At 55.9% G+C, this 229,542-nt stretch carries 231 protein-coding genes, 2 tRNA genes and 3 pseudogenes (2 of these 236 cut by a window edge); 114 read left to right on the top strand and 122 right to left on the bottom strand.

What is annotated here, in order from left to right; translation table 11 throughout:
- A protein-coding gene (uvrA, locus tag BLM14_RS09475) for an excinuclease ABC subunit UvrA (protein WP_099999135.1) crosses the window boundary here: on the bottom strand, positions 1-1,274 show its 5' portion. Its footprint begins 1,648 nt before the window's first position; 1,274 of the gene's 2,922 nt are visible here — the first part of the coding sequence; the start codon lies at positions 1,272-1,274; the stop codon falls past the left edge of the window.
- Between the two features lie 445 nt (positions 1,275-1,719).
- Between uvrA and BLM14_RS09470 the strand changes: the two genes are divergently transcribed.
- Positions 1,720-2,250 carry a single-stranded DNA-binding protein gene (locus BLM14_RS09470; protein WP_099999134.1) on the top strand — a complete coding sequence of 177 codons (531 nt, stop codon included), beginning with the start codon at positions 1,720-1,722 and terminating at the stop codon, positions 2,248-2,250.
- 50 nt (positions 2,251-2,300) lie between these two features.
- The gene (locus tag BLM14_RS09465; protein ID WP_100001173.1) at positions 2,301-2,735 is read left to right on the top strand and encodes a YqaA family protein; all 435 of its coding nucleotides are present in this window, start codon (positions 2,301-2,303) and stop codon (positions 2,733-2,735) included.
- A 5-nt stretch (positions 2,736-2,740) separates the two neighbouring features.
- Here the strand turns inward: BLM14_RS09465 and BLM14_RS09460 are convergent, their stop codons facing one another.
- Entirely contained in the window at positions 2,741-3,148 is a 408-nt protein-coding gene (locus BLM14_RS09460) for a DUF2000 family protein (protein ID WP_099999133.1), read from the bottom strand.
- Between the two features lie 36 nt (positions 3,149-3,184).
- On the opposite strand from BLM14_RS09460, the gene BLM14_RS09455 reads away from it, so the two are divergent.
- From BLM14_RS09455 to BLM14_RS09445, 3 genes are all read left to right on the top strand, one after another.
- Positions 3,185-4,054 (top strand): AraC family transcriptional regulator, encoded by an 870-nt coding sequence (locus BLM14_RS09455; RefSeq protein WP_099999132.1) that lies wholly within the window; start codon positions 3,185-3,187, stop codon positions 4,052-4,054.
- A 67-nt stretch (positions 4,055-4,121) separates the two neighbouring features.
- Positions 4,122-5,417 carry an NAD(P)/FAD-dependent oxidoreductase gene (locus BLM14_RS09450; protein ID WP_099999131.1) on the top strand — a complete coding sequence of 432 codons (1,296 nt, stop codon included), beginning with the start codon at positions 4,122-4,124 and terminating at the stop codon, positions 5,415-5,417.
- Between the two features lie 93 nt (positions 5,418-5,510).
- A complete protein-coding gene (locus BLM14_RS09445; protein ID WP_099999130.1) occupies positions 5,511-5,900 on the top strand; it encodes an energy transducer TonB in 390 nt (129 codons plus the stop codon).
- A 7-nt stretch (positions 5,901-5,907) separates the two neighbouring features.
- Here BLM14_RS09445 and BLM14_RS09440 read toward each other — a convergent pair whose 3' ends face one another.
- Positions 5,908-6,495, bottom strand: coding sequence for a MarC family protein (locus BLM14_RS09440; protein WP_418314228.1), 588 nt, complete (start codon positions 6,493-6,495; stop codon positions 5,908-5,910).
- 382 nt (positions 6,496-6,877) lie between these two features.
- Between BLM14_RS09440 and gyrA the strand changes: the two genes are divergently transcribed.
- A complete protein-coding gene (gyrA, locus tag BLM14_RS09435) occupies positions 6,878-9,595 on the top strand; it encodes a DNA gyrase subunit A (protein ID WP_100001171.1) in 2,718 nt (905 codons plus the stop codon).
- 19 nt (positions 9,596-9,614) lie between these two features.
- Here gyrA and BLM14_RS09430 read toward each other — a convergent pair whose 3' ends face one another.
- Entirely contained in the window at positions 9,615-9,755 is a 141-nt protein-coding gene (locus BLM14_RS09430) for a hypothetical protein (protein WP_157929510.1), read from the bottom strand.
- Between the two features lie 187 nt (positions 9,756-9,942).
- Between BLM14_RS09430 and coaD the strand changes: the two genes are divergently transcribed.
- The 5 genes from coaD to tgt are packed head-to-tail and all read left to right on the top strand — an operon-like array spanning position 9,943 to position 13,800.
- A complete protein-coding gene (gene coaD / locus BLM14_RS09425; RefSeq protein ID WP_099999127.1) occupies positions 9,943-10,437 on the top strand; it encodes a pantetheine-phosphate adenylyltransferase in 495 nt (164 codons plus the stop codon).
- 14 nt (positions 10,438-10,451) lie between these two features.
- A complete protein-coding gene (locus tag BLM14_RS09420) occupies positions 10,452-11,036 on the top strand; it encodes a peptidylprolyl isomerase (RefSeq protein ID WP_099999126.1) in 585 nt (194 codons plus the stop codon).
- Positions 11,037-11,060: 24 nt separating this feature from the next.
- Entirely contained in the window at positions 11,061-11,570 is a 510-nt protein-coding gene (locus tag BLM14_RS09415) for a peptidylprolyl isomerase (RefSeq protein WP_099999125.1), read from the top strand.
- A gap of 17 nt (positions 11,571-11,587) precedes the next feature.
- Positions 11,588-12,667, top strand: a complete 1,080-nt coding sequence (queA, locus tag BLM14_RS09410) for a tRNA preQ1(34) S-adenosylmethionine ribosyltransferase-isomerase QueA (protein WP_099999124.1) — start codon at positions 11,588-11,590, stop codon at positions 12,665-12,667.
- Positions 12,664-13,800 carry a tRNA guanosine(34) transglycosylase Tgt gene (gene tgt, locus BLM14_RS09405; RefSeq protein WP_100001169.1) on the top strand — a complete coding sequence of 379 codons (1,137 nt, stop codon included), beginning with the start codon at positions 12,664-12,666 and terminating at the stop codon, positions 13,798-13,800. Before queA ends, tgt begins: the two co-directional genes overlap by 4 nt.
- A 30-nt stretch (positions 13,801-13,830) precedes the next feature.
- Here tgt and BLM14_RS09400 read toward each other — a convergent pair whose 3' ends face one another.
- Positions 13,831-14,409, bottom strand: coding sequence for a TetR/AcrR family transcriptional regulator (locus tag BLM14_RS09400; RefSeq protein WP_099999123.1), 579 nt, complete (start codon positions 14,407-14,409; stop codon positions 13,831-13,833).
- A gap of 163 nt (positions 14,410-14,572) precedes the next feature.
- Between BLM14_RS09400 and BLM14_RS09395 the strand changes: the two genes are divergently transcribed.
- Together BLM14_RS09395 and BLM14_RS09390 are read left to right on the top strand one after the other, a co-directional pair.
- Complete coding sequence (locus tag BLM14_RS09395) at positions 14,573-15,784, top strand: efflux RND transporter periplasmic adaptor subunit (protein ID WP_099999122.1); 1,212 nt, start codon at positions 14,573-14,575, stop codon at positions 15,782-15,784.
- Positions 15,781-18,870, top strand: a complete 3,090-nt coding sequence (locus BLM14_RS09390) for an efflux RND transporter permease subunit (RefSeq protein WP_099999121.1) — start codon at positions 15,781-15,783, stop codon at positions 18,868-18,870. The genes BLM14_RS09395 and BLM14_RS09390 overlap by 4 nt, the downstream gene beginning before the upstream one ends.
- An 84-nt stretch (positions 18,871-18,954) precedes the next feature.
- Here the strand turns inward: BLM14_RS09390 and BLM14_RS09385 are convergent, their stop codons facing one another.
- The 3 genes from BLM14_RS09385 to BLM14_RS09375 all read right to left on the bottom strand — a co-directional run bounded on the left by BLM14_RS09385 (position 18,955) and on the right by BLM14_RS09375 (position 19,999).
- The gene (locus BLM14_RS09385) at positions 18,955-19,209 is read right to left on the bottom strand and encodes a GlsB/YeaQ/YmgE family stress response membrane protein (RefSeq protein ID WP_099999120.1); all 255 of its coding nucleotides are present in this window, start codon (positions 19,207-19,209) and stop codon (positions 18,955-18,957) included.
- A 236-nt stretch (positions 19,210-19,445) separates the two neighbouring features.
- Positions 19,446-19,655 carry a hypothetical protein gene (locus BLM14_RS09380; RefSeq protein ID WP_099999119.1) on the bottom strand — a complete coding sequence of 70 codons (210 nt, stop codon included), beginning with the start codon at positions 19,653-19,655 and terminating at the stop codon, positions 19,446-19,448.
- 41 nt (positions 19,656-19,696) lie between these two features.
- Complete coding sequence (locus BLM14_RS09375) at positions 19,697-19,999, bottom strand: hypothetical protein (protein WP_099999118.1); 303 nt, start codon at positions 19,997-19,999, stop codon at positions 19,697-19,699.
- A 230-nt stretch (positions 20,000-20,229) separates the two neighbouring features.
- Between BLM14_RS09375 and BLM14_RS09370 the strand changes: the two genes are divergently transcribed.
- The 8 genes and pseudogenes from BLM14_RS09370 to BLM14_RS09335 all read left to right on the top strand — a co-directional run bounded on the left by BLM14_RS09370 (position 20,230) and on the right by BLM14_RS09335 (position 29,115).
- Positions 20,230-20,976, top strand: coding sequence for a response regulator (locus tag BLM14_RS09370; protein ID WP_100001168.1), 747 nt, complete (start codon positions 20,230-20,232; stop codon positions 20,974-20,976).
- Positions 20,909-21,565, top strand: a pseudogene (locus tag BLM14_RS09365) (sensor histidine kinase); the annotation flags it as partial. The gene BLM14_RS09370 and the pseudogene BLM14_RS09365, both read left to right, overlap by 68 nt.
- 227 nt (positions 21,566-21,792) lie before the next feature.
- Entirely contained in the window at positions 21,793-22,431 is a 639-nt protein-coding gene (locus tag BLM14_RS09360; protein WP_099999116.1) for a hypothetical protein, read from the top strand.
- A 245-nt stretch (positions 22,432-22,676) separates the two neighbouring features.
- Positions 22,677-23,180, top strand: a complete 504-nt coding sequence (locus BLM14_RS31000) for a hypothetical protein (protein WP_133123855.1) — start codon at positions 22,677-22,679, stop codon at positions 23,178-23,180.
- A 133-nt stretch (positions 23,181-23,313) separates the two neighbouring features.
- Entirely contained in the window at positions 23,314-25,149 is a 1,836-nt protein-coding gene (locus tag BLM14_RS09350; RefSeq protein ID WP_099999114.1) for a type I secretion system permease/ATPase, read from the top strand.
- Entirely contained in the window at positions 25,146-26,894 is a 1,749-nt protein-coding gene (locus BLM14_RS09345) for an HlyD family type I secretion periplasmic adaptor subunit (protein WP_237143501.1), read from the top strand. Before BLM14_RS09350 ends, BLM14_RS09345 begins: the two co-directional genes overlap by 4 nt.
- Before the next feature lie 115 nt (positions 26,895-27,009).
- The gene (locus tag BLM14_RS09340; RefSeq protein WP_099999113.1) at positions 27,010-28,041 is read left to right on the top strand and encodes a hypothetical protein; all 1,032 of its coding nucleotides are present in this window, start codon (positions 27,010-27,012) and stop codon (positions 28,039-28,041) included.
- Positions 28,042-28,191: 150 nt separating this feature from the next.
- The gene (locus BLM14_RS09335) at positions 28,192-29,115 is read left to right on the top strand and encodes a helix-turn-helix transcriptional regulator (protein WP_099999112.1); all 924 of its coding nucleotides are present in this window, start codon (positions 28,192-28,194) and stop codon (positions 29,113-29,115) included.
- 24 nt (positions 29,116-29,139) lie between these two features.
- Here BLM14_RS09335 and BLM14_RS09330 read toward each other — a convergent pair whose 3' ends face one another.
- Positions 29,140-29,868, bottom strand: a complete 729-nt coding sequence (locus BLM14_RS09330; RefSeq protein ID WP_099999111.1) for a DUF2270 domain-containing protein — start codon at positions 29,866-29,868, stop codon at positions 29,140-29,142.
- Between the two features lie 216 nt (positions 29,869-30,084).
- Between BLM14_RS09330 and BLM14_RS09325 the strand changes: the two genes are divergently transcribed.
- The 9 genes from BLM14_RS09325 (at position 30,085) to BLM14_RS09275 (ending at position 37,437) form a co-directional block, all read left to right on the top strand.
- Entirely contained in the window at positions 30,085-31,023 is a 939-nt protein-coding gene (locus BLM14_RS09325) for a lipid kinase (RefSeq protein WP_100001164.1), read from the top strand.
- A 251-nt stretch (positions 31,024-31,274) separates the two neighbouring features.
- Positions 31,275-31,484, top strand: a complete 210-nt coding sequence (locus tag BLM14_RS09320) for a hypothetical protein (protein WP_133123856.1) — start codon at positions 31,275-31,277, stop codon at positions 31,482-31,484.
- Positions 31,485-31,851: 367 nt separating this feature from the next.
- Positions 31,852-33,072, top strand: coding sequence for a tyrosine-type recombinase/integrase (locus tag BLM14_RS09315; protein ID WP_099999109.1), 1,221 nt, complete (start codon positions 31,852-31,854; stop codon positions 33,070-33,072).
- Positions 33,069-33,728, top strand: coding sequence for a hypothetical protein (locus BLM14_RS09310; protein ID WP_099999108.1), 660 nt, complete (start codon positions 33,069-33,071; stop codon positions 33,726-33,728). The genes BLM14_RS09315 and BLM14_RS09310 overlap by 4 nt, the downstream gene beginning before the upstream one ends.
- 80 nt (positions 33,729-33,808) lie before the next feature.
- Positions 33,809-34,000: a helix-turn-helix transcriptional regulator gene (locus BLM14_RS09305; RefSeq protein ID WP_099999107.1), complete on the top strand. Its 192-nt coding sequence runs from the start codon at positions 33,809-33,811 to the stop codon at positions 33,998-34,000.
- Positions 34,001-35,060: 1,060 nt separating this feature from the next.
- Complete coding sequence (locus BLM14_RS09290) at positions 35,061-35,345, top strand: DUF6074 family protein (protein ID WP_133123857.1); 285 nt, start codon at positions 35,061-35,063, stop codon at positions 35,343-35,345.
- A 240-nt stretch (positions 35,346-35,585) separates the two neighbouring features.
- Positions 35,586-35,903, top strand: a complete 318-nt coding sequence (locus BLM14_RS09285) for a hypothetical protein (protein WP_099999103.1) — start codon at positions 35,586-35,588, stop codon at positions 35,901-35,903.
- A 112-nt stretch (positions 35,904-36,015) separates the two neighbouring features.
- Positions 36,016-36,198 carry a hypothetical protein gene (locus BLM14_RS09280; protein WP_099999102.1) on the top strand — a complete coding sequence of 61 codons (183 nt, stop codon included), beginning with the start codon at positions 36,016-36,018 and terminating at the stop codon, positions 36,196-36,198.
- A gap of 42 nt (positions 36,199-36,240) precedes the next feature.
- Positions 36,241-37,437: a hypothetical protein gene (locus tag BLM14_RS09275; RefSeq protein ID WP_099999101.1), complete on the top strand. Its 1,197-nt coding sequence runs from the start codon at positions 36,241-36,243 to the stop codon at positions 37,435-37,437.
- Between the two features lie 50 nt (positions 37,438-37,487).
- Here the strand turns inward: BLM14_RS09275 and BLM14_RS09270 are convergent, their stop codons facing one another.
- Positions 37,488-37,772, bottom strand: a complete 285-nt coding sequence (locus BLM14_RS09270) for a helix-turn-helix transcriptional regulator (RefSeq protein ID WP_237143500.1) — start codon at positions 37,770-37,772, stop codon at positions 37,488-37,490.
- A gap of 45 nt (positions 37,773-37,817) precedes the next feature.
- On the opposite strand from BLM14_RS09270, the gene BLM14_RS09265 reads away from it, so the two are divergent.
- On the top strand, positions 37,818-38,111 hold the full coding sequence (locus BLM14_RS09265) for a hypothetical protein (protein WP_099999099.1): 294 nt from the start codon (positions 37,818-37,820) through the stop codon (positions 38,109-38,111).
- 22 nt (positions 38,112-38,133) lie between these two features.
- Positions 38,134-39,600: a helicase HerA-like domain-containing protein gene (locus BLM14_RS09260; RefSeq protein WP_099999098.1), complete on the top strand. Its 1,467-nt coding sequence runs from the start codon at positions 38,134-38,136 to the stop codon at positions 39,598-39,600.
- Here the strand turns inward: BLM14_RS09260 and BLM14_RS09255 are convergent.
- On the bottom strand, positions 39,597-40,439 hold the full coding sequence (locus BLM14_RS09255; RefSeq protein ID WP_099999097.1) for a DUF7947 five-stranded beta-barrel domain-containing protein: 843 nt from the start codon (positions 40,437-40,439) through the stop codon (positions 39,597-39,599). The genes BLM14_RS09260 and BLM14_RS09255 overlap by 4 nt on opposite strands.
- A gap of 300 nt (positions 40,440-40,739) precedes the next feature.
- Between BLM14_RS09255 and BLM14_RS09250 the strand changes: the two genes are divergently transcribed.
- Positions 40,740-41,747 carry a hypothetical protein gene (locus tag BLM14_RS09250; protein WP_100022262.1) on the top strand — a complete coding sequence of 336 codons (1,008 nt, stop codon included), beginning with the start codon at positions 40,740-40,742 and terminating at the stop codon, positions 41,745-41,747.
- A gap of 121 nt (positions 41,748-41,868) precedes the next feature.
- Here the strand turns inward: BLM14_RS09250 and BLM14_RS09245 are convergent, their stop codons facing one another.
- Positions 41,869-42,285, bottom strand: coding sequence for a hypothetical protein (locus BLM14_RS09245; RefSeq protein ID WP_099999095.1), 417 nt, complete (start codon positions 42,283-42,285; stop codon positions 41,869-41,871).
- A gap of 102 nt (positions 42,286-42,387) precedes the next feature.
- On the opposite strand from BLM14_RS09245, the gene BLM14_RS09240 reads away from it, so the two are divergent.
- The 3 genes from BLM14_RS09240 (at position 42,388) to BLM14_RS09225 (ending at position 46,269) form a co-directional block, all read left to right on the top strand.
- Entirely contained in the window at positions 42,388-44,592 is a 2,205-nt protein-coding gene (locus BLM14_RS09240; RefSeq protein WP_099999094.1) for a hypothetical protein, read from the top strand.
- Positions 44,593-44,653: 61 nt separating this feature from the next.
- A complete protein-coding gene (locus BLM14_RS09235; RefSeq protein ID WP_099999093.1) occupies positions 44,654-45,250 on the top strand; it encodes a hypothetical protein in 597 nt (198 codons plus the stop codon).
- Between the two features lie 692 nt (positions 45,251-45,942).
- Positions 45,943-46,269 (top strand): hypothetical protein, encoded by a 327-nt coding sequence (locus BLM14_RS09225; protein WP_099999091.1) that lies wholly within the window; start codon positions 45,943-45,945, stop codon positions 46,267-46,269.
- A 1,906-nt stretch (positions 46,270-48,175) separates the two neighbouring features.
- Here BLM14_RS09225 and BLM14_RS09210 read toward each other — a convergent pair.
- The gene (locus BLM14_RS09210) at positions 48,176-48,823 is read right to left on the bottom strand and encodes a VOC family protein (protein ID WP_099999088.1); all 648 of its coding nucleotides are present in this window, start codon (positions 48,821-48,823) and stop codon (positions 48,176-48,178) included.
- 1,096 nt (positions 48,824-49,919) lie between these two features.
- On the opposite strand from BLM14_RS09210, the gene BLM14_RS09200 reads away from it, so the two are divergent.
- Positions 49,920-50,957 carry a hypothetical protein gene (locus tag BLM14_RS09200; protein ID WP_099999086.1) on the top strand — a complete coding sequence of 346 codons (1,038 nt, stop codon included), beginning with the start codon at positions 49,920-49,922 and terminating at the stop codon, positions 50,955-50,957.
- Between the two features lie 35 nt (positions 50,958-50,992).
- Here BLM14_RS09200 and BLM14_RS09195 read toward each other — a convergent pair whose 3' ends face one another.
- On the bottom strand, positions 50,993-51,307 hold the full coding sequence (locus BLM14_RS09195) for a DUF982 domain-containing protein (protein ID WP_099999085.1): 315 nt from the start codon (positions 51,305-51,307) through the stop codon (positions 50,993-50,995).
- Here BLM14_RS09195 and BLM14_RS31760 point away from each other — a divergent pair.
- A complete protein-coding gene (locus BLM14_RS31760; RefSeq protein ID WP_237143499.1) occupies positions 51,289-51,681 on the top strand; it encodes a DUF982 domain-containing protein in 393 nt (130 codons plus the stop codon). The two genes, BLM14_RS09195 and BLM14_RS31760, sit on opposite strands and share 19 nt — an antisense overlap.
- Before the next feature lie 188 nt (positions 51,682-51,869).
- Here the strand turns inward: BLM14_RS31760 and BLM14_RS09185 are convergent, their stop codons facing one another.
- The 3 genes from BLM14_RS09185 to BLM14_RS09170 all read right to left on the bottom strand — a co-directional run bounded on the left by BLM14_RS09185 (position 51,870) and on the right by BLM14_RS09170 (position 54,995).
- The gene (locus BLM14_RS09185; protein WP_133123858.1) at positions 51,870-52,877 is read right to left on the bottom strand and encodes an AlbA family DNA-binding domain-containing protein; all 1,008 of its coding nucleotides are present in this window, start codon (positions 52,875-52,877) and stop codon (positions 51,870-51,872) included.
- Positions 52,861-53,727, bottom strand: a complete 867-nt coding sequence (locus BLM14_RS09180) for an HIRAN domain-containing protein (protein WP_099999083.1) — start codon at positions 53,725-53,727, stop codon at positions 52,861-52,863. Before BLM14_RS09180 ends, BLM14_RS09185 begins: the two co-directional genes overlap by 17 nt.
- A gap of 428 nt (positions 53,728-54,155) precedes the next feature.
- Positions 54,156-54,995 carry a hypothetical protein gene (locus tag BLM14_RS09170; RefSeq protein ID WP_099999081.1) on the bottom strand — a complete coding sequence of 280 codons (840 nt, stop codon included), beginning with the start codon at positions 54,993-54,995 and terminating at the stop codon, positions 54,156-54,158.
- 402 nt (positions 54,996-55,397) lie between these two features.
- On the opposite strand from BLM14_RS09170, the gene BLM14_RS32650 reads away from it, so the two are divergent.
- A complete protein-coding gene (locus tag BLM14_RS32650; protein ID WP_099999080.1) occupies positions 55,398-55,766 on the top strand; it encodes an excalibur calcium-binding domain-containing protein in 369 nt (122 codons plus the stop codon).
- Positions 55,767-56,032: 266 nt separating this feature from the next.
- On the opposite strand, the gene BLM14_RS09150 is transcribed toward BLM14_RS32650, so the two are convergent.
- Together BLM14_RS09150 and BLM14_RS09145 are read right to left on the bottom strand one after the other, a co-directional pair.
- Positions 56,033-56,266: a hypothetical protein gene (locus tag BLM14_RS09150; RefSeq protein ID WP_099999078.1), complete on the bottom strand. Its 234-nt coding sequence runs from the start codon at positions 56,264-56,266 to the stop codon at positions 56,033-56,035.
- A 115-nt stretch (positions 56,267-56,381) separates the two neighbouring features.
- Positions 56,382-56,457, bottom strand: a tRNA-Lys gene (locus tag BLM14_RS09145).
- 283 nt (positions 56,458-56,740) lie between these two features.
- On the opposite strand from BLM14_RS09145, the gene BLM14_RS09140 reads away from it, so the two are divergent.
- The 5 genes from BLM14_RS09140 (at position 56,741) to BLM14_RS09120 (ending at position 61,654) form a co-directional block, all read left to right on the top strand.
- A complete protein-coding gene (locus BLM14_RS09140; protein WP_099999077.1) occupies positions 56,741-57,487 on the top strand; it encodes a cytochrome c biogenesis CcdA family protein in 747 nt (248 codons plus the stop codon).
- A 91-nt stretch (positions 57,488-57,578) separates the two neighbouring features.
- Positions 57,579-58,940: a bifunctional UDP-N-acetylglucosamine diphosphorylase/glucosamine-1-phosphate N-acetyltransferase GlmU gene (gene glmU / locus BLM14_RS09135; protein WP_099999076.1), complete on the top strand. Its 1,362-nt coding sequence runs from the start codon at positions 57,579-57,581 to the stop codon at positions 58,938-58,940.
- 109 nt (positions 58,941-59,049) lie between these two features.
- Positions 59,050-60,873 (top strand): glutamine--fructose-6-phosphate transaminase (isomerizing), encoded by a 1,824-nt coding sequence (gene glmS / locus BLM14_RS09130; protein WP_099999075.1) that lies wholly within the window; start codon positions 59,050-59,052, stop codon positions 60,871-60,873.
- Between the two features lie 54 nt (positions 60,874-60,927).
- Complete coding sequence (locus BLM14_RS09125) at positions 60,928-61,383, top strand: cupin domain-containing protein (RefSeq protein ID WP_099999074.1); 456 nt, start codon at positions 60,928-60,930, stop codon at positions 61,381-61,383.
- A 43-nt stretch (positions 61,384-61,426) separates the two neighbouring features.
- Positions 61,427-61,654: a hypothetical protein gene (locus BLM14_RS09120; protein ID WP_099999073.1), complete on the top strand. Its 228-nt coding sequence runs from the start codon at positions 61,427-61,429 to the stop codon at positions 61,652-61,654.
- Here the strand turns inward: BLM14_RS09120 and recG are convergent.
- Positions 61,651-63,759 carry an ATP-dependent DNA helicase RecG gene (gene recG, locus BLM14_RS09115; protein WP_099999072.1) on the bottom strand — a complete coding sequence of 703 codons (2,109 nt, stop codon included), beginning with the start codon at positions 63,757-63,759 and terminating at the stop codon, positions 61,651-61,653. The two genes, BLM14_RS09120 and recG, sit on opposite strands and share 4 nt — an antisense overlap.
- Before the next feature lie 117 nt (positions 63,760-63,876).
- Between recG and BLM14_RS09110 the strand changes: the two genes are divergently transcribed.
- Complete coding sequence (locus tag BLM14_RS09110; RefSeq protein ID WP_099999071.1) at positions 63,877-64,164, top strand: FAD assembly factor SdhE; 288 nt, start codon at positions 63,877-63,879, stop codon at positions 64,162-64,164.
- A 7-nt stretch (positions 64,165-64,171) separates the two neighbouring features.
- Entirely contained in the window at positions 64,172-67,672 is a 3,501-nt protein-coding gene (mfd, locus tag BLM14_RS09105; RefSeq protein WP_099999070.1) for a transcription-repair coupling factor, read from the top strand.
- Between the two features lie 24 nt (positions 67,673-67,696).
- Here mfd and BLM14_RS09100 read toward each other — a convergent pair whose 3' ends face one another.
- On the bottom strand, positions 67,697-68,362 hold the full coding sequence (locus BLM14_RS09100; RefSeq protein ID WP_099999069.1) for a DsbA family oxidoreductase: 666 nt from the start codon (positions 68,360-68,362) through the stop codon (positions 67,697-67,699).
- A gap of 9 nt (positions 68,363-68,371) precedes the next feature.
- On the bottom strand, positions 68,372-70,189 hold the full coding sequence (locus tag BLM14_RS09095; RefSeq protein ID WP_099999068.1) for an extracellular solute-binding protein: 1,818 nt from the start codon (positions 70,187-70,189) through the stop codon (positions 68,372-68,374).
- A 272-nt stretch (positions 70,190-70,461) separates the two neighbouring features.
- Here BLM14_RS09095 and BLM14_RS09090 point away from each other — a divergent pair, with 272 nt between their 5' ends.
- On the top strand, positions 70,462-71,082 hold the full coding sequence (locus BLM14_RS09090; protein ID WP_099999067.1) for an invasion associated locus B family protein: 621 nt from the start codon (positions 70,462-70,464) through the stop codon (positions 71,080-71,082).
- A gap of 48 nt (positions 71,083-71,130) precedes the next feature.
- On the opposite strand, the gene hspQ is transcribed toward BLM14_RS09090, so the two are convergent.
- Complete coding sequence (gene hspQ / locus BLM14_RS09085; protein WP_100001160.1) at positions 71,131-71,463, bottom strand: heat shock protein HspQ; 333 nt, start codon at positions 71,461-71,463, stop codon at positions 71,131-71,133.
- A gap of 100 nt (positions 71,464-71,563) precedes the next feature.
- On the opposite strand from hspQ, the gene BLM14_RS09080 reads away from it, so the two are divergent.
- Together BLM14_RS09080 and BLM14_RS09075 are read left to right on the top strand one after the other, a co-directional pair.
- Positions 71,564-72,508: an AEC family transporter gene (locus tag BLM14_RS09080; protein ID WP_099999066.1), complete on the top strand. Its 945-nt coding sequence runs from the start codon at positions 71,564-71,566 to the stop codon at positions 72,506-72,508.
- A gap of 153 nt (positions 72,509-72,661) precedes the next feature.
- On the top strand, positions 72,662-74,008 hold the full coding sequence (locus tag BLM14_RS09075) for an Nramp family divalent metal transporter (RefSeq protein ID WP_099999065.1): 1,347 nt from the start codon (positions 72,662-72,664) through the stop codon (positions 74,006-74,008).
- A 1-nt stretch (position 74,009) separates the two neighbouring features.
- On the opposite strand, the gene BLM14_RS09070 is transcribed toward BLM14_RS09075, so the two are convergent.
- Positions 74,010-75,212 (bottom strand): UbiH/UbiF family hydroxylase, encoded by a 1,203-nt coding sequence (locus tag BLM14_RS09070; RefSeq protein WP_099999064.1) that lies wholly within the window; start codon positions 75,210-75,212, stop codon positions 74,010-74,012.
- A gap of 192 nt (positions 75,213-75,404) precedes the next feature.
- On the opposite strand from BLM14_RS09070, the gene pcsA reads away from it, so the two are divergent.
- The 6 genes and pseudogenes from pcsA to BLM14_RS09040 all read left to right on the top strand — a co-directional run bounded on the left by pcsA (position 75,405) and on the right by BLM14_RS09040 (position 81,941).
- Entirely contained in the window at positions 75,405-76,127 is a 723-nt protein-coding gene (gene pcsA / locus BLM14_RS09065; protein WP_099999063.1) for a phosphatidylcholine synthase, read from the top strand.
- A pseudogene (locus BLM14_RS09060) lies at positions 76,127-77,104 on the top strand (quinone oxidoreductase family protein). The gene pcsA and the pseudogene BLM14_RS09060 overlap by 1 nt, the downstream one beginning before the upstream one ends.
- Before the next feature lie 117 nt (positions 77,105-77,221).
- Positions 77,222-78,805 carry an ABC transporter ATP-binding protein gene (locus BLM14_RS09055; protein ID WP_099999062.1) on the top strand — a complete coding sequence of 528 codons (1,584 nt, stop codon included), beginning with the start codon at positions 77,222-77,224 and terminating at the stop codon, positions 78,803-78,805.
- Positions 78,805-79,896, top strand: a complete 1,092-nt coding sequence (locus tag BLM14_RS09050) for an ABC transporter permease (RefSeq protein WP_099999061.1) — start codon at positions 78,805-78,807, stop codon at positions 79,894-79,896. Before BLM14_RS09055 ends, BLM14_RS09050 begins: the two co-directional genes overlap by 1 nt.
- Before the next feature lies 1 nt (position 79,897).
- Positions 79,898-80,818: an ABC transporter permease gene (locus tag BLM14_RS09045; protein ID WP_204252001.1), complete on the top strand. Its 921-nt coding sequence runs from the start codon at positions 79,898-79,900 to the stop codon at positions 80,816-80,818.
- Between the two features lie 55 nt (positions 80,819-80,873).
- Complete coding sequence (locus BLM14_RS09040) at positions 80,874-81,941, top strand: BMP family ABC transporter substrate-binding protein (RefSeq protein WP_099999060.1); 1,068 nt, start codon at positions 80,874-80,876, stop codon at positions 81,939-81,941.
- 62 nt (positions 81,942-82,003) lie between these two features.
- Here the strand turns inward: BLM14_RS09040 and bfr are convergent, their stop codons facing one another.
- From bfr to BLM14_RS31750, 8 genes are all read right to left on the bottom strand, one after another.
- Positions 82,004-82,489 (bottom strand): bacterioferritin, encoded by a 486-nt coding sequence (gene bfr / locus BLM14_RS09035; RefSeq protein WP_099999059.1) that lies wholly within the window; start codon positions 82,487-82,489, stop codon positions 82,004-82,006.
- Positions 82,455-82,766 carry a (2Fe-2S)-binding protein gene (locus BLM14_RS31410; protein ID WP_099999058.1) on the bottom strand — a complete coding sequence of 104 codons (312 nt, stop codon included), beginning with the start codon at positions 82,764-82,766 and terminating at the stop codon, positions 82,455-82,457. Before BLM14_RS31410 ends, bfr begins: the two co-directional genes overlap by 35 nt.
- Positions 82,767-83,475: 709 nt before the next feature.
- Positions 83,476-83,937 carry an iron-responsive transcriptional regulator RirA gene (gene rirA, locus BLM14_RS09025; RefSeq protein WP_099999057.1) on the bottom strand — a complete coding sequence of 154 codons (462 nt, stop codon included), beginning with the start codon at positions 83,935-83,937 and terminating at the stop codon, positions 83,476-83,478.
- 142 nt (positions 83,938-84,079) lie between these two features.
- Positions 84,080-84,325 carry a hypothetical protein gene (locus BLM14_RS09020; RefSeq protein ID WP_099999056.1) on the bottom strand — a complete coding sequence of 82 codons (246 nt, stop codon included), beginning with the start codon at positions 84,323-84,325 and terminating at the stop codon, positions 84,080-84,082.
- 308 nt (positions 84,326-84,633) lie between these two features.
- Positions 84,634-84,942, bottom strand: coding sequence for a hypothetical protein (locus tag BLM14_RS09015; protein WP_099999055.1), 309 nt, complete (start codon positions 84,940-84,942; stop codon positions 84,634-84,636).
- Positions 84,943-85,046: 104 nt separating this feature from the next.
- Positions 85,047-85,280 carry a hypothetical protein gene (locus BLM14_RS30990; protein ID WP_133123859.1) on the bottom strand — a complete coding sequence of 78 codons (234 nt, stop codon included), beginning with the start codon at positions 85,278-85,280 and terminating at the stop codon, positions 85,047-85,049.
- A gap of 118 nt (positions 85,281-85,398) precedes the next feature.
- Positions 85,399-85,761: a putative quinol monooxygenase gene (locus BLM14_RS09005; RefSeq protein ID WP_099999053.1), complete on the bottom strand. Its 363-nt coding sequence runs from the start codon at positions 85,759-85,761 to the stop codon at positions 85,399-85,401.
- A 103-nt stretch (positions 85,762-85,864) separates the two neighbouring features.
- The gene (locus BLM14_RS31750; protein WP_237143579.1) at positions 85,865-86,401 is read right to left on the bottom strand and encodes a hypothetical protein; all 537 of its coding nucleotides are present in this window, start codon (positions 86,399-86,401) and stop codon (positions 85,865-85,867) included.
- Between BLM14_RS31750 and BLM14_RS08995 the strand changes: the two genes are divergently transcribed.
- A complete protein-coding gene (locus BLM14_RS08995; protein ID WP_335672075.1) occupies positions 86,372-86,737 on the top strand; it encodes a host attachment family protein in 366 nt (121 codons plus the stop codon). The genes BLM14_RS31750 and BLM14_RS08995 overlap by 30 nt on opposite strands.
- Before the next feature lie 226 nt (positions 86,738-86,963).
- On the opposite strand, the gene BLM14_RS30985 is transcribed toward BLM14_RS08995, so the two are convergent.
- The 3 genes from BLM14_RS30985 to BLM14_RS30980 all read right to left on the bottom strand — a co-directional run bounded on the left by BLM14_RS30985 (position 86,964) and on the right by BLM14_RS30980 (position 88,642).
- Entirely contained in the window at positions 86,964-87,116 is a 153-nt protein-coding gene (locus BLM14_RS30985; protein WP_157929508.1) for a hypothetical protein, read from the bottom strand.
- A gap of 214 nt (positions 87,117-87,330) precedes the next feature.
- Positions 87,331-88,260 (bottom strand): oxidoreductase, encoded by a 930-nt coding sequence (locus BLM14_RS08990; RefSeq protein WP_250645693.1) that lies wholly within the window; start codon positions 88,258-88,260, stop codon positions 87,331-87,333.
- A 229-nt stretch (positions 88,261-88,489) separates the two neighbouring features.
- A complete protein-coding gene (locus tag BLM14_RS30980; RefSeq protein WP_157929507.1) occupies positions 88,490-88,642 on the bottom strand; it encodes a hypothetical protein in 153 nt (50 codons plus the stop codon).
- A 384-nt stretch (positions 88,643-89,026) separates the two neighbouring features.
- Here BLM14_RS30980 and BLM14_RS08985 point away from each other — a divergent pair, with 384 nt between their 5' ends.
- Positions 89,027-89,569: a flavin reductase family protein gene (locus BLM14_RS08985; protein ID WP_099999052.1), complete on the top strand. Its 543-nt coding sequence runs from the start codon at positions 89,027-89,029 to the stop codon at positions 89,567-89,569.
- A gap of 15 nt (positions 89,570-89,584) precedes the next feature.
- Here BLM14_RS08985 and BLM14_RS08980 read toward each other — a convergent pair whose 3' ends face one another.
- Positions 89,585-89,830 (bottom strand): hypothetical protein, encoded by a 246-nt coding sequence (locus tag BLM14_RS08980; RefSeq protein WP_099999051.1) that lies wholly within the window; start codon positions 89,828-89,830, stop codon positions 89,585-89,587.
- Between the two features lie 81 nt (positions 89,831-89,911).
- Complete coding sequence (locus tag BLM14_RS08975; protein WP_099999050.1) at positions 89,912-90,709, bottom strand: hypothetical protein; 798 nt, start codon at positions 90,707-90,709, stop codon at positions 89,912-89,914.
- A 224-nt stretch (positions 90,710-90,933) separates the two neighbouring features.
- On the opposite strand from BLM14_RS08975, the gene BLM14_RS08970 reads away from it, so the two are divergent.
- The 3 genes and pseudogenes from BLM14_RS08970 to BLM14_RS31745 all read left to right on the top strand — a co-directional run.
- Positions 90,934-93,474 (top strand): autotransporter family protein, encoded by a 2,541-nt coding sequence (locus tag BLM14_RS08970; protein ID WP_099999049.1) that lies wholly within the window; start codon positions 90,934-90,936, stop codon positions 93,472-93,474.
- A 144-nt stretch (positions 93,475-93,618) separates the two neighbouring features.
- Complete coding sequence (locus tag BLM14_RS08965; RefSeq protein ID WP_099999048.1) at positions 93,619-93,990, top strand: COG4315 family predicted lipoprotein; 372 nt, start codon at positions 93,619-93,621, stop codon at positions 93,988-93,990.
- A gap of 81 nt (positions 93,991-94,071) precedes the next feature.
- Positions 94,072-94,421 (top strand): annotated as a pseudogene (locus BLM14_RS31745) (alpha/beta fold hydrolase); the annotation flags it as partial.
- Positions 94,422-94,455: 34 nt separating this feature from the next.
- Here BLM14_RS31745 and BLM14_RS08955 read toward each other — a convergent pair.
- From BLM14_RS08955 to BLM14_RS08945, 3 genes are read right to left on the bottom strand one after another with little or no spacing between them, the layout of a single operon-like run.
- Positions 94,456-95,256, bottom strand: a complete 801-nt coding sequence (locus tag BLM14_RS08955; protein WP_204251999.1) for an anti-sigma factor family protein — start codon at positions 95,254-95,256, stop codon at positions 94,456-94,458.
- Positions 95,256-95,894 carry an RNA polymerase sigma factor gene (locus tag BLM14_RS08950; protein ID WP_099999047.1) on the bottom strand — a complete coding sequence of 213 codons (639 nt, stop codon included), beginning with the start codon at positions 95,892-95,894 and terminating at the stop codon, positions 95,256-95,258. Before BLM14_RS08950 ends, BLM14_RS08955 begins: the two co-directional genes overlap by 1 nt.
- 32 nt (positions 95,895-95,926) lie before the next feature.
- Positions 95,927-96,478 (bottom strand): tetratricopeptide repeat protein, encoded by a 552-nt coding sequence (locus BLM14_RS08945; RefSeq protein ID WP_099999046.1) that lies wholly within the window; start codon positions 96,476-96,478, stop codon positions 95,927-95,929.
- Between the two features lie 267 nt (positions 96,479-96,745).
- Here BLM14_RS08945 and BLM14_RS08940 point away from each other — a divergent pair, with 267 nt between their 5' ends.
- Complete coding sequence (locus BLM14_RS08940) at positions 96,746-97,066, top strand: hypothetical protein (protein ID WP_099999045.1); 321 nt, start codon at positions 96,746-96,748, stop codon at positions 97,064-97,066.
- Positions 97,067-97,163: 97 nt separating this feature from the next.
- Entirely contained in the window at positions 97,164-97,589 is a 426-nt protein-coding gene (locus BLM14_RS08935) for an OsmC family protein (protein WP_099999044.1), read from the top strand.
- Between the two features lie 24 nt (positions 97,590-97,613).
- Here BLM14_RS08935 and BLM14_RS08930 read toward each other — a convergent pair whose 3' ends face one another.
- The 6 genes from BLM14_RS08930 to BLM14_RS31520 all read right to left on the bottom strand — a co-directional run bounded on the left by BLM14_RS08930 (position 97,614) and on the right by BLM14_RS31520 (position 100,817).
- On the bottom strand, positions 97,614-98,138 hold the full coding sequence (locus BLM14_RS08930) for a carboxymuconolactone decarboxylase family protein (protein WP_099999043.1): 525 nt from the start codon (positions 98,136-98,138) through the stop codon (positions 97,614-97,616).
- 94 nt (positions 98,139-98,232) lie between these two features.
- Positions 98,233-98,481 carry a DUF6894 family protein gene (locus BLM14_RS08925; protein WP_133123860.1) on the bottom strand — a complete coding sequence of 83 codons (249 nt, stop codon included), beginning with the start codon at positions 98,479-98,481 and terminating at the stop codon, positions 98,233-98,235.
- Positions 98,482-98,505: 24 nt separating this feature from the next.
- Positions 98,506-99,570, bottom strand: a complete 1,065-nt coding sequence (locus BLM14_RS08920) for an acyltransferase family protein (protein ID WP_157929506.1) — start codon at positions 99,568-99,570, stop codon at positions 98,506-98,508.
- A gap of 236 nt (positions 99,571-99,806) precedes the next feature.
- A complete protein-coding gene (locus tag BLM14_RS08915; protein WP_099999040.1) occupies positions 99,807-100,382 on the bottom strand; it encodes a transglycosylase SLT domain-containing protein in 576 nt (191 codons plus the stop codon).
- 77 nt (positions 100,383-100,459) lie between these two features.
- Positions 100,460-100,618 (bottom strand): hypothetical protein, encoded by a 159-nt coding sequence (locus BLM14_RS30975; RefSeq protein WP_157929505.1) that lies wholly within the window; start codon positions 100,616-100,618, stop codon positions 100,460-100,462.
- A 52-nt stretch (positions 100,619-100,670) separates the two neighbouring features.
- Positions 100,671-100,817 carry a hypothetical protein gene (locus tag BLM14_RS31520; RefSeq protein WP_099999039.1) on the bottom strand — a complete coding sequence of 49 codons (147 nt, stop codon included), beginning with the start codon at positions 100,815-100,817 and terminating at the stop codon, positions 100,671-100,673.
- A 160-nt stretch (positions 100,818-100,977) separates the two neighbouring features.
- Here BLM14_RS31520 and BLM14_RS08905 point away from each other — a divergent pair, with 160 nt between their 5' ends.
- Positions 100,978-101,448, top strand: coding sequence for a YciE/YciF ferroxidase family protein (locus BLM14_RS08905; RefSeq protein WP_099999038.1), 471 nt, complete (start codon positions 100,978-100,980; stop codon positions 101,446-101,448).
- A gap of 25 nt (positions 101,449-101,473) precedes the next feature.
- On the opposite strand, the gene BLM14_RS32645 is transcribed toward BLM14_RS08905, so the two are convergent.
- The gene (locus BLM14_RS32645) at positions 101,474-101,695 is read right to left on the bottom strand and encodes a DUF5808 domain-containing protein (RefSeq protein WP_418314213.1); all 222 of its coding nucleotides are present in this window, start codon (positions 101,693-101,695) and stop codon (positions 101,474-101,476) included.
- A 573-nt stretch (positions 101,696-102,268) separates the two neighbouring features.
- On the opposite strand from BLM14_RS32645, the gene BLM14_RS08900 reads away from it, so the two are divergent.
- Complete coding sequence (locus BLM14_RS08900; protein ID WP_099999037.1) at positions 102,269-102,520, top strand: hypothetical protein; 252 nt, start codon at positions 102,269-102,271, stop codon at positions 102,518-102,520.
- Between the two features lie 328 nt (positions 102,521-102,848).
- Here the strand turns inward: BLM14_RS08900 and BLM14_RS08895 are convergent, their stop codons facing one another.
- Positions 102,849-103,871, bottom strand: a complete 1,023-nt coding sequence (locus BLM14_RS08895; RefSeq protein WP_099999036.1) for an NAD(P)H-dependent flavin oxidoreductase — start codon at positions 103,869-103,871, stop codon at positions 102,849-102,851.
- Between the two features lie 446 nt (positions 103,872-104,317).
- On the opposite strand from BLM14_RS08895, the gene BLM14_RS08890 reads away from it, so the two are divergent.
- The gene (locus BLM14_RS08890) at positions 104,318-105,673 is read left to right on the top strand and encodes an IS110 family RNA-guided transposase (RefSeq protein WP_099998800.1); all 1,356 of its coding nucleotides are present in this window, start codon (positions 104,318-104,320) and stop codon (positions 105,671-105,673) included.
- A gap of 204 nt (positions 105,674-105,877) precedes the next feature.
- Here the strand turns inward: BLM14_RS08890 and BLM14_RS08885 are convergent, their stop codons facing one another.
- Complete coding sequence (locus BLM14_RS08885) at positions 105,878-106,132, bottom strand: hypothetical protein (protein WP_099999035.1); 255 nt, start codon at positions 106,130-106,132, stop codon at positions 105,878-105,880.
- Between the two features lie 995 nt (positions 106,133-107,127).
- Between BLM14_RS08885 and BLM14_RS08875 the strand changes: the two genes are divergently transcribed.
- Positions 107,128-107,298, top strand: coding sequence for a hypothetical protein (locus tag BLM14_RS08875; protein WP_157929504.1), 171 nt, complete (start codon positions 107,128-107,130; stop codon positions 107,296-107,298).
- 40 nt (positions 107,299-107,338) lie between these two features.
- Positions 107,339-107,599: a DUF982 domain-containing protein gene (locus BLM14_RS08870; protein ID WP_099999032.1), complete on the top strand. Its 261-nt coding sequence runs from the start codon at positions 107,339-107,341 to the stop codon at positions 107,597-107,599.
- An 827-nt stretch (positions 107,600-108,426) separates the two neighbouring features.
- Here BLM14_RS08870 and BLM14_RS08860 read toward each other — a convergent pair.
- On the bottom strand, positions 108,427-108,723 hold the full coding sequence (locus BLM14_RS08860; RefSeq protein ID WP_099999030.1) for a hypothetical protein: 297 nt from the start codon (positions 108,721-108,723) through the stop codon (positions 108,427-108,429).
- A gap of 409 nt (positions 108,724-109,132) precedes the next feature.
- A tRNA-Ser gene (locus BLM14_RS08855) sits at positions 109,133-109,222 on the bottom strand.
- Between the two features lie 381 nt (positions 109,223-109,603).
- Here BLM14_RS08855 and BLM14_RS32480 point away from each other — a divergent pair.
- The 13 genes from BLM14_RS32480 (at position 109,604) to BLM14_RS08790 (ending at position 120,018) form a co-directional block, all read left to right on the top strand.
- Entirely contained in the window at positions 109,604-110,872 is a 1,269-nt protein-coding gene (locus tag BLM14_RS32480) for a septal ring lytic transglycosylase RlpA family protein (RefSeq protein WP_100001150.1), read from the top strand.
- Entirely contained in the window at positions 110,841-112,070 is a 1,230-nt protein-coding gene (locus BLM14_RS08845; RefSeq protein WP_418314212.1) for a D-alanyl-D-alanine carboxypeptidase family protein, read from the top strand. The genes BLM14_RS32480 and BLM14_RS08845 overlap by 32 nt, the downstream gene beginning before the upstream one ends.
- Before the next feature lie 57 nt (positions 112,071-112,127).
- Positions 112,128-112,418 (top strand): type II toxin-antitoxin system RelE/ParE family toxin, encoded by a 291-nt coding sequence (locus tag BLM14_RS08840; RefSeq protein ID WP_100001147.1) that lies wholly within the window; start codon positions 112,128-112,130, stop codon positions 112,416-112,418.
- A 2-nt stretch (positions 112,419-112,420) separates the two neighbouring features.
- Positions 112,421-112,705, top strand: a complete 285-nt coding sequence (locus BLM14_RS08835) for an addiction module antidote protein (protein ID WP_099999029.1) — start codon at positions 112,421-112,423, stop codon at positions 112,703-112,705.
- Between the two features lie 41 nt (positions 112,706-112,746).
- Positions 112,747-113,418, top strand: a complete 672-nt coding sequence (gene tmk / locus BLM14_RS08830) for a dTMP kinase (RefSeq protein ID WP_099999028.1) — start codon at positions 112,747-112,749, stop codon at positions 113,416-113,418.
- A complete protein-coding gene (locus BLM14_RS08825) occupies positions 113,415-114,467 on the top strand; it encodes a DNA polymerase III subunit delta' (protein WP_099999027.1) in 1,053 nt (350 codons plus the stop codon). The genes tmk and BLM14_RS08825 overlap by 4 nt, the downstream gene beginning before the upstream one ends.
- A 40-nt stretch (positions 114,468-114,507) precedes the next feature.
- Positions 114,508-114,765, top strand: a complete 258-nt coding sequence (locus BLM14_RS08820) for a type II toxin-antitoxin system Phd/YefM family antitoxin (protein WP_204251998.1) — start codon at positions 114,508-114,510, stop codon at positions 114,763-114,765.
- Entirely contained in the window at positions 114,765-115,148 is a 384-nt protein-coding gene (locus BLM14_RS08815; RefSeq protein WP_099999025.1) for a type II toxin-antitoxin system VapC family toxin, read from the top strand. The genes BLM14_RS08820 and BLM14_RS08815 overlap by 1 nt, the downstream gene beginning before the upstream one ends.
- A 98-nt stretch (positions 115,149-115,246) precedes the next feature.
- Positions 115,247-116,794 (top strand): methionine--tRNA ligase, encoded by a 1,548-nt coding sequence (gene metG / locus BLM14_RS08810; RefSeq protein ID WP_099999024.1) that lies wholly within the window; start codon positions 115,247-115,249, stop codon positions 116,792-116,794.
- Between the two features lie 6 nt (positions 116,795-116,800).
- Positions 116,801-117,598, top strand: coding sequence for a TatD family hydrolase (locus tag BLM14_RS08805; protein WP_099999023.1), 798 nt, complete (start codon positions 116,801-116,803; stop codon positions 117,596-117,598).
- Positions 117,591-118,400 carry an MBL fold metallo-hydrolase gene (locus BLM14_RS08800; protein ID WP_099999022.1) on the top strand — a complete coding sequence of 270 codons (810 nt, stop codon included), beginning with the start codon at positions 117,591-117,593 and terminating at the stop codon, positions 118,398-118,400. The genes BLM14_RS08805 and BLM14_RS08800 overlap by 8 nt, the downstream gene beginning before the upstream one ends.
- On the top strand, positions 118,397-118,867 hold the full coding sequence (locus BLM14_RS08795) for a YbaK/EbsC family protein (RefSeq protein WP_099999021.1): 471 nt from the start codon (positions 118,397-118,399) through the stop codon (positions 118,865-118,867). Before BLM14_RS08800 ends, BLM14_RS08795 begins: the two co-directional genes overlap by 4 nt.
- Before the next feature lie 131 nt (positions 118,868-118,998).
- On the top strand, positions 118,999-120,018 hold the full coding sequence (locus BLM14_RS08790) for an IS30 family transposase (RefSeq protein WP_100001145.1): 1,020 nt from the start codon (positions 118,999-119,001) through the stop codon (positions 120,016-120,018).
- A 156-nt stretch (positions 120,019-120,174) separates the two neighbouring features.
- On the opposite strand, the gene BLM14_RS08785 is transcribed toward BLM14_RS08790, so the two are convergent.
- The 4 genes from BLM14_RS08785 to BLM14_RS08770 form a co-directional block, all read right to left on the bottom strand.
- Positions 120,175-120,972 carry an inositol monophosphatase family protein gene (locus BLM14_RS08785; protein WP_099999020.1) on the bottom strand — a complete coding sequence of 266 codons (798 nt, stop codon included), beginning with the start codon at positions 120,970-120,972 and terminating at the stop codon, positions 120,175-120,177.
- A gap of 28 nt (positions 120,973-121,000) precedes the next feature.
- Complete coding sequence (locus BLM14_RS08780) at positions 121,001-122,062, bottom strand: ABC transporter ATP-binding protein (protein ID WP_099999019.1); 1,062 nt, start codon at positions 122,060-122,062, stop codon at positions 121,001-121,003.
- A complete protein-coding gene (locus BLM14_RS08775) occupies positions 122,059-124,287 on the bottom strand; it encodes an ABC transporter permease (protein WP_099999018.1) in 2,229 nt (742 codons plus the stop codon). The genes BLM14_RS08780 and BLM14_RS08775 overlap by 4 nt, the downstream gene beginning before the upstream one ends.
- A gap of 99 nt (positions 124,288-124,386) precedes the next feature.
- On the bottom strand, positions 124,387-125,415 hold the full coding sequence (locus BLM14_RS08770; protein ID WP_099999017.1) for an ABC transporter substrate-binding protein: 1,029 nt from the start codon (positions 125,413-125,415) through the stop codon (positions 124,387-124,389).
- Between the two features lie 200 nt (positions 125,416-125,615).
- Here BLM14_RS08770 and BLM14_RS08765 point away from each other — a divergent pair, with 200 nt between their 5' ends.
- Positions 125,616-126,623, top strand: coding sequence for a LacI family DNA-binding transcriptional regulator (locus BLM14_RS08765; protein WP_099999016.1), 1,008 nt, complete (start codon positions 125,616-125,618; stop codon positions 126,621-126,623).
- A gap of 188 nt (positions 126,624-126,811) precedes the next feature.
- On the opposite strand, the gene BLM14_RS08760 is transcribed toward BLM14_RS08765, so the two are convergent.
- Complete coding sequence (locus BLM14_RS08760; RefSeq protein ID WP_099999015.1) at positions 126,812-127,852, bottom strand: glutamine synthetase beta-grasp domain-containing protein; 1,041 nt, start codon at positions 127,850-127,852, stop codon at positions 126,812-126,814.
- Between the two features lie 334 nt (positions 127,853-128,186).
- On the bottom strand, positions 128,187-129,104 hold the full coding sequence (locus tag BLM14_RS08755) for a LysR substrate-binding domain-containing protein (RefSeq protein WP_099999014.1): 918 nt from the start codon (positions 129,102-129,104) through the stop codon (positions 128,187-128,189).
- 175 nt (positions 129,105-129,279) lie between these two features.
- Here BLM14_RS08755 and argH point away from each other — a divergent pair, with 175 nt between their 5' ends.
- The 10 genes from argH to mazG all read left to right on the top strand — a co-directional run bounded on the left by argH (position 129,280) and on the right by mazG (position 140,196).
- On the top strand, positions 129,280-130,740 hold the full coding sequence (gene argH, locus BLM14_RS08750) for an argininosuccinate lyase (protein WP_099999013.1): 1,461 nt from the start codon (positions 129,280-129,282) through the stop codon (positions 130,738-130,740).
- On the top strand, positions 130,740-131,615 hold the full coding sequence (locus BLM14_RS08745; RefSeq protein WP_100001143.1) for an amino acid ABC transporter permease: 876 nt from the start codon (positions 130,740-130,742) through the stop codon (positions 131,613-131,615). Before argH ends, BLM14_RS08745 begins: the two co-directional genes overlap by 1 nt.
- A 10-nt stretch (positions 131,616-131,625) precedes the next feature.
- Complete coding sequence (locus tag BLM14_RS08740) at positions 131,626-132,396, top strand: amino acid ABC transporter ATP-binding protein (protein ID WP_099999012.1); 771 nt, start codon at positions 131,626-131,628, stop codon at positions 132,394-132,396.
- A gap of 69 nt (positions 132,397-132,465) precedes the next feature.
- Positions 132,466-133,296 carry an ABC transporter substrate-binding protein gene (locus BLM14_RS08735; RefSeq protein ID WP_099999011.1) on the top strand — a complete coding sequence of 277 codons (831 nt, stop codon included), beginning with the start codon at positions 132,466-132,468 and terminating at the stop codon, positions 133,294-133,296.
- Between the two features lie 104 nt (positions 133,297-133,400).
- Entirely contained in the window at positions 133,401-134,795 is a 1,395-nt protein-coding gene (locus tag BLM14_RS08730) for an MmgE/PrpD family protein (protein WP_100001141.1), read from the top strand.
- A gap of 12 nt (positions 134,796-134,807) precedes the next feature.
- Positions 134,808-135,683, top strand: a complete 876-nt coding sequence (locus BLM14_RS08725) for a polysaccharide deacetylase family protein (RefSeq protein WP_099999010.1) — start codon at positions 134,808-134,810, stop codon at positions 135,681-135,683.
- 153 nt (positions 135,684-135,836) lie between these two features.
- Positions 135,837-137,321, top strand: a complete 1,485-nt coding sequence (locus BLM14_RS08720) for a carboxypeptidase M32 (protein ID WP_099999009.1) — start codon at positions 135,837-135,839, stop codon at positions 137,319-137,321.
- Between the two features lie 40 nt (positions 137,322-137,361).
- Positions 137,362-137,871, top strand: a complete 510-nt coding sequence (locus tag BLM14_RS08715; protein ID WP_237143498.1) for a hypothetical protein — start codon at positions 137,362-137,364, stop codon at positions 137,869-137,871.
- Between the two features lie 143 nt (positions 137,872-138,014).
- On the top strand, positions 138,015-139,265 hold the full coding sequence (locus BLM14_RS08710; protein WP_099999008.1) for an adenylate/guanylate cyclase domain-containing protein: 1,251 nt from the start codon (positions 138,015-138,017) through the stop codon (positions 139,263-139,265).
- 109 nt (positions 139,266-139,374) lie between these two features.
- Entirely contained in the window at positions 139,375-140,196 is an 822-nt protein-coding gene (gene mazG, locus BLM14_RS08705) for a nucleoside triphosphate pyrophosphohydrolase (RefSeq protein ID WP_100001138.1), read from the top strand.
- Positions 140,197-140,202: 6 nt separating this feature from the next.
- Here mazG and hflX read toward each other — a convergent pair whose 3' ends face one another.
- From hflX to BLM14_RS08615, 18 genes are all read right to left on the bottom strand, one after another.
- Positions 140,203-141,615, bottom strand: a complete 1,413-nt coding sequence (gene hflX / locus BLM14_RS08700; RefSeq protein ID WP_099999007.1) for a GTPase HflX — start codon at positions 141,613-141,615, stop codon at positions 140,203-140,205.
- An 8-nt stretch (positions 141,616-141,623) separates the two neighbouring features.
- Entirely contained in the window at positions 141,624-141,863 is a 240-nt protein-coding gene (gene hfq, locus BLM14_RS08695) for an RNA chaperone Hfq (protein ID WP_008129219.1), read from the bottom strand.
- Positions 141,864-141,984: 121 nt separating this feature from the next.
- Entirely contained in the window at positions 141,985-142,851 is an 867-nt protein-coding gene (locus tag BLM14_RS08690) for a D-amino-acid transaminase (RefSeq protein WP_099999006.1), read from the bottom strand.
- Between the two features lie 12 nt (positions 142,852-142,863).
- Positions 142,864-143,967, bottom strand: a complete 1,104-nt coding sequence (locus tag BLM14_RS08685; protein ID WP_157929503.1) for a lactonase family protein — start codon at positions 143,965-143,967, stop codon at positions 142,864-142,866.
- An 8-nt stretch (positions 143,968-143,975) separates the two neighbouring features.
- The gene (locus tag BLM14_RS08680) at positions 143,976-144,740 is read right to left on the bottom strand and encodes an MBL fold metallo-hydrolase (protein WP_099999004.1); all 765 of its coding nucleotides are present in this window, start codon (positions 144,738-144,740) and stop codon (positions 143,976-143,978) included.
- Positions 144,741-144,850: 110 nt separating this feature from the next.
- A complete protein-coding gene (gene ntrX, locus BLM14_RS08675; protein ID WP_099999003.1) occupies positions 144,851-146,212 on the bottom strand; it encodes a nitrogen assimilation response regulator NtrX in 1,362 nt (453 codons plus the stop codon).
- A gap of 1 nt (position 146,213) precedes the next feature.
- Positions 146,214-148,469, bottom strand: a complete 2,256-nt coding sequence (locus BLM14_RS08670; protein WP_099999002.1) for a sensor histidine kinase NtrY-like — start codon at positions 148,467-148,469, stop codon at positions 146,214-146,216.
- Positions 148,470-148,830: 361 nt separating this feature from the next.
- The gene (locus BLM14_RS08665; RefSeq protein WP_099999001.1) at positions 148,831-150,120 is read right to left on the bottom strand and encodes an amidohydrolase family protein; all 1,290 of its coding nucleotides are present in this window, start codon (positions 150,118-150,120) and stop codon (positions 148,831-148,833) included.
- A gap of 65 nt (positions 150,121-150,185) precedes the next feature.
- A complete protein-coding gene (locus BLM14_RS08660; RefSeq protein WP_100001136.1) occupies positions 150,186-150,917 on the bottom strand; it encodes an ABC transporter permease in 732 nt (243 codons plus the stop codon).
- 26 nt (positions 150,918-150,943) lie between these two features.
- A complete protein-coding gene (locus BLM14_RS08655) occupies positions 150,944-151,717 on the bottom strand; it encodes an ABC transporter ATP-binding protein (RefSeq protein ID WP_100001134.1) in 774 nt (257 codons plus the stop codon).
- 14 nt (positions 151,718-151,731) lie between these two features.
- Positions 151,732-152,781, bottom strand: coding sequence for an ABC transporter substrate-binding protein (locus BLM14_RS08650; protein WP_099999000.1), 1,050 nt, complete (start codon positions 152,779-152,781; stop codon positions 151,732-151,734).
- A 65-nt stretch (positions 152,782-152,846) separates the two neighbouring features.
- A complete protein-coding gene (locus BLM14_RS08645) occupies positions 152,847-153,287 on the bottom strand; it encodes a VOC family protein (RefSeq protein ID WP_099998999.1) in 441 nt (146 codons plus the stop codon).
- Between the two features lie 4 nt (positions 153,288-153,291).
- Positions 153,292-154,044: a FadR/GntR family transcriptional regulator gene (locus BLM14_RS08640; protein ID WP_099998998.1), complete on the bottom strand. Its 753-nt coding sequence runs from the start codon at positions 154,042-154,044 to the stop codon at positions 153,292-153,294.
- Positions 154,045-154,312: 268 nt separating this feature from the next.
- Complete coding sequence (locus tag BLM14_RS08635; protein WP_099998997.1) at positions 154,313-154,654, bottom strand: DUF779 domain-containing protein; 342 nt, start codon at positions 154,652-154,654, stop codon at positions 154,313-154,315.
- Positions 154,655-154,725: 71 nt separating this feature from the next.
- On the bottom strand, positions 154,726-156,243 hold the full coding sequence (gene adh, locus BLM14_RS08630) for an aldehyde dehydrogenase (RefSeq protein WP_099998996.1): 1,518 nt from the start codon (positions 156,241-156,243) through the stop codon (positions 154,726-154,728).
- Positions 156,244-156,442: 199 nt separating this feature from the next.
- On the bottom strand, positions 156,443-157,417 hold the full coding sequence (locus tag BLM14_RS08625) for a GAF domain-containing protein (protein WP_099998995.1): 975 nt from the start codon (positions 157,415-157,417) through the stop codon (positions 156,443-156,445).
- A gap of 463 nt (positions 157,418-157,880) precedes the next feature.
- A complete protein-coding gene (locus tag BLM14_RS08620) occupies positions 157,881-158,267 on the bottom strand; it encodes a RidA family protein (protein ID WP_099998994.1) in 387 nt (128 codons plus the stop codon).
- 52 nt (positions 158,268-158,319) lie between these two features.
- On the bottom strand, positions 158,320-159,225 hold the full coding sequence (locus BLM14_RS08615; protein WP_237143497.1) for a PhzF family phenazine biosynthesis protein: 906 nt from the start codon (positions 159,223-159,225) through the stop codon (positions 158,320-158,322).
- Between the two features lie 83 nt (positions 159,226-159,308).
- Here BLM14_RS08615 and BLM14_RS08610 point away from each other — a divergent pair, with 83 nt between their 5' ends.
- The 5 genes from BLM14_RS08610 (at position 159,309) to BLM14_RS08590 (ending at position 163,125) form a co-directional block, all read left to right on the top strand.
- On the top strand, positions 159,309-160,214 hold the full coding sequence (locus tag BLM14_RS08610) for a LysR substrate-binding domain-containing protein (RefSeq protein ID WP_099998993.1): 906 nt from the start codon (positions 159,309-159,311) through the stop codon (positions 160,212-160,214).
- Between the two features lie 207 nt (positions 160,215-160,421).
- On the top strand, positions 160,422-160,631 hold the full coding sequence (locus BLM14_RS08605) for a hypothetical protein (RefSeq protein WP_133123878.1): 210 nt from the start codon (positions 160,422-160,424) through the stop codon (positions 160,629-160,631).
- A gap of 80 nt (positions 160,632-160,711) precedes the next feature.
- Positions 160,712-161,425 (top strand): hypothetical protein, encoded by a 714-nt coding sequence (locus BLM14_RS30970; protein WP_133123879.1) that lies wholly within the window; start codon positions 160,712-160,714, stop codon positions 161,423-161,425.
- A 176-nt stretch (positions 161,426-161,601) separates the two neighbouring features.
- Positions 161,602-162,390 (top strand): GGDEF domain-containing protein, encoded by a 789-nt coding sequence (locus tag BLM14_RS08595; RefSeq protein ID WP_099998990.1) that lies wholly within the window; start codon positions 161,602-161,604, stop codon positions 162,388-162,390.
- A 225-nt stretch (positions 162,391-162,615) separates the two neighbouring features.
- Positions 162,616-163,125 (top strand): DUF1993 domain-containing protein, encoded by a 510-nt coding sequence (locus tag BLM14_RS08590; protein ID WP_099998989.1) that lies wholly within the window; start codon positions 162,616-162,618, stop codon positions 163,123-163,125.
- A 69-nt stretch (positions 163,126-163,194) separates the two neighbouring features.
- On the opposite strand, the gene BLM14_RS08585 is transcribed toward BLM14_RS08590, so the two are convergent.
- The 4 genes from BLM14_RS08585 to dusB all read right to left on the bottom strand — a co-directional run bounded on the left by BLM14_RS08585 (position 163,195) and on the right by dusB (position 167,487).
- Entirely contained in the window at positions 163,195-163,668 is a 474-nt protein-coding gene (locus BLM14_RS08585; RefSeq protein WP_157929502.1) for a YfbU family protein, read from the bottom strand.
- Positions 163,669-163,874: 206 nt separating this feature from the next.
- Complete coding sequence (ntrC, locus tag BLM14_RS08580) at positions 163,875-165,335, bottom strand: nitrogen regulation protein NR(I) (protein WP_099998987.1); 1,461 nt, start codon at positions 165,333-165,335, stop codon at positions 163,875-163,877.
- Positions 165,336-165,337: 2 nt separating this feature from the next.
- A complete protein-coding gene (locus BLM14_RS08575; protein WP_099998986.1) occupies positions 165,338-166,492 on the bottom strand; it encodes a two-component system sensor histidine kinase NtrB in 1,155 nt (384 codons plus the stop codon).
- Positions 166,492-167,487: a tRNA dihydrouridine synthase DusB gene (gene dusB / locus BLM14_RS08570; protein WP_099998985.1), complete on the bottom strand. Its 996-nt coding sequence runs from the start codon at positions 167,485-167,487 to the stop codon at positions 166,492-166,494. Before dusB ends, BLM14_RS08575 begins: the two co-directional genes overlap by 1 nt.
- A gap of 204 nt (positions 167,488-167,691) precedes the next feature.
- On the opposite strand from dusB, the gene BLM14_RS08565 reads away from it, so the two are divergent.
- Together BLM14_RS08565 and BLM14_RS08560 are read left to right on the top strand one after the other, a co-directional pair.
- Positions 167,692-168,885, top strand: coding sequence for a bifunctional 2-C-methyl-D-erythritol 4-phosphate cytidylyltransferase/2-C-methyl-D-erythritol 2,4-cyclodiphosphate synthase (locus BLM14_RS08565; protein WP_100001130.1), 1,194 nt, complete (start codon positions 167,692-167,694; stop codon positions 168,883-168,885).
- On the top strand, positions 168,882-169,400 hold the full coding sequence (locus tag BLM14_RS08560) for a CinA family protein (RefSeq protein WP_099998984.1): 519 nt from the start codon (positions 168,882-168,884) through the stop codon (positions 169,398-169,400). The genes BLM14_RS08565 and BLM14_RS08560 overlap by 4 nt, the downstream gene beginning before the upstream one ends.
- Here BLM14_RS08560 and BLM14_RS08555 read toward each other — a convergent pair.
- The 14 genes from BLM14_RS08555 to BLM14_RS08490 all read right to left on the bottom strand — a co-directional run bounded on the left by BLM14_RS08555 (position 169,365) and on the right by BLM14_RS08490 (position 181,546).
- Positions 169,365-169,793 carry a GNAT family N-acetyltransferase gene (locus BLM14_RS08555; RefSeq protein WP_099998983.1) on the bottom strand — a complete coding sequence of 143 codons (429 nt, stop codon included), beginning with the start codon at positions 169,791-169,793 and terminating at the stop codon, positions 169,365-169,367. The genes BLM14_RS08560 and BLM14_RS08555 overlap by 36 nt on opposite strands.
- Before the next feature lie 14 nt (positions 169,794-169,807).
- A complete protein-coding gene (locus BLM14_RS08550) occupies positions 169,808-170,281 on the bottom strand; it encodes a type II toxin-antitoxin system RatA family toxin (RefSeq protein WP_099998982.1) in 474 nt (157 codons plus the stop codon).
- Between the two features lie 3 nt (positions 170,282-170,284).
- Complete coding sequence (gene lipA / locus BLM14_RS08545) at positions 170,285-171,250, bottom strand: lipoyl synthase (protein WP_099998981.1); 966 nt, start codon at positions 171,248-171,250, stop codon at positions 170,285-170,287.
- A gap of 20 nt (positions 171,251-171,270) precedes the next feature.
- Positions 171,271-171,549: a GlsB/YeaQ/YmgE family stress response membrane protein gene (locus tag BLM14_RS08540; protein ID WP_099998980.1), complete on the bottom strand. Its 279-nt coding sequence runs from the start codon at positions 171,547-171,549 to the stop codon at positions 171,271-171,273.
- A gap of 15 nt (positions 171,550-171,564) precedes the next feature.
- Positions 171,565-171,837: a hypothetical protein gene (locus BLM14_RS08535; RefSeq protein ID WP_099998979.1), complete on the bottom strand. Its 273-nt coding sequence runs from the start codon at positions 171,835-171,837 to the stop codon at positions 171,565-171,567.
- Positions 171,838-171,850: 13 nt separating this feature from the next.
- Positions 171,851-173,296: a dihydrolipoyl dehydrogenase gene (lpdA, locus tag BLM14_RS08530; protein WP_099998978.1), complete on the bottom strand. Its 1,446-nt coding sequence runs from the start codon at positions 173,294-173,296 to the stop codon at positions 171,851-171,853.
- 18 nt (positions 173,297-173,314) lie between these two features.
- Positions 173,315-173,953, bottom strand: a complete 639-nt coding sequence (locus BLM14_RS08525) for an SGNH/GDSL hydrolase family protein (protein WP_099998977.1) — start codon at positions 173,951-173,953, stop codon at positions 173,315-173,317.
- Between the two features lie 8 nt (positions 173,954-173,961).
- Positions 173,962-175,320, bottom strand: a complete 1,359-nt coding sequence (locus tag BLM14_RS08520) for a pyruvate dehydrogenase complex dihydrolipoamide acetyltransferase (protein WP_099998976.1) — start codon at positions 175,318-175,320, stop codon at positions 173,962-173,964.
- Positions 175,321-175,336: 16 nt separating this feature from the next.
- Entirely contained in the window at positions 175,337-176,725 is a 1,389-nt protein-coding gene (locus BLM14_RS08515; RefSeq protein ID WP_099998975.1) for a pyruvate dehydrogenase complex E1 component subunit beta, read from the bottom strand.
- Positions 176,726-176,739: 14 nt separating this feature from the next.
- Positions 176,740-177,771: a pyruvate dehydrogenase (acetyl-transferring) E1 component subunit alpha gene (gene pdhA, locus BLM14_RS08510; RefSeq protein WP_099998974.1), complete on the bottom strand. Its 1,032-nt coding sequence runs from the start codon at positions 177,769-177,771 to the stop codon at positions 176,740-176,742.
- A gap of 128 nt (positions 177,772-177,899) precedes the next feature.
- Positions 177,900-178,232: an FtsB family cell division protein gene (locus BLM14_RS08505; protein WP_100001129.1), complete on the bottom strand. Its 333-nt coding sequence runs from the start codon at positions 178,230-178,232 to the stop codon at positions 177,900-177,902.
- A gap of 161 nt (positions 178,233-178,393) precedes the next feature.
- Complete coding sequence (gene eno / locus BLM14_RS08500; RefSeq protein WP_099998973.1) at positions 178,394-179,671, bottom strand: phosphopyruvate hydratase; 1,278 nt, start codon at positions 179,669-179,671, stop codon at positions 178,394-178,396.
- A gap of 151 nt (positions 179,672-179,822) precedes the next feature.
- A complete protein-coding gene (gene kdsA, locus BLM14_RS08495) occupies positions 179,823-180,656 on the bottom strand; it encodes a 3-deoxy-8-phosphooctulonate synthase (protein ID WP_099998972.1) in 834 nt (277 codons plus the stop codon).
- Positions 180,653-181,546 carry a VOC family protein gene (locus BLM14_RS08490; RefSeq protein WP_100001127.1) on the bottom strand — a complete coding sequence of 298 codons (894 nt, stop codon included), beginning with the start codon at positions 181,544-181,546 and terminating at the stop codon, positions 180,653-180,655. The genes kdsA and BLM14_RS08490 overlap by 4 nt, the downstream gene beginning before the upstream one ends.
- A gap of 337 nt (positions 181,547-181,883) precedes the next feature.
- Between BLM14_RS08490 and BLM14_RS08485 the strand changes: the two genes are divergently transcribed.
- The gene (locus BLM14_RS08485) at positions 181,884-183,446 is read left to right on the top strand and encodes a hypothetical protein (protein WP_099998971.1); all 1,563 of its coding nucleotides are present in this window, start codon (positions 181,884-181,886) and stop codon (positions 183,444-183,446) included.
- Positions 183,447-183,506: 60 nt separating this feature from the next.
- Positions 183,507-185,123, top strand: a complete 1,617-nt coding sequence (locus BLM14_RS08480; protein WP_157929501.1) for a glycosyl hydrolase family 65 domain-containing protein — start codon at positions 183,507-183,509, stop codon at positions 185,121-185,123.
- A gap of 68 nt (positions 185,124-185,191) precedes the next feature.
- On the opposite strand, the gene BLM14_RS08475 is transcribed toward BLM14_RS08480, so the two are convergent.
- The 4 genes from BLM14_RS08475 to tpiA all read right to left on the bottom strand — a co-directional run bounded on the left by BLM14_RS08475 (position 185,192) and on the right by tpiA (position 189,221).
- Positions 185,192-186,820 carry a CTP synthase gene (locus tag BLM14_RS08475; RefSeq protein ID WP_099998969.1) on the bottom strand — a complete coding sequence of 543 codons (1,629 nt, stop codon included), beginning with the start codon at positions 186,818-186,820 and terminating at the stop codon, positions 185,192-185,194.
- A 145-nt stretch (positions 186,821-186,965) separates the two neighbouring features.
- Entirely contained in the window at positions 186,966-187,643 is a 678-nt protein-coding gene (locus tag BLM14_RS08470; protein WP_100001125.1) for a L,D-transpeptidase, read from the bottom strand.
- A gap of 209 nt (positions 187,644-187,852) precedes the next feature.
- Entirely contained in the window at positions 187,853-188,344 is a 492-nt protein-coding gene (secG, locus tag BLM14_RS08465) for a preprotein translocase subunit SecG (RefSeq protein ID WP_099998968.1), read from the bottom strand.
- A gap of 112 nt (positions 188,345-188,456) precedes the next feature.
- On the bottom strand, positions 188,457-189,221 hold the full coding sequence (gene tpiA, locus BLM14_RS08460) for a triose-phosphate isomerase (RefSeq protein ID WP_099998967.1): 765 nt from the start codon (positions 189,219-189,221) through the stop codon (positions 188,457-188,459).
- 153 nt (positions 189,222-189,374) lie between these two features.
- On the opposite strand from tpiA, the gene BLM14_RS08455 reads away from it, so the two are divergent.
- The 5 genes from BLM14_RS08455 to BLM14_RS08435 are packed head-to-tail and all read left to right on the top strand — an operon-like array spanning position 189,375 to position 194,838.
- Positions 189,375-191,264, top strand: coding sequence for a SurA N-terminal domain-containing protein (locus BLM14_RS08455; protein WP_099998966.1), 1,890 nt, complete (start codon positions 189,375-189,377; stop codon positions 191,262-191,264).
- 23 nt (positions 191,265-191,287) lie between these two features.
- Complete coding sequence (gene trpD, locus BLM14_RS08450) at positions 191,288-192,307, top strand: anthranilate phosphoribosyltransferase (RefSeq protein ID WP_099998965.1); 1,020 nt, start codon at positions 191,288-191,290, stop codon at positions 192,305-192,307.
- Positions 192,308-192,309: 2 nt separating this feature from the next.
- Positions 192,310-193,128 carry an indole-3-glycerol phosphate synthase TrpC gene (gene trpC / locus BLM14_RS08445; protein WP_099998964.1) on the top strand — a complete coding sequence of 273 codons (819 nt, stop codon included), beginning with the start codon at positions 192,310-192,312 and terminating at the stop codon, positions 193,126-193,128.
- Positions 193,125-193,628 carry a cyclic pyranopterin monophosphate synthase MoaC gene (gene moaC / locus BLM14_RS08440; protein ID WP_099998963.1) on the top strand — a complete coding sequence of 168 codons (504 nt, stop codon included), beginning with the start codon at positions 193,125-193,127 and terminating at the stop codon, positions 193,626-193,628. The genes trpC and moaC overlap by 4 nt, the downstream gene beginning before the upstream one ends.
- 1 nt (position 193,629) lies before the next feature.
- Entirely contained in the window at positions 193,630-194,838 is a 1,209-nt protein-coding gene (locus tag BLM14_RS08435) for a molybdopterin molybdotransferase MoeA (protein ID WP_099998962.1), read from the top strand.
- 15 nt (positions 194,839-194,853) lie between these two features.
- Here the strand turns inward: BLM14_RS08435 and BLM14_RS08430 are convergent, their stop codons facing one another.
- The 6 genes from BLM14_RS08430 to BLM14_RS08405 all read right to left on the bottom strand — a co-directional run bounded on the left by BLM14_RS08430 (position 194,854) and on the right by BLM14_RS08405 (position 201,051).
- On the bottom strand, positions 194,854-195,903 hold the full coding sequence (locus BLM14_RS08430; RefSeq protein WP_099998961.1) for a Gfo/Idh/MocA family protein: 1,050 nt from the start codon (positions 195,901-195,903) through the stop codon (positions 194,854-194,856).
- A 112-nt stretch (positions 195,904-196,015) separates the two neighbouring features.
- Positions 196,016-196,798, bottom strand: a complete 783-nt coding sequence (locus tag BLM14_RS08425) for a ThuA domain-containing protein (protein ID WP_099998960.1) — start codon at positions 196,796-196,798, stop codon at positions 196,016-196,018.
- Positions 196,799-196,880: 82 nt separating this feature from the next.
- Positions 196,881-197,891: an ABC transporter ATP-binding protein gene (locus BLM14_RS08420; protein ID WP_099998959.1), complete on the bottom strand. Its 1,011-nt coding sequence runs from the start codon at positions 197,889-197,891 to the stop codon at positions 196,881-196,883.
- 5 nt (positions 197,892-197,896) lie between these two features.
- Entirely contained in the window at positions 197,897-198,727 is an 831-nt protein-coding gene (locus BLM14_RS08415) for a carbohydrate ABC transporter permease (RefSeq protein WP_099998958.1), read from the bottom strand.
- On the bottom strand, positions 198,727-199,674 hold the full coding sequence (locus BLM14_RS08410) for a carbohydrate ABC transporter permease (RefSeq protein WP_162293145.1): 948 nt from the start codon (positions 199,672-199,674) through the stop codon (positions 198,727-198,729). Before BLM14_RS08410 ends, BLM14_RS08415 begins: the two co-directional genes overlap by 1 nt.
- A gap of 114 nt (positions 199,675-199,788) precedes the next feature.
- Positions 199,789-201,051, bottom strand: a complete 1,263-nt coding sequence (locus tag BLM14_RS08405) for an ABC transporter substrate-binding protein (protein ID WP_100001123.1) — start codon at positions 201,049-201,051, stop codon at positions 199,789-199,791.
- A gap of 440 nt (positions 201,052-201,491) precedes the next feature.
- Between BLM14_RS08405 and BLM14_RS08400 the strand changes: the two genes are divergently transcribed.
- Positions 201,492-202,523, top strand: coding sequence for a substrate-binding domain-containing protein (locus tag BLM14_RS08400; RefSeq protein ID WP_100001122.1), 1,032 nt, complete (start codon positions 201,492-201,494; stop codon positions 202,521-202,523).
- Positions 202,524-202,702: 179 nt separating this feature from the next.
- Positions 202,703-203,422 carry a transcriptional repressor LexA gene (gene lexA / locus BLM14_RS08395; RefSeq protein WP_100001120.1) on the top strand — a complete coding sequence of 240 codons (720 nt, stop codon included), beginning with the start codon at positions 202,703-202,705 and terminating at the stop codon, positions 203,420-203,422.
- A gap of 34 nt (positions 203,423-203,456) precedes the next feature.
- Here lexA and BLM14_RS08390 read toward each other — a convergent pair whose 3' ends face one another.
- Complete coding sequence (locus BLM14_RS08390; RefSeq protein WP_157929500.1) at positions 203,457-205,724, bottom strand: ComEC/Rec2 family competence protein; 2,268 nt, start codon at positions 205,722-205,724, stop codon at positions 203,457-203,459.
- Positions 205,725-205,992: 268 nt separating this feature from the next.
- Here BLM14_RS08390 and gltX point away from each other — a divergent pair, with 268 nt between their 5' ends.
- From gltX to gltA, 3 genes are read left to right on the top strand one after another with little or no spacing between them, the layout of a single operon-like run.
- Positions 205,993-207,417, top strand: a complete 1,425-nt coding sequence (gene gltX / locus BLM14_RS08385) for a glutamate--tRNA ligase (RefSeq protein WP_099998955.1) — start codon at positions 205,993-205,995, stop codon at positions 207,415-207,417.
- Between the two features lie 12 nt (positions 207,418-207,429).
- Positions 207,430-207,573, top strand: coding sequence for a hypothetical protein (locus BLM14_RS30965; protein WP_157929499.1), 144 nt, complete (start codon positions 207,430-207,432; stop codon positions 207,571-207,573).
- On the top strand, positions 207,566-208,858 hold the full coding sequence (gene gltA / locus BLM14_RS08380) for a citrate synthase (protein ID WP_099998954.1): 1,293 nt from the start codon (positions 207,566-207,568) through the stop codon (positions 208,856-208,858). The genes BLM14_RS30965 and gltA overlap by 8 nt, the downstream gene beginning before the upstream one ends.
- A 61-nt stretch (positions 208,859-208,919) precedes the next feature.
- Here the strand turns inward: gltA and lpxB are convergent, their stop codons facing one another.
- From lpxB to BLM14_RS08310, 14 genes are all read right to left on the bottom strand, one after another.
- Positions 208,920-210,092, bottom strand: coding sequence for a lipid-A-disaccharide synthase (gene lpxB / locus BLM14_RS08375; protein ID WP_418314211.1), 1,173 nt, complete (start codon positions 210,090-210,092; stop codon positions 208,920-208,922).
- Positions 210,089-210,982 (bottom strand): LpxI family protein, encoded by an 894-nt coding sequence (locus BLM14_RS08370; protein WP_204251997.1) that lies wholly within the window; start codon positions 210,980-210,982, stop codon positions 210,089-210,091. Before BLM14_RS08370 ends, lpxB begins: the two co-directional genes overlap by 4 nt.
- The gene (gene lpxA, locus BLM14_RS08365; RefSeq protein ID WP_099998952.1) at positions 210,966-211,799 is read right to left on the bottom strand and encodes an acyl-ACP--UDP-N-acetylglucosamine O-acyltransferase; all 834 of its coding nucleotides are present in this window, start codon (positions 211,797-211,799) and stop codon (positions 210,966-210,968) included. Before lpxA ends, BLM14_RS08370 begins: the two co-directional genes overlap by 17 nt.
- Entirely contained in the window at positions 211,799-212,284 is a 486-nt protein-coding gene (fabZ, locus tag BLM14_RS08360; protein WP_099998951.1) for a 3-hydroxyacyl-ACP dehydratase FabZ, read from the bottom strand. The genes lpxA and fabZ overlap by 1 nt, the downstream gene beginning before the upstream one ends.
- A complete protein-coding gene (lpxD, locus tag BLM14_RS08355; protein ID WP_099998950.1) occupies positions 212,277-213,332 on the bottom strand; it encodes a UDP-3-O-(3-hydroxymyristoyl)glucosamine N-acyltransferase in 1,056 nt (351 codons plus the stop codon). The genes fabZ and lpxD overlap by 8 nt, the downstream gene beginning before the upstream one ends.
- A gap of 54 nt (positions 213,333-213,386) precedes the next feature.
- Positions 213,387-215,759, bottom strand: coding sequence for an outer membrane protein assembly factor BamA (gene bamA, locus BLM14_RS08350; RefSeq protein ID WP_099998949.1), 2,373 nt, complete (start codon positions 215,757-215,759; stop codon positions 213,387-213,389).
- A 230-nt stretch (positions 215,760-215,989) separates the two neighbouring features.
- Entirely contained in the window at positions 215,990-217,129 is a 1,140-nt protein-coding gene (gene rseP, locus BLM14_RS08345; protein ID WP_418314210.1) for an RIP metalloprotease RseP, read from the bottom strand.
- A gap of 59 nt (positions 217,130-217,188) precedes the next feature.
- The gene (locus BLM14_RS08340; protein ID WP_237143495.1) at positions 217,189-218,010 is read right to left on the bottom strand and encodes a phosphatidate cytidylyltransferase; all 822 of its coding nucleotides are present in this window, start codon (positions 218,008-218,010) and stop codon (positions 217,189-217,191) included.
- Entirely contained in the window at positions 218,007-218,726 is a 720-nt protein-coding gene (locus tag BLM14_RS08335) for an isoprenyl transferase (RefSeq protein ID WP_100001108.1), read from the bottom strand. Before BLM14_RS08335 ends, BLM14_RS08340 begins: the two co-directional genes overlap by 4 nt.
- A gap of 41 nt (positions 218,727-218,767) precedes the next feature.
- Positions 218,768-219,328: a ribosome recycling factor gene (frr, locus tag BLM14_RS08330; protein ID WP_099998946.1), complete on the bottom strand. Its 561-nt coding sequence runs from the start codon at positions 219,326-219,328 to the stop codon at positions 218,768-218,770.
- Positions 219,329-219,373: 45 nt separating this feature from the next.
- Positions 219,374-220,096 (bottom strand): UMP kinase, encoded by a 723-nt coding sequence (pyrH, locus tag BLM14_RS08325; RefSeq protein ID WP_099998945.1) that lies wholly within the window; start codon positions 220,094-220,096, stop codon positions 219,374-219,376.
- 89 nt (positions 220,097-220,185) lie between these two features.
- Positions 220,186-221,109, bottom strand: a complete 924-nt coding sequence (gene tsf / locus BLM14_RS08320) for a translation elongation factor Ts (RefSeq protein ID WP_099998944.1) — start codon at positions 221,107-221,109, stop codon at positions 220,186-220,188.
- 118 nt (positions 221,110-221,227) lie between these two features.
- Positions 221,228-222,022, bottom strand: coding sequence for a 30S ribosomal protein S2 (gene rpsB / locus BLM14_RS08315; RefSeq protein ID WP_099998943.1), 795 nt, complete (start codon positions 222,020-222,022; stop codon positions 221,228-221,230).
- Between the two features lie 196 nt (positions 222,023-222,218).
- Entirely contained in the window at positions 222,219-223,043 is an 825-nt protein-coding gene (locus BLM14_RS08310; RefSeq protein ID WP_099998942.1) for a cell envelope integrity EipB family protein, read from the bottom strand.
- A gap of 118 nt (positions 223,044-223,161) precedes the next feature.
- Here BLM14_RS08310 and BLM14_RS08305 point away from each other — a divergent pair, with 118 nt between their 5' ends.
- The 4 genes from BLM14_RS08305 (at position 223,162) to BLM14_RS08290 (ending at position 226,166) form a co-directional block, all read left to right on the top strand.
- Positions 223,162-223,626 carry a RidA family protein gene (locus tag BLM14_RS08305; protein ID WP_099998941.1) on the top strand — a complete coding sequence of 155 codons (465 nt, stop codon included), beginning with the start codon at positions 223,162-223,164 and terminating at the stop codon, positions 223,624-223,626.
- A gap of 2 nt (positions 223,627-223,628) precedes the next feature.
- Complete coding sequence (locus tag BLM14_RS08300) at positions 223,629-224,348, top strand: glycerophosphodiester phosphodiesterase (protein ID WP_099998940.1); 720 nt, start codon at positions 223,629-223,631, stop codon at positions 224,346-224,348.
- A 116-nt stretch (positions 224,349-224,464) separates the two neighbouring features.
- Positions 224,465-225,649 carry a GNAT family N-acetyltransferase gene (locus BLM14_RS08295; RefSeq protein ID WP_099998939.1) on the top strand — a complete coding sequence of 395 codons (1,185 nt, stop codon included), beginning with the start codon at positions 224,465-224,467 and terminating at the stop codon, positions 225,647-225,649.
- An 82-nt stretch (positions 225,650-225,731) separates the two neighbouring features.
- Positions 225,732-226,166 carry an HIT family protein gene (locus BLM14_RS08290; protein WP_099998938.1) on the top strand — a complete coding sequence of 145 codons (435 nt, stop codon included), beginning with the start codon at positions 225,732-225,734 and terminating at the stop codon, positions 226,164-226,166.
- Here the strand turns inward: BLM14_RS08290 and BLM14_RS08285 are convergent.
- The 4 genes from BLM14_RS08285 to clpA form a co-directional block, all read right to left on the bottom strand.
- Positions 226,163-227,092, bottom strand: a complete 930-nt coding sequence (locus BLM14_RS08285; RefSeq protein ID WP_099998937.1) for a phosphatase PAP2 family protein — start codon at positions 227,090-227,092, stop codon at positions 226,163-226,165. The two genes, BLM14_RS08290 and BLM14_RS08285, sit on opposite strands and share 4 nt — an antisense overlap.
- 78 nt (positions 227,093-227,170) lie before the next feature.
- Positions 227,171-227,521, bottom strand: coding sequence for an AzlD domain-containing protein (locus BLM14_RS08280; protein WP_099998936.1), 351 nt, complete (start codon positions 227,519-227,521; stop codon positions 227,171-227,173).
- Positions 227,518-228,285, bottom strand: a complete 768-nt coding sequence (locus BLM14_RS08275; RefSeq protein WP_099998935.1) for an AzlC family ABC transporter permease — start codon at positions 228,283-228,285, stop codon at positions 227,518-227,520. Before BLM14_RS08275 ends, BLM14_RS08280 begins: the two co-directional genes overlap by 4 nt.
- Positions 228,286-228,352: 67 nt before the next feature.
- Positions 228,353-229,542: the final stretch of an ATP-dependent Clp protease ATP-binding subunit ClpA gene (gene clpA / locus BLM14_RS08270; protein ID WP_099998934.1), read on the bottom strand. It continues 1,279 nt past the right edge of the window; only the last 1,190 of its 2,469 coding nucleotides appear in the window; the start codon falls outside the window, past its right edge — the gene reads right to left on this strand; the stop codon is at positions 228,353-228,355.

Here is a 229,542-nt window from a genome sequence, read left to right as displayed (position 1 = left end):
GGTGTGCCGGACATGAAGCGCTCGATTTCCTCGCGCGACCAGGCGGAGTCAGTTTCCTTCCAGCGCCGTTCCAGATTGGGAATGACGCCTTCGAACGGCTTTGTGGTGCGGTAGGAACGCAGGCCGTCATCGTAGGCGAACTGTACCTCCCGGCTGCCGGTGCCATAGAGAATGGCGTTCTGCGCTTCCTCATTCAGGTCGCGCCAGCGGTCGCCAAGCTTGAAGCCATAGGCAGCGCCAAGAGCATCCAGCGTCTGATTGTAATAGGGCGAGCTCGATTTGGCCCATGGGGCGATTGCGCCATTCTTCAGAGTGAGGCTCTCGTCTGGAACGATCATCGTCGGATCGATCGCCTTCTGCGTGCCGAGACCATCGCAGGTCGGGCAAGCGCCGAAGGGGTTATTGAACGAGAACAGACGCGGTTCGATCTCGGAAATCGTGAAGCCCGAAACCGGGCAGGCGAACTTTTCCGAGAACATCAGCCGCTCATGCGTCTCGTTCTTGGATTTGTTAGCGGATTCGCTGGCTGTCTCGTCTGCCGGCAGCGGCTTGTCGGTGAATTCCGCGACGGCGATGCCATCGGCCAGCTTGAGACAAGTCTCGAGACTGTCCGCCAGACGCGCGGCTATATCGGACCGCACGACGATACGGTCGACCACCACGTCGATATCGTGCTTGTACTTCTTGTCGAGCGCCGGAACATCGGCAATCTCATAAAAAATGCCATCGACCTTCACGCGCTGGAAGCCGCGCTTCTGCAGGTCGGCAAGTTCCTTGCGGTATTCGCCTTTCCGGCCGCGGACGATCGGCGCCAGGATGAAAAGCCGGGTGCCTTCCTCCAGCGCGAGAACGCGATCGACCATCTGGCTGACAGTCTGGCTTTCGATCGGCAGGCCGGTTGCCGGGGAATAGGGTATGCCAACACGCGCATAGAGCAGGCGCAGATAGTCATAAATTTCGGTGACGGTGCCGACCGTCGACCGGGGATTGCGACTGGTTGTCTTCTGCTCAATGGAAATTGCCGGAGAGAGGCCATCGATCTGGTCGACGTCAGGCTTTTGCATCATCTCGAGAAACTGCCGCGCATAGGCGGACAGGCTCTCGACATAGCGCCTTTGCCCTTCGGCATAGATCGTATCGAACGCGAGTGACGACTTGCCGGATCCCGAAAGGCCGGTCATGACAATCAGCTTGTCACGGGGCAGATCGAGATCGATGTTCTTCAAATTATGTTCGCGGGCACCGCGAATGGAAATGTATTTCTGATCGCTCATGACTCTTTAGCCTTTGAGAGGGCATGCCGTTAGGACGGAGGAATTGCGCTTTGATGAGAAGCTTTCCCTCTATCTAGTACGTTTCGGGTATTTTACGAGGCCAAACCGTGGGAGGCCAACCATTTTGAATCACCATAGCCATGTTGACATTGTTAGAGCAAGTGATAGAACAAAAAAAGAACAAAATGTGCAAGCCATACTGACACGGTGTGAAAGCAGCCTCGTTTGGCGATTGACTGCAAAAACCAGATGCCATGCGGCTGGCGGAAGCATCGCGTACAGTGAAAGTCTCCTGACAAATCTGGCAGGAGCGTTTGGATTGACCTTCGATGTCGATGTGAAGCGAGCAGTATATTGTGGATAGGCAGCAGACAATTGCCCGCCACACGCATGGCTTCTATATGATGGCGCAAATTTTAAAAACGGAATTTATGGAGTTCAAATCATGGCAGGCAGTGTCAACAAGGTCATTTTGGTCGGAAATCTTGGCGCTGACCCGGAAGTCCGGCGGCTGGGTTCAGGCGATCCGGTCGTCAATCTTCGTATCGCGACCTCGGAAAGCTGGCGCGACAAGAACAGCGGCGAGCGCAAGGAAAAGACCGAATGGCATAGCGTTGTCATCTTCAACGACAATCTGGCCAAGGTTGCCGAGCAATATTTGAAGAAGGGCATGAAGGTTTATCTCGAAGGTGCACTGCAGACCCGCAAGTGGCAGGACCAGACGGGCAATGACCGCTATTCGACAGAAGTTGTGTTGCAGAAGTTCCGCGGCGAATTGCAGATGCTCGATTCACGCGGCGAGGGTGCCGGAGCCGGTGGAGGCCGTTCGTTCGACAACAATTCCAGCCGCGGCCAGGTTTCCGATAACGACTATGGTTCGGATTTCGGCCGTTCCAGCGCTTCGTCAAGCAGTTCGTCCAGTGCTAGCGGCGGCGGGAATTTCTCACGCGATCTCGACGATGAAATCCCGTTCTGAGATTTGAACGTACATAGACCCCAGACGAATAATGCAAACGCCCAGTCATGATTGGTGATCTGGGCGTTTATGCCGGGCTGTTCACGGTCGCCTTCATCGCCGCGACCATCCTGCCGATGCAGTCCGAAGCCGCGCTTGCTGGCCTCCTTCTTGGCAATTCCTATTCACCAGCAATGCTCATTGCTGTGGCCAGTACAGGCAATGTGCTCGGTTCGGTGGTCAACTGGCTGCTAGGCCGGGGCATCGAAAGGTTTCGCGACCGCAAATGGTTTCCGGCCAATCAGGCACAGCTCGATCGCGCTGCGTCCTGGTACCATCGCTACGGCAAATGGACGCTACTGTTGAGCTGGATGCCAATCATAGGCGATCCGCTGACCGTAATTGCCGGCGTGCTGCGGGAACCCTTACTCAGTTTCATCATCCTTGTGGCGATAGCCAAAACGGCGCGCTATCTCGCGATTCTGGCTCTCACCACGGGCTTTTAGGCGGCTCACGGATGCATCTTTGCGCCTTTGGTGACCTTGTCGACCACCTTCTTGTCCGCCCGCAAGGCAATGCCGACGACTTTTGCATCATCGGGAGAAAACTGGGCAAAGACAGCGCGGTTTGCTGCATCATGGCCAGTCGAAAACATTTCCTCTATGTAGAGGCAGGATTTGATATCCCGCTCGAGCGAACGGCGATGAATGCTTGAAATCGTTGCCTGATCGGCCGCCAATACTATTACGGGCTGGATTGATAAAGGGTTGTAGATGTTGCCGGCACGATCGCGGTAGGGTTCGCCGATCACCTCCGGTGACTGGGCAACAATGCCGCTGGTCAGAAAGGCCGTCACATTCAGCGCCTGCCAGGATGCAAGGTCGTTTCGCAGCACGATTGCAATTTTGGTATCGAACATCGATATAGTTCTCCATGGTCATGAAGAGTTGAGCTTATGCTGGACGTTTTAGGCGAAGAGGCTGCACACAGTCTTGGACGTTTGTGCGAACGTCCCCGGCAAGACGCCATCCTGTCGGCGCCGTCCAATCCGGGCCTTGAACGTATAGAAGCGCGCTTTGCCGGTGATGGCTACGACCTGCACCGGCATGATACCTATGCGATCGGCATGACGTTGCATGGTGTCCAGACGTTCTGGTACCGCGGCCAGCGGCGCTATAGCCTGCCTGGCAATATCATCGTGCTCCATCCGGACGAGATCCATGACGGCGGGGCAGGAACGGATGACGGCCTGCGCTATCGTATGCTTTATCTGGAACCGGCACTGGCTCTTCAATCGCTGGGAAGTCGTGCGGGTTCGCTGCCATTCGTCGACGATCCCGTTTTCGCTGACCCATCCATCGCGGCTACCTTGTCTGCCGCTCTCGGTAATCTTGACGAGGAACTGGATGAGCTGCTGGTTGACGATGTCGTATCTCAACTGACGCAAGGGCTGGCCAGGCATGCGCACCAAAACGTCAAGTCGCTGGGCGCACCAGCGCTGCGGCAGACCGAACTTGCCCGCGATTATCTCGAAGAACATGCCTTGCGTCTTGTCAGGTCAGATGAGCTTGAGGCGGTAAGTGGCCTTGATCGTTACACTTTGTCCCGGCACTTTCGGGCGCTGTATGCGACGAGCCCGCACCGATTCCTGCTGATGCGCCGCCTGCAGCGGGCACGGGAGATGATCAAGGCAGGCGAGCCGCTTGCCGGGATTGCGGTTGCGACGGGGTTTACCGACCAGAGCCATCTCAACCGGCAATTCAAGAAAGCCTTCGGCATGACGCCGGGACGCTGGGCAGCTCTGATCGGCGCCAGTCCCGGTTGAGACCGCAATTGTCGGGCTACGCGCTGTCTGTTAGACAGGCCTTTGGTTTGTGCATCGGAGCCTTGTCATGACGGAAATCCAGCCATCTGCCAGCACCCGGCATCGCCTTGTGATCGTCGGCGGAGGCTTCGGCGGGCTGGAGGCGGTCCATAACCTGCGCAATGCCGATATGGACATCACGCTTATCGACCAGCGCAACCATCATCTGTTCCAACCCTTGCTCTACCAAGTGGCAACCTCGACACTGGCGACATCGGAAATTGCCTGGCCGATCCGGCACCTGCTGCGCAAGTACAAGAATGTCAAAACGCTGCTGGGTACGATCGACGGGGTCGATACAGCTGCCCGGACTGTTTCAACGGCTGATGGCGAAACCATTCCCTACGATACGCTGGTGCTGGCGACAGGCGCGCGCCATGCCTATTTCGGCCATGATGATTGGGAGCCATTCGCGCCTGGCTTGAAAACGCTGGAAGATGCAACGACGATCCGGCGGCGTATTCTTACTGCATTCGAAAAAGCAGAACGTGAACCTGATCCGGCGAAGCGCGCGGAGTATCTGACATTCGTGATGATTGGTGGCGGTCCGACGGGGGTCGAGGTTGCCGGAACGATAGCCGATCTGGCCCGCGATACGCTGAAGGGTGATTTCAGGGTGATCGATCCGGCATCAGCGCGTGTCGTGCTCATCGAGGGCGGACCCCGGGTACTGCCGGCCTTCAGTGAAGACATGTCCGCCTATGCCAAGCAGGCGCTGGAGAAGCTCGGCGTCACTGTTCATCTGGGCAATCCCGTCACCGAATGCCACACAGATGGTGTCGAGTTCGGCGGTCAGTCGCTCCGCGCCCAGACGATTATCTGGGCGGCCGGCGTCCAGGCATCGCCCGCGGCGAAATGGCTGAATGTGCCCGCTGATCGCGTCGGGCGTGTCGTCGTCAATGCCGATCTCACGGCCCCGGGATATCCGGAAATCTTTGTTATTGGCGACACGGCGACTGTTGCCAATGGCGGCAAGGGCACCGTGCCCGGCATCGCGCCGGCGGCGAAGCAGCAGGGCGTGCATATCGCCAAGACGATCAAGGCGAGGCTTGTCGGGGATCAATCGCCAAGGCCATTTGTCTACCACCATGACGGTGATCTGGCGACGATCGGCAAGCGCGCCGCTGTCACCGATTTCGGCTGGATCAAGCTGAAGGGCTACATCGCCTGGTGGCTCTGGGGGCTCGCCCACATCTATTTCCTGATCGGGCTCCGCAACCGTCTGGCGGTTGCCCTGAGCTGGCTGTGGATCTCTGTTAGCGGAGCCCGCAGTGCCCGATTGATCACCCAGAAGGATGCCGCCGAGGAAGCCAATACACCTTAAGTATGACTTGCATATTCAGGCAATTGGGTAGCGAATCTGCGATGGAGGGATCAATCCCTGGCGGGGGTGATTTTGAGCGGATTTCGAGCATCCATGATTGCGCTTATCCTGCTGTACCCGGCTTCAGCCGGGGCAGGAGAGCGGGCATGTGGCAGCCGCGAGCCGATAGCAACAATCTACGAGATTGGGCCGGCCCTATATTCCTGCTGGAAGCCGCCGCCCGGAACTGAAAATCTGGAAATTACCCTGCGTTTTGCATTGCGCCGCGATGGCAGCATGATCGGAAATCCGCGCGCAAGCTATGCGAAACTTGGTCAGGACATGCCTCTGAAGCGAGCCTTCGTGGCCTCTGTGCTCGAGGCGCTCTATCAAAACCTGCCGCTGCCCATCACCGATGATTTCGGCGGCGCCATTGCTGGGCGGCCGATAACGCTGCTGTTCAGCACGGACGACAGCAGCACCGCGATGGACACATCGCTGTAGAACTCCATCAGCTCGTTATGAGCGTCTTGATGCCATCCGCCACGAACTGGACGGCCAGGGCGGCGAGAATGACACCGAGAAGGCGAGTCAGGATGGAGCGGCCGGTTTCGCCAAGAAAGCGGTCGACACGTTCCGCGAGCAAGAACACTACGTAAGATGTGGCGATACAAATCAGAATGATGCCGATCAGCGCCAGGCGCGATGTCGCGTCGGAAAGTGTACCCGCCAGAAGGATGGTGGCGGAGATGGCGCCCGGACCGGCGATGAGCGGAATGGCGAGCGGGAAGGCGGCGATGTTGCGGATGTGATCCTTGGTAATCGCAACCTCCGCGCTCTTTTCCTTGCGCTCATTGCGCCGTTCGAAAATCATCTCGAAGGCAATCCAGAACAGCAGGAGGCCACCGGCGATGCGAAATGCGCCGAGCGTGATGCCAAAGAGAGCAAGGATTTGAGCGCCGGCGACGGCAAAAACGGTCAGGACGATGAAAGCGATGAGGCTTGCCCGCAGCCCGACCTGGCTGCGTTCCTTGCGATTCATGCCGCGTGTAAGTGCGAGAAACAGAGGCGCCAGTCCCGGTGGATCGATTGTCACCATCAAGGTGACGAGCGCATTGAGAAGGGTGTCGGAATACGCCACGATTTTGCTTTTCTTTTCTGTTTAAAGCTCGGCCAACCTACCGTTTATAGCCCCAGCAACCTACCGGATTCGATATCCAACGTCGAGAAACATGCAAATCCTTGGGCAAGTTTTTCACAGCATGAGAAAAACTATTTTATCTCATTGATATTAAAGGCTTTTCAGCTGTGTATTACGGTCCCGTTTATTGGCTTTTCGTGTTGAAAGCCGCTATAAGATCAAAGATTGATTCTATACGAAAGATGAGTGCCTCGTGTCTGACCTAACTCCACCTCCCGGCCCTGAAGACGATAAATCCGGACCAATCTCCGGTATCGAGCCGATTTCCATCATCGAGGAAATGCAGCGTTCCTATCTCGATTATGCGATGAGCGTGATCGTCAGTCGTGCGCTGCCGGACGTGCGAGACGGCCTGAAGCCCGTGCATAGACGTATCCTGCATGCGATGAACGAGATGGGCCTGTCGTGGAACAGGTCCTACCGCAAGTCTGCCGGTGTCGTCGGTGAGGTGATGGGTAAATACCATCCGCATGGTGACGCCTCCATCTATGACGCGCTTGTCCGCATGGCGCAGGACTGGTCATTGCGTGATCCGCTCGTCGACGGGCAGGGCAATTTCGGCTCAATCGACGGCGACTCCCCAGCCGCGATGCGATACACGGAATGCCGCCTGGAAAAGGTAACGGAATCGCTGCTCGAGGACATCGACAAGGAAACAGTCGATTTCCAGGACAATTATGACGGCCGCGAGCAGGAACCAGTGGTCCTGCCGGCACGCTTTCCCAATCTCCTGGTCAATGGTTCGGGCGGTATCGCTGTCGGCATGGCGACGAACGTTCCGCCGCACAACCTCGCCGAAGTCATCAATGGTTGTATCGCGCTGATCGACAATCCGGCGATCGAACTGCCGGAAATGATGGAATTCATTCCAGGGCCGGATTTCCCGACAGGCGGCCTCGTTCTTGGCCGCTCGGGCATTCATTCCGCTTATAGCACGGGCCGCGGCTCGATCCTGATGCGCGGCAAGGTCGCCATCGAAAGCATGCGCGGTGACCGCGAAGCCATTATCATCACCGAGGTTCCGTATCAGGTGAACAAGGCGACGATGATCGAGAAAATGGCCGATCTCGTGCGTGAAAAGCGCATCGAGGGCATTTCCGATATTCGCGATGAATCGGACCGGGACGGCTATCGTGTCGTCGTCGAGCTGAAGCGCGACGCAGTTGCCGATGTCATCGTCAATCAGCTTTACCGTTTCACACCACTGCAGACCTCCTTCGGTGCCAACATGGTGGCGCTGAATGGCGGCAAGCCCGGGCTGCTCAATCTGCTCGACATTTTGCGTGCCTTTGTCAGCTTTCGCGAGGAAGTTGTCAGCCGCCGTACGAAATTCCTGCTGCGCAAGGCGCGTGACCGCGCGCACGTCCTGGTTGGCCTGGCCATCGCCGTCGCCAATATTGATGAGATCATTGCGCTGATCCGCCTTGCGCCGGATCCGGCAACGGCCCGCGACCAGTTGATGGAACGCCGCTGGCCCGCCAATGACGTGGCGCCGCTGATCACCTTGATCGCCGATCCGCGCCACACACTCAACGACGACAACACCTATAACCTCTCCGAGGAGCAGGCGCGGGCCATTCTCGATCTGCGGCTGCAGCGCCTGACCGCACTTGGACGCGATGAAATCGCTGACGAGCTCAACAAGATCGGTGTCGAGATCGCCGATTATCTTGAGATCCTGGCGTCCCGCGTGCGGATCATGGGGCTCGTCAAGGACGAGCTACTTGCAATTCGCGACGAGTTCGGCACACCGCGCCGCACGGTGCTCACAGATGGCGGCGCCGACATGGACGATGAAGACCTCATCGCCCGCGAGGACATGGTGGTGACCGTCAGCCACGCCGGTTATATCAAGCGGGTGCCTTTGGTGACCTATCGGGCGCAGCGCCGTGGCGGCAAGGGCCGTTCGGGCGTGTCGATGAAGGACGAGGATTTCGTCACGCGGCTGTTCGTCGCCAACACGCATACGCCGATGCTGTTCTTCTCGTCGCGCGGCATCGTCTACAAGGAAAAGGTCTGGCGTCTGCCGATCGGAACGCCGCAGTCGCGCGGCAAGGCTCTGATCAACATGCTGCCGCTCGAACAGGGCGAGCGCATCACCACGATCATGCCGCTGCCGGAAGACGAGGCAAGCTGGGCAAATCTCGACGTCATGTTTGCCACGACACGCGGAACGGTTCGCCGCAACAAACTGTCCGATTTCGTCCAGGTCAATCGCAATGGCAAGATCGCGATGAAGCTGGAAGAGGAGGGCGATGAAATCCTCAGCGTCGACACCTGTGATGAGTTCGACGATGTACTATTGACCGCCGCCGGCGGCCAGTGCATCCGCTTCCCCGTGACAGATGTGCGCGTGTTCGTTGGCCGCAATTCGATCGGGGTTCGCGGCATAAGCCTCGCGCCTGGTGACAGGATCATCTCGATGGCCATCCTCAACCACGTCGACGCAAGTCCGGCGGAACGTTCGGCTTATCTCAAGCAAGCTGCAGCGGAGCGGCGGGCTCAGGGTGCCGATGATGTTGAAGAAATCGCCCTGGTCGGCGAAGAAGCAACGGATGTGACCGACCTTTCAACCGAGCGTTATACGGAGCTGCGCGACCGCGAAGAGACCGTGCTTACGGTCAGCGAGTATGGCTACGGTAAACGCTCGTCGTCCTATGAGTTCCGCGTCTCGGGGCGCGGCGGTAAGGGCATTCGCGCAACCGACACGTCGAAGACCGATGAAATCGGCAAGCTAGTGTCATTGTTCCCGGTTGAAGCTTCGGACCAGATACTGCTGGTCTCCGATCGCGGCCAGCTGATCCGCGTGCCCGTGAACGGCATTCGCATTGCCGGGCGCTCGACGAAGGGCGTGACCATTTTCAATACGGCAGATGGCGAGAAGGTTGTTTCGGTCGAGCGGATTTCGGAAACCGAAAACGATGAAGTCGAAGCTGAAACATCCATTGAAGGCGAGACTGCAGCCCCAGATACGACGAACGGCTCTGAAGAGATCTAGGGCCGAATTTGTTAGGCGATCATAGATCGATACGGTGGTGATAGACACCGAAGCGGGAAGTTCTGACCGGAGCTTTCCGCTTCTTGTTTTCTTCGATAAGCATGAGAAATGCGGAAACCATCATGGCGATCATCATGGCAATGGCCAGAAGAATAAACATAAATCTGTCCCTTCGATCTTTCGCGTCTGCATGGTTAGCAACGTGCCAATTTGCAAATAGTTTCATCTTTTCTTCTCATATGTAGCTGTGCGCATCTGAATGCTCGCTGATTGCTGCGTTCATCTCCCGTTCATCTGATCAATTGCGGACCATTGAAAGCGCCGGGCAAAACGGTTAGGTAACCCTCATGACAATCGCGATCTATGCCGGATCATTTGATCCCATCACCAATGGCCATATGGATGTCTTGCAGGGCTCGCTCAGGCTTGCTGACAAGGTATTCGTGGCTATCGGCACTCATCCCGGCAAGGCCCCTTTATTTTCGTTTGAAGAGCGCGTCGACCTGATCAAGCGCGTCGCTGCCGATGTTTTCGGCAAGGATAGCGCCAGGATCGACGTTATTGCCTTTGACGGGCTGTTGATCGATGCAGCGCGCAAATATGGGGCATCACTGATGGTTCGCGGTTTGCGTGACGGTACGGATCTCGACTATGAGATGCAGATGGCGGGCATGAACGGCAAGATGGCGCCGGAGTTACAGACGGTATTTCTCCCGGCCGATCCCTCGGTCCGCACCATTACTGCCACATTGGTTCGCCAGATTGCCGCCATGGGCGGTGACGTCCGGCATTTTGTCCCTGCTCTTGTCGCCGACGCGCTCAAGACAAAATTCAAATCCTGATCTTGGAGACTTTTATGTCCTTTTTCCGCACAGCGCTTCTTGTTGCTGCCGTTTCGTCCCTTTCATTTGCTTCGTTGAGCCCGGTCCTAGCCGATGATGCGAACACCATGACGATCAAGCTCAAGGATGGCGACGTCAAGGTCGAGTTGCTTCCCGACCTTGCGCCGAAGCACGTCGAACAGATCAAGGCACTGGCCAAGGAAGGCGCATATAATAATGTCGTGTTCCACCGGGTCATTCCAGGTTTCATGGCCCAGACCGGTGACGTGCAGTATGGCAACACGGAAAAGGGCTACAACCAGCAAGCCGCCGGAACCGGTGGTTCTACGCGTCCTGATCTGCCCGCTGAATTCTCGAAAGAACCTTTCGTACGCGGTGTCGTCGGCATGGCCCGTTCGCAGAATCCCAATTCTGCCAACTCGCAGTTCTTCATCATGTTCACCGAATATCCTTCCCTGAACGGCCAATATACAGTCGTTGGCAAGGTCACGAGCGGCATGGATGTCGTCGACAAGATCAAGAAGGGTTCGGACACCGATAATGGTGCCGTCGATAACCCGGACAAGATGATCAAGGTCACGGTCGGTTCGACCAAGTAATTATAAAACAGGAGATTGCCGAAAATGGCTTACAAAGACCCAGAGAATACCATCCTTCTTGAAACCACGAAGGGCAGCGTCGTTATCGAACTCTATCCGGACCTCGCTCCCGGACATGTTGAGCGGATCAAGGAACTGGCACGCGAGGGCGCTTATGATGGCGTTGTGTTCCACCGCGTGATCGATGGCTTCATGGCACAGACCGGCGACGTCAAGTTTGGAAAGAAGGGCGGCAGCTCGTTCAATCCCGCTCGCGCCGGCATGGGCGGTTCGGAAAAGCCGGACCTCAAGGCTGAATTTTCCAATGCCAATCATGGCCGCGGCGCTTGTTCGATGGCGCGCTCGCAGAGCCCCAATTCTGCCAACTCGCAGTTCTTCATCTGCTTCGACGATGCTGCCTTCCTCAATCGCCAGTACACGGTATGGGGCCAGGTTATCGAAGGCATGGACAATGTCGACAAGATCAAGCGCGGCGAGCCGGTTCAGGATCCGGATTCGATCGTTACCATGCGCGTTGCAGCAGACGTCGAATAAGATCGAATTGATGCATTATGCGTGTTGATCTTTTCGATTTCGATCTGCCGGAAGAGAACATCGCATTGAGACCTGCAGAGCCGCGCGATTCAGCGCGGCTTTTGCTTGTGAAGGCGAATACGTCCGAATTCGACGACAGTTCCGTTCGAAACCTTGGCGATTTCCTTCGTCCCGGAGATGCTTTGGTTTTCAATGATACCAAAGTGATACCGGCTCAACTTGAAGGTATTCGCGAACGCGAAGGTGTAAAGGCCCAGATCAGTGCGACCTTGCACATGCGTGCAGGTCCTGATCGTTGGAAAGCCTTCCTGCGCCCGGCAAAACGTATCAAACAGGGTGAGCGCATCGATTTTGGTCACGGCAACAATGCCTGCCTGCTCGGATCGCTGCAAGCGACGGTCGCCGAAAAGGGCGAGGCAGGCGAAGCATTGCTGGTGTTCGATTTCAGCGGTGCCGATCTTGATCAGGCGATTGCCGCGGTCGGCCACATTCCCTTGCCGCCTTACATTGCTTCGAAACGCGCCGACGACAGTCGCGATCGCGAGGACTACCAGACCGTCTATGCAAGGGAAGAGGGTGCCGTCGCCGCACCGACCGCGGGACTGCATTTCACGCCTGAGCTGCTGGAGGATTTAAGGGAGCGGGGGATCGAGGAGCACTTCGTTACCTTGCATGTCGGCGCAGGCACGTTTCTGCCTGTCAAAGCCGATGACACGGCAGATCACAAGATGCATGCGGAAATTGGTACGGTGGATCAGCCCACGGCCGAGGCGCTCAACGCCGTGAAGGCGCGTGGCGGGCGCATCGTTTCCGTCGGAACAACGTCGCTGCGTCTGCTCGAAAGCGCGACAGATGAAAATGGCGTCATCCAGCCATGGTCCGGGCCGACGGATATTTTCATCACGCCGGGTTACAAATTCCGTGCTGTCGACATGTTGATGACGAATTTTCACCTCCCACGCTCGACGCTGTTCATGCTGGTCTCGGCTTTCAGCGGATTCGAGCGCATGCATGCGGCCTATGAACATGCGATCAAAAATCACTACCGCTTCTATTCCTATGGCGATGCAAGCCTGTTATGGCGGTCCGCATCATGACAAGCGAAAATTTTGAATTCAAACTGATTGCCACCGATGGCAAGGCGAGGCGCGGTGAAATCACCATGCCGCGCGGCACTGTTCGTACACCGGCATTCATGCCCGTCGGGACCGGCGGCACTGTCAAGGCGATGTATATGGACCAGGTGCGCGACCTTGGCGCCGATATCATCCTTGGTAATACCTACCATCTGATGCTGCGGCCGAGCGCCGAACGGGTGGCGAAACTTGGCGGGTTGCATGAGTTTTCCCGCTGGCAGGGGCCGATCCTGACGGATTCCGGCGGTTTTCAGGTTATGTCACTGGCGCAGTTGCGCAAGCTGACCGAAAAGGGCGTGACGTTCCGTTCACATATCGATGGTCGTGCCTACGAGATGAGCCCGGAACGCTCGATCGAGATCCAGGGATTGCTCGATTCCGATATCCAGATGCAGCTGGACGAATGCGTGGCGCTACCTTCGACTCCAAAGGATATCCAGCGGGCAATGGAACTGTCGCTGCGATGGGCAGAACGCTGCAAGGTTGCGTTCGGCGATCAGCCCGGCAAGGCCATGTTCGGCATCGTGCAGGGCGGTGACGTGGCGGACCTGCGTGTCCGCTCGGCACAGGCGCTGAAAGCCATGGATCTGAAGGGTTATGCCGTTGGCGGGCTGGCGGTTGGCGAGCCGCAGGACGTCATGCTCGAAATGCTGGATATCACCTGTCCGGAACTTCCCGTTGAAAAGCCACGCTATCTCATGGGCGTCGGCACGCCGGATGATATTCTGAAGTCGGTGGCGCGCGGTATCGACATGTTCGATTGCGTGATGCCAACGCGGGCAGGGCGGCATGGCCTTGCTTTTACGCGCCGGGGCAAGGTCAATCTGCGCAACGCCCGGCACGCGGATGATCCCCGGCCGTTGGATGAGGAATCGCCGTGTCCGGCTGCACGGGATTACAGCCGCGCCTATCTGCACCATCTGGTCAAATCAGGTGAAGCACTTGGCGGCATGCTGCTGACATGGAACAATCTTTCATACTACCAGCAATTGATGCAGGGCATTCGCGACACGATCGAAGCCGGGCGATACACCGCCTTCACCGAAGAAACGCAGGCGGCCTGGACGCAGGGAGATATTCCTGTCTTTGCGTAGCTAGAGCACCAGACGATAAATGATATGCCTCTACGCGTTGACCGGCTCGGATATCTTATGCGGGTCGGCCGGCTCGAACAGGCTTCTCAGCCGGTCAATCGCGACGATCTGTTCTTCTCTGCTTGGCACATCCATTTCAAAGAGTTTCAAAGTGCGAAGACCTTCGATCGTCAGGAAAGCGATAAGTGCGAGGGTCGGATCTTCGGAATTTTCCTTCATGCGCTGCCACAACTGCCTGTTGTAGCGGCGGATGGGCTCGATAAAACCTGGATCGTTGGCAATCGCCGCGAGAATACCGGAGGGTTCCGGTTCGTTGCAAACGAACTCCGCACGGTAGACTTCTATACAGGCTTGTACCACGCTGTCGGGGCCATGGTTTCGCTTGGCCTCCTCCTCGCGAAGTGATTCGTCGAATTCGCCGACGTGCTGCTCTACAAGCGCTTCAAGCAGTTTGGCCTTGGTCGGAAACGTATAAAGCAATCCTCCCTTTGAAAGACCCGCTCGCCGCGCCACCGCATCCAGTGAAAGGTGCACAGGCCCCACTTCCTTGGCGATTTCGGCTGCTGCCTGCAAGATCTTGTCTTTTGTAGAGAGGATGTCCGCTGTCATTCTAGAACTTTCGATTTAAGGGAGGTGCCATTCCCATATTGACATTACCGTCCGGACGGTACAGTACTTTGCGCGTGGCAATCAAGTCCACGTGATCTTATTCTCGTAAATAGGCTGGCAGACCACTTTGCTGGCCATTGTTTTGTTCCGGAGCAGTTCCCCGATGATAAAGCGCTATATTGTCCCCGTTATCGCTCTCCTATTCGTCGTTCTCATCGGTGTTGGGTTGGTTGGCTTCAACCTCTTCCGGGATAAGGCAATCAAGGATTTCTTTGCGACCATGCAGCAGCCAGCTGCACCGGTTTCAACCTACACGGTCAAACCTAGCTCGTGGACTCCTGAAGTGGAGGCCATAGGTACGGTCAGCGCCATTCAGGGCGTCGAGCTGTCGGTCGAAGTTGCCGGCATCGTCAAGGAGATTCCGTTCACGGCCAATCAGGTCATCGAGCTGGGCGCACCGCTCCTGCAGCTCGACGACGCTATCGAGAAAGCCGATATTGTTGCGGCTCAGGCGCAGAATGTGTTGATGGACCAGACTCTGGAGCGCGCACGCACTCTTAATACAAGAGGGGTTGGCGCGGTATCGAGCGTCGATGAAGCGCAATCGGCATCTTTGGCCAAGAAGGCCGAGATTGCCAAATTACAGGCCGTCATGGAGCAGAAACTGTTGAAGGCGCCATTCAAGGGCACCGTCGGTATTCCGCGCATCGAACTCGGTCAGTATCTGGCACCGGGCACGGTGGTTGTTAGCCTGCAGGACCTTACCACGATGCGCGTTGACTTCACGGTTCCGGAGCAGAACTTGAGTCAAATCAAGATAGGTCAGCCGATCAAGCTCGGCCTGACGGATGATGATACCAGCTTCAAAGGTGAGATCACGGCTATCGAACCCAGGATCGACCCGGCGACGCGATTGGTTTCGGTTCGGGCGAAAGTGGACAATTCGGAAGGAAAACTGCGTCCGGGCCAGTTTGCCCAGGTTCGTGTCACCCTTCCAAAGGAAGACGATATCTATACGCTGCCCCAAACTGCGCTCGTTTCAAGCCTGTACGGCGATTACATTTATGTTGTTCGTCCTGCAGAGGATAAAGCTGATGCGCCGAAGCCGGCAGGTGGGCAGGCCACAGGCGCCGCGACCGCCGCGGATGCGGCAAAACCTGCAGACGCGGCCGCTGAAAAGAAGCTTGTCGTTGCGCAGGTCTTCGTCACGCCGGGGCGCCGCTCCGGCCTCCTCGTCGAGGTAACCAAAGGCGTCAAGGACGGCGATATCGTTGTTACCGCGGGTCAGAACCGTTTGAGCCCCGGCGCGGCAGTCAAGATCGCCAATGACGTTAATCCAGCAAAGACAACAGACGCAGGACTGGCAAAGAAATGAACTTTTCAGAAATCTTCATTCGCCGTCCGGTCCTCTCGACGGTTGTCGCTTTGATGATCATTCTGCTCGGTGCTCAAGGGTTGGTGAACCTTTCCGTTCGCCAATATCCGAAAGTCGAAGAAACGGTCATCACCATCAAAACCGCCTATGCCGGCGCCAGCGCTGACCTGATGCAGGGATTTATCTCTGCTCCGATCGCAAAGGCTGTGACCACCACTGAAAACATCGACTACGTGACGTCGTCTTCTGCTCCGTCATCGAGCACGGTGACGGTCCAGATGAAGCTTGGCGCCAACCCGGACGCGGCGTTGACCGAGGTAATCTCCAAGGTCAATCAGGTGCGCGGCGACCTGCCCGACGAAGCTGATGACCCTGTCATTACCAAGGGTACCGGTCAGGATTTCGCGACCATGTATCTGGCCGTGCAAAACCCCAACATGACGAGTGAGCAGATCACCGAATATCTGGAACGCGTCATCCAGCCGCGCATGTCGACGATCCAGGGCGTCGCCGACGCGCAGATTCTGGGTGGACAGGTGTTCTCCATGCGCGTGTGGATTGATCCTATCAAACTCGCCGCCCGCAAGACGACTGCGTCGGAAGTATTGACGGCGATCAACCAGTCGAACTTCCTGTCGGCTCCGGGCAAGATCGAAAATCTTTACACCGCTTCTCCGATCACGTTGAAGACGACATTGCAGACGCCTGAAGCCTTTGGCGCGATGCCAATCAAGTCCGACGGTGACAATATCATCCGTCTACGCGATGTGGCACGGGTAGAGCTGGGGGCCGTGAGCAAGGATACAATCGTCAGCTTCAATGGAGCCAGCGGTACGTTCCTTGGTATTTTCCCGACACCTGCCGCCAATCCGATCGATATGACAGCAGCCGTTCGCAAGGAATTGCCCTTGATTCAGGCAAGCCTGCCCGAAGGCATGCAGCTTTATATGGTCTATGACTCGACCGAGCAAATCAGCTCATCGATTGAGGAAGTGTTCAAGACCATCGGCGAGGCGGTGCTGATCGTTGTTGCCGTGATCCTTCTCTTCCTTGGATCTTTCCGCTCGGTCATCATTCCGGTCGTCACCATCCCGATCTCCCTGATCGGCGTATGCTTCTTCCTGTTCCTGCTCGGTTATTCGATCAATCTGCTCTCGCTTCTGGCGATGGTTCTGGCCATTGGTCTCGTCGTCGACGACGCGATCGTGGTTCTGGAGAATATCCATCGTCATATTGAGGAGGGGCTGAGACCGATCGATGCCGCGTTAAAAGGCATGAGGGAAATCACCGGACCGATCGTGGCGATGACTGTCACGCTTGCGGCTGTGTTCGCACCCCTCGGATTTACAGGCGGCCTCACTGGCTCGCTGTTCCGTGAATTCGCGTTCACGCTTGCCGGTGCCGTCATCATCTCTGGCGTGGCGGCTTTGACCGTCTCGCCGATGATGTGCGCGCTGCTGCTGCGGGCGAGTGGTCACAGCCGGTTCCAGCGGATTGTCGACCGGAGCTTTGGCTGGCTGGAGGGCGTTTATGAACGGCGCGTTGCGGGCTCGCTGAACTTTCGGTTCGTGACCTTGTTCATTGTTATCGCGCTTGTCGCCTTGACCGGCTTCCTGTTTACCAAGACCAACTCCGAACTCGCTCCGGAAGAAGATTCGGGCGCATTGTTTGCCATCGTCAATGGTCCCCAATATGCGACATCGCAATATACCAAGCTTTACGCGGACCAGATCGATGCCTTGACCAAGGACCTGCCGGAGTTGAAAACACGCTTCAATATCCTGGGCTTCGGCGCGACGAATTCCGCTTTCGCCATCTGGGTATTCAAGGATTGGTCAGAGCGCACCAAGTCGCAGGCACAGCTCAAGGAAGAATTGCAAGGCATGATCAGCCCGATTGCTGGTGCCGAAGCCTTCATCTTTGCGCCGCCTGACTTGCCAGGCACCGGTGGCGGTCTGCCGATTTCAATCATTATCCAGTCGACTGGTCCGGCCGACAAGGTGTTCGAAGTTGCCGAGGAGATCAAGAACAAGGCGCAAGCCTCGGGGCAGTTCATCATCGTGCAGAACTCGCTGTCGTTCAATGCGCCGCAAGTCACGGTCACGATCGATCGCGATCGTGCCTCGGCGTTGGGCGTACCTGTCAGCGATATTGGCCAGACGCTTGGGCTATTGGTCGGTGGTGGTAAAATCTCGAAATTCGATCGAGATTCGAACAGCTACGACATTATTCCGCAGGTACCCCAGGACTACAGGTCCAATCCGGAAAATCTAGGTCAGTATTTCGTCAAGAGTGCCTCCGGCGACATGGTGCCCTTGTCGGCGGTCATCAAGATCACCGAAAATGCATCGCCCGCCGCCATCGAGCAGTTCAACCAGTTGAACTCGGCGACCATTTCGGCATTGCCATTGCCGGGTGTCACCACGGGCCAGGGTCTCCAGACGGTCATCGATACGGCCAAGCCGTTGATGCCGGATGGGTTCTTCATGGATTATTCCGGGCAATCGCGTCTGGAAGTCGAGCAGGGAAGCACGATCCTTATTGCCTTCTTCCTGGCCGTGGTCGTGATCTACCTGGTGCTGGCGGCGCAGTTCGAAAGCTTCCGCGATCCGTTCATCATCATGATGTCGGTTCCGCTGTCGATCTTTGGTGCAATTGTTCCGCTGAATCTCGGGCTTGGTACACTCAATATCTACACGCAGGTGGGACTTATCACGCTGGTCGGATTGATTACCAAGCACGGCATTCTGATGGTAGAGTTCGCCAATCAGCAGCGTGAGTTGCACGGTATCTCCAGGCACGACGCGATCATTCTGGCGGCGAAGACCCGGCTGCGTCCGATTCTCATGACGACGGCAGCCATGGCACTCGGCGTTATCCCGTTGATCACGGCGTCGGGTGCCGGTGCAGCGGCTCGTTACTCGATCGGCCTGGTGATTTTCTCCGGCATCCTTGTCGGTACGATCTTCACGCTCTTCGTTGTTCCGATGTTCTACACCTTCATTTCCAAGAAGGATGCGAAGACGGAGACAGCGAAAACGCCGGTGCCCGATGCCGGTGCAGAACCGCAACTCGGTCACACCTGATCCGCACCTTGCTGCGAGGCAAAGAAAAAGCCTCCGAACCTTGCTGGTTCGGAGGCTTTGTTTTTTTGAACTGACTGACTGAAGTCAGGCTCGTTTAACGGCGCGAAGGACAAAGAGGAGGATGATTGCTCCGATCGTTGCGGCAATGATGGCCCCGATAATGCCGCTCCCCAGCGAAATACCAAGCCGTGGGAACAGATATCCCGCAATGAATGCACCGATGACGCCGACAATCAGGTCGCCGACAAGGCCGAACCCGCCACCGCGAACGAGCTGGCTCGCGAGCCAGCCAGCAATCAATCCCACCAAGAGGAAAATAAGAAGACTTTCACCGCCCATAGTCGATTCTCCATAAACCGGTTTCGCTACGATGCTTCGCCGGCCCTGGATTCCTCAATCCATGCGTGGCAGGAGAATCACCTCTGCGATTCTACGACGGGAAGCTTGATTTGGATAACAAAACTTGTGACGGGATAAATGGACCCCGGAAGGCCTGGAGAAAATAACTATACCGGTCATGGTTCTCCATAACCGGTATAGTTGGAACACTATAGAAATATTATTATGTCAGAAACTTATTCCGCGGCAGCTGGCTTCTTTACAGCCTTCTTGGCGGCGGTCTTATGCACCGGCTTCACATGATGCTTATGCGCGACCTTCTTGACAGTTTTCGTCGGAGCAGCAGTTGTTGCGGCAGGCGCGGCGCTTGCAGCTGAGCTGAGAACCGGAGCCGATACAGCGAGGGCAACGGCGAGGCCGAGAGCTGTGTAGAGGGACTTCTTCATGGTCAGTTTCCTTTTGATGTGGGCTTCGGGGACGCAGTCGATCAGTCTGTGATCGGCTGCACACCAAGCAGCTTCAATGCCTGGGCGTACGCTCGTATGCCCTGCGCCTGCTTGTTGCCTGCGCAGAATCGTGTTGCCTGCTTTTGAAGTGCTTTCGCCTTGGCCGCCCGTTTTGCCTCTGCGTGTTCGTTGATTGCGTGTTGGGTCTGTAGCTGAAGTTTACCGCACAGTTCCGTGCGGGTCGGCGTCTCATCGGCGATTGACCGGTCGATCGATGCGGTGAGGATCACAGCGCCGGTCAGGACGATTGTCGAAATGGTCGATATGTTCCGCAGAAGTGCCATTTTGAGCTACGAAGAAATCCTGTTTCAACCAGTCAACTCGCGTCGACACGCTCTTTATCGGGCATGACTGTTGCGTCAGTCTTTCTGCTCTGTGGTGTTTTGTTTCTGGAATGTTTCTGGCCGGCGATCCCAAAAAATTGCGTGGCTTTCCAAGTGGGATCATGCGTAAAAACAAGGAGTTGAATTACGCGCGAAGACCAAGCGTCAAAGATCTCTGCCAGGAAATGAGCATGAAATCCGAAGCCCACATTCTGATTGTAGATGACGACGAGGCCATTCGCGATCTCCTACACGAGTTTTTGAAAAAGCGCGGAATGCGTGTCTCCGTAGCAAGAGACAGTGAAGAAATGCAGGACGTGCTTTCCCGCACGCCGATCGACCTTCTGATTTTGGATGTGATGCTGCCGGGCAAGAGCGGTATGGAGATCTGCCGGGACATCAGGATGCACTCGCGCATACCGATCATCATGTTGACTGCCATCACCGAGACGACCGACCGGGTGGTCGGTCTTGAAATGGGCGCGGATGACTATGTCTCCAAGCCGTTTGATCCGAGGGAATTGCTGGCACGGGTGAGGGCGGTTTTACGCCGGCTCGATCCATCGGGACCTGACAGGCGCATTGAACCGCAAGTCTACAAGTTTGCCGGGTGGACCATGGACTGCTCGCGGCGAAGGCTGGTTTCTCCCGATGCAGTCCGCGTCGAGTTGACGACGGCCGAGTTCAATCTTCTGGAAACGCTGGTCAAGAGCGCGCAACGCGTGCTCAGTCGCGACCAACTGCAGGAACTGGCGGGCAGCAACGCCGCTTACGGCTATGATCGCAGTATCGACATTCTTATCAGCCGCCTTCGCCGAAAGATGGAAGATGATTCGCGCGCACCGAAACTCATACTGACAATTCGCGGCTGCCATGCAAACGCAATTGCGGGAATATGTGGCAGACCGAGAGCAACTCGCGGCAGCGCTGGCGCATGATCTGCGAACGCCGCTGACGCGTATTCGCCTGCGGCTCGAACTCTTGCGGAAATCGCAACTGCGTCAGTCGCTCATGCATGATCTGAACGATATTGAAGCCATTTCAAGGTCGGTCATAGATTTCGCCACCTATGAGATCGTCGATGAGGAGCAGGAGAAGATCGACTTCTGGTCGCTGGTCGATTCGATAGCAGACAATTATCCGCAGGTTTCATTCGACAAGGCCAGTCTGGTATCGCGTGGAATGATTTGCATTGGCCGTCCGATCGCACTGCGACGGTGTGTGACCAATCTGGTGGAGAATGCGGTGACCTATGGCACCAAGGCGCATGTCAGCCTTGCCCAAAGCGGAAGTGACATTCTGCTGACGATCAGGGATGAAGGCCCCGGCATCCCGCAAGCCAAGCTCGACGAGGTCTTTCAGCCGTTTCGCAGGGTTGAGACCTCGCGCAACCGGCAGACGGGCGGTTTCGGTCTCGGTCTGACGATAGCGCGCAATATTGCCAGGCGCTGCGGCGGCGATATCACGCTGGAAAATGATGTGAAGGGCGGCCTGAGGGCGGAATTGAGAATTCCGCGCCTCACTTGACCGGCGCGAATTTTCCTTTGGGTGGTCGCACACATAGGGATTAGGCTTATCCGGTCATGCCAATGTGTAAAACGCGATTTGACCTACCGCTGGGTTAACTCCGAGGGCTGGTTCGGCGCACCCCTTACCCCGGACGCATCGCCCGACTTGGCGTCTATGCTTGGTCTTCAAAAAATGGGACTCTAGGTCACCGGGGCTAGCCGGCGGCTACGCAATGGAGACACACGATGGAACCTGATGACGACGACCTGCAAGATGTCGACCAAGACGATCTTGAAATCGACTTGGACCAAGACTCCGAAATTGACGACGATGTGGACACGGACGTGCAGATCATTGGCACGCAACCCGTCGAAGTCAGGCTCGATACAGAAGTCGACCAGGACGGGGAAATGGATCAGGACGCGGATGTAGACGCGGAAACAGGCGACTCGGGCGGAAGGGATATCAGCATCGGCGCTGATCAAAGACCAGAGGTTGACCATAGAATCGACGTGGATATCGAGGTCAGCAAAGGGGATAATGGCGCCATTCTCGTCGAAATAGACATAGATGTGGAAGATGACATTGAAATCGAGAGCGATTTGGATGTCGATGTGGACGATGACGACGAAGACAGTGTTGATGCCTCGATCAACCAGGACACTGAAAGCGATGATAATATCGATGTCGACGTAGAAATCCGCGATGATCTCGACGCAGAGGTCGATGTCGATATTGCCTCGCTGGTCGCGACGCTGGTCGCAGGCATCGTCGATCTGGACGAGGGCGAAGATATCACCAGACTGGGTGTCGATCTCGATGAAGCCGCCACCATTGACAGCGATGTAGATGTAATCGTCGATCTGAGCGATCTAATAGCCTGATATTACTGAGTAAACCAAGCAAGCTGGGATCCCGCTTGCTTCACGCGTATATGTCCCGCGCACATTTCCCCGTTTGCACTACCCAAAGCGGTACACCTGTTCCGGTTAGCTCTCACCCATTTAGATAAGCCAAGCAGCACGGGGCATTGCCGGTTCGGTCGAATGCCAATTGGCAGCTATTTTCCACCACCTCAAACGGACATGCTCAGCGCATCGATGGGTGAGTTGGGGCGTGAATCAGCGTCATGACCATCGGTCCGCTCTCAATGTTGGATCAATGGGGCGGCTTTCCTCTAACGTGGGAGTGTAAGCATATGGACGATTTTGAAGACAATGATTTTGACATAGACATCGTGGCAGACATCGACCAGGACCTCGATCAAGATCAGGACCAGGACGTGGACGTCGATACCGATCAGGACTCTGATGTCGGCATCGACAACAACAATGACTCGGATATCGACAATGACTCCGATCAAGACGCAGACACCGACAATGATGCAGATGCCGACGCGGATGCCGATGCCGATGCTGATGATGACAGCGACGCAGATGCAGACGCCGATGCAGACGCCGACGCCGATGGCGACGCCGACAATGATAACGACACGGACAACGAAGTTGACCAAGCCAACGACAATGACGTGGACGTTGATCAGGAACAGGACGTCGAAGTAAACGTCGATCAGGATCAATGGGGCGAACAGAACGCCGATATCGACATCGATTTCGATTTCGACATCGCTTGATTGCTCGCAGAAACGCAGCGCCCGGACAGCTTCCGGGCGCTGGTGCATGCTGTCGACGAACTAGGGGGAACGTGGAGCTGCGCCGCTGTGGACGCTCTCCAACTTGTTCAACCCATATGGGGACACTTCGGCCATGGCTCTCTCTTGGATGAAAACCCGCGCAACGACCGAAATTGAACGCGCATTCGATCTTTGCAAACCTTCATTGCTGATGGTGTTTGTGCTCAGCTTCTTTGTGAACCTTCTGGCTCTCACGGTACCGCTTTACCTTCTGCAAATTTATGATCATGTCCTCTCGAGCCGTAGTCTGGACACGCTGATAATGCTGACGCTGATCGTCATTCTGGCGCTGGCGGTGAACGCGATTCTGGATGCGCTGCGGCGTTCCATGCTCAACCGGATCGGCTCCTGGCTTGACGACCGGCTGCAGGCTCCGGTTCTCATCGCAGCTGTCCAATCGGCCCTGCGCAGTGATTCAGCAGCCGCGGCGCAAGCCTGGCGCGATATCGGCGGCCTTCGGAGCTTCTTTGCCGGGACTGCTTGCACTGCCTTGTTCGACCTTCCCTGGACACCGATTTTCATCCTGGCGATGATCCTGGTACATCCGCTCCTTGGTGCGATTGGCCTTGGGGCATCGGTCATTTTGATCGCACTGGCTCTGCTTAACGAGATGGTGACGCGAAAGCTTTTTGCCCGTTCGAGCGCCGCCTGGGTAGAGAGCCAGCACCGGTTCGGATCGCTGCTCCGCAATGTCGAGGTCATCAGCGCTATGGGAATGCTCCCGGGTGTGGCCCGTCTTCTGCACGACGAACAGACCCGAGCCAAGGAGGCACAGCTGGCTGCCGCCGCGCGCGGTACTGTTATCCAGGCGATCGCACGTTTCATCCGGCTTCTCGCCCAAGTCATCGTCATGGCCTGTGCGGCCTGGCTTGTAATCCTGCACGATATCAGTCCCGCAGCGATCTTTGCGACTTCGATCCTTCTTGGCCGATCGCTGGGCCCGGTCGAAGGCGCAATCAACACATGGAAGGCGGTGACGAGTGCGCGTCTGAGCTATGACCGCCTCAGAAAGATACTGGCGGCCGCTCCGAAGCATCGTAAGACGATGCAACTGCCGCGCCCCAATGGACAACTATCAATCGAGCAGTTGACGTTCATGCCCGCTGGCGCAGAAGCTCCGGCTTTGCGCCGTCTGACTTTGGTGATCAATCCCGGGGAAGTCCTTGGCGTGGTTGGTGCATCGGGCGCCGGAAAGTCGACACTCGGACGCCTTATCGCCGGCACGATCGCTCCCACAGCAGGACATGTGCGCCTTGACGGTGCGGACGTCGCTATTTGGCTGGCCTCCGGCGGTCACCGCCATTTCGGCTATCTTCCCCAGGATATCGAACTGATTGGCGGTACTGTCCGGGAGAACATCTCCCGCTTGCAGGAAGCGAATGCGGACGAGGTGATTGCAGCAGCCTCCATGGTGGGAATGCACGACATGATCATGCGGCTTCCCATGGCGTACGAAACCAACATTGGTGACGGAGGCATGCGACTGTCCGGAGGCTTACGGCAGCGCCTTGGGCTTGCGCGGGCGTTCTTCGGTCATCCCCGCCTGCTTGTGCTGGACGAACCCAATGCCAGCCTTGATGCCGAGGGGGAAGACGCCTTGCGGGAGGCCATCCAGGAGATGCGGGGGCGGGGATCCACCATCATTGTCATCGCCCAGCGCCTTAGCATTCTCAACATGGCTGACAAGGTTCTGGTCCTCGACAATGGCACGATCAATGCGTTCGGCAATCGTCGGGAAATCGCTGAAAAGATCAGGAACGGGCGCACCAGCATTCCAGTGAGGCGGCCGCGGATCACCGCTGCTGCGAGGAGCGTCAGACGTTTAGGCAGCAAGGCTAGTTCAGAATCCTCAGAAACCACAGCGACTGGTTCCGTCGTCAGGGAGACATCCGGAGGGAATGCGCCATGAACACTTCCAACCAAGCTATGGTGCAGCACCTTGCAGCTGTCGTGGCAAAGCCGCGCATGAGACCCCTTTATCGGATGCTCCGCCTCGCCAGGCGCGCCGGTATTATTATTAAACAGGGCGTTGCAGCTACCATCGCAGAGCTGCACTCGAAGCTGCTCGATCCCGTGCGGCGATTCATTACACAGGTCTTTTCTGCCATTCACACATTTGCGGCAGGCACGAGCAGTGCTGTCAAGCGCAGCCTCGCAATTGTTACGGCAGAGTTACACTTGAGGCTGAGCGCATTTGCAAAAGGGCGAGGTTTTGCACGCCATCGCGCGCTTGCGTTGCCAGCGGCAAATGACACGCTCGACCGTTCGAAAAGCGCTTTCTTCGCGGTCGGCTCATTTGCGAGCGGTGCCGGCGCGCAAACCGCACCTCGGCGCGCGGTAGCCAGACCAAAGCCAAGCGGGACGCCGTACGACCATCTGCGCCCCCTTGCTCTCAGTGCTTTCGCGATCGTCGGCATATTTATCATCGGGTTTGGCACTTGGGCTGCATATGCGCCGTTGGAGAGTGCCGCTATCGCGGGTGGGGCGATCGAGGCCGAGACAAGCCGTAAAACCATACAGCATCTGGAAGGTGGAATCGTTGGACGCATTCTGGTGAATGACGGTGATGAGGTTACCGCCGGGCAACCGCTCATTCGTCTCGATGACATGCGAGCCCAGGCCAACGTGCTGGCACTCCAGATGCAGCTTTGGGAAGCACAGGCGCTGGAGGCCAGGTTACTGGCCGAACGCGATGGTCGTGCGACGATCCAGTTTCCGCCACGCTCTGGTCCTGCGGCCAAGAACGATCGAAAACTCGCGGAAATCATGGGAGGACAGATCAAGATCTTCGATGCACGTCGCAACCTTCAGAAATCGCAGATCGATGTCGTTCAGCAGCGCAAGGCACAAACGGAACAGGAAATCGCTGGGCTAGAGTTTCAGGCAGCAGCAGCCAGGGAACGGGCGTCGATCATCAAGGAGGAAGTCGCTGGCGTGGAACCCCTGGTCGCCAAAGGCCTGCAAACGAAAGTGCGTCTGCTAAAGCTGAAACGCGAGCAGGCTGAGATCGACGGTCGAATGGGCGACTTGCAATCCCAGATCTCACGCGCGGGGCAGTCCATCGGCGAATCCCAGGCAATGATTTTCAAGCTGGAGAGCGACCACAATAGCGAAGTTGCGCAGAGCCTGCGCGAAACACAGGCACTGGTTTCTCAACTCGGCGAGCGCATCCAGGCTGCGACCGACATACTCGACCGGACCGTCGTTCGTGCGCCGGAGGCCGGAACCATCACGGATCTGCGTATTCACACACCCGGCGGCGTGGTTGCGGCCGGCGAGCCTCTGCTCGATCTGGTACCGCGTCAGGATCGGCTGATCGTGCGGGCGCTCGTCAAGCCGGAAGATATCGACCTGGTTCGCCCTGGCCTTGAGGCACATGTCCGTCTCCTTTCCTACAAGCACCGCCGGGTGCCTCCGGTCGATGGCGTCCTGACCTATGTCTCCGCCGATAGTCTCGTCGATAAGGAAACGGAGCGACCCTACTACACCGCCCGGGTCCGGATAGACGAGGCGTCGCTGCACAACCTGCCGGAAGTGGAGATCATGCCCGGAATGCCGGTCGAGGTAATGATCAAAACAGGGGAGTTTACCGTCGCCCACTATATGTTTCGCCCCGTGCTCGACAGCTTCAACCGAGCTTTTCGCGAGGACTGAGACATGAATGTGCGTTTGATCAATCTGCGCCATTCTTATCATAACGGACATGAGGACGTGGGATATGCGTTGCCTGTGTCAGCGGTGGACTCCTTGAGGCAAGGGGAGAATCCGCATGTTCTTCTCTGACAAAGGCACGCGCGACCTGCTGCCGCTCATCGAACTCCATCTGGATGAAATCCCCGGACCGGCGGCAGAATTTGACGGCGATCCCGCTCCCGCGGGCAATATTCCGCCTCAAGTGGTCCCGCAAGCAATGCCGCCGGCCGCAGATTTACCTGAGGTCGAAGAGCACGCCGATGAGAACCCCGAGACGTTTTCGAACCGGGATCCAGCGCCTGCCAACATGCATATTCCGGAAGCCCGCGGCGATACTGATACTGTCCACGAGATCTCCATACCGCTGGATCAGAGTTTCTTCGCGGGAAATCCCGTCATGTTCACCTACCGGGGCGCAACGGGCGAACTCGAACACAATGAGGGCGCGGCATCGGCCGCCCTATCCAGCCAGGTCGCCGACGGTCCCAGCCCGGATGCTGCCGGCGTGCCCAGCACGCTGGACGACGCACACACCATCAATGTCACACAGTTCGCGGCGGTCGAACAGGATGCCAGCATCTTCGTCAGCGGCTATGTCGGTGAGGTCGTGGCTCGACTGCACATCGACCAGAGCCTCGTAATGGACCAGGACGTGGACATTGCCTTCACCATCGACGGTGACGGACACTTTTCTGTACTGATCGATCAGGACATGCGCATCGATCAGGATATCTGGATCGATATCAATATCTACGACGAAGACGGCGTCCTCTATGTGGATGTTTTCTTGCGCGACGCGGTCGAAGTAGAACAGGACACGGCAATTGATATCGAGATCAGCGACGGACCACCCGGCGGAACCGTCGAGGTGAACCAGGATCTCGAACTCGATCAGGATGTCCACGTTCAAATCGACATCGAGGACGACCTCGAGGAGCGTTATATCATCAAGACGAGTGTTGATGTCATCCAGACTGTCGACGCCGACGAGACCGCGATTGTGGGGATTACGGAACGGGACGGCGAGATCGATCTCGATGTCGACGCCATGCAAACAGCGTTCGTTGACCAGGAAACCATCGTGCATGCTGATTTTACGCTGGTCTAGCGATCAAGCAGAATCACCGCCCGCTTTCGAAACTTTCGCGCCGGCACAACTGCAAGTAGCTTATCGCCATTAAATTGCTTATAATACTAACAAAAATTCATAACGTTCGCAGTTTGTAAGGAGTAGTTCAAAAAGCGTAAGGGGGAAACAATGTCAGTGTCATTCGCCGCCGAAGTGCACGGCTTCAATGAAATTCACAATGCCAGCGAACATATTTCCATTGTCGTCATCGATTGCCAAACCTTGTCGCGAAGTTGTCTGATCCGCATTCTCCGGGGGGAGCTACCTGACGTCGTCATTCACGACATCGCAACATCAGACGAACTGGTCGGGATAATCGAGAAGCACATCAATCTTGCCGTTATCAATATTGAAAACTGTTGCATGACCGATGCATGGGTGGCGGTCAATCTTGCCTACATCCATCAATTGCGACCCGAAACATCGCTTATGCTCCTGACGCAACTCGACGAGACATCGATAACCGATGCGATTGTTTCAGAGGTTTCCAGATTGGGCGTAAGGGGCTACACGACCAATACCGCTCCTGTTGAAGTTGTCCTCGCTGCCATTCGCCTGATCCTCGCGGGCGGTGCCTACTATCCGCGCTCGGTGCTCATCGACGATGGTGAGTGTTCGAATTCGGTGTCAGCCGAGAACACCGGTCCGCTGTCATTGCCAGCCAACGCCAGAGGGGATGAATCACTCGATACCGCCGATACAGCCATGATTGGCTTCACCGAGCGCGAGAGGCAGGTCCTGGCAACCTTGCGGCGCGGTCTTCCCAACAAGATCATCGCCAGCGAGCTGGATCTGTCGGAGAATACGATCAAGGTGCACATCTCGCACATCATGCGAAAACTCAATGCGACGAACCGGACCGAGGCGGTGGTCTTTTCCCAGCAGTACGGATCGGCGGGCGCGAAGGGCAATAATGGCAACGGCAACGGCAACGGCGCAATGCTGCGACCGCCGCCGAAGGCAAACCGGAACGAGGCATTCCTGGCGTCGCTGTGCCTGCTCTGTCTGACGTTCTTGAACGAGTTTTCTGCCTTCATCGCGATGGGTGTTTAATGGGCAGTATCAATACCCAGCGCATCAAACATGAACTTCGCCGTGCTGCTTCTCGTCCGGGTCACCAATGAGCAGCGCGGCGTAGGCGAGCCAGCAGTAAAAAGCGATCACCAAGAGCAGTATGGTCCAGCCTGGTATCGGTCCGAATGCAGCGTTGGCAACTATCTCCTGAAGTGAATGTGCGACGTCGCGCTCAACCTCGCCATCCTGCAGCTTGGGCGTCGAGATTTTCAGCACCCAGGCCAGAAGCAGGATCAGGAACATCCACAGATAGTTGCGCCGCAGCCGCCGCGCCATTGCCGCCCGTGTCGAGATCAAGAATTGCGGCCTGCGCAAATCTTGGCCGAGCGGTCGCGCCCAGCCGCTATCCGGATTTGGCAATGGCGCCATTATTTGGGCAAAATAATTCTTCTCCAGCCGGCGTACCCTTCCGCGGTAAACGTCGAAGAACCGATAACGGCGTGCCTCGATGAGGAGCAGTAATTGCACCAGAACCATGGCGAATAACAGCACGCCATGATGCGACGTCGGTGTCGATAAAGACAGTGACAGCATCGCTGCCACGCCTGTGATAGCCCAGTTGGTTGTCCGGTCAATCCTGTCGCGCCAACCCGCCATGCGACCCATCTCGGCGCGGTGGTAGTGCGCCAGTACGGTGATGTATTCGGCCGATGTCGCGGGAAATGGGGGTGCAGACCATTTCGTCGAAGTTTCACCGCCAGGTTGCTGTTCTTCTTCTTGAGCTTCGTTCATATCCGCCTCCCAGCAGACCCTCCGCCCTTTTGATCTTACACAAAAATCCCTCCGATTGTGCTGTATTAGCCAGGTTCCGTCATGCGATCGCCCCAAGGCCATACTCAACGGCATGATGAAGAACTACGCAGATTGCCGTTCCTTGTATTGCCACAATCACGCACCCACCTGCGAAGCTCGATGATTTTTCAGCACGCAACGGAAAAAGGTGGGCCGATGACTGGAACGTTACACAAGCGCGCGCTCCTCATTGTCAATCCCAATGCCCGCAGCGGCAAGAGACCGATCGCACCCGTCCGCGAGATGCTTGAGTCCGGTGGACTGACACTTGTCGATGCCGCACCCACAGATGGCGAAACCCTATCCAATGTCATCTCCCGCATGCGCGATGCCTGTGACCTGGTGATCATTGGCGGCGGAGACGGTACGTTGAACTCGGCCGCAGCGGGTCTCGTCGACACCGGCCTTCCGCTTGGCGTTCTTCCACTCGGAACAGCCAATGATTTCGCCCGTACCATCGGTATTCCGGCCGACCCTCATGACGCTGCCAGATTGATCCTGTCAGCCGCGCCGCAACCCATCGATCTCGGCGAGGTCAATGGGCACCTGTTCTTCAACGTCGCCAGCATCGGCTTCAGTGCGGAGCTGGCCGGTGAACTGACCGAGAAAGCCAAAAAGCGCTGGGGAAAGCTGGGCTACGCCATCGTAGCTGCCCGGCTCCTGGCCCGCTCGCGGCTGTTCACCGCCTATGTCGAGCATGACGGGTCGGTGGACGAGATCAGGACGATGCAGGTGTCCGTTGGCAACGGCCGACATTATGGCGGCGGGATGACTGTCGAGCAAACAGCGACGGCCGACGATGGCCGCCTGGATTTCTACAGTCTTGAGGTTGACCACTGGTGGCGGCTCTTGGCGCTCCTGCCCAGCCTGCGCAAGGGTACCCATGGCAAATGGGATGATGTGCGAGCCTTTCACACCACGGAGGTCATCGTCAAGACGAGCAAGCCGCGCGCGGTGAATACGGACGGCGATTTGACAACATGGACTCCCGCTCATTTCCGCATCCGCGAAAAGGCGATTCGCGTCTTCGCCCCTGCCACTGAGAATCGCGATTTCGGTTCGAAGAGGAATGTTCGCGCCTCCGAGCATTCATAGGGCAGCTGTCAAAATCAGCTGCCATATCACATAGGCGGCGGCCTGGTTTCGTGATCAATGCATTGAAAAGGCTGTACTAAAGTCGGCGATGAACAGGAGCACGGCACCGCCATTTGAACATTATGCAAAATTGCAGAGTGCCGACCAGTCCGTAAATTTAAGGATTGGCCAGCCTTGCGTCCGCATCCCCTTCAGCGTTTTCCTTCTCTCTGCATCAATTGGAGATTCGGAACGTGGCGCATGAGACGATAGTGAACCTGATCAGCCAGGCGACGGGGCTGCTTTCTGCGGTGATCCTGTACTGGGGCAGTTTTGGCGTAAAATGGGAAGGGCGGACGATCAAGGGAACGTCGCCGCGCGAACTGCTCATCGAGTCGTTGCAATTCCATCTCGGCTGGATCGGGTGCCTGTTCGCCGTCATCGCGATTGGTTGCCAAACCTACCTGACACTTCGGGCTTAATGCCACTTTCCTGCCGCGCAGCTGGCCAAGGAACGCGATTCGAGGGCAGGGCGGTCGGCCCTGTGCCCAAAAATGTGCCCAAATTTGCCACATGCATTTGGCTTGCGCGCCAATGCCTTCGCTAAAGTGTTGTTTTCTTGGGAGTTCTTGGTGAGCGCGCAGGGATTCGAACCCTGGACCTACTGATTAAAAGAGGCAATCCAGCGAACACCGACGGACAATAAAAACGCTTATGAACTATATAACATGTTGTAAATACAAGTGAAATGTGTTCTGCATTGTTCGTTCCAGTTTTGGCGTGTTCCGTCGCGACGGAACCCTGTTGGAACCCTGAGAGAAAATTCTAATGTTTTGTAAGTAGGTTGATGTGGCGGGCAGGAAAAATCTTACAGCACGTTTCGTTGAAACAGTGAAGGTCGATGTTCGGACCGACTATTGGGATGATGTTGTACGCGGGCTGGTGTTGCGAGTCTCACCAACGGGCGTGAAATCCTGGACTGTTGTCTATCACCGTGAAAGTGACGGCGCAAAACGGAGAGTGACGATCGGTAAATTTCCGGCAATCGATCTTGCAAAGGCGAGGGCAAAAGCCCTTGGTGCGGTAACCGCGGTCTCGGATGGTGAGGATCCTGCTGGCAAGAAACGAGCGAGACGAGACTCAATGACTGTCCGCGAACTCGGTGCGCTCTACGTTGAAAAGTATGCCAAACGGAACAAGCGAACTTGGGCCGAGGACGAACGTTTGCTGAAGGTTGAAGTGTATCCCGAGATCGGCGATATGAAGGCATTGGCTGTAAAGCGTCGAGACATTCTCGACATCATTGAATCGAAGGCAGACGCAGGCTTTTTGGCCCAATCCACGCAAATCCTCGCAGTCGTCCGAAAAGCATTCAATTGGGCCGTCGAGAACGACTATCTCGAATCATCGCCTGTGATAGGCGTCAAGCCACGAGCCAAGCCGACAAGGCGCGAGCGCGTGCTTTCTGATGATGAAATTCGTACGCTTTGGAAAGCATTGTCCGAGGTTCCAATATTGTCGGATACCGTTTCGATCTTTCGCCTGCTCTTGCTGACCGGTCAACGTTCTGGGGAAGTTTGCGGAATAGTGCGAAGCGAGATTGATCTCGAGAAGGCCATTTGGACGATCCCAGGCGTGCGCACCAAGAATGGGCTCACGCACGTGGTTCCATTGTCGGATGAAGCCCTTGCAATTGTCGCGGCCGCACTTGAGACGGTCGATGAAGAAGGGAATGCATCGCTCTTCAGCCGCATTGGCAATTCGATCGAGCCGAACGCAGTTGCCCAAGCAGCGCGATTGAAACTTCAACTCTTGGGGATGCCCTGGACGCCCCACGATCTCCGGCGCACAGTTGCGACTGGCATGGCCGGAATAGGAGTCATGCCGCATATCGTTGAAGCCACACTCAACCATATCAGCGGTTTCAGGGCGGGAGTAGCCGGCGTCTACAATCGCGCTGCGTATGAACCCGAGAAGCGCAGGGCGCTCGATATGTGGGCGGAGCACATCATTGCGATCGTGAAAAGCAAGTCGTCCAAAATTGTTGATATCGCGGGTGCCAGGCGATGACCGAAAACTTCAAGTATTCGGACGAGATGAGGGCTCGGCTGGCCGCCACTCTTGGGCGTTCCAGCGAACATCGCGAGGTATCGCACGTCGAGCGGATCGTTACTGAATGGGTAAGTCATAACGAGAAACACATACAAGCCGATTTAGCACGTAATGCCCGTATTGCTACTGCCGCGGAGAATCTACTTCTCGAACTCGACTTAGATCGAGATGAGAATGATGACGATCGCGAACGAGATTTTGCTGAGGATGGAGATCCAGTTACTTTGCGAGGTCATCTGCTGGTGGCGATCGACTTTCTGGATTTTGTGAAGAAGGAACACGAAAACTTAATTCCGAAAGGCAGGCCCTCAGTCCTCCCGCGTCTCCTGTCCACCCGACTGTTGGAGTTCTGGGATAACAGCGGGAGGCGGATAGCTCGCAGCTCTACCACTACAAAAGACGCGCCAGATATACAAACACCGAGCGGCCCACTTGTAAGGTTCCTTATCGCGGCAACAGAACCCGTATTGCAGCACAAAGTACCGTTGGGGGCCGCGGAACACGCCATCAGACTTTTTTATCCCCGTCGGCGGAATGAAGATGACGAAAAGTCCACGGAGTTTTTTCGAACTTTGATGACCGAGCTACATGGTGAAAGCACAGCCAAAAAGTAACCCCATTTTCTCCATGTTGTTCCTAGTTCAAAAATGGTGAAATTACGTATCCGAACCTTAACAAAGAGGATCGGACACAAATGGAACTGCTTACCATCAAAGAGGTCGCGAAGCGCCTCAGTATCGGTCGAACGGCCCTATGGCTCCTAACCAAAGAAGCCGATTTTCCCAAACCCCTACAAGTTACAGTCGGCCGTAAAGCGTTCGTAGCTGCTGAAGTTGATAAATGGATCGCGTCGCGTATCGCACAGCGCGACAAGGTGGCTGCATGAACAGCCATCGAGAGAGCGACGACAGCTATCGCCAGGTTGTCGTTATTCTCAACGAGAGTTGGCGGATCGTCGAATGCAACATGGCCGTCCAATGGATTTTGCAGCGTGCGAAAAATAAGCGGTGTGGAAGAGCATGGGCATCGGAGGGCTTCTGTCGGTCACGCGAAGCGTTGATCCGTCTCAGCACCGGTAAATCTGGCCAAATTGAACCCAGCGCTCGTACTTTCCTCGACACCTTGCCCACCAGATTTGAGCAAAACGCGGGAAGGGCGGGGTGATGCTGGAAATATCTCATTGCCATTGCGATCTAACGATAACGACTGCTGCCCGCTGGCTAGCCTCTCAGAAGAGGCCGCCAGCTGCCGTGCTGTCTGTTCTGCATGAGCGATTCGGTCTTTCGATCGAGGAAGCCGGCCAGGCCGTCAGAGAAGCCAGGCTGATCCATGCGAGGGCGCTATGAAGGCCTCGCATCCTAAAACACCAAAGGAGACCGCGCAGCGCGTCTTCGTGCCCTCGTCAGAGAAGGCCAGCCTACCAAAGGAAACGGCCCTAGTGCCGCGTCCCTGCCTGCCACTTATCTGGCCCAAGGAAGGTAAGGCTCGGAAGGAAGCTTTCGAAGCGTGGCATGCAGTAGCAATGCAGGTGTGTAGCCAGGCCGGTATTAGCTTTCGAGTCATGGCCATTGTTGACCGGTTCATCCATTGGAACACCGGAACATTCTGGGCGACCAACGAAACAATAGCCATGCGCGCCGGTCGGTGCTCAGAGCGGACCATCAAGCGCGACATGGCATCACTTTGCGCGCTTGGCCTATTCATCCCAGAGCGAGGATGGAGGCGATCGCGAAACGGCAAACTCGTCCGTTCCCGATTAATCCGGCTTGCGGTCCCCAAGGATTTGCCAGTCGAAACATGGGTTCCGGGCGAAAGTCATGGTGACACCTGTTGTCCCTATGAACTGCTGCCGGTCGCAAACGATCATGGTGACACCTGTTGTCCAAATCATGGTGACACCTGTTGTCCCTTTACCCTTGAATATACCTATGAATACGGAGGCGGTGATGCAGCTTGACCTTTTCACGCATCGCAAGCCAGCAACCGTTCATGCTTTTCCGCTCGATCGTCGACGCAAGCTAGTCAACGACGCGGCGGAAGCCCTCAACGCAAAAAGCTACTCGCAGGGCAAGGCGCATTGGACACGCCTCGTAAACCGGATCCGGAAGGAAATGCTCGCCTCGGGTCTCAGCGTCCAGATGATCGAATCTGAGATTGCTGCATTCGCTGACGCTGTCTCCCGAGAACTTAATATTTCCCAGCATTACCGCGGCTCGGACGGTGCGGCATGACCTGCGCTTGTCAGGGGGGCGGCCCGGAAGGCCTCCCCCGCCCTAGGAGCTGTAGTGACAGCATCGTTGGCGCCAACGTTGGGCCGACCGTCAGGGTCCGGCCCTCACAAACGCAAACCGCCCCCAAGCCGGTGGCAAGCGAGCGGTCAGAGACCATGGGTAACCGTCGTGATGACTCGGCGGAAACACTCAGGAGTCTTTCACGAATAGTTTCATTAGAGGTTAACCGGGAGGCCAGCTGTGAGCGATGACACCCAACCAAAACGCGGCGTCGTTGTTTCGATGGCAACGGCCAAGTCGCTGACTTTTGCCGAGGCGGTATCGGATCAGGAGCTTGCCCGTGATCGCATCAAGGATCCTGCGCAATGGCAGCAAGAAATATCGCAGTCGGCCTATGCGGCGGACTTTCCGATTCTCGCTGCTGCAGTAATCGAACAAGGCCTTCCTCCATCCCTGTTTCGCGCCCTTTGCCAAACACTCCTCGAAAACCGCTGGATCGCAGATGCGATCGCTCGCGACATTCCAAACCTCGACAAGGGTGCTCCTGATGCCAACTGACCAAAAACAATCCGAGGATTCTAACGTCATTCAATTCCGCGCGCGTCGAATCCCCCTACGCCAAACCTATAGCGACGCCTTTTACCAACAACTGAAAGAGAGGAGGCATCCCATGATCGAGGACGCTGAAGACGCTGCAACCGCGAGAGTAAAGGCGATCATCACCAGTGACGAAGGGAAGAAATTTAGAACGCTGGCGTTCTACGTCTCGTTCGAGACCACCAACACACCAGAGCAATTTCAGGCGATCGTGCGATCGTTCCTGGAAGACACGGAAGCCGGCAAAAATACCTGAGCAGATTGCCGCTTCAACATCCCAACCGAAAAGGAACTGAGAATGCCCCGTCTGAAAAATATTCAAAACCGTCCAAGAAATACCGAAGTATCGGCGATCGAGGACGAAATCTCGACGCTTACCAACAAGCGCGCAGATATCGATGCGCGGAAAGCGGCGGCCCTGAGAGCCGCCGACGAGGCACGCGAACAGCGGAAACTTGCGTTGATCGATAGTGCCGACACCAGCATCGACCAGTTCAACCAAGAAATTGCTCGATGGGAAGGAGAGGTCTCGACCTATGATAGCGTTGTTGCTGAAATCGACCAGTTGATGTTTTCCGCCAGAGAGCGGCTCCAGGCCGCTCAGGCCGCGGATCAGCGCGCCAAGAATGCAGGAACACTCGACAAGATTGCCGACGACATCGAGAAGTTTGCACAGGACCTCGATGCGGCACTCAAACCGGTCGGCGTGATCATATCCAAGATGCGCAAGACTTTGCCCGAGGACTTAGCAGTATACAATCAGGGTGCTCGACCCGATGGTCGCGAAGAGAGGCATGGTCACGCATCGGCTCGCGAGATCGTTTCCGCCCTTCTTGCGGAATCCATAGCACACGTCGCACCCGAGACTTTCGACTATGGAGTGAATTTCAAGCGCCAGAGCGCACTTTTCCGCGTTGATATTACCGACGCTTGGCCAGGCGTACGCATAGAACGAAGTGAAGTTCCTGCGCCGGCATCGGAGGCGGCTCGATTGCTTGTCATCGATCGCCTACGGAATCGCGCCAAGGCGATAAGACAAGGCAAGGCGCCGGCAGAGATCCTTGGAACGCCGATCTACACACCTGTAGTGCAGCAGCCGGAAACCCACGTCAGACTCTTTGTGGTGAAGAACTTCTCTTACATTAAGGACGAACTCGGCAGGCTTACACTGGAGGCAAAAAACTCTACTATTGATCTCGACGTCGCGGTTGCTAAAGCTGCGATCGAAATGGGCTATGCTCTCCGGCTCGACACGGACGAAGGAAAGCAGGCGCATGACGCGCATCAGGAGAGTTTGAAGGTTTACCGGCCGCACAACAGCAGCCTCTCACGCGAAGACTGCGAACCTCTCGGCAATGTCTTCGGTTTCAAGCTATCCGATCAGCCGTCAGGTTGGGAGCTATCTTCTGCTTCTCCAAGAGGGGGACGGACACCTGACGGCACTGTCATCAATCCCGAGCGTCGGATTCCTGAGTTTTCTTCGGAAGCGGATTGATATGCGCATTGCGTGCGGGGCGCTCCGGCGCCCCCGCGTTTGGCACAGCACTATTCGTTGGAAAGCCGTACACCTTCACCGCCAGTCACGGCTTGACCGCTCTCCAAAAAGATCACACCCGCGGATTCTAGAGTGCGTTGCATCTCCTCGATCGTGCGAGCATAGGGCGTCCGCTTGCCCGTCTCAAAATCTGCGATTGTCGCACGGCCGACGCCAGCGGCTTCGGCCAATTGTTGTTGGGACCAGCCAAGAAGACCCCGTGCCGCTCGAATCTGCGCCACACTCATCACCATTACAACCTCATACAATTTGTATTGACTTTTGGTTAATGTCATGCAATTTGTATTATGTTACACCGATATCGCTGAAGGAGCAACAGCATGCCAAGTATTTCCGAGAAGGCCAGTACCTCTCCTTTCACCGAAGCTGCAGCGCTTCCTTCACTAATCGGATTTCATGGGGATAGGCTTGCCCAGGTAGACATCGCCAGCGGACAAGACGGGCTGTTGCAGGATGCCTTCGCGGCAGAACAATCGGCGCTTGAAGAGCTCCTGCAGTATACTCCTCGCGATCTGGCCGAAGTCCGTACCAAGACGGCCTACTTCCTTGAGCATTTGGACTTTCTCGGGTGCGAGGACCCTCGCATGGTGATGTTTCTTCGTGCAATGGTTTGAGCGGATTGGGAAAGGGGAAATCATGAAACTCGAACTCGGCATTACAGCATCCGGCACCGCCATCAATCTCCCACTCAAATTTGCCAATCGCCATGGCCTCGTCACCGGCGCCACCGGCACCGGCAAGACCGTCACGCTCCAGCGAATGACTGAGGAATTCTCCCGCAACGGCGTTCCTGTGTTCGCAGCGGACGTGAAGGGCGATCTTTCGGGCTTGGCTGCGTCTGGGGACGACGCGGGCGATGCTGCGTGGCGGACACGCGCCATGGGCCGGGAATTCGCTTCCAACCGGTTCCCTGTCGAATTCTGGGACATCTTCGGGCGTCGTGGTCTCCCGATCCGCACCAGCGTGCAGGAAATGGGCGCGCAACTGATCTCCCGCATGCTGGGATTGAACGAGACGCAGCAAGGCGCGATCGAGATCGCGTTCCGGATTGCCCAGAAAGAGCGGGCCTACATGCTCACGCTGGACGATCTGCGCTGGACACTCTCAGACATGCTTGATAACCGCGAACATGTCTGCAAGGAGCACGGCAATGTCACTGCTGCATCCATTTCAGCCATCCAGCGCAATTTGCTCGCCCTCGAGGCGCAGGGCGGCGCGAACCTGTTCGGCGAACCGCCTTTCGATATCCTCGATTTCATCCAGACGAATGCCGACGGTCGTGGCGTTATCAATTTGCTGCATGCCGATCAGTTGATGGAAGCACCCAAGCTTTATGCAACGTTCCTGCTCTGGCTGCTGACCGAATTATTCCGCCGGCTGCCCGAGGCCGGCGACCTGAACAAACCGAAACTCGTGTTCTTTTTCGACGAGGCGCATTTGCTTTTCAACGAAGCACCGAAGTCTCTCGTCCAGAGCATCGAGCGCCTGGTGCGGCTGGTGCGCTCGAAGGGCGTCGGTGTGTACTTTGTGACGCAATCTCCTGCGGACGTGCCCGATACCGTGCTCGCGCAGCTCGGCAACCGCATTCAGCATGCTCTACGTGCCTACACGCCGAGCGATCAGCGCAATGTGCGCGCTGCGGCCAATGCTTTCCGCCCGAACCCTCGAGTCGACGTGAAGGCGGAAATTACCACCATGGGTGTGGGTGAAGCGCTGATATCCCTGCTCCAGGATAATGGCGTGCCGCGACAGGTTGAGAAGGTGGCAATCATTCCGCCGTCAGCGCAAATTGGACCGATCTCAGGTCTCGAGCGAGAAACCATGATCACAGGATCCGGCATGAAGCAGAAGTACGGCGCGGAGATGGAGTCGTTCGAGGCAAGCCATGCATTTGGCCACAGGATGAAAGACCAGCGAGGCATTTCCTATGATTCAACCGCAGTCGCACAACCGTATGAGGACAGGTTGTACCTGCGTCATGTCCCGAAGCTCGAGGCGGCGGACGAGGATCAGAAGCGCCCGAGCTTGGCCATGACACTCGTAAGAGTGCTTTTCTGGGGAGCTTTCGCACTCGGTGGACTGAATTTCGCGGGCCTTTTCTAGCCGTGCTCTGAACTTTTGAGATTGTTCGCGGAAAATATCTTCAACTTTTTTATCCGATCGTCATGGGAATATATCTCACGACACGTGACCTTAATGTTGCTGGGAAGTCCACCAATATAGCGATCCAAACTCGACGAAAGAACAGCGTACGTACCCGGTCTAGGCTCTTTGTCCACCGTGAAGGGAATGGTTTTCTTGGTTTCCACGTCATAAACCCTGCCGTTCCCTGTATTCGCGTTCAGGGCTCCAACGCTAACAGTTCGAATTGTATTTTCAGGATTTTCGAAATTACTGTTAACGTAACTTTTAGTTATAGTGTCGAGCTTCAAAAGCTGCGTCCGGCCTTTGATTATATTTAGTTCGGCTGCGCCAGACCCAATGACGTTATGCGCCCTGGACATAGCCGGCTCTATGGCATCGAAATTAGCCTCCAAATCGCCAGAAGGAAATCGATCCAATACCCGCATGAACTGAGCATGATCATCATCCTGCAGTCCACACACCTTAGTTACTGCGTGTTTTACGAATCCCGTAAAAGCGGTGGTGATAGCGCCTACAGCAACACTACCCAGTATAGAAGTGAGGAAAAGGCTTTGCGGCTCCGTGACGAAAGCAATAACCTCATTAGTAAAACTTCCCCTGCTGGCGGGGGCGAGGTAAAAGCGAACTCTCTTATCAAGATTACCTCGCTTCCTAATGTCGCCTGTCGCGAGGTAATTTCCCAAGAGCGCAAACGACCAAGTAATTCCCTCTAAAGAGGTCGCTCCATCATGTGCAGGTAGACGATGATCGTCGGCGGCGTCGCCTGTATACTGTAACTTGTAACGAATCTCTAACATTTATCTGCCCCAACCCCGCGTTTAACTGCGATAGGATGAGGCAGAGAGTCAATCCCTACCAGACCGCAATACCCGCCTCATTTAGGCGAAATGCGATTATTTCCGCTGCGCGATCGCGGCGGCGCCGGAAAGTTGTGTAAGACCACCCGCCGTTGCCCTCGTGGTTGGCGTGCCACGTATTTATCGCGATGTTCCTGTAGACCGGCACACCGCGTGCATCGACGTCGTTTATGCGACACCTTTCAAAGTTGATGGAATTTGATAGCGTCGCACAGCTAGCAGCGCTGCTGGGGGTGCCAAATGGAACACAAGTGCGAACGCAGAGAGCATCGAATTGATGGGCCCGAGGTCGCCATGATAGCTTTCGCGGGCATTGTGGTGGCGTTCGGAATTTGGGCGATTTACCAGATCATCACAGGCGAAATTGGGACCTTTACGGAACGGACCGAGACTGTAACGAAGCTCGGTTTGTTTGTGGCTGGCGTGATTGGTCTGCCACTCGCTGTCTGGAAGGGCATGCTCGACCATCGCCAGACCCGAGAAGCCCTCCGCCAAGGAGAGCGTGTACAGCAACAAATGGAATACACTGAAAAGCAGTTCAAATTGACGGAACGACAGATCGCGGCCGCGGAAGAAACAAACCTCGCAAGTATTCTCGAAAGGTCCAGCGCCCTTATTGCCGACAACCAATCCGAAGCACAGAAAATGGCCGGGACAGCATTTTTCCATTACGTTGCCACGGCGCAAACCGAAACATTCCGCTTTGAGGCGATAGACCTTCTCAGTGAATTTGTCGCTGATCGAGACTATGATGAGCGGACAATTAGAACCGCTATCCACTACCTTGATGAGATTGGAAAAAAACGCGGCAAGCGTATCAAGGTCAAAGTCGACGTTAAAGACAAAGATTACCCTATTTTTTATGAGAATTTGACCGGAGTAACATACAAGAATTGCGATTTCTCCGGTAAGCGATTCAACGCAGGGGGGCTCAACTACTTCGAAGAGTGCAAATTCGCTCGAAGCCTGATTAGCTACCCGTTAAGAATACTGCGCGGAGCCAGTTTTTTGGATTGCGAGATCCTCCACATCAATTCTTCTGGGGATGCAGCCATTGAGTTTCATAACTGTGATTTCACAGGATGCGAGCACATCGTCGTCACTTTGAAACCCGTTTTCTCTGGCTGTTATTTCGATTTGGACAATCCTCCATCTGACTATGTTTTGAAAATGTTTGGTAATAACTTGACCGGTCTCAGAGATTTCGAAATTGATGAGTTCAAGCGCCCCGAGGTCTTTGATGAATGATTGATGCCGCTTCATTTGGTCTTGATCACCCCAATTCCAACCATCATGGTGAGCACGCCGGCCGCGAGCATGCGGCCGACCTCCAAAAACAAGCCGTCCATGGACTTTCAGACCGCCCCGTTTATTTCTTATCGAACTTTCCATCAGTGACTGCAGCATAGAGATCATCCGAGATTGCACATACTGCAATTCGGCGAAGATACTCTTCGGGAGTTACGTCGAGTTTCTTGGCGCGCTTTGCAAGCAGGCCACGCTCATCCGCGTACAGATTGATTGGAACTGCCGCCGGATGACGACCACCCGTCGGCGCCATCGGAAGTCGCCATCGGCGCCACATGGCGCGGATCGTCGCCGGATGAACACCATCGTTTAGGATTCTTGCGATTTCGGTAGAGGGCACGCCTTTTCCCGTTAAGAACGCCACGTGGGCGGCCTTTGCGTTGGTCCAGCGTTCGACCAGCAATTTCGACCCACGATAACGCTCCGTATGGTGGCTTTTCCGCTTGCTCTTTTTCTTTGGTAGCGGATTGGGCGTCACGTTATTTCCCCTATATTGGAGGCAAAGATTGGGCAGATATTTAGAGTTTCCAGCTATTGTTCGGGGATAATCTCTAAAAATTCCTCAAAGGAGAAGCAATCAATGGCAAAAACTTTTCTGGGGCAGCTCATTCTACGGCTGCAGGACGAGATGTCCGGTAAGGCGAAAAAGGCTGCCACAGACGTCACGGGATCGATGAAGAAGATCGAGGAGCACGCCCGCCGGTTGGCGAGTGCAAATTGGGGCGTGAGCTTTCAGCGCCAGATGGAGAAGATCGGCGCATCGGCGAAGGAATTCGACCAGGTGCGCCGGTCGTGGGACCGACTGCAAAAAGATTTGCAATCCAAGAATGTCGGTACCGCCTTGAGGAAATCTGAGATCGGTGCCTGGAAGGTCGCAACGCTGTCCCACCTCGCGCAGGTACGACAGGGCATGCGCTCCACGGAGAAGGAAGCACGTCGGATAGTGCAAGCTATGCGAATGGCCCTCAGACCTGCCTATATCGCGACTGGTGCCTATAGTGGGATCTATATGGCCGGTACGCTCGGCCGGGAAGCGCTGACCGCATCATCCGAACGTCAGCGTGAATATTTCCGTCAGCGTATGGCAGACATTCCACAGAACGAACAGGATCAGATTTACGAGCGCTCGAGCGCGCTTTCTCAGAAATATCCGTCGGTCGGCATTACCGATATAATGGAAATGGCTCGCACTGCCCGCAACACGATGGGCTCTACACCGCGCGGGCTCGAGGTACTGGACGGAATGGTGCGGGCAATGGTGACCCTGCAGTCGTCCAAAGGCCTTGATGCAGCCAGCGATTCACTTATGCGCATGCTGCGTGGCATCGACAATCTCGGCAAAAACTCAAATGGTGCAGTGGGCGTGCAGAACGTCCTCGACATTATCGACGGATTGACCAAAGCCGCTCAGATCGAAGGAGCAGACTTGGATCCGGGGAAGCTGTTTGACATGGCGCGTCGCGCGAAGATTGCAGGACCCGGATTGAGCACGGAATTCCTGATGACGACAGCGCCGGCGTTCATGCAGGATATGACGGCCGAGGGATTCGGCACCGCCCTTTCGAGCGCCTTCAAGGCATTTGTGACCGGTGCGAACGACTCCGCCAGCAAAGTCAACATCGCAGAGCAAGCCCGCTTGGACATCCGGAAGGGACCCGGCAAGGGCGAACTGGTCAATAGCTCTCTGTTCGGTACAAACCCGTATGAATGGGTAAAGCGTTACTTGGTGCCAGCGCTGAAGGCGGATGGCATCGACATGAACAACGATACCGATGTCGCTAAGGCCGTGGCCAATCTGTCGCGTAATTCGATGGCCACCGGCATGATCACCCGTATGATCACTCAGAGTGACCAAGTGGAGCGACTGATAGGACTGTACGGCCGGTCAATGGGTACCAACGCAGCAGACCGAGCGAAGGACGAAGATCCTTTCGTCGCCTATCGCGGCTTCCTCGAGTCATTCAACAATCTTGCAGCATCGATTGGCGAGAAAGCCATGCCGGTGATTGTGCCGGGGTTGAACGCCATCTCCGGTGCGGTGAACCAGTTCGCAGCCATGATAAAGGCAGGAGATCCCGCAGTGTCTACGGGACTGGCCATCGGCGGCATAGGGGCCGCCGGCTTCGGAGCTTACAAGGTCGGCTCCGCTGTTTATGGGCTCGTCACGGCCGGCACGAACCTCAATGCCGCTGCGGCTGCTTTGCAACGTGCTGCTGCGATGCAATCCGGAGGATCTGGTGCTGGCGATCTTATTGATGGGAAGAACGACAATGGCGGAAAGGCAGGATGGTTTGCTGCGTTGATGTTGAAGGCCAAGAGCCTCAGCCTTGCCGCTGCACCTGGCCTGATGGCCGAAGGTCTCGCTTACACGCCGGGGAGTTCGTTCGAAGCGCAGGTCGTGCAGCAAGGCAAGAACAAAGAGCAGTTGCAACGCATGCTCGGGTATTTGGGCAGTAAGGAATTCTGGCTGGGCAAGGGTGCTGATCCAAACTTCAATGCCAAGGAACATTTCGGCATCAAGACGGGTTTGCCCAATGCCGGCGCTTCTCCGCAAGTAATGGACGAAATCTTGCGACAGTCTGCCGACGTGGGAAAACAGATGGCAGAGTCATTGTCTATCACCGCCAAACCAGACATCGATGGATCAGGTATCAAAGCTGCGTTGGCGGATGCGAAGGAACTGAGGGCCGTTCTATCCGGACTGGGTTCCGTCATATTGAGAGCTCAGGCAAATGTAGATACGGAGTTGCGACGCAGCTTCGCCGATTACGGAGTTTCACCGTAGCCATATTGCACTTTCCCAAGCAAAGGATTGTGATGTGTTCTTTGGGGGGAGGAATGCATCAATGTTTACACCAGAATCCGTGACTGCTTGGGTCCTTGTTGCAACACTGGTCCTGTGTTTGCTCATCGGCGTCGCGATGACGTCCGCATCAGTGCGGACGACTTGGATCAGGAAGAACATTACCACTGCAATAGTAATCTACGGTTTGCTAGGTGTGGTTCTACTCACAACGCCAAAGTGGACAACGATAGCCTTCGAGTGGGGAGAGGTGAAAGCGCGGGTCGCCGAGCTGGAATCTGAGAACGCGCAGCTTGTGGCAGACAATTCGAAATTTAAAGATCAGATCAATACGGTTTCAAGCCTCGGGACAACGAAATACCCGACAGCTGAGGATGCTGTTATTGGGATCAAAAACGCTCGCGATACTGTGGATTGGGCAGCAGACTTTTTACCAGCAAGCGACGCATCATATCAAATCGAAGTCGCACCGGAGGACGCAACATTCGCTTTGGATCTCGCCAAAAAATTCAATACTTCTCCTAGCGAGGTCAGCAAAGTTTTTGAAACGGGCGGTTATACCGTCTTGAAGAAGCCGACAGCAAATGAGCTGAAGAGCAGCCCGCCCAACCTTCTCTGGGTTACGCCGAAAAAGCAGTAACACTACCTTTATATCTGGACATACACCGGGCTCTGATGCAGTTCCGCTGAGATCTTCACTCGTGATGCTCCAAATGAAAACGGCGACTCGAAGGCCGCCGTCATACGTTCGCTAATCAAGATCTTATTTACCTTCGCGCAATAAGGACCTGAAGTCGAACTAGTGTTGCAGTACCAAGTTTCGCCCGTATGCACGTTGACACGCCACCCAATCGCGCCCGCTGAAATTTGCCAGTTCAGCGCAGGATCAGACGTCTGGGCGCCCCCAAATCCGAACCCACCGACCACTATTGCTGCGGCTATCAACACCACCTTCCATGCATCCATGATTTTGCCCTTCTCCCATGGAGAGAGTGGAAATCGCCTCCCGTACTCAGGAGGCGATTGTGTCTAGCGGCTGTCAATCGATCCAATTGGGTGGCGATAGGACGATTTCGGTACAGTTTTGCAGACACGCTGAAAACCGGGATATCCAATTTTCACGATCCAAGACCCAGATCGTTGGCTAATCAGGCGGTCCCCCCCAGATGGGTAAGGATCGCCGATGACAAAATGAAGTCTTGGGGGCCGCAGCTTCGATCCACGCTCCGCGATGATTTGCCTTGCAGTTAAACGTGGAGCAAGCCATAGTATAACAACATAGGACGTACTTGCGCTTGGCTAGTTTTTATTGGGTCGGGACGGAGGTCCACGATGATTTGGCTGCGTTTCGTCGGTGTCATCTCAGCGCTTCTTCTGATGCAGGGGACCGCTCGCGCAGACATCACTCTTTTTATGAATGCTTGGGATTACTTGCCTCTCGTTGAAATCGCGCAGGGTCGAAATGACGATTGCAAATTTAACGAGGTGATTAAGCGGGTTGCTAACATGTCCGCTGGGTACTCAGAAACATTCTCAGGCACCGGCAACGGTGGTGATGATCTTTGCTGGCGCAGAACGGCCGATCCGGGGCGATCAGCGGACGACGATTTCAACGATTGGACGCGATGCTCCTGGGATGGGCAGTGCGAGATAAGATGAGTATTACTCGTGCCTCAATTGTGCTGATCAGTTCCCTCATCCTACTTGGTATTGCTACCGCAGCCAAAGCGCAAACCTGCAGTGGATCTGGATGCCAGTACATTGTGCTAACCAAGCGAGAGGCTGATGGCTGCATGGTTTTCGTTAACAAAAGCCCCTACAGGGTGACCATCAGGACGGGCGCAGGGGGGCACGCCCCGACAGTCTATGGGAATTCCTCCGCGGTTTTGGAAAGCGTTTTTTACGGCTGTATGAAGAATCTCTTGGGCACATACACCGCCACAGCCCATGACGTCCCGCCGAAGAAAAAGGTAGCGCAACCTGAGGAAGCGCGGCCGGCGGAAAACCGGCCGGCGCCTCGCCAAAGGCCTGCTCCTGCTCCCCAGGCCGAGGAGGCGCCAGAACAATACACATTTCGAGTTTCTAACCGCTGTCCGTCCACGATAAAATTCCATCTTCGTTACAAAGAACTTGGAGGCGAATGGCGGACTCTCCCACCTTGGAAGATTTACGGTTATAGGCACGAAACGCTGAAGGGGTTAATGGGAGGCCTGATCGCTTCTGAAAATAGTGTCGCTTACTTTTATGCCGAGTCCGCTGATTCCAATTATGAATGGTCGGGAGAGGGCGAGAAAGGCTCTAGGATCTTCAAACGGATACAGGTACGTCCAGAAGATTCCGCATTAGAGGTGAGCTTCTCCCGTTGGACAGCACGTGGCAATCAGTTCCAAACCCAGTTGACCTGCCGGTAGCTCGGTCATCGCGCCGGACGCTATTCACAATGTCGGCTTCGCGCCCGTAGCAGTCGGTCGACTGCCCTCTCTAGGACGGTCGAGATCGACCAGAAGCGTAAGCTGGTTTCATACGGGCAACTCTCACTTATGGCCGGATTTGCCGTTTCGGAACCGGAACCCCTGGTCTATGATAGAGTTGCGATTATCACCTCAACACGTGCATGGGGTGCCGTTCGTTTCGCAATACTTGCTCGTAGGATAATCGCAGCAGCACTTTTGGCCGCTGCCGCAGCATGTCCCAGAAAAGCATGGCGATCTTCCATCGGAACAAGTTTGTGCTGACGCTGGCGTCGCACTGGCCACAGCAGCCACTATTAAAAATTGCCCAAATAGGCGGGTCAGTTGCCGTCGTGATAAATAGTGACCGGAGCGACGATCGATATCCGGACGATAGGACGATGCTTTCGTTGCGAACGCGAAAATATGCAGAAACCACAGAGTTATAGCACAAGCCGCAGCAATGCTTATAACTGTTGTGACCCATGACCATTCAAGAAAATATACATTTGCGACAAGAATGATTGATATAGCCGCAGCCACATGAAAAGTTAATCGCATGCAACGCATGCAGTGCCCAAGCTTTGACCAAAGGATTTCTCTAATCGTCTTCATAACCATCGTCCTCCTCAGTGAATAGAATACAATCACAGGTTTTGGGTTTGTGAGCTATACACCAAAATGGGTTACCTCGGGACGACCTGCCGACTTGATACGTTAATGAAGTCGAAATCGACAAATACTGGACAAAAGCAGGACAGGCGACGCACTGGTTTGGAGGAGACACAAACGTGAGATCCGCTATCTCTACTCTGTACTTATAATAGGCTCGGTGCGCAGGTGCTCGGGGTCGGATCGGCTTGGCGCCGCCCGCCCTGCAACCTTCAGAGAATATATAATAGAGGGAACACGCGAATAAGAATCGTAAGATTTCCTTCTCGTCAACACCCTCTGTCGAGATCCTGCTGAAACCGCATCTCCGTTAACCATTCAACGGACTGCAATTCCATGCCTTTCAGACCTCAAAAATATCTTCGTTTACTCTGTCAAAACGGCTGTTTTCGCTTGACAGGTTTCCGAAAACGAATCGGTTTTGACGGCTTGTCTCCGGATCTTTATTCCGCTGGACCGGCAAACAGTATGAGATTTCTGTCTGGATCCAGCACGATGAAATTTCTGGCTCCCCACGGCTCCTTCGTGAGCGTCTGATGAAACGGCACGCCAACCGATTGGAATTCCAGGAAGAGCCGCTTGATCTCGTCAGCGGCATCGACCGTGATCGAAGCAGAGAGCAGATGCTCACGTTCCCGGATATCGCCAACAAATACAGGCTCGCAGACCAGCCGCAATGCCAGTTGCGCCTTGTCGCGGATAACCTGTCCGTAAAATGGCGGCTCGCCGTGGACAAAGTCGACGGTAAAACCGAGTTTATCAGTGAAGAAATCGCACGACGCCTGAATGTCGGTCACGAATAGTTGGGCCGAGGTGGAACTGAGAACCGGGCGAACCATCGTTTCTCTGATTTGAGTGCTCATAGCTTGGACTCCTGACTTGAGCGCCAGCCATCCGTCGAATCCCAGCTGACGCGCTACAAGTTCGTGTGCGTCACTGAGTTTGAAGCGAGCTTCCAGTATCTCATTGTCATCGAGATGCCGAAAACGGGGCAAGGTGGCCCGGATCTCGGCAGCAACGGGATAGTACCGTTCATGATGCCAACGCAAATACTGCTTGGCTTGTTTCTTCAGGTTTTCAAGATTCGGCATTGGCGCATCTATTGTTACATGACGGAGGTGGGCATTGCCCTTTCGACCTTACGTCGATGCGCCCTACGCAGCTTTTGGATATTCCTTCGAGACACGATCAATTGTCAATGACCAAGTTGGAGACGGCCTCGGTGTTCACGAGTGGGGAGGAAGCCCCTTAAAGAATATATCTTCGCCGAGAAACCGGGGTGCTGCGCCCCGCTCCAACCAGGCCTGTTATACGGTCCCTAAGTCCTTTCAAACGCCCGCGCGCGTCCTCGAGCGTGGGCACACACAGCATCATGGCATCACGCCGCTATGGTGGCGTAGTTCATGAGGTGCGCGTGCTGGTGGCGTGCTGTGAGCACGGCTTACGCATGGCCTTGTCATCATGCGCGCAGGGTGCGGCGTTGGTAACCTGCCCGTAGATCGAGGTCGTGACCCTCGGCTGTGGTACAGGCCAGCGCGTGAGCGCATGGCCCTTGGATCTGATGTCGCTACACCAAGCGCCGCCCGGTAGCTGCTCCTACCTCGGAGTTGGGTGAAATGCGACATGCTCACAAAAGGACAAGTGGAGGACAATAGCAGGACAAAAGTGGGACATTTGCGGGACAAACGGCATTGCCCACTTAGGTGCAGCAACTCTTTGCGACGGCTTCGAACTACTCCGTCGCCTTCGCGATCTTGAGCCCTGGCACAGTGGAATGGCTGGCAAAGCAACGAACAGGAGCGTCAAAAGCTCATCTATCTGGGGGATCTAACAGAGAAGTAGCGCACTCGGCTCGACAGCTTCTTTCGCTGCCTGACGAAGAGTTCAAAGCAGGATTTCAGGTTGTTGCCGCGGCGGTGCGAATCAAATGGATAGTCGCGAAGGGCCTTTTAATTGCTTTGGGCGTCGCGGCGTTTCTCCTCATATATGAACAGATTACTGGTTTCGTCTCAAAGCACGGAGGAGGTCAGTGAGGTAGCAATCGAAATTAAAAGCCCATCGCCCCGACGAGCGGTGGAGCCCCTTTTTGCGTTTTTAGACGAACCAACGTTTTCGTCATGGTCCGTAATAATTCCTCTGTAAAATGCAGAATACTTGGCTATTCTTTGAAAATCGAGGGGGAACCAAATGTCGGAAACTATTGAGAGTCGGCTGGAGCAGGCAGTGAAATCGGTTGCTCGGCTACAAGAATTCGATACATCACAGCTGCCGCGGCGCGAGGCACTTGGATCAGCTCTATCATTTGAGGATGCGGTAGCTCCTGCTCAAAGGGCGATGGCGTTGTTCCAACAAATATCGCTTGACCACCTCAGGGATTTACCAGACCAACAGCTGCACGAAATTCAGAATCAAGCTGATTCCCTCTTCAACATTTTGAAGTCAATACTCGAGTTTACAACGGATCAGCCAAGTCCGCACGAAACACGGAAGCAATATATCGAGAGCCTTAAGAGCCACTACGACCAGACTTTCAACGCGCTGCATCCGAAAATCTCTTACCTGTCCACCAGACAACGGGATTTCGCCGGACTCGAGCGAGAAGCTCGCGCTGCGATGCAATCGGTAGAGGACCAGTCTCGAACGCTTGTTGACCAACTGAGTGGAGATAGAGCCGAGGCACAACGCATTCTCGATGAGGTGCGGAAGGTCGCTGCGGAACAAGGGGTCTCTCAACAGGCCATCTACTTCAGGGAGGAGGCAGATGATCATTCCCAGAAAGCCGAACATTGGCAGCGGTACACGGTCCTTACGGCAGTGGGATTGGGAGCATTTGCTGCGTGCAGCATCTTCATTCACAAGATTCCCTTTATCACCCCAACAAACACATACGAAGCGATACAAGTAGGGCTCAGCAAAGTCCTGGTGTTTGGCGTCATCGCATACATGTTGGTGCTATGTGCACGGAATTTTCTTTCACATAAACACAATGCCATTGTGAACAAGCATCGCCAAAATGCCCTGTTAACATTCAAGGCGCTCAGCGACGCGGCTAAGGGGGAGGGCGCGCGGGACATCGTGCTTACGCATGCTGCCGCCTGCATATTTAATCAGCAGGATACGGGATATACGCGATCGTCACACGGCGCCGCAGACGGTGCGCCAGCAACGTTGATCGAGGTTTTGCCAAAGCTCAGCTCTGCAAACGTTCATGGCTCCGGTTCCTAGAATAAGGTGTTGATTTTGGCGGAGAAAGGCAGGCTCTAGGCCCGTCGCGCAGGCTTGCGCTTGCCCAACCTTTGCCCGTGCTTTGCAGTCGGGGGCGGGCGTAGTGACGTCTCGATATAGATACCCGCTTCTTTCGCGCCCTCAACGAATGCTACCCTGGCAACCGCAGCCGAGCATTCATGCGCCAGGGACTTCAATAAGATTATCTTGGCAGTCTCAAGCTTCGGCCCGACCGCATCCTCGGGCCATTGCTCCAGTATATATCGCGCGGCATCATAGGCGGATGTAATGCCGATCGACTTGCCGTCTCGCAGGACAGATATGATTTTGAATGGCCTGTAATCATCCATGCGCCTATTGCAGCACAGCAGCGGCAACGATTCCGCTCCATCAATTTCTTTATAGTTTCCGCGAACGTGCGGGAAGCGACCGCTCTGGAACCCGCCTCCTCAATACGGCGTTTCTGAACATGCGCAACCGCCCGTTCCCTTATGTGACAATCATGACCGAAAGAGTTGGAAGAATGCACAACGTGTCCTCGGTTGAAGAAGCAGCGGAATGGTTGGTGATGTACTGGCCGCGGAAGCACGGTGAAAAGCTGGAGGCAGCACGTCGGGCGTGTTTGGACTGCTTGGAGGGCACCGTTACCTGTACTGCAGCTCGAGACGCCTTCATCGATGCTGCAAAGGAAGCTGATATCTACATTCGCCAACAGAAGGTCTAGCTCTCACCGTCCTGCTTGTGCTCACTGCAGTACCATTCGAGACCATACGCTTCTCAAAGCCGAACGCCCCCACGCCTTGCACCTCGGATGCATGCAGTAATGCTCGAACAGACCGGCCGGGGTCTTCTCCATGTGCTCTGGATAGAGACGGGTCTTGCAAATGTTTCAGGCATTGCATTTGCGCAAGCCTATTCGCTTTCCGTCGCTGCGTGTTTGCCAAGCGAGGCCATTGCTTCCGATATTACACCGTTGACGTCCTTTTCATCGAGCTCGTCCATCCCACGTCCAGTAACTTTCAAAGAAACCGGCCCTTTCCTTATTGCGGCTACAAGATCTGGGTCTTCGGCGAGTTGTTTCTTGACGCGGTCCAAAAAAGCAGCGCGAGATTTGGCGCGAACCGGATCGTCCCGATTGTCTTGGCGGAACAAGCTTCTCAAACGTGAGGAAATGTCGGCGGTGTCATCGCCAAGCCCTCGTACCAGCGCGAGTATCGTATCCACCGTATCTTCTGTGTCGCCAACCTTGAACTCCGCCCAACCTAGTTGGTCCCCAATAGATTGAATTCTTTTGTCTAGCGACGCTTCCAAATCGTCTAAACCATCGATGATCTTGGCAGCGGACTCTTGGAAACGCTCTGCAAAAACGCGCCCTTCGTTTGTCAGAAATATTTCAAGAAGCTCCGTCGGGTGCAGCGGGCGATTTCTGCTGCCGTCACGTCGGCAGTAGACACCCTTCGGCGTTGAATGCGGCCGGCTATCGCTTGCGATGACCTGCACTCGAAGGAATGGCTTGTCCGCCATGTTCTCAGCAAATATTTTCATGGGAACTGGGGGAATGCAACTGATTGCCTTGTTTAGAATCTGAAGCACTGCACCATCTGTGATATCGCAGCCAACGACCAACCCAATTTGAGAGCCATCCGGCTGAGCCTGTTCGGTTACTCCCAGCAGAATAGTTCCGCCTTCTTTCATGTTTGCGAAGGCCACCAGGTCATCTGTCTGGAGCCCCTCGACGCTTCGTTTGAAATCTACGCGCTCACCTTCTCCGGCGGCGAGCCATTTTTTTGTGATCGCTGTTATTCCGCTGAATTTACGTTCAATGGCCATCGGGGATAACGCTCGTTGAGTCGGGTCAAATAATGACTTCAGGCGTCGATCAATATCAAGACGGCCTTTACGGTCACGCGGATTTAGCAATCATGGCTCTTGCTTCAGAGAGTGATATAATTCTCAAATGAGATCCTGCAGCAATCAAGTCATCAGCGCGACGGAAGCTAGCGCTGGACCGAGTGCCAGCGTCGAACGGCCGTTCAGCCACGACCACCAAAAGCGTGGTGGACTTGCCTACCCCTGCCATAATTTTGGCCCCGGCGGCCGCTAGCTCTTGCGCTACCTCCTCATCAGGAGGAGCGCCCATGAGCGCAATCCAGTGCCCCAGTAACGGACCCGACATCGCGGCCACGGGGCGCTTAGCCGTTTGTCGAGGCAGCGACGCACGAGCAGGAGGTTCTGCGCCGATGCCAAAGTCAATCCAACCGTGGTTCGGAATTGCTAGACGGACGCCGTAGTGTCCCTCATCGTATTGATTAGTGCGCCAGCCGCCGCGCACCCGCGCTGCGCAGACCGCTGCTTCTATACCGGCTTCCAACATTTGTTGACCAACACGCTGAGCTTGCTCGCGAGGGAGATAGCCGACCTTCTTCCCGCGAATCTTCACCATCACAGCATTGGAATCGTAGCGGTTAGAAGGCTCTCGCTCGAGCAATGCGTCATACTCACCTTCGTGACCATAGCGAGTGTGGGCGCCGCAGATCGCGATTAAGGCATCTTGATAATTGCTCTCACCCACGGCGTCCATGGGGAACGAGGAGTCCCGCCATTTAATGCGAGCCAGTGGACTGGGCGATGTTGCTTCCGGCCGTGATCCTGTTTCCGGATCGCCGTCGTCCTTCGGCTTAGAATTACCAAATAAAAATGAAAGTATTCCCATCGCCATCCCCACACCAAAATTGCAAACATTAGAGACAACCGATGAGCGAAAGTCCATCGCGTTCCGCCTTACGCGATACACCGGTGACCGGCTGCTGGCCGCTCAGTCCGCCGAGACTGACATGCTCAGCTCGTCTTCGCTTCAAATTCAAAGAAGGTTTTGCGCTAGGACTGAACTACGGCAGTTTTCTAAGACGGGCGCGGACTCGAGCCATCGTGTCTTGCTTTTTTTGAAGCTTCGACAACTCTTGCTCCAATCTTTCCCAAATGGGAAACAGAACCGCCCCCTGGTCACCCCGGCGCTGTATTTCACGCGCAAGGAAGTCAAAATACGTCTCTAGCTCTTCGATGGTGAGCGGGCCCAGCGGTTTTGTTTTAGACATGCACGAGCGATCTCAGCACCGTGATCGGAATAAATTGGAAGGCATTTGAAGGCCCCAAACGGATTATTTCAGGCAGTTAATTTGAAGCTTCGCAAATCGGGACCTACTCTTTCGATATTTTCTGAAGAATCTCATCTATTGCGACGCCCAGATTGACTTCACTAGGAAATGCTCTTGCGGTCACCGAGTTATGGAAAATGTAGTTAAGAAGTTCAAGCTTGTGTGCTGGCAGGTCCGACAATTCAATTCCCCGTTCGATGGCGTAGGTGCGAAGCTCAGCTTCAAGATTTATGAATGCTATTGGACGGGGTTGGATGGATGATCTCTTGCTAGCTTGGTTTGAGAGAGCTTTCAGTTGCAGTTGGATATCATCCAATTGCTGCAGGATGTATTTCTCGGCAGAGACCTCGGTTGTTTCAATTTTTGCTACATTAAATGTCCCAAAGTGCTTTAGAAATGTAGTGAATCCGTCAGACTTTCGTGACGCCTCATAAGTGGCTGTAATTTTCCTTGTTAATTGTTGCTTAAATTCAACAATGTCGTGAAATCGAAGATTGCGGGGATAATTGAGATGTTCAATTGGTGATGTATCAAAGTTATACGATGTTTGATCATCTTTAATAACGATTGTAGGTTTATCAAATGCAAGCCGCAATCCTAGCTCAAACATTACATTCGGATTTTTCGCGCTGATATCACACACGACAATGGGATTGTTGTACAGGTTTTCGATAATTCTTTTATGAATTACGCCAACTTCGTCAGCATTGCTGACCAAGTTTGGCTCGAAATTAGCGTCTTTAATCGCATCTTTTAGGATGGAATGGACTTCAGCCCAATGCTGTTCGTTACAGTCGCCAATTGCCGAGATAGGCATTACAATGCCACATATCAATTGTTCCGCTGGATCATTGGTTACCGGTTCAACTGCGGTCTTTGTCATTTCAGCCAGTTCTAACTTCGAGATGATTTCATAGACTTATCGCTGATCCAACTCGCGTTGGCCAACGGATAATCTGTATGTGGTAAACTCATATTCCATACCCGGGAAATCGCCGGACTGAAACAGGATGGTCGGCGGCCCATAGTTTCCAGTATCAGGATCGGCATCCCGACTCCATGCCAACACGCCCGCGCAGCTTCCAGCCAGCGAACGGGCCATGCGCGTAGCATCTTCGTCGGTGCTGAATTGCATTGGATCGTATACCGGCACCGTCAGTTCGGCTAAATGCAACGACGACGATGAGGCGGACAGGGATCATGAGAACGATCGTACCATCTGAGTCGACATATCACTTCGCATCAATTTTAGCTATTTCGCGGAGGGTAATTTTACGGTCGTCTGATGCAATGCGCGGGGAGGGTACGCGCAATGTGGTCGGACGGCGAGAAATACTCAAGAGTGGTAGAATTCAACGGCGTGAAGTATCGTCGGTTGCGACGGTCAAGGCGCCTCGCGAAGTGGAGCCCTTACTTCCTCTCCAGCTTATCTTGGAAGCTTACCATACTCGCAGCGCTCGGGCTGCTCGTTCATGCGGTCATCTACCCCAGTCCTAGTCGCGACGCTATTACGGTTAGACATTTCCTCGCAGAGCCAAACTGTCGTGCTGCGAGATCGGTCGGCTTGGCCGAGGCGCGTCGTGGGCAGCCAGGTTACTGGCCCCACCTCGATCGCGACAACGATGGGATTGCTTGCGAGCGTTATCCGCGTTGACCTCCCTACGCAAAGCCACCATCTAATAGCTGCAAGCAACGCAACTCCACAGCAATCGGCGTTAGATCGAGTTACGGCAGTTAAGACGCGCGCGTACTCGAGCCATCGTGTCTTGCCTTATCTGAAGTGCGGATAGTTCCTGTTCCAAACGTTCCCAGAGCGGGAAGAAGACGACACCTTCTTCACCACGAAGATCGATCTCGTGCGCGAGCCAATTGAGATACTTCTCTAGCCTTTCGACTGTGATTGGCCCCAACGGTTTTGTCTTAGACATGCGTAGCACGTTCTCGAATATCAGCCTTGATGCGATCCGATTCTCGCATGTTCTCAATTTCCTTTTCCAACCGGCGCCAGAGCGGAAATCTTAACTCTGCGACGTCGCCCGAGCGTGAAATAACGTCCGCGAGGATATCAAGGCATTCCTCGAGATCGTGCAGCGTTATCGGCTGTTTGAGCCGAGGGGAGACGGCGGCACAATTCTTTGGCTTATTGCTGGCCATTCTAAACGACGCTCCAAATATTGATCGATTGGAACCCTAATGGAACCCTGAAGCAGATTCGGAAATAATGCAGCAGAACGTATGCCAGCTATCTTATTGTTATATTTGGGGTTTTTGGTGAGCGCGCAGGGATTCGAACCCTGGACCTACTGATTAAAAGTCAGTTGCTCTACCGGCTGAGCTACGCGCTCCCGAACGAAGCCAGTTCGGTGGCCTCGGGAAGTGCGGCGGAACATAGGTGCGACTTGCCAATCGGTCAACAGCTATTGTGCAGAGTTTTCGCGACAAAAAGCCTTGTTTTGATGGGTTCCGCTAATTTTTGTTGGAAACTGCCGATATTCGTGCCGATCTGCGTAGCGGAAAGAACTGCAGGATCGGCGATTTGCCGATGGAACTGGCGAAAAGGTGATTGGAATTTCGGAAGGATTCGGCTTAATCCACGGCCTCAAGTTGAAATGCCGTGAAGGAGCGCGAATGGCGCTTGATGTTTCCTATATGACCGCTGCCGGCGCCGGGGCGTTGTCATTTCTCTCTCCATGCGTGTTACCGCTCGTTCCGCCCTATCTCTGTTACATGGCGGGCGTGACCGTGGAGGATTTCCGCTCAAACCAGCCGGCGGGGCGGATTTCTCCGGTGCGGCAGGCACTGTTGCTGTCGTCCTTCTGCTTCGTCCTTGGCTTTTCGACAGTCTTTGTACTGCTTGGCGCCGGCGCGTCGACGATCGGCGGCTTTCTGCGGATGTGGCAGCAGGAGATCGCTATCGCAGCCGGTATCGCCATCATCTTGATGGGACTGAATTTCCTTGGCGTCTTCAGGCTGGCGTTTTTATCGCGGGAGGCACGATTCCAAGCACAGGGAACGCCTGCCAATCCATTCGCGGCCTATGTGATGGGACTTGCCTTTGCCTTCGGATGGACACCCTGCATCGGGCCGGTGCTTGGTCCAATCCTGGCGCTGGCGGGTGCACGGGATACGGTTGCCGATGGTGCCTTGCTGCTGGCAGTCTACTCGCTTGGCCTTGGTATTCCTTTTATGATTGCTGCGCTGTTTTCCGGCATGTTCATGCGCTTCCTTGCGCGGTTCCGCACGCATCTCGGCAAGGTGGAAAAATTCATGGGCGGGCTGCTGGTCTTGACCGGAATTCTGTTCCTGACAGGCGGCCTGCAGACATTCTCGTTCTGGCTTCTCGAAACATTTCCCATCCTTGGCCAACTCGGCTAAACAGGCGGAAGTTACCATGTTGGAAACCAATATCGTGCCATGATCCGGCGCGATATTGCCCCTAGCCCGAAACGAACCTGGAAGTCTGACGATGGCCTCACGTTCCTGCCTCACGGTTATTCTCGCTGCCGGTGAGGGTACGCGCATGAAATCCTCCCTGCCAAAAGTTCTGCACCCCATAGCCGGTCTGCCGATCGTCGCCCACGTGGCCAAGGCGGTGCATGGAGCAGGCGGCAGCGATATCGCGCTTGTGGTTGGCCGCGGCGCTGAAAAGGTCGAGGCGGCAGTTCGTTCCATCGTTGCCAATGTGACCGTGCATGAGCAGACGGAACGGCTGGGAACAGGCCACGCGGTTCTTGCGGCACGCGAGGCCATCGCCGCCGGATACGACGATATGCTGGTGGTTTTTGGCGATACGCCGCTGGTTGAGACGGCCGCTCTGGAGCAGGCGAGGGCAAAACTTGCCGAAGGGGCAGATGTCGTTGTCATGGGCTTTCGACCCGGCAATCCGCAAGGCTATGGCCGCCTGATCGAGCAGGATGGCCGCCTGATCGCGATTCGCGAGGAAAAAGATGCGAGCGAAGCCGAAAAGAAGATTGGCTTCTGCAATGGCGGGCTCATGGCCCTGCGCGGCGACAGCGCATTGCCGCTGCTCGGCAAGATCACAAACAGCAACGCCAAGGGCGAATATTATCTCACCGATGTGGTAGAAATTGCCAATGCGGCCGGCAAATCCGTTGTTGCCATCGAGATCTCGCCGGACAATGTGATCGGCATCAATACAAGGGCTGAACTCGCAGAAGCCGAGGCGATCTGGCAGAACCGCAAACGCCGCGCCATGATGCTGGCCGGCGTGACCATTCAGGCGCCTGAAACGGTGTTCTTTGCCCACGATACGCTCATCGAAGCCGATGTGATCCTTGAGCCGAATATCGTGTTCGGGCCTGGTGTCTCGATCGCCAGTGGCGCAATTATCCATGCGTTTTCGCATCTGGAAGGCGCGAAAGTTGGCCCGAATGCCACTGTCGGACCGTTTGGCCGCCTGCGTCCCGGTGCCGATCTTTCTGCGAAGGCAAAGGTCGGCAATTTCGTCGAGGTGAAAAACGCGAAGATTGGCGTTGGTGCCAAGATCAGCCATTTGACTTACATTGGTGACGCGACCGTTGGCGCCGATGCGAATGTCGGCGCGGGCACGATCACCTGCAACTATGACGGCTATAACAAGGCGCTGACAGAAATCGGCGCCAATGTCTTCGTCGGGTCGAATAGCTCGCTGGTTGCGCCGGTTTCCATTGGCGATAACGCCTATATCGCCTCGGGCAGCGTAATCACGGCGAATGTGCCTGCGGATGCGCTTGCGTTTGGCCGGGCGCGGCAGGAGATCAAGGAGGGCCGGGCGGTGCAATTGCGCGCGCGCTACGCCGCCCAGAAACTAGCCAAGAAGGCGGACTAGATCAGCCGCCATTGTTCATGCAAGATTGCGCAATGGAAAGTGACTTTCCGCCCAGGTGAATTTGCCATAGGCGGGAGCGATAAGAGAACTTGGGGCATCGGAGTTTTTCATGTGTGGGATCGTAGGAATTATCGGGCGGGAACAGGTCGCGCCGCTGCTGGTGGATGCACTCAAGCAGCTTGAGTATCGCGGCTATGATTCTGCCGGGGTGGCAACGCTCCAGGACGGCGTGCTTGATCGCCGCCGGGCCGAAGGCAAGCTGGTCAATCTCGACAAATTGCTGAAAGAAAACCCGCTTGGGGGCACGATCGGTCTTGGCCATACGCGTTGGGCGACGCACGGTGCACCGACTGTGCGCAATGCGCATCCGCACACAACGCCGCGTCTGGCCGTCATTCACAACGGCATCATCGAGAATTTCGCTGAACTGCGTGCCATGCTTGAAAAGGATGGCTATGTCTTCGAAACCGAGACCGACACGGAGACTGTGGCGCATCTCGTAACGCGTGCCCTCGATCGCGGGCTTGACCCGGTTGAGGCGGTCCGTGAGACGCTGCCGCAGCTGCGCGGCGCCTTTGCCATTGCGATCATGTTCAAGGGCGAGGACGATCTGCTGATCGCCGCCCGCAATGGACCGCCACTGGCGGTCGGCTACGGCGATGGCGAGATGTATCTCGGCTCCGATGCCATTGCGCTTGCGCCCTTCACGGACAGCCTTTCCTATCTGGAGGATGGCGACTGGGCGGTTCTGACCCGCAGCGGTGTTGTGATCTACGACGAGACCGGCGCAACCGTCGAACGCCCTGTTCAGAAATCTGCCGGCACCGCGTTTCTGGTCAGCAAGGGCAATCACCGGCATTTCATGGAAAAGGAAATCCATGAGCAGCCGGAGGTCATCTCGCACACACTGGCGAACTATCTCGATTTCTCCAAAGGCACAATTCGCACCGACGCAGCACCCATCGATTTCGCCAAGATCGACCGCATTGCAGCTTCGGCCTGCGGTACGGCTTATTATGCCGGGCTGATAGGCAAATACTGGTTCGAGCGCATTGCCCGGCTGCCCGTCGATATCGATGTGGCGTCAGAATTCCGCTACCGTGAAATGCCGCTTTCCAAGGACAGTCTTGCGCTCTTCGTCTCGCAGTCCGGCGAGACTGCGGATACGCTGGCATCGCTGCGCTATTGCAAGCAGCAGGGCCTGACCATCGGTACCATCGTTAACGTTCGGGAATCGACGATGGCGCGTGAGTCCAACACGGTGTTTCCGACCCTTGCCGGACCGGAAGTCGGCGTTGCGTCAACCAAGGCATTCACTTGCCAATTGGCCGTGCTGGCATCGCTGGCCGTTGCAGCGGGCAAGATGCGCGGTACGATCAACGAGGACGAGGAGCGGCAGCTTGTGCGCGAACTCTCCGAAATACCACGCTATGCCAATCAGGCGCTGCGGCTAGAACCGCAGATCGAGGCAATCAGCCGCGATCTCAGCCAGGTGAAACATGTGCTTTATCTCGGTCGTGGCACGAGTTTCCCGCTCGCGCTTGAGGGAGCGCTGAAGCTCAAGGAAATCTCCTATATTCATGCTGAAGGATATGCGGCTGGCGAGCTCAAACATGGACCGATTGCGCTAATCGATGAATCCATGCCGGTCATCGTTATCGCTCCATATGATCACTGGTTCGAGAAAACCGTTTCGAACATGCAGGAAGTGGCGGCGCGCGGCGGCAAGATCATCCTGATTACGGATGAGAAGGGTGCTGCGGCAAGCACGCTGAAGACGATGCACACGATCGTTTTGCCGGACACGCCCGAGATCATCGCGCCGATCATTTACGCGCTGCCGATCCAGATGCTGGCTTACTACACGGCCGTCTTCATGGGGACGGACGTGGATCAGCCGCGCAATCTGGCGAAATCGGTGACGGTAGAGTAGCAGGCCCGATTGCGTTACAAAGGGTGACAACAACGGTTGTTTTTGAGAACTGCCATGCCCAAGATTGACGTCGCCGCCGTGCCAAAACACAAAGGCTCGAGCTACCCGCTACCATTCGATGCACCTTGTGCCGAACGTATCCGACAGCGGCTGGGTAACCTCGGTGGGCTCACTGATTTCGGAGTCAATCTCATGCACCTGCCTCCGGGTAATTGGTCGAACCAGCGCCACTGGCATTCGGACGAAGACGAATTCGTCTATGTTCTCGAAGGCGAACTGGTGCTGATCGAAGATGGCGGCGAGACCTTGCTGTGCGCCGGCGATTGCGCGGCTTTTCCGAAAAACTCCGGCAATGGCCATCACATGATCAACAAATCGGCTGCAATGGCGGTTTATCTCGAAGTCGGGACGCGCTCGCCCGCTGACATTACCACCTGCTCCGACATCGACATGATGAGTTCCAACGCCGACGGACGATTCGTGCACAAGGATGGTAGACCTTACACCTAGAGCCCATTTTGACCATATTGACCTATTCTGACGGAGGCATGTTGTGACAAGATTAAGCAAAGACGCGAAGACCCGCACTTTGCGTGCGGGCGAGGGGCTTTGCGCCGGAATTGGCGCAACCGGCCCCGTCCCTTCGGGGTTCCGGCTGGCGGCCACCCACTTTGTCAGCTGGCTTCGTCCGATGAACCACATCGACCTCGCCACCTTCCGCGTGGATTGTCTCGCCAGCCGAGAAACAGAATACGGCCAATATGGCCGGAAAGGGCTCTAGCCTGCGCGGAGCAATCGCACAGCTTCATCTCGTTCGAATAGATAAAGCAGGATGCGCAAGGCTGCGCCGCGGGCACTCTGCAACTCGGGGTCGCGCGCCAGAATATAGCGCGCATCCTTGCGGGCGATTTCCAGGAATTCCTCATGCGCTTCGATGCTGGCAAGCCGGAAACCCGGCGTGCCGGACTGCCGCGTGCCCAGCAGCTCACCTTCGCCGCGCAGTTTCAAATCCTCTTCGGCGATACGGAAGCCGTCTTCTGTTTCGCGCATGATCTTGAGCCGCGCCTGCGCCACCTCGCCAAGCGGTCCCTTGTAGATCAGGAGGCAGGTCGAGGGCTTGTCGCTGCGTCCGACCCGTCCGCGCAACTGGTGCAGCTGGGCGAGACCGAAGCGCTCGGCATGTTCGATGACAATGATCGTTGCATCGGGCACATCCACGCCGACCTCGACCACAGTGGTTGCCACCAGCAGCCGCGTTTCGCCATTCTTGAAGGCGAGCATGGCAGCATCTTTTTCCGGACCGGTCATACGGCCATGGACGAGACCGATTCTGGCGCCGAGCAGTGGCTTCAGTGATTCGAAGCGTTCTTCCGCGGATACAAGATCAACCAGTTCGGATTCCTCGACGAGCGGGCAGATCCAGTAGATTTTCTGACCCTCAGCGATCGCTGTTTTCATACGGTCGACCAATTCGCTCAACCGTTCCATAGGCAGGATGGCGGTGGTAATCGGTCGGCGCCCGGCGGGCTTTTCCGTGAGTTTCGAGACATCCATGTCGCCGAAGGCGGTCAGCACCAGTGTGCGCGGGATCGGGGTCGCCGTCATCACCAGCATGTCCGGAGCAGTACCCTTGGATGTCAGAAGCAGGCGCTGATGCACCCCGAAGCGGTGTTGCTCATCGACAATGACAAGGACCAGGTCATGGTAAGCGACCTTTTCCTGGAATAGCGCGTGCGTGCCAACGATAATATGGATAGCACCAGAGCGCAGCCCCTCCAGAATCTCCTCGCGCTCGCGGCCCTTTTCGCGACCAGTGAGCAATGCGACGCGCAAACCAGCCTTTGTCGCCAATGGCGCGATAGTGGCAAAATGTTGCCGCGCCAGCACCTCGGTCGGCACCATCAGTGCCGATTGCCCGCCTGCCTCTGCGGCGTGGGCCATTGCCAGGAGGCCAACCACGGTTTTGCCGGAGCCGACATCGCCCTGCAGAAGGCGGAGCATGCGTTCCGGTTGGCGTAGGTCGGCGGTGATTTCCTTGATCGCCTGGCTCTGGCTGTTGGTCAACGTGTAGGGCAGGGCTGCAATGATCTTGGCCTTGAGATGGCCATCGCCATCGAGTTTCCGGCCGGAAAGCCGCTTTGTTTTCTGCCGGACCAGTGCCAAAGCCAGCTGACCGGCAAGAAACTCGTCATAAGCAAGCCGCTGCCGTGCCGGATGATCCAGCGCAATATCGCCCGGATCTTGCGGATTGTGCAGGGTTTGAAGTGCCTGGCGGTGCGATGGCAAGCCATATTTATCGAGGACCGGTGGATCGATCCATTCCGGCATTTCCGGCGCCTTGGCAAGCGCCTCCTGAACGCCGCGCGCCAGCACTTTCGGCGAAAGTCCCGCAGTCAGGGGGTAGACGGGTTCCACAAGCGGAAGCGACGCCATGTCGTCGATGCTGGCGATATGATCCGGATGGACCATGGTTGGGCGGCCATTGAACCATTCCATCGTGCCGGAAACGATGACAGTTTCCCCCACCGGCATGACCTTCTCGAGCCACGCCTGCTTGGCGTGAAAGAAAGTGAGACCGATTTCCCCGGTATCGTCATGGGCAAAGACACGATAGGGGACATTGCTGCGCCCGCTTGGGCTCGGGTGATGGCGGTCGATGCGTACTTCCAGCGTGACAATCGCGCCTTCCGGGGCGTAGGCGATCCCTGGGCGGTTACGGCGGTCGATGACGTTGTGCGGCGGCAGGTAGACCAGATTGCCGACGCGTGGCTCGGTTCCCGGAGGCTGCGTGCCAAGCAGTGTGGCGAGCAGGCCCGACACTTTCGGCCCTATGCCGGAAAGCGAACGAACGGACGCAAAGAGGGGATCGAGCAGTGACGGGCGCATGTGTAACGTTTAACGCCTTCGATGTGCGTTGCAAGGCTGACAGACGCGACAAGGCAGGCTATACCCAGCCGCATCAAACATTCAGAAGCATTTCACAGACATAGACGGAGCTTGCTCATGACTGGAAGCAGTCGTACCACCGCCGATCTGCAACCAAGGCAGCGAAGAATCCTGTTCCGCTCCTGGCATCGCGGCATGCGCGAGATGGACTTGATTCTGGGGCAATTTGCCGATGCCCATATCGATACCTTGTCCGACGAGGAACTTGACCAATATGAAGCACTGATGGAAGCGCTTGACCGGGACCTATTGAAATGGGTCACGGCAGAGGCCGCAGTTCCCGCCGAATTCGATACGCCGATCTTTCACAAGGTCGTCGCATCCCGTAACGAAATGAAATTCTGAAATCGAAATGACTGCCTTTTCCAAACTCGGATTGAAGCCTGACATCAATGGCCATGTGGTCATCGATGGTGTTGTCGATGGCTATGAAGCCTTTGCACTGGCAAAGGTTGTCGCCGAGGCCGGAACAGGTGGTCCTGTGCTGTTCATTGCCCGCGATGGCCAGCGCGTCGCTGACCTCGAGCAGGTATTGAATTTCGTGCAGCCTGATCTGCCGGTACTGCAGTTGCCGGCCTGGGATTGCCTTCCCTATGATCGTGTATCACCGGGCGCCGATACATCGGCGCGGCGTCTCGCAGCGCTGGCCGGTCTTGCGTCATTGCGGAATCACAAGCATCCGGGCGTCATTTTGGCGACAGCCAATGCGGTTTTGCAAAAACTACCGCCGCGCAAAGTACTCACTGAACAGCTTTTCATGGCGAAGCCGGGCAATAGAATTGACATGAATTCGCTTGTGCAACGCCTTGAAAGCAATGGTTTTGAACGTGTGCCAACCGTCCGCGATGTGGGTGAATATGCCGTGCGCGGTGGCATTCTAGATCTCTTCGCACCGGGCGCCGACGAGCCGCTGCGGCTCGATTTCTTCGGCGATACGCTCGAAACAATCCGTACTTTCGATCCGGCGTCGCAACGCACGTCGAGCCAGAAGACTGAATTCTCCATGCAGCCGATGAGCGAAATCACGCTGTCGCCGGAGATCATCAGCTACTTCCGCTCGCAATATGTCCAGACGTTTGGTGCCCCGTCGCGCGACGACGCGCTTTATCAGTCGATTTCGGAAGGCCGGCGTTTTGCCGGAATGGAACATTGGCTGCCGCTTTTCTATGACAGGCTGGAGACGGTATTCGATCACGCGGGAAATATGCCGGTGGTCTTCGACCATCTCGCGCATGAATCCATGGCCGAGCGCCACAAGATGGTGCTGGATCACTACGAAGCGCGCAGGCGGCAGTCCGACGGCAAGGAACCCGGGGATGTCATTCCGTACAAGCCGGTGGAGCCGGGCTCGCTCTATCTGACGCCTGTTGAGGTCGAAGCAGCCGCTGTCGCATCGGGCATGCGGATCGATTTCACGCCATTCGACGCACCATTTGTGACGGGTCGGGCGGTCATTCATGCCGGCGCGCATCGAGGACGGACATTCGTCGAAGAACGGACAGCAAAGGATACCAATGTCTTCGACAGCGTGGTCAAGCATATTGCCGACGAGCGCGCTGCAGGCAAGAAAGTGCTGCTGGCGGCACGGAGTGAGGGCACGCGGGACCGCCTGGTGCAGGTCCTGAACGAACACGGTCTGGAAAAGATCGAGCTGGTCGATGATCTGCGGACCGTGAAGGCACTTGCCCGCGACAAGATCACTGCGGGCATTCTCTCACTTGAAACAGGCTTCGACGCAGGTGAACTGGTTGTCGTCGCGGAGCAGGACATTCTCGGCGACCGGCTGATCCGTCATTCCAAGCGCCGCAAGCGCGACAGGGATTTCATCAGCGAAGTTGCAGCGCTGAACGCAGGCGACATCGTCGTGCATGTGGATCACGGTATTGGCCGCTTTATCGGTTTGAAGACGATCACTGCCGCCGGAGCTCCACATGATTGTCTTGAACTTCACTATGCGGGCGATGACAGACTATTCCTGCCGGTGGAAAATATCGAGCTATTGTCCAGGTTTGGCTCGGAAACTTCAACCGCTGTCCTAGACAAACTCGGTGGTGGTGCCTGGCAGGCACGCAAGGCCAAACTCAAGAAACGCCTGCTCGACATTGCAGGCCATCTTATCCGCATTGCCGCGGAACGGCAGATGCGCGGTGCGCCGATCCTGCTGCCGCCGGACGGGCTCTATGGCGAGTTCGCCGCACGGTTCCCCTATGACGAAACGGAAGATCAGGACCGTGCAATCGATGCCGTGATCGACGATCTGTCGCTGGGGAAGCCGATGGACCGGCTGATTTGCGGCGATGTGGGCTTCGGCAAGACGGAAGTGGCGTTGCGCGCGGCGTTCGTTGCGGCACTGAACGGCGTGCAGGTTGCCGTCGTGGTACCGACGACGCTTTTGTCGCGCCAGCATTTCAAGACATTTTCCTCGCGTTTTCAGGGACTGCCAGTCAATGTGGCTCAGGCCTCGCGCCTCGTTGGTTCGAAGGAACTCGCCGAGAACAAGAAAGGCATCGCCGAAGGTCACGTCGATATCGCCGTTGGCACGCATGCGCTGCTCGGGCAGGGCATAAAATTCAAGAATCTCGGCCTTTTGATCATCGACGAGGAGCAGCATTTCGGCGTCAAGCACAAGGAGCGGCTGAAAGAGCTGAAGTCCGACGTGCATGTGCTTACGCTTTCGGCGACACCGATACCGCGCACCTTGCAGCTTGCTTTGACTGGTGTGCGCGAACTTTCGTTGATCACCACGCCGCCCGTGGACCGCATGGCAGTGCGCACCTTCGTCTCACCATTCGATCCGCTTGTCATTCGCGAAACATTGCTGCGCGAGCGCTATCGCGGTGGCCAGAGCTTCTATGTCTGCCCACGCATTTCCGACCTTGACGACATCAAGGCGTTTCTCGATGCCCAGGTACCCGAACTGAAGGTTGCGGTCGCCCATGGCCAGATGGCGCCGGGCGAGCTGGACGACATCATGAACGCCTTCTATGATGGCCAGTACGATGTGTTGCTATCGACGACCATCGTTGAATCCGGGCTCGACATCCCGACCGCCAATACATTGATCATCCACCGCGCGGATATGTTCGGCCTGTCGCAGCTTTACCAGTTGCGCGGGCGTGTCGGCAGGTCGAAGCAGCGCGCCTATGCGCTATTTACGCTACCGGCCAATAAGTTGCTGACGCAGACCGCAGAACGCAGGCTCAAAGTGCTGCAATCGCTCGACACGCTCGGCGCGGGTTTCCAGCTGGCGAGTCATGACATGGATATTCGCGGCGCCGGCAATCTGCTGGGCGAAGAACAGTCAGGCCATATTCGCGAGGTGGGTTTCGAGCTCTATCAGCAAATGCTGGAAGAGGCGGTCGCGGAGATCAAGGGCACCGGCGAAGTCGAGGACGGACACTGGTCGCCGCAGATTTCGATCGGCACCGCCGTCATGATCCCCGAGACTTACGTGCCCGATCTTCAATTGCGCCTTGGGCTGTATCGCCGTCTCGCCGATCTGGAAGAGCTTCAAGAGATTGATGGCTTTGGCGCGGAGATGATCGATCGCTTCGGTCCGCTGCCGGAAGAGGTCCAGCACCTCCTGAAGATCGTTTACATCAAGGCGCTGTGCCGTAGAGCCAATGTCGATAAGCTTGACGCGGGCCCGAAGGGTGTTGTCATCCAGTTCCGCAACAAGACGTTCAACAACCCGGTCGCTCTCGTCAAAATGATCGGCGAGCAGGGTGCCATGGCCAAGATCCGGCCGGATCAAAGCATCGTCTTGGTGCGTGACTGGCCGACAGCCGAGAAGCGGCTCAACGGTGCGGCAGTCGTGATGACGCAACTGGCCAAGCTTTCCGAAGCTGCATAGATGGCGGCGGGTTGCGGTAAGCGGTCAGACGTGGCGTGGCTCGAAACCATCTGCCGTTTGGCGGATAGCATCGGCCAGCGCGTCGGCTGACTGCGCGCCCATGACTGCATATTTCTGATCCAGAATGAAGCAGGGAACGCCACGCACACCTATCTGGTTGGCTGTGTCGATTTCCTGCTGGACACCGACGGTATCCGCATCGGTCGGCAACAGGCTGGCAACAATGGCAACGTCCATGCCTGCTTCTTCAGCGGCTTCCAGCAGGATCTGATGGTCGCCAATATTCTTTCCCTGCTCAAAGTAGTAGGAAAAGAGAATGCCGACGACTTTGTCCTGAACGTTGGGATTCGCCTGTGACGCCCAGCGGATCAGGCGGTGCGCATCCAGTGTATTCGGGCTGATTTGGATCGCTTCGAAGTCAAACTCGATACCGGCTTCCTTGCCAAGTTCGATCAATTGCTGGTGGATCTCAAAAATCCGGTCGGAACTGCCGAATTTCTCCTGCATGTAGCGATTACGATCCTTGCCCTGGCGCGGAATGCTGGGATCGAGCTGGAACGGCCGCCAGTTCACGGCCACGTCGAGATCCGGGTTGAGGGCGAGCGCGTTTTCCAGCCGCTTGCGGCCGAGAAAACACCAGGGGCAAACGACATCCGACACCACGTCAATTGTGAATTTCTTATCAGCCATAACTTCAACCTATCGTTTGTCAGACCACCACGACGTAAACTGGTAGCCGTTGAGAGATGTCTTGTCCGGGTGCTTGATATGCGACCAGCGGGCAACCCATTGGGCCGGTTGATAATAGATCGGTACGAAATAGTTGCCGGAGATCAGCACCCTATCCAGCGCCCGTACCGTACTTGTGAACTCCGCCTGCTCGCGCGCCGCAAGCATCTTGGAGATCAAGGCATCCACGGCCGGATCAGCAACGCCAGCATAATTGAAACTGCCGTTGGAGTCTCTGGATTGGCTGCTCCAGCGCCTGAACTGTTCAAAGCCGGGTGAAAGCGTTCCGGAATAGGCTCCGAGAATGACGTCATAGTCGAAGGTCTCAAGGCGCTTTTGATACTGGGCATCATCTACCGTGCGGATGATGACCCCAATGCCGAGGCGCTCAAGTGTGCGTTTATAAGCAAGGCCAAGACGCTCTTCGGCGACAGAGCGCGTGAGAATTTCAAACGTCAACGGCGTGCCGTCCGGATCAAGCAGTGTTTCATCCTTGATCGAGTAGCCCTTGCTCATCAGCACATCATATGCCCGCTTCATCTCTTTGCGGTCGCGGCCGGAACCGTCTGTCTTTGCCGGTTCGTATGTCCCGTCCATAACATCAGGTAAAACCGCATCGGGGTAGGGCGCCAAGAGCGCGCGCTCTGTTGCATCGGTCGGTTTACCCAAAGCCGACAGCTCCGAACCCTGCCAATAGCTGCCAAGCCGTTGGTAGCGATTCGCATAGAGATTTCGGTTGGTCCATTCGAAATCGAACATCATGGCAAGAGCGCCACGCACGTCCCGGTCGGCAAATTTGGCGCGTCGCGTATTGAAGGCAAACCCGAACATGTTTGCGGGTGTCTTCGTTTCAAACGTTTCCTGGACGACCCGACCTTCCCTGAAAGCGGGAAAATCATAGGAAGACGCCCACTTGTTGGGATCTCCTTCCATGAAGACGTCAAACACACCTTTCTTGAAGGCTTCGAATTGCGACTGTTCCGTGCGGAAATATTCGACGGTGATCATATCGAAATTGTTGAATCCGCGCCTGCTTGGCACATCCGCCGCCCAATAGTCGGGATTGCGTTTGTAGACGATGCGCTGACCCGGCTGGACCTGCGAGATGGTATAGGGGCCGCTACCCACCGGAACGTTCAGCAGTGACCCGTCGAACTTGTCGCGGTCAATGGCGTGTTTCGGCAAGATTGGCATCAACGCAAGAATGAGCGGAAACTCGCGATCGGCCTTGTCGTTGAACGTGAAGCGGATGCCGTGTTCGCCGATTTTCTCAATGTTCGAGATGCGATCCCTGCGCTGCTTATATTGGGGCAGACCCTTCTCGGCCAGAATATCGAAGGTAAAAATGATGTCGTCAGGCGTAATCGGCTGTCCATCCGACCACTTCGCCTTCGGGTTCAGCGTAAACTCAACCCATGTGCGGTCATCATTGGTCTCTACTTTCTCCGCAAGCAGACCGTACATTGTAAACGGCTCGTCGGCGCTCCGCTGCATAAGCGTTTCGTAGACAAGATTGCCGAATTGCGGATCGTTGAAGATTCCGCGTGCCGTTGTCCGCAGGCTCTTCACCAGGAACGGGTTGAGGCTGTCGAATGTACCGACAACGCCATAGGTGATCGAACCGCCCTTGGGCGCATTGGGATTCACATAGGGAAAATATTGGTAGTCGGCAGGCAAGGCGGGTTCGCCGCGCATGGCAATTCCATATGTGGGCTCGGCAATCGCGGTATTCGCTGTCGAATACATCGCGGCTACAAGCGCCAGAATCTGGAAACTTTTCTTCAACATCGTCTCAACCTTGCGCCCTCAAAGCGGGGATTTATCCTGATTCGTGTCAAAGACTATCATTTGACGACGATTCTGCGGCGTAAGGCGTATAATGGTGCATGCGAATTCATAACACAGCCAAAAGTAGTCTGGATTTGCATTAACATGCAGTGTAACACGGCGTTCGATAACAAGGGTCACTCTGTTGCCGCATTTGGTAACCAAAGCCAGTCAAGCAAACGAGATGATCAAGACACACTTCGGATAAGTGCGCTGAAAGGAACCAGTTGACCATGTCCACCCCAAAGACTTTCGCTGCAACCGCATCCTTCGCGGGTGCCATTGCATTACTCGCCGCCGCGGCAGTACCGGCCACAGCTCAGCAGCAGAGAGCGCCGCAGGGTTGGTTCAAGGTTTGTTCCAAGCAGGAAGAGAATGATATCTGCAACACGCAGAACATCGTGACTGCCGATAGCGGTCAGCTTCTGACTGCCGTCAACCTCATTGAGATCAAGGGCAAGATCAATCGCAAGATTTTCCAGGTTTCCGTTCCGACTGGCCGTCTGATTCCTCCTGGCGTTGGACTCCAGATCAATGGCGGCAAGACGCAGAAGATCGATTACGCCATCTGCTTCCCGGATCGCTGCATCTCTGAAGTTGCCCTGTCCGATGAGCTCCTTGCGTCCTTCAAGAAGGGCAACCAGCTGACGCTGACCTCGGTCAACTTCCAGAACAAGCCCAACCCCATCAATGTTGCCCTGACCGGTTTCACCCAGGCTTATGATGGCCCCGGCATCCAGCAGAACGAGCTCGAACAGCGCCAGAAGACACTCCAGGACGAAGTCCAGAAGCGCCAGAAGGAATTCGAAGACAAGATGAAGGCCGAGCAGGCAAAAGCCAAATCAGGCCAATAAGCAAAAAGGGACGCCTCGAGCGTCCCTTTTTTTGTTGCTGGCAGGACGCTAGTTGATGTGCGGACGTTTTACCCGGTAAACGCCGTTTTCCAGCTTCTCGAACATGTTCTTGATCTGCGGGTGTCTCAACGGGACACCCGTCGTGTCGGGGATCAGGTTCTGCTCCGAGACATAGGCGACATATTCGCTCTCCGCATTTTCGGCAAAGAGATGATAGAAGGGCTGGTCGCGGCGCGGCCTTACGTTCTCAGGAATGGATTGATACCATTCTTCCGTATTATTGAATTCCGGATCGACGTCGAAGATTATACCCCGAAAGGCAAAAATCCGGTGGCTTACCACCTGGCCTATCTTGAATTTTGCATGTCGTATCTGTGTCATTGCCGCCATTCGATATAGATATCTGTTTCCGTCAAATCCCGCGAGTTTAAAAAAGCGCTCCTCCATTCTTCATTCTCGCCGCAATCATCAAAGCTCTGTCATGCTCAACGTCTTCAACCTCGTGCTTCCATTCTTTGGATTGATTTTTCTCGGCTTTTTTGTCGCCCGGATCAATCGCCAACCTTTGGAAGCGCTCGGATGGATGAATACGTTCATCATTTATGTGGCGCTCCCGGCCCTGTTTTTCCAGATCCTTTCGAAGACACCGGTGGCTGAGTTAACGCAGTGGGCATTCATTATCGGCTGTACGGCGTCAACATTCTGTATCTTTCTGGTGATGTTCTTGATCGCTTTTGTGCGAACACGAAAAATCGATGAAAGCACCATTCAGGGTCTTGCCGCAGCCTATGGCAATATTGGTTATATGGGGCCGGCGCTGGCGATCCTGGCCTTCGGTGCACCGGCGGCGGTGCCTGTGGCGCTGATCTTTTGCTTTGACAATACGCTCCATTTTGTCATGGCGCCCCTGATGATGGCGCTTTCCGGCAATGACAAACGCTCTGCGCGCGATCTGGCGAGCGGTGTGCTCCGGAAGATATTCTTCCATCCATTCATCATTGCGACAATTCTTGGCGTGGCTGCCGCGCTTGTCGGCTTCCAGCCGCCCGTTGCCCTCGAAAGGCTGATTGATTTGCTCGCCAAGGCCGCTGCACCATGCGCACTCTTTGCCATGGGTGCGACGCTTGCATTGCGTCCCTTGAAGCGTATCCCCAAGGAACTTTATCTCATTGTTCCGCTTAAACTGTTGTTTCAACCATTGCTGATCTTCTGCATTCTCAGTCTTGCGGGCGATTTCCCGCCAGTCTGGATTTCGACCGCAATGCTTATGGCGGCCTTGCCAACCGCAACCAACGTCTTCGTCATTGCGCACCAGTATGGCGTATGGGTCGAGCGGGCCTCCAGCAGCATTCTTGCCACGACCTTGTTTTCCATCGTGACTCTGACGCTGTGGCTCTATGTCATGACGCATGGATTGATCCGCTAAGGCGGCAAGAGTTGTCCTGAGTTTCTTCTATGAATTGCTTCCATACCGGCATTCAATCGGCTGCTGAGCTTTTCTCACAGGCGGGGGCTTGTGATTACCAATTTTCCATATATATAGTTGCGAATGATTTGCAATTGCGATTAAGGGTTTTTCATGGATCAAGTACGGCAGGCGGCCGACACGCCTGAGGGCTGGCGGCGCGCGAGGGGCGAGGCGTCGCTTTCTGATGTTCATCGTTCAATTGCCGTACGGACAAGCGGACCTGGCTGGCGCCGGGCCGCTGCTTTCGTTGGGCCGGGCTATCTTGTTGCCGTCGGCTATATGGACCCCGGTAACTGGGCTACCTCGCTCGCCGGCGGATCGAAATTCGGTTACACACTGCTTGTCGTCGCGCTCGTTTCCAACATTATGGCGATCGTACTGCAGGCCCTGTGTGCACGTCTTGCTATCGGATCGGGCAGGGACCTTGCACAGGCCTGCCGTGATGCATTTCCGAAGCCGGTTGCCTATTCGCTGTGGTTCCTTGCGGAAATCGCAATCATTGCGACCGATATTGCCGAAGTGATCGGCACGGCCATTGGTCTCAACCTGATCTTTGGCATTCCGCTGGAAATCGGTGTTCTCATCACCGCACTCGACGTCTTCCTTATTCTCTACCTGCAGAAGCTTGGCTTCCGCTGGGTCGAAGCGCTGATCATCACCCTGCTTGGTGTCATCGCGGTCTGCTTTGCCATTCAGATTTTCCTCGCCGATCCGGAATGGGGCGCCGTTATCAGGGGCTTTGCGCCGACGACGGAAATCGTGACGAACCCCGAGATGCTCTATCTCGCGCTAGGTATTCTGGGCGCAACCGTCATGCCGCATAACCTGTATTTGCATTCAGGCATCGTTCAGACCCGCGACTATGGTTCCTCAGTGCCTGAAAGGCGGCAGGCGCTGAAATATGCGACGATAGACTCCACTGTTGCCCTGATGTTTGCCCTGCTGATCAATGCGTCCATCCTCATTCTTGCGGCGGCGACGTTCAACAAAACGGGTCAGACCGGGGTCGCGGAACTTGGCGAGGCGCATTCGCTTCTTGCACCGCTTCTGGGCCTGGCGATAGCGCCGACACTGTTCGGCATTGCCTTGCTCTGCTGCGGCATCAACTCGACCGTTACGGCGACGCTTGCCGGGCAGATCGTGATGGAAGGCTTCCTGCACATCAAGCTGGCACCATGGTTGCGCCGTCTGATCACACGCGGCATTGCGATCATTCCCGCTGCAATTGTCACGATCTGGTACGGCGAAAGCGGAACGGCAAAGCTGTTGATCCTGACACAGGTCGTTTTGAGCCTTCAGCTGTCGTTCGCGGTGTTCCCATTGGTCATGTTCACGGCGAGCAAGGCAAAGATGGGTGCGCTTGTATCACCGCGCTGGCTCTCGGCCTTTGCGATGTTCATTGCAGTCGTCATAGCCCTGTTGAATGTGAAATTGCTCAGCGACTTCGTGTTCGCGTGAACTATTGGTTTTGGGCAGCGTCTTTCCGCGAGAAGCGGAAGCCGCTGCCGGGACGCAATCCTTCGCGCATGACAAAACCACGCAACGGCGAAAAAGTGCGCAAGAGCTCCAGCCCGCCGCTGCGAACCATCTGAACCGGCAGAAAATCCGACAGCAGCGACCTGTTCAACGCATCCACCGCTCCCGTACGCGCGATGATATCCGGGCTGCGCTTGCGGTTATAAGTGGACATGACGTTTGACACGCCGAGATCCGTTGCGTCGTTTGGCAGCGTTTCCAGCAGGGTCTCAACGTCCCTCACGCCGAGATTGAGGCCCTGTGCGCCGATGGGCGGGAAGACGTGGGCAGATTCGCCGGCCAGGAAAACGCGGTTGCGAGCGAAGGATGTCGGGACGAGCCCCGAAAGCGGCCAGCTCTGCGGGTCAACGTCGATGGTCACGGCGCCAAGCATGGATTGCATGCGTTCTTCAACCCGCATGGCCAGCTGATCCCGGGTCAGTTCCAGCAATTCCACAGCGTGCGCCGGTGTCGTCACCCAAACCAGGCTTGAATGTTTCCCCGATAAAGGAACCTGGGTGAACGGCCCATATTCCGTATGAAATTCTGTTGAAATATCATGATGATCGCGCGTGTGGCTAAAGCTCAGCACGGTAGCTGTCTGGTTGTAGCTCCAGGTTCGCGCGGACATTCCGGCAGCCTCGCGCGCTAGCGACGAGCGCCCATCGGCAGCGATGACAATATTGGCAGTGTACATGGAGCCATCGCTGGCTTCGACGGCGATTGCATTCTCAGTCGGATGATAATGGCTGGCAGAGGCGGCAACATGCTTGACCGCCGAGCCCTTCAGCGCGTCGCTCAACACGGAGGTCAAAGTGACGTTCGGAATATTATAGCCGAAGGCGGGCTCATCGATTTCGCTCGCTTCGAAGGATACAGTCGGGCTCCTGATGAGCCGGTTTGTACCATCGATGATACGCATCGTGGTGATCGGTGCAGCGTGAGGTTCAATGCTCTCCCAAAGGCCAATCCGCTCGAGAAACTTGATGGCAGGCACCATCAAGGCGGTTGTGCGCTTGTCATTTCCCTCCGGCACTACACCGAGGCTTATGACATTCTCGAAGGTTTGGCCAATGGCTATCGCGGCGATCAACCCAACGTGCCCAGCCCCAGCAATTACAATCGGATCTGTTCTGGTGCTGGTCATATTCGCCTCCGCTTCCAAGCTGCATCGAGCTTTCAACAGTTTATATCAACTTCATTGCTTGCGCTTTGAACCATTTTCAAGAAAAGCTGATCGCAAATCGTTCGTCATCGATAGGATACAACAGCGAACGATGAATTATCATGCAGCAGATTGGCGCGGACCGTGAAAAAACCAACCTTGCCCAAGGGTGTTATGCCCAAGAAAGTGACGGCACCGCAGGCGAAAGCATTTTCCGTTCATCTGCTGACAGCTTCCGGCTCCTTCCTGGCTTTTCTATCGGTTGTTGCGGCCAGTGAAGAAAGCTGGACGGCCATGTTCTGGTGGCTGGGGCTGGCTCTCTTCGTCGACGGTATCGACGGCCCCATCGCCCGCAAACTCGAAGTCAAATATGTCCTGCCCAACTGGTCAGGCGAACTCCTCGACAACATCATCGACTACATGACCTATGTCCTGATCCCGGCCTTCGCGCTCTATCAGCGCGGCTTCATGGGCGAGGGACTGTCTTTTCTGGCGGCGGCGATCATCGTCGTGTCCAGTGCCATCTACTATGCCGACACCGGCATGAAGACCAAGGAGAACTTCTTCAAGGGGTTCCCCGTCGTCTGGAACATGATCGTTTTCACGCTTTTCATTGTGCGCCCGGGAGAATGGGTGGCCTTTGCCATCGTGCTTGTCTCGGCGATCGTCTCCTTCATGCCGGTCTATTTCCTGCATCCCGTACGCGTACAGAGATTGCGGCCCCTGAACCTCGCGATCTTCTTCCTGTGGTGCGGCTTTGGGGCGATCTCGCTGTTTCAGGAACTGGATTCGCCGGTCTGGGTGCGGATTGGTATTTCGGTGACAGGCGTTTATCTTTTCTGCATCGGTGCCGTAATGCAGGCATTCCCCAATCTTGGACGTACGGAGAAATCGTGATGGTCAAAGCTGTTCGCATTCATCAACTCGGTGGTCCCGATGTCCTGACCTATGAGGATATTTCCGTCCGTGTGCCAGGGCCTGGGGAGGCGCATATCCGCAATGAAGCAATCGGGCTCAACTTCCTCGATGTTTACTACCGAGCCGGCGTCTATCCCTCGCCAAGCCCTTTGCCGTTGATCCCCGGTCACGAGGGCGCCGGCGTGGTGCTGGCAGTCGGTCCGGACATCAAGGATTTGAAGGTTGGCGATCGTGTTGCCTATGCCAATCCGATCGGCGCCTATGCCGAAGAACGGCTTATTCCTGCAGACCGCCTCGTCAAAGTGCCGGATGCGATTCCGCTGAAGCAAGCGGCGTCGATGATGCTGAAAGGGATGACTGCGCAGTATCTCCTGCGGTAGACATTTCCGGTGAAGAAGGGCGATACGATCCTCTTTCACGCTACAGCTGGCGGCGTCGGGCTGATTGCCGGTCAATGGGCCAAGCATCTCGGAGCAACCGTGATCGGCACGGCGGGTTCTGACGAGAAGGTCAAGCTGGCCCTCGACAATGGCTACGACCACGTCATCAATTACAACACCGAGAATTTTGTCGAGCGGGTGAAGGAGCTGACCCACGGCAAGGGTGTCGATGTCGTTTACGATTCGGTCGGCAAGGATACGTTTGACGGCTCGCTCGATTGTCTGCGTCCGCGCGGCATGCTCGTGTGCTTCGGCCAGTCTTCCGGACCGGTTCCGCCGTTCGATCTCGGTATTCTGTCGCGCAAAGGTTCGCTCTATCTGACACGCCCGACACTGTTCGTTTATATTGCAGCACGCGAGGCGCTTGAGGGTGCGGCGAGCGAGCTATTTGATCTGGTGGCGAAAGGCGTCATCCGCATAGATATCGGCCAGAGCTACGCGCTGAAGGATGTCGCAACAGCCCATCGCGATCTTGAAGCAAGGAAAACCACCGGCCCGACGGTGCTCATTCCTTAAGCCGCTGATTATGATGCACGAATAATGTGCGCAAATGGCCGCAACCTCACGTTTTGTACTTTCCAAATTTGGTGAGCCTGTCATAGGATCGAAAACGGTCTTTGGCCGCGGGGAACCATGAAAGAAAAAATAATAGACGGCTCTGAAAAACCGCTACTGGAAGCTGACAAGCTCACCAAAATTTTCGGCACACTCAAAGCCTGCGATGAAATCAATCTGAAGATTGGGACGGGCGAAATCCATTCGTTGCTCGGCGAGAACGGCGCGGGCAAGTCGACCCTCGTCAAGATGCTGTTCGGTGCTTTGCAGCCAACGTCCGGGGACATCGCGTGGAAGGGGCAGACTGTTACAGTCACCAATCCGGCGATGGGAAGATCGCTAGGCATCGGTATGGTTTTTCAGCATTTTTCGTTGTTCGACGCACTGACGGCCGCGGAAAATATCGCCCTTTCTCTCGATGAGAAGACACCGCTCGATACTATCGCGGCCCGAGCCAGGGAAATCGGTCAGACCTACGGGCTGCCAGTGGATCCTGAGGCGCTTGTCGGTGACCTTTCGGTGGGAGAGAGGCAGCGGATCGAAATCATTCGTTGCCTGTTGCAGAATCCGGATCTGATCATTCTTGATGAGCCGACATCCGTTCTGACACCACAGGAAGCCGACCTTTTATTTGTGACGCTGGAGCGGCTGCGGTCCGAAGGAAAGTCCATCCTTTATATCAGCCACAGACTGGAAGAGGTGCGGCGGCTATGCGATCGCGCCACAGTACTGCGGCACGGCAAGGTCGTGGGTCATTGTAATCCGCGCGCTGAAACAGCGGCGTCCCTGGCACGTATGATGGTTGGCAGCGACATCCATGTGATCGACCGGCATCCGGTCGATGCGTCCCGGTCGCAACAATCGCCTCTGGTTGAGGTGAATGGCCTCTCGCAAAAGCCGCGCGGCCCTTTTTCTGTGCCGCTTCACGATATTCGCCTTTCGGTCCAGGCCGGCGAAATTCTTGGAATCGCCGGGGTTGCCGGCAATGGACAGGGCGAGCTGTTCGAGGCGATTTCCGGCGAGGTATTGCAGGAACGCCCCGAGATAATACGCATCCGCGGAACAGATGCCGGTCGGATAGGCATCTCCGCGCGGCGCAGACTGGGTGCTGCCTTCGTGCCGGAAGAGCGCCTTGGACACGGCGCGGTTCCAGACATGTCATTGACCAATAATCTCCTGCTGTCGCGCCACTCCACGGACCGCAAGGTATTCCTTTCCGGCGGGATGCTGAAGCTCGTCGCAGAATCGAGTCTTGCCGCCGCGGCCAAACGCATTGTCGCACAAATGGATGTACGCAAGAGCGCAGAAAATCCAGATGCATCAGCCCTTTCCGGCGGAAACCTGCAGAAGTTTCTCATCGGCCGCGAGCTTGATCGCAATCCTTCCGTCATGATCGTCAACCAGCCAACCTGGGGCGTTGATGCCGGTGCGGCAGCGCATATCCGTCAAGCTCTCGTCGACCTTGCGCGCAGCGGTTCGGCGGTGATCGTAATCAGCCAGGACCTGGACGAACTGTTTGAGATTTCCGACCGGGTTGCGGCGATGGTGCATGGCCGCCTTTCGGAAACCGTGCCGATAGAAAACATGAGCAGGGAACGCGTGGGGCTGATGATGGGAGGGGCTGACGCGTCGGCACCTCTGGAAGGCGCAGGAGCAGTGTGATGCGGATCGAAATCGTCAAACGCCCGCAACATTCGGCTTTGTTCAGTGCCTTGTCGCCGTTCATTGCCCTGTTCCTGACGTTGATTGCCGGGGCAATCCTTTTCTCCATTCTCGGCAAGAATCCGGTTTCGGCACTCTATTCCTATTTCATCGAACCACTGACAGAGGTCTGGTCTATCCACGAACTGCTGGTCAAGGCAGCGCCGCTGATCCTGATTGCGGTCGGACTTTCCGTCTGTTTCCTGTCGAACAACTGGAACATCGGCGCGGAAGGACAGTTGATAGCCGGCGGTATTGCCGGATCGATCCTTCCCGTCATGTTTCCCGATTTCCAAGGCTGGTATGTCCTGCCGATCATGCTGCTGTTCGGCATGGCAGGCGGCATGGCCTATGCGACTATCCCGGCTTTTCTGAAGGTCCGTTTCAATACGAATGAAATCCTGACCAGCCTGATGCTGGTCTATGTGGCCCAGCTCTTTCTCGACTGGCTGGTGCGGGGACCGTGGCGCAATCCGCAAGGCTATAATTTTCCCGAGACAGTGCAGTTCAATGCAAGCGCAGTCCTGCCGGAAATCTGGTCGGCATCCGGCCGGGCGCATTGGGGCTTCATCCTCGCGCTGATAGCTGCGGTTCTCGTCTGGTTCATGCTTTCATGCACCCTGAACGGCTATGAAATCAAGGTGCTTGGCCGCAGCACGAGGGCAGGGCGTTTTGCTGGTTTCAGTGGTGGACGGCTGACATTCTTCGCCTTCCTGGTTTCAGGGGCGCTGGCCGGCCTTGCAGGAATTGCCGAGGTTTCCGGTGCTGTCGGGCAGTTGCGGACAAGCATTTCACCCGGCTACGGCTTCACGGCAATCATCGTTGCATTCCTCGGAAGGCTCAATCCTTTGGGGATAATTGCAGCCGGACTGGTGCTGGCGCTCTCCTATCTCGGCGGTGAAGCAGCCCAGATTTCATTGGGCATTTCGGAAAAATCGGCGCGGATCTTCCAGGGCATCATCCTGTTTTTTGTCCTCGCCAGTGACACCCTGATCTATTATCGCATCCGGATTGTGTCTCGGCACGGCGAGACTGCATTGAAGGGCGCGTGAGATGACGATGTTTGAGGCCATACTCCTGACGGTTGCGACGGCGGCGACACCGCTTCTGATCGCAGCTCTGGGTGAGCTCGTGGTCGAGCGCTCAGGCGTGCTCAATCTTGGCGTTGAAGGCATGATGGTTATGGGTGCTGTGGCGGGTTTCGCCGTTGCCCAGACCACCGGTTCGGCCTGGCTTGGCATGTTTGCCGCGATCCTGGCTGGCGCGGCTTTTTCCCTGCTGTTCGGGTTTTTCACGCTCACGCTGATTACCAACCAGGTGGCTACAGGCCTGGCTCTGACACTTCTGGGTCTTGGTGCTTCCGCGATGATTGGCGAAAGTTTCGTCGGCCTGCCAGGCGTGAAGATGGAATCGCTGTATATTCCGGTACTTACGGACTTGCCCTATGTGGGCAAGTTTCTGTTCGGTCAGGATCCAATCTTCTATATCTCAATCCTGCTCGCCATTGGCGTGGTGTGGTTCCTGTTCAAGACCCGGGCGGGTCTGACCTTGCGCGCTGTCGGCGACAACCACACTTCGGCGCATGCATTGGGTGTGCCAGTCGTCCGCATACGCTACCTTGCCGTGTTGTTCGGCGGGGCATGTGCCGGTCTGGCCGGTGGACAGCTTTCGCTCGTCTATGTGCCGCAATGGGTGGAAAACATGACGGCCGGCCGCGGCTGGATTGCTCTCGCCCTGGTGGTTTTTGCCTCGTGGCGGCCATGGCGCATCGTTGCCGGCGCCTATCTCTTCGGTGCTGTAAGTATCGGGCAATTGCATGCCCAGGCGCTGGGTATAGGCATACCGTCGCAATTCATGTCATCGTTGCCCTATCTGGCAACGATCATCGTGCTTGTTCTGATCTCGCGGAACAAGCGGCTGACCCTGATGAACACGCCGACATCACTCGGCAAGCCCTTCGTGCCGGATCGCTGAGGGTGGCATAATCCAAAAAGACAACGCAATCCGTTTAACAGAGAGGTGAACTTAGATGAAAAAACTGATGATGGCGCTGACAATAGCGGCCAGTTTTGCCGTGGCGGGCTCCGCCCAGGCTGCGGAAAAGCTGAAGGTTGGCTTTATCTATATCGGACCACCCGGTGACTTTGGCTGGACTTATCAGCACGACCAGGGCCGCAAGGAATTGGAGAAGGCGCTTGGCGACCAGGTAGAGACCACTTTCCTTGAAAACGTGCCGGAAGGTGCCGATGCGGAGCGTTCGATCGAACGTCTGGCCCGCGCGGGAAACAAGCTGATCTTTACGACGTCGTTCGGCTACATGGATTCGACGATCAAGGTCGCGCAGAAGTTCCCGGATGTAAAATTCGAACATGCGACGGGCTATAAGACCGCTGACAACGTTGCCGTCTACAACTCGCGCTTCTACGAAGGCCGCTATGTGCAGGGCGTGATTGCAGCGAAAATGTCGAAGACCGGCGTTGCCGGTTACATCGGCTCCTTCCCAATTCCGGAAGTGGTCCAGGGCATCAACTCCTTCATGCTTGGTGCACAGTCGGTCAATCCGAATTTCAAGATCAAGGTGATCTGGGCGAATTCCTGGTTCGACCCTGCCAAGGAAGCAGATGCTGCCAAGGCGCTTGTCGATCAGGGCGTCGACATCATCACCCAGCATACGGATTCGACCGCTCCGATGCAGGTCGCGTCGGAACGCAAGATCAAGGCTTTCGGCCAGGCCTCCGACATGATCAAGTTCGGCCCTGAAACCCAGCTGACGTCGATCGTCGATAATTGGGGCCCTTACTATATCGAGCGTACCAAGGCGGTGCTGGACGGCTCCTGGAAGTCCCACAATGTATTCGAGGGCATGCACGAGGGTCTGGTCGTCATGGCTCCCTATACGAACATGCCCGACGATGTGAAGAAGCTGGCTGAAGAAACGCAGGCCAAAATCACCTCCGGTGAGTTGAAGCCTTTCACTGGCCCGATCAAGAAGCAGGACGGTTCAGAATGGCTGAAAGCTGGTGAGACTGCCGACGACAAGACCATTCTCGGCATGAACTTTTACGTTGCGGGTGTTGATGACAAGCTGCCGCAATAAGCGACACACCAGAAAAGGAAAGGGCGCCAGTGGCGCCCTTTTTGTATCGAAGATTGATCTGATCAATCGACTTCATTGGCGGATGCAGCGTTAAGCTGACCGTAGCGTTCGACACCGATGGCGTTGAGAAGATCAATCTGCGTCTCCAGAAAATCGACGTGGCCTTCCTCGTCCTTCAACAGCTCATCGAAGAGCTCCTTTGAGACATAGTCGCCGAGCTGATCGCAGATCTCACGCGATTTCTTGTAGGATTTGACCGCATCGTATTCGCCGGCGAGGTCCGCCTCGAGCACTTCCTTGATGTTCTGGCCAATGCGCAACGCGCCGATCGACTGCAGGTTCGGATGGCCCTCGAGGAAGATAATGCGCTGGATGATCTTGTCCGCGTGGTGCATCTCCTCGATGGATTCTTCGCGTTCTTTCTTGGCGAGCTTGGTGTAGCCCCAATCATCCAGAAGGCGATAGTGCAGCCAATACTGGTTGACGGCCCCCAATTCGAGAAACAGCGCTTCGTTAAGCCGCTCGATGACCTTTATGTCGCCCTTCATGTCGTGAACTCCCGTATTCGTGACGCAATGACCGGACACGGTCGATAAACGAAACTGCATCAGAATCGTCGGAACCGTGGCGGAGATGATATTCTTCCGTCACCTTTATGATGGTTTCAACGACATTTGGGAAGCAGCCGCAGCAGCGGCCGCGTTTCTTCATCGCATGGTAAACTTTAGCGGGAACAACGAGTTGCCACGGATCCGCATCGAGAAGTTCAACGATAGTATTCTCGATTTCTTTCTGGGTGATGATATTGCAATGACAAACTAGCATTTTGAATCGACGCCGTAACCGACAGAACAAACACCTGCGACACTCGACGTCACAACGGCATCAAATCTTGCACAAACTATTGATATGAAAGCGCTTTGTACGCTAGACCCAAGAGATATTATCCCGTAACCGGGTGATACTTTCGAACCAAACAATGGTTCCTCCAATCGCAAGGGTTCAAGGCCCAAACATTAAAGGTCACGCGTTCCTGTAACGCTGGCAGCATAAAACCGGTTTGTCGGTACGCTGTCAAATCCATATGGTAAGAATATGTCGTGATTTCAAGTAGTTAGAATTATTCTAAACTAGCCAAATAACCTAACTAATTCAATCATGTTTGGGTTTTTGCGTTCACTCGCGGCGAAAAAATAATGCGGAATTGCGGCTGTGTCATAACGTCTCACAAGTACGCCGATGAATGGGTGGGGAGGTCACGCGTGGGGTAAACTTCAACCGAACTAAACCAGGATGCAACGCAGCGTAGAGAATCTCGTACGAGAATCGAACTTTCTTGTGCAAGAATCACCGGATTCCGTCGGGATTCGTATGAGATCGTTGAAAAAGCGTGGCTGAATCGCTGTGAACCTTATGAAGGTCAGACTATGCGGCCTGGCAAATCAAGCTACAAATCATCTACCCCGCAACATACGCTACGGGATCGGCGGATAGCCTCGCCAGGCTTCTAACGAAGATGTTGCAGTGCTGAAAATCAGCTCGCCGTCGCGAGGCGCCTTTCGAGCACGTCGATGCCCAGCAGGGCACGCACGTCGCGCTTGTCGACGATATCCTCTATCGAATATTGCGCGAGCACTTCGAAGAAGGCATTGAGCGCCTTGCGCAGGGCGGCGTTCAGACCACAGCTGTCGATCAGCGGGCAATCAGCCGCGTCATTCTCGAAGCATTCCGCCATGGCGAAGTTTTCCTCGGTCACGCGCACGACATCGAAAAGCGTGATGTCCTTGGCGGGTTTGCCAAGTTTCACACCGCCATTGCGGCCGCGCACCGTTTCGACGAAGCCGTTTTCGACAAGTGGCTGAAGGATCTTGAAAAGGAAAAGTTCGGAGACAGTGTAGGCCTGCGCTATTTCACCTATCCGGCTCAGATTGCCATCATTGGCCGCACAATACATGAGAATCCGGATGGCATAATTGGTCTGTCTTGTCAGTCGCATGGGAATATCTCTTTCAACCCGATATCGGGCATGCACGTTCAATTTGGGCGCAGTTTAGAATTATTCTTGATAAAGTAAACGATAATATGAAACCCGGCTTCATATTTTCCATGTGCTGAGCAGCCGGTGAATCGCGCGAATTCTAACGGACGAGAACGACGACAGAGGCCGTGATAAGTGCTGTTGCAATCAGCAGCAGCAAGCCATAAAGGCGCGGTTTATCGAAGAGAACTGCGAATCCGGCGGACCAGACGACAACCGCTGCACCAAGCGCGTAGAGAAAGCCCGCTTTGTGCTCCCAAGCAATATGGACAGCCATGAGGCCGCCGATAATGAGGGCACCAAATACGACCATCAGAGCCAGGGCGTACTTCTCAAAATTGTCCATTCAGGCAACTCACTCTCAATACCTGCATTGCGGAAAGGCCGACCAATTCCGCCCTAGAACCTGACCGGTTTCGATCAAGCGATAGTGCAACCTTCATAGACTGTTCATGCCACTGAAGGCAACCTGAGACCGTAACCACCGGCACTTGGCTTGACCGATGTGTGCTATCGGCAACAAAAAAGGCCGGGGGAAAACCCGACCTTTCCGAATTCGCCTCAACACCAGTGCCAGTACATCCGTGGTCAAAAGCGGAAACGAATTTCTGGAACCAAGATAAGAAGCCGCGAGGGCATTTTCAAGGGCAGGCCCTAGTAGCGTCGATAGGCGCCCATGCCAGCGAGCAGGCCGATTCCAGCAATTGCCGATATGATTGCTACCGTAGCGAGCGGATGTTCCCGGGCCTTCTCCACCGCTCCATTGGCCTCAGAGCCGACAAAACGGGCAGCTTTGCGGCTCCGGCGCTTCACGCTGTTATAGGTCGACCTGACATCCGGAAGTTCAAACCCTTGATCTGAAAGGGACTTGCTGATCACGGAAAGCTCCTCACGCAGGCTTGCGATCTGGCTCTCCAGACCATTTTCAACCGTCTCACGAATATTCGATGCATTCGTTGCCATTTCAGAGTTCCTTTCCATTTGCATGAAAAGGGGAAACGCCCACTTAACGCGTTTGGTTCCCGTTGAACCAAGACCGGCCTGAGACAGTGGAGATTGTTCAGTGCCTATTTCCAGCAGCCGTTGTTCTGGCCGTTGAGATTGTGCGAGTCGATATCGATACCGGCGGAGAAGTCGTTTTTCACCAGGTACACCGCTGTCTCCGGTTTGATGCGAATTTTATTCCACCCGGAGCAGTTGGACGTGCGGGCCGGCTTTTGGTCCATCCAACGCATGGCACCACACCCCGACGTTCCGAGGACACAGGGCAGCAGCAAGGCCAAAGCGAATTTCTTCATCATTCTATTCTTTCGACGCGGTACGGAATGGTTCAATGCGCATGAGTGGTAGTGAACATTCATCGCACATTTCCCCTGCAGCATGTCACTGAACTTAAGTTCTAGAGCCTGACGCAGCGACTCAATCGTCATTGCTGGCGTTCAGTTCCTGCGGCGTCATTCCTTCCGCTGCTTTCGCACTCAAGGACTGTGCCAGTATCGGCCGGCTCGACTTGAGCAGCGGTGCATTGGCAGCGCGGACCTTGGGCAGGCGCGGATTGTTCTCGTGTGCGGTAACCGCGGCTTCATTCGCGTAAAGCTCGTTGACCATGACCTTGTTGGGAATGGGTGTTCCATTTCGCTCAATGGGTTTGATGACCTCGAAGCGCAAGCAACCCGGTTCTTCTTCCAGTGTCTTTCTGGCATGCTCGCGAATAAGCGCGATGAATTCTTCTTCACGGCCATCGTGAGTTTCGAATTCAACGATAATAGTCAATGCAGTCATTAAAATTTCGCCTCCCATTTCCCTCAATAGTGTCTAACAGCCGTCAGATGACAAATCCAGACACAGCAGAAATGAAAGCGCCTTCATAGTCATTTTATAGGTATCAGCGGCTTCTGGCAAAGAAGAGAAGACCAACACCGATCACGGCCGTCAGCAATCCAATGTAAAGCCAGCGTGTCTGGCCGACCATGAAACTGCCGCCGATAAGGCTCATGCCCTGGAGCGCCCAGATGGCGCCCATGATGATCAGAAGTAGAGAAACAATCGATAAAACGATCTTCATGACAATCTCATTCCGTTGGCTGCTGGATATCATCCCAGTCTTGCACTTATCGAGGCCGGCAGGAAAACAAAAAAATCCGGAACCTGTCGCATTCGGGGACGTTGTTTCAATATCCGCGGCCGCAACGCCGGCAACAAGCGAGGCAAAAAGATCGCTGCATCCATAAGCGCGGCATGATTTCCAACGGAACGAAATTCCATTAAAAAGGAACTGCAAATGACAACATATGCCCCGGAGTTCGAGATGGTAAATGTCATGTTGAACCGCCACACGTGGGTTTTGGTCGCAGATGGAGAGAAGGCACTTTTTCTGCGCAACAAGAACGACATGAACAATGTCGAGCTCGGCATCATCCATCAGTTACATCAATCCAACCCCGCCACGCGTGACCAAGGTAGCGACAAGCCCGGGCGTTCTTCGAGCGGGCCGGGTCTGGGGCGCAACGCGGTGGACGATACCGATTGGCATGAGATTTCAAAGAAGCGCTTCGCCAAGGAGATCGCCGATGCGCTTTACGCCCATGCCCATAAGGGAGAGTTCGAGCGGCTGATCATCGTGGCGCCGCCGCTCATGCTGGGCGAAATGCGTCAGGAATTTCACAAGGAAGTTTCAGACAAGATCGTCAGCGAAATACCCAAAACCCTGACCAATCACTCGACGAACGATATTCAGGCTATTGTGGAAGAGAGTTGACAGACGCAACTAAAACTGTGTGGTCCACACAAGCAAAACCCCTGCCGAACCGGTAGGGGTTTCGCGAGTTGAGGCTTGATTTGGCTCTAACAAACTGGATTCTGGATAAGGTTATCACGCATCGTTTCAGTGCGGCGCAGGCTCAAGGTACCGCTACACTCAACCTGCCAGAATGCTATCACATGTGGCGCTAAATTCAAGGATAAGATGGCTAACGGTCCATTTTTTACTTGACCTTCAGACGCTCTATCTCTTCTTCCAATCGCTTGATTCGCTCTTCCAAAGCGTTGATCGCCTTGAACACCGCGACACCCATGCTTTTGAAATCGCCGCTATGGATTGCCGCTTCGATCGCATGTTTGGCATCTGCAATTGACATTGTTTCCTCCAACTGACGGAGCCGAATAGATAAAGCCGAAAAGCCCAATCCTCAAGGGGCATGAGGATTGGGCTACTTTTTGGCTTGTGGGGTTAGCCAAGTCTGGTTTGGGGGAACCAGTCTAGTGGAAATGCTCCTGCCGAGATTTGGTTCCAGCCTTTTGCAAAAAAATCGCGAGGCCTGGAATCTGGTGTGATGGCTTTGCTGACGGGACTCAGTCTGCGACGAGTTCCAGGCTGGCGTAGTCGGTATAACCCTTGGCGCCTTGCGTATAGAAAGTGGACTTGTCGGCCGCATTAAGCGTAGCGCGCTGGTACCAGCGCTGCGGAAGGTCTGGATTGCTGATGAAGGCTTCGCCGAAAGCGATAAGATCCGCGGTGCCCGTTGTCAGAGCCCGCTCGGCATCATCACGTTTATAGCCACCTGCCAAAATCAACGGGCGGTGAAAGGCTGCAGGTGTGCTGTCAACGACATTGACATACTGTTCCGGTTGGACGGGCGGTGCCACCACGTGGAGATAGGCCAGACCCTCAGGACCAAGCAGTCCGGCAATCTCCGCGAAATGCCGCACCGGATCACTGTCGCTCATGCCCTGGTAGGTATTCGTCGGCGAAAGGCGAACACCGATACGATTGCCGGGCCAATGCGCCTTTGCTGCTTCGATAATTTCCAGCAGGAAACGGGTACGATTTTTCACTGAACCGCCATAGGCATCATCACGAACATTGCTTCCGTCACGCAGAAACTGATCGATCAGATAGCCGTTGGCGCCATGAATTTCGATCCCGTCAAAGCCCGCCGATCTGGCTCTGGCAGCCGCCTCGGCAAATTCGGCAACAATGTCGCCGATCTCGGCGATTTCGAGCGCACGCGGTGCGGCGTAGGGCTCAGCCCCCTTGGCGGTGTAGACAGTTCCGGCGGCAGCCAAGGCAGATGGGCCAACCGGCTGACGGCCATTTAGTAATTGCGACGGATGTGCCGTGCGTCCCATGTGCGAAAGCTGTATGTAGATCTTGCCGCCAGCGGCGTGGACAGCATCTGTCACCAGCCGCCATCCGGCCTCCTGTTCATCATTGGTGAGGCCGGGGCGAGTTGGAACGTCAATAGCGCTGAAGGGGTCGACTTCCGTTGATTCCGAGATGATCAGCGCTGCGCTTGCACGCTGCGCATAATAGAGCGCATTCAGTGCGCTCGGAATCTTGCCATGGATGCGCGCCGGCGCGTCATGGGCGCCATGACAATCCGGCTGGAAAGAGTGAGATCGCCGAGAGTAAGGGGGGAGAATAGCGAAGCCATTGGACTGGTCACTCGGAAATCATGGATTACACCACAGCACGGAAGATGCCGATGGCGCGACATGCGCACGAAGCCGTTCAGGATGGCAGGAGATTGAAGAGCGCCGCCAGATGAAACGCAAAGGCAGTCCCAAACACCAGGAAGACGATCCCGCGATCCTTGCTCTTCAAAATGCGGCGGAAACCTGAAACGGCAGTGCCGGGTGTTGTCGTGTAATCAGTGGAGGCCATCAGGAATCGTCTCGCTTTGTCTGTTGCCTCGATCTTCCGACATTCCATACACGATTAACACGATAGAGATTATAAATGTAAGCACTGATCCGGTAGCGTTTTGCGCCTGAATGCCGATTGATGGAAATAAATACTCCGGACGACGGGAATGTGTAGTGAGGAGACCGTAGCGTATCTCTACCGCACCAGTCGGGTAACTGCATTTGTTGGATTTGATTTCTCGCAAATCGCAAGAATCGCAAAACAATATCGCCGAATAGGCGTGGCTTGAGCAAAACGCGATCTGGTTGGATGCCGTACGGATGTGCTGCAATGTAGGGATGAGTGAGAGTCCTTACTTCGCACGCCGAGGGTCCTGCGAGTCATCCAATGAATGAGGAAAAAATGTCCGTCTTTCAGAGCGGGGCGCGTGCCGCCCACCATGAGCTGACCGTGGAAGCAGACCTGTTCAAGGATTCGATGCGGCATCTCGCCGGTGCCGTGAGCGTTATCACAGTCGGCCGCGGCAAGGATCGCACCGGCTTCACGGCCACTTCGGTTTCCTCGCTGGCGATAGATCCTCCCTCGGTGATCGTCAGCCTCAATCGTGATTCCTCGTCCTGGCCGGTGCTGCAGCGTCATGGCAGCTTCTGCGTCAATGTGCTGGCACATGATCAAAGGCATGTGGCCGACAGTTTTTCCGGAAAGGGTGGGCGCAAGGGTGTGGAACGCTATCAGGATGCTCAGTGGCAGGAACTTGCGACCGGGACGCTGGCGCTGGCAAATGCGTTAACTGTCCTGGACTGTGAGCTTGACGATGCGATCGAACGGCATTCCCACGGCATCCTTATCGGCAGGGTGCGCGCAATCACGCTGCGCCGGAACGCCGAACCATTGCTCTATTGGCATGGCGCCTACCGCCATATCACTGCGCCAGTGGAAAAATGAAGGCTTGCGCCGGGGTCAGGTAACGATAGCGGTGATCGAGCCCGCAATCAGTGCAATAGAGACGAACAGGATGAGCCCGTAGAGCCGCGGCTGATCGAAGATGACCGCAAAGCCGAGAAAGAAGGCGGCGCAGGCCGAGGCCAATGCAAACAGGAAAGCAGCCTTGTCGCCGGTCGCGATCGCGAATGCCATGAGACCGGTAATGATCAGCGCGCCGAATACAATGAATATCCAGGTTGCAAAGGTCTCGTAGCGGTCCATTGTCTACTCTCCTGCCAGTCCGTGCGCAATCGGGGCGGATTACAACTTAATATCCACACACAGTCAAATTAAGGGCTGCGATCAGATATCACATGGGCCACATTCGGTATTCGGCTCGCTCTGGCCGAGCGCGGCCAGCCACAGGCTGTCGAGAGATTGCAGTTGGTTACCATCTATCTCGTCCAGGAACAGCCAGTATTCGCCAGTAGGGAAATAATAGCCAAGCGTTCTTTCCGTGTTCTCTGCGCGTTGCAGCTTGGTCTTGTCGATACGCTGCAACAATCCGGCCAGCCGAGTCTGGACATCCGCAAGCGACCAATCCTTTAGCCGGCCAATATCCACGCGCGGGAAAACCAGACGGCTTGTTTCGAGATGGGAAAGATTGACGCAGAGGCAACCCTGCCGCGCGGCTGATACCAGCAGGCGCCCGGTCTTCGCTTCCAGGTTTTGCAGCGTCACGTCGGGGCGGAGCGGATCCCGGTTGCCATAGCCGTAGAAATGCGTCGGCCCCGCACTGTCATAGTTCATGTCGCAGCCGAGAAATGCGAGCACGTCTGGTTTCAGGGCATGCAGCGCCCAATATGCCGTCGTCAGAGACATGGTTGCCCCGGCATAGACGAAGCCGCCATAGGCATTTTGCGCTGGAACGTAGTCTGCTGCCGAGTGGACACTACGCTGCCGCATCAACTCCTGTGCCGGCATTACGGCCGCAGGAAAATCGCCAGCGTGAACAAGATGATCCCAGTCGTCGCGCACACGCCAGGCATTGTTGATCGCGACGATTTCATGAAAAGGCGCACGCTGCCATTGGCGCGCCCGGACAACATCCGGCGCACTGCCGAGTATTAGTATGATTTTTGGATGCGAAGCGGATTGCATGGAAAATACTCCGTTCCAGAATGCCAATAATATCGCAGGCCCGTGTGCAAAATGAGACGCATTTACCACACTGGGAGTGTTCTCTGTATATTTATATAACCTGTGGTTGCGTAAATCCCATCCAGAATCTACTTTGCACGTACTGATATCGTTGTCTGATCCACGGGGTTGCGATGATTTAGCAAGCAATTCCCTCGTCTTATGACCGCTTCAGGAGGAATTGCATGAGTTCTTCTAGTGTTTGTACACGAATCTTCTGGCTCTGTTCTGTTTCCCTCATATCCCTGATCACTTCACATCAATCCGCTCTCGCAGCGTGTACACTGGTCCCGACGGCGGGCAATGACACCTATATTTGCGACAGCGGCACCGGCGGACCGTTGACGGATCCCGGAGGCAACAATTCGCTGACCCTTCCAACCGGGGGCACTGGCACAATTACCGGCCCGGTGACCTTCAATTCGGGTGTCGACACGGTCATCATCAATTCCGGCACGATCAACGGTAATGTCACTGAAGGCGCAGGCAATGACCGGCTTGAGCTCAACGGCGGCACCGTCAATGGTACGATCTTTCAGAATGCTGGTACAGACACATTCATCATGACGGGCGGTGTCGTCCAGCGGGTGGAGCAGGGCAGCGAGCTCGACACCGCAACGGTCAGCGGCGGCTGGATCGTCGGTCAATTCTTCGCCGGCGACTTCTTCACGATGACAGGCGGGCGCATTGGCGAGGTCAATCTCGAGCAGGCAAACAATGAAATGCGCATGTCGGGCGGAACCATCGACGGGTTCGTCATCGCCGCGCAGGGCAGGGATCTGTTCATCCTGTCGGGCGGTTCCATCGGCACCTTCGTTGATCTGGGCATTGGTGACAATCGCATCTTCGTGACCGGCGGGTCGATCGGAAGCACGGTAACAACCGGAAGCGGCAGCGATCAGTTTACGTGGGATACAGCCGGAACGATTGGCGGTGCGATCAATCTGGGTACCGGCAACGACACAGGAACCTTGCAGAATCTCACTGAAGCCACGCTCGCCTCAACCCCGTCGATCAATGGCGGTGCGGGTACGGATACGCTGACCTTTGCCAACACGACGGCCACGACTTCCGGCCGCTACGTGAACTGGGAGAATGTCTCGCTGACCAGTGGTTCCGCCTTTACGCTCGACAGCAATTTTGTCGTTGGCGACAGCGGAACAGGGACGGGCAGTTTCACGATTGATGCGAGCAGCACGCTGCTTGCCGGCAATGGTGTCAATGCGGCAATCGCGCCATTTACAGGCGGTCAGCTGGTCAACGTCACCAATGCCGGGACAATTGATCTTACCAATGGTTCGAGCGGCGCTACCGATACGTTCACGGTTCTCGGCAATTATACCGGCAGCGGCGGTGCAATCCGCCTGCAGACCGTGCTTGGCAATGATTCATTGGCCTCGGACAAGTTCGTCATATCCGGAGGAACGGCGGGTGGCACGACGGGACTTGCAGTGACCAATCTTGGTGGCACCGGTGCCAGCACTGTCCAGGACGGTATCCTCGTCGTTGAATCTGTTAACGGAGCAACGACCGACGCGTCGGCGTTCAGCCTGAGCAATGCTGTTGCGGCGGGGGCGTACGAATATTACCTGTTCAAGGGTGGTGTATCGTCAGGTACTGCGGAGAACTGGTATCTGCGTTCATCATCTATACCGGGAAGTGAGAATCCAGCCCTGGAACTGACACCAGGTGCTATCGAGCTGCCAGGACCGGGCGTTGAACCGCCGACACCAGGGGCGACACCCGTGGTGGCTGCACCCGGCGAGGCGATTCCGCTCTATCGCATCGAGGTTCCGAGCTATTCGGTCGTGCCGCCGGTTGCCCGCGAAACAGCCCTTGCAACCCTCGGTACATTCCATGAAAGGCGCGGCGAGCAGAGCGTACTGACGCCGGGAGACAATTTCTCGGCGGCCTGGGGCAGGGTCTTTGGACAGTCGACAGAGCAGAGCTGGTCCGGAACGGTAAGCCCGTCTGTCGATGGCAACTTATATGGATTTCAGGCGGGCCTCGATTTCATTCGTACCGAAAGCGAAGGCGGACACCGCAATATCGCCGGACTGTTCTTCGGTTATTCCAATTTCAACGCGGATATCAAGGGCCAGGCGGTCGGCTGGAACAATCTGGAAGTCGGTAAACTTGACCTCGATACAACCAGCTTTGGCGGTTACTGGACCCATATCGGACCATCAGGCTGGTATCTGGACGCCGTGCTGATGGGCTCCTGGTTCGGCGGCGACGCCACGTCATCGCGCGATGTCGGCATCGATACGGACGGCACGGGAATTACCGCCTCGCTCGAGGGCGGCTACCCGGTCGCCCTTTCGCAAAGCTGGACCCTGGAACCACAAGCGCAATTGATCTGGCAGCATCTGTCGCTGGACGATCAGTCCGATGGATTTTCGGACGTGTCGTTCGACACCGATGATGGCGTGACCGGGCGTCTGGGCTTCCGCCTGCAGGGAAAATATCAGACCTCTTCCGGCCTGTTCCAGCCCTATGTCAAAGCCAATCTCTGGCACAATTTCGGTGGCACCGATGCCGTTCTGTTCGGTCCTGACGCCATCACCACCGAGAGCGAGTCGACCTCGCTGGAACTCGGCGGCGGTATCGTTCACGATTTCAGTGAAAAGGTCAGCGCCTTTGCTGTGGCAGACTACACGTTCGATCTCGACGGCGGCAACAGGGAGATATTCGAGGGCAATATCGGACTGACGGTCAAATGGTAGGCAACATGTTCTAATTCTTTGTGTAATGCCTCAATTCCGATCAGGTTTCAGCGCAATGTTTTGCTCAAGCGAACGGCTTGGTTCGCGCATAGAACGGGCACTACCAGCGCCCCGCTGGCAATCCCGAAAAGGGAGTGAACGACCATGAGAACTGTGTTAATCGCAATGGGTATTCTGGCTGCCACCAGCCTGTCTGCTTTCGCTGCAGAGCCAGCGAAATTGATGGAGACAAAGATGGGCAAGGTCTACACAACCGACAAAGGCATGACGCTTTATACCTTCGACAAGGACACGAAGGGCAAATCCAACTGCGATGCCAAATGCTTGTCAAACTGGCCGGCATTCTATGCTGACGCCGGGGCTAAGGCGGAAGGCGAATGGACCCTTGTCAAGGCTTCGGACGGCAAGGAGATGTGGGCGTATGAGGGCAAGCCGCTTTACATGTTTGCCAAGGACAAGAAGGCCGGCGATATGACTGGCGATGGTGTTGGCGGCGTCTGGCACGTGGCGAAGTAACAATCGTTCATTTGAAGCGTAGGAAAGGCGGCTCCCACGGGCCGCCTTTTGCTTGCACGCACCGGTTGCATGCATTCGTCGAAGCCCGACGTCATGCAGAACAAGACGTTCGCCGGCTATATCGAGAAGGCAGGCGACGTCTACAAGAAGATATCACCAACGCCCGGCGAATATGACGCCTTTGTCGAGCAGATCAGCGGCATGTGGGCAAGCCAGCCAAATTGGAGCGATGATGATCTGAAGAAGATCAAAACGCCGATAGCCATCGTGCTTGGCGATCATGACGAGGCAATCACCCGCGAACATACGGACTAATAGCGAAGACAATTCCGGGCGCCAAACTGATCATCCTCAAGGATGCCAGCCATTTTGCCATGGTGCAGGACCCGGAAGGTTACAACGCCGCCGTGCGCGATTTCATCGACAATTGATACGATCGGTTTCGCATCAAGCAGCCTGCAATTTTCACGCGGTGAGGGCGGTCCGGAACTTTTCAGTAAGGACACTCAACTGGTCGACGGGGTTGCGGCCAATCAGCATGAAGCCATGGGCGTCATCGGCCCAAAAGATGACATTCATCCCGCGCCGCTGTTCCGTTTGCGGTGGCTTTGCGCCTTTCGAAGATTGAACTATGCAAAGGGCAAGAGGTCCATGTACCGGGTCGAGATAGGCAAGCTGCCCGAGAGGCCTGCCATCATATTCGAGGATTTGCGCGCGTTTGAGCGGTATGCCCGGCAGTGTCACAGCCTCGACAGGCAAGGATATGCCGAGTTTGGACCCAACATTGCGCAGCTCTTGCGCCTGTGATTGTCCATCGCTCGGCAGATCAGCCAGAGTATCGGCCGTATAGAGAGCCACATATTCCGCGACAACGGCCCGCCACCCCCCGGTTTCATTCCCCTCGGGGGATCCGCGCATGCCCAGGAACGCACGATCGGCGACGACACCGACAAACACCGCTGCAATGGCCGCCGCGATGAAGCCCCGGCGTTTCCATCCATTCACGGCCGGTTCATTAGCACCGGGCGCGGGAAGATTGTTCAATATGGATTCCAGATGTGCCGCCGGTGCATTTTCAAGCAAGGGTTCAAACGCATCAAAGAAAGGCATCTCGCTGCGTGACAGGAAATCGAACCTTTTGGCTACCGCCTCGTCGGCCTTTATCAGATTATCGATCCGCTCCCGTTCACCGGCTTCCAGTTCGCCATCGAGAAAAGCGACAAGCAGTTCGTCGGAGGGCATCTCGTTCTTACTCAGATCGATCATCATTTCCCTCCTTTCGATGCTTGAGTGACAGTGGCTGCTTCAGCGTTTTCGGCCAGCTTTGCCCGGGCTGCAGCCAGCCTGCTCATGACTGTCCCAATCGGCACGTCCAGGATCTCGGCTACCTCGCGGTAGGAGAGACCTTCAACATAGGTAAGGAAAACAGCCGTTCTTTGCGCCTCCGGCAGAGCGTTTACCTGACGCAGAACCTGGTTGGCCAGAACGTGGGTTTCCGTTTCCCGCTCCCCATCAAAAACGAGCGCAATGTCGGCATCGACGAAACCGTGCCCCATGCGGATACGGCGCGAACGAACTTCATTGAGCCAGATCGAGTGGAGGATTGCGAACAGCCATCGATCAAGTCTGGTTCCGGCAGCAAACTGGCTCGCGCGCTCCAACGCACGAACACAGGTCGCCTGGACGAGATCGTCGGCAACATCGCGCTGGCGGGACAGCACAACGCCGTACCGCCAGAGCCTTGTAAGGTGCTGGGCTAGGCCCGACCTGATTTCATGTTCGCTCGCGATGACTGCCTCCGGCGCGGCCTGTCCGGAAAGGGCGGCCGACGATAACGATGGGTATGGCTTCGCCCGACTATAATCATAAAGTCCGAGATGAGCGACAGTCACGTTAGTGGTCATATTGACACCGTTCTGCCGGGCGAGGGGCCACGTCAGGTCTTCGAGGGTTTCTCGATCGCTTCCTGAAGATCCTGATACTCTTCGCACGTTGTGCCGCAGATCGATTTGATCGTTATGAGCTGCTCCTTGGCAAGATCGATCTGCCCCTTGATGACGTAGGCTTCGCCAAGATATTCGCGAACCTTCGCGTATTTCGGATCCAGCGCTACCGACTTCTTGTAATAGGAAATGCCTTCATCGGTCCTGCCGAGCTTGCGTGTGGCATAGCCGCGATAGTTCCAGGCTTCCTTGGTGTTAGGGTTCTTCAAAGTATCGAGAATCTCCAGTGCTTCTTCGTACCGTCCAGCCTCGGCGAGCGCAAAGGCATATTCCGTGCGGTCCTTATCCGGAACAGCGCTGCTGTTCTTGCTGACGCACTTCTTGCTCTTGGTATCGTAGACCTTGCCCTTGGCACAGGTCGGAGTTGCATCACCACCCTCGCCACCAGCCGCAAGGACCGGGACGGCGAGGCTGGCGACGGCGAGGCCGGCGCCAAGCAAAACCAATGGCAACTGGCGGCGTATCGATAGGACTGCATTTCTCATGGCGTTTTTCTCCGCAGATTAAGAACTGACGTATGGAGAACACACGTTGCCGCTAGTTTATTCGGAGTCGGTGGCGGTTATTTTGGATGACCGGATGCAACTGATTTCCGGAACCTGGCCTAAAACGAGAATCCCGTGCTCATTTGCAGGGAAATTTTGATCCTCAATTCGTTCCGGCGACGATGGCAAACATCTAGACTTGGCTGAAGATCAACGAATCCGCCCACGAAAAGCCTGTCCAGAATGAACTGCAGAACGGTTGAGCCCATGGATGCCGATATTGCCAGCGGAACGCTCCTGCAATCATTGCTTGCAGGCTCTGATGTCCGTACAACCAAATCATCCGAGCGCATGACGCGCCGGCGGCCGAAGGCATTGTCCGCAATTGAGGTGGCAAACAAGCTCGTCGAAGAAGCGAAGCGCGCTGCCGACCATAGTCTTATGCGCGCGAAGGCTGCACCCAAACCGCACGAGATCACCAATCCGGCTTTTGTTGCCTTGTTCGAAGCGCATCAGCGGGATCGTGAAGTCCTTTTCGCAGCAATGCGTGCTCTGGAAGCGGCCCGTTCCGCTGCCGAACAGGCATGATGCACCAAAGATGTGGCATTCCACGATTATCTTGACTAGGTTCACGGCGTCGGCGTGAGAGCGATACCGATCGTCAAAATTTCCGGGAACCAGCAAAATGGCTGAATTAAAGATCAGAACGCGGGCCGTTGGCGCGACGGCAGTGCTCAAGCCGAAAGAACTGCCGGTCATTACGTCCGAGACGGGCGGGCAGATCAACGTGGTCACCTCTGTCTCCGAACCGGGTTTCAATCCGCTCGACCTGCTCTATGCGTCGTTGTCGGCTTGTATCGTGCTCAGCGCACGGATCGCGGCCAGCCGTTTGGGCGTCGCAGACAGGCTATTGGAGGTCAGGGCACATGTGACGGGCGAGAAAGCCCATGACGAACCCTCACGTGTCGTCCGTTTCAATATTTCCATCGAAATCGATGGAGATCTGGATAAGGCGACGCAGCTTCAGATCGTTGAGACGGCCGAGGAAATCTGCACCGTCAGCAACACATTGCGCGGCAATGTAGAGTTTGTCACGAAACTGACGGACTGATCAGTCCAGCTGTTTTAAAAGCCATCAGCCTTTTTTATAGGAATTGAGCTCGGGGTCGAGATCAACCTCGACGACATTGGTAAAGATGGTGGTAGCCACCATGATACCCGCAAAGGCCACGAGATTGACGAGGGTAGGCTCGTCGTAGCGTGCTTCCAATTGCTGCCAGACCGCGTCCGGAACGGCATTGGAATCGGCAATGATTGCCTTGCCGAATTCCATCAGCAGCGCCTCGTCCGCATCCGGAACGATGGTTTCGGGCTGCAACCCTGAATCGATCAGCGCGCGGCGGAAAAACGTCGATGGTACGAGGGAATTGCTCGCTTCGGATATGGCAAGAGAAAACAGCCAGATTGCCCGGTCAGATATGGCCGGCCGCAACAGATCGCGGAGTGTGAACCATTCCGCATAAATTCGGTGGGCGGCAGGCGAATGAAGCATGATGCGCTTCATGTTTGTCATCCGGCCGCGCAGGCTCAGCTCCCTGTCGTGCTCGGCACGGATCTCTGGCGACGCTTCAGTGTAGTCGATCTGTGATATGCGGCTCATGGGGAATCCCGTGGACAAGAACTCCTCGAGCTATAGCAGTACGCCGATCGAGGCGCATCCCAGAACCTGGTGGTGGCGGGCGAATGACGTCCAGTCAAGACCGGTATTTTGAAGCCGGGACGTCCGAAAAGCGAATGACAGCCACGGCGTGCGCTTCATCGGACTGATTGAAGATCTTGATCGCCCAATCGACGCGATCGAAATCATCCACGACGCCATCCAGGAGCATTTCCCCGGCGGTTTGCACGGCTTCGGCGGTGGCGGTTTCGTCATCGTCCAGTTTGATTCCGCGGACGGCACTTGTTCGGAGAGCTTCATGAAACTCAAAGCGATATGTTGGCATGACACGGCTCCACATTTGCACTCATCAGGATCCAGTCGGTTGGTGTTGAATCTCCGGAGGCCGCCGTTTGATGAACTCGTCCGACAAATAGCGTCGAACGGGTACGTCAAACAGATGAAACAGCAGGCTGCAACCGGCAAAAAGACAGGGAATAAACAGCCAGATCGTCAACTCCCCAGGTACGCCGACTTTCCGGACTGCAAAATTGAAGATGAACATAAGCGGGAAATGGACGGCATAGACGGGAAAGGATATTTGGCCGAGAAATCTCGACACACCATGCATTGACGGCGGCACCTCGAAGGCAATGCCGAGGTAGAGAATGGCCGGACAAACGATCAGCGCGATAATCAGATCGACAGGAAAAGCGTCATAAACCGCAACCGAACAGGTCAGGACCAGGGCAGTGATCGGCAAAAGCGCAAGCCAGCTGACGCGCCGCTCGATGTGAATTTTATAGCGTGCGAGCAAAACGCCGACGGTAAATGCGAAGGTTATCCTGGCGACGCCCACACCGAATGTGGACCAGGCCCATCCGCCGTGCAACGTACCGGTCTGTATGACGAAAATCGTCATTGCAGTTGCCGAAACGACGGCAAGAAAGACAAGCGAGCTGTCCCGCCAACGTACGAACCAGGCAGCAAAGGCTATGCTCATGGCAAATTCCAGGAACAACGACCACGCCGGACCATTGAGCGGAAACAGCTCATGCGGAGCAAAGAGCGTCGGCAGCATAACGATGCCCCAGAGGGCCGATAGCGTTATTTGAGCAATGCTTATCGCTTGCGCGTCTGCGAAGAACAGCGCGCCCAGGGCTTTCGTTACACCAAGAGCTAGGCCAAGCACGAAAAGTGGATAGAAGCGGATCAGGCGCATAAGCGTAAAGCGCCAAACCGACAGTCCGCCGCGCAGCCGTCCTCCGTATGACATCGCGATAACGAATCCGCTGAGCGCAAAAAAGAAATCCACCGCCAGATAGCCTTTGGCGGCGTAATTGGTCTGGGTGAAGGAACCTGCATGAAAGAACACGACCAGCAATGCAGCGACCCCACGCATTGCATCCAGGAGATAGTAGCGATCCTTGTGCATTTTCTGTCTCGACCATGACATCGACGCTCTTCGAAAGACAGTTCGAAGAGGGCACGGATTATGTAGGACCCGGGCGAAATACAAACGCAATTGACAATTGATGGCTACGCAACCGAACACTATTCAACGGTTGAGACTACGCCGAGAGTTGAGCACGTTTCTACCGACTGGTCACTTAAACAAATGTATTGAGACACGGGATGCGGCACGCAACATCCCCGATTACTGATGGGGTCCTATAGCCCGCAAGTACTCAGTTGAGCGGCGTAGGTATTGGCCATGGCAGCGGTACGCCGGGCTGTCCGGTCAATAGCCGGCTTATTCCTCCACGTTCCCCGCGCATAATCAGCTTGACCGGCATAGTAGGCCACATAGAGATTATAGGCATCGTTGAGCGGAATGCCGTTTTTCTGATGACTCTGGGCATGGTACCAGCCGACAAAATGCACGGCATCGCCGAAATCTGTCCGCCCCGCGCCATATCTGCCGGTCTCCCGCTGATACTCGGCCCAGGTTCCATCCAGCGCCTGCGAATAGCCATAGGCACTCGAAGGACGTGTCCAGGGGATGAAGCCGAGCAGCTTGGTTCGCGGCGGTTTCACACGAGCCTGGAAACCGGATTCCGTATAAATCGTGGCCATGAGAATAGGCAGCGGGACGCCATATTCCGCTTCGACGCTCTTGGCGTCCTTATACCAATTGTTAAAAAACCCGTCCTTCTGTTCGAACACCGCACAAACATTGTTTGTCTGCGTGGGTGCGGTGGCGCAGCCGGTGAGCAACAACAAAGCAAGTATCATGGCGCGGCGCATAGGCAAGTCCCTTGTCTGGCACCATCACCTAGTCCTGAAATCCTAACACTCGGTTACCGGGTATTTGGGCTAGGGGCTCAGTTGCCCCTGTCGGGCGTTATATGCTGCGGCGGAATCGCCATTTGGTAGCCGATACCTTGAGTTGAATGCATGACAACAAAGCTTGCGCCTAAAAAGACCACCATGATCGCCGCAAAAGCGATGACTTCAATCAGACCGTTCTTATTTTGATCCATAATGATAACATCATAGGACAGTGGTTAAAATTTCGCGCCAAGCCGCAAGCAATCAGTTCTCCTTGATCGAAACGCCACCCTCGCCAATTTTCAGTTCTACGCCAGCAGGCTTTGTTTCTTCCCTATAGACATATGCGCCCAAGCCGACGACTACGACCAGCAGGGCTCCGACAATCAGGTACAGACCGTTGCGGTTCAATGTGCGCTCCTTTGTGAGTTGGGGAAAGACTGAGTAGTAACGCTGCCATGCACAATTAGTTCCTGCCGCGCATTGAACGAGCAATCCACGCATAAACCATGAGAGGAACGAAAACGGCAAGCGGGCGTTTGGTTTGCAGTGTCAACCATGGAGATTACCCGTGAAAACTCTCGCTGAGCTGTTCAAACACACCCTGAAAGACGTCTATTACGCCGAGAATGCGATGACCAAGGCTTTACCCAAGGTATCGAAGGCGGTGAAAAACCCGGAGCTGAAGAAGGCGGTTGATCATCACCTCGAAGAAACGAAGGGACAGATAGAGACGTTAAAAAAAGTTTTTCAAACGATCGACATGAAACCGGAAGGCGTTAAATGTGACGCTGCGGATGGGCTCCTGAAGGAGACTGACGGCCTGATGGATGAGGCCGAGGGCGTAGCACTGGACGCGGGTGTGCTTGCTGCCTGCCAGGCCGTCGAGCACTACGAAATTGCCCGCTACGGCTCATTGCGTGAGTGGGCGAAGGTCCTCGGGAACGAAGAGGCCCACGTCCTGTTGAGCGAGATCCTTGACCAGGAGAAGGCTGCAAACAGCAAGCTCACCAATTTGGCGGTCACATCGATCAACAAATGATCGGAAAATAGCCATGTCCTCGCGCTCACAGCGCGAGGACCGTCATGGAGATCAGTGTCGGTACCAGGATTAGAAGCAAGAGCCACCAAATTGCACGCCGGTGAGCCATATTGATAGTACATCCCATGGCGGGATTTCGTTTTGGCACCCACAGTCTGGAATCGGATCTGGAAAAATAGATACGTCCAATTCCATGGCTCCAGTTCTCAGAGTTGGACCAAGATGATTTATTGTCTTCGCTCGACATTTCGCTTGCTGCCTTTTCAGAGTTAGCGAGCGGTCTAGCATGGCCAGATTGCGGGTAAATGATGTAATGCCCGAAAAGCTTCCGCTGAAATCCGCGGTACAAGCCCGGTGCTTTATGTCATAGCGAACACGCAGCGCCCCCAGCCGGGAAGGGTTCAATTCTGCGTCATCCGTGCCAAGTAACTGGCAGCACTCAATTTCACTTCCGGTGATGGTCCCATCGCTTGACCAGGTAAACGAGTGCCCCGGTCCACGCGATCGCCGTAAGCATCAGGATTAAAGCAAAGTGACTGTTCATCGCTTCAATGCGTCCCTTGTGGAATGGTCTCGACTGCTATGAGCAATCCGAAAATGGGAAGTCCAAGCCTCTTCCGACTCACCAATTGTCTCGCCGTGTGGCCCAACAGTCAAACGCATTCCGGGCCAGTTGGTTCAACATTGACGCGGTCCGGCCAAATTGCGCCAGATCAATCAAATTAATTAGAGAATAAGCTGTGGAATAATCCAAGCGGCTTATAACAAGATCATCCCACGGCAAGTTATTGATTGAGCATTGCGTCGGGATGGGCACAGAATGAAACGTATTCTCAACGGATTGCCGGGGGTGCCGAAAGACCAATCAGAGGCCATTGAGCGACTTAGTATGGATTATGCGGTAGAACGCACCCTGATCGCGGGCATACTCGCCGGATTGGCGGCTCGGGGCCTCCTTGGACAGGTTGATTTTGAGGCAATTGCACGGGTTGGCTCTGCCGTGGGAAATTCCGATTTTTCTACGTTGTTGGCTAACCGGATAGACACGCTGCGGCAGAGCATTCTGGCGTAACAACGTAAGCACGGTCACCTTGCCGGACGGCAAATGTGATCAGAGCGAGGCACGGCAAGCCCGCTCGCTTCGTCGCTGGCGGGCCCGATTATCGTTGGGGCTATTTTGATGGCTTATATTTGCCTATTGAATAAGCGCCCTTGGATCGTTTGAGCACTTCGGACAATCTCTCCGGCTCGTGCTTTGTTTTCGGTATGTGTTGCTTGATCGATTGCATCAAGTGGTCCGGCGCCGTCGGCATCCTGCGGACAAAATGCTGCGAAGTTCCTCCCATTGCAGTCACTCCCTTCCTAAAACGTCCAACATTATAAAACGGAATTAGGTCCGCTCAACCCTTTGTCGAGTGCCCGGCTCGCTGCGCGATAGTCTGTGCCGCATCAGCGATCAAGGCTCTGACAATCTCAGACGCTGGCGCAACCTCACGCACCAGTCCGACGGACTCGCCCGCGTAAATGACGAAGTCGTCGATGTCCCCCTGACCGTCACTGAGCAGGCCGGCGAACGAGTACCGCCGTACCGGGTTGCCATCAGGTGTGCGGCCAATCTCCTCGCCCTCCCCAGGTCGGGAACCCGACTCGGGGCGACCCGCCGTTTCCCATGCCTCGACCGTGCGGTTGCGCAGTACCCGACTGGGTGCATCCGGCCAGCCTCCGTCAAAAAGAGTGGTCTCGATCGTGTCACTCGAGGCAGCTTCGATGAGGCGGCGCTTGTAATCGGAGTGGCAAGCCGCTTCGGTCGAGACAAGAAACCGTGTGCCGAGCCATACACCTGATGCGCCCAGCATGAGAGCCGCTGCAAGGCCTCGCCCATCGGCAATTCCACCGGCCGCGAGAACGGGCACCTTCCCGGCGACGTCGACCACAAGAGGAACGAGCACCATCGTCGACAGTCGACTCCAGACGTGACCACCGGCTTCGTTGCCCTGGGCCACTAGAATATCCACACCAAGATCAACCGATCGACGCGCCTCCTCCGGTGTCCCGACGGTGTGGACGACCAGCGCACCCGCGGCCTTTGCACGATCCATGTAGGGTGCGATGTCACCCCAGAAGAAAGAGATGATTCGAGCGCCGGCCGAGAGCGCGGTTTCCATTCTCTCATGCTGATCCCATTCAAGAACGAAGTTGGCGAGGAAGGGACCGTCATTGGTAAGCCGACGCACGGCACCAATCAGCTCTTCGATGTGCTGTGGGCTGTCCCAACTGAAGCCAAGCCCGCCGAGGCCGCCGGCGTTGGTCACTGCTGCGGCAAGTTCCGGTCGAGAGGCACGCCCCATCGGTGCCGACACGATTGGATGGCGAATACCGAGCAGGCGAGTGAAAGGAGTGACAATCGATCCATCGGAATCCATGAAGGTGCTCCCTTTTCTGATCGCAGTTGAACATTCGCGCTCTAATATGGCAACACCACGCTGCGGTTTGCGTGTCAAATGACGTGCGGCTCGCTTGTTCCGCTCCGTATCCGTTGCTTGATAATACGGCCTAATGTAAACGACCGCTAGTCGAGGACACCGTTGAAAAAGTCGGCATTGCTAGCTTTCAGATCTGGTGGTTTTTGCTACCTAACCATTCGCGGGCCTGTGTCCCGCCTGCGGGGATAGAAACGGTGTGCTAGTGTGGGCGCTGGAGAGGAGAGGCCGTCGGCATTTTGGTGGTGTCTAACCCCGTTACCTAACGTGGTCCATGGGCTGCTGCGCGCTTGAGAGTGGTGACGCCGTTCGCGGCGATCCCGGTTAGGAATTTGATCTTTTGGCACAGCCCAGCCCCTCCATTCGACAATCGGATAGGAGAGCTTGCGATGTCTGGAACAAAGAAGTCTCGCAGCAAGCGAGATATTTCCCCTACACACCAAAATGCAGCTGCAATCGACATCGGTGCCACGATGCACGTAGCCGCAGTCGGGCCCGACCACGTTTCCGAGCCGGTACACAGTTTTGGAACCTTCACCGGCGATCTGCATCGGTTGGCGGACTGGTTCACGCAGTGCGGCGTACGCACGGTCGCGATGGAGTCCACGGGGGTCTACTGGATCCCGGTCTTCGAGATACTCGACCAGCGTGGCTTCGAGGTCATACTGGTCAATGCACGCGATGCCAAGCATGTGCCGGGCCGCAAGACCGATATCAGCGATGCCCAATGGCTGCAGCGTTTGCATGAATATGGATTGCTCAGGGCCAGTTTCCGGCTGAAGGGCGAAGTTGCAGTCATGCGCGCCTATTTGCGCCAGCGCGAACGCTTGCTGGATTATGCCGCTTCGCACATCCAGCACATGCAAAAGGCGCTGACGCAAATGAATCTGCAACTCCACCACGTGGTGACAGACATCACCGGCGCGACCGGCATGGCCATCATCCGGGCGCTTGTGGCCGGGGAGCGCGACCCGATGGTGCTGGCGGCCCATCGCGACCCACGCTGCCATGCGTCTGCGGAGACGATCCGTCAGGCGCTCGTCGGCAATGATCGCGAAGAGCACATCTTTGCCCTGACCCAGGCGCTGGAGTTGTACGACGTCTACCAAGCCAAAGTGGCGCTCTGTGACGTGCGCATCGAGGCTGTCTTGAAACGGCTGCGGAAGGCCTCGTGCGCCTCTGTAGGCAAACCGCCTTGCGTGCGGACAATGAAGAAGCAATCCAACGGCCCGGCCTTCGATGTTCGCGCCGCCCTGCACGGATTGCTCGGCTGCGACGTCACCCAGATTCACGGACTCGGGCCTTATCTGGCGCTGAAATTGGTTGCAGAGTGCGGGACCAATCTCTCGGCCTGGCCAAACGCCAAGCACTTCACCTCCTGGCTGTGCCTCTCACCAAGCAACAAGATCTCCGGCGGCAAGGTGTTGTCCTCACGAACCCGACGATCTGGCAGCCGGGCCGCGGCACTACTGCGGCTTGCCGCGGTTGCGGTCGGGCGCACCGAGACCGCATTGGGGGCATTCTTTCGGCGTCTGTCCGCACGTGTCGGCAAGGCCAAGGCGGTCACTGCCACGGCCCGCAAAATCGCCGTCTTGTTCTACAATACGCTGCGTCACGGTATGAAATACAGCGATCCGGGAGCCTCCCATTACGAAGAGAGTTACCGCCGACGCGTCCTCACCAATCTCGAACGAAGGGCAAAGTCGCTCGGGTATACCCTACAGCCCGCGCCAGCGCCCGGCTGAGCGTTTCTTAGGAATTCCGTTATAAAACGCTGGAAGAACATTGAAAGTTGCTCGCAAGGACTAGTTTTTTGGGACACGGTCAGGCTCGTCCTGGCGGAGTTCGGTCGCAATAGACTACCAAACTTAGAAAACTAGCGGCTGTATTCTGCGAATAGACCGTCTACTTTTTCTTGCGCGTCGGCGAGGAGCTTGATGCAGTCCCCTTTATTGATTGTCCAGTTTCGCCCCGCCATTCTTTAGGGCACTATCGAGATCGGATACGTCTTTTGCCGTGAAGGTTGTGTCAGCATCGAGACGCTTGATCCAGCGCTGAGTGGCGTCTCGTTTTGACCTGTAGAGCGGATCACTGCAAGCATATGACAACTTCATAAGATAGAATTGCGCCTGCATGACTGCATCGCCTTTCTCGACTTTTCCACCCGCCAAAGACAAAGCCAAAAACAGAGAAACCATCAGCATGCGCTACTCCCCACATTGATGTAGTGCTCGAATCGACCGGTCGACCGCCAGTGCCTGGGACGATAACGGCCGTGCATATGTGGGAAAGTAGCTAATTCGATTGAGAAGGGGGCGCCGGCCGACGGAACGGGCAGCGCTCAAACGAGCCCTGGTAGCTGAGATGACCCATCAGGCTGGTTGCGTCGTGTTAGCGGAAGAACCAGCCGAACGCCAATACGATAGAAACGCCGATAAAGAACACCGCACCGTATGACATATACGACCGGGCGCTGGGCCAGGGCTCATTATTGTCATTAGAATTATCTGGCATGACGTCACTCTCTCCGAATGATCTGCCCATCGTGCATTTCGAATACGCCGTTCTCGCCGCCCTGAGGATTGAAGTCAGCTGCCAGCTCACTCCATCTGCCAAGTACTCTGGCACACGAATTACACTGGATAAGGAAGTGTAGCTGCACGTTTTCGGGAATACGCAGATAGATCGTCCCGCAATCCGGGCATTCGAGCTTCTCTTTAATATTCTGCCCCACGGCCCAGCTCATGACGCTATGCGGCTTTCACGCTCTTGGCGACTTTCGAAACGCCGGTTTCGTGGTTGGCGGCGACCCAAGCAAGGACTTCGGGATCGCGCAATCCACGATCGAACAGTTTCATGACTGTGCGAAAGGCGGTTGGCGTATTCGTGCGTCGACGGGGAACGGCCAAGCAACTCGGAGGCCTTTTCATGCGCGCGCTGCATGATGTCCCAGTCCTGGGATGAATAGGTGATCTGATTTTCTGAATGAAGCATGATGTTCTCCCCGTTTACTTTCAGGCGGGAGCACGTTCCATCTCTCAAGCGCCAGTGCCCAAAGATGCCGGCGACATGAGAAGTGTCTTCCACAGGACATAAATAGTCAATCGAATCCCAATAGCTGAGCGAATCCCTAAGGTTATATTTCCGGTCTGGAACCAATGCGGCTGAAAACAGTTTTTCGCTTGGGATGGAACACGCCATGAATGATAAAGATGAGAACCCAAAGACCGTCAAAGTGATGAGGGAGCAGCTGAATCAGCCCGCCTATTTGGATGCGCTTCACAGCAGGTACCGGCCTGTACAGAATGACAAATTGTTCAAAGATTTGCTGAAGCGGATGCACGATAAAGAACCAGATACAAGGAATTGATGACGTGCGGAACAGACATCCTCGATAGGCGTTTCTGGGCATGCACAAGTTGCCCTTCCCATATGTGACAATCATGACCCATCAGGTCGGCAAGATGCGTGACGTTTCTTGTGTCGAGGAAGCGGCCGAAAATCTGGCGATGAATTGGCCGCTTAAGACCGGCCCGAAGCTGTCAGCCGCAAAACAGGCTTGTCTCGATGCACTGGAAGGCAAGATACTCTGCACCGAAGCGAGAGACGCGTTCATCGAAGCAGCGAAGGAGGCAGAAATTTACGTCGGCCAGCAGTCGCTGAAACATTAGTTTCGTCGCCTGACGGCGAAGGTGTCTTCGCTGCAGCGGACGCCCTTAAACTTGTCACCGTGCGATGACGGGGGGAGCTTCGAAATGCGGCCTGTTTTTCGCGATCGTGGACACTGTTCCCCAAAGAACGAGTGCAACCGTCGCCACTAAGGCAAGCATGACCATAAAGTCTCGAAAGTGCAGAGGCTCAATGTTTTGATTTCGCATGGTACCAGATCCGTTTCTTTTTCTGGCATTTTGCGTGATTCGTTGAATCTCAACAATAAATCGCAGTATCAATACTATTATGTACTTAAAATGATCAAGCCCGGCGTATGCATCATAGGCGGTTTCAGTGTCCACCAACACCCTGGTTCTTCAAGTTGCGCTGCCACGCCGGCTCGGGCCGCGAATACTTGACTGTCCCGTATCTGGGATTTCTCATTTCGACGGTTCCGTTGGAAAGCACCCGATAGGTAATGCCTGAATTTGTCGTGACAGAATCGCCAGGTTTGCCTTCTCCGCTCAGGATTCTGCTGAGCGTTCCAGATGAAGCACCTGTCACGACAGGCTGAGCTTGGGCTGATACTGACACCGACGCGACCACTACAGCGCCAAATGCCACAGATATCCATGTGCGTTTCATGTGGATGGCCTCTCGGTTCGACCGGTCTCGTTTCAATCGGAAAGCAAGAGGGCTACAATCTAACGCCGAGATGCACCTGACGCACCAATCAATTAATCGTTCATCCTTCGTGAGCAAGACAAGAGGATGCGTAATCGGGGACTGGGAGAAATGTAAAAACAAACGGGGGCAGGCCCAATTTCGAAAAGGTTAGGCCCGACGATCAGTGCAAATCCTGGGGTCGGCCAGATCTGGCCAGTAGCATTTGCTTCAGGAAGCCCGCGTCCGACCAGTCATCATCTTCCGGTAATCGGCGCTCACGCTTTGCCGCCATATCGGCGAGCCGGCCAAAGTCACGTTCGCCGCGTTCGAAGAAAATCATGATTGTACGCGCAACACGTTCGGCAAGAGGATGGAATTGCGGGTCGCGCTCAAGCATTTGACAGGCCCTGTGATGAGCCAATGCCAAGATACGCCATTCCTCTTGCGAATAAACACCGTCAAAGCGCGGAAATTGCATTGAATGCTCCTCCACTCATCAGGCGGGAGCACGTTCCATCTCTCAAACGCCAGCAGGCCGATAAATACCTGACGTTAATTCAATTGTCCGCCAATGGACAAAAACTGTCAACAGCAGCCTAATAAGCAAACGAATTCTGCTGGTTGCGCAACCTCGACGATGGTCACTACAAAGGTTTCTCGATAAACGGGTCTGTCGATCTCGTCGAATTTACGCTTAAACTCTGGCTGCTTGGTAGTTCGCCGAAGCGGAGGTGAGTTTGATCCGTTCTTTGGGCGAGTCTTTCATGCCCACCAACTTCGCAGAGAAGAATTGAAAAGGCTCACCGCAAGCCGGCAGACATTCTGGTAGGAATGATAATTTTCCTAAACAAAATCTGGAGTAAGATCAATATGTTTGGCAGATTTCATGGCGGAAGAGGTGAGATTCGAACTCACGGTACGGTTCCCCGCACGACGGTTTTCAAGACCGTTGCCTTAAACCACTCGGCCACTCTTCCGGCGGTGCGTTCTATGCGCGATTGCCTTGTATATTTCAAGCACTTTTGCAATTTGTGCAGAACTATCAGGCGTTTTCGCAGCTTATGCGACTGGTGCACATAAAAAGTGATGCCTGCTTATGGAGCTACCGCCAGTATGGCCGCACATGCCGGATAATAGGTTGCAGCCGCCAGATGTTGTTAAGCTGGTATCAACCTATCAGTGGCATTCATAGAACTGGTGCAGTCCCAATGATGGGCGTCGGGGTTGCATCACCAGTCTGATCTGTTACCGATACATTTAATGTAAAATTCCTGGGGACGGCCAGCAGTGGCCGGTGATTTGCATTGTCAAAAGCCAACGCTTTTCGAGTTGTGGGAGTTGTCGCCATCGGCGCCTTGATGGCCGCCTGCGCTTCGCCCAAGCCAAAAGTCGCCAAGAGAACGCACGGCAAGGAATATTTCGCTGAATCCGAATATGGCGTGAAGGCCAGTCCGCGCGTTGTCAGCGATCTTCGCAACATTCCGCGCGGCGGCGGACGCAACCAGATCGGCCGGCCTTATCAGGTGGCCGGAAGATGGTATTACCCCAAGGAAGAGCCGGGCTATAGCCGCAAGGGCAGGGCGTCCTGGTACGGTTCGGCTTTTCATGGCCGTTTGACCGCAAATGGCGAGATCTACGATACAACCCGTCTGACCGCAGCACATCCGACAATGCCATTGCCAAGCTATGCGCGTGTGACCAATCTCGCCAATGGCAGTTCGGTGATTGTGCGCGTCAATGACCGCGGTCCTTATCACAGCAACCGCGTGATCGATCTTTCACAAAAGGCTGCAACGATGCTCGACTACCAGCATACCGGCACGGCCGATGTGAAGGTCGAATATGTCGGCAGGGCGCCGCTCGAAGGCAGCGATGACCGGTTCCTGATGGCGTCGTATCGTGGCACCGGAGCACCCGATCCGTGGGGGCAGCCGGCATCTGGCGTGATGATCGCCATGAACGGCGCAACACCGACGCAGCGCGCACCGCTGGCGATTCCTGGCATGCAGCCGCGGCAATCCGCTGGCATCCAGGTCGCAAGTCTTGGAAATCAGCCGGTTTCGCTGAACGATCAAGCCGCACGCCTGAACATGCCAGAGCAGCAGCCCACCCAGCCAGCCATGGCGCCAACCGGCAATGATGGGCTCAACTTTGATGCGAACATTGTTCCTGTACTACCCTTGATTGGTCCCTATATAGACGACAAGCCGACCATTCTCCTCGGCTCACTGAAGGGCAACCGGCCTCCGGCGTCGCCGTTCATCAGCTCCTATGCGAGCGAACGGGTCGCAAATGCCAACGGCACAGTACAGGCCACGGCCGATCTGCTGTCGCCGGACGCAGTTTCCACCTCATGGAAAGCCATGAACAAACTGCCGGGCGGCGTTCAACCGACAGCTGAATATGTCGATGTCGGCCTCTTTGCAGACAAGGCCGAGGCTAGCCGTGTGATGAAGCTGCTTTCGCGCCTGGGTAAGGTGGAATTGTCAGAGATTGCCAGCCCCGAGGGGCCGCGCATTGCCCTAATTGCTCGGGCAAACACGGCAAAGAACACCGACACGCTGCTTCAGGCTGCATGGAATGCCGGCGCAGGCGATGCATTTGTCGTTCGTGATGACGGCAACTGATTTCCTTTTTTCGAAACACGTTCTGACCCGGCCATTCCGTATTTTTGCTCTTGGCGTGACGATTGCGCTCGCATCCGTCACCATGGCAGCCGCGCAGGATGCGCTATTTGACACCAAGGCCAAGCAAGCCTTGATGATCGAGGATCAGACCGGAACGATCCTCTATGCGAAATCGCCAGACACGCTGATCGAGCCGGCGGCGCTTGCCAAGCTGATGACCATGGAAGTCGTCTTTCATGCGCTCAAAACCGGCACGATCACGCCCGACACGCAATATACAGTGAGCGAAAATGCCTGGCGAACCGGCGGCGCGCCATCTGGCGGTTCGACCATGTTCGCCAAGCTCAAATCGTCGATCAGCATCGGCGACCTGATCCAGGGCGTCATCGTGCAATCGGCCAATGATGGCTGCATTATCCTGGCGGAAGGCATTGCCGGGTCGGAACCAAAATTCGCAGAGATGATGAATGCACGGGCCAGGGAGATCGGCCTGAAAAACTCGACCTTCGTCAATTCGACCGGTTTGCCCGACCCGCAGCAAAGGGTTTCGCTGACCGATCTGGTCGCCCTGGCGCGGCATATCAACAAGGAATATCCGGAATACTACCGCACCTATGCGCAGGACAATTTCACCTGGAACAACATCTTCCAGCGCAACCGCAATCCGCTGCTGCGCCTCGATATCGGAGCCGATGGCATGGGTACCGGTTACACCGAGCAGTCCGGCTATGGCATTGTCGGGGCGGCCACAAGGAACGGTCGGCGCTACATCCTTGCACTGAGCGGCCTTGCCAGCGACAAGGAGCGCGCAGAGGAAGCCAAGCGGATCTTCGAGTGGGCTTATCAGGCGTTCGAGGAAATGGATATTTTTGCCGAGGGCGAGACGGTCGGCGAGGCGAGCGTGTTTGGCGGCGTCAAATCAGGCGTCCCTCTCAAGGCACATGAGAAGGTCAGCCTTCTCGTACCAGTCGCCAATCGGGATCGCCTGAAGGCACATGTCGTCTACCAGGGCCCTCTGGTTGCACCGCTGAAGGCAGACCAGCAGGTCGGCACGTTGCGGATATGGATCGGTGATGCCCTGGCGCAGGAAACGCCGGTCTATACGGCAGAAGCAATCGAGACCGGCGGTCTGAAGAAGCGCTCGCTCGACGCCGTATATGAACTGGCGACTGGCTGGATACGGCAACTGAAGTTTTAGACTTATTGATATTGTGTATTATAATTGACAGTTTTTTTGTATGGATTTATCTTGCGCATGGTCGAAATTCGTCAAACGCTCGAATTTGCCAGTTGGCTCACAGCACTGAAGGATACAAATGCGATTGCGCGTATTCAGGTTAGAATTCGACGCCTGTCACTTGGTAATCCGGGCGATGTGAAGCCAATCGGGGAAGGGGTCAGTGAGCTTCGGGTCGATTACGGACCTGGTTACAGAATTTACTACCAGAAGCGTGGCCAGACCCTGGTGTTGCTATTGTGTGGCGGCGACAAGCGCACACAGACTGCCGATACTGCCAGGGCCAAAGCACTAGCAAAGGAGTTCTGATCATGGCACTTGTAACAAAACCATGGGATGTCACGGAGAATCTGGATAGCCCGGAAGCCATTGTGGCCTATGTCGAAGCCGCGTTTGAGGATGGTGATCCTGCCCTTATTGCTGCCGTTATCGGAGATGTCGCGCGCGCTCGTGGAATGACACAGCTGGCCCGAGACGCCGGTGTAAGCCGGGAGACGATCTACAAGGCGTTTAGCGAGGGTGGAAACCCAACCCTTGAAACGCTTACCGGGGTCATACGAGCCCTTGGTCTGAAACTGTCTGTGCATGCTGCGTAAGAGCCGCATAACCGACTCTGCATTGAAAGACGACGACAAGCGTGCAAGGACTATTCATCACATTCGAGGGCGGCGAGGGCGCGGGCAAATCCACACAGATTGCGCGTCTGGCCGAATATCTGCGCGGGCAAGGCGATGATGTTCTGGTGACGCGCGAGCCAGGCGGATCGCCGGGCGCCGAAGCGGTGCGCCACGTCATCCTGAGCGGTGCGGCCGAACCTTTCGGCCCCGCGATGGAAGCCCTGCTGTTTGCTGCTGCACGCAATGACCATGTCGAGCAAGTCATGCGCAAGGCGCTGAAATCCGGGCGCATGGTGCTTTGCGACCGCTATATCGACTCCAGCCGGGTCTATCAGGGCGTGACCGGCGAACTCGATCCGGCCCTGATGCGTGCCATCGAACGTGCCGCCATAAACGGCCTGATGCCTGACCTCACGATCATCCTTGACCTGCCGGCAGAGATTGGGCTGCAGCGCGCCAATGCACGGCGCGGGGCAGGGACCGCTGATCGCTTCGAGAAGGAGACCATCGAACTGCATCACAAGCGGCGCGATGCCTATCTCGCCATTGCCGCAGAAGAACCGGAACGCTGCAAGGTCATCGCCGCCGATCGTCCCGCCGGCGAGATCGCCAGGGAAATCGCTGCGCTCGTCGATCAATTGAAGACGAGCCGCGGAATCAAACCTAAGCAAGCCGTCGAGGTGACAAAATGAGTGATGCGATTCTCGATGTGCCGGCGACCCACGACGCCATCGATGGCGTTCCCGCGCCGTCAGCGAACCCCGCGCTGTTCGGCCATGCGGCGATCAGAGCGTTCCTGGCGCAAGCCTATCAGTCCGGCCAAATGCACCACGCCCTGCTGCTGGAAGGGCCGCAGGGCGTTGGCAAGGCGACACTGGCGTTCCACCTTGCAGGACACATGCTCAAATACCCGGCAGAACGTGAAGCGCCTCTGACGCTCGCCGAGCCGGATTACGGAGTCGCACCCTACAGGCAGATCGCCAGCGGAACGCATCTGGCGATGTTGCACATCAGCCGTCCGGTCGATGCAAAGACCGGCAAGTTCAAGACCGGCATCACGGTGGACGAGGTGCGACGGGTCACGCATTTCCTCAATCGAACTTCACATGACGGGTCGTGGCGCATCGTCATTGTCGACCCAGCCGATGATATGAATCGCAATGCTGCCAATGCCTTACTTAAGACTCTTGAAGAACCGCCGCAGCGGACTCTGTTTATTTTGATCTCGCATTCTTCAGGAAGGTTGCTGCCAACGATCCGCTCCCGCTGCCAGTCGATCCGTTTCGACTCGCTGGAACGGCAAGACCTGCTCTCAGCGCTTGCCGCGATCAATCTGGACACTGAGCAGTCAGCTGAAACGGATTCGCTGATTGCGCATGCGGATGGCAGTGTTCGCAAGGCTGCTTTGCTGCTGGCTTTTGGTGGACTGGAAATCTCAGAAACGGTCGATGCCGTCCTGAGCAAGCCCACCTTCGATGTACCAAAAGCGCATGCGCTGGCGACGGCACTTTCGGGCCGCGATGCCGAAATCCAGTATGACCTTTTCCTGGAAGACCTGCTGGCGCGCATTGCCGGGAAAGCACGGTTGAGCGCGGAGCAGGGCGATGTGATGCAAGCCAATCGCTGGTCAAATCTGTGGAACGACATGCAGAGCGAGGCGAGGGACGCTGCCGCCTTCAATCTCGATCGCAAGCAGACAGTGCTCATTTTTCTGGAACGAATGCATCGGACACTAGGTTGACCAATTTGACCAACTCGTTTTTTGCGTGATATACTTGGTCATGTTGGTCAAGGAAGACACCATGACTCAAGTGAACCTGTATGATGCCAAAACCAATCTCTCCAATCTGGTGGACCGCGCCGCTGCTGGTGAAGTGGTAATTATCGCCAAGAACGGCGTACCACTTGCGAAATTGGGCCCTTTGACGAAACAGGAGGGACCGCGCGAACCGGCGCACGCGCTGCAGATTTCGTATATCGCCGAGGATTTCGATGAAGTTGATGCGGAGACGATCGCCCTTTTTAATGGCAGCCTGTAATGGATCTTTTGCTCGACACGCACGTCGTTCTTTGGTGGGACAGTGACGCTGACCAGCTTGGGTCGGCCACCCGTGCAGTGATCGCCGATCCACAGAACCACATTTATGTGAGCGCGGCCTCAATTTGGGAAATCGCCATAAAGAGCGCCAAGGGGAAACTTCGTTTTAAAGGCATGCCCAGCGCAGCGATTGAAAGAAACGGTTTCTTGCCTTTGCCGATCACGCCTGCACATGCGGAGATTGCCGGGTTGCTCGAATGGCCCCACCTGGATCCCTTTGACCGTATGCTGGTAGCCCAGGCGCGAACCGACAATATGATTCTGGTGCATGCAGACAGCATGATTCAAACATACAAAGGTGTGCCGCAGCTTTGGGCGCGTTGAACCTTGCCAAGCAACCCGAGGACTATGGCAATCGGGCCGGACATGGGTTATGTCAGGCCTCCCAAGATGCCCAAACAAAAGACGAAATCAGGTCACGTATGAGCCGCGAAACATTTTACATCACAACTGCCATTTCCTATCCAAACGGGAGCCCGCATATCGGCCATGCCTATGAGCTGATCGCGACGGACGCGATTGCGCGGTTCAACCGCCACGATGGCAAGGATGTCCTGTTTCTCAGCGGAACGGATGAGCATGGCATCAAGATGTTGCAGACCGCACGAAAGGAAGGCATTTCTCCGCGCGAGCTTGCGGACAGAAATGCCAAGCTTTTCCGCGACATGGGGCATCTTCTGAATGCGTCATACGATGATTTTATCCGAACGACGGAAGAGCGGCACTATAAGGCATCCCAGGCGATCTGGCAGAAAATGGTCGATGCCGGGGATATCTACAAGGGCGGCTATGCCGGCTGGTACTCCGTGCGCGACGAAGCCTATTACCAGGAAGACGAGACGGAAGTGCGCGCCGACAATGTGCGGTGCGGTCCGCAAGGAACGCCTGTGGAATGGCTCGAGGAAGAGAGCTATTTCTTCCGCCTGTCGGCCTATCAGGACCGCTTGCTGAAGCTCTACACCGACAATCCAGGGTTCATCGGTCCGGACGAGCGCCGCAATGAGGTGGTGTCCTTCGTTAAATCCGGTCTGAAGGATCTTTCCGTCTCGCGCACGACGTTTGATTGGGGCATACCGGTTCCCGGCGACGAAAAGCATGTCATGTATGTCTGGGTCGATGCGCTGACCAACTACATTACCGCAGCGGGCTATCCCGATGAAAAGGCTGAGCGCTGGCGCTATTGGCCAGCGGATGTGCACATCATCGGCAAGGACATTATCCGCTTCCATGCGGTCTACTGGCCGGCATTCCTGCTGTCCGCGGGCATCGAATTGCCAAAGCGCGTCTACGGCCATGGTTTCGTGTTCAACCGCGGCGAGAAGATGTCAAAATCGGTCGGCAATGTCATCGATCCGGTCTCGCTGGTCGAGCATTACGGCCTTGATCAGCTGCGTTATTTCCTGTTGCGCGAAATACCGTTTGGTCAGGATGGCAACTATAGCCATGGAGCCATTGTCAATCGCACGAACGCGGATCTCGCCAATGACCTCGGCAATCTGGCGCAGCGTTCGCTGTCGATGATCGCCAAGAATTGCGATGCCAAGGTACCGCAGCCGGGTGCATTGATTGATGTGGACAAGGCAATCCTCGATCAGGCAACGATGGCGCTTGCAACGGCACGCAATGCCGTTGGCACACAGGCTCTGCACCTGGCGCTTGCGGCGATCTTCGGCGTAGTGGCCGAAGCCAATCGCTATTTCGCTTCACAGGAGCCTTGGGCGCTGAAGAAGACCGATCCAGCCCGCATGGAAACGGTCCTCTATGTGACGGCGGAAGTCATCCGGCGTGTCGGCATTCTTTGCCAGCCCTTCATTCCGGGTTCGGCGGCAAAACTACTCGATATCCTTGCCATTCCGGCGGACAGGCGGAACTTCGCTGATCTTGTAGGTGGTGAACTTGTGCCCGGCGCCGATCTCCCGGCTCCGCAGCCGATTTTCCCGCGTTACGTCGAAGCAGACAAAGAAGCCTGACATCCGATGCTTGTCGACAGCCATTGCCATCTGGACTTTGCAGATTTTGCCGAAGAACGGGACGCAATCGTTCAGCGGGCGCTGGATCACGATATCCGGCGGATGGTGACGATCTGCACGCGCGTCCGGCGATTTGGCGATATCATCAAGATCGCCGACCAGTACGAGAGCGTCTATGCATCGGTGGGAACGCACCCGAACAACGCGCATGAAGAGCTGGATATAACGGCCGACGATCTGATCCGGCTTTCGGAGCATCCGAAGGTGGTGGCGATCGGCGAAGCCGGGCTCGACTATCACTATGACTACGCCCCGCCGGAAGCTCAGATGCAGGGATTCCGCACACATATTGCCGCATCACGCGCCACGCAGCTGCCACTGGTCATTCATGCACGCAGCGCCGATGAAGACATGATTTCGACCTTGAGGGAAGAAACAGGGAAGGGCGCCTTCCCTTTCATTCTGCACTGCTTTTCCTCGGGCGCGGAACTGGCGCGGGTCGGTGTCGAGCTTGGCGGCCATGTCTCCTTTTCCGGCATTCTGACCTTCAAGAATTCGCCCGAGATCCGGGAAATCGCTCGCAACGTGCCGCGCGACCGGCTTCTGGTTGAAACGGATGCGCCCTATCTTGCACCGGTGCCGCACAGGGGGAAACGCAATGAGCCGAGCTTCGTCCGGCATACTGCAGCGGTACTGGCCGAGACGATCGGGGTAAGCGAAGAAGCGCTTGCCGCACTGACTTCGGACAATGTGTTCCGCCTGTTCACCAAGATGCCAAGGCCGGAAAGGGCCCTCAATGCCTGATCGCTTGCGCTTCACCATTCTTGGCTGCGGCTCGTCTCCGGGCGTGCCGCGCATCAATGGCGATTGGGGCAAATGCGATCCAGACAATCCGAAGAACCGCAGGCGCCGCGCATCCATGCTGGTGGAGCGTATTGCAGATCATGGAGCTGTAACCACAGTCATCATCGACACGGGACCGGATTTCCGTTCGCAGATGATCGATTTCGGCTCGGGCCGGCTGGATGCGGTCATCTATACGCACGCCCATGCCGACCATATTCACGGTCTCGACGATCTCCGGACCTTTGTCATCGACCGGCATGATCTGGTTGACATCTACGCCGACGTGACGACGCAAAAGCGGTTATTCGATGCCTTTGCCTACTGCTTCAAGACGCCGGAAGGTTCGAGCTATCCGCCGATTCTTCGGTCGCACGAGATCGTCCATCATGGGGCCTTCGACATCGATGGTCCTGGCGGCGCCATCCGTTTCCTGCCGCTGCCCCAGGTGCATGGCGATATCCTGTCCTTGGGCTTCCGGATTGCAGACGTGGCCTATTGTTCAGACGTCAGTGCATTCCCGGATACAACAGCCGCGCAGTTGTTCGGACTTGATACGCTTGTCATCGATGCGCTGCAGTACAGGCCGCATCCAAGCCATTTTTCTCTCGATGAATCAATAGAATGGATCGAAAAGCTGAAGCCACGTCGAGCCATCCTGACGCATATGCACGTGCCATTGGATTACGAAACCGTGCTGCGCGACACACCGGATAATGTCGAGCCGGCATTTGATGGTTTGTCATTCGAGGTCGAACTGTGAGCAAGAGCGTCGAACGGGTTCGTCAAGCTGCCCATGCTGCCGGACTTGATATCGAAATCCGCCAGATGGCCGATTCAACCCATACAGCCGAGGACGCGGCGATCCAATGCGGCGTTACCGTCGCGCAAATCGTCAAATCATTGATCTTTCAAGGCGCTGATACGGATAAGCTCTATCTGTTTCTTGTGTCCGGTCCACGCAAACTCGATCTCGACAAAGCCGCCAAGCTGACAGGCGAGAGATTGCACCGGGCTGATCCGAAGCACGTGCGCAAGGAAACCGGATTTGCCATCGGCGGTGTTTCGCCGCTGGGACATCTGATCGACATCAAAGCCTACGCAGATGAAAGCCTGATGCAATTCGACGTTGTGTGGGCAGCAGCAGGCGGCACCAATTTCGTTTTCCCAAGTGAACCGAATGCTCTGGTAGAGGCGGCAAAGGCACAAATTGCCGATATTACCAGCTGATCGACGCATTAGGCTCTATCTGCTAGTTCCATAATCTATCTTATGCGACTTTGATTTGCCCTATGGTGGGTTCTATTTCGAAGCGCGACTTTGTAGCGATAACAATGGCTTATCGCAACAAAGGAATCGCCATGGATCAACCGTTTCGGCGCACCTACTCCCAAATCACGCTCGACGAACGCCGCAAGATCGAACGCTGGCACGCTGCGAAGATCAGCGTCGACGTTATTGCCGAGAAACTCGGACGGCATCGCTCAACGATTTTTCGCGAACTGAAGCGCAATCGTTTCGATGATCCCGAGATGCTTGAACTGGCTGGTTATTACGGTCCGATCGCCGATACGAAGTCCAAGGATCGGCGGGGCAATCGACGCAAGCTGGTTCGGCTGCCGCAACTGCGCGAGGCGATTATCGAGCGGATTCGCCATGGCTGGTCGCCCGAGCAAGTCGCCGGCCGTCTGAAGCTGGAAGGCGGACGGCATGGCATGACGGTCTGTCACGAGACAATCTACCGGTTTGCCTATTCGAAGGATGGCCAGGCGATCAAGCTGTGGCATCACCTGCCCGAACGCCGAGCGCGCCGCCGGCCGCGGCATGCCCGGCGTCGCCATGGCCGCCGTTTCAGTCCGCATCTGAGCATTTTGCATCGGCCGGACATTGTGCGGGAGCGCCAGCAGTTTGGGCATTGGGAGTGCGATCTGATGCAGTTCAAGAAGAAGTTCGGTGAAGCCAACGTCACCTCACTGGTCGAGCGAGTGAGCCGCTTTACCGTGTTTCTGCGCAACAATGACCGGCAGTCGCGGCCGATCATGGAGCGGCTGATCCGCACGCTGGAAGCCCTGCCCGCAACGGCCCGCCGCTCAATCACCTTCGACCGTGGCACCGAATTCACCGACTGGCCCTATCTCCAGGCCGGACTTGGCACGCAGACCTGGTTTTGTGATCCGCAGTCGCCCTGGCAGAAAGGCACTGTCGAGAACACCAACCGCCGGGCCCGAAGATGGCTTTCGAGGGAGGTTGACCCGCTCGCCGTCAGCGATACCGAACTGCGTCGCGTCTGCGATCATCTCAATGCGACACCGCGCAAATGTCTGGGCTTCAGGACACCCGCGGAGGTCTTCCGCCAAAAGGTCATGGCAAGGCGGAGATGAATACGTTAGCCTGCCGATGCTCCAAAGTCGCACCTCAGCGAGAACTCACATATTATAGTGGGTTCAAGGATGAAGCGCGACTTGCGAGAGATAACAATGGCTTATCGCTTGCAATGCACCTGCCCCCCCGAGCGGTTCGGTATCGCTCCTTTGCGTTTAAAGCCCGGCGATCGCCCGCAGATCGTTTACGGCGCCAGTAGCGGCGGCAAGCACCGGTGATCCTTTGGTCAGGCCATCGCCCTTGACCGGAAAAGGATGATGCCAGCCGCCGGCTTCCTTGACCAGGCAATAACCCGCCATGCAATCCCAGGCATGCATGTATGGTTCGTAATAGCCGACGAGCCGGCCGGCCGCGACATAGGCCAGCATCAAAGCGCCAGAACCATTGCGGATGAAATTGCCGCCGGCATCGAGCAGTTTTTCGACAATCGATGCCACCGTGGCCGGCGTCACGTGGTTGTTGGCGCCAATGCCGGTCACAGCGTTGCGAATGGTTCGGCTTCCATCAAGCTTCAGGGTCTTGCCGTTCAACGCGGCACCCATGCCATCGGCTGCGGCGTAGAGTTCATCGTTGCACGGCACATAGATGACGCCGATGGCTATTTCCTCGCCGCGCAAGGCAGCGATGGAAATGCACCACGTCGGCATGCCGTTGACAAAGGGGCTGGTGCCGTCGATCGGATCGATGACCCAGGTGTATTCCGACGTACCTGAGCTTACGCCATACTCTTCGCCGAGAATGGCATCGCCCGGAAATGCAGCGGCGATGCGCGTCCGGATGAGATCCTCCACTTCGCGATCGGCGATTGAGACGACATCATGCGGGTCGGCCTTGGTCTCGATGACCAAGCGTTCGCGCGCATTAAAATGCGCAAGAGCCACGGCCCCAGCCTCGGTTGCCATTTTCTGAGCCAGGGCGAAGCGATCCTGAAGATCAGCGGCATGCGGTGTCATGTTCGTTCCTTCGGTATGGATGCAGGCGTCAATTGTTGATGATGGCGATGCCGCGATGATGAAAGCCGATGCTGACATTCGTGGCAGGCGCAAGATTCCTGTCGACAGCGGGATCAACGACAAAGAGTGTGCCCGCCTCCGTTTCGACTTCATATTCCACGTGATCGCCGAGATAAGCGGCATGCCTGATGCTTCCGGGAAAAGCGCCGGCTTCAGCCGCCTCGAGTGTAATCGCATTGGGCCTGACGGCGAGCTTGGCCGGTCCCGGCCGCGCGCTTCGCCCGGGAACCGAATGTTCGAGCCTGCCAACGCGGATGATTGCCTGCCCGCCATCACTGCGCAGCACTTCACAGGGCACCACATTGGCCTCCCCGATAAAGTCGGCGATGAAGGATGACGCGGGAGCTTCGTAAAGCTCGCGCGGTGAACCCTGCTGGGCAACAACCCCATCCTGCATGACGATGATCCTGTCCGAAACCGCAAGCGCCTCTTCCTGGTCATGGGTGACATAAACGGCCGTGAAACCGAGACGCTGCTGCAGCTCACGGATTTCCGTGCGCACGCGGCGGCGCAGGCGGGCGTCAAGATTGGAGAGAGGTTCATCCAGCAAGAGCACCTGCGGCTCAAGCACCAGCGCGCGAGCAACGGCAACACGCTGCTGCTGGCCACCGGAAAGCTCCGCGGGCAGCCTTTGGCCATAACCGGCAAGACCAACCTGCTTCAGCCCCTCCTCTGCCCGCTCACGCGCCTCGTTCTTTCTCATCTTCGACGATTCAAGTCCGTAGGCAACGTTCTCAAGCACCGACATATGCGGAAACAAAGCGTAGGACTGAAACACCATCGAGACGTCGCGTTCGTTGGCGGGAAGCATGGTAACGTCCTTGCCGCCGATGAGAATGCGTCCCGAACTCGGATGCTCGAGACCGGCCAGCATGCGCAGTGTCGTCGTCTTGCCGCAACCTGATGGACCGAGCAAGGTCACAAGCGTCCCAGGTTCGATATCCAGGGTCAGGTCGTGAATGGCCGTGAAGGTTCCGAACTGCTTTTTGACATTGGCGAAAACAACAGAACCTGCGCGATGGGTTGTCATGATACGGCCTTCTCTTGAGGTGCGGCAGACGGAACGAAGGCGGTCGCAACGCGGTTCTCGCGGCGCAACTTCCTCTCGCCCACCAGTAGCTGGAAACAGGTGATGATGACGATCATGACGACAATCAGCATTGACGAGTACGCCACGGCAACGCCGTATTCGCCGTTCTCGACAAGGCCGACAATGTAGGAAGTCGCCATATTATACTCGGCGCTGACCAGGAATATGACAGCGCTGATCGAAGTAATGGCCCGAACGAAGGAATAGACGAGCGCAGCCACGATCGCCGGGCGAAGCAAGGGCAGGATGACCTTGCGAATCGTGCGGAAACTGGTCGCCCGCAAGGTCAATGACGCCTCGTCCAGACTCTTGTCGAGCTGGCTCATCGCCGCCACGCCGCCGCGCACGCCAACCGGCATGTTGCGGAAGACGAAACAGGCGATGAGGATCAATGCCGTGCCGGTCATTTCCAACGGCGGCAGGTTGAACGCCATGATGTAGCTGATGCCAATGACCGTACCTGGTATGGCAAAGCTCATCATCAGCGCGAATTCGAAAACATTGCGACCGACGAAGCGCTGACGAACGATCAGATAGGCTGTGAGTAGTCCGACTGCTGCTGTGAGCGGTGCCGCAATCAGCGCGATCTGGATGGTTGTCCAGAAGGAATTCCACGCAACGCCTGTCCAGGCAACCACGCCATCCTCGAAGCTGAACGAGAATGCGCGCTGATAATGTTCGAAGGTGAGCGTGTTATCGAGGCCCCATGTCCGGACAAAGCCGCCGACGAAGATCATGCCGTATATGACCAGCGTGAACAGGATCCATGGAATGACGATGGCGTGCACCGCTATCGAAAGCGATCGGGGCAAGGCGATATGCGCACCGGAATCGCCCTTGCCGGTAACGGTCGCAAAGCTCTTTCCGGCGAGCCATACACGCTGCGCCAGGAATGCGGAAAGCGTGAAGAACAGCAGGATTATCGCCAATACGGCGGCCCGCGACGGATCATTTTGCGAGCCGACAACCGCGAAGAAGATTTCCGTCGAAAGCACGCCGTGACTGCCACCGAGCACCAGCGGGTTACCGAAATCCGCCATGCTTTCTATGAACCCGATCAAAAAGGCATTGGCCAGGCCGGGTTTCATCAAAGGCAGCGAAATCTTCCAGAACGTGCGCCAGCGATCGGCGCGGAGCGTTTGCGACGCTTCTTCCATCGATGGACTGACGCCCTCGACGACACCGATCAGCACCAGGAATGAGATGGGCGTGAACGAGAGAACCTGTGCAATCCAGATGCCTGTGAGACCATAGAGCCAGCGGCCGGGCTCAATGCCAAAGAGATTGGAAAGCTGTTGTGTAACAACGCCGGCACGGCCAAAGAGAAGGATGAGCGCGAGGCCGATGACGAAAGGCGGCGTGATGATCGGCAGGATCGTCAGAAGCCGTAGCCCCTTCTTGAAGGGAAAGCGTGTACGGGTGGCGACCAGTGCAAAACAGAGACCAAGTAAGGTCGAGCTGAAGGCGGCAAGAATCGCCAGAAGCAGGGTCCGCCAGGCAATGCCGCATCGATTGCCACCGATAGCGCAATCGAGGCTCCATATCGATGGATCCTGAATATTGCGGATGAATCCGGAGGGATCGAACGAGCCGTCGAAGCTCTGGAAGGCCCCGACGAACATACTGCCGACCGGGTAGAACACAAAAATGCTGACGAGGAAGACAAGCAGCGCGATCGAGGCAACCACGAAGGCATCGCCCCTGAGTACACCGCGCTCGGCAAGGCCGAAGGAAAACATCAGGACAAAGGACAACGCAACCAGCCCTGCCCCCGCCCCCATCGATGGTTGCCCATCGGCAAGTGGGCCGAACAGCGTCTCACTGATCGCCCACGTCCAGCTGCTAAAGCCGACAGCGAGACCTTGCAGAACGAGGAAGACGACACCGGCCGCACCCGCGGCGATCAGCATGTTTGAGCGCAACGGCGAGACCTTGAAGGCTCGCGCGCAGAGGCCAGCACCGAAGAGCAGCGCTATGACTGCCAGGGTCCAGCGGCCATATTCGAAGATTTGCAACAGGCCAGGTGCTTCTGCTGACCCTGTTGGAAAATTGCCAAGCCAACGGAGGCTGAAGAAACCACTTTCGATCCTGTACCAGGGCACAAGGGTGAACCCGGCAAGCCCGATGGCAAGGGCAATATTCAGTCTCCGTTCGCTACGTTCCATCACGTCACCCGCCGCCTTGATTCATGAAAGATAGTTGTCTGCACTGACCATATGTCCGGACGGTCGGTCCGGACATATGAGCGCCAGAAGCGGGAGGGATCAGTTGGCGCTTGCGCCAATTTCCTTGTCCCAGCGGTCAAGCAACTCCTTGCGCTTGGCCGGGTCGCCATAGGTCTTGAAGTCGTAGTCGATGAGCTTGATATCCTCGAACTTCGGTGCTTCAGGCGGAACCGTCGCAGACTTGTTGGATGGCAGCTGAAAGGATTTAGCTTCCTTCATGTGCGACTGCACTTCGGCGGTCAGCGCCCAGTCATACCATTTCTTGGCGGCATCGAGATTGCGAGCGCCCTTGATGATCGACATGGAACCGATTTCATATCCCGTGCCTTCGCAAGGCGCGACGGCCTTCACAGGGAAGCCTTCGGCAATCTGCGCGACAGCGTCATGCATGAAGACGATACCCAGCGCCGTTTCACCGCGTGCGGCAGCCTTCACCGGTGCCGACCCGGACTTGGTATATTGCGAGACATTGGCATTGAGCTGTTTCAGGTAGTCAAAAGCCTTGTCTTCGCCCATGATCTGCACCAAGGAGGCCAGCGCGGTGTAGGCCGTGCCGGATGAATTCGGGTTAGCGATCTGGATTTCGCCCTTGAAGGAGGGATCGACCAGATCCGCCCAGCATTTTGCTTCCTTCAGACCCTTCGTCTTGACGATCTCTGTATTGTAGCCCCAGCCAAGCGCTCCAGCATAAACGCCAACTGTCTTGTATCCAGCACTCTCGGCCTGCTTCTTCGCCCAATCCTGCAACTGGTCGAGCATGGGCGACTTGTATTCCTGTGTCAGCCCTTCTGATGCAGCCTGCAGATGCGGATCACCCGTACCCGCCCACCAGATATCGGTTTTCGGGTTGCGCGCCTCGGCACGGATCTTGGCATAGGTTTCGCCCGACGACAGGCGGACCATATTGACCTGAATGCCGGTTTCCTTTTCGAACATGCCCTTCATCAACTCGCAGATGACGACGTCGGCCGAGCAGATCAAATTGAGATTTTCCGCAGCGCGCACTTCGGTTGGCATCATCTGAAGACCAACGGCAAAAGCGGCAGCGATTGCGAATACAGAACGCATGATTTTCCTCCCTGAAAAAGCGGCACCTCCATGCCGCACGCCTTTTGCAAGCGTGTGCAAAGATTTCACATGGCGAGACATACTGTCAAGCCGGCTGACTGCTTTAGTCGTGAATATTTAACGTTGAGTGCGGATTGCAAGGCTACGCAATCGCGTGCAAGATAATAGGAGAGAGAGAGCTAATAGGTGGGATCAGGCAATTGAACAAATCATTCGTCAGCGCCGATGATGTGGCAAAGCGGGCGGGCGTTTCCCGGTCGGCAGTTTCGCGCACGTTTACGCCCGGTGCCAGCGTATCGGACGAAACGCGTCAGCGCGTCATGGCGGCTGCGCAAGCGCTTGGCTATCATGTCAATCAATTGGCGCGCGGCCTGATGCGCAGCGAAAGCGGCATTGTCTGTCTCGTCGTATCGGAGATGGATACGCCCTACCGCGCCCGGTTAGTACGCGCCCTCACCCATGAATTGCAGAGGGCCGGCAAGATTTCGATGCTGATCAACACCGATCGTTCGGATGGCAGCGCGGACGCAGCGCTGCGTCAAACCCTGAACTATCGTGCGGACGCGTCAATTCTGCTATCTGGTCTACCGGACAAAGCGATCACCAGGCTTTGTCTTGATAGCGGACAGCGCATTGTGCTGATCAACCGCGATGATGATATCGATGGCCCCTTCCGCATAAACCTTGATGACGGCCATGCCGCGAGAGTGGCGGTGAGTGCATTCTTGCGCGCCGGCTGTCGTCGCCTCGCCTTCGCCAACTCCGAAGTTGGAACACCAAGCCTTATGGCACGTGAGCGCGGCTTCATTGCCGCAGCCGAAGAGTTCGGTCTTGAGGTGACTGTCCAACGTTACGGCAACACTGTCTATGACAGCGGCCGCAAGATTGCCCAGACACTGTTTGCAGGGCTAAACCCGCCCGACGCAGTGTTCTGCGTCAACGATCTGATGGCATTTGGCTTGATGGACGGCGCGCGCCATGATTTCGGGTTGCGCATTCCCGAAGACCTCTGCGTCGTCGGCTTTGACGATATCGAGCAAGCCGCGTGGACGTCCTATGCCCTGACCACATTTGCCCAGCCGGTCAACGAAATTGCCGCGCACAGCGTCGCATTGTTGCAAGGCGATCCGGCCAATGACGGGGTACAATCCGTCAATCTCCATGCGCCACTGATCTGGAGAACGTCCATTCGGCACAAACCGCAGTGAGCTCGGAAGGTATTGCGAGCGCCGCAAGAAGGCCGCTGCGGGCGCTATCAGCGCGTCACTCAACCTTGACCACAGGGGAGCGGTTGTAGGCTCATTTTAGACTTCGCGCTTCACGAAGCAGCCTAGCTTATCAAGACTAAGGCGGTGGTCATGGCGAGGACAACAAGTCTTCGCCATGACCGCCAACATTAAGCGGCGACCGAAACTTCGCTCTCCGTCGGGACGGTTGCGATCGTTTTAAGGATCTGGGAAGCGATCTGGTAGGGGTCGCCCTGCGAATTCGGGCGGCGGTCTTCGAGATAGCCACGATAACCGTTGTTCACGAAGCTGTGCGGGACACGGATCGATGCACCACGGTCAGCAACACCATAGCTGAAGGTGTGAATTGATTGCGTTTCGTGTTTGCCGGTCAAACGCAGGTGATTGTCCGGTCCATAGACTGCGATGTGATCTGCCGTCGCCTCTTCGAAAGCACCCATAAGCGCTTCAAAATATTCCTTGCCGCCGGTTTCACGCATGTAGGTGGTGGAGAAATTGGCGTGCATGCCGGAGCCATTCCAGTCGGTATCTCCGAGTGGCTTGCAGTGATATTCAACATCGATGCCGTATTTTTCCGTCAGGCGCTGCATGAGATAGCGAGCGATCCACATTTCATCGGCAGCCTTCCGGGAGCCCTTGCCGAAAATCTGGAATTCCCATTGGCCCTTCGCCACTTCGGCATTGATGCCCTCGTGATTGATCCCGGCGGCGAGGCAGATGTCGAGATGTTCCTCGACGATCTTGCGAGCAACATCACCCACGTTGCTATAGCCAACGCCCGTATAGTAGGGGCCTTGCGGAGCAGGATAGCCGGTATCGGGAAAGCCCAGCGGGCGACCATTCTTGTAGAAGAAATATTCCTGTTCGAAGCCGAACCAGGCACCCTCGTCGTCGAGGATAGTTGCACGATTGTTCGATGGATGCGGGGTCTTGCCGTCCGGCATCATGACTTCGCACATGACAAGAACGCCATTCTTGCGTTCGCTGTCCGGATAAACCGCGACGGGCTTCAGGACGCAGTCAGAGCTTCTGCCCTCGGCCTGCATCGTTGAGCTTCCATCAAATCCCCACAGCGGAAGTTGCTCAAGCGCCGGAAAACTATCGAATTCCTTGATTTGGGTTTTCCCGCGAAGATTTGGTACCGGTGTGTACCCATCGAGCCAAATGTACTCGAGTTTGTATTTTGTCATTTCAAACCTTCCATCGTTGAATGCGAGGAGTTGGGAAAACCGACCTCCCCGACCGCAAAAACTGTTTTCGCCTGCAACGGCCAATGAAACGATAAGCATTTTTCGTGCCAATTATTGCGATGACGGTGCGAGTGAGCAAACATCGCGCGCCAAACATGCTGCAACGCGGGATACGGCGATTTGATGAGCCACATTTATGCAGCCGGTGATGAAATAGTCGGCAAAATGAATCTTATTTGGGCACTCCATGAAACGGCCTAATGCACGCTTGGAGCGCGGATTAGCACTAGACCGCTGGCCGCGGAAACGCTCTCCCGCGAGATATTGCACAATTTTAGGGCGCCGATGGATCGGATGGTCCTTCTTCGGCCTCGCTCATAAGCCAGCCTTTGAACATCTTCATCGAATAGCTAAGCGGAATATCCTGAGGTGTCGCAAACCAGTATCCCCAATCGCTCCGGTAAGAGTAGCCGTGCGGGTTTAGCAGTCGCTTCGATTGGAGGTCATCGAGTATGAGTCTGCGCGGGATCAGCGCCATCCCCTGCCCGGCAAGAGCCGCGCGAATGACCATTGTATAGTAGCCAAACCGGATCGTGTGCCTCGGCACGAGATCCGGGCAACCGTTTGCGACAGCGAAATCCTGCCAATGCAGCATCGTCTGGGGATGCTCGAGCATTACCCCGCTCGCCAACGCTTCGATATTTTCCGGCATGCCGATCTTGTCCCAGTAGGATGCGGCACTGACGATCACCACGTCGCGTCCAAACAAATACGCCGTTTCCTCACCGGCGAGCGGAGCCCGGACAAACCGGAATATGCCATCCGGCTCTTCCGACTGCGTCGATGAGACGAAAGTCGTGAACTGCACGTCTATTTCGGGGTGCTTTTCAGCGAAGTCGGCAAAACGCGGCAAAAGCCAGCGATCGCCGAAAATGGGAGGAACCTGCAGTCGCAAGATACGCGGGTCTGGTCTCAGCCTTGCAACCTGAAGCGACGCATCTTCCATCGCCTTCAGGGCAGTCCTGGCATGTTCGATATAAATAAGACCAGCTTTCGTCGGCAGCATCCCGCGCGCCGTGCGGGTAAAGGCGGGGCTCCCTATCAGGGCTTCCAAAGCGATCAACTGCTTGCTGACCGCGCTTTGCGAAAGCGACGTACTCTCGGCAGCAGCGCTCGTGGAACCACGCTCCGCGATGGCCAAAAGAACTTGAAGCGCCGTTGTGGAAGGCAGTCTGGGCCGACCTGTTATCATGAGATTGTTTGTTCCCTGGCGCGTTTTGGCAGACGCCTTGACGCGAATGTAGCAAACCTTGGCAGCAAAATCACCTAGTCGTTTTTGTCATAACGCAAGGAAATAACTTCGCTTGCCGGAAAAAATGGCATGTGAAAACCTGCCCAAGAATTGAACACGAATTGCGGAGACAGCGATGAACGAACCAACGAAACTATGGGGCGGGCGCTTCAAGGCTGGACCATCCGAAGCGCTGCTGGCGCTGTCTCGTGCCCCGAAATCGTATTTTCGTCTTTATGCGGAAGACATCGCCGGTTCCCGTGCCCATGCCTCTGAATTGCAGCGCGCCGGCGTTCTCGATGACGCAGAATTCTCCGCTATTCGCCAGGCTCTGGATGCCGTCGAGTGGGATGTTGCCAATGGGCAAGAAGTACCGACCGATGGCGATGAGGATGTGCATACGTTTCTCGAGCGATTGCTGATTTCCCGCCTGGGCACGCTCGGCGGCAAGCTGCGTGCCGGCCGTTCGCGCAATGACCAGACATCAAACAACACGCGTCTTTATCTGCGCCGCATGGTTCGCGAGATTACCGCGGGGGTCATTGCGGTGGAAGAAGCCATCGTCGATCAGGCCTCCCGGCACATTAATACGGTGATGCCGGGCTTTACTCACCTTCAACCTGCGCAGCCAATTATTCTTGGTCACCATCTTATGGCGCATGCCCAGGCATTGCTGCGCGATATCGAGCGCTTCCGCGACTGGGACCGCCGTTTTGACCGGTCTCCGCTGGGCGCCGCCGCACTTGCCGGTTCTGCTATTGCCCGCCGACCTGATCTGTCGGCAACCGAGCTTGGTTATTCCGGCGCTTGCGAAAACTCCATCGATGCGGTCGCGAGCCGCGATCACGTGGCGGAATTCCTCTTTATTTGCGCCCTGGTCTCGGTCAATCTCTCCCGCCTAGCCGAGGAAATCTGCATCTGGAGTTCCAAGCAATTCAGCTGGGTGGCGCTGCACGACTCCTATTCCACAGGGTCGTCGATCATGCCGCAAAAAAAGAACCCGGATATTGCAGAATTGACACGTGGCATGTCTGGCAGTCTGATCGGCAACATCACCGGCTTTCTTGCGACCATGAAAGGATTGCCGCTCGCCTATAACCGCGATTTGGCTGAAGATAAGCGGGCCATGTTTGAAAGCATCGATATTCTCGATGTCGTGCTCCCGGCTTTCGCCGGAATGGTGGCGACGCTTGATTTCGACGTAGCCCGGCTGCGCGAGGAGGCGCCGCGCGGTTTCACCCTTGCGACGGAAGTTGCCGACTGGCTTGTCGGCCAGAATATTCCCTTCGCTGAAGCCCATGAAATCACCGGAGCCGTCGTGCAATATTGCGAAGACCGCGGGCATGATCTGTCAGGTCTCACGGCAAACGACTTGGCTGCGATCGATGCTCGGTTGAAACCCGACATGCTGCAGGCAATCGAGCTCGATCGGGCGGTGGCAAGCCGCACCGGCTACGGTGCTACCGCACCCATCCGGGTTCGCGAGCAGATCGAACGATTCAGCTTGGCGCTCGCCGACAGCCGCGCCTTCGCAACGAAGCCCCTAGCCGGTGACGAGGACGGCGCAGGCCGGCGAGCCAAAGAGGTCAAGGTATGATGACGGCAATCACACAAGTTTCATCCGCCGACGATCAGCAGCAATATGCGATCGCGCATCTGAAGCTCGTCCCCAAGCGGCATATCGGAAGGATGATTGCAGCGGCCATCGTGCTTGCCTTGCTTGCGGCGCTGGTCCGAGCATTCTCCGTGGGGCAGATCGAGTGGAGCTACGTCGCCCAGTTTCTGTTCGCGCCTGCCATATTGGCCGGTCTCTACAATACGCTTGTCATGACGGTCGCCGCCATGGCGGTTGGCATCGTCCTGGGTGTGGTCATCGCGATTATGCGGATTTCCGGCAATCCGGTCCTGTCATCCATCGCCGTCGGGTATGTCTGGGTCTTCCGCGGTGCGCCAGCCCTGCTGCAGCTCATGCTGTGGTTCAACCTGGCCCTCATTTTCCCCACTATGGGCATTCCGGGTCTCTTCGAATTCAGGACCGTCGACATCATGACGCCATTCGTGGCCGCCGTACTCGGTCTCGGCATCTCACAGGGGGCTTATACATCCGAAGTGGTACGAAGCGGCCTGCTGTCTGTCGATAGCGGCCAATACGAGGCGGCCCGTACAATTGGCATGACGCAGATGAAGATGTTGCGCCGCATCGTTCTTCCCCAGGCAATGCGTGTCATGGTCCCTCCCATCGGCAACGAAGTGATCGGCATGGTGAAGCTCACCTCGCTTGCCAGCGTCATTCAGTATTCGGAAATCCTGCATAACGCCCAGATCATCTACTTCGCGAACACGCGTGTGCTCGAACTGCTGCTGGTGGCAAGCTTCTGGTACCTGTTCGTGGTGTCGGTCCTGTCGGTCGGCCAGCACTACATCGAACGCTATTTCGGACGCGGTACCAAATCGCTCCGGTCAGCGATGTGAGGAGCGAAACATGAGCAAGAACATTCTCGTCAAGGCAATCGACGTCACCAAGAATTACGGCCAGTTCTGCGCGCTCGACAAGGTCAGTCTTGAGGTCGCCCGTGGGGAGGTATGCTGCATAATCGGCCCGTCCGGTTCCGGCAAGAGCACTTTCCTGCGTTGCATCAATCTGCTCGAGCGGATGGATGGCGGCGGCATCTGGGTCAACGACGAACTGGTGGGGTATCGCCGTGAGGGCAACAACCTCTACCAGATCAGCGATGCACAAATTTCGTACCAGCGGCGACGCATTGGCATGGTGTTTCAGCGGTTCAACCTTTTCCCGCATATGACCGCGCTTGAAAACGTCATCGAAGGTCCGGTGCATGTTCTCGGCGAGCCGGTCAAGGAAGCCCAGGAGCGGGGCAAGGCCATGCTGGAGCGGGTCGGACTGGCGGACAAGGCCAATCATTACCCTTCCGAGCTCTCCGGTGGTCAGCAGCAGCGCGTCGCGATTGCGCGCGCCATGGGAATGCGCCCGGATCTCATCCTGTTTGACGAACCGACATCGGCACTCGATCCGGAGTTGGTCTCGGAAGTCCTCGACGTGATGAAGGATCTTGCAGCATCGGGCATGACGATGATCGTCGTGACGCATGAGCTGGGGTTTGCACGCAATGTCGCCAATACGGTCGCCTTCATGGAGGCCGGGAAGATCGTCGAAACTGGATTGGCATCGGAAGTTCTCAGCGATCCGAAAAGTGCCAGGACGGCAGAGTTCATCAAGGCCGTTCATAGCTGAAATACGGGAACGGCTCGTCGGCAAGCGTCTGAGCCACTCGCAACCATGTGTCAAACAAGGGGAACTTACATGAAGAAGCATCTCGCACTGCTCACGCTCGCCTGCCTTGCGGCGACCGCCGTCAACGCTGAGGGACTCCCTGAGAAGGTAAAGACGGCCGGCAAGGTGATCGTTGCCAATCAGCCGAACTATCCTCCGATGGAATACAAGGATCCGGCCACCAACACGCTCACCGGCGTCGATATCGATCTCGGCCTTGCACTCGCCAAGCAGCTCGGAACAACAGTCGAATGGGCCGACATCGGCTTCGAACAGATGATCTCATCGCTCACGACAGGCCGCGTCGACCTGATCCATAGCGGCATGAGCGATCTGCCAAAGCGCCGCGATACGCTCGATTTCGTCGACTACATGAAATCAGGTGCCCAGTTTTACACCTCCTTCGCCCGCAAGGACGAATTCAAGACGCTCACCGATTTCTGCGGCAAGACGATCGGCATGAGCCGCCGCACCTCATTCCCCGATGAAACGGCCAAGTGGAGCGCGACGAACTGCGAGGCTGCAGGCAAGCCCGCGATCGTCGTGGTGGGAACAGAAGGTTCGGCGGATGCCCGTGCCCAGCTCAAGCAGGGTCGCCTCGACGCTGCAGTCCAGGGTTCCGAAACGCTTCCCTACCTGCTGACGCTGGAAAAGGACACATACGCCGTCGTCGGCGAACCCTTCACCGCGGTTTATCAGGGTATCGCGTTCGCAAAGAAGGACACGGAGTTGCGCGATGCCTATGCTTCCGCATTGCAAGCGCTGATGGCATCCGGCGAATACAAGACGATCTTCGCCAAGTATGGCCTCGAGGGTACGTTGTTGGATGGCATCTATATCAACGGTGAAGCTGTAAAGTAACTTTCAGCATTGGTATCCCGGCGGCAATGCCGCCGGGGTTCACCGCCTCGCCCAAGTTTGTGGCGTCAGTGCAAAGTCTGCGCAAGATCGAGAAGATTCCATCCATGAACATCGCCACGTCCCGCGCAAAGCCAGTCGAAAGGCTAGCAGCCTTTGTTGCAGATCTTCGTTTTGAAGACATTCCAACGGATGTTGTCGCCAAGGCGAAAATCCATATCGCCGATACACTTGGTGCCGCGCTTGCCGGTGCGCGCTCAGCGGAGTTCGGCCTGGCACGCAAGATTGCCGGCCAGGATGGCAAGACGCGTCTCTGGGGCACGCAAGCCTTCGCATCTGCCCGAGACGCGGCACTTATAAACGGAGTTGCCGCCCATGCGTTCGAGCTCGACGATGCCGGTGGGTGCGACCATTCCGGAGCCGTGGTCATGCCCGCGGTTCTGGCCGCCGTGTCCGCGTCGGAACATGCGGTCAGTGGAAAACACCTGATCGCGAGCGTCGTCGCGGGATACGATGTCGGGCGGCGTGTACTTGAAGCTGCGGGCGGCTATGACAGCCACAACAGCCTCGGTTGGCATTCGACAGGTACCTGCGGAACAATGGCAGCAGCAGCGGCCGTGGCGAATCTGCAAGGTTTGTCGCGGCAAGGCTGCGTCGATGCGATCACGTTGGCAACGAGTTTTTCATCCGGATTGTGGGGATTTATCCACGACGGCTCGCAAGCCAAAAAAATTCACGCCGGGCGTGCCGCCGAGGGGGGATTGTTGGCAGCCACGCTTGCTGCTGAAGGATTTGCCGGCCCCTCGAAGGTGTTCGACGATGTATGGGGCGGTTTCTTCCGTTCTTTCAACAAATCATCAGGTGAACCGGAAAAACTCTCGGAGGCGCTCGGGGAGAGCTGGAAAGTCAATCGCGCCGTTCTGAAGCCCTACGCTTCCTGTCGCGGTGCCCATTCGGCAGTCGATGCGCTCGAAGATATTCTTCAAGAAACTCAACAAGAGCCCGAGAACATTATATCCATGCATTTGCATCTCAGCGAAATGCTGATGGGCATGTGTGGACACAAAGGCAGTAACTCCATGGCGGGCACGCAGATGAGCCTGCCCTATGCCCTCGCTGCACGCTGCGTTTTCGGCACGGCTGGTCTCGATGCCTACACCTCGCAGTGCAGATCGGATCCGCGCGTCGGTGCATTCATGCAACGGATGCAGCTCGAAATCGACAGGGCCATGCAACCGCTCGACGAGCCGGTTCTGACACTGATATTTTCCGACGGAACGCGCACCTCACGCATGGTACCGCGAGCGACCGGATCTGCCGAACGACCGATGCAGCGCGAAGCGATCGATGCCAAATTCCGGCAACTTGGCGGTATGGCCCTTGAGGATGATCGGGTGTCAAATCTCTTGAATGTGCTCGACACGCTCGAACAGTTCGATGATTGCCGCCGGTTCGAGACACTGCTTGCAGGTGACGCAGACAATCGGCCAACCTTCCGCTGAAGGAGTTCCAGCATGACCTACGATCTTTCTCCACGGCCGCTCAATCCAGCGTTCAAGACACCGCCGATAATATGGCCGAACGGTGCGAAAAGTGCCCTCTTCATCGGCTTCGATGTCGATGCAGAAACGGCATGGATCGGCAACAATCCGTCGAATGTGGATCGTATGGTCACCACATCGCATGGCGGCTACGACGCCCGTGTCGGGATTACTAAAATACTGCAACTCATGGAGGAACTGGCCCTTAAGGCCACATTCTTCGTTCCGGGCTGGACGGCCCTTGCGCATCCGGCCGTGTGCGAGCCGATTCTGAAGGCAGGTCACGAGATCGGCCATCACGGCTATCTGCACAAGATGCCCGACCGCGAGAAAATGGACGAATCCTTCGAGGAGATAGATCGTGGATTCGAGGCGCTGGAGAAAGCGCTGGGCGTGAGGCCAATTGGCTATCGGGCACCATCAGGGGAAAATTTCCCCGAGCTTCTCGCTTATCTGGCGAAGGCCGGCATTCGCTATTCGAGCTCGTTCCGTGACGACATACTGCCCTATCGCCACCAGCTCGCGGACGGCAAGCCAGGCGTCGTTGAAATCCCAGTCAATTTTGCCTTCGACGACTGGAACTTCGGAATGTCGAGCCGAACCAGCCCACGCGCGCTTTTCGGGCGCGAGGCGGTTCTTCCGCTATGGGTCGACGAATTTGAGGCAACGCATGCATGGGGCGGCGTAACCACGCTGGTGCTACATCCCCAAGTCTCAGGACGGCCAATGCGCTGGCATATCCTCCGGGATTTTCTGCGGCACGTTCAGGCGAAGGGCGACGTCTGGATCGCGACTGGCGCTGAAATCACCGAGCATTTCGAGCAACTGGAACGTGACATGGGCGCCTGAGCGTCGCGAGCTCCGCACAGCGAATACAAGGAATGGTGTTAGAGTTGATGAAGGGAATCACAGCGCCCCCTGCCCGGCAAATGACGCGGTCGATTCTTGCATCACAGCCAGCATTGGTGTCTTGTGGCAGCTGCAAGAACCATCGGAGCAACCATGTCCTTCCAGCAACTCGACGATCTTGGCCGCAAGCTCGAAACGCTGGAGCATGCCCTGGCGATCCTCGGTGCCGACGAGGCGACACATATGGCGGTGGGCGGCGGCACCAAACGCGCCGAGGCAATGTCTGGCTTGGCGGGCATGCTGCACCGCCAATCCACTGCGCCGATAATCGCCGACTGGATCGCTGCGGCCGAATCTGAGGATTTGAACGACGACCAGCGCATTGCCGTCGCGGAGTTCCGTCGCCACTACACCAATCTCACCTGTCTGCCCGCTGAGTTCGTTGAGCGCCTGACGCGCGAGCGGCTGCGTTGCGAGCAACTTTGGCGCGACCTGCGACCCAAGAACGACTGGGTGGGTTTCAAGCCCGCGCTGGAAGGCATCGTAACGCTGGCGCGCGAAGAGTCTGCGTTGCGCGCTGAAGTACTCGGCCTCGACCCTTATGACGCGATGATAGAACAACATGATCCCGGCAGCCGTGCTGCAGACATTGCCCCTGTCTTCGACGAACTCAAGACGTTTCTGAGAGATTTCGTGCCGCACGTTCTGGCTGTGCAGGAGGAGCGGCTCGCCAAACGCCCGCTGAAACAATTGTCCGGGACGTATCCGATCGAAAAACAGCGCGACCTCGGACTCGCGGTGATGGGCGCGATCGGTTTCGACTTCACCCACGGCAGCCTGTCGATATCACATCATCCGTTCTGCGGCGGCGTGCCAAGCGATGTGCGCATTACGACACGCTACAAAACCTCTGATTTCCTCTCGGCGTTGATGGGCGTCCTGCACGAGACGGGGCACGCTCTTTACGAGCAGAACCTGCCACATGACTGGGGCCACTGGCCGCTCGGCAAACCGCGAGGCATTGCCGTACACGAAAGCCAAAGCCTGTTCGTTGAAAAACAGCTTGGCCGCAATCCGGCCTTCTGGTGCTGGGCGCTGCCGATGGTGGAAAAACACCTCGGCGAGAGCTGGTCGATCGACGATATCCTGCCACACGTGCACCGTGTAGAGCGCGGCCTGATCCGAGTCGACGCTGATGAGGTAACCTATCCGCTGCACGTCATCCTTCGTTTTGAACTGGAGCAGGATTTCATCGCCGGCCGGCTTGAAGTGACCGATCTACCGGAAGCGTGGGACGCCAAGATGCGCGACTATCTCGGACTGTCCACACTCGACAATCCCGCCGACGGTCCCATGCAAGACCCGCACTGGGCAAGTGCGGCATTCGGATATTTCCCATCCTATACGCTCGGCGCAATGATGGCGGCGCAGCAATGGGCGGCATTTGAAAAAATGCATCCGGCTGCAAATGATGAGATTGCCAAGGGCAAGTTCGACGCTGTCAACGCTTGGCGATGCGAGAATATCTGGTCGCAAGCTTCTCGATATACGACACCGGACTTGCTTGAGCGTGCAACCGGTGAAAAACTCAAGGCCTCATACTTCATCAATCACCTCAAAGTCCGGTATGGGGTCTGACTACGGCATCCGTTTCTCTCGAAGAGCAGGAAGTGTCGATATGAAGAAATTTCTTTCAATGTTTTTGTTCGTAGGCGCTTTAGCATTTGTCGTGGGCGCCGCGCCAGCCGAGGAGTCGGCCTTCCTTAAATCACTCGAGGGAAAATGGGCTGGCACAGGCACAGTCAAAGTGCGCACCAATTCCGCGCCTCTTGCCGTTTCCTGCCGCTTCGATTCAAGCGCCACTGATTCATCACTTGCACTCGATGGCAATTGCCGCGGCCTGATTGTGATCTCACGCACGATTGGTGCCGACCTGAAATTTAACGGGGCCACCTATACGGGGTCCTACACCGGAGCAGGCACCGGCAAAGCCGGTCTAATTGGAAGCCGACGCGACGACTCCATCAATCTGGACATCCGTTGGGCCAAGAATGTGAATGGCGACCGCAATGCGCAGCTGGTTGTACAAAAGGTCGGAAACAATGGCATGAAGCTAACCACGGTCGATGTTGACCCTCTTTCGGGCAAGACTGTTGTAACCAGCGAGATCAACCTGCAGAGACAGTGATATTGCACAAATTTCAACGGCGCGAACTGCCGACACCTGAGTAGCGATGGGCCTCACATGCCATGCGCCTCAGCGCCACTTGAATGTCGAACAGGGGCGACCCTATTTTAAGGACATGATGGGCAAACCAATGGAGTGTTGCAATGCTACCGGTATCGAACGCAACCTCTGCTTCGCCACGTGAAGGCGTCTGGCCAGCCCAGAGACGAGAAATTCTTGACTGGCTGGTGATCGAGACGCGGAATGAACGATTCATCGACAACATCCTGGTCGAGATGTCCAAGAGGTTGTTGGATGCCGGTGTACCAGTTGCCCGGGCGACACTCCATTTCAGAACCAATCATCCTCAATGGCTCGGGGCCCGGATTCTATGGCGGAAGGGATTGTCGGAGGCGGAAATCCGCACCTTCGACTACGGTATCGAAGAATCCATACAATATTTGAACAGTCCGATAAGCGAGATCAACAATGGAGCACAGGTCGTTCGGCAACGTCTCGAAGCACCTAATGAAGGTGGCCCCCTGTATCCGATGTATGATGAGTTGCGCGGTGAGGGTTATACCGACTACATCGCTTGGCCGCTCAATCATACGCTCGACAAACGGCATGTCGTGACCTTCTCGAGTGACAGTCCCGGCGGCTTCAGCGACGACCACATCGCATTTCTTGCAGACCTCCTCCCGGCCCTCGCCCTTGTCAGCGAGATCAGATTGAAGAACCGCCTCGCCCGCACGCTTTTGGAAACCTATGTCGGTCCGCATGCGAGCGAGCAGATCCTCGCCGGCGCGACAACCCGCGGGAGCGGAGTGACGGTCGGCGCTGCGATCCTGATCTGTGACCTTCGCAACTTCACGGCAATATCGGACCTCTGGCCCCGGGATGATGTCATTGAACTGTTGAACGGCTATTTTGACGCGATGTCAGAGCCAATCGAGAAGCATGGCGGGGAAATTCTCAAATTCATGGGGGATGGACTTCTGGCGATCTTCCCGCTGAGTAACCCAGATGCATGCACCAATCTTCTCCAGGCGATCAGCGAAGCACAAACCGCAATGGCCGCACTGAACGATGAAAACATCCGAGGAGGACACGACTCGCTTGGCTATGGCATTGGGGTCCACGTTGGCGACGTGATGTACGGCAATATCGGTTCCCGCAAGCGTCTCGACTTCACGGTGATTGGACCGGCGGTCAATGTTGCGTCGCGACTTGAAAGCTTGACCAAGGAGACCAAGCGTCCCGTCCTCCTGTCCAAAGTGTTCGCAGAGATGGCAGGTTGCGAATCCAGGCTGGAGAATCTCGGTTCGTTCCCGCTGAGAGGTGTCGGTGAACCAATCGACGTGTACGCGTTTTCTGGCGACTGTGCTCCTGCACACCAAAGCGAAAGCGCTTGAACCAACTCAGTCACTCTAATTGTTTCCAGTACGCGGATGTTGTGGACAATCTTGCTCTGCGCGGCACGAAACAATGTTCGCAGTCTGCGTACTGGCCTATTGTCTTCCCATGAAACCATCACGCGACATCGCCCGCCTTCTCGAGATCATGACAGCGCTGCGGACGCCCGTAACCGGCTGTCCGTGGGATCTGGAACAGGATTTCAAATCCATAGCGCCATACACGCTTGAGGAAGCGTTCGAAGTCATCGATGCCATTGAGCGTAACGACATCGACGACTTGCGCGAGGAACTCGGCGACCTGCTGCTGCAGGTCGTATTTCACGCTCGCATGGCCGAGGAACTGAAGGCATTCGATTTCGGCGATGTGGTGCAGGCCATCACCCACAAGATGATCCGTCGTCATCCCCACGTCTTTGGCGAAGAGGCTGCGCGTGGTGCCGGTATGGCCAAAGGCATGTGGGACAAGATCAAAGCCGAGGAGAAAGCTGAACGCCGTGAGCGCCGCGCCGCGCTCAATCTCGGCCTGGCGGAAGCGGATGGCTTTCTCGATGATATCCCGCACGGTTTTCCTGCCCTGATGCGCGCCTTGAAGCTGCAGCAGAAGGCCGCGAAAGTCGGATTTGACTGGTCGGAAGCAGGCCCGATCCTCGACAAGATCGAGGAAGAAATCGGCGAGCTGAAAGAAGCGATCGCCAGCGGTAATCAGAAAGATACTGAAGAAGAGTATGGTGACCTGCTGTTTGCCCTGGTCAATCTCGGCCGGCACCTTAAGCTCGAACCGGAAAGCGCCCTGCGCGGCACAAATGAGAAGTTCCGCAAACGCTTCCACTATATCGAGCGCAAATTGGCCGAACAGGAGCAGTCGCTGGATGCGGCAACGCTCGATGAAATGGAAGCACTCTGGCAAGAAGCCAAAAAAGCGAAGTAGCTCGGCTTATCTATTGCTTTTGCTCAATATTTTCTCATCGAGCATAGCGTGCGAGTTGACAGTCATATCCATGCTCAAGGTGATCGAACCGTCATCGAGGTCCTTGCGCCTTACATTGCTCGAATGCTGATAGATCCAGTCCATCAGGCGCATCTGGTTATGCTGCAGTGTGATCCTGACGTGCTTCAGTTTGCCGGCGATCCGGTCCTCGATTTCCTTGAGCAGCGCATCGATACCCTCGCCTGTTATCGCTGAAACCGGAATGGGATGTTCATTGCCAGTTGCCGCCGCGCTGAGACGTAGAGCCGCTTCACGGCCTGCATCATCAAGCAGGTCGATCTTGTTCCAGACTTCGATGATGCGCTTGGTATCGCCTCGCTCGATGCCAAGGCTGGTCATAATCGCGTGAACATCTTCCGCCTGGGCGGCGGTGTCTGGATCGGAAATATCGCGTATATGAAGGATGAGGTCGGCCTCGACCACCTCTTCCAGAGTTGCCCGGAAAGCGGCGACGAGATGGGTCGGCAGGTTGGAGATGAAACCAACCGTATCGGACAGAATGATGGTTTCGCCGTGTTCAAGCTGGATGCGGCGCAATGTTGGATCCAGCGTAGCAAAGAGCATATCTTCGGCAATGACCCCTGCTCCGGTCAACCGGTTGAACAGTGTGGATTTCCCGGCATTGGTGTAGCCGACGAGCGCGACAACCGGATGCGGCACTTTCTTGCGCTTGGCCCTATGCAGCGTGCGCGTACGCACGACTGTTTCCAGCTCGCGCTTGATGCGCAGGATCTTTTCCTGCAGTGCGCGCCTGTCAGCCTCGATCTGGGTTTCACCAGGACCGCCAAGGAAGCCGCCACCGCCACGCTGACGCTCCAAGTGGGTCCAGCTGCGGACCAGGCGGCCTTTCTGGTAGGTCAGATGCGCCAGCTCGACTTGGAGGGCACCCTCCTTCGTCTGGGCTCGCCGGCCGAAAATTTCAAGGATGAGCCCGGTCCGGTCCAGAACCTTGGCATTCCATTCCTTTTCAAGATTACGCTGCTGTACCGGTGTCAGTGAATGATCGACGATCACCAGTTCAGCGTGCGATGCCTCAATAATTTCGGCAATGGTTTCGACCTTGCCTGTTCCAAGCAATGTGGCCGGGCGCGGCGCGGAAACCTGCACGATGTCCGAATGGACAATGTCGAGGTCGATAGCCCGCGCAAGCCCCTCGGCTTCTTCAAGCCGGGCTTCGTCACTACGCTGGAACTCACGCTGGTATTTAGGACGACCGTTGTCGTCGGTCTTGCCGCCGTCATTAAAGCGTTGCGGCAAGACCGGCACGATGACGAGCGCGCGCGTAGCTTCTCTGGCAGTGTCGCCGTTATCGGCAATTCCGCCAGTCTTTTGCGCGTTGCGCCTCGTTTCCTTGGTCAAATGTGGTCTCAGTCGCTCTCTTCTACTTCAAACATCTGCACGGGCTGGCTCGGCATGATGGTCGATATAGCATGTTTATAGACGAGCTGCGAATGGCCGTCACGGCGCAAAAGCACACAAAAATTGTCGAACGACGTGACAATTCCAGTCAGTTTCACACCATTAATGAGAAAAATTGTCAGAGAAATCTTCTGTTTTCTGACTGAATTCAGAAAAAGATCCTGAAGATTCTGCGATCGTTCAGCCATTGTTTTTGTCCTTTTATGCGATCAGCAAACGTGTCTCATACAAAATTCTGCGGCGGAAGCAAATTTTCTTTGCTCCAGCAGGAGGTGAAAAATAGCGTCTGTTAGTCCCCTCACTCTCCGGTTAACAGGATGGCGTTTTTTCCGCAACGTCAAAAAACGCTTCCCGCAAGGAAAGTGTAGTCGTTCCAGGGTGACCATTTGCAACCGATTCGCCGTCAATCGCAACGATTGGCATCACGACAGTCGATGCTGCTGTCATGAAAACCTCCTTTGCCTGTCTGGCTTCAGCCACTGAAAAGCCCCTTTCCTCGATCTTCAAGCCCAATTTTTTCGCCACATCAAAAATGGTGGTTCGCGTGATGCCGCGCAAGATGCCGCTCTCGGCCGGTCTTGTCACAAGAACTCCATCTTTGGTGACAATCCACGCATTTGTAGCTGCGCCTTCCTTAACGGTACCGTCCGGATCGATGAACCAAGCTTCGTGAGCGCCCTGCTCCTTCGCCTGCTGCCGGGCCAGAACGTTGGGCAACAGACCAACCGACTTGATATCGACGCGTTCCCAACGATTTTCCGGTACTGTGATGACCTTGATGCCCTTCGCCGCCCTGGCGGCAGAAGCTTGCGGGTCGGTGCGCTTGGCGGTGATGACGATGGCTGGTGGCGTGTCTGCCGATGGAAAGACATGATCGCGCCGGGCAACGCCGCGCGTGACCTGCAGATAGACCAGGCCATTGTGCACCCGGTTTCTACGCACGACTTCCTTGATCACCGTTTGCAGGGCTTTGCGGCCCATCGGCCAACCGATCTTTAATTCGGAAAGCGAGCGGCCGAGCCTGTCGAGATGGCGAGTCATGTCCATGATATTGCCGCGTGCGATCTCGCAGACTTCATAGACGCCATCGGCGAACTGATAGCCCCGGTCTTCGATGTGGATTCCGGCTTCGGAATGCGGAACGTATTGACCGTTGACATAGGCGATGCGCGACATTGCCTGTTCTCCTTAACCGAATGTGCCGAAAACAATGCGCATGGGCGACTGGAGAGCAATGCGTTTGCCGGTATCTTCAAGCGTGCCGGTCTCGATATCGCGCTTGAAGATGGCGATGCCACCGCCTTTCTGATTGGCGACCAGCATAAACCTGCCTGATGGGTCGATAACAAAGTTGCGCGGTCCAACCCCTTGCGATGGCGTCCAGCCGATCAATGAAATCGCGCCGGTCTCGGCGATTGCATAGCTAACGATGCTGTTATGGCCGCGATTGGAACCGTAGAGAAAGCGGCCATCGGGGCTGACTGCAATTTCGGCGCAGGTATTGGTATCGGAGAAATCATCCGGCAGGGTTGGCAGTGTCTGGGAAATCGTGAACTCGGCGCTTTCAGAATTATAATGCAATACTGAAACAGTGCAGTTCAACTCATTGATGACGTAAGCAATTTTTCCATTGGGGTGAAAGGTCATATGCCGCGGGCCTGCACCATCGGGCAGTTGGGTGAACGGTGTCGCTGCAAGCGCGAGACCTTCACCCTTCGCCGGCAGATTGTAGGCCATGATCCGGTCAAGGCCGAGATCGCAGACGAAAACATAGCGATTGTCCGGACTAACAACAGCACAATGACCATGCTGGCGCTTATCCGTTGGCAGGATGGCGTTCTTGCCTTCGTGGATCGCGGCGGCGAATGCCGGATCGAGCCCACCGTCAGTGCGTATTGAGAAGGCCGCGACCGCATTGCCTGGCCGCGCACCCAGTTCCGCTACCGTATAGTTCGATGCGAAAATCAACTCGCCGCTCTGGTCAAAGCCGATGTGGCATGTGGTGTTGCCCAGTGTCGGCTGCATGTTGATGTAGGACAGTGCGCCGGTCGCAGGATCGATATCAAAGGCCACCGCCATGTTTTCATTCCAGGCGGGTATCTCGACAGCGGCATACAGGCGCTTGCGTTTCTCATCGATTGCCAGATAGCCGGGATTGTCGATCGGGAGATATTCGCTCGCGAGTGTCAGATCACCGGTCCTGTCATTAAAATGAAAGACGCTGATGCCCTTTCCCTCGCCGGGCAAGGCGTTGCGATTCAGATTGCCGACGAATGCGAATGTTTTTGACATTGGTGATCTCATGCGTTGGGGGCTGTGAGATGGAGGGGTTCTCCATCATCGGGAATGATGAGTCTATGCTTACCGATATCGGACGGTTCCGCAAAGGCTTGAAGGTCGTCGCGCGTGACCGTCGCGTGGTCCAACGCCTCCATATGCGTCGCGATGATTTTGGTTTTCTCCGGCGCGATGCGGCAAACCTCAACAGTCTGTTCGGCGTCCATGACGATCAGGATGTCATCCCATTTGGCGCCGCAGGAATGCGTAATGACGATGTCGGGCTGCGTCGTTTCGATGGTTTCCCGCACTGGGGGATAAAGGATCGTATCGCCGGCCCAGTAGATTGAGGGTTCGCCATCGGCTTCGATCGTGAAACCCATGACCTGCCCCATCTTGTCGAGAACGGGCCCCGAGCCATGATTACCCTCACGGCGCGTCAAGAGGATACCATTGACAACCAGTTCGTCGGTGAGCGGTGTGACATTGCTGAATCCGAATGACCTGATCTTTTCCTCATCGCCCGGCTGGCAAATGAGCGGCAGATGCTTGGGGACGAGGTCCTGAGCGACTTTGTCAAAGTGATCTGCATGCAGATGCGACACAAGAACCAGCTCGACACCGTCAAGGATTTCATTCGTGGTAATGGGAAGCTCGGTCATCGGATTGGGCGAGCGGCCGGTAAAGGACGGGCGGCTGTGCTTTGGTCCAAAATCCGGATCGATGAGGATGGTCAGGCCCGCATAATCAAGTTTCAGCGTTGCATTTCGGAGGAATTGCAGTTTCATGGTCACATCTCGCTACTGGCTGGATTCCACTTGTTTGATGGCTTTGTGGTGACGAAAATCGCCCATGCAGCTAGCGCCAGGGACAAAGCACACCGACGCTGCTCGCCGAGCTATACTCCCAGGGATTTCAGCTTTCGGTGCAGTGCCGATCGTTCCATGCCAACAAACTCCGCGGTGCGCGAGATGTTACCGCCAAAACGATTGATCTGGGCAATCAGGTACTCCTTCTCGAACCGTTCACGCGCTTCGCGCAAGGGCAGCGCCATGATGTGCTGATCCGATTCTGTCGGAGGCTTGGGCAGTGTGTCCCCAATCTCGGCCGGCAGCAAATCCGCTGTGATCACGGCTTCGGGATCATCACCGCGCGCAAGAATGATCAGACGTTCGATATTGTTGCGCAATTGGCGAATATTACCGGGCCAGGAGTGAGATTGCAGTACGGCCATGGCGTCGGGCCCGATCTTGCGCGGCTTGATGCCCGCCTGGTCAGCGATCTGCGCCATGAAGAACTCCACAAGCGCCGGAATATCGTCGCGACGATCTGCCAATGGCGGTACAATGACCGGAACGACCGCCAGCCGGTGGAACAGGTCTTCTCGGAAGCGCCCTTCGGCAATCATGGCCTCGAGATTCTGGGCGGTTGACGAAATAATGCGCACATCCACCCGCACGCGCTTGGTTCCCCCCACGCGTTCGAATTGCTGATCGACCAGCACACGCAAGATCTTGTTCTGCGTTTCACGCGGCATATCGGCAATTTCGTTGAGATAAAGAATGCCGCCATGCGCTTCTTCCAGCGCGCCGACTTTCCGCTCGCCTCCATCTGATTCCGTGCCGAACAGTTCTATTTCCATACGTTCCGGCGTAATGGTCGCGGCATTCAGGTTGACAAACGGGCCCTTCGCCCGCGCCGACAGGGCGTGGATGGCGCGTGCAGTCAATTCCTTGCCCGCTCCGGACGGTCCGGTGATCATGATGCGGCTGTTGGTCGGGGCGACGCGTTCGATCGTCTGGCGAAGGTGGTTCATGGACAATGAACCGCCGAGAAGCTCGAAACTCTCGCTGGACCGCTTGCGCAGATCCGACACTTCCCGTCTCAGCTTGGAGGTTTCGAGCGCCCGTTCGGCGATGAGGATCAGCCGGTCTGCCTTGAATGGCTTCTCGATGAAGTCATAGGCCCCACGACGGATTGCCGATACGGCAGTCTCGATATTGCCGTGACCGGAAATCATGACGACCGGAATTTCCGGATGCCGGCTCTTGATCTCGTCAAGCAAGGCCAAACCGTCAAGCCGGCTGCCCTGCATCCAGATATCGAGAAAAATCAGGCGGGGAATGCGGTCATCGATCGCCGCCAATGCACTGTCCGCGTCCGATGCGACGCGAGTCTCGTGCCCCTCATCACTCAGTATTCCTGCAACAAGCTCGCGAATGTCGACTTCATCGTCGACGACAAGGATGTCAGATGCCATTTCAATTCACCTGTTTTTCGGTATTTTCAGCGACCTGGGTAACGGTCTGTGCTTTTGGAAAAATCATGCGGATCATCGCACCGCGGCCCGCATAGAAGTCGTCCGGTGCGTCATGCAACTCAAGCTGCCCGGCATGGTCCTCCACAATCTTCTTGACGATAGCAAGGCCAAGCCCCGTGCCCTTGTCCCGCGTCGTCATATAGGGCTCCAGCAGGCGCTGCCGGTGTTCCCTAGGCAAGCCCTTGCCATTGTCCAGGATCTCGACAATCAGCGTGTCGGCGTCTTGCCTGGAGCGGATCAGAACATGCCCGTCTGTGTGCCCCTCTTTAACAATAGAATCAACGGATTCCGCAGCGTTCTTGATAACGTTTCCAAAGGCCTGCCCCAACAGGCGGCTGTCAAACTGACCAAGCAGCGGTACATCGCCGAAATCCCGCTCAAAACGAATATCACTCCGGCTGACCTCGACAAGGAACGAGGCCTCACGCAGTGCTTCGCGCAGATCCACTGTCTTGATTTCCGGCTTTGGCATCCGTGCGAACGATGAGAATTCGTCAACCATGCGGCCAATGTCGCCTACCTGACGAATAATCGTCTCGGTGCATTGTTCAAAGACCTCACGATCTTCAGTGATCACCTTGCCATAGCGCCGGCGCAGCCGTTCGGCGGAAAGCTGAATGGGGGTTAACGGATTCTTGATCTCATGGGCGATGCGCCGCGCCACATCAGCCCAAGCCGTGGAACGCTGCGCTTCAACCAGATCGGTAATGTCATCGACCGTTACCACGTAAGAATGCTCGATTGAATCAGCATCTTCCAGTGTGATCTGCACGTTGAACGTCCGGGCGCTGCCACGTCGCGACATAGTCACCTGTTCGCGATAGACGGACCGCCCCGTGGCATGCGCGACCTCGAAGACCAACCCTATTTCCGGAACAAGCGCCGTAAGATTCTTGCCCGCAGCGGCTGCCGGATCAAGCGAGAACATTGTTTCGGCAGAACGATTGATAATGCCTATCACCCCGTCACCATTGACGCTGATGACGCCGGCGGTCACTCCGGAAAGTACAGCCTCGGAAAAACGCCGGCGTTCGTCTATCTGGTCCTTGGCGGAGACAAGATCACGCCGCTGCGTACTCAATTGCCGGACCATTGTGTTGAATGTCTGGGACAGTGAACCGACATCACCATCGTAACGATGGACTGGAACGGAGACATCGAGATTGCCTGTTGCAACATTGTCCGCCGCGCCAATCAATAGGCGAATGGGGCGTACCAGCCGGTCGGCAACAGCGATACCAGTCCAGATCGCCGATAAGAGCAAGGTCAGGGTGAGGCCGAAATAGAGCAAGGCAAAAAGAATCTGCGTTGTAATCCCGTCACCATCAGTTTTTTGCGCGTCGGCGGTCCTCTTCTCCATGACCCGGCTGGAACTGAGAATATCCGCATCGACGGGTCGCACGGTATAAAGGAAAAGCCCCGGTATCTCACGTAACTTGATGACAGCGCTGAGCAAATTGGTCTGTTCCGGCGGAATAAGAACCGGCTTGCCGTCGGAAGCAGTATCCAGCACAGCCTTCGAAACCGTGGGAATGGTGATGTCGGTCTTGATATCGGCACGCACGGCGACATCGCCATTCGATCGAACCAGGGCTGCACTGAGCAGACCCCTTCCCAACGCCTGCTGCGTCATCAGCCGTGTAAAGCCACTGCGATCAAGATTGTATAGCGTTCGTTGTCCATCGAGATCGCTGACCATCTCCAGCGTTGTGCCCTGCAAATTCCGGGCGCTTTCCTGGATGTAGGAGTTGGCGAGGCTGATGGACGAGTTCACGATCGTCGTCGTGCGCATTTCAAACCAACGGTCAAGTCCGAGATCGAGCGTAATCGAGGCGACAATGGCGACAATCAACGCCGGGACGGCAGCGACCAGCGAAAACAGCACCACCAGACGAACATGCAGGCGTGACGCCGCCTTCCCGCGATTCCTTGCCTGGGCAACGCGGTAAATCTCCCGCCCTATCAGGACAATCAAGGCCATGATCAGGATCGCATTGACACTTGTGAGCAGCAATGTGATCCGGCTGTCGGCGTGGATCGGTGTCATCCCGGTCAAGATGAAGAAGGTGATGCCGGTCGCAAGCAATGCAAGGACCACAGTCGCGATGCCAAGCCGGGAATAAAATCTCTGGGCGCTGCCGCTTGCAGCGCCAGACACCGAACTTCCAAACAGATTGACCGAGTTTGATAAGAGCATTGTTTATGCCATCCCAACGACGTGGCACTCATGCAACACATTGTGGCGGAAATGCAACGCTTTGTCTCTGGTGGTTACGCTAAATTGGCTGGTAGCCTTCCATCTTTCCCTAATCACCCACTGCTGCATATTGGCTGATTAGACGATATATCAGCACCAACCTCATCAAATGATTGGATATTTGCTCAATCTGCAGCGTGCCGCGCAACTTCCGATAGGTTTGGAACCTGATTTGTGTTGGCATCTTCGCTTTGTTGAGCCATTTCAATCTTCTGTGGATAGCCAAGATTCTTGGCTGAAACGGCGTGAGATGTGCCCTGACCGAGGCACAAGCCACGACGACATCACGCACTCATACTTGCTAACTCAGTTTCGGTGCGTAACTTGCTGAATCAAGATTTGCGGGGCGCCCGGCAAGTTCCAGGCTGCAGATTCGATATGGCGTCCTGGCGATAACCTTGCCAGCCTTGATCACAGCGAGACGAGTCGCCTTCAGGCGGATTGCTTCAATCGTGTCGGCGGCTTGCAGCAGGACCATATCCGCCTTGCATCCGACATCGAGGCCGTAGCCTTCGAGATTGAGGATTTTGGCGGGTTCGGTTGTCACAGCGGCAAAGCATTGACGCATGGCACTGCGGCTTGTCATCTGCGCCACGTGCAGGCTCATGCTCGCAACGTCCAGCATGTCACCCTGCCCCAGCGAATACCATGGGTCCATCACGCAATCATGGCCGAACGCCACCGTAACCCCATGAGCCAGGAGTTCCGGAACCCGTGTCATCCCCCGGCGCTTCGGGTAGGTGTCGTGGCGGCCCTGGATGCCGATATTGATCAGCGGATTGGCAATGGCTGCAACACCAGCTTCCGCAATCAGCGGTAGAAGCTTGCTGACATAGTAATTGTCCATCGAATGCATCGACGTCAGATGCGAGCCTGTCGAACGTCCGCCGAGGCCAAGGCGCAGGGTCTCGGAAGCCAGCGTCTCAATATGGCGTGACAGGGGATCATCGGTTTCGTCGCAATGCAAATCGATCATCAGACCGCGTTCCGCCGCAATCTCGCACAGTGCTTTCACGCTCGCCGTGCCATCAGCCATGGTTCGTTCGAAATGCGGGATGCCGCCCACCACATCCACACCCAGATCGAGCGCGCGTTTCAGCAGATCAACGGCACCCGGGTAGCGGTAATAGCCGTCTTGCGGAAAAGCGACGAGTTGCAGATCAATGTAGGGTGAGACCTGTTTCTTGACCTCAAGCAATGCCTCAACACCCAACAAGCGTTCATCACAGACATCCACATGGGTGCGTATCGCAAGCAGGCCTTGCGCGACCGCCAGATCGCAATAGCGTAACGCACGTTCGATGACGGCTTCATGGGTGAGAAGCGGCTTCAGTTCGCCCCAAATCTGGATACCGTCAAGCAGCCGGCCGCTTTCATTGAAACGCGGCTGTCCAACCGACAGGGTTGCGTCCATATGGAAATGACAATCAACAAAGGGCGGCGACACAAGCAACCCACCGGCATCGATCGTCTCGCCCGCGTCGCCGTCCAGCTTGGGTTCGACGGCAACGATCCGGCCGGATTTCACGCCGATATCAATGTTTCTGCGGCCATCCGGTAGAGTTGCATCGGTGATTTTGAGATCGAACATGAAAAACCTATTTAGCTTCGATAGTTGCACAAACAAGATAACGCAGAACTTAAAGTTTCACTACGTCAGTAGCGGACGAGCCTGCGTTCGAAGAAGGCAACAATCATGAACAGGATAATCGAAAGAGCCGACGACAACACAATCGCTGCATAAAGGCGGTCCGATTGATAGTTGAACGTCGCCTGGATGATCAGCGCACCGAGTCCTTTGTCCGAACCTATCCACTCACCGACGATAGCGCCGATAACCGCGGTAGCCGAGGCGATTCTCAAGGAAGCAAACAGCATTGGCAAGGACCGGGGTAAGCGCAGCCGCCAGAATGTCTCCCACCGCGTTGCCGAAAGCACATGGAAGAGTTCGTATTCGTTGGAACTTGCCGAACTGAGACCCCGGATCATGTTGACCAGGGTCGGGAAGAAGCAGATCACCGCCGCAATGACGATTTTGGGTGTCATTCCAAGTCCAAAGATAAGAATGATGATCGGTGAGAGTGCGAGAATCGGAATTGTGTTGAAGAAGAGCACGACCGGGAAATAAGCGGCCTGTAGAACGCGGCTGTGGACAAAAATCACCGCGAGCAGGACCGCCGCCATATTGCCGATGACAAAGCCTGCCAGTGCCTCGACGACCGTTGGCCAGAGATTGGCAAACAGGAGCGACCCATTCTTGGAGAATACGCCCGCAATCGCCGTGGGGGTCGGGACAATGTAGGCCGGTACGCCTGCGAGCGGCAGCAGAAATTGCCACGCCACCAGAATGGAAGCCACGCCGAAAATTGGGAGGAGCGTCCTGGTCATCACAGGGAGCGGCTTGTTCAGTTCGATCACGAAGCCCTCTCCAGTGCCTGACGCAGTTCTGCCATTTTGGCGATGATGGCGGGATCCTCGCGCGAACAGCGATTGCCTGACGCCTTGATCGGTCGGAGATCGGTATTGGCGACCAGACGCCCCGGATTGGCTGCCAATACAATCACATGTTCGCCGAGATAGACGGCCTCCGCTATGGAATGCGTAACGAAAAGAATGGTCGTTCCGGTGCGCCTCCACAGGTTGAGCAGTTCGTCGTTGAGACGATCGCGCGTGATCTCGTCGAGCGCACCGAAAGGCTCATCCATGAGTAGAACCCGGGGCTCACCGAGCAGGGCTCGCGCAATGGCGACACGTTGGCGTTGGCCGCCAGAAAGTTGGTGCGGATAGCGGTCGACAAACGCGGCAAGTCCCATCATGGCGAGAAGCTCGTCCGTTTTGTCCGCTACTTCACGCGTGAGGCTGTTCTGTCCGACGATGAGGGGAAGGCAAACGTTTTCACGCACTGTTCGCCATGGCAGAAGTGCCGCATCCTGAAAGACGAAACCGACGTCACGCCGGCTGCGTATCGCATGTGGTGTCTCGCCCAAGACATTGATCTTTCCATCAAGTGGATCGAGGAGATCGGCGATCACCCGCAGGAACGTGGATTTACCGCAGCCGGAAGGCCCAAGAATGCACAGCAGCCTCCCGGCCTCGACCTCCAGATCGAGACCGGACAGGACTTTCACATCGTGGTGCTCGCCCCGGTAACCGATATCCAGCTTCCTTGCCTCGATTGCGAGAGGCATCGAATGCTCGTTCTTCATGCGCCAGGAGCATTCAGCTTGGGTCGATCAGCCGCCGACAGCTCAAGTATCTTCGGCGTGTAGACATCTTCGAGCGCAGGACGTCCGTTCGGGTATTGTCCGATCTTGTCGAGCAGTGCCAATTGTTCGTCCAGTGCTTTCGGATCGAAGGTACCCCAACCGTCTTTGGCTGTGTTTGCATCGAAACTGAGTTTAAGCACCAGATCGATCGTCTTCAGTTCCCATTCCTTGTCGAGTTCGGGATGAGCGGAGACCAATTTGCCAACAGCATCCTGCGGATTGGCATGTGTCCATCCCCACCCCTTGCCTATGGCACCGATGAAACGCGCCAAGGTCTCAGGATCGCTTTCGATGGCGCTGTCAGTTGCGAAATAGGCATCCGCGTAGGATTGAAGGCCCATGTCACGAACAAGGAGGTCAATTCGATCGGCACCGACGACACTCAGCGCCTGCGTATTGGTGATCCAGCCCCCAATCGCGTCAACATCGCCGCGCATAAGCGGCGTCTTGTCGAAGCCCACATTCACGATTGTCAGTTCATTAATGTCGATGTTGTTCTTGGCCGCAATGGCGTCGATAACAAAGCGGGCTGTGGGCTGTACACCAAGACGCAGGCCCTTCAGGTCAGCAACTGAACGCAGTGGCTTTGACGGCTTCGACGTGAACGCATACGGCCCCGTTCGATAGCCGCAGGCTATCAGTTTGACTGGCACACCATTGGCCCTTGCACTGAACAGTTGCGGCGTTTCTGAAAACTGGCCAACCAGAGCCGAACCGGACACGACAGGCGGCACTGTCGATGCATTGGGGCCGCCCGGACTGAACTCGACTTCGAGTCCTGCCTCCTTGAAGTATCCATTTTCAAGGGCGATAACGTCACCAATCTGGCCATTCGAGATCAGCCAGTCATACTGGATAACCACCTTGCCAGCCGCCTTGGCATCGCTCGACATAACAAGTTGGATACCAGGTGAAAATGCGGCCAGTCCTGCCAATCCTGTCTGGAGGAAAGATCGGCGATTGAATTCGATATTGTTCCCACTCATTGTTTTGCTCCTGTTTATTGTTCTAGGATGCTTGCGAGCTGACTTTTCGATTAGCCCTCGCTTGGCTATTTTGCGTGTTCTTCGTGGTAGTCACCCGGCCCTCCGTCCAGCCAGGCGTAGAGCTCCCAAAGCGTGTCGTCAGGATCGGTGAAATAGGCGCAGCGTGCGTTCCAGATGTAATCGGCGGGCTCGCCGTAGAACGGTACGCCGCTGGCCGTCAGCGACTTGTAATACCCGTCCACTTCGTCAGGCGATCCAAGTTCCACAGCGATACAGACCTTGTGCGCTCCTCGCGGGCTCGTGCGGTTGGAAACGCCCGTGTGGGCATTGATATGGCCGAGCTCCCACGCGGCCAGTATCACGCCATCATTGTGAAAATCTGCAAACCCTTCTGCGCGACGACGCATCTTGAAGCCAAGCTTGTTGACGTAAAAATCCACCGTCCGCTCGATGTCCTCGACCAGCAAACAGACGTCCTTTATCTTGACCTTCTGCCCAAAGTTCATGATCTCAATTCCTGTTGGCCGATTGATGGACTGCATTATCCTTGAGCGGCAGCGTTACCCCGACCCTTTGAGCGGCTCCGACGATATGCGCCCGCATGGCGTTGCCCGCCGCTTCCGGGTCGCCTTTGACCAAGGCCTCGTAGATGCGAACGTGCTCGCCGACATTGATCTCGATCAAGTCCTGCAGGGGATTTGTCACCCTTGCATATTCGATTGAACGGCGGATCTGTTCGCACACGAATGAAATAAAAGTATGGATGTAGTCATTGCCGGTCGCCCGCGCGATCTCGCGGTGAAAGGCAAGGTCCGCATCGATACTCCCCTCCTCCCACCGTTCCTCGCCGCTCATACGATCGAGTGCTGCACTGATGGCTTCCAGATTGGAGGCATCGCGCCGTGCCGCAGCGAGCGCCGCCGCCTCGACCTCGAGAATGCAGCGCAACTCAAAAAGGCGCTCCATATTGTTGACGTTCTTCAAAGCGTCGCCATCGATACGAATGGAGGCTCGCTGCTCCGGCCCGAGGACGAACGCGCCGATACCCTGGCGTGCCTCGATCATTCCGTCGGCACGCAACTGGGCGATCGCCTCGCGGATGACATTTCTGCTAACTCCGAATTTCTCGGTTAGCTGTTGTTCAGTTGGTAAGCGCGCGCCCGGCGGCAGCTCGCCGGACGATATCTCCTTGCCGAGGATAGCAGCAACGCGATGTGGCAAGGCCTGTACTGTGCCAATCACGGGAGAGCGTCTCTTTACCATCGTGGCCCGCTAGTCAGAAGGGAAGTTTCGTTAACCTATACATATCATCCTACAACTGACAATACCGGCTTGCCAAAAAGGTGCGCGGAGTCGTGGGCACAAACCGTTGTTGGTGGATGGGCCACCCTCTCACGTCTGGCGATCGGCCCACGCTTCAGGCTCTGGCGGATGCGTCTGGCGCTGTGGCAAATGTTTTGGGCAGAACACTAGGCTGATATCCGCCAGAACCGGTCGTTGATTTTCAAGGCATATGAAAATCGAATTGCGATTATTGGTTGGGGACCGCACAAATCTTCGAACGCGTCAGGAACCTCACTTCGCGGCCATTATCGAGTGAGAACATGCCGCCACGGCCGGGTACGACATCGATGATCAGATTGGTGTGCTTCCAGACATCATATTGGGAAGCGCTGATGTAAACAGGTGCGCCACCGATTTCGCCCAACCGAACATCCTGATCTCCGATAATGAAATCGCCCTGTGCGTAACACATGGGCGAAGATCCATCACAGCAGCCGCCCGACTGGTGAAACAGGATCGGACCATATTCAGATTGCAGCGTTGTTATGAGCTGGAGCGCAGCAGGCGTCGCACTGACTTTGTCTTCCAATGATGTTCCTCCAAATGGGCCGTCTATGGCGCTGCGACAGCGCCATAGATCGTCGATTCTGATCAGGACAATCAGAAAAAGCCGAGCTTCTTAGGGCTGTAGCTGACAAGCATATTCTTGGTCTGCTGATAATGATCCAGCATCTTCAGATGATTTTCACGACCGATACCAGACTGCTTGTAACCACCAAATGCAGCGTGAGCTGGATAGGCATGGTAGCAGTTGGTCCAGACACGCCCAGCCTGAATAGCCCGGCCAAAGCGGTAACACGTGTTGGCGTCACGACTCCAAATGCCCGCGCCCAATCCGTAGAGTGTGTCGTTGGCGATCGATAGCGCCTCGTCATTGTCCTTAAAGGTTGTCACCGAGACCACGGGGCCGAAGATCTCTTCCTGGAAGATTCGCATGCGGTTGTGCCCTTTGAATACGGTCGGCTTGACGTAATATCCGCCCGCCAGATCGCCGGCCAGAACATTGCGCTCGCCGCCTGTGAGCACCTCGGCACCTTCCTGCCTGCCAATGTCCATGTAGGAGAGAATCTTCTCGAGCTGTTCGCTGGATGCCTGCGCACCGATCATCGTTGCGGGATCGAGCGGGTCTCCCTGCACAATCGCTTCGACACGCTTTAGCGCCTTTTCCATGAACTTGTCGTAGATGGATTCATGAATGAGCGCGCGGCTCGGGCAGGTACAGACTTCACCTTGGTTGAGCGCGAACATGACAAATCCTTCGATTGCCTTGTCGAAGAAATCGTCATCCTCGGCGGTTACGTCCTTGAAGAATATATTCGGCGACTTGCCGCCGAGTTCGAGTGTTACCGGGATGAGGTTCTGGCTTGCATATTGCATGATCAGGCGGCCAGTGGTCGTTTCTCCGGTAAAAGCAATCTTGGCAATTCGTGGGCTTGATGCAAGCGGCTTCCCGGCTTCCAGTCCAAAGCCGTTGACGATGTTCAAAACGCCGGGCGGCAAAAGATCACCAATCAGTTCTGCCAGAACGAGAATTGAGGCCGGCGTCTGTTCGGCCGGTTTCAGAACGACGCAGTTTCCTGCAGCCAGTGCTGGAGCCAGTTTCCACACGGCCATCAGAATGGGGAAATTCCAGGGAATAATCTGGCCGACGACACCAAGCGGCTCGTGAAAATGGTAAGCGACGGTATCGTGGTCGATCTCGGAGATTCCACCTTCCTGAGCGCGGATTACGCCAGCGAAATAGCGAAAGTGATCAATCGCAAGGGGCAAGTCGGCAGCTGTCGTTTCACGTATAGGCTTGCCATTGTCCCAGGTTTCGGCCTGAGCCAGCAGCGTCAGGTTGTCTTCCATGACCTGCGCGATCTTGTTAAGGATGACGCTGCGTTCCGCCGGGCTTGTGCGGCCCCAGGCTTCCTTGGCGGCATGAGCAGCGTCAAGCGCCGCATCGACATCGCTCGCATCGGATCTGGCGATTTCACAAAGAACCTGGCCGTTCACAGGCGATGTATTTTCAAAATAGCGGCCGGACTTCGGCTCGACGAACTTTCCGCCGATGAAATTGCCATAGCGCTTTTTGAAGTTGGGTTTGATAGTGCGGTTGAATTCTACCTTGTTCATGGATGACCCTCCCTGGCGCTATCCCCTCCTATCGGTACAGGCTTGGAACGGCGCGATTTTTCGATACCGCCTCCTGCGGCATCTGGGAGAAGGATCGCGGTTAGCACTGCCGCTGTCATCAGGTGCCAATGAACAAGGCCGTGACAGTGTCTCACTTTTGAGACAATCGGGGACATGATTGAGCAAGCGCCGACGTCTGTCAGTGAATGCCGAGCTTCTTTAGCTTGCGGTGGAGGGTTGCGCGGCCCATGCCCATGATCCCAGCCGCGACCGAGATGTTGCCTCCCGCGCTTGCCAGCACGCGGCGGATCACGCTGCGTTCAGCGGCGGCCAGTTCCCGTTCGGCATCGACATGCTGGCCCAACAAGTTGGCCGCAGGAAGAGGTTTGCTCAATGTATCGTCGGTCAATCCCAGGAAGTGGCGTGCAGTTCTGGACGCACCGATGACCAGATCATCTTCATCCACTGCGATAAGTGCGCTGGCAGCCCGATCGTTGCATACGTCGAATCCGAGCTGCGCCATAACAATGCGCGCTTTCGGGAAAGCGAGGCGGAAATTTTCAGCTTCCACACGGCGGGCTGCATCTACGACCGCGACAGCAATCAGCTTGACAAACTCTTCGGTCAGATCGGATCGGGCCGAAGAAACATCAATCGCCGCCATCAGACGTCCGCGGTGATCGAATATCGGGGCAACAGTGCAGGAGAGCGTAGTATTCTTGCTTCGGAAATGCTGGTCGCGGTGGATCGTCAGTGCCCGCTGTTCGGCAAGTGCCGTCCCGATACCGTTCGTACCCTCACTTTCTTCGCTCCACACTGCTCCGGTCCAAAGACCGATCTTGCAGAATGTCGCGTCATCTCCTTCGTAGCCGCGACGATCAACCGGAACGCCATCCTTGTCAGCCAGCAGGACACAGCAGCCCGCACCACCGACAGCGGAATAAAGGCGGTCCAGCGTCGACTTTGCCGTTGCGATCAACGATCCCAGCCGCTCGCGCGCATCTTTCAATTCGCGGTCAGTGAGTACGTTTGGAGGAGAACCCTGCTCGGGGTTCAAACCGTAGAGACGCATTGACCGACCCCAGGATGCCACCAGTGCGGATTGGGCAGCGGCACTCCCGGTCAAAGCGGACTGGATATGTTCGGCGTGCAAGCCCTCGTGCCGCGTTGCCATGGTCTCCTCCCAAAGTCCAAGCATCCTTTTCAACCGACAAGGTAAGCAAGTTCGTGTCCGGGTCAAGTTTACTTGGCCAGGCGGACACCGGCGCGCGACAATGAAATTCGCCCCGCGACCGGAAATACCAGCGGCGATTTGACGATATGGGTTTCTGGCTAAAAACAAAACGCGCTCCGTAGAGCGCGTCTTAGAAGGGCATTCGCCTGTGTTTTTAAATTCTTTTAGACGTCATCCCGTATCCACAGTGCTAAGCCCTATCCTAACTCAACTGACTATAGAATTTCCGGCTTAGGTCCCCCACTGCTGCCCGCTTGCTCGTACACATGCGTGAATGCTTTTTATTGTCTTCATGCGTTGAACCTGCGATCACTTAATTAGATTATGTAGCTGCGCGTTACGTCAGCGTGACTCAAGCCCTCTTTTTGAACGCTTACCAGCATATTTGCATAACCAATTGGAATTACGCAGCGGGAGCCATCGCAATAGCTTCAATCTCGACGCGCATGTGTGGCGCAACGAGCTGCGCGAAGACGGTTGTATTGGCAGGCCGGGCTTCGTAGCAATGCTTTCGGATGATCGGGATAATCCGCTCGAATTCTTCCTGACTTGCAACGAAAATCTGCACGCGAACAAGGTCCTTGAGTGTCGCTCCCGCCTTTCCGAGGGCGATTTCGATATTGCGAAAACAGTTCTCGCATTGAGCTTCGACATCCGCCGGAAACTCTTTTGTCTCTGCGTCGAAACCCGTTGTTCCTGACACAAATATCCAACCGTTGGCAACAGCAGCGCGCGCATAACCCGCTTTGTCCTCGTAAGGCGATCCCGAAAAGATGCGCTCTCCTTGCATGATCTAGACTCCCTTTTAACGTTCCGTGGCTATCCATTTTCCGCGCATTTCATCACAGATGCAGCGTGCCGCGAAACACCACCACACCTGAGCCGGAAAGTTCCGGGTCAGGATCAAGTCTTACCTGCAGAAAACTTTGCCGGCCCATCCGGGTGCCCTGTTCAATCAGGAGTTTATTCCCGTTTGTCAGCAGACCCATCGAGCCCAAATATGCACACAGGGGGCCTGCCGCGGTTCCAGTGGCCGAGTCTTCCCAAAGGCCCATTGCGGGGTTGAAAAAGCGCGCGTAAGCGGTTGTCGGATCGGCCGTTTCGAACGCATAGACATAGCACCCTTCGGCACCTGCGGGACCGAGCACCTGGATCAGTTTTTCTGCCAAGGGTTCGGCGCGATCGACGGTTTGCCGGTCGCGCGCACGGACCATGAGATGAGCGGCGCCAGTGTCAGCGGCACGTGGGGCTGGGTCCGGGAGAAGGTCAGCAATGCCCAGCCCAAGAGCTCCCGACAGGGAATCAAGACGAGTTAGTGGAGCTGACAGTTTCAATGGCGATTGCTTCATCCGGCCATGGATGCGGCCGTCGCGCGCTTCGACCGTTATCGACAATATGTCGTTCCCTATCTCTTGCTGGAATGCTTTCGGTGTATTCAGATCACCAAGCTGACCGTCATATCCAAGCCACAACCAGGCACCGAGCGCATTGTGGCCGGCACCGAAAACTTCTGCCCCGCTCGCGGTGAATGACCTGAGCCTCCAGTCCGCACGATCGCTTTTCAGAATAAACGTTGTTTCAGACTGATTGAACTCACGTGCGATACGACGAAGCACATCATCTTCAAGATGATCTGCTCCTTCCACTACAGCGAGAGGGTTGCCGTTCAAGGGCGCGTCGGCAAAAACGTCGATCATGCCGGAGATGAGATTGACCATGCTGAGCGCCTTTTTCTGAGATGAATTCATATCACTGATGTCCCCAAGAATATGCTGGTGACAACGCGATAGCAAAGTCGTATTTCTCATGTTTTAGATGAAATGGATTCATCATGACAGGATCGGATATCCCGCCCCTTACGGCTCTTCGCGCTTTCGAGGCAACCGCCCGCCTCAGTAGCTTCAAAGCGGCGGCGGCAGAACTTTTCGTCACGCCTACCGCCATCAGTCATCAGATCCGTCAGCTTGAAGAGTATCTGGGGGTGCGGGTGCTGGATCGGACACCGCGCAACGTAAGTCTCACACCAAAGGGCAAGGAACTCTATGAAGCGACCGTATCTGGTTTCGGCGAAATCCGCCGATCGGTCGCCCGGCTTCGCGAAGTCGAAAACTCCAAGGCTTTGACGCTTTCAGCGACGACAGCCTTCCTCAGCCATTGGCTCGTCCCGCGCCTGGCAGAAATCCGACGTATTCTACCGGAACTCGATCTGCACTTGCATGCTTCCGAGACGATCGTCAAATTGCATCCGGGCGAGATCGATATGGCCATACGCTATGGCAAGGGGCCATTCGCGGGTGTCGAGGCAACGCCGCTCAAGATTGATACGTTTGCCCCAGTGTGCAGTCCCCGGTTAGATATTACTGACCTCGAAGACATTCGCCGCGTCGAACTTATCCATGTCGATGGCCGCACCGCACCACTGCCGCTACCGGACTGGCCTAGATGGTGTTCGGAAGCGGCTATCAGCGGCGTAAACACCACCGTCGGGCTGCGCTTCTCCAACAGCATGCATGCCATGCAGGCCGCCATAGCCGGACAGGGTGTGGCAATTGTCAGTTTGGTACTGGCAACAGATGCCCTCGCCTCCGGACTGCTGGTCCAGCCCTTTCGCCAAACCCTGAGCGGTGACATCTATCATTTTGCTTGCGCGCCCGGGATCGGCACCCGCACCGACATTGAAACGCTTCGCGAATGGTTCCGCCAAGAGTTGAACGTCCCTCCGCTTCTCGGCCCCTGAGATATTCGTTGAAAAAAGCATGTTCATCTGATTACGTGACGCGGTGGCTGGACTTTTGGGGGAACCATGCCTTTTTCACGGTCGGATCAGCTGACTTATTCGCCGGCAGATTTGCGGATAATGGAACATGCCTACGCGCAGGCCTCCGCTTTGCTGAAGAGGTCACCCAAAACCGACCCACGCGCCAACCGCCTGGCACGGACAGTCATGATGTTCTTCAACCGGGGCATGCGCGATCCTGATCTCATTGCAGCTGTGGCTGCCAACCGCGAAATAAGTCGCGAATTTCGCGACAGCATCGAACGGGGAACTAAACCGACAATGCGTGAAAGGGTAACCGCCGGGCAAATTGCGGCGGCATTGCATGAGAGGGGGAGCGCTTGTGGTGATGGAGATGGCTTGATCGAAGAGTCGTAAGTCAAAATTTGCGTATACAGACGGAATATCGAAGAAGGGATCGCCATTGATCCGCAGCGAGGAGACACGGGGAGCAGCCTATGTTTATTCGGGTCATCGTCTGGCTAGGATCAATTGTCGCTCTGAGTGCTTGCGCCTCCGTCGACTACTCCAAACTTCCTCCGGGAAGCTTCAGCGGCAGCCTTTTCGTCATGTGGGTCGATGAAGGTGGATCAAGCGGGGATGGAAACTTCTTGTTTGTCCCCGACCCCAACGATCCTCTCATATTCCGCCGTTCCGATCCCCGACAACCGGGCTCAGTTATCCGTCCTGGACTAATGTATACGGATGGGGGGTCCATCCCCAAAATCGCCCAAGTATTCAAAGGATTGTCCCCTTGGGGATACGCACCGGCATACATGATCCATGACTGGATCTTTACAGCGCGTCACTGCATCGTCGACGGTGAAAACAACCCGCGCTTCGACCAGGTACGGGATGTAACATTCGACGATTCATCCGAAATTCTGGGCGAAGCAATTCGGGGATTGGTAGAGGCGGAACGCGTACAGCCGAACGATGTTGCGGGAGGTGCGATCACGACAGCGGTTGGCAGTGTTATCGCCAAGGGACTTTGGGATAAACGCGGCGCTTGCAAAGATTTGATCGTTAAACCCAAGGACGTAGCAGCGGCCGAAGCAGCAATCCCAGGTTCATCCCGACTAATTGCCAGGCGCAGTTTCCGCCTGCCCCCAGAAACACCGCCCGTTCCTGTGCAACGCCGGGCAAAAATCATCACGCGAGTCACATTCTGAGTAGTTCAGCCAAGCGTTGGCCTACAAAAGCTTGGATTTGCTTGGTTGGGACACTGCTTTAGCCAATCAAAGTACACCAACTCAATAACAGTTAAAATTTACAATATTCGCAAAGAGCTTTCTTCATGGCTTTCCGGTGTATTGTTATCCCGGTAACAATACACTCGGCGGACGCAATGACGACCTACGATTTCTGGACAGCCAAGTTTGGCGATTATGCCCCGATGCAACAAATCACGATCATGGTCGGCATGGCAGTCGTTGCATCGAACGCCCTGGCAACGGGCTTCTTCCTAGTCATCGGTCTCGATCAGATCGCGACTGTCTTGGTTGCCACAACGCTCATCGTCGTGATTGTAAGCGTTCCGCTTGGCGCGTTCCTCATCGGCCTCAATTTCCGGTTGAAACAGGCGGCGATACAGCTCGATGTGGCATCCCGCAAGGACGGCCTTACTGGCCTTGGCAACCGCAACGAATTCTACCTGCAGGCGCAGCGGCAAATCGTATTGTGCGACCCTGAGAAGAGCGCTGATGCAGTTCTCTACATCGACGCCGATCATTTCAAGTCAATCAACGATCGCTACGGACACGCGGTTGGAGACAGTGTACTCCAGGAAATAGGCAGCCTTATTCGTTTCACTATCGGCGAGTGGGATTTCGCCGCTCGGTTTGGCGGCGAGGAGTTCGCTATTTTCCTCAGCAACGCCGATCTTGGGAAAGCCGATTGGCTGTCACATAAAATTCTTACCGGCGTTCGGGATATTTCGAAACATCTGCTAATCGCTGATCTCGACGTGACGGTGAGTGTCGGGATATCGATCCACGAACCGGGGCAATCACTGGAAGCAGCGCTGATTGCAGCGGACAAATGTCTTTATGCCGCCAAAAGCCAGGGGCGCAACCGCATTGTGCACGCAGACAGCAACCTGACAGTCTTGCATGAGCCCCAAATTCGAATGATCTGAATAATGGGCCGACACGCCAGGCTTGCTGAAAAGTCCCAACCACAAAACGCCAAACTCACTAGTCAGTTCAGACAAATATCCGATGAACCGAACACGCTGCCCTTGAAAAAGCGTGGCGGCGGCGTATTTGCGAGTAGCGCTGATGAATGTTGGAATATCATTCCTGATCTGCCTCATTCGGACCACGAACTTTGCAAATCCGCCAATGCTTTAAGGAGCACAACCATGTCCCTCTCCATGCACAAAATATCAGTCCCGGCATTTGTTCGCGGCTTCTCGGTTCTTTCATCGTTGGTAGACAAGGCAGAGGCATTCGGAGCGGAGAAGAAAATCAATCCCGCAGTGCTCTTCAATGCGCGCCTTGCGCCGGATATGCTGCCATTTTCAGGTCAGATCCAGCGTGCGAGCGATACGTCGAAGGCTACGATCGGCCGCCTTACAACGATCGAAGTGCCGAAATTTCCCGATGAGGAGGCCAGCTTTTCCGAACTGCGCGAGCGCATTGCCAAGACCGTCGCATTTCTGGAAAGTGTGGATCCGTCGGCACTCAATGGCAGTGACGACAAGGAGGTCACGTTGAGCTCCGGCGGTCTGAAAGTCACATTGAGTGGTGCGGAATACATTTTGAAATTCGCCCTGCCGAACTTCTACTTCCACGCCACGACAGCTCAAAATATCCTGCGACACAATGGCGTTCAGGTCGGTAAACTCGATTACCTCGGCAAGCTGGGCTGATTTTCATCAATATTGTGACCGTGGCGCGGTAAGTGCAGCCACGGTCAATGATGCAATGTTACGGAGAAGCTAGGCGACCAGATGTTCGATCTGATCAGCAGACAGCTCGCGCTTTCTTCCGATTTCGTCCCACCGCTTCAGCATCGTGCGATATCTTTCCAGCTGAAGCTCCGGTCGATTGTCTGCGCTCTTTGAGATTTCCTGCGGAAATTTAAGTATCTTGCTCAGAAAATCAGCATAGGAAAAATGCCCGCTTGATTGAGTTGGTCCAAAGCCGACGAATTTCGTCTTGTCAGCAATGTTGTTGCTTATACCATTGCTGGAAGCCTTGATTGCCCGGAACAGCAGAAGAATGTCGGCGACTTCCTGAGCCGCCTCCTCGCTCACGGTAGTGTTGGAAATTCCAAGGTCTTCGTAGAGGCTTTCCAACCCCTTTTCCACGACTTCCTGGTGACGTTCGTAGAGACTGGACTTCTCTGGATCAAGCTTCTTCAAGATTTCGTATTGGTTAAACAATACTAAACGTTCCGCAAAACTAAACACCATTCACCTCCGTATGATCTGACCGCAATACGACACCCTGCCGTTTGCCTATAATTCACGGGATTTCTGATGATTACTCTGCGCATACTCCTCTTAAGAAGCCGATATTCCACTCGTTACAATTTTATCATTTATGGATATTGAACAAGAACGCCAAGGCGACAGACGTTGCTTAACAATTCCCTAATGGATCGACGAGAACCGCGCTATCGGTCGCTCTTGGTGTTTTTGTAGATATTGACACCCAGTTCGCGAATTTTCTTACGCAGTGTATTGCGGTTGAGCCCGAGCAATTCAGCCGCCTTGATCTGATTTCCGTGCGTAGCCGTGAGACAGGAAAGTATCAAAGGATACTCAACATCCTCAAGTACGCGCTGATAAAGGCCCGCCGGTGGCAGGTCGTCCCCATAAGACAGGAAGTAGCGCTGCATGTTGAGTTCGACAGCTTGGGCAATGGTGATATCTTCGTTCGCCATAGCATTCGAGGAGGGCTCGCTTGGCCGCAGATCGGCTTTCAGTTCGGCTTCGATGACTTCCGCGTTGATCTCCTCCTGCGGATAAAGCGCGGCCAGGCGCCGGACGAGATTTTCAAGCTCGCGCACATTGCCGGCCCATGGATAGCGCCGCATGAGATCAAGGCCGTCGGCCGTGATGCGCTTTTCAGGCAGTCCATCCTTCGCCGCCATCTTGAAGAAGTGCCGGACGAGATCAGGGATATCCTCGCCGCGCTCGCGCAATGGCGGCAAACGCAGCGGCACCACATTGAGGCGGTAATAGAGATCTTCGCGAAACAGCCCCTGATTGATCAGGGTACGCAGATCCTTGTTGGTCGCGGCGACGATGCGCACGTCGGTCTTGATCGGCGTACGGCCGCCAACGGTCATGTATTCGCCCTGCTGCAGCACGCGCAGGAGCCGGGTCTGCGCCTCCATCGGCATGTCGCCGATCTCATCGAGGAACAGCGTACCGCCGTCTGCCTGTTCAAAGCGACCGCTCGACCGGTTCTGGGCGCCGGTGAAGGCGCCGCGCTCGTGGCCAAACAGCTCGGATTCGATCAGATCGCGTGGGATTGCGGCCATGTTGATGGCGACGAACGGTCCCTTGCGCCGCCGTCCATATTCATGCAGCGCCCGTGCGACGAGTTCCTTGCCTGTACCGGATTCACCGGAGATCATGACCGTCAGGTCTGTCTGCATCATGCGGGCAAGAACACGATAGATGTCCTGCATTGCGGGTGAACGCCCCACGAGCGGCATCGTGTCCGGTTGTTCGTCGGCAGCCCACTTTTCGGGCTTTTTCTTGGGCTCCGACAGTGCACGGCCAACGATGCTGACGAGTTCTGTCAGGTCGAACGGCTTGGGCAAATATTCATAGGCGCCTGCTTCCGACGCGCGGATGGCGGTCATGAAGGTGTTCTGCGCACTCATGACGATGACAGGAAGGTCGGGGCGTGATTTCTTGATGCGTGGCAAAAGATCGAAGGCATTTTCGTCAGGCATCACCACATCGGTGATTACCAGATCGCCATCGCCCGCCGATATCCAGCGCCACAAAGTGGCTGCATTGGAAGTGATCCGGACGTCATAGCCAGCACGGGAAAGCGCCTGATTGAGAACTGTTCTGATTGCCGCGTCGTCATCCGCGACGAGAATGCTGCCCAAACTCATGATCAGGATCCCGCTTTCTTGGAGTATGGATTTTCGTCCGCATGGTCGTCATCAAGCGGACCGCTCTGCCAGGCAGGCATGAGAATTCTGAACGTCGTCTTCCGCGGCACGGAATCGCATTCGATGACGCCGCCATGGTCACCGACAATTTTGGCAACGAGCGCAAGACCAAGCCCTGAACCATTGGGCTTTGTCGTCACGAAGGGATCGAACAGGTGGGGCATGATATCGGGCGATACGCCAGCGCCCGTATCCTGGACCGTAAACTCAAGCGGCAGAGAGACGCGATTGCGCATACCCGGAACCGAAAGGCGGATGCCTGGCCGGAATGCTGTCGAGAGCGTGATTTCGCCCGATTCATTCGCGCCGATCGACTCGGCCGCGTTCTTCACGAGATTGAGGAAAATCTGAACAAGTTGATCGCGATTGGCGAAGACATAGGGTAGAGACGGATCGTAATCCTCATGGAATTTGATATGGCTGGCAAAGCCATTCTTGGCGATGGCTTTGACGTGATCGAGGACCACGTGGATATTTACTGCTTCGCGCTCAATGGGGCGTTCGTCCGAGAAAACTTCCATTCGATCGACGAGCGACACGATCCGGTCAGTCTCATCGGTGATCAGCCGTGTCAGGGCGCGGTCATCGTCGTTCAGGCCGGTCTCAAGCAATTGTGCAGCGCCGCGAATGCCGGACAGCGGGTTCTTGATCTCATGAGCCAGCATGGATGCAAGACCAGTCACGGAACGTGCCGCACCACGATGCGTCATTTGGCGGTCGAGCTTTTCGGCCATGGACCGTTCCTTGAACAGGATAACGATCGAACCGGGTGACTCGCTTACCGGCGTCACGTAGAGATCGACAATACGGTCCTGACCAAGTCGCGGCGACGAGACGTCGACACGGTACTCGTTTACTGGAGACGGGCTTTCACGCACCTGTTTGACAAGTGCGAGCAGCGGGCTGCCGAACGGCAGGAGCATATCGAGCGTGTTGCGGCTCAAAATGCTGGCACTGGACCGGAAAAACGCTTCGGCGTCGGCATTGGCGTAGGAAATATAACCTGCGTCATCGAGCATGATCACCGGATGTCGGATGGAGTTCAGGACGATGCCTGCCAACCGGTCTTCCAGCACGAATTTGTCTGACGCTGTCATTACGCTACCTTTTTCATTTCATCGGCATTCGGTCGAGACAGCGCAGCGTGGAGACGCCTTGCCACCTGACGCGGATTCGTTTCCGTCATGATCGAACCCCGCTCGGCAGGACTGATACCGACACCATGCATTTCCAGATACCAGCCGAGGTGCTTGCGGGCATGACGAATGCCGGTGGGCTCGCCATAATGCACAAGCATGGCTTCGTAGTGCGCGACCGCATAGTCGGCGATCATGTCACTGGCATCCTGCCCGACTCCGTCGACGATAGTTCCCGGCAACCAGGGCTGACCGTAGGAGCCACGCCCGACCATCAAGGCATCGGCGCCCGACGCTTCGAGAATCGAAACCGCATCCTGCCGGTTCAACACATCGCCATTGGCGACAAGTGGAATCGAGACCACATTCTTGACAGCCCGAATGGCGTTCCAATCGGCCTTGCCTTCGTAGAACTGGCAGCGGGTCCGGCCGTGAACCGTGACCATCTGCACACCTGCCTGCTCTGCCCGGGCAGCAAGTTCAGGCGCGTTGATTGTGTCATCATCCCAGCCAAGCCGCATTTTCAGTGTCACCGGAACGCTGACAGCTCCGATCGTCGCCTCGATCAGCATCAGGGCATGATCGAGGTCGCGCATCAGCGCCGAACCGGACAGGCCGCCGGTCACCTTCTTGGCTGGACAACCCATGTTGATATCGATGATATGTGCGCCCTCGCCTTCGGCAATGCGCGCAGCTTCCGCCATCCACCTGGCTTCACGTCCTGCAATCTGCACGACATGCGTGCCAAGCCCATCGCCTTTCAGACGCAACAGATTTCCGCGTTCACGCGTACAGAGCTCGGCGCTGGCAACCATTTCGGAGACGACCATTCCAGCACCGGCCTGCCAAGCCAATTGGCGAAATGGCAGGTCGGAAACACCCGACATAGGCGCCAGAAATACGCGGTTGCGCAAAAGCACACCGCCTACTTCCAATGGTTCCTTCAGTTCGATCACGCTTGGTCTGCCTGTTTCGTATGCAATTTTACAATAGCCTATCCTTTAGACAGGATCGTGCCTCTTCGCAAGGCAAAGAGCGTCGTTCCCTGACCGGATTTCGACCTCCTTTCGACTCAAACCTCTGGTCTTTCGGCTTGGCAAAGGGTAACGCAGTTCGACATCACGGAGAGAAGCGTGCCGGTTAAGACTGATGACAAGAAAATGCGGGTAGCCGCCGTCATTGTGGCGGCTGGGCGCGGAGAGCGCGCGGGCCAAAGCGTTGAAGGACCAAAGCAATACCGCAAGATTGGCGGAGAGGCCGTTTTGGCGCACACGCTTCGTGCGTTCCTCGATTGTCCGCTGGTCGATCGTGTCGTCGTTGTCATCCATAAGGAAGACGAGGCACTGTTTGCCCAAGCCACCGGAGACTTTGCCGCTAGCATTACTTCGGTAACAGGCGGACCGACCCGCCAGGAATCAACCCGCCTCGGACTTCTGGCGCTCAAGGACATGATGCCTGACCACGTGCTGATTCACGATGGCGTGCGTCCCTTCATTTCGGCTGACCTTCTGGAGCGGGTCATTTTCAATCTGACACCGCACATTGGCGTCCTGCCGGTTCTTGCTGTCTCGGATACGTTGAAGGCGGCGGGGAATGATGCAATGGTCAGCGCGACAGTGCCGCGCGCCGGCCTCTATGCTGCACAGACGCCGCAAGCCTTCCCCTATTTGCCGATCCTCACTGCGCACGACGCGGCGTTCGCCGCCGGTCGCTCCGATTTCACCGACGATTCGGCTATTGCCGAATGGCATGGCTTACCGGTGCGGATCGTCGAAGGATCGGCCGATAACACGAAATTGACCTGGGCAAAGGATATCGATATGGCCGATGATCGTCTGTCACAGAAGCTTTCCGCCTATCCGGATGTGCGCACAGGAAACGGCTATGACGTGCATGCATTCGAGCCGGGCAACGGCGTGATGCTTGCCGGTGTCTTCATCGAACATGATTGCAAGCTTTCCGGACATTCCGATGCGGACGTGGCGTTGCATGCGCTGACAGATGCCTTGCTGGCGACGCGCGGTGCGGGCGATATAGGCACACATTTTCCACCGTCCGATCCGCAGTGGAAAGGCGCCGCCTCGCATATATTCGTGGAACATGCGGTGAAGATCGTCAAAGAGGCCGGCGGCCGGATTGCCAACGCAGACATCACACTGATCTGCGAAGCGCCGAAAGTCGGCCCGCATCGTGAAGCGATGACTGCTGCATTATCGAAGATGCTGGGCATTACGCCTGATCGTATTTCAGTTAAGGCCACTACCAATGAAAAGCTCGGATTCATTGGCCGTAAGGAAGGCATCGCCGCGATTGCCACAGCTTCCGTCATCTATCCCGGAGGATTGCCGGAATGAGCGGTCTTATTGCAGAAGCCAAGGCAATAGCGGTGCTTGAAGCTTGCCGGCGCAAAGGTGTTCTGCTTGCAACTGCCGAGTCCTGCACCGGAGGTATGATCGCAGCTTCTCTTACGGATATTGGCGGTTCATCCGATGTCGTTGATCGTGGTTTTGTCACTTATTCCAACGAGGCCAAGCACGAAATGCTCGGCGTCCCGCTCGAACTGATAGCCGCACATGGCGCGGTATCAGAGGAAGTTGCGCTTGCCATGGCTGCAGGCGCCCTCTCCCATTCGCGCGCCGGAATTGCTGTCTCAGTCACGGGAATTGCCGGACCCGGCGGTGGCTCGGACACGAAGCCGGTTGGCCTCGTCTGGTTTGGGCTGGCCGTCAAGGGAAAGCCGCCAATGGCGATACGCCATATATTTGACGATCACGGACGCGCGTCGATACGGCAAGCCGCCGTCAATAAGGCACTCGATTGGATCCTGGCGGGTCTAGGATCGCTGAACCCGAAAGGCCATGCCGATTGACTCTGGCGCAACCGGCTCAAATCCGAACTTTGCATAGAGATATTTGGCGGGACCGTCTGCGATCAGACTGACATAGGCGCTGTCAGGCGCCTCGGTTTGCACAAAATCAATGAGGCTCGAAACGATGATCTTGCCCAAGCCCTTACCCTGGTGGGCGGGATCAACGGCGATATCCACAATCTGATAGAAACAGCCATTGTCACCAACGACACGGCCCATGGCGACGGTGTCCTCCTGATGGCGAATGGTTGCCGCATAGATCGTATTGGGCAGGCCCTTTTCTGCAGCTTCCTGGCTCTTGAGGCTCATTCCGGCGATTTCACGCAAACGCCGATAATCCTCGACAGAGGGCGTGCCGATATGAAGCTGATACTCCGGGTTTTCGTGTTCCATATCAGAATTATCCTTCAGACTACGGGCGATTTCTCGCCTTTGCCATAGATCGCGTCGGCGCGTTTTTCAAACGCCTCAGTGAATTTCCGAAACGCGATGTCGAACATAGAGCCCATGAGAAAACCGAGCGTGCGGCTCTTGAATTCGTAGTCGATGTAAAATTTCACGGTGGAATGTTCCGGATTGACATCGGGAACGAACTGCCAACGGTTGTCGAGATAGCGGAACGGCCCATCGATATATTTGGTCAAGATGACTTTTTCTTCGGGCTTCAACAATACCTGACTGGTGAAGGTCTCGCGTATCAGTTTGTAACCAACGGTCATGTCAGCAATCAGCAAGGTCTTGCCGTGGCTTTCCTTGCGGGAACGCACTTTCAGGCTTTCGCACATTGGCAGGAATTGCGGATAGCTTTCGACATCAGCGACCAGATCGAACATCTGCTCGGCCCGATGGACAACAGGACGGATCGTTTCAAATTTCGGCATCGATCAGGTACGGCTTGCGTGCAGCGCCTCGCGTGCCGCCCTCAGCTTGGCAAAGTCTTCACCGGCATGGTGCGACGAACGTGTCAGCGGGCTCGAAGCAACGACCAGGAAACCCTTGGTCTTGGCAATCGTCGCATAAGACTTGAATTCATCCGGCGTCACGTAGTTAAGCACGGGGTGGTGCTTCCGTGTCGGCTGCAGGTACTGGCCGATGGTCATGAAGTCCACATCGGCAGACCGCAAATCGTCCATCAACTGCAGCACTTCATTCCGCTCTTCGCCAAGGCCGACCATGATGCCCGACTTGGTGAAAATCGTTGGATCGATCTCTTTCACGCGCTGCAACAGCCGGATGGAATGGAAGTAGCGGGCACCTGGGCGGACCTTCAGATAATTAGAGGGCACAGTTTCGAGATTGTGGTTGAACACATCAGGGCGGGCAGCAACAACAATCTCAAGGGCACCTTCCTTGCGCAGGAAATCAGGCGTCAGGATCTCGATAGTGGTTCCGGGCGAAATGCGGCGGATCGCGTGGATCACCTCGGCGAAATGCTGGGCCCCGCCATCCGCAAGATCGTCGCGATCGACGGAAGTGATAACCACATGCGACAAGCCCATCTTCAGGACTGCCTTGCCGACATTTTCCGGCTCTTCCCGATCAAGTGCAGTCGGCAGTCCCGTCGCCACGTTGCAGAAGGCACAGGCGCGCGTACAAATTTCGCCCATGATCATGAACGTTGCGTGCTTTTTGTCCCAGCATTCGCCAATATTGGGACAACCGGCTTCTTCGCACACAGTGACCAGATTGTGCGACCGCACAATGTCCCGTGTTTCCGAATAGCCTTTTGACACGGGGGCCTTGACCCTGATCCAGTCCGGTTTCTTGAGAATCTCCGAATCCGGGCGATGCGCCTTCTCGGGATGACGAAGGCGCCGCTTTTGATCGATCGTGTCGAGTACCGTTACCATAGTGTATCCTAGCTTGTGGCCTAGCTTGCGGCCCTGGTCCTGCCAAAGACCCAAAGAATGAGGATTGCGCCCGCCGTCGCAACGATCAGATTTCCAAGAAATCCATAGAAATTGAAGTTCAACAGTCCTGCCAGCGTGCCACCGACAAAGGAACCGGCTATGCCGACAAGAATGTTGGTGAGAAGACCGTGATCACGCTTCATTGCCTTTTCGGCGATATAACCGGCAATGAAGCCAATTACCAGCATTCCAAAGAACCCGACACCGGGCATGCCCATGATACCGACTGGCTGATCCATCTGTTTCTCCCCTCGCTAGCGCCCTGATGCGATTGCAATGGCGCGTAACACCAGAGCCCATATAGCACCGAAAAGAAAACCACCCAACCCGCAGGCAAAGGTCACTATCCACACACCCGTCCAACCGCCAATCGCTATTCCATTGATCGATATGGTGTTACCGGAAACCAGACTCAAGGTGGACGGCACAAACCCGAGCAAGAGACCGATGAGCGTCGACCATTTGAGGATCAGCCATGACAAGCTGATCCAGGGTCTGCCGTCCTTGATCGTGACCAATGAATCCAAAATCCTTTCGCGATCAGGCGTTCAACACCCGGCCGTAAGCATCCAGCACGCTTTCCTTCATCATTTCTGACAAGGTTGGGTGCGGGAAGACCGTATGCATCAATTCTTCTTCAGTCGTTTCGAGATTCATGGCGACGACGAATCCCTGGATCAATTCCGTGACTTCTGCACCGACCATATGGGCGCCGATCAACTGGCCCGTCTTCTTGTCGAAGATGGTCTTGATGAGACCCTGATCTTCACCAAGTGCGATCGCCTTGCCGTTCGCCGCGAACGGGAAACGGCCGACGCGAATCTCGCGACCACCCTCCTTTGCCCTCGCCTCGGTCAGACCAACCGAAGCAACCTGAGGCTGGCAATAGGTGCAACCCGGAATCTTGTCCTTTTCCAGGGCATGGACGCCCGGAACATTGGCGATCTTCTCGACGCAGATCACGCCTTCATGCTCCGCCTTGTGCGCCAGCATGGGCGGACCGGCAACATCGCCGATTGCATAGATGCCCGGCACGTTGGTCTTGCCGTAGCCGTCAGTCACGATGCACCCGCGGTCGGTCTTTACGCCCAAAGCCTCCAGTCCAAGATTTTCGATATTGCCTTGAACACCGACAGCGGAAATCAGGCGTTCCGCCGTGATCTTGTCCACCTTGCCATCCTTAGTCTCGACATGAGCAGTAATCGAATTGGCGGCTTTCTCGACCTTCGTCACCTTGGCGTCCGTAATGATCTTCATGCCCTGCTTTTCGAATTGCTTGCGGGCAAAGGCTGAGATTTCTGCGTCCTCGATAGGCATGACGGTCGGCAGCAGCTCGACGACTGTCACCTCGGCACCCATGGTCCGATAGAAGGAGGCAAATTCGATTCCAATGGCGCCGGATCCCATGACAACCAGGGATTTCGGCATTTCCGGTGGCACCATGGCCTCGAAATAAGTCCAGATCAGCTTACCATCCGGCTCGATGCCGGGCAGCGCGCGCGGACGGGCACCGGTCGCAAGGATAATATGCTTAGCCGTATAAGTACCTTCGCCCAGCGCATTTTTCGGTAGTGGATTTTGCGGTTCCATAGGCTTCTTTGACGTCTTGGCGACAACGATCTCGCCAGGCTTGGACAACTTGGCTTCACCCCAGATCACATCGACCTTGTTCTTCTTCATCAGAAAGCCAATGCCGGCATTGAGACGGGCGGAGACGCCGCGCGAGCGCTGGACGACGGCTTTGACATCTGCAGAAATCTTGCCTTCGATGGTCAGGCCATAGTCCTTGGCGTGCTGGCCGTAATGAAAGATTTCGGCCGAACGCAGCAGCGCTTTGGTCGGAATGCAACCCCAATTGAGGCAGATACCACCGAGGTGTTCTCGCTCGACGATTGCAGTCTTGAAACCAAGCTGGGCGGAGCGAACGGCGGTGACGTAGCCGCCAGGGCCCGAACCAATGATGATCACGTCGTAATTATTGGCCAAGACCTTGGTCCTCCTAGATTAAAGATCGAGTATGTCTCGAACGATGGGTGCAACAGCTTTGCCGATTGCCCGTGTATTGTCTGCATCAAGATGAACGCCATCCACGGACGACGTCGCTGCGACCGAACCGGCGTCAAAAAACGTACAACCGGCAAGTGACGCAGCATTTTTATAGAAGCCGGCTAATAAGTGCGACTGCTCGATGCCGTCTTCAAATATCAGTCTGAATTCTTCGCCGCCGGCCTTGCCGAGAGGTGGTGGCGACATGATCAACACCCGCGGCGCCTCGGCACCAAATTGATAAGGCGACGTGCGGACAATTTCGATCAACCGTTGCATACCGCGCTTGGCACCCAAAGCATTGCCGCAGAGGACATGCTTCATATCGTTGGTACCAAGCATGATAATGACGAGATCGAGCGGAAAATGTGTGCCAAGCGCCGTAGTCAATGTCTTGGCCGCATTGCGCTCGAACCCCGACAGATGATCGTCATAGGCAGTCGTGCGGCCGTTCAAACCGTCCGCGATGACATGAACGCCGTTACCGAGTTCAGCCTGAAGCACCTGCGGCCAACGATCCCTGAATGCATGGCGACCCGATCCATCGGGAATATAACCCCAAGTCAGCGAGTCGCCATAACAAAGGACGGTTTTCATATCGGTTCTCAGACCAGCATGCCCATCGGATTTTCAATGTGGCGCTTGAAGGCCTGCGCCAGTTCTGCTCCCAAGGCACCGTCAACTGCACGATGATCCGTCGAAAGTGTCACGGACATGACAGTAGCAACCTTGATCTCGCCCTTCTTGACAACTGCACGCTCCTCGCCCGCGCCAACCGCGAGAATGGTTGCGTGCGGCGGGTTGATGATAGCGGCGAAATCCTTGACGCCGAACATGCCGAGATTGGACACCGCTGTCGTGCCGCCCTGATACTCTTCAGGCTTCAGCTTGCGATCACGGGCCCGTTTGGCCAGGTCCTTCATTTCATTCGAAATGGCCGAAAGCGTCTTCTCCTCTGCCTTGCGAATGATCGGCGTGATCAGTCCGCCCGGGATCGACACGGCAACACCCACATCAGAATGCTTGTGTTTGACCATGTTCGAGTCTGTCCACGATACATTCGCTTCCGGAACATCGCGCAGAGCAAGGGCCATCGCCTTGATGATCATGTCGTTGACGGACAGCTTGTATGCCGGGACATCGCCTTTTTCCGTCTTGCGCATCGGCGAAGCCGCGTTGATCTGCGCGCGCAGTGCGAGAAGTGCATCGAGTTCGCAATCCAGCGTCAGATAGAAATGCGGTACCGTCGACTTGGCCTCCAGCAGACGCTTGGCAATGGTCTTGCGCATGCCATCATGCGGCACGAGCTCGTACGAACTTGGCTCGAACAGCTTGAGCACGGCATCGTCGGACATGGGTTTCGGTGCCGCAGGTGCTGCCGGTGCGGAAGCTGCCGCAGTTGGAACGGCTTTTGCGCCACCGCCGGCAATCGCGGCTTCCACGTCTTTCTTGATGACGCGGCCATGCGGGCCGGAACCCGCAACAGCAGCAAGATCAATGCCGGCATCCTTGGCGATACGACGGGCCAAGGGTGAAGAGAACGGACGATCGCCTGCCTTTGCGGGTGCAGAAGATGCCACCGGCGCGGGAGCTGCTTCTGCCTTTGGCGCCTCGGGCTTTGCCGCAACAGGAGCGGCCTCAGCCTTCGTTTCTTCCTTTGGCGCTTCGGCTTTGGCCGGAGCCGCATCGGCACCGCCCTTGGCGGCAGTGGCCGCATCCTCGCCCTCACCCGCCAGAATTGCGATCAGTGCGTTGACCTTGACACCTTCAGTGCCCGCGGGAACCACGATCTTGGCAACAGTGCCTTCATCGACCGCTTCGACTTCCATCGTCGCCTTGTCGGTTTCGATCTCGGCGATCACATCGCCGGGTCCAACCTTATCGCCTTCCTTGACGAGCCATTTGGCAAGATTGCCTTCTTCCATCGTGGGAGAAAGCGCCGGCATGGTGATATTAATCGGCATATCGGTTTCCTCCCTATTACGCTGTGTAGGTCACAGCTTTGACGGCATCGACAATTTCCTTGACGTTCGGCAGGGCGAGCTTTTCCAGGTTCGCCGCGTAAGGCATCGGCACATCCTTGCCCGCAATCGTCAGCACTGGCGCGTCGAGATAGTCGAAGGCCTGCTGCATGACGCGGGTAGCGATTTCCGTACCAACGGAGGACTGCGGATAACCCTCCTCGATGGTGACGCAGCGCCCGGTCTTCTTGACTGATTCAATAACCGTGGGAATATCCATCGGCCGGATCGTGCGCAGATCGATGATCTCCGCATCGATGCCGAGCTTGGAGAGCTCCTCGGCGGCCTTGACCGTATAGTTCATGCCAATGCCGAAGGAGACGAGCGTAACATCCGTGCCCGTCTTGTGAATGCGGGCCTTGCCAATCGGCAGCACGAAATCATCAAGCTTCGGCACATCGAATGAATGGCCGTAGAGGATTTCGTTTTCGAGGAAGATAACCGGGTTCGGATCCCGGATGGCTGCCTTGAGCAGACCTTTCGCATCGGCAGCCGTATAGGGCATGACGACCTTCAGGCCAGGAATGTGGCTGTACCAGGCGGCGTAACATTGGGAATGCTGGGCTGCGACACGCGATGCCGCGCCACTAGGTCCGCGGAAAACCATCGGAGCACCCATCTGACCACCGGACATATAGAGTGTCTTGGCGGCAGAGTTGAGAATTTGGTCGATTGCCTGCATGGCGAAGTTGAAAGTCATGAACTCGACGATGGGGCGCAACCCTGTCATCGCCGCACCCACACCAACACCGGCAAAACCGTGTTCGGTAATCGGCGTGTCAACGACGCGGCGCGGGCCGAATTCATCAAGCAAGCCCTGCGTGATCTTGTAGGCACCCTGATATTCGGCGACTTCTTCACCCATGATGAAGACATCGGGATCGCGGCGCATCTCTTCCGCCATGGCGTCGCGCAGTGCTTCACGGACGGTCGTCGAGACCATTTCAGTGCCAGCAGGAATGTCCGGATCCGCAACGACTTCCGACTTTGGTGCGGCAGGAACCGAGGCGACAGGTGCTTCAGCGGCTGCTTCCTGCTTCGGCGCTTCTTCCGCCTTGGCAGGCGCTTCGGCAGCTTTCGGCGCGCTGACGGCATCGGCGCTTTCGCCTTCGCCAAGCAGAACGGCGATGATAGTGTTCACCTTTACGCCGTCCGTGCCTTCGGCAACAAGAATCTTGCCGATTGTGCCTTCATCGACAGCTTCGACTTCCATAGTTGCCTTGTCGGTTTCGATTTCCGCGAGAATGTCACCGGAGGTGACCTTGTCGCCTTCCTTTTTCAGCCATTTGGATAGCTTGCCCTCTTCCATGGTAGGCGAGAGCGCTGGCATCAAAATATCTACAGGCATTTGTTACGCCTCCCTTAGAGCAGAATGTCGGTGTAAAGCTCGGATGCATCCGGCTCCGGATCGGACTGGGCGAAATCGGCAGCATCAGCCACAATGTCGCGTACGTCTTTGTCAATCTTCTTCAGATCGTCCTCAGTGGACCATCCCTTTTCGATCAACCGGTTCTTCACCTGCTCAATGGGATCGTGATCGGAGCGCATCTTCTGCACTTCGTCCTTGGAACGGTATTTGGCCGGGTCCGACATGGAGTGGCCGCGATACCGGTAAGTCTGCATTTCCAGGATCATCGGGCCTTTGCCCGAGCGTGCCCAGGCGGCAGCCTCTTCGCCCGCTGCATTGACCGCGCGCACATCCATGCCATCGACCTGAATGCCGGGAATGTTGAAGGAAATGCCGCGCTTGGAGAAATCGGTCTCTGCCGATGCCCGGGAAACCGAAGTACCCATGGCATAACGGTTGTTTTCAATGATGTAGATGACCGGCAACTTCCATAGCGACGCCATGTTGAAGCTTTCGTAGACCTGGCCCTGATTGGCAGCTCCATCACCGAAATAAGCCAGCGATACGTTGCCATTGTCGCGGTAGCGGTTGGCAAATGCGAGGCCCGTTCCGAGCGAGACCTGTGCACCGACGATACCGTGACCACCGTAGAAATGCTTCTCCTTGGAGAACATGTGCATGGACCCGCCCTTGCCCTTGGACAGACCGCCGCGACGTCCGGTCAGTTCGGCCATGACACCGCGCGCACTCATACCGCAAGCCAACATGTGGCCGTGATCACGGTAGCCGGTGATGACCTGATCGCCTTCCTTCAGCGACATCTGCATACCGGTCACGACTGCTTCCTGACCGATGTAGAGATGGCAGAAACCACCGATGAAGCCCATGCCGTAGAGTTGGCCTGCCTTTTCTTCGAAACGGCGGATCAGCAGCATCTGGCGGTATGCTTCGAGCTCTTGCTCTTTGGTGAACTGGATTGGTTTTGGTGCTTTGACAGCAGAGGTCTGCGCGGATCGCGCAGGGCTTTTTTTCGCCCTCGTGGCCATATCTCACTCCCTGTGATTTGGTCGCATGAGAATAGCAGCAGGGACAGAACTTACAATATGCAGAATCGAATAAGTGCTATGCAAATAAGATGTTCAAAATACAGAGGAAAAGGGCGATTAACCGAAATTCAGTTAATAGCAAGATCGCCGGAGCCACGCATTATTGTGACTTCGTCCGGGCGGGAAACATTCAATGCCTTGCGGGCCTGTTCGTCTAGCATATCCCTCTCAATCGTACCATCATGCATAAGTTGCACCTGCCGTTCAAGCTCTGTGCGCGAAGCCGTGACTGCATCAAGCTGCGCCTGAAGCAATTTGGTCTGTTCCTGCAATTTGATCGCCGAATAGAGTCCGTATTCGCCGTGATAGGCGTGAAAGCCGAAATAGGCAAAGAACATCGCCGCCAGAAGCGGAACGATCACGCGTCCACGATTGGTTTTTCGTCTCTGTTTGGTCCACATTGCAGATGACCCGGAACGTTGCGGAATCAGGTCACGATGGCCCGATTTGTCACCCGCCAATAAGACTATGTTTTGCTTAACAGGGGATTACCGCCGCTACCTGACCAAGCAAAATGGCGGGTACTAGCCCCGCCATTTCAATGCTCGTCGAACGCTCAGTGTCAGGCGTTGCGGAAAATCGCGCGGCCGGCATAGCGAGCCTGCGGTCCCAGCTCTTCCTCGATGCGGATCAGCTGGTTGTATTTCGCGACCCGGTCAGAGCGGGCGAGCGAGCCGGTCTTGATCTGTCCGCAATTGGTGGCAACGGCGAGATCGGCGATCGTTGAATCTTCCGTTTCACCCGAGCGATGCGACATCACCGCGGTATAGGCCGCGCGGTGCGCAGTATCCACGGCATCCAACGTTTCGGACAGCGTGCCGATCTGGTTGACCTTGACGAGGATGGAATTTGCAACACCCATTTTGATGCCATCGCGCAGACGGGCCGAATTGGTCACAAACAGATCGTCACCGACGAGCTGGCACTTGTTGCCAACGAGATCAGTCAGGTATTTCCAGCCTTCCCAGTCATCTTCCGCCATGCCATCTTCGATGGTGATGATGGGATAGTCGCCGACCAGCTTGGCAAGGTATTTTGCCTGGGTCTTGGGATCGCGGGACTTCTTTTCCCCGTCATAGACGTAGTTGCCATCCTTGAAGAATTCGGTCGAGGCGCAATCAAGGCCGATGGCGATTTCTTCGCCTGGCTTGAAACCCGCCTTTTCGATGGACTCCATGATGAAGTCCAATGCAGCCTGTGCCGTCTTGAGGTTTGGCGCGAAACCACCTTCATCGCCAACATTCGTGTTGTGGCCTGCATCCTTGAGGCGCTTCTTCAGCGTGTGGAAAACTTCGGAGCCATAGCGTACCGCTTCCGCGATCGACGATGCGCCAACCGGCAGGATCATGAACTCCTGGAAATCGATCGGATTGTCGGCATGGGCGCCGCCGTTGATGATGTTCATCATCGGCACCGGCAACACGTGGGCGCTTGGGCCACCAAGATAGCGATAAAGTGGCAGTCCGGAAGCTTCAGCAGCAGCTTTTGCAACGGCAAGCGAAACGCCGAGGATCGCATTTGCGCCAAGACGGCTCTTGTTCGGCGTACCATCGAGATCGATCATCGTCTGATCGATGTGGATCTGGTTTTCTGCCTCAAGACCGCCGATGGCGTCGAACAATTCGCCATTGACCGCGTCGACAGCCTTCTGCACGCCCTTGCCAAGATAACGTAGTCCACCATCGCGCAGTTCAACGGCTTCATGTGCACCCGTCGATGCGCCGGAAGGAACCGCTGCACGGCCCTGGGAACCGTCTTCGAGAATGACATCGACCTCAACAGTCGGATTCCCGCGACTATCCAGAATTTCACGGCCAATAATATCGACAATAGCAGTCATTGGGGCATTTCCCTTTCAATTAGCATTGTGCAGCGTTGGGCTGGCCACTGAATAGCGAATGAAGATGACAAGGAAAATCCCCACAAAGAAGAATTGTGGACCAAAACAGAAAAAAGGCCGTCAGTGATGGCCTTTCTTCGAAAAACAGCGACTAAACCGCTTTCGCAATCCGATCGAATTCAAGGAGCTTTTCAAGAAGACGCGGCATCTGGTCGAGCGGCACCATATTCGGACCGTCGGATGGTGCATTATCCGGATCCTGATGCGTCTCGATGAAGACACCTGCAACGCCAACGGCGACGGCGGCACGCGCCAGTGTTTCCACGAATTCGCGCTGACCGCCGGTAGAGCCACCTTGCCCGCCCGGCTGCTGCACAGAATGGGTCGCATCGAAGACCACTGGCGTACCAAAACTCGCCATGATCGGCAGCGAACGCATATCTGAGACGAGCGTGTTATAGCCGAAGGAGGCACCACGTTCGGTCACCATGACATTCGGATTGCCGCTTTCCGTGACTTTCGCCACAACATTCTTCATGTCCCAGGGAGCGAGGAACTGACCTTTTTTGATGTTGACGATCTTGCCTGTCTTCGCAGCCGCGATCAGGAGATCGGTCTGACGGCACAGAAAGGCGGGAATCTGCAACACATCGACCACTTCGCCAAGGATGGCGCATTGCTCTTCCGTATGCACATCGGTCAGTGTTGGCAGGCCGAGTTCCTTGCGAATATCGGCAAAAACCGGCAGTGAATTTTCCAGGCCAAACCCACGCTTGCCCGTCAGTGAAGTGCGGTTTGCCTTGTCGAAGCTGGACTTGTAGACGAGACCAATCCCCAGTTTCCCCGTCAGTTCCTTCAACGCGCCTGCCATGTCGAATGCATGCTGGCGGCTTTCCATCTGGCAGGGACCGGCAATCAGCGACAATTGTCCAGTGTTGGAGAAAGCAACATTTCCGGCAGAAACGGTGGAATTCAGGGACATCAGGAGGCCTCAAATGCGATGGCAGCGCCCTGCCCTGGTGCCTTGTGCACAATCAGGCGGGAGCCACGCTTGTCGAAGGGAATATTGTTCTTGGAGAGCAGAGATTCAACTGCAACGAGATCACGAACGGCAAGCACAAAAGCCTGCAAGCGCAAACCGCGTTCGGTTTCCGACGCTTCGACACCAAAGAATGAGCGCAAGCCCTGAGGTGTCAACACCGTCACATTGGCATTGGCGCTGCGCAAATCCATGCCGAACGAATGTGCATTGACGTCGCGCTGGTTGATGACTTCCTGCAACGGGTATTGGAAGTCCGTTGGATTGACTTCGGACAGAACGACCTCGCGCAGGGCAACAGCGGTGTTTTCATGGATCTGGAGTGCCGTGCGATCAACCTTCGGCGTGTTGACCCGCTCACAGGTGAAGAAGAAGGCATCGGGCGCGCGCAGATCGGCAGCAAAAGCCAGGCGGAATCCGGCAACATCTTCCCTGCCATCGGGCGTTCTGAAAGGCCTCGAGAAACTTAGCTTACTGCCTGCGGATATGCCGGCTTGCACGAAAGCATCGTGATCTGCCCCGGCATCCTGTGTGCCCATGACAAGCGCGGAAAAACCTTCATTGCCGTTGCGAAACCGGTAGGCCTGATCCCGCGCAACAAAGACATTGCCATTTCTGGCTTCAGCCTCGCAGGTTTCCCGTTGGCCAACCGCCAGTAATTCAAGAAAACTGTCGTCGCCGAAGAAGACGCAGACGTTCTCCGTGCCGAAAGGATGTTTCCCGAGCGGAGCAACGACAAAGCCCAGCTGTTCCAGTCGCGCTCGTGCAACATCAAGGTCTGCTGTCGGCAGAACCAGATGATCGACGGGACGAGGCGTACGCGGGGCGTTGCTCATGATGGAAAAGGATTTGGCTGATGCAAAGCAAAATGGCAAGGCCCAAATCGAATTCCAGCTCCGCACGCGCGCCCTTCTGGTAGCCTTTTGCAGGCAATGTCATAATCGCAGTAATAAGAACCGGCGCGATGTTAGACCAAGGTATAATTCGATATCTCAACGCGCGTCTTGCCAACCACCACAATACTACATACTAATCGTTTGAATTACCACTAATAGCTACTATATATACTTTAGTATAATCGCTTCGAATTGAGGTTATCTCGGACGTCACATTCTGATTTCGACTGCATGGCGACAATCAAAAATATTACTTTATGAATTTTGGGAGGAATACATGATTTTCAGGACCACATTCGTTGTGGGTTTGATCGGTTGCGCCGTGCTCGCCGGTTGTAATGGGTCCGGGTCTGACAGCAAAACCGAGCAAACACCAGGTTCAACGTTCACGCAACAAGCAACGTCCGACGCAGCAACAATTGCGCGATTGACCGGCGAACTTAACAATTTGCGCGATACAAGCACCAAAGAATTGCAAGTCCAACAGGATACGATCACGGGATTGAAGGCGCTGCTGGATGGCCTGCCCGCGAACACCAAGGTCAGCGATATAGTCGCCGCGAACACGGAGCTCAAAGACCGGCTAAAGGGCCTTGATCAAAACAAGACTGTCGGTGATCTCCTGAAAGAGCTGGCCGGCCTTCAACAGCAATTGAATGATTTGCCGGGAGGCTCAAGTGTAAAAGACCTTACTGACGGGGTTAAGAAACTCGCGGCTCTTATAGAAGGCCTAGCGGAAAGCTCGACGCTGGATGAGACAATCTCGGCACTACAGGAAAGCTTGAAGGGTTTGCCCAAGGACAAAAAAGTTAGTGACCTCATTGCGGACATTGATCGCCTCAGCGCTTTGACCAAAGACCTGCCGAAGGATCCGACCGTCGCGGACCTCGATGCAAAACTCAAGAAGATGGGAGATGACCTCAAAAACGCATTGACGGCCCTCAATGCGCTGCTATCTGACAAACCGGACCCGCAAACGGAAACGGATATCCAGAACGCTATCACGCAACTGGGCAGGATCATCAATAAGCTGCGGGAAGATAACAAGCTGGCCCTGCAGCGCATTGCGGAACTTCAGCCGTCGATTGACCCTGCAAAAGCTCCCGCGCCGCCAAAGGACAACCTCGATAGCTGGGTTATCGTCAATCGGGATTTCAACGAGACGTTTACCCACCAGCCATTCGTTTCCAATGGCTACATCGGCATGCGCATCCCCGCCGCAGGCCAAGGCTACTGGCTGGGGTCAAGCGATCCGGATAATATCGGAATGTGGCCCTGGTATCCCGATGCATCAAGGAATGCGCGGTTTACGTCCAGCATGGTGGAGGGATTCTATGCCAGGGACAATGTCCACATGGCCACCCTGCCGACCTGGACAAGCCTGACCATCCGGGACGACAATGACGGCGCATTCTTTGATCCTCGATTTCTGGATAGAAGCAAGGTCTCGGACTACAAGCAAACCGTCGATGTGCGCAAGGGTCTGGTCACCACCTCGCTAGTCTGGACATCGCCAAACGACAATGGCGACAAAGTCCGAAAGAAAGTGCGCCTCACATGGACCGCTTTTGCGCACAGAACAAAGCAGCATCTGGGTGTGATCCGGCTGGATATTACCCCATTGAACTGGACAGGAAACATAAGTGTCCGCTCTTTTCTTGATTTGAATGGTATTCGCCTTGCGAGCAGAATCGAGAGTCAGAAATGGGAAGATGCCAGCGGCCTGGGCGCACAAGCTTCCATCACGGCTGATAATACCAGGTTCAAGGCAACCACCGCATTCAAAATGGAGATCCGCCTGCTGCCGGCGCTACCAATGCCTGGAACGACTCCAACGTAAGCGGGCTCTTCTGGAATTTCATGCCGAGCCAGGGTACGACCCTATACATTCACGAAATATGTGGGCATTTCCACTTCGGTAGATAGTGACCACATCGTGCAATTGGGCCGGAATGTCCCTCAATCAGTTCCCGACAGCGACAGAACGGTCAATGATTCGGCCAACAATATCGCAACGGCGGCCAAAACTGCGGGATATGACAAACTCTTGAAGGAACACATAGACGCTTGGGAAGCGATTTGGGCCTCGAGCAGCATCACGGTGGAAAATGCGCGGTTGCAGAGCATCATCAATTCCGCACAATACGAACTGTTGTCAAGCACCTATCCCGGCGCACGCGCCAGTATTCCGCCCGGTGGCCTTGCCGGCGTGGGCTATGGCGGCATGATATTCTGTGACGCCGAGACATGGATGATGCCCTATCTGCTTCTGACCCATCCGCAGTTGGCAAAATCCATTATCGATTATCGTTTCGACAATCTCCCGGAAGCGCGTGTGAACGTTACTGACACACGTTTCAACCAGGATCGAGGCATCCGTCCCCTTCGCGGTGCTTATTTTCCTTGGGTTTCGGGTACCGGCGCAATGGGCAGTGAGGCGGGCGACGGCGTTAGAGGCCGGCGTCAGCTGCACCTGCAAGCGGACATCGCCCTCGCCCAGCATCAATATTATGCGGCAACGGGCGACCGGGCTTTCCTGCAAAACCAGGCGTGGCCTATTCTCTCCGGCATTGCAGATTTCTACACGACACGCGTGACGCTAACCGCCGGAGGTTACGATTTGGAGCAGGTGACCGCACCGGACGAATATGTAGAGAACGTGAATACCGAAGCCTTTACCAACGGCTCGGCAATCAAAGCATTGGATTTGGCCATCGAAGCAGGCAAAATGTTGAACGAAACCATTCCCCCCCTATGGACAACCGTCCGCGACAATTTTGTGAAACCCATTGAAAGGGACGGTATTCACCTCGAGTACAGTACCTTTAGTAGATTCAATGAGAATAACCGCATCAAACAGGCGGATGTCGTGCTTTTGAAATACCCAATGGAATATCCGATGACAGATACCCTGGCGGGCAATGATCTGCAGTATTATGCATCGATAACAGACCCTGACGGGCCATCCATGACCGATGCCGTCTACGCGGTTGTCACTGCTGAACTTGGGAGCTGTGATTTCGACAGGTTTCTTGGAAGATCCTACGATGTCGCAATGGGGCCTTATCACCAATTCAATGAAACCCGGGTGCTCGACAGGTCTGCCGGGCAACAGGGGCCCACCAATATTTTTGTCACCGGCGCCGGCGGCTTTTTGCAAGGCGTGGGCATGGGCATGACCGGTTATCGCTTCCGCGACGATCGCATCGTGGTGAAGCCGATCCTGCCCACGGCAATCGAGGGACAACCTGCGACGCGCGTTTTCTTCAAGGGTTTGAAATGGCAGGGCCGTGAGTTCAATGTCGACATCGGTGCGACAGACACTTGGGTTACATTAACCAAGGGAGATGCCGCGCCGGTGCAGACTGGCGACAACCCTGATGAGCTGGTGACAGTGACGCAAGAGGCACCCCTGAAAATTCCGACACGCAAGCCTGTTCAGTTCAATGCGGATGGCACCAAAACCACTTTGCCCTGCCCTGCGCCCCAGCCGAGCAGCCTCATGCGGCTGCAATAGGCAGGGCGAAGATGATTATAGCAAAAGGCCCGGCAATCTGCCGGGCCTTTTGAACTCACTATGAGCGGTTAGACCAGTCTGCTTTGTGCCATTGCCGCATTGATGAATGAGGCAAACAGCGGATGCGGCTCAAACGGGCGCGATTTCAATTCCGGGTGGTACTGAACGCCAATGAACCAGGGATGGTCCGGATATTCGATGGTTTCTGGTAGGACGCCATCCGGCGACATACCGGAGAACACCAAACCACAATCCTCCAGACGATCCTTGTAATCGATATTGACTTCGTAGCGGTGGCGGTGGCGTTCGGAAATATCGGTCGAGCCATAGATATCCGCGATGCGCGTGCCCGATTTAAGCAGTGCTTCGTAGGCTCCCAGGCGCATGGTTCCGCCAAGGTCGCCCGATTGCGCCCGCTTTTCCAGCATGTTGCCCTTGAGCCATTCGGTCATCAGACCTACGACCGGTTCGCTCGTTGGGCCGAACTCACTCGATGATGCCTTTTCAACACCAGCAAGCGATCGCGCTGCCTCCAGCACGGCCATTTGCATGCCAAAGCAGATGCCGAAATACGGTACTTTCTTTTCGCGTGCGAATTTGGCAGCCAGAATCTTGCCTTCCGAGCCGCGTTCGCCAAAGCCGCCCGGAACCAGAATGCCATGTACTTTCTGCAGATAAGGCGCCGGGTCTTCCTGCTCGAAGATCTCCGATTCGATCCAGTCGAGATTGACCTTCACCTTGTTGGCCATGCCGCCATGGTGAAGCGCTTCTATCAGTGACTTGTAGGCGTCCTTGAGGCCGGTATATTTGCCGACAATGGCAATCGTGACCTCGCCTTCCGGATTGTGGATGCGCTGGCTGACTTCGTCCCAACGCTCCATGCGCGGCTTGGGCGCCGGATCGATGCCAAACGCAGCAAGGACTTCGGAATCAAGACCTTCCTTGTGGTAGGCCATCGGCACGTCATAGATTGTATCGACATCCAGCGCCTGAATGACAGCCGAGGCACGGACATTGCAGAACAGGGACAATTTGCGCCGCTCGGATTCCGGGATCTCGCGATCCGCACGAATAAGCAGGATATCCGGTGCGATGCCGATCGAACGCAATTCCTTGACGGAATGCTGGGTCGGCTTGGTCTTGAGTTCTCCAGCAGCCGGAATATAGGGCATCAGCGTCAAGTGAATATATACGGCGCTGCCGCGTGGCAGATCATTGCCAAGCTGGCGGATTGCCTCGAGAAAGGGCATGGCTTCAATATCGCCCACAGTGCCGCCGATCTCGCACAGGACGAAATCATACTCCTCGTTGCCTTCGACAATGAAGTTCTTGATCTCGTCCGTAACGTGCGGAATCACCTGAACGGTAGCGCCGAGATAATCACCCCTGCGCTCCTTCTCGATGATATTCCGGTAGATACGTCCGGTCGTGATGTTGTCCTGTTTGTTGGCAGGACGCCCCGTAAAGCGCTCATAGTGACCAAGATCAAGGTCAGTTTCAGCGCCATCGTCGGTCACAAAGACTTCGCCGTGCTGATACGGCGACATCGTGCCAGGGTCGACGTTGAGATAAGGGTCGAGCTTGCGAATCCGCACGCGGTATCCACGAGCCTGCAGGAGTGCCGCCAAAGCGGCTGCAGCGATGCCTTTTCCGAGGGAAGAAACCACGCCGCCAGTGATGAAAACATATCGGGCCATGGGCTTATCTCGTTAGTCCTTTGCAAGTGATTTGGCCACAAAAAAATCGGCAGATAAGCCGTTTTTCCCGTCCCAAATATTTTTCAATTCAAACGAAACGGCCAGACACGAGGTCTGGCCGTTTAAATATATTCAACGATTGTTCTTACAGAACAACTACTTCCGTGCCAACGCTAACACGATTATACAGGTCAATCACATGATCATTGACCATTCGAAAGCAGCCATTCGATGCGGAACTTCCGATGGTCCATGGCTGGATCGTGCCGTGAATACGCACATACGTATCCTTGTTTCCTTGCGACAGATAAAGGGCACGTGCACCGAGGGGATTGCCGGGGCCGCCGTCCATGCCGTGCTCATATTTGGCATAGTGGGCCGGCTCACGCTCGATCATTTCCTTGGTAGGAATCCAGCGTGGCCATTCGCGCTTGGTCTGGATTTTCGCGGTTCCCTTGAACTCCAGGCCTTCCTTGCCGACTGCAATGCCATAGCGGCGGGCACTGAAAGCCGACTCAACCAAATAGAGGAATTTTGCCTTTGGATCGATCACGATCGTCCCTGGCTTGTAGCCGGAGAAAGCAACGTCCTGGGGCATGTATTTCGGATCGATACCGTACTTCGTCTTGGCCTTGCCCTGGTTCGCAGGCTTGCGCACCTCGGCAACTTCGATCGGCTTGACTGCTGCGTCTGGATTTGCGGCCGCCTCAGAGGCGTTGCCGCCAAATGGATTCATGATTTTCTTGAGGATCGGTTCTGCCGATGCCGGGCCGGATAGCGCCAGGACTGACATTCCAACAAGCAGAGAGCGACGTGACAGCATAGTTTCAAATTCCCGCATAGATTGCACAACGCCCTCGCGGCGTTTGCCAGGCCCCCGAGGCCAACCTGATATCGCGATATCCGAAGACCGGATTCTTCTCAATGCAAATCGCTGTGAAGAACAGATCTGAATACGTCTTCCCCCTCAAGGGTTGCGGATACGCAACACATTCGTTGCGCCCCGCATAGACAGCATAATAGCAAACAGAACTATTGTGAATTCGGAACCGGATTTGCCGGCGCAGGGGTCACTGGAGCTGTTGGCGCAGGCAAGGTTGATTCGGGCGCAGCAGGCGCTGTTGTTCCAGGTGCGGCCGAGCCAGAAGCCGGTGCAGCAGGCGCATCAGACGACGGCGGAGTCGCGTTATTCGACGACGGTCCACCAAGCTGATTGAGAATGCCGCCGCTTGTTGGTGGCTGCTGGCCAGCGGGCTGATTGCCGGTCGTTGTTGGAATCCGGTTAAGAATATCGGTTGGGCTTTCGCTGTAGCGCGACATGATGCCGAGGGCCAAGGATGTAACAAAAAAGCCGGCCGCCAGAATTGCCGTGGCCCGTGTCAAGACATTTGCAGCACCGCGCGCAGTCATAAAGCCAGAACCTCCACCGATTCCAAGACCGCCGCCCTCAGAGCGCTGCATCAGCACGACGCCAACGAGGGCAAGTACAATCAGAAGATGAATGACGATAACGACGGTTTGCATGGGGTATTTTCTGCTTTCTAGGTGTCGGACGCGGCTCTTTACACCGTATCGGTCAATAAACCAAGCCCGTCAGGCCACAGTTTTCTTGTGCTGTTTACGATCAGATCACCAGTCAGAGGGAATGGTATGCTTCACAGATGGCGAGGAAGTCGGCTGCTTTCAAGCTCGCCCCGCCGACCAGTGCACCATCCACATTCTCTACACCCAGGAGTTCGATGGCATTGGAAGGTTTGACTGAGCCGCCATAAAGTATCCGCATTTTCGCGCCGTCAGTACCAAAACGTTTGGCGAGCGTTGCGCGGATGAAGGCATGAACCTGTTGTACATCGTCAGCAGTCGGCGTCAGACCTGTCCCGATCGCCCACACGGGTTCGTATGCAATAATCGTATTGCCCGCATTGGCGTTGCCGGGAATTGAACCGGCAAGCTGCGTAGCGATGACATCGAGTGTCGAACCGGCCTTGCGCTGTGCCTCCGTCTCGCCAATGCAGATAATTGCGACGAGACCCGCGTCCCAGCCAGCCGCGGCTTTGGCATTGACCACCGCATCGGTCTCGCCATGATCTGTCCTGCGCTCGGAATGACCGACAATGACGTGGGACGCGCCAGCGTCTCTCAGCATATCCGCGGAGATGTCGCCGGTGTGCGCACCAGACTTCTTGAAATGGCAATCCTGGCCGCCGATGCTCAAGGCTTCGCCCTCGACGGACTGCGCTGCTCTGAAAACAAGCGTTGCGGGGACGCAGATCAAAGCGTCGATTTTCTCGCCAATGGCAGAATTTGGCCGGTTGACGATTATGCGCAATTCATCAAGCGACTCCCCCGTACCATTCATTTTCCAGTTACCAGCAACGAGCGGACGGACATCAGGGGTCATTGGGTCTTCCTTAAACGATGGTTTTGGCGAATTTCTGAAGTCTTTGATTGCCTGACTACCAAATTCACTTGATAAAGCAATCGACACAAGCCTTGCATCACGCTATTCCCCCTTAGATTCAATTAAGCCTCTTGACTGATACGGTGACTTTTCATGCTCGACTCTCTCCGCAACGTTGCACAGACCTGGGTGGTCAAGGTGCTCATGGGCCTTCTCGTGATCAGCTTTGCAGGATGGGGTGTCTCCAATACCATACTTGGCGCCATTGGCGGTAATGCCGCCATACGCGCCGGCCATTCCGAAGTTTCACCGGTAGACTATCGCCTGGCCTATGATCGTCAGCTCACCGCCCTTTCGCAGCGTTTCGGACAGCGGCTGACACGCGAGCAGGCGGATGCCATTGGAATTGGTCATCAGGTGCAGGCGCAATTGGTTGCGGGCGTCGTTCTTGACGAACAGGCACGCACCATGTCTCTCGGGCTCTCAAAAGACCGCCTCGCGCAACTCGCGGCAGAAGATCCAGCCTTTCAAGGAGCCGACGGTCGATTCAATCCTGCACAGTTTGATGCTGTCCTGCGTAACGCCGGCATGACCCCGCAGAGCTATCTCGACAATCGTGCGCAGGTAGCACGCCGCCAACAAATCGTTGAAGCAGTGGCCGATGGCATCAAAGTGCCAGATACGCTGCTCAAGGCTATCGCTACCTACAAGGGCGAGTCACGAACCGTCGATTACGTCTCAATGCCCAAAAGCTTCGTTGCCGATATTGCGGATCCCAGCGACGCTGACTTGAAGACGTATTTTGAAGCGAACAAGGAAGCATACAGCGCGCCACAATATCGCAAGGTCAGCTATGTCAAACTTGAACCAAAGGACATTGCAAACCCGGCGACCGTAACACCGGAAGAAATCAAGGCGGAATACGACAAGAACATTGTCCGCTATTCAACGCCGGAGACGCGCACCGTCGAACAGCTGACTTTTGCAAATGACGATGCGGCCAAGGCCGCGCACGACAAGATCGTGGCCGGAACGAGCTTTGAGGATATCGTCGCGTCCGAGGGTAAGACCATGGATGATGTTCGTCTGGGAACGTTTCCGAAGACCGCCCTGCCCGATCAGTCGATCAGCGATGCAATTTTTGCTCTTCAAGCCAATGGCGTCAGTGATGTGTTGAAAGGAACTTTTGGCCCGGTCATCGTTCGCGTTTCTGCAATTGCGCCGGAAGTTATCAAGCCGCTTGCCGAGGTCGAAAAGGATATTCGCGAAACCATAGCCCTGACACAAGCGACCTCGTCGATCGCTGACGTGCATGACGGCTACGAAAACGCCCGTGCCGATGGCGCGAGCATGGCGGAAGCCGCAGCAAAGCAAAATCTCAAGCTGGTAACGATTGATGCAATCGACCAGACGGGACGCGGCCCCGATGAAAAGGACATACCAAATCTGCCATTCGATGAAAATCAGCTAGCAGCGGTGTTCCAGGCCGACGTTGGTTTTGACAACGAACCGTTCAACCTCGGCACAAACGGCTATCTGTGGTATGACGTGGACAGTGTGACCCCGGCGCGTGAACGGACGCTCGATGAGGTAAAGCCGCGCGTCATAGAAAACTGGAAAACGGCCGAACTTGAAAAGCGTCTCAACGCGAAAGCCGAAGAGGTGCGTAAACGCGTTGCCGATGGAACGTCGCTTGATGACATCGCAGCCGAGTTCAAGTTCACCAAGGACACCAAGCGCGGTATTACCCGCGAGAGCAAGGACGTGGATCTCGGAGAAGGCGGCGTCGCCTCGGTATTCGATGGTCCGCAGGGTCTTGTCGGCGTGACGGAATCGGCATCCGATGGTTCGAAACTGATTTTCAAGGTTGCAGAGTCGATCGAACCGGCGAATGTCGGACCGGAATCCCTGACCACTGTGGAACGGGAAGCTTTCTCGTCCCGCCTCGCCGACGATCTGCTTGACCAATTGGTGGCGCAATTGCAGACCGTCTATCCCGTTACGATCAACCAGACCGTCATTAATCAGGCGCTTGCCCGTTAAAGACGATTGCTGCGAGACAGAGAATGGCTGAACTAAAGCGTTTCATCGGCATTGCAGCGGCGGGCAAGGCGCTTTCCCGCGAGGAAGCTGTCGAGGCATTCGACATTATGATGTCGGGACAGGCAACGCCGGCCCAAATCGGCGGGTTGTTGATGGCGCTGCGTGTACGCGGAGAAAACATCGATGAGATCGCTGGTGCGGTCTCCGCCATGCGGTCGAAGATGTTGAAGGTAACAGCTCCATCCAACGCCATCGATATTGTCGGCACAGGCGGTGATCAGTCGGGCTCTTACAACGTCTCGACCTGTGCAGCTTTCGTGGTGGCAGGTGCCGGAGTTCCGGTTGCGAAGCACGGCAATCGTGCGCTGTCATCGCGTTCCGGTGCCGCCGATACGCTTGCCGCACTTGGCATCAATATAGAAATCGGTCCGGCACTGATCACGGCATGCATCGAGCAAGCTGGTATCGGCTTCATGTTCGCGCCGATGCATCATCCGGCAATGAAACATGTCGGTCCGGCGCGCGTCGAGCTTGGGACGCGCACAATATTCAACTTGCTTGGCCCCCTCACCAATCCGGCAGGGGTCAAACGTCAGCTCGTCGGTGTCTTTGCTCCCGAATGGGTTGAGCCGGTTGCACATGTTTTGAAGAGTCTCGGGTCCGAATCTGTCTGGGTAGTTCATGGTGATGGCCTTGACGAAATCACGACTGCCGGCGTGACTAAGGTCGCGGCGCTCGAGAATGGAAAAATCCGCACATTCGAAATCGATCCGGAATCCTTTGGTTTGCGGCTTGTCGATCCCCAGGACCTGAAAGGTGGTACGGCCGACGAAAACGCCGTTTCGCTGCTATCTGTTCTCGATGGGGCGCATGGTGCCTATCGTGATATCACCTTGTTCAACGCTGGCGCTGGCCTTGTTATTGCTGGCGCCGCATCCGACCTCAAAATCGGCATTGAAATGGCTGCCCATTCGATAGACAGCGGCGCGGCGCGAAATGTGCTAAAGAAACTTGTCCACGTGTCCAACAGCGAGGCCCGTTGAGCATGGTTGATATTCTTCGCAAGATCGAGGCCTACAAGCGCGATGAGATCGCAGCCGCCAAGATGCGCGTCACACTTGATGAGGCGAAGGCGCAGGCAAAGAACCAGGATGCGCCCCGTGGCTTCCTGAGCGCTTTGCAGGAGAAGCGTGCGGCGGGACAATTTGCTCTCATCGCCGAGATCAAGAAGGCCAGCCCGTCGAAAGGCTTGATCCGTCCGGATTTCGACCCGCCCGCATTGGCCAAGGCCTATGAGCTGGGTGGAGCCGCTTGTCTTTCGGTTCTGACCGATGCCCCTTCATTCCAGGGTGCGCCAGAATTTCTGAAGTCGGCGCGCGCAGCGACTGGTCTTCCTGCCTTGCGCAAGGATTTCCTGTTCGACACCTATCAGGTCTATGAGGCGCGCAGTTGGGGTGCCGATTGCATCCTCATCATCATGGCGAGCGTCACCGACGATGTCGCCAAGGCGCTCGAAGATACGGCAATGTCGCTCGGCATGGACGTGCTTGTCGAGGTACATGATGAGGCGGAACTCGAACGGGCGTTGCAACTGTCATCACCATTGCTCGGTATCAATAATCGTAATTTGCGCACCTTTGAAGTTGATCTGGCGGTCTCGGAACGGCTTGCGCAAATGGTACCGTCCAACAAGTTTCTGGTGAGCGAGAGCGGCGTCTTCACTCATGCGGATTGCCTGCGGCTGGCAGAGTCGAACATAGGGACTTTTCTCGTCGGAGAAAGTCTCATGCGGCAGGATGATGTTGCGGCCGCAACGAGGTCGCTATTACACGGCACCGAATCAAAGCAGACCGACGCGGCATGACTGCAACTCGCTCTAAACTCACCCATCTCGATGAGACGGGCGCCGCCCACATGGTAGACGTCGGCAGCAAAGCCGAAACAGAACGGGTCGCCGTTGCAGGAGGTTCGGTGAAGATGCGGGCGGAAACGCTTGATCTTATTAGATCTGGCAATGCCGCCAAAGGCGATGTGATAGGAACGGCTCGGATTGCCGGCATCATGGCCGCGAAAAAGACCCATGAACTGATCCCGCTCTGCCATCCACTGCTTCTGAGCAAGATTTCCATCGATGTTGAGGCCGATGAAGCCTTGCCCGGCCTGCACGTTATCGCGACAGTGAAATTGACCGGCAAGACCGGTGTTGAAATGGAGGCGCTGACCGCGGTCTCCGTTGCGTGTCTGACAATTTACGACATGGCGAAAGCGGCCGATAAAGCGATGATCATTCAGGACATTCGCCTCCTGCAGAAGAGCGGCGGCAAGTCCGGCAATTGGTCCGCCAACGCGGCAAGCGAGAAATAGCATGACAGGTCTCCTTCCCGTCGACGAAGCGCGGGCACGCATTCTTGCTGGCGCCCTGAAACTTGACGCCGAAACTGTCCCACTTTCCGCCGCCGGGAGCCGAGTCCTTGCTGCAAACCTGCATGCCAAACGGCAGCAACCGCCCTTTGCCGCTTCAGCCATGGACGGGTATGCCGTACGGGCAGTTGACGTGGCAACCGTGCCGTGTTCATTGAAACTGATCGGTCAGTCCGCGGCAGGGCACGCCTTTTCAGGTGTTGTGAATAGCGGAGAAGCGGTGCGTATCTTTACCGGCGCACCGGTGCCGGAGGGTGCCGACAGCGTCGTGATCCAGGAAAACACCGTTCCAGGAGACCAACAGGTCGAAATCATCGAGACAGTCACCCTGAGCCGGAACATCCGCAAGGCAGGGCTGGATTTCAATCAAGGAGATTTGCTGCTGGAGGCTGGACGGGTTCTCGATCCGGCCGCCCTCTCCCTCGCTGCTTCTGCTGATCATCCGACCCTGCAAGTGGTAAGGCAGCCTCGCGTCGCTATCCTCGCAACCGGCGATGAACTTGTCAGTCCGGGCGAAAATTATCGGCCGGACCAGATCATTTCCTCCAACAGTTTCGGCCTCGCGGAAATAGTGCGTAAGGCAGGCGGTACGGCAATTGACCTTGGAATAGCCGAAGACCGTCTCGAGGCATTGAACGATGCTCTCGATCAAGCAATCGCAACTGATGCGGATATTCTCGTTACGCTTGGCGGCGCTTCGGTCGGCGATCACGACCTCGTCCAGCCAGCATTGGCCGCACGGGGTATGGAACTTGATTTCTGGAAGATTGCGCTTCGCCCCGGCAAGCCATTGATGTTCGGACGTCTGGATGGAATGAAAATCCTCGGCCTGCCCGGCAATCCTGTCTCAAGCCTGATCTGCGCTCATATTTTTCTGACGCCATTGATACGAGCCATGCTGGGCTTGCCGCACGCTCCTGATCTTCGCACCGCCGTGCTCGGCAGCGACATGGGTACCAACGACCAGCGCCAGGACTATGTCCGCGCTCGTATTACAACGAGTGCAGACGGAACGCTGACTGCAACACCCTTCGCTGTACAGGATTCGTCCATGCTGAAATTCATGGCCGAAGCCAACGGCCTGATCATTCGTAGACCGCATGCCTCTGCCAGCCAGGCTGGATCGGCATGCAGCGTCTTGATGTTACGCTAGACAAACTTTCTCTCGTTAACCTTGCAGGCGATGCTCCTTGCGGTCGCTTTCGGTGACATTGGCTAGATCGATTGCCTTTTGCAGTTTGGCCGCATGACGGAATGAAGGCTCCAGTGCCTTGCCCTGCCCGACGGCGTCGACAAATCGCTGGTAGTTCGTCGGAACCGGCTCGACCTCAATCTCTTTCCAGGTGGCCGTTTCGATGTCATCGCCAAGGCAGGCCAGCAGCTTTGAGCCATCATGACGGTGCACGACCTCGAATGAGCCCTTGTCGCCATACACGCGCAGGCGCAGTTCATTGACGTGGCCCGTGGCCCAGCGGCTGGAATGGACAACTCCAAGCGCGCCGTTGGTAAAGCTCACAGTCATGGTGAAACTGTCATTGGCATCGAGCTCATATTCACCGATGCGGTTGCCTTCAGCCTTGTCGAAAGCCTTGAGCCGACAAAAAACCTCGTCAATTTCCGTATCCGTACCGTAGACGACGAAATCGAGAATGTGCACGCCGACATCGCCCAGCGTGCCGTTGGACCCGTGTTTCTTTGACAGGCGCCACAACCACTGGCTTTCGGTGCGCCAGTCACCCCATTGCTTCGAGACAAGCCAGCTCTGCAGGTAGGAGGCTTCGACATGCCTGATCTTGCCGATCTGGCCGCTTGTCACCAGTTTGCGGGCCGCCTGCAATTGCGCAACATTGCGATAGGTGAGGTTCACCATACCGACGAGATTGGCGGCCTCCGCCTTTTCCGCCATTTCCATGGCATCGTGGTAGTTCGTGGCCAACGGTTTTTCGCAAAAAACATGCTTACCGGCTGCGAGACATTTCAGCGTGGTCGCGTGGTGCGCACTGTCCGGGGTTACATTGGCGACCGCATCGAAATCCCCCCAGGCGAGCGCTTCCTCAAGCGAGGTGAATGCCCGCTCGATGCTGTATTTCTCGCGAAACGCCTCGACCCGGTTCTGGTCTACATCGACTGCTCCAGCAAGTGTCACGCCGTCGATTTCGATGAAATTTCTCGCGTGCGCATTGGCCATATGGCCGGTACCCAAGATCAAGAGACGCATTGGTCCAGTCCTTAAATTGAATGCTGCCGTGCAACCCGTCGTGGGTGCAGGCATCGATATGTCAGGTCTGACGGGCGGCGGGGTAAAACCACCGCCCGATCACAGCAACTACCTAGCGGAAACCTTCCTCGCCAGCCTCGTGCAGACTGCCACCACGTGCAGTAATGGGCTCGATCGCCTTCTCCACAGGCACGTTTGGCGCCGTGGTAATCTCGGGATACCGATTGGAATTGTATGCCCAGTTGACCGCATTGCGCAGCACGAGGCCGACTGTCTCGTCGTGATAGGTTGGATAGGTCTCGTGACCGGGGCGGAAATAGAATACGTTGCCCGCTCCCTTGCGGTACGTCAGACCGGAACGGAACACTTCCCCGCCCTGGAACCACGATACAAAGATGGTCTCAAGCGGCTCCGGGACCGAGAACGGCTCGCCGTACATTTCCTCGTTTTCCAGCTCGAAATAAGCAGGCAGGCCCTTGGCAATGGGATGGCCGGGATTGACCACCCACAACCGCTCGCGTTCACCGGCTTCGCGCCAGTGCAGGGCACAGGGCGAGCCCATCAGACGCTTGAAGATTTTCGAGAAATGACCGGAATGCAGGACGATCAGGCCCATGCCTTCCCAGACGCGCTTTGCAACACGTTCGACGGTTTCATCGGCGACATCGCCATGGGCGCGGTGACCCCACCAGATCAGGACGTCGGTCTCTTCGAGGGCTTTTTCAGTCAGACCATGTTCCGGTTCCTGTAACGTTGTGGTCTTGATGGAAAGATTGTCGTCGGCCGCCAGCAGCTTTGCAATCTGATTATGCATGCCTTCAGGATAGATTTCGGCGACGGTTCTGTTCACCTGTTCATGAACATTTTCGCCCCATATGAGTGTTCGGATAGTCATTTTGTATTCCTATTCATACCATTTGCCGTTGGGAGGACTTCAAGAGCAACGAATAACCGGCACAATCGTTGCCCTGATTCTTCTAATGTGCCGCTGCCGGCCTGCCGGTCTGGTCGAAGCGATGGACATTGTTGCTGATCGGCGAGATGAAGAGCCGTTCGCCTGGCTGCTGGCGCGCCGTGCCGTCCTGCCTGACGACAAGTGGGTCCTTCGCGCCGATATCGATATAGAGATAGGTCTCGGAACCGAGGTTTTCCGCGAGGATCAACTGGCCGTCCCAGGCGCCGTCCTTTTCCTTGATTTCGAGATGTTCCGGCCGCACGCCCAGCGTATGTGCCCTGTACGTGTCGGCGTGTTTCTCAGTCAGGAAATTCATCTTTGGCGAGCCGATAAAGCCGGCGACGAAGAGCGATTGCGGCTTTTCATAAAGCTCCAGCGGGGTACCGACCTGCTCAACGATACCATCGCGCAACACACAGATGCGATCTGCCAGCGTCATCGCCTCGACCTGGTCATGCGTCACATAGATCATCGTCGTTTCATGCATTTTCGCGTGGAGCTTGGCGATCTCCAGCCGCGTCTGTACGCGCAACGCAGCATCGAGATTGGACAGCGGCTCGTCGAAAAGAAACACTTTCGGATCGCGGACAATAGCCCGGCCAATGGCCACACGCTGCCGCTGGCCACCGGAAAGCTGTTTTGGCAAGCGATCCAGATAGGCCGTTATCTGCAGCATTTCCGCCGCCTCATGCACCCGCCGTTTGATCTCACCGGCATCGCCCTTGGCGAGTTTCAGACCGAAAGCCATGTTGTCGAAAACCGTCATATGCGGATAGAGCGCGTAGGACTGAAACACCATGGCGATCCCGCGCTGCGACGGCGTCAGGCTATTGACCACCTTGTCGTCGAAGGCGAGCGTGCCAGCCGTGATGTCCTCAAGCCCAGCAATCAGGCGTAAAAGTGTAGATTTTCCGCAGCCGGAAGGGCCGACGAAAACCATGAACTCGCTTGGACTGATTTCAAGGTCGACGCCCTTGATCACATCGAACGTACCGAAGGATTTGCGGACATTGTTGAGATGAATTGCTGTCATTTGAGTTACCCCTTGACGCCGCCGGCGGTGAGGCCAGAGATGATCTTGCGTTGGAAAATCAGGACGAGAACAACGAGCGGTACCGTGACGATGACGGACGCAGCCATGATGGTTCCCCATGGGATTTCATGCGAGCTTGCTCCCGACAGGAGCGCGATGGTGACCGGCACCGTTCGCGTTTCGGTCGAAGACGTAAAGGTAAGTGCAAACAGGAACTCGTTCCATGCCGCGATGAAAGCGAGCAATCCGGTCGTCACCATCGCCGGCCACATCAGCGGCAAGAACACCTTGGTGATAATAACCCACGGCGTTGCGCCATCCACGATCGCCGCCTCCTCGATCTCGATTGGCAGATCCCGCATGAAGGTGGTCAGCACCCACACGGTGAAAGGCAGCGTGAAAATCGTGTAGGAAAAGACGAGGCTCCACAGTGTGTTGTAGAGGCCGAGGAAGCGGACCACCTCGAACAGCCCTGCCAGCACTGCGATCTGGGGAAACATGGAAACAGACAGAATTGTCAGCAGCAGCAAGGAACGGCCGCGGAACCGTACGCGTGCCAGAGCAAAGGATGCGGTGATCGCAATCAACAATGCCAGCAAGACCACCAGGCTCGACACAATAACGGAGTTGAGCAGATTGCGGGTAAAACTGCCGGCATTGATGACCGAAACGTAATTCTCCAGGGAGAACGACGTGGGCCAATATTCAACGGCGAAGAGCGCACTGCCGGATTTGAAACTGGTGATGATTGCGTAGTAGAACGGAAATACCGCCAGAACGACAATCAGGACAACGAGCGCGTAAAAGGCAGTGCTCTTGGTGAGGTTCCAGATCATCAGCGGTCTCCTCCATCCAGGCGCACGCGGCCGAGCCAGATCGCCAGAACAGTCATCAAGGCAATAACAAGGAACAGCAACGTTGATTGAGCTGAGCCGTAGGCGAATTTGTCGAACTCGATCAGATTCTCACGCGCCAGTACCGACATGGTCTTCGTCTGCGAGCTGTTGGGTGTCAGCACATAGATCAGGTCGAAGATACGCATGGCATCGAGCAGGCGGAAGATGATCGCAACCATCAACGCCGGCTTGATCAGCGGCAGGGTTATGCGGAAGAATTGCCTGACCGGATGAACGCCATCAATATGCGCCGCCTCGTAAATGTCTTTTGGAACCATCTGCAGGCCGGCAAGGATCAGGAGCGCCATGAAAGGCGTCGTCTTCCACACATCGACAATCAGCACTGCCGTCATGGCCGTATCGGCACTGGCCGTCCATGCTATGGGCTGACTGATAAGACCCAACCGCATGAAGAGATCATTCAATATGCCGAACTGGTCGTTCAGCATCCACCCCCACAACCTGGCGGAAACAATGGTCGGGATGGCCCAGGGAATCAGGATCGCCGCGCGAACGATGCCCCTGCCCTTGAACTCGGCATTGAGCACGAGGGCAACGATCATGCCGAACAAGGCCTCCAGCGCGACCGAGATGATGCTGAAACGGACGGTGTTCCACACCGCATTCCACCAGGTCGGGTCAACCAGCAGGCCCGAATAGATTGTGCGGCCGCTTTTCAGTTGAATCCAGGACAGGTAGTTCTTCAGTCCTACCCATTTCGCCGCGCTCATATTGGTCAGCGAGGCGTCGGTAAAGGAAAAATAGATCGTCCGAAGCAATGGCCAGCCAGCGACAATGGCGAGCGCTACGATCATCGGTACGAGAAACAGCCGCGCTGACCGGGCGCGCTGCCGCAAAAGCTCTGAACGTGCGGTATAAGACGACATGGTCGTGTTCCTGTCCGGAGTCATGTTTCAGGATTGGTCGGCCAGGCAAGCGGTGCGAATGGTGTCCGGGAGGTTCTGAACACTATCCGCACCGTGCCCTTCGCTGGCAGGGGCCTACCAGCTACCTCCCTGAAGTTCCGTCAGCTTGGCTTCCAGAAGTTCAAGATTCTCGGCGGCGGTACCATTGCCCGACAACGTGTCGTGGACCGCACTCCAGAACATGTTGGACACTTCATTATATTTAACCTTGGTTGGCGCGGACGGGCGCGGAACGGAACTTTCAAAAACCGGCTTCCAGTTGGGGATCAACGGTTGCGCAGCCGCAATATCCTTGTCGTCATAGAGCGCCTTGATTGTCGGCATGCTCGCAAGTTCGATCGCCCTCTCTTTTTGCTGCTCGGGCGAGCCAAGGAACAAGGCGAGCTTGATGGCTTCCTCCGGCGCTTTGGAATATTTGGAAACAGCCAGATTCCAGCCACCAAGCGTTGCGGCGGAGTTTTGGCCTTCTTTCCCGACTGGCAATGGCGCAACATCAAACTTGCCCTTTATCGCGCTGTCACTGCTGCCGCCAAGGGCATAGGCATAGGGCCAGTTGCGCATGAAGACAGAGTTGCCGGTCTGCCAGATACCGCGGGCTTCCTCTTCCGTGTAAGCGAGCACACCTTTTGGCGAGATCGTATCTACCCACCCTTTGGCACGGTCAATGGCGGCAGCCGCATCCGGATTGTTGATCGAGATCGTGCCGTCGGCCTCGACGATCTGACCGCCGCCCGAAGACTTCACCCACTCCAGCGCGTTGCACGTCAGACCCTCATAGGCATTGGCCTGAAACACGTAGCCATACATGCTCTTGTTACCGGCTGTGCGCTCTGCATCCTGGATTTCCTTGGCGGTCGCCGCCATTTCATCCCAGGTTTTCGGAACGGGCTTCTTGTACTTCTCGAGCAGATCCTTCCGGTAGTAGAGCGCTGGCGCATCCGTGAACATCGGCAGCGCGACGAGCTTGCCATCCACAGTCTGACTCTCAATAATTGAAGGAATGTGCTGATCGATCACATCTTTCGCCGCCGCCTTCAGATCAAGGAACTGATCGGCCAGTTGCGGCGCCCAGATCACATCGGTGCGATAGACATCAATGTCGGTATTGCCCGCTGCGAGCCAAAGGCGGTACTGGCCGAAATTGTCAGAGCTGTTGGCAGGCATGGCAACGATAGAGACCTTGTTGCCGGTTTCCTTTTCGAACCGATCGAGCTGCTTGCGCAGGAATTCCCGCCCGTTGCCGGTATCGCCGGATACAATGGACAGATTGGCGGCGAATGCCCCTGAAGCCAGTAAAGTGGTGGTCAAAAGGGCTGCAATAAATGATTTGGCTTTCATGATTTCCTCCCAAAAATCCCGTGGAATCAGGCCCATCGCAACACGGCGACTACGACCCTGTGGTTTAGAAACTCCTCCTGAAGCGCTTTGGATATCTCATTGGATTCAGAAATTCAAAGCGCTTTGAATAAAAAATGGCAAAGGCATTTCGAACTGTCAAGCAACAATTTCAACCAACAAGGAATGGAGCCGATCTCACGATTAAGCATCGCGGGATAAAATAACGTTGTTTCAATGCGTTATAAGATGATCTTTACGGGGTATTACGCGCATCATGGCACCTGTGGAATGAGGTGGCATTCGCTGACCGCCGCACTTTTGATACTAAAGTTCAAAGCGCTTTGAATTTATGCTATGGTTATGTTTATTATTTGGAGTCATATCTGGCAAAGGCTTTCGTTCCGGAGCCTGCATATGAACGCATTGGTGGATCGCTTGCTATGAAACTCAAGGAACTGGCCGAACAGCTGGGCTTGTCACAGACGACCGTCAGTCGCGCCCTGAACGGCTATCCCGAGGTCAACAAGGCCACTCGTGAGCGTGTTAGCAAGGCAGCGCTGCAATTCGGCTACAGCGCGAATGCTAATGCCCGCCGCCTCGCCATTGGGCGGGTTGGCGCAATCGGCATTCTCATGCCGAACGATCGAAGCGAGCGCTTTGGCCCGCACACGAGCGAATTCTTTTCTGGCTTGGCCGAACGCCTTTCCCAGGACGAAATGGACCTCCTGATGAGTCCGGTCATCAATAATGATGAAATCTCGGCATACAGGCGGCTTATTTCCAGCAAACGGGTGGATGCCATCATCATAACAGGCCCCACCCTCATGGATGAACGGGTTGCCATGCTGATCGAGGAGAAATTCCCTTTCGTCCTGCATGGACGAACAAATATCGAGGCGCCGCATGCTTGGCTCGATATCGACAATGCAGGTGCATTCCGCCAGGCCGCTTCCCACCTGCTTGATCTCGGCCACAAGCATATCGCCATGATAGATGGCCTCAAGGGACATACTTTTTCCGAACACCGCGAACTCGGCTATCGTGAGGCACTTCTGGAACGGGGCATTCCAGTTGATCCGCGTTTCATCGTCCACGAGCGGTTTTCCGACGAGATCGGCTTTCGGGAGGCGCAACGGCTCTTGTCGCTTCCACAGCATCCCACCGCGATCATTGCCGGCTCCATGATGACTGCACTCGGCGTTTTCCGCGCCATCCGGTCGAAGGGTTATGAACTCGGCAAAGAAGTCTCGATCATCGCCCATGACGACGTGTTTCCCTATCTCAATGCCAGCAATATGGTGCCGTCCATGACGACGACGCGCTCGTCGATCCGCTCCGCCGGCACGCGTATCGCCGAAATGCTGGTGCGCGTGCTGGACGGCGAGCCCGTGGAAAACATCCATGAGGTCTGGCCGGTCGAACTGATCCTGCGGCAATCGAGTGGACCACCGGTGATTCCAGGTAAACGCTAAAGCTATTTCCCAGTTTTAATTCGCATTCTTGGCGAATTTGGCCCCAAATGCTGGTATTTGGGTAAAATCACACACTGTTCGCGCAACGTACACCACATATTAAGCCTTGTGGAACACAACTGGAACAGATAGTGTTTGTTCTGGTTTTGTTTTTCCGATTCCCTGCTAAAGGATCGCCGATGCTAACGCGTAAACAACATGAACTTTTGCTCTTCATTCACGAGCGCTTGAAGGAGACGGGCATCCCGCCATCATTCGACGAGATGAAGGATGCATTGGACCTGGCGTCGAAGTCCGGCATACACCGGTTGATCACTGCGCTGGAAGAACGCGGCTTTATTCGTCGGCTAGCAAATCGGGCAAGAGCGCTGGAAGTCCTGCGCCTGCCGGACTCCATTGCGCCCGGTCTCAACGCCCAAAGGAAATTCTCGCCAAGCGTCATCGAGGGCAGTCTTGGACGAAACATCGCTCCTCCCCGGCCTCAGTCGCGCTCGGCGGATGACTCAAGCGCTTCCACCATTGTCAGCATCCCAGTTATGGGCCGCATCGCTGCTGGTGTGCCGATTTCGGCAATCCAGAACCAGACCCATATGATCGGCCTGCCGCCAGACATGATCGGTAGCGGCGAACATTATGCTCTTGAGGTCAAGGGTGACTCGATGATCGACGCCGGGATTTTCGATGGCGATACCGTTGTGATCAAGCGCAGCGATACGGCCAACCCGGGTGAGATCGTTGTAGCTCTGGTTGACGACGAAGAAGCTACACTGAAGCGTTTCCGCCGCAAAGGTGCCTCGATTGCACTTGAAGCAGCGAACCCCGCCTATGAAACCCGCATTTTTGGACCGGACCGCGTTCGAGTTCAAGGTAAACTTGTGGGGTTGATAAGGCGTTATTAAAGGCGGCGTCCACTTGCTCTTTCGAGCGTAATTGTTATTTCACGATGGTCTTCGCGCGGTCGCTGGATTTGTATTCATCAAGGTCGCGGGCAGCGCGTGAATGTGTCCGATATGAATTCCATGGCCGATCCGGTGGTCCAACGGCGTAAGCAATGCCGGCGGAGCGGAGCCGCTGAAGGTGAAGAACCTTTGCTTCGGCAACATTCGGCAGCGACGGATCGTCTGTATCCTTCGGCGCTTCCAGAATGATCTCGGCAGTTCCTCGCAGTGCGAGATCGCGCTTGGTAATCACCAGAACATTATCGTCGCTGCAAACCGCCTCTGTGCCTGCAAAAGCCAGAATGACGATATCCCCCTCGGTGCAGGCCGATGACCTTTGGGCAGGGTCATCGGTATAGGCGACTATCAGCCCGCCCTGCTCACGTGCGGTGCAAAGTCTGTCTGCACATTCGAATTGCGTTTCTTCAAGACGTGCACCGGTTTTTACCGGCTTGACCACATCATCTGTCCCATAGCCCTGTTGCCAGTTGTTTAAAGTGAACGCGCTTCCAGATGGCCGATTGATCGCTAATCTATTGTCTGCAGTTCGCAACGCAACCAGCCTTCCATCCTCTGAAATAATGATGCCAGGTTCTTGCGCGGCAATCATGAGTATTGCCGCGGCCAACAACGTGGGCGGGCCGCACAAGCGCAATCGTGTCGATGGCAACAACAACGTCACTAGCCCGAGACTCATAAAGATCAGACAGGCCTGCGGCATCAAACCGAGATTGCCGCTTGGCGAACGTGAGGCAACCATCTTGGCGATGGCAATCACAGCTTCAATACCGCGGCCCATGACAGCAAATGGTAGCCAGTCCAGATCGAATGGCATGGCGAGCAAACCAAGCACGGCAAACGGCATGACGAACACCGAGATGAGCGGAAGCGCAAGTGCGTTGCCGACAAGTCCGAAGGGTGCAGTATTGTTGAAATGATACGCGGCGAAGATCGAGCTTGCTGACCCTGCAACGAGCGACGTCATGGCGATCGCGCCGATATGGTTTACCGCTTTCGACGGTAGTGTCAGCAGCAGATGATGATGGGTATTTTTTCTGGGTTGGTGTTTACCCTGCCGTTTTGACCACCAGCTGTAGAATGCGATAAGGGCGGCAGTTGCCGAATAAGACATCTGAAAACTCGGTCCGAGAATTTCGTGCGGCGAGATCGCAAGGGTTATGAGTGCAGCAATGGCCAGATTGCGCATCGAAATCGCCGCCCGATCGACGGTCATGGCCAGAAGCATGACAGCCAGCATGACGAAGCTCCGCTGTGCGGCAACATCGGCACCCGAGAGCAGCAAATAGAAAGCGGATCCAATCAATGCGATGACCGCCGAGAGTTTCTTGACCGGGTAACGTGCCGTGAATCCTGGAAAGAAAGCCAGGATAGCGCGAAGCGAACCCATTATCGTCGCTGCCACCAGAGCCATGTGAAAGCCGGAGATCGACAGGATGTGCGACAGGCCGCTCAACCGCATGGCATTGTTGGTATCATCGCTAATGCCATCCCGCTGGCCTGTGATCAGCGAGGCTGCGATGTCGCCCGGCTCTCCTTTGATATTTCGCAGTATGCGTTGGGTCAGCTGCTGCCTGATATCGGCAATCGTCATAAATATTGTCGTGGTGGAACCAGCGGCAGAAGCTACAGGCACGATATCGGCCTTTCCAAGCAAAAATCCGTTGGCGCCGATGCCCCGATAATAATTGTAGAAGGCAAAATCGTAATTGCCTGAACGCACAGGGCCTGACTGGGGACGCAGATGGACCAGGCCTGAGAGGCCATCTCCATTCTTAAGGGCGCGCGGCAAGGCTTTGGCGGAGATCACAATGCGATCCGGCCCATAACGCAGCGCTGGTCGCTCGGTCGAAATGACGTCCATGGTAACGCGCCATCCACCCTTGGCATCTTTTGTCATCGAAACAATGCGACCCGTCACGCGCGTTGTCACTTCCGATCCAAGCATGCGGGTACCGGCACGAATAGTTTCAAGTTTGCCCGAGAACATGCCGGCAACAATCGCGACAGCAAGGACAAGCACAAGCCTGATCATTGGGCGAGCGTGAGCCAGCGCATGGCAACCGACGAGAAAGGTCAGGCCAGACAATATAGCGCTGAGCTGGGGTTCGGCGGGGAAGTTGAAATAGAGAATTGCGCCGGTGCCGGCAAGGACCGGCAGGAACAAAAACAGTGTGCCGCGTTCAATTTCGCTGTTGAATGCCGTCGGAACCGCAAGAAGTATGGATTGAATGCGAGATCGCACAAACCGTTTTCGTTCGCGTAATCTCGCGGGGAACCGATGTTCGTTGTGGGTGACAAGTTCGCTATTGCCAGTTTGAGTCGCGATCTCGTTGCTGGCATTTCCCGGGAGAAAGAAGAGGCGCTCCCTCGTCTTCGTTTTGGCAACAGGACTTTCCATTTGCCTCCCAGTTCGCCAATGCCCTTGCACAGCAGCGTTGCTATGCTACATGAACGCCAGATCAATTCGATTGGACGTTCGGCTAATAGGCCGCGCATCCCCTGGAGTACCCATGTCATCCTCAGTCGTTACCCGTTTCGCCCCCTCTCCAACCGGCTTCCTGCATATTGGCGGAGCTCGGACCGCCCTGTTCAACTGGCTGTATGCAAAGCATACGGGAGGCAAGATGCTGCTTCGTATCGAGGACACGGATCGCGAACGTTCGTCGGAAGCTGCTGTCACAGCTATTCTTGATGGGTTGAAATGGCTCGGGCTGGATTGGGACGGCGATGCCGTGTCACAGTATGAGCGCGCCCCGCGTCACCGCGAAGTCGCAGAAGAGCTCGTCGCTAAGGGCAAGGCGTATTATTGCTATGCTTCTCAGGCGGAACTCGAAGAAATGCGCGAGAAAGCCCGTGCCGAGGGGCGTCCGCCGCGTTATGATGGCCGCTGGCGCGATCGCGACCCCAAGGAGGCTCCGGCAGGCGTCAAGCCAGTTATCCGTATCAAGGCGCCGCAGGAGGGTGAAACCCTCGTGCGTGATCAGGTTCAGGGTGATGTGCGGTTCCCCAACAAGGATCTCGACGATTTCATCATCCTGCGTTCCGATGGCAACCCGACCTATATGCATGCAGTCGTCGTCGATGATCATGATATGGGCGTCACCCATATCATCCGCGGTGATGACCATCTGACCAATGCGGCACGCCAGACGGTGATCTATAATGCCATGGATTGGGACGTTCCTGTCATGGGGCATATACCACTCATTCACGGCGCTGATGGTGCCAAGCTCTCCAAGCGCCACGGCGCGCTTGGTGTCGAGGCCTACCGTGCCATGGGCTACCTGCCGGCAGCGCTACGCAATTATCTCGTCCGCCTTGGCTGGAGCCATGGCGACGACGAGATCATGTCAGACGAACAGATGATCCAGTGGTTCGAAATTTCCGATATCAACCGTGGTGCTTCCCGCTTCGATTTCCAGAAGCTCGAGGCGATCAATGGCCACTATATGCGCTTCTCGGATGATGCTGATCTGATGAAAGCCATGATCGACATCCTGCCGGAGATCGAAGGCGGCGCCGACATTCTTGCACGATTGAACGACACGACGAAAAAGCAATTGCTTGCAGCAATGCCAGGCCTGAAAGAGCGGGCAAAAACGCTCGTCGAACTTGCGGACAGCGCGAAATACCTCTTTGCGCAACGCCCTCTGACACTTGATGACAAGGCGGCAGGTCTGCTGAACGAGGAGGGGCTGAGCGTCCTTTCTGGCGTGCTTACTGAATTGGCTTCTGTCAATGACTGGACCGCAGAAGCACTCGATGCTGCGGTGCGTGTACATGCGGAAAAGACTGGCTTGAAGCTGGGGAAAATTGCACAACCTTTGCGTGCGGCATTGACCGGAAAATCAACGTCTCCGGGAGTTTTTGATGTCTTGGCGGTCCTTGGACGAGAAGAGTCTTTAGGGCGCATCGAGGACCAGATAAAAGGATAGCAGCAGGCAGATATGGGTACATTTTTGCATTGCAACATCGTGCCTTTCGAGTACGGTGTCGTGCCTGAGAAATTCATGAATACGACCTCGCATGAGGCAAGTGCTTTTGCGCTGGATCAGCGCAAGCTGAAGCAAGAAAGGAACGGCAATGTCTGAAAACAGCGTCAACATCGATCTGAATGGTCACCAGTTCGCGTTACCCATTAAAAAGGGGACCATCGGACCGGATGTCGTGGACATTGGGACACTCTACAAGAACACTGGCGCATTCACTTACGATCCGGGTTTCACATCCACGGCGTCCTGCGAGTCGCAGATCACCTATATCGATGGTGATGAAGGCATTTTGCTGCACCGCGGTTATCCAATCGAACAATTGGCCGAACACGGCGATTTTCTGGAAGCGTGCTACCTGTTGCTCTACGGTGAATTGCCAACAAAGAGCCAGAAGGCCGATTTCGACTTCCGCGTCACGCGCCACACCATGGTGCATGAGCAAATGTCGCGCTTTTTCAGCGGCTTCCGCCGCGACGCGCACCCGATGGCTGTTATGGTCGGCTGTGTCGGCGCTCTGTCGGCGTTCTACCATGACTCGACCGACATTTCCGATCCGCACCAGCGTATGGTCGCCTCAATTCGCATGATCGCGAAGATTCCGACCCTCGCCGCCATGGCCTACAAGTACCACATCGGCCAGCCGTTCGTTTATCCGCGGAACAATCTCGATTTTGCGACGAACTTCCTGCACATGTGCTTTGCTGTACCGTGTGAAGAATATGTTCCGAACCCCGTACTCGCACGAGCCATGGATCGCATCTTCATCCTGCACGCGGATCACGAGCAGAATGCTTCCACATCGACGGTTCGCCTTGCAGGCTCTTCGGGTGCCAATCCGTTCGCTTGTATCGCCGCTGGCATTGCCTGCCTCTGGGGCCCTGCCCATGGCGGTGCCAACGAAGCTGCGCTCACCATGCTCGGCGAAATCGGCACCGTGGATCGTATTCCTGAATATATCGCTCGGGCCAAGGACAAGAATGATCCGTTCCGCCTGATGGGCTTCGGTCATCGCGTCTACAAGAACTACGATCCGCGCGCCAAGATCATGCAGCAGACAACTCGTGAAGTCCTCGCCGAACTCGGCATCAAGGACGACCCGTTGCTCGACGTTGCAATGGAACTTGAGCGTATCGCGCTAACCGATGAATATTTCATCGAAAAGAAGCTCTATCCGAACGTAGATTTCTACTCTGGCATTACCTTGAAGGCCCTCGGCTTCCCCACCACTATGTTCACGGTGCTGTTTGCTGTAGCGCGTACGGTTGGCTGGATTGCCCAGTGGAAAGAAATGATCGAGGATCCGCATCAGAAGATTGGCCGTCCGCGCCAGCTCTATACGGGTGCGACACCGCGCGACTATGTGAACGTCGAAGACCGCAAATAATCTTTGCCCCATATGACGAAAAAGGCGCCCATTCGGCGCCTTTTTCAGTATTTCAGCAAAATTATTTGACCAGTTCCAGCACTTTTTCCGCCGCAATTTCACCGGCAGGCCGGTCGGTTTGCATCAATCTGGAAATCTTGTCGAAACTTTCAAGCTGCGCGCTGCGTCGATGTCCTGGAACGAGCAATTGCTCGATCTGTCGGGCGAGTGAGCCAGCTCGCACGAATATATTGAAGTATTCCGGTACGACGGGTTCGTCGGCGATGATGTTGGGGAGCGCAGCGCTCCAAATCTTAATGCGTGGGGCCAAAAAGGTCCGGGCCAGCCAGTCCGGCCTGTATGACAGAACGGTGGGAATGCGGGCAAGCGCCAGTTCCAGCGAGACCGTTCCGGACGCAGCGAGTGCAGCATCCGCTTCGGCAAAGGCTTGCAATCTTTCCGCTTCACCGACAACGATATGAGGCTGCACTGTCCAGCCTGCGGTCAATTGCCTGACGAGCGGTTCAACCTTGGGCAACGTGGGCAAAGTGACCTTGATCCTGTTGCCGCGACTTGCAAGAAGATCGACCGTCTCGCCAAACGGTTCGACAAGGCTAGTGATTTCCGATCGGCGCGAGCCCGGCAGCACGACAAGATTTTTTTCTGTTCGACTGCCCAGATTGCCATCGCGAGCCCGGTTTTGCTTTGCAGCTTCGAGCAGCGGCGCGTGCGAAACGAGCCTATGCCCTACATAGGTAGCCGGCGGACCATCCAAATCCTTCAGTGCTTGAACCTCGAAGGGTAGTATCGCCAGCACGTGATCTACGTAAGCGCGCATTGCCTTGGCGCGTTCCGGGCGCCACGCCCAGACCGACGGGCTGATATAGTTGATGATCGGGATCGACGGGTCAGCTGCCCGGACCTTGCGAGCCACGCGGTGCGTAAAATCCGGGCTATCGATGATAACCAGGCAATCAGGCTTTGCCGCAACGATAGCATTGGAGAGCTGTGAGATACGGCGGATGAGCTGTGGCAATTTGCGAACGATCGCACTCAAACCGACGAGGGCTATTTCGTGCTGGTCGAACAGACTATTGAGCCCGAGTGCTGCGAGGTGCTCTCCGCCAACACCGGTCAATGTCACCTCACCCGCATACTGTCGTCGAAGCGATTGAACCAGATCGGCGCCAAGCAGGTCTCCCGATTCTTCGCCGGTGACAATGGCGAGGCGCAGTGGTCTGTCAGCTGCCATCAAGGAGCCTCCTGCTCAAAGGTCTCGATAAACAACCCTGCCTTGTTGGCGGCTGTGACCGTTTCTTCGTAGCCAAGGATTAGCGTACGGCCTGCTTCGACAGCGATGCCTTTAAGCCCTGCCTTCACAGCATTTTCAACGGTGCTGACGCCAATGGCGGGAAGATCAGCTCGCACTTCCTGTTGTGGTTTTGCACATTTGACGAGAACACCGCCCTTGCGATTGATGCGCTTGGCCAAACGTAGCTCAGCCACGCGTTGTAGCATCGCATCGGTGCCTTCCACGCCTTCGAGCGCCACAACGCGCCTGCCGACCGCAATAGCCGCCTGACCAATGTCGAGCGATCCAATCATGATTGCGGCTTTTCGTGCCGCGCGCATATCTGCAATACTTTCCTTATCGGCCCCCTTGCGGGTTATCGTACCAGGAGCAGGCGCCAGAATATCGGGAACGATCTCATGAGCGCCTAGTACCCGGAAACCATAGGATTCGATCGTCGCGATAACGGCGCGAAGAAGACCATCATCTCCAAGCCGGAACGCACGCATGAAACGGTAAAGCGCAACGAGGTTGCCATTTCCAGGCCTCAAGGCGGCGCCGAACTCCGGCCTGTGGCGAATACCACCCGCCAGCACAACATTCGAAATGCCTTCGGCCTTGAGGATTTTGACGAGGCCACCAAGTTCCACAATGGAAATCTCGGCGTGTTCACCCTTGTAGAGTTCAGGTTCCGCCTCGCCCTTGATCGCCACGATTAGCGGGTTGCCACCCTGCTTGCGTAGACTTTCGGCGACAGCAACGGGAAGCAGTCCATTGCCGGCAACAATCGCTGTCCGGCCCGCTATCGTTGCGGGCAAGTCAATTTCTGACGGCGCTTTAGCTCTTGTCGTCACTGTCACTGATCTCGATGGCAGAATCGAGTGGCGGCGTGCAATAAGCACGCTTGGTATCAGTGGTAATGAACCCGATCAGATCCGCCACAGCGGCAGATTCTGCGAACGCGACACGAACATCTTCCGCCCGAAGCTTGATTGGCTTCGTGCGATCGAAGAGCATGCGAACCGCATGGCGAAGATTGTGGATTTCCGGACGCGCCATGCCCGAGCGTTTCATACCAACGATATTCAGGCCACCGAGATAGGCATGGTTTCCAATGGCCATGCCATAGGGAATGAGATCGTGCGCCAAAGCAGCAAGTCCACCGATAAAGGCATGGTGGCCAACACGGGTAAACTGATGAATTGCCGCCCCGCCACCGATGATGACATTGTTGCCGACGGTGACATGACCACCGATCATCACATTGTTGGAGAAGGTGACGTTATCGCCAATGATGCAGTCATGGGCGACGTGAGCGTAGGCCAGGAACATGCAATTGTCGCCAACTGTCGTTACCCCGAGGCTGCCATCGGTACCCCGATGCATGGTGACACCTTCGCGGATCACACAATTCTTGCCGATGATCAGGGTCGTGTGACCACCCTTATGCTTGGTGTTCTGTGGATCACCACCAAGAATAGCATTTGGATAAACCTTGGATCCGCTGCCGAGGGTTGTCGGTCCCATAATGACAACATGGCTGATGAGGACAGCGTCATCGCCGATAACGGCTTCAGAACCCACATGGCAAAACGGGCCGATGCTTACCCTGTTCCCGATTTTTGCGCCCTGTTCGATGATGGAAGTCGGGTGAATACTGGAATTGGACATCAGGCCCCGGTCTCATCTTCATCAGGAAAGCTGACCATCGCGGCAACTTCTGCTTCTGCCACCTTGAAGCCATCCACTTCTGCAACACAGCCATATTTATGAATGTTGCCGCGCTGCTTCAACTTCGTCACACGCAATTTGAGTTGATCACCCGGCACAACGGGCTTCCTGAATTTGGCATTGTCGATAGTCATGAAAAAGACTTTGCCCGGCTTGCCGCTACCATTGTGAAACAAAACAATAGCGCCAGCCGTCTGTGCCATCGCCTCGATGATCAGTACACCGGGCATGATTGGCAATTCCGGAAAATGGCCCGCGAAATGCGGTTCGTTGATGCTGACATTCTTGATGCCAGTGGCTGACACATCGCGATCAATATCAACGATACGGTCGATCAGCAGGAAAGGATAACGATGTGGCAGATTCGCCAGAATTTTCTGGATGTCCGCGACGCCAAGGCTGTCCGCTTGCACACTGTCACTCATCACCGCTGTTCTCCTTCTTGGTTCTGGTCATCGCGCGCACACTCGCGATCTCACGGAACCATTGCTTGAATGGCTGAGCAGGCGCACCTGCCCATCTCTCGCCATCCGGAATATCGTTCATTACACCGCTCGCCGCTGCAATTTCAACGCGGGATCCGATATTGACATGATCCTTGATCCCGACGCTGCCCCCGAGCATTGTCATGTCACCAAGAACCACACTGCCGGAGATGCCACATTGCGCAGCAATAACGCAATGCCGGCCGATACGAACATTGTGGGCGATTTGCACAAGATTATCGATTTTGGTCCCTTCGCCAATAATAGTATCAGCCAAGGCACCGCGATCGACGGTGGTATTGGCGCCAATTTCGACGTTGTCCTGAATAATGACACGGCCAAGCTGAGGCATCTTATCCAGCCCAGCCCTGCCGGAAACGTAACCGAAACCATCCTGACCGATCCGCACGCCGGGATGCAGCAGGACACGATTGCCAAGAAACGCATACTGTACGGAAGAATTGGGCGCTATATAGCAATCGCGGCCAATCTTGCAGCCGTTGCCAATGACAACGTTGGCTGCAATCACTGTACCGGCACCAATGGAGACGTTGCTGCCAATGATCGCGCCGGGCTCAATCGTGACGCCTTCCTCGATTTCAGCGGAAGCATGAACTATCGCATGTTCCGAAATGCCGCTTTGCCCACTCCACAAATGCGCGTTGACGGCATTCGGATAGAGCGCCCGACCAACTGCAGCAAAATCCTGCTGGGGATGGCGGGTTACAATGATGGCCACTTTCTTCGGAATGCTTGACTTGACTTCATCGGTGCACAAAACACCGGCAGCCTTCAACTCGCCAAGGTCCTGCGCATGTTTCTTGCCTTCGATGAATACGAGAGCATCCGGTCCCGCATCGGAGAGCGACGACAACCGTGTCACTGCCCGGTTCGCTAAGGAACTATCCACGAGAACGCCATTGGTCAGACCGGCGATCTGACCAATAGTCACGTTAAGCAGCGGCTCATAAAAGATTGGATCGGCCATCGACTAACTTTCTCCCCCGGGGAAATTTGCTCCCCCCGGGAGGTCAGCAATCTATCAGAATTTGCTCGACATGCCGAAGTTGAAATTCTGGACCTGGTCGCCTTCAACTTTCTTAACCGGCACAGCATAGTCGAAGCGCAGCGGGCCGAATGGCGATGCCCACATGATACTTGCACCGACGGATGCGCGCCATTCGGAACCCGTCGAACCGGTAGCCTGAGGAAGATCGTTTCCGTAAAGGGTCGCTGCATCGGCAAAGAATGCGCCGCGAATGCCAATGCTTTCGGGAATCACAGGCATCGGGAACTGTGCTTCGGCAGTAGCATTGAAGTAGGTCGTACCGCCGAGGAAACTACCCTTGCTGGACTCAACAGTGGTATCGCGTGGACCGATACCTGCATATTTGAAACCGCGGATCATGTCCTGATTGTTCTTGAACAGGTCGAATACCCGCAGATCTTCGTCTCCGAAGCCCTTGATATAGCCTGCACCAACACCAACCAAGCCAACGATATCCATTTCTTCAGACAGCGTCTTGTAATAGCTGCCTTTGAATGTGGTCTTCAGGAAGTTGGCATCACCGCCAAGACCGGCATACTCTTGGTAGAACTTGCCATAGAGACCGTCACGCGGGTTCTTCGGGTCGTCGATCGTGTTGTAGGTAAGCGACCAACTCACCGACGACTTGATCCATGGGCTTTCTTCTGCCGCATCGGCGAAAGCTTGGGAAATCTCGTCCAGATTGACCGAACCGTCCGGGTTCAATGCCTCATCATCGATTTCATACTCTTCCTGCGTGAGGTTGTATGCAACGCCGGCAGTCAATGCTTCCGTGATAGGCAGGCCAAAGCGGATCGTTCCGCCGACAAGATCAGTCTCGTACTTGTCACTCACACCCGACTGGCGCTTGAAGATATCAAAGCCGGCCGAAATGCGCTGACCGAGGAAATAAGGCTCGGTGAAGGAAAGTGAATAAGAACGGTTGTTATCAAGACCGCCACCGGCTGCGATACGGACATACTGCCCGCGACCAAGGAAGTTGCGCTCGGTGATCGAGCCTTCCACCGTTGGCCCTGGGCTTTCGCCGCCAGTCGTATAACCACCACCGATAGAGAATTCACCGGTCGACTTCTCGATAACATCGACAACGAGAACCACCTGATCCGGCTGGGATCCGGGTGCAGTCGAGATATTGACGGTCTGGAAGAAGTCCAACCGCTCCAGACGGCGCTTGGCACGCTGAATCAGGACCTGATTGAAGGCATCGCCCTCGCTCACATCGAATTCACGACGGATAACGAAATCACGGGTCTTTTCATTGCCGCGAATTTCGATGCGCTCAACATAGGCGCGAGGCCCCTGGTCGATCGCATAAACCACTGAAATCGTGTGATTCTCAAAATTGCGGTCACCGCGCGGCTCGACCTTGGCAAAGGCATAGCCCTGGCCGGCAACCTTTTCGGAAACCTTGATGATCGAGTCTTCGACTTCCTTGGCGCTGTACGTATCGCCTTCTCTTGTCTCAACAAGACCGTTCAGCTGCGAGGTATCAACACCTTCGACCGAGCTTTCGATCTGAACGCCACCGAACTTGTACTTCTCACCTTCTTCGACCGTGATCGTGATGGTGTATTCGTTTGTCGATTCATCGAGGTCGGCGGTCGAGGATATGACGCGGAAATCGGCATACCCGCGATTGTAATAGAAACGGCGGAGTGTTTCTTCATCAGCGCGCAAACGATCTTCGCTGTAAACGTCGTTACGCGTCAGCCAGGAGAGCGGATTGGAGCGCTTGGTCGAGATGACATCCTTCAGACGGCGATCGCCAAAGGCTTGGTTCCCAACGAAATTGATGTTCGAAATCTTGGTGCGGTCGCCTTCGTTGATCTCGAAGACAACGTTCACGCGGCCCTCGCCCAGATCCATGATGCGCGAACTGACCGTCGCATCGCTGCGGCCAATGTTGCGATAAGCGGCACGAACGGCTTCGGTATCGGACTCCAGAGTCGTCTGGTCAAATGCAGCGCGCGGCTTCAGCTGCACAGCATTCTGCAGCGCAGGATCCTTGATCTTCTTGTTGCCCTGGAAGATGACCTGGTTGACGACCTGGTGCTCGGAAACCTGAACGATCAGCGTGCCGCCGGATTGGCTGATGCGCACATCGCCAAAAAGGCCGGTATTGAACAGGCGCTTGGTCGCCGCATCGATGTCGGCGTTAGAAAAAGGCTTGCCGGGCGTGATGCCGAGATTGTCGCGAACTGTCTGGGAATCCACACGCGTGTTTCCACGTACTTCTATGCGGCTTACTGTTGCTGCCTGCGCCGCTGTGACACCTGCTACCGTCGTAACGATCGCACCGGAACTTACAAGAGCCGCTGATATGGCGAGCGCCGACGCTGCACCAACGAATTTTGAACTTGCCGCCATAGGCCTTCTGAACCTTCGTTTCTCGTTGTCCCCGGGCGAGATCCCGGACTTTGCAATTACTCGCACACCGTCATAGCCGGTTTTTACATACACGCAAGGCTTACGGTTAAAAACTGTTTACTTCACACAAAAGCGTGGCATCCATGCCACGCCATTCGGGGCTTATAGTAAACAGATCATGTCGCTTTGCCAGCCCAAGCCTCTAATTTTCATTAATGTTTAAGTTTTTCTCACCTGCAGGCAAAAAGGTCGTTAAAGATGACAAAACCCATGAAGCCCAACACCAGCAAGAACCCCAAACGGAAGAAAATCTCCTGAACGGCCGGTTTGACGGGCCTGCCGATGACCGCTTCCGCCGCATAAAAGATCAAGTGCCCCCCATCGAGCGGCGGCAAGGGAAAGAGATTGAGCAAACCAATGCCAATGGAAAGCATCGCGGTTAGCTGTATCAACCAATCGATACCCTGACTTGCCGCCTGTCCCGCCATTGTCGCGATCTTGACCGGGCCGCCCAATTGGCATTTGTCCTCACGGCCCGCAAAAAACCGGCTAAAGAACTGCCCTGTACGGGCGATGATGAAGCCGCTTTCGCGTACCGCCTGGGTGACTGATTCGATCGGTCCATATTCAATGCGGCGGAAATTGCCCAACTCCTGGTTGTTGACAACACCGATCACGGCAATCTTGATTGTGTTTCCAAGCGGGTCCTTCTGCTCGGTCAGTTCGGGGGTGGCAGTAAGGCGCACTTCCTGTCCATTGCGTTCAACAATGAAATCCAGGGAATCACCTGCTCGCGACGAAACGATCCGCTGGACATCAGAAAAAGTTTCGACCCTGTCGCCATTGACCCGGATAAAGCGATCGCCCGGTTGAAAACCAGCGGCGGCAGCCGGACCACCTGGGCGAACTTCGGCAACCATAGGGTCAGCCACCATTTTGCCGTAGAGAGCAAAGAACACCGAGAAGATAACAATCGTCAGCAATATGTTGAATGCCGGACCTGCAAAGACCGTCGCCGCGCGTTTCCAGACGGGTTGTGTATGGAACGCAACTGCGCGCTCTTCCGCGCTCATCGCTTCGGTTGGGGATGCAGTAGAACTTGTCACGCTCTCATCGCCGGCGAACTTGACGTAGCCGCCAAGCGGAATCGCGGAAAGCTTCCAGCGAGTACCGCTCCGATCGTTGAATCCGATGAGTTCTGGACCGAACCCAACGGAGAATGCCTTGACGCCTATGCCGCACCAACGCCCAACGAGATAGTGCCCCATCTCGTGGACGAACACCACGACGGTCAGAACTATCAGGAATGGCAATACCGTTCCAATCAACACGCTTTGGGTACCAAAGAGAGTCTGCAGCATATCCGTCAAATTATCCTCCGGGCCTGCAACAATCGAACGACCCGATCGGGCCCAGGAAGCTCAGCCATCTAGAAAAGAATGTCGTAAGGCGCTTCCGGTGTCACCAGAATTGCTCCGATGACGTATAGCAATGCTGCAGCAGCTACAAGTCCATCGACCCGGTCCATCACGCCACCGTGACCGGGAATGAGGTGGCTGGAGTCTTTTACGCCGAATTTCCGCTTCACCCAGGATTCGCCGAGATCGCCAATCTGCGCGATGATCGACAGGAGAAGCGCGATCATCGGAATGGGAACGCCACCAGCCGGTGCAATAAAGGCCGCAAAGATTACACCGGCCGCTACACCGGCTGCTGCCCCACCAAGCGCTCCCGACCAGGTCTTGTTGGGCGAAAAGCGCGGTGCCAATTTTGGTCCGCCAAGCGCGCGTCCGTTGAAATAGGCAAAAATGTCTGTTGCCCAGACAACTGCGAAGAGGAACAGGATTGCTGCAAAGCCGTCGCCCGTATCGCCACGCAAAAGTGTCAATGCGATGGATGGAAACCCGGAATAAATCAAGCCAAAAGCTGGCCAGTAGCCTGATTCTCGGCCGCCAAGCACTGCCACGAGCGCTGCACCGGCGAACAGAAGACCGATCATCAGCAAAACATGCTGGGTCAAGAGGAGCACGCCCAACACCAGGATGAGGCTTGCCCAAGCCAAGCCGCGCGTCAATGGTGTCGACCGGGCCGCTGTGATGAGTTGCCATTCATAGGACACACTGAGGCCTATGGCAGAGGCCAGAATTCCGAACGCGAATCCGCCGATCCATGTAAGGGCGATTGCAATGGCTATGAGAACAATCGCGCTGAGAATGCGTTTCTGCAGATTCGATAGTTCGATAAAGGTCACAGGGCGATTTCCTGCGCTGTCACGCCGCCAAAGCGGCGCTCGCGCATCTGGAATGTCTCGATCGCCTCCACCAGATGCGATGGGCGGAAATCCGGCCAATAGCATGGCAAGAACATGAATTCCGAATAGGCTGCTTGCCAGAGGAGAAAATTCGAAAGCCGCATTTCGCCACTGGTGCGGATGATCATGTCCGGATCCGGAATGTCCGCCGTATCGAGCCGCGCCGAAATAGCCTCGGGCGTAATATCCTCGCGGGTAAGAACACCGGATGTGACATCCGTGACCAAGCGCTGTACCGCTCGCGTGATCTCATTGCGCGAACCGTAATTGAAGGCGATGACCAGAGTGAGGCCGGCGTTCGCCTTGGTCAGTGTTTCGGCTTCATCAAGAAGCCCGCGAATATCTTTAGCCAGACCTTCCCGTTCGCCAATGATTCGCACCCGAACATTCTCACGATGCAGATCCGCGAGATCGCGCCGGATAAACAGCTTCAGCAATCCCATCAGATCCGAGACTTCCGAGCGCGGGCGCGACCAATTCTCCGATGAAAAGGCAAACAGCGTCAGAAATGGGATACCCATCTTGCCGGCCGCGCGGATCGTCTCGCGCAGCGCTTCGACGCCCGCTTTGTGACCGGCGGTACGCGGTAGCCCCCTCGCCTTTGCCCAACGGCCATTTCCATCCATGATGATGGCAATGTGGCGCGGATTGGACATGGGCTTAGACCTCCAGTGAAAGAATTGGCTAATCTCTAGCCTTAGACCTGCATGATTTCCGCTTCTTTGGCGGCAACAACCTTATCCATCTCGGAAATGGTGTCGTCGGTCAGCTTCTGCACCTTTTCGGACAGAACACGGTTATCGTCCTGGCTGATATCGCCATCCTTCTCGAGCTTTTTCAGCTCATCCATGCCGTCGCGACGAACGTGGCGTGCAGCAACTTTCGCCTGCTCGACATATTGGTGGGCAATCTTGACCAGCTCCTTGCGACGCTGTTCGTTCAGCTCTGGCAAGGGAATGCGCAGATTGTTGCCATCAGTGATCGGATTGAGACCCAAGCCGGATTCGCGGATTGCGCGTTCTACCTTGCCGACCATGGATTTATCCCAGACCGATACAGCAAGCATGCGCGATTCGGGTACCGTAATATTGGCAACCTGGTTGAGCGGCATCTGCGAACCGTAGGCTTCAACCGTAATCGGCTCCAGCAGGCTCGCGGATGCGCGGCCGGTGCGCAGCCCATTCAGATCGTGCCTCAATGCCTGTATGGCACCATCCATGCGGCGCTTCAGGTCATTCAAATCGAGTGCGTCACTCATACTCAATGCTCCTTTATTCCTGGCGGCATCGCCGGGAAGGACCGATCAACTGTCCGAAACGACCGTTGCCCGTCCTCTACCCTGCAGAACTTCCGCAAAACCACCTTTTTCGTGGATTGAATAGACGATTATTGGGATATTGTTCTCACGTGCAAGAGCAACAGCAGTTGTATCCATCACGGCGAGCCCGCGATCAAGCACATCTTTGTGGCTCAGATGGTCAAATCGTACGGCATTCGGATCTTTTTTGGGATCAGCGGAGTAAATACCATCCACCTGGGTTCCCTTGAAGAGAGCGTCAGCACCGATCTCCGCCGCACGCAGCGCTGCGGCCGAATCTGTGGTGAAGAACGGATTGCCGGTACCACCCGCAAAGATCACGACCTTGCCCATGTCCATGTAAGCGGTCGCTAGCCGCTGCGAAAATGTTTCGCAGAATTCAGGCATGGCAACGGCTGACAGAACGACAGTGTCGATGCCGATCTTCACGAGGGATGTGCGCAGCGCCAGTGAATTGATGACAGTGGCGAGCATGCCCATATGATCGCCGGTCACACGGTCCCCGCCTTTGGATGCAACGGCGACACCACGGAAAATATTGCCGCCGCCAATGACGACGCCAACCTCTACGCCTAGCGCCCGCGCTTCTGCAATATCGCTGGCAATGCGATCGGCAACAGCCACATCAATACCGAAGCCCTGATCGCCCATGAGAGCTTCACCGGAGGCCTTGAGCAGAACGCGTTTGTAAACAGCCGAACCAGCCATGGAAGCTCCTTCAGAGTCGTTGCAAATTCCGGATACACGAAGGGCACCGCGTTGTCACGCGATGCCCTTTGATTTCAGTCGCGTAAAGATTATTTCTTCACAGCTGCAGCGACTTCCGCTGCGAAGTCAGTTTCTTCCTTCTCAATGCCTTCGCCCAGAGCGAAACGGACAAATGCCGTAATCTTTGCTGGTGCACCAATCGTCTTTTCTGCGTCCTTGAGAGCAGCTTCGACAGTCAGGTCAGGATTGATGACGAAAGCCTGCGAGAGAAGCACAACTTCCTCATAGAACTTGCGCATGCGGCCTTCGACCATCTTTTCGATGATGTTTTCTGGCTTGCCGGACTGACGTGCCTGATCAGCAAAAATTGCCTTTTCACGGTCAGCGGCAGCTGGATCGACTTCGGCAGCGGTCAGTGCGAGCGGGTTGGTCGCAGCAACATGCATCGCCACCTGACGGCCAAACGCTTGCGCAGCATCAGCGTCACCAGCAGTTTCGACCGCTACCAAAACGCCGAGCTTGCCGAGACCGTCGGAAACGCCGTTATGGATATAGGTAGCCACAACACCCTGGCTGACAGCCAGTGCAGCCGAACGGCGGAACGAAAGGTTTTCACCAATTGTACCAACGGCGTCCTTGATGGTATCGACAACCGACTTGCCGGTCGAAGGATAGGTCGCAGCACTTACGGCAGCCGTAGAACCATCAGTGGTGAGCGCTATGTTTGCAACATTGCGAACGATGTCCTGGAACGCGTCGTTGCGGGCAACGAAGTCGGTCTCGGAATTCACTTCGACAACGACGGCCTTCTTGCCGTTCGACGCAACGCCAACAAGACCTTCGGCCGCCGTGCGACCTGCCTTCTTGTCAGCCTTTGAAATACCCTTGGCACGCAGCCAATCAACAGCCGCTTCCATATCGCCGTTGGTTTCAGTCAGGGCTGTCTTGCAATCCATCATGCCAGCGCCGCTGATTTCGCGAAGTTCTTTTACCTGTGATGCAGAAATGCTCATTGTGTCGCCTCTTCTCAAAGCGAAGGCATACTGGGGATACCAGCATGCCAACTTTGCGGCGCGTCATGCGCCAATCATTGTGTTTTTAATCACCCGATTAAGACGGGTGTATGAAGCCTCAAGCGGAGGCTTCACCTTCCTGTGCAGGAGCCTCGGCCGGAGCTTCGAGTGCTGGTTCCGCAGGAGCTTCTTCCTGCGCACCGATATCGACGCCCAGCGAGCCCTGCTGACGCAGGATGCCATCGAGGGCTGCCTTGGCAACCAGATCGCAATACAGCGAAATGGCGCGGGAAGCGTCGTCGTTGCCTGGGATCGGGAAATCAATCTGGTCCGGATCGCAGTTGGAGTCGATCACAGCCACAACCGGAATACCGAGACGCTTGGCTTCCTGGATGGCGATTGCTTCCTTGTTGGTATCGATAATGAAGATGAGATCCGGAATCGAACCCATGTTCTTGATACCGCCGAGGGCACGATTGAGCTTCTCACGTTCGCGGTCGAGGTTCAGGCGCTCCTTCTTGGTGAAGCCCTGTGCTTCGCCGGAAAGAAGTTCGTCGAGCTTGCGCAGACGCTGAATGGAATTCGAGATCGTCTTCCAGTTGGTCATCATGCCGCCAAGCCAGCGGGCGTTGACGTAATACTGGGCCGAGCGGGTTGCAGCATCGGCAATGATGTCCGAAGCCTGGCGCTTGGTGCCGACGAAAAGAACGCGACCGCCGCGAGCGACAGTGTCCGAGACCTTCTTCAGCGCTGTATGCAACAGCGGATAGGTCTGGGCAAGATCAAGAATGTGAATGTTGTTGCGGGAACCATAAATATATGGTGCCATTTTCGGGTTCCAGCGATGTGTCTGGTGGCCGAAGTGAACGCCAGCTTCGAGGAGCTGACGCATGCTGAAATCAGGCAATGCCATCTAGTATTTTCCTTTTCCGGTTGAACCTCCACGGGAAGAGGCGGGAAACCCGCCACCGGAGGCCATATCGGATTTCTCCCGATATCAACCCAAATCCCGTGTGTGGAATGCTGCGGCTGTTAATGGATAATCGTCGCAAACGCAAGTACGCAGGCGATAAAAGACGATTTTGAGTGCCGCGCGATCGATATCGGCTTTATTTCTTGCATTTCGGCATTTCGAAAAGCTGCAGATTGACAAGCTTGCCGGTCATCGAGAAATCGCCGTAATCCATTTTCAGATCGCGCGTGACGCCATTGCGATACATCTTGAAATTGATCCGGTAGCTTGGAAGCCCCTCGGCCTTTTCGCTTTCGTCAAAGTAGGCGATTGAAACCGGCCAGGTGCTTTCCTTTGCCAGCGCACCCATATTCTTGATCTCGTCGTCGGTGTCGGACACCGCAGATTTGCCAATAATGACAGTCGTCGCCATCACCTTGTCGGCGTCTTCCGAACCATCGAACAATTTCGTCTGGTAAAAGACTTCTCCGGCAAGTGCTTTCTCGATCAACTGCTGCATGTGCCGCGTCGGGAACTGCGACAACTCAAGATTTTCCTTTGTGGCTTCCGGCTTCGTCAGCGATATTTCTGTCTTGTCCTTCGACAAGGCCGCGTCACCGCGCACTTCCTTGGTCAGGCTCTGATCAACGAATGTCTTGTTCACGAAACGGAACTTCCCGCCATCGCCCGATTCGAACGTCGTCGTTTGCTGGTCGGTGACACGCTGAGGCTGCTCTTCCATGTCGACGCGGGTGACGAAACGGAAATTCGTCGTATAGCCTTCGCAATCCGACCCGTTGAATTCATAGACCATTCGGCCTGTCAGACCCGTAATGCCGCTGCTATCCTGCGCACTGTCGAGTTTCAGATCATAGATAGCGCGGTGCGGAACGAGAGTCGCAGTTCCAGCTGCGAAAGCCGTGTTTGAACCAGTCAGACCCAAGGCACCGAGGCTGAAAACGAGGGCAGGTAAAACGCGCATTGACAAGATTCTCCAATATTCGAATGCGCATATTAAAAAAACTCTTGGCGGAAGCGAGGCAAAAATCGCAACTTCTTTCACAATCGCTTGCGATTCCGAATATAAGGAAAATAATCCCATGAGCAATACCATTGAAACACGCCTTCAGGAACTCGGCATTACGCTCCCCGTCGCCGCAGCGCCGGCAGCGAATTATGTTCCCTTTTCTCAGACCGGGTCGCTGCTTCTTACATCCGGACAGTTGCCGCTAGCAGGCGGAAAGCTCATTCATACGGGGCTCTTGGGCGCAGACCTCGACGTTGCTAAAGGTCAGGAGGCGGCAAGGGCATGTGCGATCAATATTCTGGCGCAGGCAAAAACAGCCCTGGGCGACCTTGAAAAGATCGCGCGGATCATAAAAATCACCGTCTTTGTCGCCTCGAAACCGGATTTCACGGAACAGCATCTGGTTGCCAATGGGGCTTCCGACCTTCTCGTCGCTGTCCTTGGCGACGCAGGCCGTCACGCACGCTCTGCCGTAGGTACCGCTGCCCTGCCCTTGAACGCGCCGGTAGAAGTCGAAGCGATCATCGAGGTTCGTTGATCATGGCATCGATCGACTGGTTGAAGAACGTTCCGATTGCGCATCGCGGTCTGCACGATCTGAACAGGGAACGCTGGGAGAATACACTTTCGGCCTTCGATGCGGCCGCAAGCGCCAGCTTCGCCATCGAATGCGATGTGCATCTATCCGCTGACGGCAAGGCCGTTGTATTTCACGACGGCACTTTGGACCGCGTCACCGGCCAACAGGGCAATATTGATGAGCTGACTGCGAAACAGGCCGCTGCTTTGCGCGTCGGTGGTACCCAGGACCATGTTCCGACACTAGCCGAGTCCTTGAGGCTGATTGACGGACGCGTCCCCATCGTGATCGAGTTGAAGGGAATTCCCGGCCGGGATGATGGGCTAGTCAAAGCCGTTGCCAATGACCTCGCCACCTATGACGGTCACGCTGCGATCATGTCCTTCGACCATCATTTGATCCGGCTTTTTGGCAAGGACGCGCCCGGTGTACCCGCTGGCTTGACCGCCGAGGGCCTTCGCGACGAGGAGCTGGAGGCACATTTCTCGATGCTGGCCTACAAAATCGACTTCGTATCCTACAATGTGCATCACCTTGAAAACCGTTTTGTCGAATTTGTTCGCGCGAAGCTTGGCATGCCTGTCATCTCGTGGACCGTGAGAAGCCTTGCCGACAAGGCAGTGAGCGATGCGCTTGTTGATCAGATCACATTTGAGGGCTTTGATCCGCACAACGTTTAATGGTTGAGACCGCGCCAAGCTACCTCTTGTATCGCCGGGCGGAATGCCTAGCTTAAACACAAGGTAGCGAGGCTGGTCTCCATCCTGCCGACACAGTCAGGAAGCCAATTTCAAACATGGAAAATCTTCATCGAGGCGATTTCACCTTGCGTGTTTGCGACGGCATTGGTGCATTCACTCAGGAGGAATGGGCGGGCCTCTCCGGGACATCTCGCGACGCGCCGGACTACAATCCCTTCCTGTCGCACGCCTTTCTATCGTCGCTTGAAGACTCGGGCTGCGTCGACCGCAAAGCCGGCTGGCTTCCGCAATTTCTGCGGCTCGAAGATGACAGTGGCACGCTGATCGGCGCCGTACCGTGCTATCTGAAAGGCCACAGTCAGGGAGAGTATGTTTTCGACCATGGCTGGGCTGATGCTTTCGAGCGCGCAGGCGGACGCTATTATCCGAAATTGCAGGCCAGCATACCCTTCACTCCGGTAACGGGCCCCCGCCTTCTGGTTAATGGCAATTGGGATGGCATGGCGGCGCGCGCTGCCCTCGCCAACGGCTTGCGACAATTGACCGACCAGATTGGCGTTTCTTCGGCTCACTCGACCTTCGTGAACGATGATGATCTGCCGGCCTTCACTGATGCCGGATTCCTGCACCGGATTGATCAGCAGTTTCACTTTTTCAATGACGGCTATGCGACTTACGATGATTTTCTTGAAACGCTCGCTTCGCGAAAACGCAAGGCGCTGAAACGCGAGCGGCGGGAAGCACTTGCGAACGACGTCACCATCGATCGCCTGACAGGCAGCCAGATCACGACAAAAGTCTGGGACGACTTTTTCACCTTCTACATGGATACTGGCAGCCGTAAATGGGGCCGGCCATATCTCAACCGCAAGTTTTACGCTTTGATCGGTGAACGTATGCCTGATGACATCATGCTGGTGATGGCACGGCGCGGTGGGCACTATATCGCAGGAGCCATCAATTTTGTTGGTTCGGACCGCCTCTTCGGCAGGCATTGGGGCTGCATCGAGGATCACCGCTTTCTGCATTTCGAGGTCTGCTATCATCAGGCAATCGATTTCGCCATCGAGCGCAAGCTGCATGTGGTCGAGGCCGGCGCTCAGGGCGAACACAAGCTGGCGCGCGGCTATATGCCGGTCACGACCCATTCCATGCATTACGTCGCCCACGAGGGTCTAAGGCGCGCAATTGCGGACTTCCTCAGGCACGAACACAGCGACGTGGCCCTGATGAGCGATGTTCTGAACGAACACGCGCCATTCAAGAAATCAGACCATTAGCGATGTCTTCGACCTGATGCCTTGACTGCACCGCCGTCCATGGCAAACATCGGGCTCAATTTCCGGAAACGACAGGTGCGATATGAGCCAGCCCTATGACGACAACAACGTGTTCGCCAAGATTTTGCGCGGAGAGATCCCCTCCTACAAACTTTATGAGGACGAGAATACCTATGCCTTCATGGATGTCATGCCGCAGGGCAAGGGTCACTGCCTGGTTATAACGAAAGCTCCCTATCGCAACATCCTGGATGCTGCACCTGCGAGCCTGGCGGCCGCGATCGCAACGACGCAAAAGCTAGCGCGCGCCGTCAAGGAAGCGTTCGATTCAGATGGTGTTACGGTTATTCAGTTCAATGAACCAGCTTCCGGACAAACAGTGTTCCATCTGCATTTCCACATCATTCCGCGCTTTGAAGGCATTGCGCTCAAGCCGCATACCGGCCAAATGGAAGACCAGGCCGTTCTTGCGGCCAATGCCGAACAGATCAGGCAAGCGCTGGCTGAGCCGAGCTAGGCAGGAACCTCAATGAGCTGCTGCGATTTCGAAATAGTGCGGGGCTTGTAAAACAAACCGGCAATATACCAGCTTCCGCAAGCAACTGCGATGCCGCCCAGGACGTCTACCAAATGATGTCCACCTTCGACCGGTGTGGCCATGAGGATAAGTGCGTTCAACACAAGAATGGGCCAGAACCAGTAACCGACCCGAAAGAAAGCGAGGATCAGGAGGGCCGAAAGCGTTCCATGATAAGATGGAAATGCGATCATTCCCTTCATTTTATCCAAGGATATGAGTCGCTCAGCGCCAGATCGCAAATCGAAGAATGTCTGCTTGTAGGCTAGATCCACGACCGGATGATGGTTCCCCCAGAAAATCTCCGGGGGTCTTGTCGTGGCCAGCGCTCCTGCCGATGGCAAGATCCCCGACACGAGGATACATACCAGTGCGCCAAGCATGACAGCTGACACAAACTGCTGGGTGCGTTCGGTCTTGCCCGCAAGGCCAAGGGTGATAACCGCCAAGGCCACTTGCAGGAGCGTCGTAAGATAGATTACCGAACATATCATGCCCAATAGGGGCCGTTCATTGACTTGGCCAACATATGCAGACCAATCAAAGCCCAGAGCGGCATCGAACCTGATCAGATCTGCGTCAATCAGGGGAAGATCGAGTGACGTGACAAGATAGCTCAAGGGTGCGGCCGCAGCAGTGAAGGAGAGAAGGATAGCCGTTTCCGTGCACACCAGCTCGAAGGCGCGCATGGGTCGCCAAGCCCTGTAGATATATGCCACAAGACCGCAAAATGCGGAAACCGCGATGACCCTCAAAACGCCTTGACCCTCGAAACGAAAGTCCGTCAACGTGATCCAGATCGCGTCAATCGCCAAAATTCCAATGATAATGGCCACTTTGCAGAATGTCTGAATATCGGATCTCATCGACGGCTCCCGAGTATGTTGGCGGAAACCTATCCTGCACGAATGTGAATCACGTTAAGCGATTGGCTTAATCTTTAGCTAAAAGTTGAGACTGAGCCCGCTTACCAGGACGACCTCTGCAACCAGAACCCCCACAATAACGCGTCGGCCGAGACAGAGATATGCCGCGAAGCCAGCGGCAGCGGCGCCGACGCGCAGGACCACAGATGACTCGGCCAGCGACCCGCTCGGATAAAGGATCAGCTGGGCGATGACACCTGCGACAAGCGCCGTCGCGACTGCACGGACGATAATCAGCGCCTCGGAATCCTCGCGCACACGTCCACCGATAAGGACGCCAACCCACCGCCATATATCGGTCGGCAGCCAACCGGCGAGGAGGATGAAAAGGTAGGGCCACCACCAGGCCGAAACGCTATCCCAGGTCATGCGGCCCTGCCCCGCGCCTTGGTCCAGCGTAGATAAGCCACGGTGACTGCACCACCGGCAAGACCGGTGAGGAGCAAATCATAGGCCGGCGCAAAATAATGGATCAGAGGAAACAGCAGCAGGCCGGATACCATGGCGACGTGTACCGTACGGTCACGCGCCGAACCCCAGAGAGATGCCAGAAAATACATCGGTGTCAGGAAAAACAGTGCCGCGAAGACGAGCGGCGGAAAATCGGTCGAAAGGAAATAGACCAGACCGACGACAAGGGTGTTGGCCGTGGTCAGCGTTATCCCAAGGCCGGCGAAATAGCTCGCACGCATTTTTACCGGTACGTTGCGCAGATGCTCCATTCCGAGCACCCAAGCAGTTACTGCGATGAAGTGGGAAAGGAACAGGAGCACGATCTTGCGCGTTTTCGGCCCTCGCATTTCAGGTACGAAGGCCGCCACCATCGGGACGAATCGGATCGAGGACAGCGCGACAGCGACCGCTGCCCCCAACATCGAATAGCCCCCCCCAATTGCGCCGATCAGGACGATGTTGGCTGGCAATGCCCAGATCATCGCGACCATGAACATCGCTTCGACAACGGTCACACCGCTTTCGCTGGCAAGTCCCGCAAAGCCCACATGCGCGGTCATCAGAATGAGCGCAGGAACGCTGACGATCAGCGACGCACCCGACAAGAACCACGAAAAGCGGGTTCTCAGGTTTTCATTGTCATGATCCGACTGGTAGGAGGGAAATTCGGAATCAGCCATACGTCCAGCGATAAACGGAAGTGCGCGTACCGGCAAGAAAAAGGCCGCCTCGGAGGCGGCCTTTTGTTTATTTCTTCCGCGGTACTTTTGGCACCGAAGCCTTGCGTGACAGCGGAACGATTTGTCCACTCACCACGGAGTCCGCTCCGGCCTTTTCGAGCACGGGCTTCTTCGGCGTGGGTCGTTTCTTAGCCACAGGCTTCTTCTCGACCGGAATTTCCTTCTTCGGCTTCACCACCACTTCATCGGCGATGTAGTCCAGAACGAGACCCTGCGATCCATCCGGCTTGGGCGCGACCGATACGCGGACGGTACCGCCCTTCTTGAGCCTGCCAAACAGCACCTCGTCCGCAAGCGGCTTCTTGATATGCTCCTGAATGACGCGGCCGAGAGGCCGGGCACCCATGCGGTCATCATAGCCCTTTTCAGCGAGCCAAGCGATCGCCTCCGGCTGCAGGTCGAATGTCACGCCGCGGTCAGCAAGCTGGGCCTCGAGCTGGATGACAAACTTCTGCACCACCTGATGGATAACCGGAACCGGCAGCGCGCCGAACGGAATGATCGCATCAAGACGATTGCGGAATTCGGGTGTAAACAGTCGATTGATTGCTTCCATGTCATCGCCTTCACGACGCGATGAACCGAAACCAATGGCCGATCTCGCCATATCGGACGCACCTGCATTGGTCGTCATGATCAGGATGACGTTACGGAAGTCGATCTGCTTGCCGTTGTGATCCGTCAGTTTGCCGTGATCCATGACCTGCAGAAGGATATTGAACAGATCCGGATGCGCCTTTTCGATTTCATCGAGCAGCAGTACGCAATGCGGATGCTGATCGACACCATCGGTCAAGAGACCACCCTGGTCGAAACCGACATAGCCGGGAGGTGCACCGAGCAAACGCGAAACCGTGTGACGCTCCATATATTCCGACATGTCGAAACGCAGAAGTTCAACACCGAGCGACAATGCCAATTGCTTGGCAACTTCGGTCTTGCCCACGCCGGTCGGTCCGGAGAACAGGTAAGAGCCGATTGGCTTTTCCGGTTCGCGCAGGCCGGCCCGCGCCAGCTTGATCGATGAAGACAGTGCCTCGATGGCCAGATCCTGACCATAGACGACGCGCTTCAGTTCCGCCTCGAGATTGGACAGAACGGCCTCATCATCCTTCGACACTGTCTTTGGAGGGATACGGGCCATCGTGGCGATGGTTGCCTCGATTTCCTTTACGCCGATGGATTTCTTACGCTTGC

The sequence above is a fragment of the Phyllobacterium zundukense genome (genome assembly GCF_002764115.1).
Lineage (GTDB): Bacteria > Pseudomonadota > Alphaproteobacteria > Rhizobiales > Rhizobiaceae > Phyllobacterium > Phyllobacterium zundukense.
Note: the sequence above shows the minus strand (reverse complement) of the source record. Positions and strands in the feature narration are given on the sequence as shown.

Coding starts and splice junctions, on each gene's coding strand:
- BLM14_RS09470 (WP_099999134.1), top strand. CDS start 1,720: ATGGCAGGCAGTGTCAACAAGGTCATTTTGGTCGGAAATCTTGGCGCT.
- BLM14_RS09460 (WP_099999133.1), bottom strand. CDS start 3,148: ATGTTCGATACCAAAATTGCAATCGTGCTGCGAAACGACCTTGCATCC.
- BLM14_RS09455 (WP_099999132.1), top strand. CDS start 3,185: ATGCTGGACGTTTTAGGCGAAGAGGCTGCACACAGTCTTGGACGTTTG.
- BLM14_RS09450 (WP_099999131.1), top strand. CDS start 4,122: ATGACGGAAATCCAGCCATCTGCCAGCACCCGGCATCGCCTTGTGATC.
- BLM14_RS09445 (WP_099999130.1), top strand. CDS start 5,511: ATGATTGCGCTTATCCTGCTGTACCCGGCTTCAGCCGGGGCAGGAGAG.
- BLM14_RS09440 (WP_418314228.1), bottom strand. CDS start 6,495: ATGGTGACAATCGATCCACCGGGACTGGCGCCTCTGTTTCTCGCACTT.
- gyrA (WP_100001171.1), top strand. CDS start 6,878: ATGCAGCGTTCCTATCTCGATTATGCGATGAGCGTGATCGTCAGTCGT.
- BLM14_RS09430 (WP_157929510.1), bottom strand. CDS start 9,755: ATGTTTATTCTTCTGGCCATTGCCATGATGATCGCCATGATGGTTTCC.
- coaD (WP_099999127.1), top strand. CDS start 9,943: ATGACAATCGCGATCTATGCCGGATCATTTGATCCCATCACCAATGGC.
- BLM14_RS09420 (WP_099999126.1), top strand. CDS start 10,452: ATGTCCTTTTTCCGCACAGCGCTTCTTGTTGCTGCCGTTTCGTCCCTT.
- BLM14_RS09415 (WP_099999125.1), top strand. CDS start 11,061: ATGGCTTACAAAGACCCAGAGAATACCATCCTTCTTGAAACCACGAAG.
- queA (WP_099999124.1), top strand. CDS start 11,588: ATGCGTGTTGATCTTTTCGATTTCGATCTGCCGGAAGAGAACATCGCA.
- tgt (WP_100001169.1), top strand. CDS start 12,664: ATGACAAGCGAAAATTTTGAATTCAAACTGATTGCCACCGATGGCAAG.
- BLM14_RS09400 (WP_099999123.1), bottom strand. CDS start 14,409: ATGACAGCGGACATCCTCTCTACAAAAGACAAGATCTTGCAGGCAGCA.
- BLM14_RS09395 (WP_099999122.1), top strand. CDS start 14,573: ATGATAAAGCGCTATATTGTCCCCGTTATCGCTCTCCTATTCGTCGTT.
- BLM14_RS09390 (WP_099999121.1), top strand. CDS start 15,781: ATGAACTTTTCAGAAATCTTCATTCGCCGTCCGGTCCTCTCGACGGTT.
- BLM14_RS09385 (WP_099999120.1), bottom strand. CDS start 19,209: ATGGGCGGTGAAAGTCTTCTTATTTTCCTCTTGGTGGGATTGATTGCT.
- BLM14_RS09380 (WP_099999119.1), bottom strand. CDS start 19,655: ATGAAGAAGTCCCTCTACACAGCTCTCGGCCTCGCCGTTGCCCTCGCT.
- BLM14_RS09375 (WP_099999118.1), bottom strand. CDS start 19,999: ATGGCACTTCTGCGGAACATATCGACCATTTCGACAATCGTCCTGACC.
- BLM14_RS09370 (WP_100001168.1), top strand. CDS start 20,230: ATGAAATCCGAAGCCCACATTCTGATTGTAGATGACGACGAGGCCATT.
- BLM14_RS09360 (WP_099999116.1), top strand. CDS start 21,793: ATGGAACCTGATGACGACGACCTGCAAGATGTCGACCAAGACGATCTT.
- BLM14_RS31000 (WP_133123855.1), top strand. CDS start 22,677: ATGACCATCGGTCCGCTCTCAATGTTGGATCAATGGGGCGGCTTTCCT.
- BLM14_RS09350 (WP_099999114.1), top strand. CDS start 23,314: ATGGCTCTCTCTTGGATGAAAACCCGCGCAACGACCGAAATTGAACGC.
- BLM14_RS09345 (WP_237143501.1), top strand. CDS start 25,146: ATGAACACTTCCAACCAAGCTATGGTGCAGCACCTTGCAGCTGTCGTG.
- BLM14_RS09340 (WP_099999113.1), top strand. CDS start 27,010: ATGTTCTTCTCTGACAAAGGCACGCGCGACCTGCTGCCGCTCATCGAA.
- BLM14_RS09335 (WP_099999112.1), top strand. CDS start 28,192: ATGTCAGTGTCATTCGCCGCCGAAGTGCACGGCTTCAATGAAATTCAC.
- BLM14_RS09330 (WP_099999111.1), bottom strand. CDS start 29,868: ATGAACGAAGCTCAAGAAGAAGAACAGCAACCTGGCGGTGAAACTTCG.
- BLM14_RS09325 (WP_100001164.1), top strand. CDS start 30,085: ATGACTGGAACGTTACACAAGCGCGCGCTCCTCATTGTCAATCCCAAT.
- BLM14_RS09310 (WP_099999108.1), top strand. CDS start 33,069: ATGACCGAAAACTTCAAGTATTCGGACGAGATGAGGGCTCGGCTGGCC.
- BLM14_RS09305 (WP_099999107.1), top strand. CDS start 33,809: ATGGAACTGCTTACCATCAAAGAGGTCGCGAAGCGCCTCAGTATCGGT.
- BLM14_RS09290 (WP_133123857.1), top strand. CDS start 35,061: ATGCAGCTTGACCTTTTCACGCATCGCAAGCCAGCAACCGTTCATGCT.
- BLM14_RS09280 (WP_099999102.1), top strand. CDS start 36,016: ATGATCGAGGACGCTGAAGACGCTGCAACCGCGAGAGTAAAGGCGATC.
- BLM14_RS09275 (WP_099999101.1), top strand. CDS start 36,241: ATGCCCCGTCTGAAAAATATTCAAAACCGTCCAAGAAATACCGAAGTA.
- BLM14_RS09270 (WP_237143500.1), bottom strand. CDS start 37,772: ATGACATTAACCAAAAGTCAATACAAATTGTATGAGGTTGTAATGGTG.
- BLM14_RS09265 (WP_099999099.1), top strand. CDS start 37,818: ATGCCAAGTATTTCCGAGAAGGCCAGTACCTCTCCTTTCACCGAAGCT.
- BLM14_RS09260 (WP_099999098.1), top strand. CDS start 38,134: ATGAAACTCGAACTCGGCATTACAGCATCCGGCACCGCCATCAATCTC.
- BLM14_RS09255 (WP_099999097.1), bottom strand. CDS start 40,439: ATGTTAGAGATTCGTTACAAGTTACAGTATACAGGCGACGCCGCCGAC.
- BLM14_RS09250 (WP_100022262.1), top strand. CDS start 40,740: ATGGAACACAAGTGCGAACGCAGAGAGCATCGAATTGATGGGCCCGAG.
- BLM14_RS09240 (WP_099999094.1), top strand. CDS start 42,388: ATGGCAAAAACTTTTCTGGGGCAGCTCATTCTACGGCTGCAGGACGAG.
- BLM14_RS09235 (WP_099999093.1), top strand. CDS start 44,654: ATGTTTACACCAGAATCCGTGACTGCTTGGGTCCTTGTTGCAACACTG.
- BLM14_RS09225 (WP_099999091.1), top strand. CDS start 45,943: ATGATTTGGCTGCGTTTCGTCGGTGTCATCTCAGCGCTTCTTCTGATG.
- BLM14_RS09210 (WP_099999088.1), bottom strand. CDS start 48,823: ATGCCGAATCTTGAAAACCTGAAGAAACAAGCCAAGCAGTATTTGCGT.
- BLM14_RS09200 (WP_099999086.1), top strand. CDS start 49,920: ATGTCGGAAACTATTGAGAGTCGGCTGGAGCAGGCAGTGAAATCGGTT.
- BLM14_RS31760 (WP_237143499.1), top strand. CDS start 51,289: ATGGCCTGTAATCATCCATGCGCCTATTGCAGCACAGCAGCGGCAACG.
- BLM14_RS09195 (WP_099999085.1), bottom strand. CDS start 51,307: ATGGATGATTACAGGCCATTCAAAATCATATCTGTCCTGCGAGACGGC.
- BLM14_RS09180 (WP_099999083.1), bottom strand. CDS start 53,727: ATGGACTTTCGCTCATCGGTTGTCTCTAATGTTTGCAATTTTGGTGTG.
- BLM14_RS09170 (WP_099999081.1), bottom strand. CDS start 54,995: ATGACAAAGACCGCAGTTGAACCGGTAACCAATGATCCAGCGGAACAA.
- BLM14_RS32650 (WP_099999080.1), top strand. CDS start 55,398: ATGCAATGCGCGGGGAGGGTACGCGCAATGTGGTCGGACGGCGAGAAA.
- BLM14_RS09150 (WP_099999078.1), bottom strand. CDS start 56,266: ATGGCCAGCAATAAGCCAAAGAATTGTGCCGCCGTCTCCCCTCGGCTC.
- BLM14_RS09140 (WP_099999077.1), top strand. CDS start 56,741: ATGGCGCTTGATGTTTCCTATATGACCGCTGCCGGCGCCGGGGCGTTG.
- glmU (WP_099999076.1), top strand. CDS start 57,579: ATGGCCTCACGTTCCTGCCTCACGGTTATTCTCGCTGCCGGTGAGGGT.
- glmS (WP_099999075.1), top strand. CDS start 59,050: ATGTGTGGGATCGTAGGAATTATCGGGCGGGAACAGGTCGCGCCGCTG.
- BLM14_RS09125 (WP_099999074.1), top strand. CDS start 60,928: ATGCCCAAGATTGACGTCGCCGCCGTGCCAAAACACAAAGGCTCGAGC.
- recG (WP_099999072.1), bottom strand. CDS start 63,759: ATGCGCCCGTCACTGCTCGATCCCCTCTTTGCGTCCGTTCGTTCGCTT.
- BLM14_RS09110 (WP_099999071.1), top strand. CDS start 63,877: ATGACTGGAAGCAGTCGTACCACCGCCGATCTGCAACCAAGGCAGCGA.
- mfd (WP_099999070.1), top strand. CDS start 64,172: ATGACTGCCTTTTCCAAACTCGGATTGAAGCCTGACATCAATGGCCAT.
- BLM14_RS09100 (WP_099999069.1), bottom strand. CDS start 68,362: ATGGCTGATAAGAAATTCACAATTGACGTGGTGTCGGATGTCGTTTGC.
- BLM14_RS09095 (WP_099999068.1), bottom strand. CDS start 70,189: ATGTTGAAGAAAAGTTTCCAGATTCTGGCGCTTGTAGCCGCGATGTAT.
- BLM14_RS09090 (WP_099999067.1), top strand. CDS start 70,462: ATGTCCACCCCAAAGACTTTCGCTGCAACCGCATCCTTCGCGGGTGCC.
- hspQ (WP_100001160.1), bottom strand. CDS start 71,463: ATGACACAGATACGACATGCAAAATTCAAGATAGGCCAGGTGGTAAGC.
- BLM14_RS09080 (WP_099999066.1), top strand. CDS start 71,564: ATGCTCAACGTCTTCAACCTCGTGCTTCCATTCTTTGGATTGATTTTT.
- BLM14_RS09075 (WP_099999065.1), top strand. CDS start 72,662: ATGGATCAAGTACGGCAGGCGGCCGACACGCCTGAGGGCTGGCGGCGC.
- BLM14_RS09070 (WP_099999064.1), bottom strand. CDS start 75,212: ATGACCAGCACCAGAACAGATCCGATTGTAATTGCTGGGGCTGGGCAC.
- pcsA (WP_099999063.1), top strand. CDS start 75,405: ATGCCCAAGAAAGTGACGGCACCGCAGGCGAAAGCATTTTCCGTTCAT.
- BLM14_RS09055 (WP_099999062.1), top strand. CDS start 77,222: ATGAAAGAAAAAATAATAGACGGCTCTGAAAAACCGCTACTGGAAGCT.
- BLM14_RS09050 (WP_099999061.1), top strand. CDS start 78,805: ATGCGGATCGAAATCGTCAAACGCCCGCAACATTCGGCTTTGTTCAGT.
- BLM14_RS09045 (WP_204252001.1), top strand. CDS start 79,898: ATGACGATGTTTGAGGCCATACTCCTGACGGTTGCGACGGCGGCGACA.
- BLM14_RS09040 (WP_099999060.1), top strand. CDS start 80,874: ATGAAAAAACTGATGATGGCGCTGACAATAGCGGCCAGTTTTGCCGTG.
- bfr (WP_099999059.1), bottom strand. CDS start 82,489: ATGAAGGGCGACATAAAGGTCATCGAGCGGCTTAACGAAGCGCTGTTT.
- BLM14_RS31410 (WP_099999058.1), bottom strand. CDS start 82,766: ATGCTAGTTTGTCATTGCAATATCATCACCCAGAAAGAAATCGAGAAT.
- rirA (WP_099999057.1), bottom strand. CDS start 83,937: ATGCGACTGACAAGACAGACCAATTATGCCATCCGGATTCTCATGTAT.
- BLM14_RS09020 (WP_099999056.1), bottom strand. CDS start 84,325: ATGGACAATTTTGAGAAGTACGCCCTGGCTCTGATGGTCGTATTTGGT.
- BLM14_RS09015 (WP_099999055.1), bottom strand. CDS start 84,942: ATGGCAACGAATGCATCGAATATTCGTGAGACGGTTGAAAATGGTCTG.
- BLM14_RS30990 (WP_133123859.1), bottom strand. CDS start 85,280: ATGATGAAGAAATTCGCTTTGGCCTTGCTGCTGCCCTGTGTCCTCGGA.
- BLM14_RS09005 (WP_099999053.1), bottom strand. CDS start 85,761: ATGACTGCATTGACTATTATCGTTGAATTCGAAACTCACGATGGCCGT.
- BLM14_RS08995 (WP_335672075.1), top strand. CDS start 86,372: ATGAACAATGTCGAGCTCGGCATCATCCATCAGTTACATCAATCCAAC.
- BLM14_RS31750 (WP_237143579.1), bottom strand. CDS start 86,401: ATGGATGATGCCGAGCTCGACATTGTTCATGTCGTTCTTGTTGCGCAG.
- BLM14_RS30985 (WP_157929508.1), bottom strand. CDS start 87,116: ATGTCAATTGCAGATGCCAAACATGCGATCGAAGCGGCAATCCATAGC.
- BLM14_RS30980 (WP_157929507.1), bottom strand. CDS start 88,642: ATGGCCTCCACTGATTACACGACAACACCCGGCACTGCCGTTTCAGGT.
- BLM14_RS08985 (WP_099999052.1), top strand. CDS start 89,027: ATGTCCGTCTTTCAGAGCGGGGCGCGTGCCGCCCACCATGAGCTGACC.
- BLM14_RS08980 (WP_099999051.1), bottom strand. CDS start 89,830: ATGGACCGCTACGAGACCTTTGCAACCTGGATATTCATTGTATTCGGC.
- BLM14_RS08975 (WP_099999050.1), bottom strand. CDS start 90,709: ATGCAATCCGCTTCGCATCCAAAAATCATACTAATACTCGGCAGTGCG.
- BLM14_RS08970 (WP_099999049.1), top strand. CDS start 90,934: ATGAGTTCTTCTAGTGTTTGTACACGAATCTTCTGGCTCTGTTCTGTT.
- BLM14_RS08965 (WP_099999048.1), top strand. CDS start 93,619: ATGAGAACTGTGTTAATCGCAATGGGTATTCTGGCTGCCACCAGCCTG.
- BLM14_RS08955 (WP_204251999.1), bottom strand. CDS start 95,256: ATGATCGATCTGAGTAAGAACGAGATGCCCTCCGACGAACTGCTTGTC.
- BLM14_RS08950 (WP_099999047.1), bottom strand. CDS start 95,894: ATGACCACTAACGTGACTGTCGCTCATCTCGGACTTTATGATTATAGT.
- BLM14_RS08945 (WP_099999046.1), bottom strand. CDS start 96,478: ATGAGAAATGCAGTCCTATCGATACGCCGCCAGTTGCCATTGGTTTTG.
- BLM14_RS08940 (WP_099999045.1), top strand. CDS start 96,746: ATGGATGCCGATATTGCCAGCGGAACGCTCCTGCAATCATTGCTTGCA.
- BLM14_RS08935 (WP_099999044.1), top strand. CDS start 97,164: ATGGCTGAATTAAAGATCAGAACGCGGGCCGTTGGCGCGACGGCAGTG.
- BLM14_RS08930 (WP_099999043.1), bottom strand. CDS start 98,138: ATGAGCCGCATATCACAGATCGACTACACTGAAGCGTCGCCAGAGATC.
- BLM14_RS08925 (WP_133123860.1), bottom strand. CDS start 98,481: ATGCCAACATATCGCTTTGAGTTTCATGAAGCTCTCCGAACAAGTGCC.
- BLM14_RS08920 (WP_157929506.1), bottom strand. CDS start 99,570: ATGCACAAGGATCGCTACTATCTCCTGGATGCAATGCGTGGGGTCGCT.
- BLM14_RS08915 (WP_099999040.1), bottom strand. CDS start 100,382: ATGCGCCGCGCCATGATACTTGCTTTGTTGTTGCTCACCGGCTGCGCC.
- BLM14_RS30975 (WP_157929505.1), bottom strand. CDS start 100,618: ATGGATCAAAATAAGAACGGTCTGATTGAAGTCATCGCTTTTGCGGCG.
- BLM14_RS32645 (WP_418314213.1), bottom strand. CDS start 101,695: ATGTCGAGCGAAGACAATAAATCATCTTGGTCCAACTCTGAGAACTGG.
- BLM14_RS08900 (WP_099999037.1), top strand. CDS start 102,269: ATGAAACGTATTCTCAACGGATTGCCGGGGGTGCCGAAAGACCAATCA.
- BLM14_RS08895 (WP_099999036.1), bottom strand. CDS start 103,871: ATGGATTCCGATGGATCGATTGTCACTCCTTTCACTCGCCTGCTCGGT.
- BLM14_RS08890 (WP_099998800.1), top strand. CDS start 104,318: ATGTCTGGAACAAAGAAGTCTCGCAGCAAGCGAGATATTTCCCCTACA.
- BLM14_RS08885 (WP_099999035.1), bottom strand. CDS start 106,132: ATGCTGATGGTTTCTCTGTTTTTGGCTTTGTCTTTGGCGGGTGGAAAA.
- BLM14_RS08875 (WP_157929504.1), top strand. CDS start 107,128: ATGAATGATAAAGATGAGAACCCAAAGACCGTCAAAGTGATGAGGGAG.
- BLM14_RS08870 (WP_099999032.1), top strand. CDS start 107,339: ATGCACAAGTTGCCCTTCCCATATGTGACAATCATGACCCATCAGGTC.
- BLM14_RS08860 (WP_099999030.1), bottom strand. CDS start 108,723: ATGCAATTTCCGCGCTTTGACGGTGTTTATTCGCAAGAGGAATGGCGT.
- BLM14_RS32480 (WP_100001150.1), top strand. CDS start 109,604: ATGGCCGCCTGCGCTTCGCCCAAGCCAAAAGTCGCCAAGAGAACGCAC.
- BLM14_RS08845 (WP_418314212.1), top strand. CDS start 110,841: ATGCATTTGTCGTTCGTGATGACGGCAACTGATTTCCTTTTTTCGAAA.
- BLM14_RS08840 (WP_100001147.1), top strand. CDS start 112,128: ATGGTCGAAATTCGTCAAACGCTCGAATTTGCCAGTTGGCTCACAGCA.
- BLM14_RS08835 (WP_099999029.1), top strand. CDS start 112,421: ATGGCACTTGTAACAAAACCATGGGATGTCACGGAGAATCTGGATAGC.
- BLM14_RS08825 (WP_099999027.1), top strand. CDS start 113,415: ATGAGTGATGCGATTCTCGATGTGCCGGCGACCCACGACGCCATCGAT.
- BLM14_RS08820 (WP_204251998.1), top strand. CDS start 114,508: ATGTTGGTCAAGGAAGACACCATGACTCAAGTGAACCTGTATGATGCC.
- BLM14_RS08815 (WP_099999025.1), top strand. CDS start 114,765: ATGGATCTTTTGCTCGACACGCACGTCGTTCTTTGGTGGGACAGTGAC.
- metG (WP_099999024.1), top strand. CDS start 115,247: ATGAGCCGCGAAACATTTTACATCACAACTGCCATTTCCTATCCAAAC.
- BLM14_RS08805 (WP_099999023.1), top strand. CDS start 116,801: ATGCTTGTCGACAGCCATTGCCATCTGGACTTTGCAGATTTTGCCGAA.
- BLM14_RS08800 (WP_099999022.1), top strand. CDS start 117,591: ATGCCTGATCGCTTGCGCTTCACCATTCTTGGCTGCGGCTCGTCTCCG.
- BLM14_RS08790 (WP_100001145.1), top strand. CDS start 118,999: ATGGATCAACCGTTTCGGCGCACCTACTCCCAAATCACGCTCGACGAA.
- BLM14_RS08785 (WP_099999020.1), bottom strand. CDS start 120,972: ATGACACCGCATGCCGCTGATCTTCAGGATCGCTTCGCCCTGGCTCAG.
- BLM14_RS08780 (WP_099999019.1), bottom strand. CDS start 122,062: ATGACAACCCATCGCGCAGGTTCTGTTGTTTTCGCCAATGTCAAAAAG.
- BLM14_RS08775 (WP_099999018.1), bottom strand. CDS start 124,287: ATGGAACGTAGCGAACGGAGACTGAATATTGCCCTTGCCATCGGGCTT.
- BLM14_RS08770 (WP_099999017.1), bottom strand. CDS start 125,415: ATGCGTTCTGTATTCGCAATCGCTGCCGCTTTTGCCGTTGGTCTTCAG.
- BLM14_RS08760 (WP_099999015.1), bottom strand. CDS start 127,852: ATGACAAAATACAAACTCGAGTACATTTGGCTCGATGGGTACACACCG.
- BLM14_RS08755 (WP_099999014.1), bottom strand. CDS start 129,104: ATGATAACAGGTCGGCCCAGACTGCCTTCCACAACGGCGCTTCAAGTT.
- argH (WP_099999013.1), top strand. CDS start 129,280: ATGAACGAACCAACGAAACTATGGGGCGGGCGCTTCAAGGCTGGACCA.
- BLM14_RS08745 (WP_100001143.1), top strand. CDS start 130,740: ATGACGGCAATCACACAAGTTTCATCCGCCGACGATCAGCAGCAATAT.
- BLM14_RS08740 (WP_099999012.1), top strand. CDS start 131,626: ATGAGCAAGAACATTCTCGTCAAGGCAATCGACGTCACCAAGAATTAC.
- BLM14_RS08735 (WP_099999011.1), top strand. CDS start 132,466: ATGAAGAAGCATCTCGCACTGCTCACGCTCGCCTGCCTTGCGGCGACC.
- BLM14_RS08730 (WP_100001141.1), top strand. CDS start 133,401: ATGAACATCGCCACGTCCCGCGCAAAGCCAGTCGAAAGGCTAGCAGCC.
- BLM14_RS08725 (WP_099999010.1), top strand. CDS start 134,808: ATGACCTACGATCTTTCTCCACGGCCGCTCAATCCAGCGTTCAAGACA.
- BLM14_RS08720 (WP_099999009.1), top strand. CDS start 135,837: ATGTCCTTCCAGCAACTCGACGATCTTGGCCGCAAGCTCGAAACGCTG.
- BLM14_RS08715 (WP_237143498.1), top strand. CDS start 137,362: ATGAAGAAATTTCTTTCAATGTTTTTGTTCGTAGGCGCTTTAGCATTT.
- BLM14_RS08710 (WP_099999008.1), top strand. CDS start 138,015: ATGCTACCGGTATCGAACGCAACCTCTGCTTCGCCACGTGAAGGCGTC.
- mazG (WP_100001138.1), top strand. CDS start 139,375: ATGAAACCATCACGCGACATCGCCCGCCTTCTCGAGATCATGACAGCG.
- hfq (WP_008129219.1), bottom strand. CDS start 141,863: ATGGCTGAACGATCGCAGAATCTTCAGGATCTTTTTCTGAATTCAGTC.
- BLM14_RS08690 (WP_099999006.1), bottom strand. CDS start 142,851: ATGTCGCGCATCGCCTATGTCAACGGTCAATACGTTCCGCATTCCGAA.
- BLM14_RS08685 (WP_157929503.1), bottom strand. CDS start 143,967: ATGTCAAAAACATTCGCATTCGTCGGCAATCTGAATCGCAACGCCTTG.
- BLM14_RS08680 (WP_099999004.1), bottom strand. CDS start 144,740: ATGAAACTGCAATTCCTCCGAAATGCAACGCTGAAACTTGATTATGCG.
- ntrX (WP_099999003.1), bottom strand. CDS start 146,212: ATGGCATCTGACATCCTTGTCGTCGACGATGAAGTCGACATTCGCGAG.
- BLM14_RS08670 (WP_099999002.1), bottom strand. CDS start 148,469: ATGCTCTTATCAAACTCGGTCAATCTGTTTGGAAGTTCGGTGTCTGGC.
- BLM14_RS08665 (WP_099999001.1), bottom strand. CDS start 150,120: ATGTTCGATCTCAAAATCACCGATGCAACTCTACCGGATGGCCGCAGA.
- BLM14_RS08660 (WP_100001136.1), bottom strand. CDS start 150,917: ATGACCAGGACGCTCCTCCCAATTTTCGGCGTGGCTTCCATTCTGGTG.
- BLM14_RS08655 (WP_100001134.1), bottom strand. CDS start 151,717: ATGCCTCTCGCAATCGAGGCAAGGAAGCTGGATATCGGTTACCGGGGC.
- BLM14_RS08650 (WP_099999000.1), bottom strand. CDS start 152,781: ATGAGTGGGAACAATATCGAATTCAATCGCCGATCTTTCCTCCAGACA.
- BLM14_RS08645 (WP_099998999.1), bottom strand. CDS start 153,287: ATGAACTTTGGGCAGAAGGTCAAGATAAAGGACGTCTGTTTGCTGGTC.
- BLM14_RS08640 (WP_099998998.1), bottom strand. CDS start 154,044: ATGGTAAAGAGACGCTCTCCCGTGATTGGCACAGTACAGGCCTTGCCA.
- adh (WP_099998996.1), bottom strand. CDS start 156,243: ATGAACAAGGTAGAATTCAACCGCACTATCAAACCCAACTTCAAAAAG.
- BLM14_RS08625 (WP_099998995.1), bottom strand. CDS start 157,417: ATGGCAACGCGGCACGAGGGCTTGCACGCCGAACATATCCAGTCCGCT.
- BLM14_RS08620 (WP_099998994.1), bottom strand. CDS start 158,267: ATGCAAGGAGAGCGCATCTTTTCGGGATCGCCTTACGAGGACAAAGCG.
- BLM14_RS08615 (WP_237143497.1), bottom strand. CDS start 159,225: ATGAATTCATCTCAGAAAAAGGCGCTCAGCATGGTCAATCTCATCTCC.
- BLM14_RS08610 (WP_099998993.1), top strand. CDS start 159,309: ATGACAGGATCGGATATCCCGCCCCTTACGGCTCTTCGCGCTTTCGAG.
- BLM14_RS08605 (WP_133123878.1), top strand. CDS start 160,422: ATGATGTTCTTCAACCGGGGCATGCGCGATCCTGATCTCATTGCAGCT.
- BLM14_RS30970 (WP_133123879.1), top strand. CDS start 160,712: ATGTTTATTCGGGTCATCGTCTGGCTAGGATCAATTGTCGCTCTGAGT.
- BLM14_RS08595 (WP_099998990.1), top strand. CDS start 161,602: ATGACGACCTACGATTTCTGGACAGCCAAGTTTGGCGATTATGCCCCG.
- BLM14_RS08590 (WP_099998989.1), top strand. CDS start 162,616: ATGTCCCTCTCCATGCACAAAATATCAGTCCCGGCATTTGTTCGCGGC.
- ntrC (WP_099998987.1), bottom strand. CDS start 165,335: ATGAGTTTGGGCAGCATTCTCGTCGCGGATGACGACGCGGCAATCAGA.
- BLM14_RS08575 (WP_099998986.1), bottom strand. CDS start 166,492: ATGACAGCGTCAGACAAATTCGTGCTGGAAGACCGGTTGGCAGGCATC.
- BLM14_RS08565 (WP_100001130.1), top strand. CDS start 167,692: ATGCGGGTAGCCGCCGTCATTGTGGCGGCTGGGCGCGGAGAGCGCGCG.
- BLM14_RS08560 (WP_099998984.1), top strand. CDS start 168,882: ATGAGCGGTCTTATTGCAGAAGCCAAGGCAATAGCGGTGCTTGAAGCT.
- BLM14_RS08555 (WP_099998983.1), bottom strand. CDS start 169,793: ATGGAACACGAAAACCCGGAGTATCAGCTTCATATCGGCACGCCCTCT.
- BLM14_RS08550 (WP_099998982.1), bottom strand. CDS start 170,281: ATGCCGAAATTTGAAACGATCCGTCCTGTTGTCCATCGGGCCGAGCAG.
- lipA (WP_099998981.1), bottom strand. CDS start 171,250: ATGGTAACGGTACTCGACACGATCGATCAAAAGCGGCGCCTTCGTCAT.
- BLM14_RS08540 (WP_099998980.1), bottom strand. CDS start 171,549: ATGGATCAGCCAGTCGGTATCATGGGCATGCCCGGTGTCGGGTTCTTT.
- BLM14_RS08525 (WP_099998977.1), bottom strand. CDS start 173,953: ATGAAAACCGTCCTTTGTTATGGCGACTCGCTGACTTGGGGTTATATT.
- BLM14_RS08520 (WP_099998976.1), bottom strand. CDS start 175,320: ATGCCGATTAATATCACCATGCCGGCGCTTTCTCCCACGATGGAAGAA.
- BLM14_RS08515 (WP_099998975.1), bottom strand. CDS start 176,725: ATGCCTGTAGATATTTTGATGCCAGCGCTCTCGCCTACCATGGAAGAG.
- pdhA (WP_099998974.1), bottom strand. CDS start 177,771: ATGGCCACGAGGGCGAAAAAAAGCCCTGCGCGATCCGCGCAGACCTCT.
- BLM14_RS08505 (WP_100001129.1), bottom strand. CDS start 178,232: ATGTGGACCAAACAGAGACGAAAAACCAATCGTGGACGCGTGATCGTT.
- eno (WP_099998973.1), bottom strand. CDS start 179,671: ATGACTGCTATTGTCGATATTATTGGCCGTGAAATTCTGGATAGTCGC.
- BLM14_RS08490 (WP_100001127.1), bottom strand. CDS start 181,546: ATGAGCAACGCCCCGCGTACGCCTCGTCCCGTCGATCATCTGGTTCTG.
- BLM14_RS08485 (WP_099998971.1), top strand. CDS start 181,884: ATGATTTTCAGGACCACATTCGTTGTGGGTTTGATCGGTTGCGCCGTG.
- BLM14_RS08475 (WP_099998969.1), bottom strand. CDS start 186,820: ATGGCCCGATATGTTTTCATCACTGGCGGCGTGGTTTCTTCCCTCGGA.
- BLM14_RS08470 (WP_100001125.1), bottom strand. CDS start 187,643: ATGCTGTCACGTCGCTCTCTGCTTGTTGGAATGTCAGTCCTGGCGCTA.
- secG (WP_099998968.1), bottom strand. CDS start 188,344: ATGCAAACCGTCGTTATCGTCATTCATCTTCTGATTGTACTTGCCCTC.
- tpiA (WP_099998967.1), bottom strand. CDS start 189,221: ATGACCCCTGATGTCCGTCCGCTCGTTGCTGGTAACTGGAAAATGAAT.
- BLM14_RS08455 (WP_099998966.1), top strand. CDS start 189,375: ATGCTCGACTCTCTCCGCAACGTTGCACAGACCTGGGTGGTCAAGGTG.
- trpD (WP_099998965.1), top strand. CDS start 191,288: ATGGCTGAACTAAAGCGTTTCATCGGCATTGCAGCGGCGGGCAAGGCG.
- trpC (WP_099998964.1), top strand. CDS start 192,310: ATGGTTGATATTCTTCGCAAGATCGAGGCCTACAAGCGCGATGAGATC.
- moaC (WP_099998963.1), top strand. CDS start 193,125: ATGACTGCAACTCGCTCTAAACTCACCCATCTCGATGAGACGGGCGCC.
- BLM14_RS08435 (WP_099998962.1), top strand. CDS start 193,630: ATGACAGGTCTCCTTCCCGTCGACGAAGCGCGGGCACGCATTCTTGCT.
- BLM14_RS08430 (WP_099998961.1), bottom strand. CDS start 195,903: ATGCGTCTCTTGATCTTGGGTACCGGCCATATGGCCAATGCGCACGCG.
- BLM14_RS08425 (WP_099998960.1), bottom strand. CDS start 196,798: ATGACTATCCGAACACTCATATGGGGCGAAAATGTTCATGAACAGGTG.
- BLM14_RS08420 (WP_099998959.1), bottom strand. CDS start 197,891: ATGACAGCAATTCATCTCAACAATGTCCGCAAATCCTTCGGTACGTTC.
- BLM14_RS08415 (WP_099998958.1), bottom strand. CDS start 198,727: ATGATCTGGAACCTCACCAAGAGCACTGCCTTTTACGCGCTCGTTGTC.
- BLM14_RS08410 (WP_162293145.1), bottom strand. CDS start 199,674: ATGTCGTCTTATACCGCACGTTCAGAGCTTTTGCGGCAGCGCGCCCGG.
- BLM14_RS08405 (WP_100001123.1), bottom strand. CDS start 201,051: ATGAAAGCCAAATCATTTATTGCAGCCCTTTTGACCACCACTTTACTG.
- BLM14_RS08400 (WP_100001122.1), top strand. CDS start 201,492: ATGAAACTCAAGGAACTGGCCGAACAGCTGGGCTTGTCACAGACGACC.
- lexA (WP_100001120.1), top strand. CDS start 202,703: ATGCTAACGCGTAAACAACATGAACTTTTGCTCTTCATTCACGAGCGC.
- gltX (WP_099998955.1), top strand. CDS start 205,993: ATGTCATCCTCAGTCGTTACCCGTTTCGCCCCCTCTCCAACCGGCTTC.
- BLM14_RS30965 (WP_157929499.1), top strand. CDS start 207,430: ATGGGTACATTTTTGCATTGCAACATCGTGCCTTTCGAGTACGGTGTC.
- gltA (WP_099998954.1), top strand. CDS start 207,566: ATGTCTGAAAACAGCGTCAACATCGATCTGAATGGTCACCAGTTCGCG.
- lpxA (WP_099998952.1), bottom strand. CDS start 211,799: ATGTCCAATTCCAGTATTCACCCGACTTCCATCATCGAACAGGGCGCA.
- fabZ (WP_099998951.1), bottom strand. CDS start 212,284: ATGAGTGACAGTGTGCAAGCGGACAGCCTTGGCGTCGCGGACATCCAG.
- lpxD (WP_099998950.1), bottom strand. CDS start 213,332: ATGGCCGATCCAATCTTTTATGAGCCGCTGCTTAACGTGACTATTGGT.
- bamA (WP_099998949.1), bottom strand. CDS start 215,759: ATGGCGGCAAGTTCAAAATTCGTTGGTGCAGCGTCGGCGCTCGCCATA.
- BLM14_RS08335 (WP_100001108.1), bottom strand. CDS start 218,726: ATGTCCAATCCGCGCCACATTGCCATCATCATGGATGGAAATGGCCGT.
- frr (WP_099998946.1), bottom strand. CDS start 219,328: ATGAGTGACGCACTCGATTTGAATGACCTGAAGCGCCGCATGGATGGT.
- pyrH (WP_099998945.1), bottom strand. CDS start 220,096: ATGGCTGGTTCGGCTGTTTACAAACGCGTTCTGCTCAAGGCCTCCGGT.
- tsf (WP_099998944.1), bottom strand. CDS start 221,109: ATGAGCATTTCTGCATCACAGGTAAAAGAACTTCGCGAAATCAGCGGC.
- rpsB (WP_099998943.1), bottom strand. CDS start 222,022: ATGGCATTGCCTGATTTCAGCATGCGTCAGCTCCTCGAAGCTGGCGTT.
- BLM14_RS08310 (WP_099998942.1), bottom strand. CDS start 223,043: ATGCGCGTTTTACCTGCCCTCGTTTTCAGCCTCGGTGCCTTGGGTCTG.
- BLM14_RS08305 (WP_099998941.1), top strand. CDS start 223,162: ATGAGCAATACCATTGAAACACGCCTTCAGGAACTCGGCATTACGCTC.
- BLM14_RS08300 (WP_099998940.1), top strand. CDS start 223,629: ATGGCATCGATCGACTGGTTGAAGAACGTTCCGATTGCGCATCGCGGT.
- BLM14_RS08295 (WP_099998939.1), top strand. CDS start 224,465: ATGGAAAATCTTCATCGAGGCGATTTCACCTTGCGTGTTTGCGACGGC.
- BLM14_RS08290 (WP_099998938.1), top strand. CDS start 225,732: ATGAGCCAGCCCTATGACGACAACAACGTGTTCGCCAAGATTTTGCGC.
- BLM14_RS08285 (WP_099998937.1), bottom strand. CDS start 227,092: ATGAGATCCGATATTCAGACATTCTGCAAAGTGGCCATTATCATTGGA.
- BLM14_RS08280 (WP_099998936.1), bottom strand. CDS start 227,521: ATGACCTGGGATAGCGTTTCGGCCTGGTGGTGGCCCTACCTTTTCATC.
- BLM14_RS08275 (WP_099998935.1), bottom strand. CDS start 228,285: ATGGCTGATTCCGAATTTCCCTCCTACCAGTCGGATCATGACAATGAA.